At 71.8% G+C, this 230,686-nt stretch carries 209 protein-coding genes, 1 tRNA gene and 3 pseudogenes (2 of these 213 running past the window's edge); 70 read left to right on the top strand and 143 right to left on the bottom strand.

The features are described 5' to 3' along the window. Positions 1–49, top strand: partial view of a PIG-L deacetylase family protein gene (locus IEZ07_RS07220; RefSeq protein WP_191894031.1) — the 3' portion only. 671 nt of this gene lie to the left of the window's left edge; 49 of the gene's 720 nt are visible here — the last part of the coding sequence; its start codon lies off the left edge, out of view; its stop codon occupies positions 47–49. Positions 50–292: 243 nt separating this feature from the next. After that, entirely contained in the window at positions 293–1,036 is a 744-nt protein-coding gene (locus tag IEZ07_RS07215) for an ABC transporter permease (protein WP_204054275.1), read from the top strand. 71 nt (positions 1,037–1,107) lie between these two features. On the opposite strand, the gene IEZ07_RS07210 is transcribed toward IEZ07_RS07215, so the two are convergent. Both IEZ07_RS07210 and IEZ07_RS07205 read right to left on the bottom strand, forming a co-directional pair. After that, positions 1,108–2,064 (bottom strand): CPBP family intramembrane glutamic endopeptidase, encoded by a 957-nt coding sequence (locus tag IEZ07_RS07210; RefSeq protein ID WP_239319546.1) that lies wholly within the window; start codon positions 2,062–2,064, stop codon positions 1,108–1,110. A gap of 52 nt (positions 2,065–2,116) precedes the next feature. After that, a complete protein-coding gene (locus IEZ07_RS07205) occupies positions 2,117–2,377 on the bottom strand; it encodes a WhiB family transcriptional regulator (RefSeq protein WP_068896638.1) in 261 nt (86 codons plus the stop codon). A 265-nt stretch (positions 2,378–2,642) separates the two neighbouring features. Between IEZ07_RS07205 and IEZ07_RS07200 the strand changes: the two genes are divergently transcribed. Both IEZ07_RS07200 and IEZ07_RS07195 read left to right on the top strand, forming a co-directional pair. Beyond that, entirely contained in the window at positions 2,643–3,188 is a 546-nt protein-coding gene (locus tag IEZ07_RS07200) for a PAS domain-containing protein (RefSeq protein ID WP_191894028.1), read from the top strand. Then, positions 3,155–4,216 (top strand): methyl-accepting chemotaxis protein, encoded by a 1,062-nt coding sequence (locus IEZ07_RS07195; protein WP_191894027.1) that lies wholly within the window; start codon positions 3,155–3,157, stop codon positions 4,214–4,216. The genes IEZ07_RS07200 and IEZ07_RS07195 overlap by 34 nt, the downstream gene beginning before the upstream one ends. A gap of 157 nt (positions 4,217–4,373) precedes the next feature. On the opposite strand, the gene IEZ07_RS07190 is transcribed toward IEZ07_RS07195, so the two are convergent. Both IEZ07_RS07190 and IEZ07_RS07185 read right to left on the bottom strand, forming a co-directional pair. Then, on the bottom strand, positions 4,374–5,012 hold the full coding sequence (locus tag IEZ07_RS07190; protein ID WP_068896635.1) for a response regulator: 639 nt from the start codon (positions 5,010–5,012) through the stop codon (positions 4,374–4,376). A gap of 76 nt (positions 5,013–5,088) precedes the next feature. After that, entirely contained in the window at positions 5,089–6,357 is a 1,269-nt protein-coding gene (locus IEZ07_RS07185) for an ATP-binding protein (protein ID WP_191894026.1), read from the bottom strand. 300 nt (positions 6,358–6,657) lie between these two features. Between IEZ07_RS07185 and IEZ07_RS07180 the strand changes: the two genes are divergently transcribed. The 3 genes from IEZ07_RS07180 (at position 6,658) to IEZ07_RS07170 (ending at position 9,486) form a co-directional block, all read left to right on the top strand. Beyond that, entirely contained in the window at positions 6,658–8,586 is a 1,929-nt protein-coding gene (locus IEZ07_RS07180) for a PspC domain-containing protein (protein ID WP_191894025.1), read from the top strand. After that, a complete protein-coding gene (locus IEZ07_RS07175) occupies positions 8,576–8,812 on the top strand; it encodes a hypothetical protein (protein ID WP_068896632.1) in 237 nt (78 codons plus the stop codon). Before IEZ07_RS07180 ends, IEZ07_RS07175 begins: the two co-directional genes overlap by 11 nt. Before the next feature lie 98 nt (positions 8,813–8,910). Beyond that, positions 8,911–9,486 (top strand): CGNR zinc finger domain-containing protein, encoded by a 576-nt coding sequence (locus IEZ07_RS07170; RefSeq protein WP_191894024.1) that lies wholly within the window; start codon positions 8,911–8,913, stop codon positions 9,484–9,486. Positions 9,487–9,529: 43 nt separating this feature from the next. On the opposite strand, the gene IEZ07_RS07165 is transcribed toward IEZ07_RS07170, so the two are convergent. Beyond that, the gene (locus IEZ07_RS07165) at positions 9,530–10,552 is read right to left on the bottom strand and encodes a LysR family transcriptional regulator (protein WP_191894023.1); all 1,023 of its coding nucleotides are present in this window, start codon (positions 10,550–10,552) and stop codon (positions 9,530–9,532) included. Between the two features lie 86 nt (positions 10,553–10,638). Here IEZ07_RS07165 and IEZ07_RS07160 point away from each other — a divergent pair, with 86 nt between their 5' ends. From IEZ07_RS07160 to IEZ07_RS07125, 8 genes are all read left to right on the top strand, one after another. Then, a complete protein-coding gene (locus tag IEZ07_RS07160; protein WP_191894022.1) occupies positions 10,639–11,319 on the top strand; it encodes a type 1 glutamine amidotransferase domain-containing protein in 681 nt (226 codons plus the stop codon). Positions 11,320–11,412: 93 nt separating this feature from the next. After that, positions 11,413–11,856 (top strand): VOC family protein, encoded by a 444-nt coding sequence (locus IEZ07_RS07155; RefSeq protein ID WP_191894021.1) that lies wholly within the window; start codon positions 11,413–11,415, stop codon positions 11,854–11,856. 34 nt (positions 11,857–11,890) lie between these two features. Then, positions 11,891–12,964: a pyridoxamine 5'-phosphate oxidase family protein gene (locus tag IEZ07_RS07150; RefSeq protein ID WP_191894020.1), complete on the top strand. Its 1,074-nt coding sequence runs from the start codon at positions 11,891–11,893 to the stop codon at positions 12,962–12,964. Between the two features lie 45 nt (positions 12,965–13,009). Continuing rightward, a complete protein-coding gene (locus tag IEZ07_RS07145) occupies positions 13,010–13,453 on the top strand; it encodes a nuclear transport factor 2 family protein (protein ID WP_191894019.1) in 444 nt (147 codons plus the stop codon). Between the two features lie 147 nt (positions 13,454–13,600). Then, entirely contained in the window at positions 13,601–14,170 is a 570-nt protein-coding gene (locus IEZ07_RS07140) for a (2Fe-2S)-binding protein (protein WP_191894018.1), read from the top strand. Positions 14,171–14,205: 35 nt separating this feature from the next. Further along, a complete protein-coding gene (locus tag IEZ07_RS07135) occupies positions 14,206–16,641 on the top strand; it encodes a xanthine dehydrogenase family protein molybdopterin-binding subunit (protein WP_373868844.1) in 2,436 nt (811 codons plus the stop codon). Continuing rightward, the gene (locus IEZ07_RS07130) at positions 16,638–17,528 is read left to right on the top strand and encodes an FAD binding domain-containing protein (protein ID WP_191894016.1); all 891 of its coding nucleotides are present in this window, start codon (positions 16,638–16,640) and stop codon (positions 17,526–17,528) included. The genes IEZ07_RS07135 and IEZ07_RS07130 overlap by 4 nt, the downstream gene beginning before the upstream one ends. Before the next feature lie 148 nt (positions 17,529–17,676). Next, the gene (locus IEZ07_RS07125) at positions 17,677–18,534 is read left to right on the top strand and encodes an SRPBCC family protein (RefSeq protein WP_191894015.1); all 858 of its coding nucleotides are present in this window, start codon (positions 17,677–17,679) and stop codon (positions 18,532–18,534) included. A gap of 302 nt (positions 18,535–18,836) precedes the next feature. On the opposite strand, the gene IEZ07_RS07120 is transcribed toward IEZ07_RS07125, so the two are convergent. The 4 genes and pseudogenes from IEZ07_RS07120 to IEZ07_RS35490 all read right to left on the bottom strand — a co-directional run bounded on the left by IEZ07_RS07120 (position 18,837) and on the right by IEZ07_RS35490 (position 20,351). Then, the gene (locus IEZ07_RS07120; RefSeq protein ID WP_239319548.1) at positions 18,837–19,298 is read right to left on the bottom strand and encodes a GNAT family N-acetyltransferase; all 462 of its coding nucleotides are present in this window, start codon (positions 19,296–19,298) and stop codon (positions 18,837–18,839) included. Between the two features lie 130 nt (positions 19,299–19,428). Beyond that, positions 19,429–19,780: pseudogene (locus IEZ07_RS07115) on the bottom strand (IS701 family transposase); the annotation flags it as partial. A 148-nt stretch (positions 19,781–19,928) separates the two neighbouring features. Beyond that, the gene (locus tag IEZ07_RS07110) at positions 19,929–20,213 is read right to left on the bottom strand and encodes a ribbon-helix-helix domain-containing protein (protein WP_191894012.1); all 285 of its coding nucleotides are present in this window, start codon (positions 20,211–20,213) and stop codon (positions 19,929–19,931) included. Between the two features lie 12 nt (positions 20,214–20,225). Next, positions 20,226–20,351: a hypothetical protein gene (locus IEZ07_RS35490; protein WP_275413754.1), complete on the bottom strand. Its 126-nt coding sequence runs from the start codon at positions 20,349–20,351 to the stop codon at positions 20,226–20,228. Positions 20,352–20,662: 311 nt separating this feature from the next. On the opposite strand from IEZ07_RS35490, the gene IEZ07_RS07100 reads away from it, so the two are divergent. Both IEZ07_RS07100 and IEZ07_RS07095 read left to right on the top strand, forming a co-directional pair. Next, on the top strand, positions 20,663–23,440 hold the full coding sequence (locus tag IEZ07_RS07100) for a bifunctional glycosyltransferase/CDP-glycerol:glycerophosphate glycerophosphotransferase (protein WP_191894011.1): 2,778 nt from the start codon (positions 20,663–20,665) through the stop codon (positions 23,438–23,440). 144 nt (positions 23,441–23,584) lie between these two features. Beyond that, entirely contained in the window at positions 23,585–24,790 is a 1,206-nt protein-coding gene (locus tag IEZ07_RS07095) for a glycosyltransferase (RefSeq protein ID WP_239319550.1), read from the top strand. Here the strand turns inward: IEZ07_RS07095 and IEZ07_RS07090 are convergent. The 11 genes from IEZ07_RS07090 to IEZ07_RS07040 all read right to left on the bottom strand — a co-directional run bounded on the left by IEZ07_RS07090 (position 24,780) and on the right by IEZ07_RS07040 (position 40,629). Next, complete coding sequence (locus tag IEZ07_RS07090) at positions 24,780–25,871, bottom strand: sulfotransferase family protein (RefSeq protein WP_191894010.1); 1,092 nt, start codon at positions 25,869–25,871, stop codon at positions 24,780–24,782. The genes IEZ07_RS07095 and IEZ07_RS07090 overlap by 11 nt on opposite strands. Before the next feature lie 2 nt (positions 25,872–25,873). Continuing rightward, complete coding sequence (locus tag IEZ07_RS07085) at positions 25,874–26,881, bottom strand: sulfotransferase family protein (protein ID WP_191894009.1); 1,008 nt, start codon at positions 26,879–26,881, stop codon at positions 25,874–25,876. A 303-nt stretch (positions 26,882–27,184) separates the two neighbouring features. Next, positions 27,185–28,243: a sulfotransferase family protein gene (locus IEZ07_RS07080; protein ID WP_191894008.1), complete on the bottom strand. Its 1,059-nt coding sequence runs from the start codon at positions 28,241–28,243 to the stop codon at positions 27,185–27,187. A 191-nt stretch (positions 28,244–28,434) separates the two neighbouring features. Continuing rightward, complete coding sequence (locus IEZ07_RS07075; RefSeq protein ID WP_239319552.1) at positions 28,435–29,304, bottom strand: CDP-alcohol phosphatidyltransferase family protein; 870 nt, start codon at positions 29,302–29,304, stop codon at positions 28,435–28,437. 183 nt (positions 29,305–29,487) lie between these two features. Then, positions 29,488–33,252, bottom strand: a complete 3,765-nt coding sequence (locus IEZ07_RS07070) for a bifunctional glycosyltransferase/CDP-glycerol:glycerophosphate glycerophosphotransferase (protein ID WP_191894006.1) — start codon at positions 33,250–33,252, stop codon at positions 29,488–29,490. A gap of 76 nt (positions 33,253–33,328) precedes the next feature. After that, positions 33,329–35,356, bottom strand: a complete 2,028-nt coding sequence (locus IEZ07_RS07065; RefSeq protein ID WP_191894005.1) for a glycosyltransferase — start codon at positions 35,354–35,356, stop codon at positions 33,329–33,331. Then, on the bottom strand, positions 35,353–36,348 hold the full coding sequence (locus IEZ07_RS07060) for a class I SAM-dependent methyltransferase (RefSeq protein WP_191894004.1): 996 nt from the start codon (positions 36,346–36,348) through the stop codon (positions 35,353–35,355). The genes IEZ07_RS07065 and IEZ07_RS07060 overlap by 4 nt, the downstream gene beginning before the upstream one ends. Positions 36,349–36,545: 197 nt before the next feature. After that, positions 36,546–38,102, bottom strand: a complete 1,557-nt coding sequence (locus IEZ07_RS07055; protein WP_191894003.1) for a hypothetical protein — start codon at positions 38,100–38,102, stop codon at positions 36,546–36,548. Then, positions 38,099–39,076 (bottom strand): dTDP-glucose 4,6-dehydratase, encoded by a 978-nt coding sequence (gene rfbB, locus IEZ07_RS07050; RefSeq protein WP_191894002.1) that lies wholly within the window; start codon positions 39,074–39,076, stop codon positions 38,099–38,101. Before rfbB ends, IEZ07_RS07055 begins: the two co-directional genes overlap by 4 nt. Then, positions 39,073–40,140: a glucose-1-phosphate thymidylyltransferase gene (locus IEZ07_RS07045; protein ID WP_068896616.1), complete on the bottom strand. Its 1,068-nt coding sequence runs from the start codon at positions 40,138–40,140 to the stop codon at positions 39,073–39,075. Before IEZ07_RS07045 ends, rfbB begins: the two co-directional genes overlap by 4 nt. A 114-nt stretch (positions 40,141–40,254) precedes the next feature. Then, complete coding sequence (locus IEZ07_RS07040) at positions 40,255–40,629, bottom strand: GtrA family protein (protein ID WP_275413758.1); 375 nt, start codon at positions 40,627–40,629, stop codon at positions 40,255–40,257. 199 nt (positions 40,630–40,828) lie between these two features. Between IEZ07_RS07040 and IEZ07_RS07035 the strand changes: the two genes are divergently transcribed. Beyond that, entirely contained in the window at positions 40,829–41,794 is a 966-nt protein-coding gene (locus tag IEZ07_RS07035; RefSeq protein ID WP_191894000.1) for a glycosyltransferase family 2 protein, read from the top strand. A 113-nt stretch (positions 41,795–41,907) separates the two neighbouring features. Here the strand turns inward: IEZ07_RS07035 and IEZ07_RS07030 are convergent, their stop codons facing one another. The 4 genes from IEZ07_RS07030 to IEZ07_RS07015 all read right to left on the bottom strand — a co-directional run bounded on the left by IEZ07_RS07030 (position 41,908) and on the right by IEZ07_RS07015 (position 47,205). Beyond that, complete coding sequence (locus tag IEZ07_RS07030) at positions 41,908–42,675, bottom strand: formyltransferase family protein (protein ID WP_191893999.1); 768 nt, start codon at positions 42,673–42,675, stop codon at positions 41,908–41,910. Positions 42,676–42,762: 87 nt separating this feature from the next. Next, on the bottom strand, positions 42,763–43,917 hold the full coding sequence (gene rffA, locus IEZ07_RS07025; protein ID WP_239319554.1) for a dTDP-4-amino-4,6-dideoxygalactose transaminase: 1,155 nt from the start codon (positions 43,915–43,917) through the stop codon (positions 42,763–42,765). A gap of 64 nt (positions 43,918–43,981) precedes the next feature. After that, positions 43,982–46,201, bottom strand: a complete 2,220-nt coding sequence (locus IEZ07_RS07020; protein WP_191893998.1) for a hypothetical protein — start codon at positions 46,199–46,201, stop codon at positions 43,982–43,984. Positions 46,202–46,485: 284 nt separating this feature from the next. Continuing rightward, positions 46,486–47,205: a class I SAM-dependent methyltransferase gene (locus tag IEZ07_RS07015; protein ID WP_191893997.1), complete on the bottom strand. Its 720-nt coding sequence runs from the start codon at positions 47,203–47,205 to the stop codon at positions 46,486–46,488. Between the two features lie 335 nt (positions 47,206–47,540). Between IEZ07_RS07015 and IEZ07_RS07010 the strand changes: the two genes are divergently transcribed. Further along, entirely contained in the window at positions 47,541–48,395 is an 855-nt protein-coding gene (locus IEZ07_RS07010; RefSeq protein ID WP_191893996.1) for a polysaccharide deacetylase family protein, read from the top strand. A gap of 26 nt (positions 48,396–48,421) precedes the next feature. Here IEZ07_RS07010 and IEZ07_RS07005 read toward each other — a convergent pair whose 3' ends face one another. Both IEZ07_RS07005 and guaA read right to left on the bottom strand, forming a co-directional pair. Beyond that, entirely contained in the window at positions 48,422–49,600 is a 1,179-nt protein-coding gene (locus IEZ07_RS07005; protein WP_239319555.1) for an acyltransferase family protein, read from the bottom strand. A 194-nt stretch (positions 49,601–49,794) separates the two neighbouring features. Beyond that, positions 49,795–51,351 (bottom strand): glutamine-hydrolyzing GMP synthase, encoded by a 1,557-nt coding sequence (gene guaA, locus IEZ07_RS07000; protein ID WP_191894103.1) that lies wholly within the window; start codon positions 51,349–51,351, stop codon positions 49,795–49,797. A 391-nt stretch (positions 51,352–51,742) separates the two neighbouring features. On the opposite strand from guaA, the gene IEZ07_RS06995 reads away from it, so the two are divergent. Together IEZ07_RS06995 and IEZ07_RS06990 are read left to right on the top strand one after the other, a co-directional pair. Then, complete coding sequence (locus IEZ07_RS06995) at positions 51,743–53,389, top strand: glycosyltransferase family A protein (RefSeq protein WP_191893994.1); 1,647 nt, start codon at positions 51,743–51,745, stop codon at positions 53,387–53,389. Positions 53,390–53,616: 227 nt separating this feature from the next. Next, complete coding sequence (locus IEZ07_RS06990; protein WP_191893993.1) at positions 53,617–57,303, top strand: response regulator; 3,687 nt, start codon at positions 53,617–53,619, stop codon at positions 57,301–57,303. Between the two features lie 109 nt (positions 57,304–57,412). Here IEZ07_RS06990 and IEZ07_RS06985 read toward each other — a convergent pair whose 3' ends face one another. Further along, positions 57,413–58,930 carry a DUF885 family protein gene (locus IEZ07_RS06985; protein ID WP_191893992.1) on the bottom strand — a complete coding sequence of 506 codons (1,518 nt, stop codon included), beginning with the start codon at positions 58,928–58,930 and terminating at the stop codon, positions 57,413–57,415. Between the two features lie 149 nt (positions 58,931–59,079). On the opposite strand from IEZ07_RS06985, the pseudogene IEZ07_RS06980 reads away from it, so the two are divergent. Together IEZ07_RS06980 and IEZ07_RS06975 are read left to right on the top strand one after the other, a co-directional pair. Further along, positions 59,080–60,353 (top strand): annotated as a pseudogene (locus IEZ07_RS06980) (RNA-guided endonuclease InsQ/TnpB family protein). Between the two features lie 121 nt (positions 60,354–60,474). Beyond that, on the top strand, positions 60,475–61,545 hold the full coding sequence (locus tag IEZ07_RS06975) for a DNA alkylation repair protein (protein ID WP_191893990.1): 1,071 nt from the start codon (positions 60,475–60,477) through the stop codon (positions 61,543–61,545). Between the two features lie 127 nt (positions 61,546–61,672). On the opposite strand, the gene IEZ07_RS06970 is transcribed toward IEZ07_RS06975, so the two are convergent. Further along, entirely contained in the window at positions 61,673–62,515 is an 843-nt protein-coding gene (locus IEZ07_RS06970; protein WP_191893989.1) for an NAD(P)H-binding protein, read from the bottom strand. An 86-nt stretch (positions 62,516–62,601) separates the two neighbouring features. On the opposite strand from IEZ07_RS06970, the gene IEZ07_RS06965 reads away from it, so the two are divergent. Continuing rightward, the gene (locus IEZ07_RS06965; RefSeq protein ID WP_068896603.1) at positions 62,602–63,015 is read left to right on the top strand and encodes a winged helix-turn-helix transcriptional regulator; all 414 of its coding nucleotides are present in this window, start codon (positions 62,602–62,604) and stop codon (positions 63,013–63,015) included. 209 nt (positions 63,016–63,224) lie between these two features. After that, complete coding sequence (locus tag IEZ07_RS06960) at positions 63,225–63,968, top strand: N-acetyltransferase (protein WP_191893988.1); 744 nt, start codon at positions 63,225–63,227, stop codon at positions 63,966–63,968. Here the strand turns inward: IEZ07_RS06960 and IEZ07_RS06955 are convergent. The 3 genes from IEZ07_RS06955 to IEZ07_RS06945 all read right to left on the bottom strand — a co-directional run bounded on the left by IEZ07_RS06955 (position 63,926) and on the right by IEZ07_RS06945 (position 68,987). Further along, positions 63,926–65,374, bottom strand: a complete 1,449-nt coding sequence (locus IEZ07_RS06955; protein WP_204054280.1) for a pyridoxal phosphate-dependent decarboxylase family protein — start codon at positions 65,372–65,374, stop codon at positions 63,926–63,928. The two genes, IEZ07_RS06960 and IEZ07_RS06955, sit on opposite strands and share 43 nt — an antisense overlap. A gap of 139 nt (positions 65,375–65,513) precedes the next feature. Next, positions 65,514–67,316 carry a GMC oxidoreductase gene (locus tag IEZ07_RS06950; RefSeq protein ID WP_191893987.1) on the bottom strand — a complete coding sequence of 601 codons (1,803 nt, stop codon included), beginning with the start codon at positions 67,314–67,316 and terminating at the stop codon, positions 65,514–65,516. A 105-nt stretch (positions 67,317–67,421) separates the two neighbouring features. Continuing rightward, the gene (locus IEZ07_RS06945) at positions 67,422–68,987 is read right to left on the bottom strand and encodes a succinic semialdehyde dehydrogenase (protein ID WP_191893986.1); all 1,566 of its coding nucleotides are present in this window, start codon (positions 68,985–68,987) and stop codon (positions 67,422–67,424) included. Between the two features lie 109 nt (positions 68,988–69,096). On the opposite strand from IEZ07_RS06945, the gene IEZ07_RS06940 reads away from it, so the two are divergent. The 4 genes from IEZ07_RS06940 to IEZ07_RS06925 all read left to right on the top strand — a co-directional run bounded on the left by IEZ07_RS06940 (position 69,097) and on the right by IEZ07_RS06925 (position 76,780). Continuing rightward, a complete protein-coding gene (locus IEZ07_RS06940; protein ID WP_191893985.1) occupies positions 69,097–71,298 on the top strand; it encodes a beta-propeller domain-containing protein in 2,202 nt (733 codons plus the stop codon). Positions 71,299–71,594: 296 nt separating this feature from the next. Continuing rightward, positions 71,595–72,842 carry an ATP-binding protein gene (locus IEZ07_RS06935; RefSeq protein WP_191893984.1) on the top strand — a complete coding sequence of 416 codons (1,248 nt, stop codon included), beginning with the start codon at positions 71,595–71,597 and terminating at the stop codon, positions 72,840–72,842. A 137-nt stretch (positions 72,843–72,979) separates the two neighbouring features. Beyond that, positions 72,980–75,913, top strand: coding sequence for a M36 family metallopeptidase (locus tag IEZ07_RS06930; RefSeq protein ID WP_275413760.1), 2,934 nt, complete (start codon positions 72,980–72,982; stop codon positions 75,911–75,913). A 159-nt stretch (positions 75,914–76,072) separates the two neighbouring features. Beyond that, positions 76,073–76,780 carry a thermonuclease family protein gene (locus IEZ07_RS06925; protein WP_191893982.1) on the top strand — a complete coding sequence of 236 codons (708 nt, stop codon included), beginning with the start codon at positions 76,073–76,075 and terminating at the stop codon, positions 76,778–76,780. Positions 76,781–76,815: 35 nt separating this feature from the next. On the opposite strand, the gene IEZ07_RS06920 is transcribed toward IEZ07_RS06925, so the two are convergent. The 5 genes from IEZ07_RS06920 to IEZ07_RS06900 all read right to left on the bottom strand — a co-directional run bounded on the left by IEZ07_RS06920 (position 76,816) and on the right by IEZ07_RS06900 (position 80,973). Then, complete coding sequence (locus IEZ07_RS06920; protein ID WP_191893981.1) at positions 76,816–77,247, bottom strand: type 1 glutamine amidotransferase family protein; 432 nt, start codon at positions 77,245–77,247, stop codon at positions 76,816–76,818. Positions 77,248–77,596: 349 nt separating this feature from the next. After that, a complete protein-coding gene (locus tag IEZ07_RS06915; RefSeq protein WP_191893980.1) occupies positions 77,597–77,992 on the bottom strand; it encodes a type II toxin-antitoxin system VapC family toxin in 396 nt (131 codons plus the stop codon). After that, positions 77,989–78,222, bottom strand: coding sequence for a FitA-like ribbon-helix-helix domain-containing protein (locus IEZ07_RS06910; protein ID WP_191893979.1), 234 nt, complete (start codon positions 78,220–78,222; stop codon positions 77,989–77,991). Before IEZ07_RS06910 ends, IEZ07_RS06915 begins: the two co-directional genes overlap by 4 nt. Positions 78,223–78,337: 115 nt before the next feature. Continuing rightward, positions 78,338–80,080, bottom strand: a complete 1,743-nt coding sequence (locus IEZ07_RS06905) for a glycerol-3-phosphate dehydrogenase/oxidase (protein WP_191893978.1) — start codon at positions 80,078–80,080, stop codon at positions 78,338–78,340. A gap of 122 nt (positions 80,081–80,202) precedes the next feature. Further along, the gene (locus IEZ07_RS06900; RefSeq protein ID WP_191893977.1) at positions 80,203–80,973 is read right to left on the bottom strand and encodes a DeoR/GlpR family DNA-binding transcription regulator; all 771 of its coding nucleotides are present in this window, start codon (positions 80,971–80,973) and stop codon (positions 80,203–80,205) included. Between the two features lie 103 nt (positions 80,974–81,076). On the opposite strand from IEZ07_RS06900, the gene IEZ07_RS06895 reads away from it, so the two are divergent. The 4 genes from IEZ07_RS06895 to IEZ07_RS06880 all read left to right on the top strand — a co-directional run bounded on the left by IEZ07_RS06895 (position 81,077) and on the right by IEZ07_RS06880 (position 85,268). Further along, complete coding sequence (locus IEZ07_RS06895) at positions 81,077–81,961, top strand: SIS domain-containing protein (RefSeq protein WP_204054281.1); 885 nt, start codon at positions 81,077–81,079, stop codon at positions 81,959–81,961. A 155-nt stretch (positions 81,962–82,116) separates the two neighbouring features. Continuing rightward, entirely contained in the window at positions 82,117–83,250 is a 1,134-nt protein-coding gene (gene nagA / locus IEZ07_RS06890; RefSeq protein ID WP_191893975.1) for an N-acetylglucosamine-6-phosphate deacetylase, read from the top strand. Then, positions 83,250–84,278, top strand: a complete 1,029-nt coding sequence (locus IEZ07_RS06885; RefSeq protein WP_191893974.1) for a 1-phosphofructokinase family hexose kinase — start codon at positions 83,250–83,252, stop codon at positions 84,276–84,278. Before nagA ends, IEZ07_RS06885 begins: the two co-directional genes overlap by 1 nt. Positions 84,279–84,443: 165 nt before the next feature. After that, complete coding sequence (locus IEZ07_RS06880; RefSeq protein ID WP_068896593.1) at positions 84,444–85,268, top strand: class II fructose-bisphosphate aldolase; 825 nt, start codon at positions 84,444–84,446, stop codon at positions 85,266–85,268. A 190-nt stretch (positions 85,269–85,458) separates the two neighbouring features. Here the strand turns inward: IEZ07_RS06880 and IEZ07_RS06875 are convergent, their stop codons facing one another. Further along, positions 85,459–86,565 (bottom strand): GuaB3 family IMP dehydrogenase-related protein, encoded by a 1,107-nt coding sequence (locus IEZ07_RS06875; RefSeq protein ID WP_068896592.1) that lies wholly within the window; start codon positions 86,563–86,565, stop codon positions 85,459–85,461. Between the two features lie 97 nt (positions 86,566–86,662). Next, the gene (guaB, locus tag IEZ07_RS06870; protein WP_068896591.1) at positions 86,663–88,144 is read right to left on the bottom strand and encodes an IMP dehydrogenase; all 1,482 of its coding nucleotides are present in this window, start codon (positions 88,142–88,144) and stop codon (positions 86,663–86,665) included. Between the two features lie 579 nt (positions 88,145–88,723). Between guaB and IEZ07_RS06865 the strand changes: the two genes are divergently transcribed. Together IEZ07_RS06865 and IEZ07_RS06860 are read left to right on the top strand one after the other, a co-directional pair. Further along, entirely contained in the window at positions 88,724–89,758 is a 1,035-nt protein-coding gene (locus tag IEZ07_RS06865) for a helix-turn-helix transcriptional regulator (RefSeq protein WP_068896590.1), read from the top strand. 16 nt (positions 89,759–89,774) lie between these two features. Then, a complete protein-coding gene (locus IEZ07_RS06860; protein ID WP_191893973.1) occupies positions 89,775–90,152 on the top strand; it encodes a DUF5319 family protein in 378 nt (125 codons plus the stop codon). Here IEZ07_RS06860 and IEZ07_RS06855 read toward each other — a convergent pair. The 4 genes from IEZ07_RS06855 to groES form a co-directional block, all read right to left on the bottom strand. Beyond that, positions 90,113–90,274 carry a hypothetical protein gene (locus tag IEZ07_RS06855; protein WP_191893972.1) on the bottom strand — a complete coding sequence of 54 codons (162 nt, stop codon included), beginning with the start codon at positions 90,272–90,274 and terminating at the stop codon, positions 90,113–90,115. The genes IEZ07_RS06860 and IEZ07_RS06855 overlap by 40 nt on opposite strands. 56 nt (positions 90,275–90,330) lie before the next feature. Then, positions 90,331–90,870 carry a sigma-70 family RNA polymerase sigma factor gene (locus IEZ07_RS06850; RefSeq protein ID WP_230881286.1) on the bottom strand — a complete coding sequence of 180 codons (540 nt, stop codon included), beginning with the start codon at positions 90,868–90,870 and terminating at the stop codon, positions 90,331–90,333. A 373-nt stretch (positions 90,871–91,243) separates the two neighbouring features. Beyond that, a complete protein-coding gene (gene groL, locus IEZ07_RS06845; RefSeq protein ID WP_068896588.1) occupies positions 91,244–92,866 on the bottom strand; it encodes a chaperonin GroEL in 1,623 nt (540 codons plus the stop codon). A 92-nt stretch (positions 92,867–92,958) separates the two neighbouring features. After that, positions 92,959–93,270, bottom strand: a complete 312-nt coding sequence (gene groES, locus IEZ07_RS06840; protein ID WP_068896587.1) for a co-chaperone GroES — start codon at positions 93,268–93,270, stop codon at positions 92,959–92,961. 799 nt (positions 93,271–94,069) lie between these two features. On the opposite strand from groES, the gene IEZ07_RS06835 reads away from it, so the two are divergent. The 3 genes from IEZ07_RS06835 to IEZ07_RS06825 all read left to right on the top strand — a co-directional run bounded on the left by IEZ07_RS06835 (position 94,070) and on the right by IEZ07_RS06825 (position 97,710). Next, positions 94,070–94,768 (top strand): Uma2 family endonuclease, encoded by a 699-nt coding sequence (locus IEZ07_RS06835; RefSeq protein ID WP_191893971.1) that lies wholly within the window; start codon positions 94,070–94,072, stop codon positions 94,766–94,768. A gap of 45 nt (positions 94,769–94,813) precedes the next feature. Next, complete coding sequence (locus IEZ07_RS06830; RefSeq protein WP_191893970.1) at positions 94,814–95,980, top strand: class I SAM-dependent methyltransferase; 1,167 nt, start codon at positions 94,814–94,816, stop codon at positions 95,978–95,980. A 191-nt stretch (positions 95,981–96,171) separates the two neighbouring features. Continuing rightward, the gene (locus IEZ07_RS06825) at positions 96,172–97,710 is read left to right on the top strand and encodes a coiled-coil domain-containing protein (RefSeq protein WP_191893969.1); all 1,539 of its coding nucleotides are present in this window, start codon (positions 96,172–96,174) and stop codon (positions 97,708–97,710) included. 123 nt (positions 97,711–97,833) lie between these two features. Here IEZ07_RS06825 and IEZ07_RS06820 read toward each other — a convergent pair whose 3' ends face one another. After that, on the bottom strand, positions 97,834–98,340 hold the full coding sequence (locus IEZ07_RS06820) for a MarR family winged helix-turn-helix transcriptional regulator (RefSeq protein WP_191893968.1): 507 nt from the start codon (positions 98,338–98,340) through the stop codon (positions 97,834–97,836). Between the two features lie 106 nt (positions 98,341–98,446). Between IEZ07_RS06820 and IEZ07_RS06815 the strand changes: the two genes are divergently transcribed. Beyond that, positions 98,447–99,523 carry an alkene reductase gene (locus IEZ07_RS06815; RefSeq protein ID WP_191893967.1) on the top strand — a complete coding sequence of 359 codons (1,077 nt, stop codon included), beginning with the start codon at positions 98,447–98,449 and terminating at the stop codon, positions 99,521–99,523. Positions 99,524–99,614: 91 nt separating this feature from the next. On the opposite strand, the gene tsaD is transcribed toward IEZ07_RS06815, so the two are convergent. The 11 genes from tsaD to IEZ07_RS06760 all read right to left on the bottom strand — a co-directional run bounded on the left by tsaD (position 99,615) and on the right by IEZ07_RS06760 (position 108,750). Beyond that, positions 99,615–100,646 (bottom strand): tRNA (adenosine(37)-N6)-threonylcarbamoyltransferase complex transferase subunit TsaD, encoded by a 1,032-nt coding sequence (gene tsaD / locus IEZ07_RS06810; RefSeq protein ID WP_191893966.1) that lies wholly within the window; start codon positions 100,644–100,646, stop codon positions 99,615–99,617. Next, positions 100,639–101,208, bottom strand: coding sequence for a ribosomal protein S18-alanine N-acetyltransferase (rimI, locus tag IEZ07_RS06805; RefSeq protein WP_373868843.1), 570 nt, complete (start codon positions 101,206–101,208; stop codon positions 100,639–100,641). Before rimI ends, tsaD begins: the two co-directional genes overlap by 8 nt. After that, positions 101,205–101,888: a tRNA (adenosine(37)-N6)-threonylcarbamoyltransferase complex dimerization subunit type 1 TsaB gene (gene tsaB / locus IEZ07_RS06800; RefSeq protein WP_191894100.1), complete on the bottom strand. Its 684-nt coding sequence runs from the start codon at positions 101,886–101,888 to the stop codon at positions 101,205–101,207. The genes rimI and tsaB overlap by 4 nt, the downstream gene beginning before the upstream one ends. Positions 101,889–102,044: 156 nt before the next feature. Beyond that, a complete protein-coding gene (locus IEZ07_RS06795; protein ID WP_191893965.1) occupies positions 102,045–102,611 on the bottom strand; it encodes a class F sortase in 567 nt (188 codons plus the stop codon). 6 nt (positions 102,612–102,617) lie between these two features. Beyond that, positions 102,618–103,268, bottom strand: coding sequence for a hypothetical protein (locus IEZ07_RS06790; RefSeq protein WP_153054173.1), 651 nt, complete (start codon positions 103,266–103,268; stop codon positions 102,618–102,620). A 112-nt stretch (positions 103,269–103,380) separates the two neighbouring features. Beyond that, complete coding sequence (gene tsaE, locus IEZ07_RS06785; protein ID WP_191893964.1) at positions 103,381–103,836, bottom strand: tRNA (adenosine(37)-N6)-threonylcarbamoyltransferase complex ATPase subunit type 1 TsaE; 456 nt, start codon at positions 103,834–103,836, stop codon at positions 103,381–103,383. Between the two features lie 153 nt (positions 103,837–103,989). Beyond that, positions 103,990–105,063: an alpha/beta fold hydrolase gene (locus IEZ07_RS06780; protein WP_068896578.1), complete on the bottom strand. Its 1,074-nt coding sequence runs from the start codon at positions 105,061–105,063 to the stop codon at positions 103,990–103,992. Positions 105,064–105,075: 12 nt separating this feature from the next. Further along, positions 105,076–106,203, bottom strand: a complete 1,128-nt coding sequence (gene alr, locus IEZ07_RS06775) for an alanine racemase (protein WP_239319559.1) — start codon at positions 106,201–106,203, stop codon at positions 105,076–105,078. Then, entirely contained in the window at positions 106,200–107,702 is a 1,503-nt protein-coding gene (locus tag IEZ07_RS06770; RefSeq protein ID WP_191893963.1) for an NAD(P)H-hydrate dehydratase, read from the bottom strand. Before IEZ07_RS06770 ends, alr begins: the two co-directional genes overlap by 4 nt. Before the next feature lie 10 nt (positions 107,703–107,712). After that, positions 107,713–108,072, bottom strand: coding sequence for a holo-ACP synthase (locus IEZ07_RS06765; RefSeq protein WP_068896575.1), 360 nt, complete (start codon positions 108,070–108,072; stop codon positions 107,713–107,715). 234 nt (positions 108,073–108,306) lie between these two features. Then, the gene (locus IEZ07_RS06760) at positions 108,307–108,750 is read right to left on the bottom strand and encodes a hemerythrin domain-containing protein (RefSeq protein ID WP_191893962.1); all 444 of its coding nucleotides are present in this window, start codon (positions 108,748–108,750) and stop codon (positions 108,307–108,309) included. Positions 108,751–109,021: 271 nt separating this feature from the next. Here IEZ07_RS06760 and IEZ07_RS35485 point away from each other — a divergent pair, with 271 nt between their 5' ends. Next, positions 109,022–109,897, top strand: a complete 876-nt coding sequence (locus IEZ07_RS35485; protein ID WP_239319562.1) for a hypothetical protein — start codon at positions 109,022–109,024, stop codon at positions 109,895–109,897. Positions 109,898–110,341: 444 nt separating this feature from the next. Here IEZ07_RS35485 and IEZ07_RS36260 read toward each other — a convergent pair. Continuing rightward, positions 110,342–110,524: pseudogene (locus tag IEZ07_RS36260) on the bottom strand (hypothetical protein); the annotation flags it as partial. Positions 110,525–110,635: 111 nt separating this feature from the next. Here IEZ07_RS36260 and coaA point away from each other — a divergent pair. The 8 genes from coaA (at position 110,636) to IEZ07_RS06715 (ending at position 118,984) form a co-directional block, all read left to right on the top strand. Then, positions 110,636–111,571 carry a type I pantothenate kinase gene (gene coaA / locus IEZ07_RS06750; RefSeq protein WP_191893961.1) on the top strand — a complete coding sequence of 312 codons (936 nt, stop codon included), beginning with the start codon at positions 110,636–110,638 and terminating at the stop codon, positions 111,569–111,571. Positions 111,572–111,669: 98 nt separating this feature from the next. Next, entirely contained in the window at positions 111,670–112,575 is a 906-nt protein-coding gene (locus IEZ07_RS06745; RefSeq protein WP_068896573.1) for an ABC transporter ATP-binding protein, read from the top strand. Next, a complete protein-coding gene (locus IEZ07_RS06740) occupies positions 112,568–113,479 on the top strand; it encodes an ABC transporter permease (RefSeq protein ID WP_191893960.1) in 912 nt (303 codons plus the stop codon). Before IEZ07_RS06745 ends, IEZ07_RS06740 begins: the two co-directional genes overlap by 8 nt. Beyond that, complete coding sequence (locus tag IEZ07_RS06735; protein WP_191893959.1) at positions 113,476–114,390, top strand: ABC transporter ATP-binding protein; 915 nt, start codon at positions 113,476–113,478, stop codon at positions 114,388–114,390. The genes IEZ07_RS06740 and IEZ07_RS06735 overlap by 4 nt, the downstream gene beginning before the upstream one ends. Beyond that, positions 114,391–115,107 carry an ABC transporter permease gene (locus IEZ07_RS06730; protein WP_068896569.1) on the top strand — a complete coding sequence of 239 codons (717 nt, stop codon included), beginning with the start codon at positions 114,391–114,393 and terminating at the stop codon, positions 115,105–115,107. Positions 115,108–115,278: 171 nt separating this feature from the next. Beyond that, positions 115,279–116,511: a sensor histidine kinase gene (locus tag IEZ07_RS06725; protein ID WP_191893958.1), complete on the top strand. Its 1,233-nt coding sequence runs from the start codon at positions 115,279–115,281 to the stop codon at positions 116,509–116,511. A gap of 461 nt (positions 116,512–116,972) precedes the next feature. Then, positions 116,973–118,370: a vanadium-dependent haloperoxidase gene (locus tag IEZ07_RS06720; RefSeq protein ID WP_204054283.1), complete on the top strand. Its 1,398-nt coding sequence runs from the start codon at positions 116,973–116,975 to the stop codon at positions 118,368–118,370. Positions 118,371–118,627: 257 nt separating this feature from the next. Further along, entirely contained in the window at positions 118,628–118,984 is a 357-nt protein-coding gene (locus IEZ07_RS06715) for a hypothetical protein (protein ID WP_191893956.1), read from the top strand. A gap of 171 nt (positions 118,985–119,155) precedes the next feature. Here the strand turns inward: IEZ07_RS06715 and IEZ07_RS06710 are convergent, their stop codons facing one another. The 4 genes from IEZ07_RS06710 to rplM form a co-directional block, all read right to left on the bottom strand. After that, positions 119,156–119,692, bottom strand: a complete 537-nt coding sequence (locus IEZ07_RS06710) for a hypothetical protein (RefSeq protein ID WP_191893955.1) — start codon at positions 119,690–119,692, stop codon at positions 119,156–119,158. 125 nt (positions 119,693–119,817) lie between these two features. Continuing rightward, a complete protein-coding gene (glmM, locus tag IEZ07_RS06705) occupies positions 119,818–121,185 on the bottom strand; it encodes a phosphoglucosamine mutase (RefSeq protein ID WP_191893954.1) in 1,368 nt (455 codons plus the stop codon). 1 nt (position 121,186) lies between these two features. Further along, a complete protein-coding gene (gene rpsI, locus IEZ07_RS06700) occupies positions 121,187–121,711 on the bottom strand; it encodes a 30S ribosomal protein S9 (protein WP_068896564.1) in 525 nt (174 codons plus the stop codon). A 71-nt stretch (positions 121,712–121,782) separates the two neighbouring features. Continuing rightward, the gene (rplM, locus tag IEZ07_RS06695; protein WP_068896563.1) at positions 121,783–122,226 is read right to left on the bottom strand and encodes a 50S ribosomal protein L13; all 444 of its coding nucleotides are present in this window, start codon (positions 122,224–122,226) and stop codon (positions 121,783–121,785) included. A gap of 367 nt (positions 122,227–122,593) precedes the next feature. On the opposite strand from rplM, the gene IEZ07_RS06690 reads away from it, so the two are divergent. From IEZ07_RS06690 to IEZ07_RS06680, 3 genes are all read left to right on the top strand, one after another. Continuing rightward, the gene (locus IEZ07_RS06690; protein WP_191893953.1) at positions 122,594–123,364 is read left to right on the top strand and encodes a CAP domain-containing protein; all 771 of its coding nucleotides are present in this window, start codon (positions 122,594–122,596) and stop codon (positions 123,362–123,364) included. 35 nt (positions 123,365–123,399) lie between these two features. Beyond that, complete coding sequence (locus tag IEZ07_RS06685; protein WP_191893952.1) at positions 123,400–124,524, top strand: hypothetical protein; 1,125 nt, start codon at positions 123,400–123,402, stop codon at positions 124,522–124,524. A gap of 464 nt (positions 124,525–124,988) precedes the next feature. Beyond that, a complete protein-coding gene (locus IEZ07_RS06680) occupies positions 124,989–126,479 on the top strand; it encodes a hypothetical protein (protein WP_191893951.1) in 1,491 nt (496 codons plus the stop codon). Between the two features lie 242 nt (positions 126,480–126,721). On the opposite strand, the gene truA is transcribed toward IEZ07_RS06680, so the two are convergent. The 51 genes from truA to IEZ07_RS06425 form a co-directional block, all read right to left on the bottom strand. Further along, positions 126,722–127,675 (bottom strand): tRNA pseudouridine(38-40) synthase TruA, encoded by a 954-nt coding sequence (gene truA / locus IEZ07_RS06675; RefSeq protein WP_191893950.1) that lies wholly within the window; start codon positions 127,673–127,675, stop codon positions 126,722–126,724. 79 nt (positions 127,676–127,754) lie between these two features. After that, on the bottom strand, positions 127,755–128,303 hold the full coding sequence (gene rplQ, locus IEZ07_RS06670) for a 50S ribosomal protein L17 (protein WP_191893949.1): 549 nt from the start codon (positions 128,301–128,303) through the stop codon (positions 127,755–127,757). A gap of 143 nt (positions 128,304–128,446) precedes the next feature. Beyond that, positions 128,447–129,463 (bottom strand): DNA-directed RNA polymerase subunit alpha, encoded by a 1,017-nt coding sequence (locus tag IEZ07_RS06665; RefSeq protein ID WP_068896558.1) that lies wholly within the window; start codon positions 129,461–129,463, stop codon positions 128,447–128,449. A gap of 101 nt (positions 129,464–129,564) precedes the next feature. Further along, entirely contained in the window at positions 129,565–130,191 is a 627-nt protein-coding gene (gene rpsD / locus IEZ07_RS06660) for a 30S ribosomal protein S4 (RefSeq protein WP_068896557.1), read from the bottom strand. 20 nt (positions 130,192–130,211) lie between these two features. Beyond that, positions 130,212–130,616, bottom strand: coding sequence for a 30S ribosomal protein S11 (gene rpsK / locus IEZ07_RS06655; RefSeq protein WP_012887860.1), 405 nt, complete (start codon positions 130,614–130,616; stop codon positions 130,212–130,214). A gap of 45 nt (positions 130,617–130,661) precedes the next feature. Then, complete coding sequence (gene rpsM, locus IEZ07_RS06650) at positions 130,662–131,042, bottom strand: 30S ribosomal protein S13 (RefSeq protein WP_068896556.1); 381 nt, start codon at positions 131,040–131,042, stop codon at positions 130,662–130,664. A 297-nt stretch (positions 131,043–131,339) separates the two neighbouring features. Then, complete coding sequence (rpmJ, locus tag IEZ07_RS06645) at positions 131,340–131,453, bottom strand: 50S ribosomal protein L36 (protein ID WP_003956441.1); 114 nt, start codon at positions 131,451–131,453, stop codon at positions 131,340–131,342. Positions 131,454–131,477: 24 nt separating this feature from the next. Beyond that, complete coding sequence (gene infA / locus IEZ07_RS06640) at positions 131,478–131,699, bottom strand: translation initiation factor IF-1 (RefSeq protein WP_012887858.1); 222 nt, start codon at positions 131,697–131,699, stop codon at positions 131,478–131,480. A gap of 273 nt (positions 131,700–131,972) precedes the next feature. Further along, positions 131,973–132,443 carry a hypothetical protein gene (locus tag IEZ07_RS06635; RefSeq protein WP_191893948.1) on the bottom strand — a complete coding sequence of 157 codons (471 nt, stop codon included), beginning with the start codon at positions 132,441–132,443 and terminating at the stop codon, positions 131,973–131,975. 105 nt (positions 132,444–132,548) lie between these two features. Next, positions 132,549–132,986: a DUF1707 SHOCT-like domain-containing protein gene (locus IEZ07_RS06630; protein WP_204054287.1), complete on the bottom strand. Its 438-nt coding sequence runs from the start codon at positions 132,984–132,986 to the stop codon at positions 132,549–132,551. Between the two features lie 37 nt (positions 132,987–133,023). Then, complete coding sequence (gene map / locus IEZ07_RS06625; protein ID WP_068896553.1) at positions 133,024–133,845, bottom strand: type I methionyl aminopeptidase; 822 nt, start codon at positions 133,843–133,845, stop codon at positions 133,024–133,026. Positions 133,846–133,979: 134 nt separating this feature from the next. Further along, a complete protein-coding gene (locus IEZ07_RS06620) occupies positions 133,980–134,630 on the bottom strand; it encodes an adenylate kinase (RefSeq protein WP_191893947.1) in 651 nt (216 codons plus the stop codon). Continuing rightward, entirely contained in the window at positions 134,630–135,943 is a 1,314-nt protein-coding gene (secY, locus tag IEZ07_RS06615; RefSeq protein ID WP_191893946.1) for a preprotein translocase subunit SecY, read from the bottom strand. Before secY ends, IEZ07_RS06620 begins: the two co-directional genes overlap by 1 nt. 175 nt (positions 135,944–136,118) lie before the next feature. Further along, positions 136,119–136,574: a 50S ribosomal protein L15 gene (gene rplO, locus IEZ07_RS06610; protein ID WP_068896550.1), complete on the bottom strand. Its 456-nt coding sequence runs from the start codon at positions 136,572–136,574 to the stop codon at positions 136,119–136,121. Between the two features lies 1 nt (position 136,575). Continuing rightward, entirely contained in the window at positions 136,576–136,758 is a 183-nt protein-coding gene (gene rpmD, locus IEZ07_RS06605; protein WP_068896549.1) for a 50S ribosomal protein L30, read from the bottom strand. 3 nt (positions 136,759–136,761) lie between these two features. Further along, positions 136,762–137,394, bottom strand: coding sequence for a 30S ribosomal protein S5 (rpsE, locus tag IEZ07_RS06600; RefSeq protein WP_068896548.1), 633 nt, complete (start codon positions 137,392–137,394; stop codon positions 136,762–136,764). 61 nt (positions 137,395–137,455) lie between these two features. Next, positions 137,456–137,839 (bottom strand): 50S ribosomal protein L18, encoded by a 384-nt coding sequence (gene rplR, locus IEZ07_RS06595; RefSeq protein ID WP_068896547.1) that lies wholly within the window; start codon positions 137,837–137,839, stop codon positions 137,456–137,458. Positions 137,840–137,841: 2 nt separating this feature from the next. After that, positions 137,842–138,384 carry a 50S ribosomal protein L6 gene (gene rplF, locus IEZ07_RS06590; RefSeq protein WP_068896546.1) on the bottom strand — a complete coding sequence of 181 codons (543 nt, stop codon included), beginning with the start codon at positions 138,382–138,384 and terminating at the stop codon, positions 137,842–137,844. A 16-nt stretch (positions 138,385–138,400) separates the two neighbouring features. Continuing rightward, positions 138,401–138,799 carry a 30S ribosomal protein S8 gene (gene rpsH, locus IEZ07_RS06585; protein ID WP_068896545.1) on the bottom strand — a complete coding sequence of 133 codons (399 nt, stop codon included), beginning with the start codon at positions 138,797–138,799 and terminating at the stop codon, positions 138,401–138,403. A gap of 147 nt (positions 138,800–138,946) precedes the next feature. Then, positions 138,947–139,132: a type Z 30S ribosomal protein S14 gene (locus IEZ07_RS06580; protein WP_068896544.1), complete on the bottom strand. Its 186-nt coding sequence runs from the start codon at positions 139,130–139,132 to the stop codon at positions 138,947–138,949. Positions 139,133–139,134: 2 nt separating this feature from the next. Then, complete coding sequence (gene rplE, locus IEZ07_RS06575) at positions 139,135–139,704, bottom strand: 50S ribosomal protein L5 (protein ID WP_068896543.1); 570 nt, start codon at positions 139,702–139,704, stop codon at positions 139,135–139,137. Next, positions 139,704–139,994, bottom strand: coding sequence for a 50S ribosomal protein L24 (gene rplX, locus IEZ07_RS06570; protein ID WP_204054298.1), 291 nt, complete (start codon positions 139,992–139,994; stop codon positions 139,704–139,706). Before rplX ends, rplE begins: the two co-directional genes overlap by 1 nt. Before the next feature lie 9 nt (positions 139,995–140,003). Next, positions 140,004–140,372, bottom strand: a complete 369-nt coding sequence (rplN, locus tag IEZ07_RS06565) for a 50S ribosomal protein L14 (protein ID WP_068896541.1) — start codon at positions 140,370–140,372, stop codon at positions 140,004–140,006. A gap of 261 nt (positions 140,373–140,633) precedes the next feature. Further along, positions 140,634–140,915, bottom strand: a complete 282-nt coding sequence (gene rpsQ, locus IEZ07_RS06560) for a 30S ribosomal protein S17 (protein WP_068896540.1) — start codon at positions 140,913–140,915, stop codon at positions 140,634–140,636. Further along, entirely contained in the window at positions 140,908–141,144 is a 237-nt protein-coding gene (rpmC, locus tag IEZ07_RS06555; RefSeq protein ID WP_026214152.1) for a 50S ribosomal protein L29, read from the bottom strand. The genes rpsQ and rpmC overlap by 8 nt, the downstream gene beginning before the upstream one ends. Then, on the bottom strand, positions 141,144–141,563 hold the full coding sequence (gene rplP, locus IEZ07_RS06550) for a 50S ribosomal protein L16 (RefSeq protein ID WP_068896539.1): 420 nt from the start codon (positions 141,561–141,563) through the stop codon (positions 141,144–141,146). Before rplP ends, rpmC begins: the two co-directional genes overlap by 1 nt. A gap of 2 nt (positions 141,564–141,565) precedes the next feature. Beyond that, positions 141,566–142,426 (bottom strand): 30S ribosomal protein S3, encoded by an 861-nt coding sequence (gene rpsC / locus IEZ07_RS06545; RefSeq protein WP_068896538.1) that lies wholly within the window; start codon positions 142,424–142,426, stop codon positions 141,566–141,568. Continuing rightward, entirely contained in the window at positions 142,426–142,779 is a 354-nt protein-coding gene (rplV, locus tag IEZ07_RS06540) for a 50S ribosomal protein L22 (protein ID WP_068896537.1), read from the bottom strand. The genes rpsC and rplV overlap by 1 nt, the downstream gene beginning before the upstream one ends. A 113-nt stretch (positions 142,780–142,892) precedes the next feature. Next, entirely contained in the window at positions 142,893–143,171 is a 279-nt protein-coding gene (gene rpsS, locus IEZ07_RS06535; RefSeq protein ID WP_068896536.1) for a 30S ribosomal protein S19, read from the bottom strand. Positions 143,172–143,182: 11 nt separating this feature from the next. Then, the gene (rplB, locus tag IEZ07_RS06530; RefSeq protein WP_068896535.1) at positions 143,183–144,019 is read right to left on the bottom strand and encodes a 50S ribosomal protein L2; all 837 of its coding nucleotides are present in this window, start codon (positions 144,017–144,019) and stop codon (positions 143,183–143,185) included. Positions 144,020–144,108: 89 nt separating this feature from the next. After that, the gene (rplW, locus tag IEZ07_RS06525; RefSeq protein WP_068896534.1) at positions 144,109–144,408 is read right to left on the bottom strand and encodes a 50S ribosomal protein L23; all 300 of its coding nucleotides are present in this window, start codon (positions 144,406–144,408) and stop codon (positions 144,109–144,111) included. Then, positions 144,408–145,055, bottom strand: coding sequence for a 50S ribosomal protein L4 (gene rplD, locus IEZ07_RS06520; RefSeq protein ID WP_191893944.1), 648 nt, complete (start codon positions 145,053–145,055; stop codon positions 144,408–144,410). The genes rplW and rplD overlap by 1 nt, the downstream gene beginning before the upstream one ends. Continuing rightward, positions 145,052–145,705 (bottom strand): 50S ribosomal protein L3, encoded by a 654-nt coding sequence (gene rplC / locus IEZ07_RS06515; protein ID WP_068896532.1) that lies wholly within the window; start codon positions 145,703–145,705, stop codon positions 145,052–145,054. The genes rplD and rplC overlap by 4 nt, the downstream gene beginning before the upstream one ends. A gap of 14 nt (positions 145,706–145,719) precedes the next feature. After that, entirely contained in the window at positions 145,720–146,028 is a 309-nt protein-coding gene (gene rpsJ, locus IEZ07_RS06510; RefSeq protein WP_030912931.1) for a 30S ribosomal protein S10, read from the bottom strand. 292 nt (positions 146,029–146,320) lie between these two features. Beyond that, a complete protein-coding gene (gene tuf / locus IEZ07_RS06505) occupies positions 146,321–147,514 on the bottom strand; it encodes an elongation factor Tu (RefSeq protein ID WP_068896531.1) in 1,194 nt (397 codons plus the stop codon). 91 nt (positions 147,515–147,605) lie between these two features. Beyond that, positions 147,606–149,654: an elongation factor G gene (fusA, locus tag IEZ07_RS06500; protein WP_239319644.1), complete on the bottom strand. Its 2,049-nt coding sequence runs from the start codon at positions 149,652–149,654 to the stop codon at positions 147,606–147,608. An 87-nt stretch (positions 149,655–149,741) separates the two neighbouring features. After that, on the bottom strand, positions 149,742–150,212 hold the full coding sequence (gene rpsG, locus IEZ07_RS06495; RefSeq protein ID WP_068896530.1) for a 30S ribosomal protein S7: 471 nt from the start codon (positions 150,210–150,212) through the stop codon (positions 149,742–149,744). A 2-nt stretch (positions 150,213–150,214) separates the two neighbouring features. Next, positions 150,215–150,586: a 30S ribosomal protein S12 gene (gene rpsL / locus IEZ07_RS06490; protein WP_012887826.1), complete on the bottom strand. Its 372-nt coding sequence runs from the start codon at positions 150,584–150,586 to the stop codon at positions 150,215–150,217. Positions 150,587–151,109: 523 nt separating this feature from the next. Next, positions 151,110–154,997, bottom strand: a complete 3,888-nt coding sequence (locus IEZ07_RS06485; protein ID WP_068896529.1) for a DNA-directed RNA polymerase subunit beta' — start codon at positions 154,995–154,997, stop codon at positions 151,110–151,112. A gap of 26 nt (positions 154,998–155,023) precedes the next feature. Beyond that, complete coding sequence (gene rpoB / locus IEZ07_RS06480; RefSeq protein ID WP_191893942.1) at positions 155,024–158,494, bottom strand: DNA-directed RNA polymerase subunit beta; 3,471 nt, start codon at positions 158,492–158,494, stop codon at positions 155,024–155,026. A gap of 453 nt (positions 158,495–158,947) precedes the next feature. Further along, positions 158,948–159,463, bottom strand: coding sequence for a hypothetical protein (locus IEZ07_RS06475; protein WP_191893941.1), 516 nt, complete (start codon positions 159,461–159,463; stop codon positions 158,948–158,950). Continuing rightward, positions 159,460–159,969, bottom strand: coding sequence for an Rv1363c family protein (locus tag IEZ07_RS06470; RefSeq protein ID WP_191893940.1), 510 nt, complete (start codon positions 159,967–159,969; stop codon positions 159,460–159,462). Before IEZ07_RS06470 ends, IEZ07_RS06475 begins: the two co-directional genes overlap by 4 nt. Before the next feature lie 258 nt (positions 159,970–160,227). Further along, a complete protein-coding gene (locus IEZ07_RS06465; RefSeq protein WP_191893939.1) occupies positions 160,228–161,229 on the bottom strand; it encodes an ABC transporter ATP-binding protein in 1,002 nt (333 codons plus the stop codon). Positions 161,230–161,569: 340 nt separating this feature from the next. Next, positions 161,570–161,962: a 50S ribosomal protein L7/L12 gene (rplL, locus tag IEZ07_RS06460; RefSeq protein ID WP_191893938.1), complete on the bottom strand. Its 393-nt coding sequence runs from the start codon at positions 161,960–161,962 to the stop codon at positions 161,570–161,572. A gap of 82 nt (positions 161,963–162,044) precedes the next feature. Continuing rightward, positions 162,045–162,569, bottom strand: coding sequence for a 50S ribosomal protein L10 (gene rplJ / locus IEZ07_RS06455; RefSeq protein WP_189235082.1), 525 nt, complete (start codon positions 162,567–162,569; stop codon positions 162,045–162,047). 390 nt (positions 162,570–162,959) lie between these two features. Beyond that, positions 162,960–163,814: an SCO4651 family lipoprotein gene (locus IEZ07_RS06450; RefSeq protein WP_191893937.1), complete on the bottom strand. Its 855-nt coding sequence runs from the start codon at positions 163,812–163,814 to the stop codon at positions 162,960–162,962. A gap of 149 nt (positions 163,815–163,963) precedes the next feature. Next, entirely contained in the window at positions 163,964–164,677 is a 714-nt protein-coding gene (gene rplA / locus IEZ07_RS06445; RefSeq protein WP_189235084.1) for a 50S ribosomal protein L1, read from the bottom strand. Between the two features lie 86 nt (positions 164,678–164,763). Continuing rightward, on the bottom strand, positions 164,764–165,195 hold the full coding sequence (rplK, locus tag IEZ07_RS06440) for a 50S ribosomal protein L11 (protein ID WP_068896520.1): 432 nt from the start codon (positions 165,193–165,195) through the stop codon (positions 164,764–164,766). A 115-nt stretch (positions 165,196–165,310) separates the two neighbouring features. Further along, positions 165,311–166,135, bottom strand: a complete 825-nt coding sequence (nusG, locus tag IEZ07_RS06435; protein WP_191893936.1) for a transcription termination/antitermination protein NusG — start codon at positions 166,133–166,135, stop codon at positions 165,311–165,313. 85 nt (positions 166,136–166,220) lie between these two features. Then, on the bottom strand, positions 166,221–166,469 hold the full coding sequence (gene secE, locus IEZ07_RS06430; protein WP_068896718.1) for a preprotein translocase subunit SecE: 249 nt from the start codon (positions 166,467–166,469) through the stop codon (positions 166,221–166,223). A 75-nt stretch (positions 166,470–166,544) separates the two neighbouring features. Next, positions 166,545–166,617: transfer RNA gene (locus IEZ07_RS06425), tRNA-Trp, on the bottom strand. Between the two features lie 267 nt (positions 166,618–166,884). Between IEZ07_RS06425 and IEZ07_RS06420 the strand changes: the two genes are divergently transcribed. Continuing rightward, on the top strand, positions 166,885–168,090 hold the full coding sequence (locus IEZ07_RS06420) for a pyridoxal phosphate-dependent aminotransferase (RefSeq protein WP_191893935.1): 1,206 nt from the start codon (positions 166,885–166,887) through the stop codon (positions 168,088–168,090). 166 nt (positions 168,091–168,256) lie between these two features. On the opposite strand, the gene IEZ07_RS06415 is transcribed toward IEZ07_RS06420, so the two are convergent. The 3 genes from IEZ07_RS06415 to IEZ07_RS06405 all read right to left on the bottom strand — a co-directional run bounded on the left by IEZ07_RS06415 (position 168,257) and on the right by IEZ07_RS06405 (position 171,714). Further along, positions 168,257–170,224, bottom strand: a complete 1,968-nt coding sequence (locus IEZ07_RS06415) for an ATP-binding protein (protein WP_191893934.1) — start codon at positions 170,222–170,224, stop codon at positions 168,257–168,259. Between the two features lie 177 nt (positions 170,225–170,401). Next, a complete protein-coding gene (locus IEZ07_RS06410) occupies positions 170,402–171,217 on the bottom strand; it encodes a hypothetical protein (RefSeq protein ID WP_191893933.1) in 816 nt (271 codons plus the stop codon). Next, positions 171,214–171,714, bottom strand: coding sequence for a SigE family RNA polymerase sigma factor (locus tag IEZ07_RS06405; protein WP_191893932.1), 501 nt, complete (start codon positions 171,712–171,714; stop codon positions 171,214–171,216). The genes IEZ07_RS06410 and IEZ07_RS06405 overlap by 4 nt, the downstream gene beginning before the upstream one ends. Positions 171,715–171,811: 97 nt before the next feature. Here IEZ07_RS06405 and IEZ07_RS06400 point away from each other — a divergent pair, with 97 nt between their 5' ends. Beyond that, positions 171,812–172,846, top strand: a complete 1,035-nt coding sequence (locus IEZ07_RS06400; protein WP_191893931.1) for an adenosine deaminase — start codon at positions 171,812–171,814, stop codon at positions 172,844–172,846. 123 nt (positions 172,847–172,969) lie between these two features. On the opposite strand, the gene IEZ07_RS06395 is transcribed toward IEZ07_RS06400, so the two are convergent. Next, positions 172,970–175,045, bottom strand: a complete 2,076-nt coding sequence (locus IEZ07_RS06395; protein ID WP_191893930.1) for an ATP-binding protein — start codon at positions 175,043–175,045, stop codon at positions 172,970–172,972. A 425-nt stretch (positions 175,046–175,470) separates the two neighbouring features. Here IEZ07_RS06395 and IEZ07_RS06390 point away from each other — a divergent pair, with 425 nt between their 5' ends. The 3 genes from IEZ07_RS06390 (at position 175,471) to IEZ07_RS06380 (ending at position 178,702) form a co-directional block, all read left to right on the top strand. Beyond that, complete coding sequence (locus IEZ07_RS06390) at positions 175,471–176,181, top strand: class I SAM-dependent methyltransferase (protein WP_231647273.1); 711 nt, start codon at positions 175,471–175,473, stop codon at positions 176,179–176,181. Between the two features lie 105 nt (positions 176,182–176,286). After that, positions 176,287–178,164 (top strand): acyl-CoA dehydrogenase family protein, encoded by a 1,878-nt coding sequence (locus IEZ07_RS06385; RefSeq protein ID WP_191893929.1) that lies wholly within the window; start codon positions 176,287–176,289, stop codon positions 178,162–178,164. 367 nt (positions 178,165–178,531) lie between these two features. Then, the gene (locus IEZ07_RS06380) at positions 178,532–178,702 is read left to right on the top strand and encodes a hypothetical protein (RefSeq protein ID WP_191893928.1); all 171 of its coding nucleotides are present in this window, start codon (positions 178,532–178,534) and stop codon (positions 178,700–178,702) included. Between the two features lie 104 nt (positions 178,703–178,806). On the opposite strand, the gene IEZ07_RS06375 is transcribed toward IEZ07_RS06380, so the two are convergent. From IEZ07_RS06375 to IEZ07_RS06355, 5 genes are all read right to left on the bottom strand, one after another. Then, entirely contained in the window at positions 178,807–179,952 is a 1,146-nt protein-coding gene (locus IEZ07_RS06375; RefSeq protein ID WP_191893927.1) for an acetyl-CoA C-acetyltransferase, read from the bottom strand. A 189-nt stretch (positions 179,953–180,141) separates the two neighbouring features. Next, positions 180,142–182,436, bottom strand: a complete 2,295-nt coding sequence (locus tag IEZ07_RS06370) for a rhamnogalacturonan lyase family protein (protein WP_191893926.1) — start codon at positions 182,434–182,436, stop codon at positions 180,142–180,144. A 332-nt stretch (positions 182,437–182,768) separates the two neighbouring features. Beyond that, entirely contained in the window at positions 182,769–184,535 is a 1,767-nt protein-coding gene (locus tag IEZ07_RS06365; protein WP_191893925.1) for a DUF2079 domain-containing protein, read from the bottom strand. Beyond that, complete coding sequence (locus IEZ07_RS06360; RefSeq protein WP_191893924.1) at positions 184,532–185,425, bottom strand: class F sortase; 894 nt, start codon at positions 185,423–185,425, stop codon at positions 184,532–184,534. Before IEZ07_RS06360 ends, IEZ07_RS06365 begins: the two co-directional genes overlap by 4 nt. Positions 185,426–185,438: 13 nt before the next feature. Continuing rightward, positions 185,439–186,347: a hypothetical protein gene (locus IEZ07_RS06355; RefSeq protein WP_191893923.1), complete on the bottom strand. Its 909-nt coding sequence runs from the start codon at positions 186,345–186,347 to the stop codon at positions 185,439–185,441. A 316-nt stretch (positions 186,348–186,663) separates the two neighbouring features. Here IEZ07_RS06355 and IEZ07_RS06350 point away from each other — a divergent pair, with 316 nt between their 5' ends. After that, complete coding sequence (locus IEZ07_RS06350; protein ID WP_191893922.1) at positions 186,664–186,990, top strand: hypothetical protein; 327 nt, start codon at positions 186,664–186,666, stop codon at positions 186,988–186,990. Beyond that, positions 186,987–187,472 carry a hypothetical protein gene (locus IEZ07_RS06345; RefSeq protein WP_191893921.1) on the top strand — a complete coding sequence of 162 codons (486 nt, stop codon included), beginning with the start codon at positions 186,987–186,989 and terminating at the stop codon, positions 187,470–187,472. Before IEZ07_RS06350 ends, IEZ07_RS06345 begins: the two co-directional genes overlap by 4 nt. Before the next feature lie 9 nt (positions 187,473–187,481). On the opposite strand, the gene IEZ07_RS06340 is transcribed toward IEZ07_RS06345, so the two are convergent. Both IEZ07_RS06340 and IEZ07_RS06335 read right to left on the bottom strand, forming a co-directional pair. Beyond that, the gene (locus tag IEZ07_RS06340) at positions 187,482–188,342 is read right to left on the bottom strand and encodes a class F sortase (protein ID WP_191893920.1); all 861 of its coding nucleotides are present in this window, start codon (positions 188,340–188,342) and stop codon (positions 187,482–187,484) included. Between the two features lie 2 nt (positions 188,343–188,344). Next, positions 188,345–189,838 carry a hypothetical protein gene (locus tag IEZ07_RS06335; RefSeq protein ID WP_191893919.1) on the bottom strand — a complete coding sequence of 498 codons (1,494 nt, stop codon included), beginning with the start codon at positions 189,836–189,838 and terminating at the stop codon, positions 188,345–188,347. Between the two features lie 280 nt (positions 189,839–190,118). Between IEZ07_RS06335 and IEZ07_RS06330 the strand changes: the two genes are divergently transcribed. Beyond that, on the top strand, positions 190,119–191,264 hold the full coding sequence (locus IEZ07_RS06330; RefSeq protein WP_068896504.1) for an acyl-CoA dehydrogenase family protein: 1,146 nt from the start codon (positions 190,119–190,121) through the stop codon (positions 191,262–191,264). 163 nt (positions 191,265–191,427) lie between these two features. Here IEZ07_RS06330 and IEZ07_RS06325 read toward each other — a convergent pair whose 3' ends face one another. Next, positions 191,428–191,667, bottom strand: a complete 240-nt coding sequence (locus IEZ07_RS06325) for a hypothetical protein (protein WP_191893918.1) — start codon at positions 191,665–191,667, stop codon at positions 191,428–191,430. A 416-nt stretch (positions 191,668–192,083) separates the two neighbouring features. On the opposite strand from IEZ07_RS06325, the gene IEZ07_RS06320 reads away from it, so the two are divergent. After that, entirely contained in the window at positions 192,084–192,245 is a 162-nt protein-coding gene (locus IEZ07_RS06320; protein ID WP_191893917.1) for a hypothetical protein, read from the top strand. Positions 192,246–192,351: 106 nt separating this feature from the next. On the opposite strand, the gene IEZ07_RS06315 is transcribed toward IEZ07_RS06320, so the two are convergent. From IEZ07_RS06315 to pdxH, 5 genes are all read right to left on the bottom strand, one after another. Then, complete coding sequence (locus IEZ07_RS06315; protein ID WP_191893916.1) at positions 192,352–193,128, bottom strand: alpha/beta fold hydrolase; 777 nt, start codon at positions 193,126–193,128, stop codon at positions 192,352–192,354. A 68-nt stretch (positions 193,129–193,196) separates the two neighbouring features. Continuing rightward, positions 193,197–195,437 (bottom strand): ATP-binding SpoIIE family protein phosphatase, encoded by a 2,241-nt coding sequence (locus tag IEZ07_RS06310; protein WP_191893915.1) that lies wholly within the window; start codon positions 195,435–195,437, stop codon positions 193,197–193,199. A 120-nt stretch (positions 195,438–195,557) separates the two neighbouring features. Continuing rightward, the gene (locus IEZ07_RS06305; RefSeq protein ID WP_068896499.1) at positions 195,558–196,259 is read right to left on the bottom strand and encodes an iron-dependent transcriptional repressor DtxR; all 702 of its coding nucleotides are present in this window, start codon (positions 196,257–196,259) and stop codon (positions 195,558–195,560) included. Between the two features lie 289 nt (positions 196,260–196,548). Further along, positions 196,549–197,817, bottom strand: coding sequence for an MFS transporter (locus IEZ07_RS06300; RefSeq protein WP_239319580.1), 1,269 nt, complete (start codon positions 197,815–197,817; stop codon positions 196,549–196,551). A 59-nt stretch (positions 197,818–197,876) separates the two neighbouring features. Continuing rightward, positions 197,877–198,530: a pyridoxamine 5'-phosphate oxidase gene (gene pdxH / locus IEZ07_RS06295; protein ID WP_191893914.1), complete on the bottom strand. Its 654-nt coding sequence runs from the start codon at positions 198,528–198,530 to the stop codon at positions 197,877–197,879. 170 nt (positions 198,531–198,700) lie between these two features. Here pdxH and IEZ07_RS06290 point away from each other — a divergent pair, with 170 nt between their 5' ends. From IEZ07_RS06290 to IEZ07_RS06280, 3 genes are all read left to right on the top strand, one after another. Then, positions 198,701–199,807: a citrate synthase 2 gene (locus IEZ07_RS06290; protein ID WP_189235108.1), complete on the top strand. Its 1,107-nt coding sequence runs from the start codon at positions 198,701–198,703 to the stop codon at positions 199,805–199,807. A 226-nt stretch (positions 199,808–200,033) separates the two neighbouring features. Continuing rightward, a complete protein-coding gene (serC, locus tag IEZ07_RS06285; RefSeq protein WP_191893913.1) occupies positions 200,034–201,143 on the top strand; it encodes a phosphoserine transaminase in 1,110 nt (369 codons plus the stop codon). Between the two features lie 368 nt (positions 201,144–201,511). Next, positions 201,512–201,703, top strand: coding sequence for a hypothetical protein (locus IEZ07_RS06280; protein WP_204054288.1), 192 nt, complete (start codon positions 201,512–201,514; stop codon positions 201,701–201,703). Positions 201,704–202,234: 531 nt separating this feature from the next. On the opposite strand, the gene IEZ07_RS06275 is transcribed toward IEZ07_RS06280, so the two are convergent. The 5 genes from IEZ07_RS06275 to IEZ07_RS06255 form a co-directional block, all read right to left on the bottom strand. Then, entirely contained in the window at positions 202,235–202,705 is a 471-nt protein-coding gene (locus tag IEZ07_RS06275; protein WP_191893912.1) for a HEPN domain-containing protein, read from the bottom strand. Positions 202,706–203,770: 1,065 nt separating this feature from the next. Continuing rightward, positions 203,771–204,415: a rhomboid family intramembrane serine protease gene (locus tag IEZ07_RS06270; RefSeq protein ID WP_191893911.1), complete on the bottom strand. Its 645-nt coding sequence runs from the start codon at positions 204,413–204,415 to the stop codon at positions 203,771–203,773. Positions 204,416–204,556: 141 nt separating this feature from the next. Then, positions 204,557–205,351: a crotonase/enoyl-CoA hydratase family protein gene (locus tag IEZ07_RS06265; RefSeq protein ID WP_191893910.1), complete on the bottom strand. Its 795-nt coding sequence runs from the start codon at positions 205,349–205,351 to the stop codon at positions 204,557–204,559. A gap of 9 nt (positions 205,352–205,360) precedes the next feature. Then, entirely contained in the window at positions 205,361–206,134 is a 774-nt protein-coding gene (locus tag IEZ07_RS06260) for an SDR family NAD(P)-dependent oxidoreductase (protein WP_191893909.1), read from the bottom strand. 89 nt (positions 206,135–206,223) lie between these two features. Further along, on the bottom strand, positions 206,224–206,562 hold the full coding sequence (locus tag IEZ07_RS06255) for an STAS domain-containing protein (RefSeq protein ID WP_068896492.1): 339 nt from the start codon (positions 206,560–206,562) through the stop codon (positions 206,224–206,226). 325 nt (positions 206,563–206,887) lie between these two features. Between IEZ07_RS06255 and IEZ07_RS06250 the strand changes: the two genes are divergently transcribed. Next, positions 206,888–208,360 (top strand): hypothetical protein, encoded by a 1,473-nt coding sequence (locus IEZ07_RS06250; RefSeq protein ID WP_191893908.1) that lies wholly within the window; start codon positions 206,888–206,890, stop codon positions 208,358–208,360. Positions 208,361–208,527: 167 nt separating this feature from the next. Here the strand turns inward: IEZ07_RS06250 and IEZ07_RS06245 are convergent, their stop codons facing one another. The 5 genes from IEZ07_RS06245 to IEZ07_RS06225 all read right to left on the bottom strand — a co-directional run bounded on the left by IEZ07_RS06245 (position 208,528) and on the right by IEZ07_RS06225 (position 214,937). Next, positions 208,528–209,283, bottom strand: coding sequence for an energy-coupling factor ABC transporter ATP-binding protein (locus IEZ07_RS06245; protein ID WP_204054289.1), 756 nt, complete (start codon positions 209,281–209,283; stop codon positions 208,528–208,530). Positions 209,284–209,375: 92 nt separating this feature from the next. Then, entirely contained in the window at positions 209,376–210,140 is a 765-nt protein-coding gene (cbiQ, locus tag IEZ07_RS06240; RefSeq protein WP_191893906.1) for a cobalt ECF transporter T component CbiQ, read from the bottom strand. 40 nt (positions 210,141–210,180) lie between these two features. Beyond that, positions 210,181–211,323 carry an energy-coupling factor ABC transporter permease gene (locus tag IEZ07_RS06235; RefSeq protein ID WP_191893905.1) on the bottom strand — a complete coding sequence of 381 codons (1,143 nt, stop codon included), beginning with the start codon at positions 211,321–211,323 and terminating at the stop codon, positions 210,181–210,183. Between the two features lie 68 nt (positions 211,324–211,391). After that, positions 211,392–213,302 carry a glycosyltransferase family 2 protein gene (locus IEZ07_RS06230; protein ID WP_191893904.1) on the bottom strand — a complete coding sequence of 637 codons (1,911 nt, stop codon included), beginning with the start codon at positions 213,300–213,302 and terminating at the stop codon, positions 211,392–211,394. 18 nt (positions 213,303–213,320) lie between these two features. After that, positions 213,321–214,937 carry a glycosyltransferase family 2 protein gene (locus IEZ07_RS06225; RefSeq protein WP_191893903.1) on the bottom strand — a complete coding sequence of 539 codons (1,617 nt, stop codon included), beginning with the start codon at positions 214,935–214,937 and terminating at the stop codon, positions 213,321–213,323. Between the two features lie 281 nt (positions 214,938–215,218). Between IEZ07_RS06225 and IEZ07_RS06220 the strand changes: the two genes are divergently transcribed. Then, entirely contained in the window at positions 215,219–215,536 is a 318-nt protein-coding gene (locus IEZ07_RS06220) for a hypothetical protein (protein WP_191893902.1), read from the top strand. Positions 215,537–215,677: 141 nt separating this feature from the next. Here the strand turns inward: IEZ07_RS06220 and IEZ07_RS35475 are convergent, their stop codons facing one another. The 6 genes from IEZ07_RS35475 to IEZ07_RS06190 all read right to left on the bottom strand — a co-directional run bounded on the left by IEZ07_RS35475 (position 215,678) and on the right by IEZ07_RS06190 (position 225,404). Beyond that, entirely contained in the window at positions 215,678–217,948 is a 2,271-nt protein-coding gene (locus IEZ07_RS35475; protein WP_239319581.1) for a pectinesterase family protein, read from the bottom strand. A 226-nt stretch (positions 217,949–218,174) separates the two neighbouring features. Continuing rightward, a complete protein-coding gene (locus IEZ07_RS06210; protein ID WP_191893901.1) occupies positions 218,175–220,358 on the bottom strand; it encodes an aldehyde dehydrogenase family protein in 2,184 nt (727 codons plus the stop codon). Further along, the gene (locus IEZ07_RS06205; RefSeq protein ID WP_239319582.1) at positions 220,355–222,538 is read right to left on the bottom strand and encodes a DUF6807 family protein; all 2,184 of its coding nucleotides are present in this window, start codon (positions 222,536–222,538) and stop codon (positions 220,355–220,357) included. Before IEZ07_RS06205 ends, IEZ07_RS06210 begins: the two co-directional genes overlap by 4 nt. Beyond that, positions 222,526–223,578, bottom strand: a complete 1,053-nt coding sequence (locus tag IEZ07_RS06200; RefSeq protein ID WP_191893900.1) for a mandelate racemase/muconate lactonizing enzyme family protein — start codon at positions 223,576–223,578, stop codon at positions 222,526–222,528. The genes IEZ07_RS06205 and IEZ07_RS06200 overlap by 13 nt, the downstream gene beginning before the upstream one ends. Further along, the gene (locus tag IEZ07_RS06195; protein ID WP_191893899.1) at positions 223,575–224,459 is read right to left on the bottom strand and encodes a 5-dehydro-4-deoxyglucarate dehydratase; all 885 of its coding nucleotides are present in this window, start codon (positions 224,457–224,459) and stop codon (positions 223,575–223,577) included. The genes IEZ07_RS06200 and IEZ07_RS06195 overlap by 4 nt, the downstream gene beginning before the upstream one ends. 63 nt (positions 224,460–224,522) lie before the next feature. Further along, the gene (locus IEZ07_RS06190) at positions 224,523–225,404 is read right to left on the bottom strand and encodes an NAD-dependent epimerase/dehydratase family protein (RefSeq protein WP_191893898.1); all 882 of its coding nucleotides are present in this window, start codon (positions 225,402–225,404) and stop codon (positions 224,523–224,525) included. Between the two features lie 306 nt (positions 225,405–225,710). On the opposite strand from IEZ07_RS06190, the gene IEZ07_RS06185 reads away from it, so the two are divergent. The 5 genes from IEZ07_RS06185 to IEZ07_RS06165 all read left to right on the top strand — a co-directional run. Further along, positions 225,711–226,706, top strand: a complete 996-nt coding sequence (locus tag IEZ07_RS06185; RefSeq protein ID WP_239319606.1) for an aldose epimerase family protein — start codon at positions 225,711–225,713, stop codon at positions 226,704–226,706. A 366-nt stretch (positions 226,707–227,072) separates the two neighbouring features. After that, positions 227,073–228,035 (top strand): carbohydrate ABC transporter permease, encoded by a 963-nt coding sequence (locus IEZ07_RS06180; protein ID WP_068896480.1) that lies wholly within the window; start codon positions 227,073–227,075, stop codon positions 228,033–228,035. After that, positions 228,019–228,882, top strand: coding sequence for a carbohydrate ABC transporter permease (locus IEZ07_RS06175; RefSeq protein WP_191893897.1), 864 nt, complete (start codon positions 228,019–228,021; stop codon positions 228,880–228,882). The genes IEZ07_RS06180 and IEZ07_RS06175 overlap by 17 nt, the downstream gene beginning before the upstream one ends. Before the next feature lie 43 nt (positions 228,883–228,925). Beyond that, positions 228,926–230,200 (top strand): ABC transporter substrate-binding protein, encoded by a 1,275-nt coding sequence (locus IEZ07_RS06170; protein WP_191893896.1) that lies wholly within the window; start codon positions 228,926–228,928, stop codon positions 230,198–230,200. Positions 230,201–230,427: 227 nt separating this feature from the next. Then, a protein-coding gene (locus IEZ07_RS06165; RefSeq protein ID WP_191893895.1) for a Gfo/Idh/MocA family protein crosses the window boundary here: on the top strand, positions 230,428–230,686 show its start. Its footprint extends 1,028 nt past the window's final position; 259 of the gene's 1,287 nt are visible here — the first part of the coding sequence; it begins with the start codon at positions 230,428–230,430; its stop codon lies off the right edge, out of view.

The following is a 230,686-nucleotide window of genomic DNA, read 5'->3' as shown; positions in this document are numbered from 1 at the left end:
CGGCGCCGACCGCTACGCCGAACCCTTCAAGCGGGTCGTCACCACCTGACGGCGCCCCGCCCTCCCGGTCCCACGGTCCCTCCCCACCCCGCCTCCCGGTCCCTCCCCGCGCCGTTACCCCGTCCCGCGGTCCCTCCCATCTAGTTCCCCCGTCCCGCGGCCCCTTCGCGCCCCCTGTCCCGCCCACCGCCCCGGCCCGTCCCGCCCACCGCTCCGGCCTGTCCCGCCCACCGCCCCGGCCCGTCCCGCCCGTCCGGCTCAGCCCGCCCGCCGGTAGGACATGCTCTTGCCCGTGAGCACCATCGCCCTGTCCCCGGCCACCGCCGCCGTTGTCGTCGCCCTCGCCCTCGCGGGCGCCGCCGTCGCCCTGCTCGGCCGCCTCGGGCACGGCCGGGCCGTGCTCACCGCGTGCCTGCGCGCCGCCGCGCAGCTCGGCGCGGTCTCACTGGTCATCGTGTGGGCCGTCGAGCGACCGGCGGCGGCGGCCGCCTTCGTCCTGGTCATGTACGGCGTGGCGAGTCTGACGGCGGGACGCCGGATCACCTCCGGGGCGACCGCCTGGTGGGCGGCCGTGCCCATCGGGACGGGAACCCTGCCGGTCTTCCTGTTGCTGACCGGCACCGGGACCGTCCCGCCCGAGGGCATCGCGCTGATCCCGGTCGCGGGCATCCTGCTGGGCGGCTGCCTGACGGCCACGGCGCTGGCGGGCAGGCGCGCGGTCGACGAGCTGACCCAGCGGCGCGGCGAGGTCGAGGCGGCGCTCTCGCTCGGCTTCTCCGGCCGGGACGCGGCCCTGGAGATCTGCCGTCCGGCGGCGGCCCAGGCGCTGGTGCCCGCGCTGGACCAGACCAGGACCGTGGGCCTGGTCACCCTGCCGGGGGCGTTCGTCGGCATGCTGCTCGGCGGGGCCGATCCGCTGCACGCCGGCGTGGTCCAGCTCGTCGTCCTGGTCGCGCTGCTGGCCGCCGAGGCGGTGGCCGTGCTGGTCACCGTCGAACTGGTGGCCCGGGGTCGCTTCTCCCCCGCCGCGCGGTAGCGCCTTCACCGGGGAGGCGGCTCTGAGCTCGCCGCGGACGCTGACGTGCGGCGCACCGACCGGATGACGCCTCACCGGGGAGGCGGCTCCCCGGGGGCGATCCGGGCGAACAGATAGCCCAGCGAGTTGGTGGCGACGTGGAGCAGCGCGGGGGCCGCCAGACCGCCCCGCCGGCGCAGCCCGCAGAAGAGCGCCCCCGCGATCCCGGTGGAGACCACCGAACCGGCCACCACCCGGGCCGTGTCCGCCGCGGACGGCGCTGCCGGCGGCTCCGGGGCCACCGGAGGCGCCGGAGCGGACGGCGCTGCCGGAACCGACGGGGTGCCGGCGGCCTCCGGCGGGCGAGCGACTCCGACGGAGGCGGAGGCGGAGGCGGACGCGGAGGCGGACGCGGAGGCAGACGCAGAGGCGGGGGCCCCCGGTGCGGCCCCGCCGGGCGCCTCACCCGCGGCCAGGGCGCTCAGCGCGGGGTTGGCCGCGGCCATGTCGATCGCCGGGAGCACGTGCCAGAGCCCGAACAGGGCCGAGGAGACGGCGACGGCCGCGGGCGTCCCGTGGGAACGGGCGAGCAGGCCGTACAGCACGCCGCGGAAGCCGACCTCCTCCAGCAGGACCGTGCCGACCGGGACCTGGAGCAGGGCCTCCTCCAGCGCGCGGGCGCGGGACAGGGAGAGGGCCCGCTCGTCGCGGAAGAACCGGCGGGTGGCGGGGATCGCGATGCCCGCACCGTAGGCGACGGCGACGGCGGCGGCGAGCGCGCCGCCGATCCGCAGGCCGCGGCGGCCCTCGGTGAAGCCGAGCTCCGTCCAGGAGAGACCGGACCGGCGGGCCAGGGCCAGCAGCGCACCGGTGGCCGCGGCTGAGGTCAGCGGCGCCAGGCGCGGCGCCATGCGGTTGTTGAGCACGTTGGCCGCCGCCAGCACGGCCACCGCCCCGGCCAGCGCCGTCGCCCCCTCGCGGCTCCCTCCGGCGGCCGCAGGCCCCCCGCTCCCCCCGGCTGCCGGCACCGCCGCAGGCCCCCCGTTCACCGCGCACATCCCGTCCCCTCTCGCTCCGGGTCCGACCCTACGCGCCGGCCGGTCAGCCCGCGGCGCGCCGCCATCCCGGCGGGAACCGCAGCCCGCGCCGCTCGCGCACGGTGAGCCCGCCCCAGATCCCCTCCGGTTCCCCCGCCCGTACGGCGTAGGCCCGGCAGTCGGCCAGCACCGGGCATCCGGCGCAGACCGCCTTGGCCCGCTCCTCCTGCTCAGGCGAGGACGCCACCGGGAAGAACAGCTCGGGATCGCTCCCCCGGCAGGCACCCCGTACGGCCCAGCCGATCTCGCGGACCGTCCTGCGCATCGCTCACCCCCTGGTGGTCACCGGCCCTCAGACTAAGTCGCCGCAGGAAGTGCGGCATCAGCCTTCCGGCGGATTCGCAGGTCATCGCCACGGCGTACTGCGCGGCTCCCGGCGGCGGCCAGGAGTGTGACCTGCCTCACCCCGACGGCACTCAGCTCAGCGGGCGACCGGCCGATCCTCAGGGAGCAGGCCTCCGGAGCATCTGTCGGGGGCGGGCTCCCGACGACGGCCGGGAGCGGGTTCCCAGACACACGGAGACAGCGGAATGCGAGCCAGCGGGCTCCGGCCGACCGGGGTGGAGCGCACGTTCGACCCCGGCGAGATCATCGTCACCAAGACCGACCTGCAGGGACGCATCACCTACGCCAACGACGTCTTCCTCCGGGTCTCCGCCTATCCCGAGGACGAGATGCTGGGCCGCCCGCACAACATGATCCGCCACCCGGACATGCCCCGCTGCGTCTTCGCCCTGCTCTGGGAGACCCTCAAGCAGGGGCGGGAGATCTTCGCCTACATCGTGAACCTCGCCGGCGACGGGGCCCACTACTGGGTGTTCGCGCACGTCACCCCGAGCACGGGTGCCCGCGGACAGGTCGTGGGCTACCACTCCAACCGGAGGGTCCCCTCCAGGAGCGCTCTGCGGCGGGTCGAGCCGCTGTACGCGTCGCTGGTCGCCGAGGAGCGGCGCCACGCACGTCCCGCCGAAGCCGTCGCCGCTGGCACGGCGCTGCTGGAGCGGACTCTCGAGGAGCAGAACATGTCGTACGAGGAGTTCGTGTGGTCGCTGGCCGGACAGGGGGCGGCGCGATGATCGCCCTGCCGGGCCGGGAGAAGCGGAACGCCGCCGCCGAACCGCCGGACTCCGCGGTCGTCGGCGAGGCCGTGGCCGAGATGCTGCGGGTGTGCAGGCTGGGCGCGGCCGGCGACTTCGAGACCCGGGTCCGCCACGTCCCCGGCAGCGAGGAGCACCCGGAGCTGGTCGAGCTCAGGCACGAGCTCAACCGCATGATCGACCGCATGGACGCCTTCGTCAGGGAGGCCGCGGCATCCCTGCAGGCCGCCAGCGAGGGCCGCTTCCACCGGCAGTTCCTGCTGGAGGGCATGCCCGGATCGTTCCGCACCAGCGCCGAGGCCATCAACCGCGCCCGCGTGACCATGGCCGAGTCCGCGGCCCGCGCCGCCGCGGCCGGGCAGACCCGGCTGCGGCTCGCCGACGAGTTCGAGTCGACGGTCATGTCGGTGGCCGAGCAGGTCGCCGCCGCCTCCACCGAGCTGAGCACCTCCGCGGCCAGCCTGGCGGCCTCGGCCTCGGCCTCGGTGCGCGAGGCGGAGTCCGCCAAGGAGGCGGTCGGCCTGATGGAGGACTCCTCCAAGGAGATCCAGCAGGTCGTCACCCTGATCTCCCAGGTCGCCGGGCAGACGCGGCTGCTCTCGCTCAACGCCACCATCGAGGCCGCCCGCGCCGGGGAGGCCGGCCGGGGCTTCGCGGTCGTCGCCTCGGAGGTCAAGCAGCTCGCCACCCAGACCGCCGACGCGACCGGGCAGATCGCCCACCAGGTCGCCTCGGCCCAGTCCGCGGCCAGGGAGGGCATCGACGTCATCGAGACCATCGGCCGGACCGTCCGCGACATGGACACCCTCGCCCACGCCATCGCCGCCGCCGTCGACGGCGGCAGCGGCGGGACGGGGCAGGGCGACGGGGTCCGGCGACGTCGCGGAGCAGGGGAGGACCACGCAGCCGGGGAAGGCCTGGGGGCCGACGCCCGGGGCCTGGCGCGCACGGCCGAGCTGCTCCGCTCCGAGGTCTCGCACTTCCTCGCCGTCATGCGGGAGGGCTGACCGGCCCGGACCGTCCGGGCTCCTAACGGGCCCAGACCGTCCGGAAGGGCCCAGACCGTCCGGAAGAATCCAGACCGTCGGAAGGATCCAGACCGCCTGGAGGGTTCCAGACCGCCCGGAAGGGCCCAATCCGTCCGGGAGGGTCCCGGCGGAACCGTCAGACCAGTCTGCGGGCTGTGGCCCAGCGGGAGAGCTCGTGGCGGTTGGAGAGCTGGAGCTTGCGCAGGACGGAGGAGACGTGGGTCTCCACGGTCTTGACCGAGATGAACAGCTCCTTGGCGATCTCCTTGTAGGCGTAGCCCCGGGCGATCAGCCGCAGGACCTCCCGCTCCCGCTGGGTCAGCGAGTCCAGCTCGGGGTCGATCGCCGGGGCCTCGGAGGAGGCGAAGGCGTCCAGCACGAACCCGGCCAGCCGCGGGGAGAAGACCGCGTCCCCGTCCGCCACCCGGCGGATCGCGTCGGTGAGCTCCCGGCCGCTGATGGTCTTGGTGACGTAGCCCCGGGCGCCGCCGCGGATCACGCCGATGACGTCCTCGGCGGCGTCGGACACCGACAGCGCGAGGAAGCGGACCTGCGAGCCGGAACCCAGGACGCGGCGGAGCACCTCCTGTCCGCCGCCGCCGGGCATGTGCACGTCGAGCAGGACCACGTCGGGCTGGAGCTCGGCGATCGTCCGCACCGCCGACTCCACGTCCTCGGCCTCCCCGATCACCTCCACCGCGTCGCCCAGCTCGGCGCGGACGCCGGACCGGAACAACCGGTGGTCGTCGACGATCAGAACCTTGATGGCGCCCATGTGCTCCCTCACCGCTCCTCGCTCGCTCCGCCCGGCCCCGGCTCCGGGACCTCCGGGGTTCCCGGCCGCGTGCGGCTCACGAGCCCTCGATCTTCATCGTCAGCATGACTTCCGTACCCTCGCCCGGTTCGGTCCGCACGCGGGCGCTGCCCCCGTTGCGCTCCATCCTGCCGATGATCGACTGGCGGATGCCCAGCCGGTCCTCGGGCACCTCGCTCATGTCGAACCCGACGCCCCGGTCCCGGACGAAGACCGTGACCTCCCCCGGCTCCACCTCCGCGTAGACGGAGACGACCGGAGACCCGGAGTATTTCGCGGCGTTGACCATCGCCTGCCGGGCCGCCTGCACCATCGACGACAATTCCGGCGTCAGCGGGCAGTCTCCCACGCAGACGACCTCGATCGGCACCCCGTGGGAGTCCTCCTCCTCGGCCGCGACCCGCCGCACCGCCGCGGCCACCGACGCGTCGGCGTCCTGCTGGGGCTGGTAGAGCCAGTTGCGCAGCTCGCGCTCCTGGGAGCGGGCCAGCCGCGCCACCTCGCGGGAGTCGTGCGCGTTGCGCTGGATCAGCGTCAGCGTGTGCAGCACGGAGTCATGGACGTGCGCGGCGAACTCCGCCCGCTCCTCCTGCCGGATGCGCTCGCGGCGCTCCCGCTGCAGCTCCTTCCACAGGCCCGCCAGCCAGGGGGCCGCGATGAGCGCGACCCCGCCCACGACCACGAGCGTGAACACGATGCCGGGACGGGCCTTGCCCAGCTCGTTGTTCGCGGCGAGGAACCCGATCGCGCCGATGACGACGAGCACCAGGCCCGCGAACGTGCGCACCCGGTTCTTGCGCGCCTGCCCGACGGTGGAGTCCATCCAGCGCTGCCGCCGGTCCGGGTCGGCCTGCTGCCACAGGATCAGCGAGCCGATGCCGCCGGCCGCGATCGGCCACGCGCCGATCCCGCCCGTCGAGGCGCCGGTGAGCCAGCCCAGCGCCAGCAGCGCCAGGCCGATCGCGCCGTAGGCGGTGACCTGGCTCCAGTCCCGCGCGGGCTCCCTGCCCTCGTACGGCACGCGCGAGGTGAACATCCACAGCGCCGCGTACGCCACGGCGCCGATCCCGTCCAGCACGGTGAGCAGCACGAAGGCCAGCCGCAGCACGACCGGGTCGAGCCCCAGCTGGGCGGCGGCCCCCTGGGCCACTCCGGCCACCAGGCGCCCCTCCACCGGCCGCACGAGCCGGGGGAAGCCGGGTCCCTCCGGCCCCTCGGCGGCCGCGGGCACCGCGCCCTGAGGATCCTGGACCTGCGGGGATGTCGTGTCCGCGGCGGGTCCGCGCGTCGTCTGTCGGTCAGCCATCGGATTCCCGGCGCCCGCCGCCGGTCGTCCGGCCGGCGGCGGGCGCCGTCGCTCCTCTCGAGTAGAGCTCACGCCGTTCCACCGGCCGGGGTCCGGCCGTCGCCGGCCTCGGCCGGGGAGGGCGAGAGGCCGCCCCCCGAAGGGGGCGGAAGAACCACATCGCCAGCATCGTCACATGCCCGCGGCGCCCGGCGCATCGGGCGTCCCCCTGACCCGCCCCTGAGAAAGGGCGCGCCCCTCGGGGACGACTCAGGGGTGTCCCGGATGCGGCCGGGCCCGCGCAGGGGCCACGATGAGAACATGAACGACACCGGTAGCCCCCAGGGCCCGGCGAGCACCCCGCCCGACTCGCCGTCCGCCACCGCCACCGCCACCGGCGTGGGTGAGAGCGCGGACGGACGGCGGCGGCTCCGGCGCGACGACGAGGGCCGCATGCTGACCGGCGTCTGCTCGGGCCTGGGACACCACTCCGGAGTGGACCCGGTGCTGTTCCGGGTCGGCTTCGCCATGCTGGTGTTCGCCTCGGGCGCCGGGATCATGCTCTACATCGCGGCCTTCCTGCTGATGCGGGAGCCGAACGGCGGTCCGGGCCACCTGGAGCAGTGGACCCGGCGCGACTTCGACGGCGAGACCGTCCTGACCCTGCTGGCCGCGGTCTTCGCCTTCGGGCTGATCGTCAACGTGAGCTCCGGCGGCATCGGCACTCCCAGCGTGGTGGCGGGCACCCTGTTCGCGGTCGCGCTCCTCGCGGCCCACTCGCGCGGGGTCGACCTGCTGGCCCTGACCCGGTCCGTGCCCGAGCGGCTCCGCGGCAGCCGCCGGGTCGCGCCCCGCACCGAGGAGCCGCCCGCCTTCCCGTCCGCCGGACTCCCGTACTCCCCGCCGGGAGCCGGTGATCCGCACGCGGGGACCCGGCCGCCCGAGGGCGCGCAGCCTTACCAGGCCGAGCCGTATCCGGGGACCAGGCCGCCCCACGGGACGCCGTACGCGCAGGCGCCGGACGCCCCGTCTCGGCCGGCGGAGCGGAGCAGCGCCGTCGAGGAGGCGATCGCGGCGGCGAAAGCCCGGATGGCCGCGGCGCAGGCCCGCGCCGAAACCGGCCGGACCTCCGCGGAGGAGACCCGTGCGGAGACCGGTCAGGCCTCCGCTGAGGAGACCCGTGCGGAGACCCGCGCGCCCGGGACCGCTCCGGCCGGAGCGGTCCCGGCGGGAGCCGGCGTCACCGCCCGCCTCCCCCTCCCGCCGCACGAGACACCGCCGCACGAGACACCGCCGTACGACGCCCCGGCGCACGAGACATCACCGCACGACACCCCGGCGCACGAGGCATCGGGCCCCCGGCCGCACGAGGCCCCGGCCCCGGCCTTCCCCGCCACGTACGACGCGCCGCGGGACGTCCCGCGCACGGACGCCCCGCCGCACGGCGTCCCGGTGTCGGGCCCGCCGACGGGCTCGCGCCGCACGGCCGTGCCCTCGTTCGACTCCTCCGGCGCGCCCTTCGCCCCGCACGGGCCCTACCGGCCGCTGGACCCCCGCAGGCGGCCGTCGCCGTACGGCGCCGCCTCCTTCGACCTCGCCGGGTACGGCCCGCCGCCGCGACCGGCGCCCCGGCCGAAGCCGCCGAGGGCTTTCGTCGGGGTCGTCACGATGTTCCTGGCCGTGATCGTTGGAGGCATCATCATGGCGGTCCAGTCCGCTACCGGCTCGGTCAACATGACCTCTGTCGGCGCCGCCGCACTCGTCACCATCGGCGCCGGGCTCATCGTCGCCGCCTGGTTCGGGCGGGGCGCCGCCCTGGTTGCGGCGGGCACCGTCGTCGCGCTCTCCCTGGTGGTGGGATCGGCGGTGAGCGACGTCCCGAAGAAGTTCGGCACCTACGACTGGGTCCCGGCATCGGTCTCGCAGCTCTCCCGCACCTACGAGGTGGGCGTCGGGGAGGGCCGGCTGGATCTCGGCGACCTGACGTTCCCGCCGGGCTCACGGACCGTCGTCGAGGCCACGGTGTCGGTCGGCGAGATCACCGTCATCCTCCCTCCCACGGTCCGGGCCGAGGTGGACGGATACTCCAAGCTCGGCGACGTCAAGATCGACCATGTGGTGCAGGGCGGCGCCGACATCCACCACGAGAGGGTGCTGGAACCCGAGGTGCCGCCGGAGGGCGAGGTGGCGACCATCGTGCTGAACGTCAGGGCGGGCGTCGGAGACGTGGAGGTGCGCCGTGCGGCCTGAGACGCGACCCGGGCTCCGGCCCGAGCCCGGGTCCGGGGCGGACCGCCCCGGCCGGTGGCACCGGACCGACTGGATGGCCCTGCTCAGCGGCCTGCTCTTCCTGACCGTCGGCATCCTCTACCTCAGCGTGCCGAGCCTGCACCCGGGCGTCATGCTCCCGGTCGTCCTGGGCGGCCTGGCCTGCGCGGGGTTCGTCGCAGTCATCGCCCGTGCGGTCCGGCGGTGATCGCACGGGAGTCCGGGCCGCCCGGCGATGACGGCGCGGTCCGGCGGTGGCCGGGTCGGCACGGCGGCCCTAACGGCTCCGGGCGTTAGAGTCGGGGCATGTTGGCTCTGGAGTTCGTCAGCACCGTCCGCGCGACCAGGAGCGGCCTGGTGGACGCGCTCTCGGACCTCCCGGGGATGACCGGGTGGGGCCGGGCGCACGCCGCGGAGCTGGGGCTCGGCCCGGACTTCACCGCCGCCGACGATCTCCGGCGCGAGGTGGTCGAGCTCCGGCAGGCGGCACGCGCCCTGTTCGCCAGGGCCGTGGCACCCGGCCCGCCGAGCGCCGCCGACGCCGATCGCCTGCCGGACTTCGCCGCCTCGCTCGACCTGGTCAACGCCGCGGCGCTGGCCGTGCCGTCGGCGCCCCGGCTGGAATGGCCCGAGGACGGCTCCCCGTTCGCGGTGAACGTCCCGGCGGGCGGGACGGACGAGTCCTCCCGCGTCCGCGCCGCACTCGCCTCGGCGGTGATCTCCCTGCTGGCCGGGCCGGAGCGCGAGCGGCTCCGCACCTGCCCGGCTCCGCGCTGCGTGCTGTATTTCATCAAGGAGCACGGACGCCAGGAGTGGTGCTCGGTCGGCTGCGGCAACCGCGCCCGCGCCGCCCGCCACTACCGGCAGCATCGGGCCGGCTGACCACCGTGCGGGCTGCGCCGGTCCGGCCTCCGGTCCGCACGGACTACCTCGCCGACCGGCCCCAGCGGAGCAGGTGGTCGCGGACGGCCGCCACCGCCCGCTGCGCCGCCGCCCCCTCCCTCACCGCCAGGAACAGCGTGTTGATCGGCGGCAGCTCGGGTTCGGCCAGCCGGACGAGCGTCCCCGCGGCCAGCTCGTCCTCGCACAGGTAGAGCGGCAGAACCGACATCCCGGCGCCCGCCACGACCGCACCGCGCACCCCGCGCAGGTCCGGCATGACCAGGGCGGCGGACATCGCCGGCCGGGTCCCGAACACCGTGCGCCAGTATCGCCGGATGACCGGGAGGTCCTCCGCGTAGGCGACCACCGGGACCCCGGCCAGCCGGAGCGCCTCCGGGACCCGCGCGACGCCCGTGCCCTCGCCTCCGCCCGTGCCCCCGCCTGTTCCCGGCATCGCGGCCGTTCCCGGACCCGCGGCCGTTCCCGGACCCTCCGGTGCCGTGCTCCCCGGTACCGGAGGGGACGAGCCGGGAAGGCCGGCGCGGGCGGCCCAGTGGGGAGCCGCCACCAGGACGAACTCCTCGTCCACCAGGGGCGTCGCGTGCACGCCGCGGCGGCGCGGGCGGACCGCGGAGACCACCAGGTCGAGCGCGCCGGCGGCGAGCCGGTCCAGCAGGTCGTCGGCCAGTCCCAGCTCGACGCGGAGCCGCAGCCCGCGGGCGACCAGGGGTGCGAGCACGTGCACGACCCGGGTGGAGACCAGCTCGGCCGGGCCGCCCAGGTGCACCGCGCGGGCCGACGCCCCCGGGTCCAGATCGGCTGCGACCGCCTCCTCCAGCGCGTCGAGGGGCGCCGCGAGCCGCCGGGCCAGCTCGTCGGCCGCCGGGGTGGGGGCGACGCCGCGCGGGAGGCGGTCGAACAGCCTGCGGTCCAGCGCCGCCTCCAGCGCCTTGACCTGCGCGCTCACTGCGGGCTGGGACAGCCCGAGCGTGTGGGCGGCGGCGGTGACGGACCCGGTGCGGTGTACGGCGAGGAAGGTGCGGAGCAGGTCGAGCGATACGGTCACCCACCGATCCTGCCATCACATTCATGATGACATGACATGCCTTCGGCTATTTGTCGTGATGGCGGGTGAGCGGTGATGCTCTTGCCATGACTTCTACGGCAAAGCGCATCCTCACCGTTCTGACCAGCCACGACCGCCTCGGCGACACCGGCCGGACCACCGGGTTCTACGTCTCGGAGGCCGCCCAGCCGTGGGAGGTCTTCCGGAAGGCCGGCTTCGAGGTCGAGCTGGCCAGCATCGCGGGCGGCGAGCCCCCGCAGGACGGCCACGACCCCGCCGACCCCGTGCAGCGGGAGTTCACCGAGGCCTTCGGCGAGGAACTGCGGAAGACCCCGCGGCTCGCGGACGTCGACCCGGCCGGATACGACGCGGTGTTCTTCGCGGGCGGCCACGGGACCATGTGGGACTTCCCCGGCGACGAGGACGTCGCCCGGGTGGCGCGGGCGGTCTACGAGCGCGGCGGAGTGGTGGCCGCGGTCTGCCACGGCCCGTCCGCGCTGGTGGACGTCACGCTCTCGGACGGCTCCCACCTGGTCTCGGGCAGGCGGGTCGCCGCCTTCACCAACGCCGAGGAGGCCGCCGTCGGCCTCACCGGGGTGGTGCCGTTCCTGCTGGCCGACGCGCTCACCGAGCGGGGCGCCCTGCACTCGGCGGCCCCGGACTTCACCGGGCACGCGGTCCGCGACGGCCGGCTGGTGACCGGCCAGAATCCGGCGAGCGCCGTCCGCGTCGCGGAGGAGGTCGTCGCGGCCCTCACCGGGAAGTGACGCACCCCGTTGCTTTCTAACGGTTGCATCCGTTAACTTGTCCTCGGACATCTAACGGACGCAACCGTTAGAAAAAGCGATGGGAGAAGCACGATGACCCTCCGTACCGGCCACATCGGCCTCAACGTCTCCGACCTCGACGCCTCCCGGGACTTCTACCGGAAGGTCTTCGGCTTCGAGGTCGTCGGCGAGTCGCGCGAGGACGGCCGCCGCTACGCCTTCCTCGGCCGCGACGGCACGCTGGTGCTGACCCTCTGGCAGCAGAGCGAGGGCCGCTTCGCCACCGGCCTGCCGGGCCTGCACCACCTGTCCTTCGAGGTGCCCGACATCGAGGCGGTACGGCGGGCGGAGGCCGTCGTCCGCGAGCTCGGAGCCGTCCTCCACCACGACGGCGTCGTCCCGCACGGCGAGGGCGCGTCCTCCGGCGGCGTGTTCTTCGAGGACCCCGACGGGATCCGGCTGGAGGTCTACGCCCCCGACGGCGCCGGCGATCGGCCCGCCCCCACCTCCGGGGCCCCCACCTGCGGCTTCTTCTAGCCCGGCACGCCGGTCCCGGACGGAGGAGGAGACGATGAGGCACGAGGGGGAGGCCGCGGTGCAGCGGCGGTCCGGGGTGCGCCGCGCGGACTGGGGGTCGGCCCGCGCCCGGCCGGAGATCCCGGCGGTGGCGGGCGACTTCCTGCGTGCGCAGCGCATGATCGTCATCGGCGCCGCCGACGCCTCCGGCCGGGTCTGGGCGAGCGCGCTGACCGGGCCCGCCGGGTTCGCCCGGCCCGCCGGTGAGCGGACCGTGGTGGTCGGCGCGCTGCCCGGCCCGCACGACCCGCTGGCCGCCCTGTTCGGCGACGACGGGCACCGTACGGCGACGCCCGCCGGCACCGTGGGCGGCACCGGGCAGGACCCGGACCACGGCGGCGGGCACGAGATCGGGATGCTCGCCATCGAGCCGGCGACCCGGCGGCGGATGCGGGTCAACGGCCGGGCCCGCCGCGACGGCGACCGGCTGACGGTCCGCACCGACCAGGTGTACGCCAACTGCCCCAAGTACATCCAGACCCGGGAGATCACCGGAGCGGCCGAGGGCCCGCCCGGTGAGGCCGGCGGCGCGTCCGCCGCGGAGGCGCTCACCCCCCGCCAGCAGGCGTGGATCGGCCGGGCCGACACGTTCTTCGCGGCCACCCGGGTGGAGGGGCTGGGCGCCGACGTGTCCCACCGCGGCGGCGGCCCGGGGTTCGTCCAGGTCGTCGGCGACCGGAGGCTGGTCTGGCCGGAGTACGCGGGGAACCTGATGTACATGACGCTCGGCAACCTGGAGCTGGACGAACGCTGCGGGCTGCTCTTCCTCGACTGGGAGAGCGGAGACGCGCTGCACCTGACCGGCCGGGCGCGCGTCGGGGAGGACCCGGGCGGCGTCCCCGGCGCGGAGCGGCTCGTCACGTTCGACGTGGACGAGGCCGTCCAGGTCGGCGGGGCGATCCCGTTCCGCTGGACGTTCGGGGAGTACTCCCGCCACAACCCGCCCGCGGCCCCGTCCCAACAGGGGACCCGCCACACCCCGCCCGCGGCCGCGGCCGACCGGGGGGCCCGCCACGGCCTCCCGGAGGCTCGACCGGAGCGTGCCGGGCGGTCGGCCGCGCACACCTGACGGACGGAACGGGCCCGCACGGGCGGCACCGCGAAAGGAAGCACCATGTCCGAGAAACCGACCGGGATGTTCACCGAGGAGACCGCCCGGGCCAAGGTCCAGGCGGCCGAGGACGCGTGGAACACCCGCGACCCGGAGCGGGTCTCGCTGGCCTATACGCCGGACTCGGTCTGGCGCAACCGGGACGAGCACCTCACCGGCCGGGAGCAGATCAGGGAGTTCCTGGCCCGCAAGTGGGCCAGGGAGCTGGACTACAGGCTCCGCAAGGAGCTGTGGGCCTTCACCGGGAACCGCATCGCCGTACGGTTCCAGTACGAGTGGCACGACACCGGCGGCCGGTGGTGGCGCAGCTACGGCAACGAGCTGTGGGAGTTCGCGGAGAGCGGGTTGATGCGGCGCAGGGAGGCGAGCATCAACGACGTCCGGATCGACGCCTCCGAGCGCCGGATCCTCGGCGGGCGCGCGCCGGGGCGGCTGCCCGTCTTCTGAGAACGGGCGGCCGGCCCGGGACTCCGGGAACGGGCGGCCGGCCCGGGACTCCGGGAACAGACGGTTGACCCGGGGCGGCAGAGGCGTACGTTCGTGGTGGATCCGGCTCTCACTTCCCCTGCCCCCGCGGGTGAACCTGGAGGACGTATGCCCAGAGTCACCGTCACCGTCGACGGAGTCGCCTACGAGGAGGAGGTCGAGCCGCGCCTCCTCCTCGTCCATTTCCTGCGGGACCGGCTCGGCCGGACCGGCACCCCCGTCGGCTGCGACACGGGCAACTGCGGCTCCTGCACCGTGATGCTCGACGGCAGGAGCGCCAAGAGCTGCTCCGTGCTCGCCGTACAGGCCGACGGGAGCGACGTGGTCACCGTCGAGGGGCTCGCCTCCGGCGGCGAGCTGCACCCCATGCAGCGGGCCTTCCACGAGGAGCACGCCCTGCAGTGCGGATACTGCACCCCAGGGATGATCATGGCCGCGATCGACCTGCTCCGGGACGACCCGGACCCGTCCGAGGAGGCCGTCCGGCAGGGGTTGAAGGGCAACCTGTGCCGGTGCACGGGCTACTGCACCATCGTCCGCGCGGTACGGCGCGGCGCCCGCGCGATGTCCGGCGAACCGCCCGGTGAGACAGCCGGTGAGACAGCCGGTGAGACAGCCGGTGAGACAGCCGGTGAGACAGCCGGCGAACCGGTCGGCGAGGGGGTGGCGGCGCCGTGACCGAGCAGCTCGACGCGGGCCTCGTCGCCCGCCGGATCGCCGAGAGCGACCAGGTCGGCGAGCCCAGGAACCCCGCCGAGGGCCGCGAGGTCGGCCGCGCCCGCAGGCGCCGGGAGGACGCCCGGCTGATCACCGGGCGCACCCGCTGGACCGACAACATCCAGTTCCCCGGCATGCTGCACGTGGCGTTCCTGCGCAGCCCGATGGCGCACGCGCGCCTCACCCGGGTGGACGTCTCCGCCGCCCTGGCGATGCCCGGCGTGGTGGCCGCCTTCTCCGGCCGCGACTTCGACGGCGAGCAGGGCAGCCTGCCGTGCGCCTGGCCGGTCAGCGAGGACGTCGTCATCCCCGACCACCCGCCCATGGCGGTCGACCGGGTCCGCTACGTGGGCGAGGCCGTGGCCTGCGTGGTCGCCACCGACCGCTACAAGGCCGCCGACGCGCTGGAGGCGATCGAGGCCGACTACGAGCCGCTGGAGGCGGTGCTCGACATGACCGAGGCGCTCGCCGACGGCGCCCCGGCCGTGCACGAGGCCGGCAACCAGGCCTTCACCTGGAAGTTCTCCGGCGGCGACGCCGGCGCGGCGTTCCGCGACGCCCCCGTGGTGATCGACCGGACCTACGTCCAGCAGCGGCTCATCCCCACCGCGATGGAGCCCCGCGCGGTGGTGGCCGCCCCCGAGGGCGAGGGCTTCACGCTCTACTCGGCGACCCAGATCCCGCACATCCTGCGCGTCATGCTCGCGCTGACCACCGGGATCCCCGAGCACCTGCTGCGCGTGGTCGCCCCGGACGTGGGCGGCGGCTTCGGCTCCAAGCTCCAGGTCACCGCCGAGGAGGTGCTGGGCCTGCTGCTGGCCCGCCGGCTCGGCAGGCCCGTCAAGTGGACCGAGTCCCGCTCCGAGGGCAACCTGACCGTGCACCACGGCCGCGACCAGATCCAGCGGATCTCCCTGGCGGCGGAGCGGGACGGGCGCATCCGGGGCGTGCGGGTGGACCTGCTGGCCGACATGGGCGCCTACCTGATGCTGGTCACACCGGGCGTGCCGCTGCTCGGCGCGTTCATGTACAACGGCATCTACAAGATGGACGCCTACGACTTCACCTGCACGGGCGTCTTCACCACCAAGATGCCGACCGACGCCTACCGGGGCGCGGGCCGCCCCGAGGCGACGTTCGCGATCGAGCGCGCCGTCGACGAGCTCGCCGCCGAGCTGGACCTGGACCCGGTCGAGGTACGGCGCCGCAACTGGATCTCCCGCGAGGAGTTCCCGTACACCACGGTCGCCGGGCTCACCTACGACTCCGGCGACTACGAGGCCGCCACCGAGCGGGCGCTGGCCCTGCTCGGCTACGACAAGCTCCGCGCCGAGCAGGCCGACCGGCGCGAGCGGCGCGACCCGGTCCAGCTCGGCATCGGCGTCTCGACGTACACCGAGATGTGCGGCCTGGCGCCGTCCCGGGTGCTCGGCTCGCTGAGCTACGGGGCGGGCGGCTGGGAGCACGCCACGGTCCGGCTGCTGCCCACCGGCAAGGTCGAGGTCGTCACCGGCACCTCCCCCCACGGGCAGGGCCACGAGACGTCGTGGAGCCAGATCGCGGCCGACGCGCTGGGCGTGCCGTTCGAGGACGTCTCCGTCCTGCACGGCGACACCGCGGTCTCGCCCCGGGGCATGGACACCTACGGCTCGCGCTCGCTGGTCGTCGGCGGCGTCGCCGTACTGGCGGCCTGCGAGAAGGTCAAGGAGAAGGCGAAACGGCTCGCCGCGCACCTGCTGGAGGCGGCCGACGACGACATCGAGTTCGCCGACGGCGTGTTCCGGGTGCGCGGCACCGGCCTCGGCGGGGCGGGCCGGACCGTCCAGGAGCTCGCGCTGGCCGCCTTCGCCGCGCACGACCTGCCGGACGGCTTCGAGCCCCGGCTGGACGCCGACGCCACCTTCGACCCGGAGAACTTCTCCTTCCCGCACGGCACCCACCTGTGCGCGGTGGAGGTCGACACCGAGACGGGGACCGTCGCGATCCGCTCCTACGTGGCCGTGGACGACGTGGGCCGCGTGGTGAACCCGCTGATCGTCGAGGGGCAGGTGCACGGCGGCATCGCGCAGGGCATCGGCCAGGCCCTCTTCGAGGAGGCGGTCTACGACCCCGAGGGCAACCTGCTCACCACCACGATGGCCGACTACCTGATCCCGTCCGCGGCGGATCTGCCGGACTTCGTCACCGACCGGACCGAGACCCCGGCGACCAGCAACCCCCTCGGCGTGAAGGGGGTCGGCGAGGCGGGGACGATCGCCTCCACCCCCGCCGTGGTCAACGCCGTCGTCGACGCGCTCCGCCCGTACGGCGTGCACGACGTCCCGATGCCCTGCACGCCCGAACGGGTCTGGCGCGTCCTGGCCCGCTCCGGCGCGTCCGCGGACCGCGCCGGGGCCGTCCGGCGCGACGAGAACGACGGAGGTGCGCAGTGATCCCCGCCCCGTTCGACTACGTCCGGCCCTCGTCCCTGGACGAGGCCTGCCGGATCCTCGGCGCGGCCGACCCGGCCGAAGGCGACGTCAAGGCGCTGGCCGGGGGCCAGTCCCTGCTGCCGCTGCTGCGCCTGCGGCTCGCCTACCCGTCCGTGCTGGTGGACCTCGGACGCCTGGAGGAGCTGCGCGGCGTGCAGGACCGGGGCGACCACGTGTTCATCGGCGCGCTCACCACCCACGACGAGGTGCTGCGCTCCCCGGTGATCCGCGAGCACGCCCCCCTGGTGGCGCTGGCCACCGCCACGGTCGCCGACCCCGCCGTACGGCACCGCGGCACCTTCGGCGGCTCCCTGGCCCACGCCGACCCGGCCGGGGACCTGCCCGCCGTCGCGCTCGCCCTGGACTCCGTACTCGTCACCGCCTCCGGCGCGGGCGGACGGGAGATCCCGGCGGCCGGGTTCTTCACCGGCTACCTGGAGACGGCGCTCGAACCGGGCGAGGTGCTGGCCGGCGTCAAGGTGCCCAAGCTGGGCGACGGCTGGGGCTTCCACTACGAGAAGTTCCACCGGACCGCGCAGGCCTGGGCGGTGGTCGGCGTGGCCGCCGCCGTACGGCTCGAGGCGGGGACCATCGCGCAGGCCCGGATCGGGCTGACCAACATGGGCCCCGCCCCGGTGCGGGCGCGGACCGTGGAGACGGCGCTGCGCGGCGTGACCCCGCCGGCCGCGGGCGCCGGTGCGGACGGCGGCCGCGACCCGGTCAGGGACGCCTGCGCCTGGGCGGACGAGGGCACGGCGCCCCCGGCGGACCTGCACGCCAAGCCCGACTACCGCCGCCACCTGGCCCGGGTGCTGACCCACCGGGCCGTGCGGGCCGCGCTCTCCTGAGCCTCGTCCCGCCGGCTGCGCCCTCCCGAACGGCGGACCGGCGGGGCACCCGCTCTGGCGGAGTCCCCGTCCGTAGTCGTACTGTCACAGGTATTGCAGGTGCCGCGGGCGCGGTCCCGCCCGGCCGACCTCGAACAGGAGCGGATCGATGGCGATGCGGTTCGAGCACGAGTTCACGGTTCCGGTGCCGGTCGAGCAGGCGTGGGCGGTGCTGCTCGACGTCGAGAGGGTCGCCCCCTGCCTGCCGGGGGCCGTGCTCGACACCGTGGAGGGCGATTCCTTCACCGGCCGGCTGAAGGTGAAGGTCGGCCCGATCACCGTCACCTACCGGGGCTCGGCCGCCTTCGAGGACGTCGACAAGGACGCGCACACCGCCGTCCTCAAGGCCTCCGGCAAGGAGGCCCGGGGCTCGGGCACGGCCGCCGCCACGGTCACCGCCCGGCTCCTCCCGGAGGGGACGGGCACCCGGGTCGCGGTCGGGACGTCCTTCAACGTGACCGGCCGCCCCGCGCAGTTCGGCCGGGGTGTGATGGCCGAGGTCGGCGCCCGGCTGATCGACCGGTTCGCCGCCAACCTCTCCGGCCTGCTGAGCGAACCCGCCGCCGGGGAGCCGTCCGCTCCGGACGGGACCCCGGCCGCCCCCGCACCGGAGACGGCGGGATCCGGCCCGACCGGTGAAGCGGGCGCGGCGGTTTCGGAGACGGCCAGCGGAGCGGGTGCCGACGGGCCGGACGGTCCGGACGGTCCGCCCGGGACGGTCCACCCCATCCGCCGCCTGACGGCGGTGCCCTCCTCCGGCGAGACTCCCGCGATGGAGGAGGCCCGGCAGCAGGACGTCCATCCGGCCGGGACCGCCCGTACCTCCCGCACCCCCGACGAGGAGGCCCTCGACCTGCTGGAGGTCGCCGGCGTCCCGCTCCTGCGCCGCGCCGCCCCCTTCATCGCCGCCCTGACGGGCCTCGTCCTGCTCGCCTGGCTGGCCCGCCGCCTCCTGCGCCACCGCTGAACCTCACCGGATCCGAGCCGGACAGGCGGCTTGTCCAGCGCCCTCGGGACGGACACCTCCTCGGCGGCTCCGGCAAGGATCGCCGGAGATCTTCGCCGCTACTCCGGTGACACTTTGAGGCTCTGACCCGCTCTCGATGACGCGGTAGCGGTGAGGAGAGTGATTGGTCGGAGGGCCGAAGGCAAGCCGGCAGGACGTCGGAGTCGGCTTGGCGGTGTTCCACAGGCCGGTCGCCTCACTCGACGGGATCGTTCCGCTGACTTTCCTCGGTCCGGTCGAGATCGCCCTATCCTGATCGCCCTTCAGCGCCGGGTGGAGGCCTGGTTCGCGTCACGCCGGTAGGCGTAGTGGATGAGTTCCTTGTGGAACTTGCCCACCTTGTCGTACAGCGCGCGAGCCGGGGCGTCTTCCAGTGTGTTCCAGTAGAGGCCTGGGAAGTCGTGCTCCCTGGCGTCCCGCGCCACCCACTCGATCATTGCCGTCGCGATACCCCGCCGCCGGACTTCCTCGTTCACGAACAAGTCCGCCAGATAGCATTTCCCGGCGTACCAGACACTGGCATGGAACAGGTAGTGCGCGATGCCGACCATTCTGCCGTCCAGTCGGGCGGCGATCCCGCGTATCCGCCCGTCGTCGAGCAGGCGTCGCCAGGTCCGTTCGTAGGCGTCGTCGCTGCGTTCGACCTTGAAGTACGTGTCTTTACCACGGGCCAGAACTTCCCAGCAGGCGCGATCGGATTCGGTCAAGAAGTTGATCTCCATCATGGCGCCCATCCTGCCGTAGGGGCAGGTCTGCGTTGGGCGCTCAGCAGGAAGCCGGTCAGCGTCGCGTCGAACGTGGCGGCCGGTTTGAGGTCACCTCGTCATCGAAAGTGGGTCAGAGCCCACTTTGAGATCATGGCTGGGATCTGCGCTGGTGGTGGCACCGGCGGGCGCTGGCCTGATGACGGCGACGCCACCATGACCAGCGCAGAACCTCGCCGAGTTCGCGTGGTCAGGACGAGTACGGCCAGCAGACGGCGGATCTCGGGGAGCGTCAACGGGATACGCTGCGGGTCATCGTCCGATCGGTGCGCGGCCAGCGCGGCCAGGAACACCGGCGCGAGCATGGCCAGGGTGATGTGCCGGTGCCAGCCTATCCAGGTGTGGACCTGGTAGTGGTCCAGCCCGACCTGGCCCTTGGCCACCTGGAACGACTCCTCGACCGCCCAGCGGGCGCCCGCCACGCGCACCAGCGTCAGCAGCGGCACCGCCGACGACTGCCCTCCACGCCTCGAACCTTCGCGCGACCGCCGTCCTGATCGACCTTTCCTGCTCATCTGACTGATTCGTCGAACCCGCGAGATGATCACTAAGCATCCAGCAGCCTCATCGAAGTCGACGCGCAGCGTGTCGTCAGGCGACATCCAGCCACGCTTGAAGGGCCCGGCGAATCACCTCGCTGGCGCTTGTGTGATCATTCTTGGCCCGTCGGAGCAACGCCGCTCTGAGTTCCGGATCCAGGCGGACCGGAACCACCTCGGCGGCGGCCGAGCCCATGGGGCGTCGTCCCCCTCGGCGACGGAGTTCCGTGACGTCGTAGCCTTCCTCGGCCTCAGCCGCTAGGCCATCAATCAGGTCATCCGTGACGGGTACCCCACCCGAGGTGGGGGCGTCCCCTTCTCCTTCTCTCTCGCTCATCAATTGCCTCCCTCATGGCAGCAGTTCCCGGTATTTCGGCCTCATTCGCATCGCGTGGATGATCAACTCCCGGCCGTCGTCCAGCAGCAGCACGACTATTTCCAGCAGGTTGCCCGTCAGGTCCGGTCCGAGACGCAACTCACGGAGAGGTCCTTGCTCATCGTCTTCCGACAGAGGGGGGGGCAACGAGGAAACGTGAAGCGGCATGGACGATGTCCTCATCCGCCACCCCGTGCTTCCGCGCCGATCTGTGAACCTCCACCGACCAAACGTAATACGAAATTGGCCCTACCGGCAACGACACGACTCCGTCCTGAAGCACCCAGGACGAGGATCAACCCCTGCCCCCACGGGAACTCCACCGCTCCCAAGACGAGCAGTGGTAAAGACCGGGTCATCAATCAACAAGACGGACAAGTGCACATTTAATTACGGGAATACCTCAAACCGTGATCAATGAGCCGGACTGCAGTGTGGTCGTCATCGCCTACAACGACGCCGCCCGGCTGCCCCGGGCCGTGCGGTCCGTGCTCCGCCAGTCGTTGCGCGCCGTCGAGGCGATCGTGGTGGACGACGCGAGCGACGACGGCACCGAGCAGGTGGTGCGGGCCCTGATGGAGGAGGACCCCCGGGTCCGCTACGTGCGCAGGGAGCACAACAGCGGAGGGTGCGGAGCGCCGCGCAACGACGGGGTGGCCGCCGCCCGCGCGCCGTACGTCATGTTCCTCGACAGCGACGACCGGCTCCCCTGGCACGCCTGCAAGAGCCTGCTGGAGGAGGTCGAGCGGACCGGCGCCGACTTCGTCACCGGCCAGATCACCCGCTTCTACGAGGGGAGCCGCAGGAGCCGCCGCTACTACCCGGAGCTGTTCGCCCGACGCAGGACCGTCGAGGGCATCGCCGCCGAGCCCGAGATGTTCCTCGACTCCTTCGCCACCAACAAGCTCTACCGGGCCGAACTGCTCCGGCGGATCCCGTTCCGGGAGGACCTGCACTTCGAGGACCACGTCTTCACCGCCGAGCTGTACTGCGCCGCCCGCAGGTTCGCGGTGGTGCCGTGGACCGTCTACAACTGGCACCGGGCCCGCGCCTCCGCCGCGCCCGCCTCGATCTCGCTGCGCTACGCGGAGCTGGACAACGCCCGCCAGCGCGTCCGGGCGGCCCGCCTCAGCGACGAGGTGCTGCGCGCCCACGGCCACGGCGCGCTGGTCCCCGAGCGGCACCGCCGCTTCCTCCGTCAGGACCTGCGCGTCTACCTCAACACGCTGCCCGCGCGGGACCCGGCCTGGATCGAGGAGTTCGTCTCCGTCGCCGGGCCGTACCTCGCGGAGATCGACCCGGCGGTGTTCGACCGGATCGACCCCGTGGCGCGGGTCTGCTGCTCGCTGATCCTCGACGGCCGCGCGGACGAACTGGCCGTCGCCGCCCGCTCGCTCAACGGCCCGCAGGCCCCGCCGCGCGCCGCCGTACGCGAGGGCGGGCGGACCTACTGGGGCACCGTCCCGTCCCCGGGGACGGACATCACCGCGCTGCGCCTGGCCGAGCTGCCGTTCACCGCGAGCCGGCTCCGGCACGAGGCGGCCCTCGCCGTGGACGGGACCCGGCTCACCCTGACGGTCCGCACCTACGACCCGTTCGGGGTGCTGGCCGCCCATCCGGGATGGACCGCGACGCTGAAGCTCTGGTCCGCCAAGGTACGGCTGGCGCCCCGCCGCCAGGCCGACGGCAGCCACGTCAGCGCGGCCACGGTCGACCTGGCCGCGCTGCGGCACGGCGGCCGGCCGGGCTTCGACGGCCGCTACGAGCCCAGGGTCGTCGTCGCCCGCCCCGACGGCCGGACCACCTCCGACGTGCTGCTGCTCGACCCGGCGGCCGGACCCGTCACGGTCGCCGTCCCCGGGCACACGGTGACGATCCGGCCGGACGGGCACGCGGGCGTCCTGCGGCTGACCTGGCGGCGGCGGGGCGTGCTGCGCGCGGTGCCCCGGCTGGCGCGGGCGCGGGCGCGGCTCATCAGGAGGCTGAGCACCCCCGAGCTCAAGCTCCGCGTCTACAAGGGGCTGATCCGCGTCCTGCCGCAGCGCCGGGACCTGGCGCTGTTCGAGTCCGACGTCGGCGCGGGCTGCACCGGCAGCCCCCGCTACGTCTACGAGGAGCTGCGCCGGCGCGGGGCGCCGATCCGGGTGGTCTGGTCGGTCGCGCGCAACCGGCGGAACTTCCCGAAGGACGCCCGGCTGGTCCGCCGGATGAGCTGGCGGCACATCTGGACGATGGCCAGGGCCGGCTACTGGGTGGACAGCCACGGCCTGCCGCTGGACTACCCCAAGCCGCCCCGGACCCGCTACCTGCAGACCTGGCACGGCCAGGGCATCAAGTCGATCGGCTTCAACTCGCCCGACCTGCGCGCCGACTTCCCGGGGCCGCGCGCGCGGTGGCGGGCGGCCGTGGCCCGCTGGGACGCACTGGTCGCGCCGAGCGCGGAGTTCGAGCGCATCTTCGTGCCGTCCAACGAGTACGGCGGGCCGGTGCTCCGGTTCGGCTCGCCCCGCTGCGACGTGCTCGTCCACGGCGACCCGGCTGCGGTGGAGCGGGTCCGGGACCGCCTGGAGCTCCCGCCGGACCGCCGGGTGCTGCTGTACGCGCCCACCTACCGGGACCAGGCCAAGTTCTCCGGCAGGTCGATCCGGGCCGATCTGGAGGCGATGGCCGAGGCGCTGGCCGACGAGTGGGTGGTGGTGCTCCGCCCCCACCCGGTCGAGCGCTACCGGGTCCCGCAGCGGCTGCGCCACTTCGTCCGCCCCGCCGGGGCGTATCCGGAGATCAACGACCTGATGCTGGCCTCCGACGCGCTGCTGACGGACTACTCCTCGGTGATGTGCGACTACGCGGTGACCGGGCGGCCGATGCTGTTCCTGATCGACGACTGGGACGAGTACCGCCGCGTGGAGCGGGGCGTCTACCACGACCTGCCGGCGATCGCCCCCGGGCCGTGCCTGAACACCACCGGGGAGCTGATCTGCGCGCTGCGCGACCTGGACGCCGTCTCGGCCTCCTTCGCCGCCAAGTACGCCGCGTTCCGCGAGCTGTGGTGCGCCGACGAGAAGGGCGAGGCGAGCGCCCGGGTGGTCGAGGCGTTCTTCGGCCTGCCCCCGGCCCCGGCGCGGGCCCGCCCGCCCGCCTCCACCCGGCCGCTGATCCGGGTGACCGTACCGGGCTGGCTGCGTTGAGCACGGAGTGAACCCGACGCAGGGAGCGCAGCGGCCGGCCGAGGAACGAGGCCGTCCGCGCAGCGAGTGAGGAGTGGTGAACGACCATGAGCACCGAGCGAACCCGACGCAGGGAGCGCAGCGAGTGAGGAGTGGTGAACGACCATGAGCACTGTCCTGTTCGCCTGCCTGGACGCCGACACGCTGGGCGGGATCCAGCGGGTCACCCACACCGTGGCGCAGGGCCTGGCCGAGCGCGGGCACGACGTTCACGTGGTCGGGCTGCACCGGGCCGAGCACCCGTTCCGCTACGTGGAGCGGCCCCGCTACCGGAGGCACGTGGTCCACCGCACGCCGCCGGGGCGGCTCTCCCGTACGGCGGCCCGGCACGAGCGCCGCCGCCTGGCCGAGCTGACCGGCCGGCTGGCACCCGGCTTCGCGGTGCTGTCCTCACCGAGCGTGGTGGCCCGGCTCAGATCTCAGCTGCCGCGGCACCTGCTCCCGATCGGCCAGTACCACGGCTCCTACCAGCACGCCCGCGGCTCCTGGCACCTGCGCTCGGTCCGCGGCCACTACGGCCGCCTGGAGAGGGCGGTGTTCGTCAGCGAGGACGACGCCTGGCTGTTCTCCGAGCACGCGCTGCTGCCCAACACCTGGTCCATCCCGAACCCGCTGCCCGCCTGGCCCGCCGGGACCGCCGGCCTCACCGCCCGCCGGGTGCTCGGCGTCGGCCGGCTGGAGGGCGTGAAGCGGTTCGACCGGCTGATCTCGGCCTTCGCCATGGCGTGCGGGAGCGGGCCGGCCGGATGGGAGCTCCACCTGATCGGCGAGGGCGCCGAGGAGGAGCGGCTGCGGGCGCACGCCCGGGCGTGCGGGGTGGCGGACCGGGTGGTCTTCCGGGGCGCGGTGCCCGCGGCGGAGATGGGGCGCGAGTATCTCGGCGGTTCCGTCCTCGGCCTCTCCAGCGAGCACGAGGGGCTGCCGCTGGTCGTCGCGGAGGCCGCGTCCTACGGCGTGCCGTCGGTGGCGTTCGACGTCTCGGGCGGCGTGCGGTCGCTGGTCCGCGACGGGGAGACCGGGATCCTGGTGCCTCCGGCCGACGTGGACGCCTTCGCCGCGGCGCTGGCCGGGCTGATGTTCCCGGCGGGCGCGGCGGCTCAAGCGGGCGGACCGGTTGCGGCGGGCACGGCCGGCCCGCCGTACGGGGCCGGCGCGACGGACGGGAGCGGAGCGGCGCACAGGAGCGGCGCGGCGGACCCGGTGGGCGAGAGGCGGCGGCTGGGCGCCGCCGCCCGCGCGCACGCCGGGGCGTTCCGGCTGGAGCGGGTCCTGGACCGCTGGGAGGAGCTCTTCGATCACGTCATCCGGTGAGCCCGTCCTCCGGTGACGGCGGTGACGACGGGAACGCGCCCCGTCCGGCGAGGACGCGCTCGTCCTCCGGTCCCGGGAGCCCGGCCAGCCGCAGCTGGGCGGAGGTGAGCCGGGCCGCGACCGGGTTCGGCTCGCGGAGCCGTACCAGCCGGTCGAGGGCGGCCCGCTTGGTCCGGGCCAGCCTCCGCATGGTCGTGGTCCGCTCGTAGGCGAGCAGCTGCGTCCTCGACGCCTTGGCCGCTCCGCTGAGCTCGTAGCCGAGGCCCTCCAGCCGGTCACCGAGCACGCTCTCGCACAGGGAGACCTCCCACGGCTCCAGCCGGTCCCGCCACGAGCCCGACCGCGCGGTCGTCACCTCGCCGTGGGTCCGCGCGTGCCAGGTCTTGTGCCCGGGTACGGCGATGCCCGCCACCCGCTTCGGCTCGCACATGACCGGGTCGAAGTCCTCGCCCAGGAAGGCGCAGAGCCCGCGCAGCTGGGTCTCGGGGTCGCGCGTCAGGTCCTCGTAGCGCAGCTCGTGGTAACTGCCGGCGGGCAGCCTCGGCGCGCGGCTGCGGGAGAAGTCGACCGCCTCGGCCCAGACGGAGACCGAGCTGTGCACGGTCCCGGTGTGCCAGGGCATCTCCTTCAGCGACGCCACGCAGTCGCGGCCGTCCCGGATCAGGTGCACGAACTGCGCGTCCGGGAAGAGCCGGAGCAGCACGTCGACGTTCTGGAAGTAGGAGGGCCGCTTGTCGCCCCAGCGCGGCTTGCCGAACCGGGCCGCGTAGGCGCGCAGCACGATGCCCAGCGCCGAGCCGAGCGTGCCCGGACCGTCGACGATCTCCCGGGTCACCTCTGCCGCGTCCAGCCCCAGCACGTGGAAGCGGGACTGGCGGCGGCCCACCAGCCACTCGGCGAACTCGCGGCGGCAGACGGGCGCGGTGAAGTCACCGAAGTGGAGCCGCCGCTGGTAGGCGGAGATCATGAAGCGGGTCTCCGGCGGCACCGCGATGCGCGGGTGCGCGTGCAGCATGAGCTGCAGCATCGTCGTCCCGGAACGCGGGCAGCCGATCACGAACACCGGCCGGTCGGACTGCATGGTCACACCCTCGCCAACTCGCCCAGCTGCCGGACGGTGAGCTGCGCGGCCACCGGGCCCCGCTCGCGGAAGCGGTTGATCCGGTCCCGGACCTCCTGCCTCCGGCGGGCCCGGCGACGGCGGGCGGCGATCTCCTCCACCGCGGCGACGTGGGCCCGGTCCGCCGCGGGCGCACCGGTCGGCTCGTACCCGAAGGCGGCCAGCCGCTCGCCGAGCACGGTCTCGCAGAGGGAGACCTCCCACGGCTCCAGCCGCGAGGTCCACGAACCGGGGCGCAGCGCGACCCCCTCGCCGCGGGCGTTCGGGTACGGGGACCTGGCCTGCGGGATCACCCCCCTCGCCACCAGGCACGGCTCGGCCATGGCCGGGTCGTAGTCCTCGCCGAGGAAGGCGCAGAGCTTGCCGAGCTCGATCTCCGGATCGGCCATCAGGTCCTCGTAGCGCAGCTCGTAGTAGCCGTCCGCGGGGAGCCTGCGGGCCCGGCGTCCGCAGTCGGCCGCCTCGGCCCAGCTGTTCACCGCGTGGAAGACGTCCCTGGTGTACCAGGGCATCTCCTTCAGCGACGCCACGCAGTCGCGGCCGTCCCTGACCAGGTGCACGAACTGCGCGTCCGGGAACAGCCGCCGGATCACGTCCACCTGGTGGTGGTGGCCCGACCGCCGGTCGGCCCAGCGCGGCCTGCCGTGCCGCGCGGCGTAGGAGCGGAAGGCGATGCCGATCGCCGATCCCAGCGTGGGCGGCCCGACGACGACGTCCTCGACGAACCGGTCCCCGTCGAGACCGAGCTCCTCGAACCCGGTGTCGCCGTCCCGCACGATCCACCGGCCCAGCCGCCGCCGGTTGGGCTCCTCCCGCAGGTCGCCGAAGGCGAACCGGTAGTAGTAGGCGGGCACCGTGAAGCGGGTCTCCGGCGGCACCGCGATGCGCGGGTGCGCGTGCAGCATGAGCCGCAGCATCGTCGTCCCGGAACGCGGGCAGCCGATCACGAATATCGGACGGTCGGACTGCATCACAACGAACCCCCGTGAAAGTCGGCGGACGGCCCGGTCCCGCGGCGGATCCCCCGATCCGGCCGAGCAGGCCCTCGTCCTGCCAGCATGGCGACCCCGCGCCCGCCGGAACCGGCTCTCTGCGACTAGCGGAACATCTCCATACCTGTCCTTGACCTTCTTTACCCGCGGACCGCAGCAGGCCGTGCCCTTCAGGACGGTGAGCGGACCGGCCCTCCGGCCCTCGTACTCCTGGGCCCGGGACGGGTCACCGATCCGGACCGGGTCCCCGATCCGGAGCGGACCACCGGCTCCCGGATCGGGTCACCGGTCGACGAGGACGGGCTTGTCCTGGGCCTTCTCCGGGGCGAGGAGGGGCAGCCCGGCCAGCCGCAGCTGGGCGGAGGTGAGCCGGGCCGCGACCGGGTTCGGCTCGCGGAGCCGTACCAGCCGGTCGTGGGCCGCGCGCTTGGCCCGGGTCAGCCTCCGCACGGCCGCGGCCTGCCGGTAGGCGAGCAGCTGCGTCTTCGACGGCTTCGGCGCCCCGCTGAGCTCGTAGCCGAACTCCTCCAACCGGTCGCCGAGCACGCTCTCGCACAGCGAGACCTCCCACGGCTTCAGCCGGTCCCGCCACGAGCCCGACCTCGCGGTGGTGACCTGCTCGTGCGTGTTCACGTGCCAGGTCTTGTGCTCCGGTACGGCGACGCCCGCCACCCGGCTCGGCTCGCACATCGCCGGGTCGAAGTCCTCACCGAGGAAGTCGCAGAGCCCCCGCAGCTCGGTCTCGGGGTCGCGGGTCAGCCGCTCGTAGCGCAGCTCGTGGTAGCTGCCCGCGGGCAGCTTCGGCGCGCGCTCGCGGGCGAAGTCCATCGCCTCGGCCCAGATCGCGATCGCGTGGGAGATGTCCTTGTTGTACCAGGGCATCTCCTTCAGCGACGCCACGCAGTCGCGGCCGTCCCGGATCAGGTGCACGAACTGCGCGTCCGGGAAGAGCCGGAGCAGCACGTCGACGCTCTTGAAGTACGACGGCCGCTTGTCGCCCCAGCGCGGCTTGCCGAACCGGGCCGCGTAGGCGCGCAGCACGATGCCCAGCGCCGAGCCGAGCGTGCCCGGACCGTCGACGATCTCCCGGGTCACCTCTGCCGCGTCCAGCCCCAGGTCCTGGAAGCGGTTCTGCCGGCGCTCGACCAGCCACTCGGCCAGCTCGTGGCGGCGCGTCGGATCGTCGAGGTCGCCGAAGTTGAGCCGGCGCTGGTAGGCGGCGAGCATGAAGCGGGTCTCCGGCGGCACCGCGATGCGCGGGTGCGCGTGCAGCATGAGCTGCAGCATCGTCGTCCCGGAACGCGGGCAGCCGATCACGAATATCGGACGGTCGGACTGCATCACAACGAACCCCCGTGAAAGATGTGGTCGGACAGGTGTGCCGGGCGGCCGGGCAGGTGCCGCCGCGATGGTCGGAGTCGGGCCGGTGCGCCGGGCGATACCGCCGCACCGGTCGAGGTCGGGCTGCGCCGGGCGGATACCGCCGCACCGGCCAGGGTCCGGTCGTGCCGGGCGGATACCGCCGCGGCCGGTCAGACAGGCAGGTGCTGCGGTTTCCGCGGAGCCGGTACGGCGGGCGCCGCCGTCCGGGTGAACCGCCACAGCCGGCAGATCAGATACGCCTCGTTCAGCAGGAGCATCCCGCCCGCCGCGGCCGAGACGGGCAGCAGCGCCCAGGAGCCGAGGAGCGGGGCCACCACGAAGACCGCGGCGTGGAACTCGATACCGCTCATCAGATGGGTGCGCACCCGGTAGCGGGCCAGGAACGGACCGATCAGGCGGTACCTCCCGATCGCCCGGCGGGCGCCCCGGTACGGCCGCCGCGCGGAGGACCGGCCGATCAGCGAGCCGGCCTCGTCCAGGACGGCGGTGATCTCCGCCCTCGCGACGGGGGCCTCCCCCTCGCCCCGGGACTCCCGGATCTCCCTGACCACCTCGCGCACCCGCCGCATCTGCGCCGCGTTCACGTAGCGGAAGAGGTCCAGCACCGTCACCCCGGCGCCGAGCAGGATGTAGGCCACCTCACCGGTCGCCGCGTACTGCCCGAACGCCAGGCCGGCCGCGCAGCAGACCTCCCGGATCCGGTCGCCCACGAAGTCGACCCAGAGCCCGAACGGCGTGCCCGTGCCCTTGAGCCGGGCGATCTTCCCGTCCATGCAGTCGACCAGGAAGCTCAGGTAGAACAACGCGGCCCCCGCCGCGAGCCGTCCCGCCGCGAACGCGACCGCCGCACCCGTGCCGAGCACCAGCGAGAGGCCGGTGAGCCCGTTGGGCGTGACGTCCGTGCGGTTGGCGACGACCAGAGCCAGCCGGCACGCCACCGGGTCGACCAGGAAGACGGTCCACCAGGAGTCCTTCTGCTTGCAGGTGGCACGGACGTCGTCCAGCGAGTAGACCCTCATGCAGATCAGCATGGCGACCCCCCGGTTACCGGAATTGACGGTCTGTAACCAACGGAAGGTCTCCATGCCACTTCTTGACCAACCCCCGGAAAGGGCATCGACTGCTTTGACCTTCTGACGGCCGAGCGGGGGTCGTCCGGGTACCCGCCCGTCCGGGTCCCCCTCCGTCACTCACCGTGCCGATCAGGGACCGAAGACCGCCTCTCGGGGACCGAAGACCGCCTCGACCACCCGGGCGGCGGCGGAACCGTCGTCGAGCCCGCAGTACTCCGCCGCGAAGGACGCACGGCGCTCCGCGTACTCCCCGGCGACCGCGTCGAGCCCGCGCAGCGCGGCGGCCACCTCGTCGGTGGTGCGCAGCAGCGGCCCGGGGGCCCGCGCGAGGTCGAAGGGGCAGTCGAGGCCCCGGTCGCGGCGGCGCTCCAGGTCGTAGGTGTAGAAGAGGATCGGCCGGCCGGTCAGCGCGAAACCGAAGACCGCCGGGGAGTAGTCCGTGACCAGGACGTCGGCCACCAGGAAGAGTTCCTGGACGTCCGGGTAGGCCGAGACGTCGACGGTGAAGCCGTCACCGGCGCCGGGCACCCCGCCCACGGCGTCGGGATGCCTGCGGACCAGCACCACGTGGTCCGGGCCGAGCCGTTCCCGCATCCGCGCCAGGTCCAGCCGGAGGTCGAACCGGTAGCGGTCCTTTCCCCGGGGTCTGTCCTCGCGGAGGGCGGGGACGTAGAGGACGGCCCTCCTCCCGGGCGGCAGGCCGATCCGCGTCCGGACCCGCGCGGCGAGCTCCTCCCGCCCGGGCCGCACCAGCACGTCGTTGCGCGGGCGGCCGGTCTCCAGCACCTCCCCGGTGAAGCCGGGGGCGCCGCGCAGCACGGGGGTGCACCAGGGACCCGGCGAGACCAGGTAGTCCCACTGCGCGGCCTGCCCTGCCTGCCCGGCCGGCCGCTCCCGGTCGGCGGCCGTCCGTGACGGCCCCGCGGCGCCGGAGCCCGGGTGCCCGGCCTCACCGTCGTGCCGGGTCTGCAGGACCGTCTGCCCGTCCCTGTGCTCGAACCACGGCGGCAGGTGCACGTCGGTGACGACGTAGCGGCAGCGGGCCAGCGCCTCGTAGTGGTCGGCGCCGCCCCTCCGGACCGGGGTCACGTCCGGCGGCAGCTCCACCTGCCCGTCGCGGACGACCCACAGCGTCTCCAGGCCGGTCCCCCGCCTGCGCAGTTCCTCGTAGACGGCCTTCGGATCGCCGGCGAACCTCCTGCCCGCCTGGCCGTCGAACAGCACGGCCTGCCGCAGCGGCTCCCCGCGCCACGCCTGGTAACGCCCGGTCCGCAGCCTGCGCTGGTTCTCCGCACCCCGCTCGTCGTCGGCCAGGTCACCGTGCACCGTCAGCACGGCGTGCCCGGTGCCGTCGGCCTCGAACGCGAAGCGCCGCCCCGCCGCGCCGCGCCCAGCCGTGCCGAGGTCCGTCGCGCCTTGCCCCGCCGTGCCTTGCTCCGCCTCACCGCGGCTCGTCTCCAGGGGCAGATCCCGTCCGGCGGTGCGCAGGGCCAGGCCGTATCGTCCCTCGGGGAGCGGGAGCGTGCCCGCCAGGGATTCCGCCGCGGCGGGGGTGACGACGGCCTCGAAGCGACCCCCCGCGCAGCGGACCGGGAACGACCACTCGCCGTCGCGGTCGGCGGAGAGCACGACGAGCCGCTCCGGCGTCTCACCGGCGTCGGCGAAGCGCCCGGCGAGCAGCAGCCGCGCCTCCTCGGTCCCCGTGGCACCGGCACCCGCGGCCCCCGCGGAAGCCGTGGCTCCTCCGGCCGCCGTGTCGCCCGTGGCTCCTCCGGCCGCCGTGAGTTCCCCGGTGGCTGTGGCGTCCGCGGTTCCGGAGGACCATTCGGCGCGTTCCACCGTGGCCGCCGGAGGCTGCACCCGCAGCGTGAGCTCCCCGGCCGGCGACGGCGCCACGACGACCTCCCGGCCGCCCCGCACCCCGCGCCACGCGCCGAGACCGTCGAGGACCGGCCAGGTCTCCCCCGCCTCCCCGTCGGCGATCCTGGCCCGCCACTCCACCTTCGTGTCCAGGGCCGCGGCCTCCGGACCGGCCGCGTCGAGCCGGGGCAGCCGCTCCGGGAGCACGTCCCGCAGGTCGAACTCGGCCCTGAAGGAACCGGAGGACCCAGGAGAGCCGGAAGGACCGGAAGGACCGGAGGAAGCAGGAAGATCGGAGGAGCCGGGAGGACGACCGGAGGAGGCAGGAGAGCCGGGAGGGCCGTCCCCGCCGAGGAGCGGGTAGGACAGGACCGTCCCGCCGGGCTCCCTGACCAGCTCCAGGACGGGTGCGACCGGGGAGCCCGAGGAGCGGCCGGTCAGCCGGAGCCGATCCCCGGACACCGTCCGGCCGGTGAGCCGGAACCGCTCCGGTTCCAGCTGGATGGTGAAGGCGCCGTCCGCGGCCCGGCCGGTGACCATCCGCGTCCCCGGCGACACCTCGAAACCGAGCTCCGGGACGTTCCGCGGGGCGTCCCGCCTGGCGCTCTCCGGCCCGCCGAAACGGAGCCGGTCGCGCCGCACCATGCCCCGGTGGACCACCAGCAGCTCGACGTGCCAGGTCGACGCCCCCGGACCGCCGGACAGCCTGCCCGGGTCGACCACGAGGCGGAAACCGCCCCAGTCGCGCCGCCGGGAACTGCCGCGCGGATACTCGATCGGGGCCGCCCGCACCGCGGTGACCGGCACCCGGATCCGCCGACCGTCGCCGGACCGGACCAGCGAGGCGAAGACCTGCTGGTGCACCCGCTGCTCCGGCCGGAGATGCCGTACGGTGGCCCGCCCCTCGACGACCAGGCGGCCGCCCTCCCGGCGCACGTCGTCCACCCGGTGCAGCAGGGCGAGGTCGTCCCGCAGCCGGGTCACCTCGGCGGGCACGCCGTCCACCGGGGCCTTGAGGTGGTAGCGGCCCCCACGGCGGACGGCACGCGGCTCGCCCGTGCGCTCCCAGGCGAGCGCTTCGAGGACGTCGGCCAGGCGGCCCTGCCGTACCAGGTGCCAGAGCACCCGGCGCGGCGCGGGCAGCGAGGCCGGCACCCCGGGGCCGGCCTCGTCGAGGTAGGCCCCGGCCAGTTCCATGAAGCGCCGCCGGAAGTCGTCATCCCCCCTGGGCAGGGCCTTCATGAAGAGGAACAGGTCGCTGTCGAGGACGGTGCGGTCCCAGGCGGGGACGTGCTCGGCGAACCCCGAGGAGAGCAGGAAGCCGCGCACGGACCGCACCGCGGCGAAGCGGTCCTCGACCCCCTTGACCCGCGCGCGGTCCTGGGTGATCGACTGCTGCTCGCCCTCGCGGTCCCGCCACAGGTAGACGTCGGCGGCCAGCACGTCCACCGCCTTGGCCAGGAAGTGCGCCTGCAGCGCGACCCCGATGTCCTCGTAGAGCACCCCCTCGGGGAAGGCGAACCCCTGCTCGTCCCAGAAGGAGCGGCGCCAGAGCTTGTTGGTGACCAGCCTGTCCCGCATCAGCGCCTCGTGCGAGGTGATGTGCGCGCGCCGCAGCGGGCGGGCGCACACCGTCCGGTGCATCGCGGACTGCCGCAGCCCCCGCCCGCTGAACCGCTTCACGTTCCCCGACACCAGGTCGGAACCGGTCTCCAGCAGGCTGCCGGCCATGGTCTCCAGCGCGTGCAGCGGGAGCATGTCGTCGCTGTCGAGGAACGCCACGAACTCCCCCGACGCCTGCCGCAGCCCTGCGTTGCGCGCCGCGCCGAGCCCGGCATTGGGCTGGCGCAGCAGCCGGAAGCGGGGGTCCCGCTCCCGGTACTCCTCGGCGATCCGGGCGCCGTCGTCGGTCGAGCCGTCGTCGACCATGACGACCTCCAGGTCGCGCCAGGTCTGCGCCGCGAGGGACTCCAGGCACGCGCCCAGATAGGGCTCCACGTTGTAGACCGGCACTATGACGCTGAGCAGGGGCATGTCCCGTCCTTGTCCCGTTCTCGTCCGGGCCGCGGGGCGTTCGCTCCCGGCCGCTCCGCCTGCGCAGCCCGCGGGGTCAGCGGCCCCCCGCGCCCGCGGCGGCGGTTCCGCCCGCGGCGAGGGGGCCCGTGACGAGGGCGTCGCCTTCCATCTCCATCAGTGCGTTCGCGTACAGCCCCCGCCACTGCTGGCGGTACTTCTGCAGGAACCTGCTGAGCGGCTCCTGCCACGTGTGCCCGGACAGGCTCCGCCGGCTGACGAGGTAGTTGAGGCCGTGGCAGCGGTAGATCCTTCCGCCCGCCGCCGAGACCGACTCCAGCAGCTGGCCGTCCACGGTCCGGGAGATCGGCCGGAATCCCCCGACTCCGTCGAACACCCCCCTCGACACCAGGATGGAGCTGCCGGCCACGTGCTCGGAGTAGAGCTCCGTCCTGAACTCGCGGCGGACGGTGGTCCCGATGGGGGCCAGGTAGAAGAACTCCGGCGCGGCCCCCACCAGATCGGCGCCCGAGTAGCTCTGGGCGAGCAGCAGGTCCGCCAGGTGGTCCGGGCCGTACCAGTCGTCGTCGTCCATCTTGGTGAGGTACTGGCCGGACGCGCGCCGGGCCGCCCGGTTGAGCACGTCGCCGAACACGACGCCCGGGTCCTCCTCGATCACCGTGATCATCCCCGGGTAGGACGACACGGCCTCCGCGACGCCGGGCAGGTCCGCGGTGAACCCGTGCAGGGTGAGGACCACCTCGGTCTCCACCCCCCGCTGCCGTGCGATCTGCCCCAGCGCGAACCCCACCAGCTCGGGCCGGCGCGTGCACAGCAGCACGGAGACCGTGGGCGGGTCCGGCGGCCGCAGGCCCCTCGCCACGGCGAACGCGCGCCACCTGGCCGCCACGCTGTGCAGCCCGAGCGCCGACCGGCGCAGCCGGATGCTGAACTGCTCCCGGGTCAGCGGGTCGGACAGTCCCGCCGGATCGAACCCGTTCAGCAGCGCCGCCAGCTCCGCTCCCAGCACTCCGCTCCACCGCGGCCCCGGCCTGGCCACGACGGGCACCCCCGCCGCGGCCAGGCCGCAGACGACGCGCGCGACCCCGTACGGCTCGGCCCAGTCGCCGTCGAGGTCCACCGCGACGCCCGCGAGTTCGCGCACCCGGGCGACGTCCGGCTCCGTGAGCGCCCCGGACGGGGCGATCAGCGTGGCGACCTCGCCGCGGGCGGTTATCTCGTACGTCCCGCTCCCCTGGCGGAGTTCGCCGAGGGGCCCGTCCACCACGGCGGCGAACCCGATGGGGCACACGGAGAGCTCGTCCACCGGCGGGAGGTCGTCGACGGAGGGCAGCGGGCCGGCACCGCCCCGCCCGTGGTCCCGCGGCGGAGTCTGGGCCGGGACCAGTCCCCGGGTCGGGGTCCGGGGCGGGACCGCGCCGAGTCCGCCGGGTCCTTCGCCGGACACGGGCCGGTCGATCGGCGCCGGCCCCCCCTCCTCCTGCCAGTCGGGGGCCTCCGCCCCCGGTGTCCGCAGCACGAGGTCGCACCCCGGCGCGGCCCGTCTGGCGGGGACGGGACCCGTCACCGGGGCCGGCACGACGTTGGGGTCGCCGGGCCGCCAGTGGTGGGAGCCCACGCCCGCGAGGGAGACCACCGGCTTGTACAGCACGCCCCGCTGACCGCCGGCCAGGCCGCGCGAGAGGGCCTTCAGCACCCCTCCGGACGGCACCGCCCTGGCGAAGTCCGTCTCGACCCTCCAGGAGTCCCCCTGTCCTCTGCGGACCCGGAGGTCGAGGAGCCTGCGCCAGTACTGCGCGTTGTCGGCGACCGGCACGGGCGCCGGCCGCCAGCGCGGCGATTCGGAGACCACCACGACGATCGTGCGCGCCTCGGGGAGCAGCGCCGCGAGCGGAACGGCCCGGCGCAGGTCGGCGGGCGTCCTCGCCAGGAGGAGGAAGCGCTCCACCTCCGACTCCGCGATCGGGCGGTCCGTCGGGGCGCCGTCCAGATCCGTCCACACCGCGTCGGCGCCCTCGCGCAACCGTGCCAGCGGCTCCGGATACCCCTCGAAGCCGATGTGGCATCCCAGGACGGGGATCGCCTTGCCCGGATCGGTGTTCACGTGCGGCTCCTCATGAATGTGTCCAGTCCCTTCTCACCCCGGTGGCGGGAACGGACGAGTTCGGGGAACTCGGCGGCCCACCGGTCGCTCACCGCCCGGTCCTGCTCTCTGGCCGCGTCGTCGAGGAAGACCGCGACCGTCTCCGCGCACAGCGGCAGGAGGAGGGGGAGTGCGGGGTAGCGGGCGGTGGGTCCCGTGGCGCCGGGAGGCCCGTCCACGAAGATCAGTCCGATCTCGGCCAGGCCCTCCAGGGCGTCCCGCGCGTACCACCGCCACGTCTCCCCGCCGCTCTCCCATTCCTCGAGAGGGGCGAGGCGCACCTCGACGACGTCGGAGAGACCGTGGGCGCGGACGAGCTCACGGGTCGCCCTCGCGTGGTCCGCGTCGTGTTCGAGCGCGACGACCGCCGAACCGGTCCGTTCGGCGATGTAGCCCAGCCACACGCTGGACGACCCGCTGCCGCACTCCACGATCGTCTTGGGCCCGTTGTCGAGGATCCAGCCGATCATCGGCCGCAGCACGCCGGCCGACGCGGCCCAGCCGCCCAGCGGCGGGAGGGGCGCCCGGGGCTGGACGAGCGCGCGCAGGTCGACGAACGCCTCGGTCTGCGCGTGGGTGTCGTGGACGGCGCGGTCCAGGGAGGAGAACCTCTTCTCGACGAGCCTGAACTCCTGCTCCATCCGGGCTCGGGAATCGGACACGGCTCTGAGGCACTCCTCGTGCCGGGACTCTCCCAGTTCCTCCCAGGAGGCCGTCCTGCGCTCGACGCGGTACAGCTCCTCGTGCAGCCGCTGGATGCGGTCCGTGTTCCTGTCGGTCCTCCGCAGGATCGCTCCCGTCCGGGCGAACACCGCCAGGACGGTCGCCGTCGCCACCACGGAGAACAACGACAGGAACGGCCGCTGCCCGATGGCGCCGAGGCCGTACGCGGCGGCCAGAGCCGCCTGGACCGCACCGGCCGACAACAGGGCCGAACGGCTGGAACACCTCACCGGTGGAACTCGCACAGGGTTCTCCGAATGCCTTCAGAACGGCGCTGAGGCCGCTGCATGCCTATTCGCTGGAGATCGGGAGGCACCCGGGTCCGCGACCCGGCTCTCTGACCGGGTCAGCCTGCCGCGGACCGGGTGCCTGGCGTTTCAGAAGCATCGAGGCGCCGGCCGGCGGGATCCGGCGCCGGTTCACCGCGTCAGTGCGCGGGGGCGGGATCCGCCCCGCCGCCGCTCAGCCGGGCGTGCCATCCGCTGGACGTCAGCCGGTGCTCCGGCCAGGCCGCGAGTTCGGGCGCACCCGCGTCGGCGTCGTCCCGGTAGACCGCGATGACCGTGTAGCCCTCCGCCGGTTTCGCCAGGACGGACGCCGGCGTCGCGGGCAGCGGGCTCCCGCCCGCCGTGCCCAGCGCCTCGCAGCCCAGCGGGTGCGCGATCTGCGGGGCGTGCCATCCGTAGACGAGGCACGGGCGGCGGTGGCCGAGTCTGCCGAGCGCCTCCGCCACCAGGGCGTCCTGGGCGCGGGAGGACGTCATCGGGCCGACGTTCACCGCCAGATACGCCTTCTGCAGGTGGAGGTGGCCTCCCACGACGAGGACGCAGCACGCCACCGCGGCCGCGAGCCCGGCCCGCCGCCGGGCCTCCCCCGACAGGCGCAGCAGGCCCTCCGCGGCGGCGATCGCCCACAGCCCCAGGACGGGCAGCATGTAGCGCGGTGCAGTCACGCCGCCGTAGTAGAGGTAGGCGACGGCGAAGCACGCCCCGACGGCGGCCGGGACGGCGATCGCGGTCCGGCACTCCCTGCGCCAGGCCGCCAGGAGGCCCGCGACCCCCAGCAGGACGACGGCGGCCAGCCACACGGGCCCTCCGCCGGGAACCGGTCCGCAGCTCTCCGGAGCCCGGCAGAGCGTCGGCCCGTCCAGGGCCCGCAGATGGTGGTCGAGGAGCCACCGCGGTGCGCTGAAGTTCTGGGTCGCGCCGTCGAGCCGCTGCGCGACGCCTCCGTACTCCAGCACCGCCTCCAGCAGCCACTGGCCCCACCCGGCGGCCAGGCCGGCGCCGAGCGCGGTGAGCGTGATGAGCATCGGGCCCCACCGCCGCCCGCGGGCGAACAGGAGGACCGCCGCCGCCAGGGCCAGGGCGACGACCGTGGCGTCGGTGGGACGGAACAGGGCCATGGCCGCCGTGACGACCGCCACCGCGACCGGCAGCGCCCCGCCGACCGGTCCCGCGGCGGTGGCCGCCCGGAGCACCAGGCCGGTGAGCGCGACGGAGCCGAACGCGGTGTAGAGGTTGGGCATGGCCGCGTTGCCGTAGAACACCGTCGACCAGCAGCCCGCGTAGAGCGCCGCCGCCAGGGGGACGGTGTAGCCGGGCCGTACCGCGAGCCAGATCCGGAACGAGCCGAACAGCAGCAGGGACGAGACGACCGTCAGGTAGACCCGGAGGGCCGCCACCGAGTTCGTGATCATCACGACCGGCGCGACGACGAGGGACGTACCCCAGCCCCGGGAGGGATGGAAGTCGAGCGGGGTGTCGTTGGCGGAGAACTGGCTGAGGTAGACCGCCTCGTCCCAGCCGATCTGGAAGTCCACCGACACCAGGACGAACTGGGCGGCGGCGTAGCAGAGTGCGACGACCGCCAGGAGGGCCGCCGGGCTGAGCCGGCGCCGGTCCTCCGGTGCGGCCCCCGCTCCCGCCGGGGCTCCGCCGGGCTCCCCCGCCCCCTTCGGCCCGGGTCGCTGCAGCCCGGTCATCGCACCGCCTCCTTGAGAGGGCGCCACCAGTCCTGGTGGTCCCGGTACCACTTCACGACCTCGGCCAGCCCTTCGCCGAAGTCCACCCGGGGCTCATAACCGATCGCCCGGATCTTGCCGCTGTCCACGGAGTACCGCAGGTCGTGCCCGAGCCGGTCCGGGACGCGCACGACCATGTCCCACCCGGCGCCGAAAGCGGTCAGCAGCCGCTCGGTGAGCTCGACGTTGGTGAGCTCGACGCCTCCGCCGATGTTGTAGACCTCTCCGGGGCAGCCCTTCTCCAGCACGAGCTGGACGCCCCGGCAGTGGTCGTCCACGTGCAGCCACTCGCGGACGTTCCGGCCGTCCCCGTAGAGGGGGACCCGGCGGCCGTCGATCAGGTTGGTGACGAAGAGCGGGATGACCTTCTCGGGGTGCTGGTAGGGGCCGTAGTTGTTGGAGCAGCGGGTGATCCGCACGTCGAGGCCGTGCGTCCGGTGGTACGCGCGGCACAGCAGGTCTCCGGAGGCCTTCGCCGCCGAGTAGGGCGAATTGGGCAGGAGCGGCTCCGACTCGTCCCACGAGCCTTCGGCGATCGAGCCGTACACCTCGTCCGTGGAGATCTGCACGAAGGTGCCGACGCCGGCTTCGAGCGCGGCCTGCAGGAGCCGCTGGGTACCGAGGACGTTCGTCGTCACGAAGTCGCCCGCTCCGGCGATCGACCGGTCGACGTGGGACTCCGCGGCGAAGTTCACCACGACGTCGTGGCCCGGCACGACGTCCGCGAGGAGCCGCGCGTCGGTGATGTCGCCCCGGACGAAGCGGTGGTCGCGGTGGTCGGCCACCGGGGCGAGGTTGGCGAGGTTGCCGGCGTAGGTGAGCTTGTCGAGGACCGTGACGCGGGCGCCCTCCCAGCCCGGGTAGGCGCCCCGCAGCAGGGATCTCACATAGTGGGAGCCGATGAAGCCGGCCCCTCCGGTGACGAGGATCCTCATGCGCGCACCTGGATCCTGCTGTGGTCGCCGACCATGAGCCCGTACGTGTTGGGCGTGCCCTCCGCCCGGCTCACCTCGACGTTGCGGCCGATGAGGGAGTGGGCCAGCCGGGAGACGCCGTGGACGGAGGAGTCGTCGAGCACGATCGAGTACTCGACCTCGGCGTCCTGCACGACGCAGCGCGGCCCGATCGAGGTGAAGGGCCCGATGTACGAGGACTGGATCTTCGCGTCCGCCCCGACCACGATCGGGCCGCGCAGGACGGAGTTCTCCACCACGGCCCCGGGTTCGATGACGACCCGGCCGGTGACCTCGCTCAGCCCGTCGACCGTGCCCCGGTTGGCCGGTTCCACCGTCTCCAGGATCATCCGGTTGCACTCCAGCAGGTCCTGCAGGCGCCCGGTGTCCTTCCAGTAGCCGGTGACCATGTGCGAGTGGACGGAGTAGTCGTTCTCGATCAGCCACTGGATCGCGTCGGTGATCTCCAGCTCGCCGCGCGCGGACGGGGTGATCGCCCGGACCGCCTCGTGGATCGCGGGAGAGAACGAGTACACCCCCACGATGGCCAGGTCGCTGCGCGGGTGGGAGGGCTTCTCCTGCAGCCCGACGATCTCCCCCGTGGCGCCGAGCTCCGCGACCCCGTAGAACCGGGGTTCGGCGACCCTCGTCAGCAGGACCTGCGCGTCGTACCCGCCGAGGCGGAACGCGCCGACGAGGTCGGCGATCCCGCCGACCAGGAAGTTGTCCCCGAGATACATGACGAACGGCTCGTCACCGAGGAACTCCCGCGCGATCAGGACGCAGTGCGCCAGGCCGAGCGGGGCCTCCTGCGGGATGTAGGTGATGTCGAGCCCGAACCGCGAGCCGTCGCCCACGGCCTCCCTGACCTCGGCGCCCGTGTCGCCGGTGATGATCCCGACGCTGGTGATGCCCGCCGCGCGTATCGCCTCGAGCCCGTAGTAGAGCACCGGTTTGTTGGCGACGGGGACCAGCTGCTTGGCGGAAGTGTGTGTCAGCGGCCGTAGTCTGGTGCCCCTTCCACCCGCCAGGACAAGCGCTTTCACCCTTTTTTCAACTCCCTATGCTCCGGACGCGGCGACCGGGTCGGCCACTGCCCTCAGATTGTGATAGGGGGGTGATTCACCCATCCGCCGCTTTACGCCTCGGCGCCTTTTCCCTTACCAACGCTTTACCTTCGCCGGATCCCGGAAAGCCCATGACCTATTGATCGTATAGGCGAGGACGGTGCTCACCGGAATCACCAGCGACTGGGCCGCGAGAACGGGGACGCCGGCGAGCTCGACCAGGAGCGGGAGCCCGATGACGGAGGTGGCCAGAAAGCTCAGGCCGACCAGGTAGAAGCGGGCCAGGCCGGTGAGCCAGGATCCCGTGGAGACGCGGAAGACGACCAGCCGGTACCAGGGGTAGACGGTCGCGACGGCGAGGAGGTGGCTGACCACGACCAGGAAAAGGTAGGGAACCCGGTCCTCAAGGATCAGCAAACCGAGGGCAAGAAGACCAAAATAGACCGCGACCGTCATGACACCTCCCATCAAATATGTGATGCGCTGTCCGCGGAGACCCGATGTCAAATCCCCCATCGGGTGGTCGGGTCGGGGTCGGGGAGCGGTCCGTACGTCCAGTTCAGTCATCCGGTGACACCTCCAATGATTGTCGAGAATGGTCGCCGAAGAATTCTGAAGGATCGTACAGGGTTCATGGACATTCACGGTCGATAGTCGGGAGAATAACGTGTCCGTTTCGGTTGTCATTCCGTGTTACCGTTCGGAGATAACCCTTCCGCCGCTGGTCACCAGGCTCGTCTCGGTGCTGCGTGACATGTCCGTCCGGCACGAGGTGATCCTCGTCGTCGACGGGAGCCCGGACGGCACCTGGAACGTGGCGGAATCACTCGCCCGCCGGATCGACACCGTCCGCGCGATCCGGCTGTCCCGCAACTACGGTCAGCACAACGCGCTGGTGGCCGGCATCAGGGAGGCGAGGTTCGACGTGGTCGTCACGATGGACGACGACCTGCAGCATCCTCCGGAGCAGGTCCCGCTGCTGCTGACCGCCCTCGAAGGCGACCGCCTGGATCTGGTTTACGGCGTGCCGCACCAGGAGGAGCACGGGTTCCTGCGCAGCCTCGCGTCGCGGTCGGTGAAGGCCGGGATGTCACGGGCGCTGGGCATCCGCAACGCACAGAAGATCAGCGCGTTCCGCGCCTTCCGCACCTGCCTGCGCGACGGGTTCGAGGACCTGTCCGGACCGCACGCCTCCGTCGACGTGGCCCTCTCGTGGGGCACCGCCCAGATCGGCTCGGTCGGGGTGCACATGAACGACCGAGAGGTCGGGGAGTCGAACTACAACGTGCGGATGCTGGTGCGGCACGCGGTGAACATGCTCCTCGGCTACAGCACGGCCCCCCTGCGCATGGCGAGCTACCTGGGGTTCCTCACCGGGATCATCGGGCTCCTGCTGGGCGGCCTGGTCCTGTGGCGCTTCGCCACGGGCGACACCACCGTCGCCGGATTCACCACGATCACCTCGATGATCGCGATCTTCTCGTCCGCCCAGCTGATATCCATCGGGGTCCTCGGGGAGTACATCGGCCGCATCCACGGAGGCGGACTGGGGCGGCCTACCTACGTCGTCCGGGAGAGGGTCGGCCTGTCGGCCGCCGTGGACGTCCCGGTCCAGCCGACCGGATCGCGCTGACACCGCCCCCACGCCGGGACCTCCGCGCGGAAGGCTCCCGGCGGGTGCGCGGTCTCCGTGGACCGCCGCCCGCCGGGAGCCTTCATGCCGTTCATGCCGTTCCGCCGGACCGGTCAGTCCGGGATCAGCTCCAGGAAGAGCCGGACGGTGCCGCCGTCGGGCGTGCGGAGCCGTACGCAGTCGTCCCGGTTGAAGCAGCGGGCGCGCAGGATGTCGATCAGCCGGCCCACGGGCATCGACCGGTCCGGGTCGAGGTGGGCGAGCTCCTGGAACTCGGTGATCGGGTGCCCGGTGGCCCTGTCGTGGTCCTGCTCCACCGGTGCCAGCGCGTCCTCGCACAGCGCCGGCCACGACCGCAGGAACAACTCGACGGCGGCCTCCTCCAGCCTCCGGTAGAGCGAGCTTCCGGTGTCGTGCGGACGGACCGCCACCTCCTGCTGGGCGAGCAGCGGCCCGGTGTCGATCCCCTCGTCGATCAGGTGCAGGGTCACCCCCGCGGGCGTCCCGTCGATGATCGACCAGACGGCCGGCTGCCGCCCCCGGTTGTACGGCAGCAGCGACGGGTGCAGGTTCACGATGCCCCGGGGGAACGCCTTCATCAGGGCCGGGGTGAAGATGTGCGCGAAGAACAGGGAGATCCCCAGTTCGGCGCCGAGCCCTTCGATCCGGCGCACCGTCTCCTCGCTCCTGAGCGTGTCGCCGGTGAGGACCAGCCCCAGGCGGTCCAGGTCGGGGAAGAGGCTCCTGATCTCGTCCGCGCGGCGGGGGCGCCGGTCGGGGGCGTTGAGGACGACGGCGGCGATGTCGGCGTCGGGCCGGCCGCGAAGCCAGGTCGCGATCTCCAGGCCGCTCCGGTCGTTGCAGAACAGGACGACGCGCATGGTGGCTCCCTCTCGCTTTCAACGGGGCCGGAGGAGGACCGGTCCGCCTCCGGCGGGTCAATGTCCTGCCGGTCGCGCCAGGACGGGTCAGATCACCTCGTACGTCCGGACGGCGCCGATCACGCGCGCCACGTCGGACTCGGTCATGTCCGCGAACAGGGGCAGGCGCACCAGGCGGTCGGCGACCCGCTCCGTGACCGGGCACCCTCCCGCCGCGGGGCGCCCGTACCGGATCCCCGCGGGGGCGGCGTGCAGCGGCTGGTAGTGGAACGTCGCCTGCACGCCCCGCTCCGCCAGGTGGGCGATCAGCGCCTGCCGGTTCTCCAGGTCGGGAAGGAGCAGGTAGTAGAGGTGGGCGGGGTGCGCGCACTCGTCGGGCACCACCGGCTGGGAGACCTCGTTCGCCCCCGCCCAGTCCGCCAGCCCCCGGTGGTACGCGCCCCAGACCGCCTGGCGTCGCGCCTGGATCGCGTCGAACGCCTCCAGCTGGGAGGTCAGCTGCGCGGCGAGCACGTCGGACGGCAGGTAGCTCGATCCGATGTCGACCCACCGGTACTTGTCGGTCTGCCCCCGGAAGAACAGGTTGCGGTTGGTCCCCTTCTCCCGGACGATCTCGGCCCGTGCGACCAGCTCGGGATCGTTCAGTATCAGCGCGCCGCCCTCACCGCACTGGACGTTCTTCGTCGCGTGGAAGCTCTGCGTGGCCATGCAGCCGAACGACCCGAGCGGCCGTCCCCGGTGGAGGCCGCCCAGACCGTGCGCGTTGTCCTCGATGAGCGCGAGGCCGTGCCGCTGCGCGATCGCACCGAGCTCGTCCATGCGGCACGCCACACCGGCGTAGTGGACCGCGACGATCGCCCTGGTCCGGTCCGTGATCTCCGCTTCGACCAGCCGCTCGTCCAGGTTCAGGGTGTCGGGCCTGCAGTCGGCGAACACCGGGACCGCGCCGCGCAGGACGAACGCGTTCGCCGTCGACACGAAGGTGAACGACGGCATGATCACCTCGTCGCCCGGTCGCAGGCCGAGCAGGATGGCCGCCATCTCCAGGGCGTGGGTGCAGGACGTGGTCAGCAGGGCCCGGCTCCCGCCGGTCAGCTTCTCCAGGTGCCTGCTCGCCCTGTGGGTGAACGGGCCGTCCCCCGAGGTGAGCCCCCGCTCCAGCGCCTCGGAGATATAACCGAGTTCATTCTGTGAAACATGAGGGCGATTGAATGGAATTGTCGCCAGTATGTTCTCGTTCACGCATGCAAGTAAACAGCGGCCATTCAATGCGCACCCGTCGCTCGGCCGTTTCTTGGGTCTTCCATTACCGACCCTCCGGGGAGCGCGCACCGGCGGCGCCCCCGTCCGGGACGGAGTAGACGGAGTAGTCCCCAGCGCGGAAGCGGAGCTCCGCGAAGTCCCCGACCGCCCCGCCGCGTCTCGGCTGGCGCTCGTCCACGAAGAGCCAGTCCACCCCGTACCGCTCGCGCAGCCGCCGGACGGCGCCCGCCGAGGACCGGTAGAACGCCTTCTTGTTCGCCTCGAATCTCCGGCGGTCCCAGAACGGGAGCTGGAGCGACCTCCCCGGGGTCCAGTTCCTGAGGTTCGTCGGCGTGTACCCCCAGCCCTCGACCAGCACCCTCCGCTCGCTGAACGCGGTCACCCAGAAGTGCAGCGTGTCACACGGATCCCGGCGCCACCAGCGGCAGTGCACGGTCGTAGCGATCAGTTCATCCGGATGGGAGTGGTCGCGCAACCAGCGCAGGACGGTCAGGGCGTCCTGCGACACCGGCGGGGTTCTCGACGTCTTCCGCTGGTAGACGATCCGGTCGCGCACGTTACCGGGCAGGCTCATCGCCATGAACACGACGATGGTGAGGGCCCAGGCCCGCTGTACGCCCACGGTGACGAACAGGGCGATGATCATCAGTCCGGCGGCGATCACGAAGGCGATCTGCGTCGGGTAGAGGACGCTGTCCGGCCGGTCCGGACCCAGCGGGAGCGCGACTCCGCAGATCGCGGGGAAAAGCAGGGCGAGGACCGCTCCGGCGGCCGCCGCGAGCACTGTGGCCCGGGACGGCACCCGTGACCACCGCAGTAGCACGATGAGCCCGTACACCGCGATGATCACCACGTACGGCACCGCGCCCATGAGGAAGAAGAGCTGGCTGAACCCCGGATGGCCGAAAAGGAAGGCGACCCCGAGACCGGCCCCGCCGATGCCTAGCATGAGGAGAACCGCGGGCCGTAGGAGCAGCTTAGGCCTGCTCAGCAGGCCGGAGATCCCCGACCATGCCACGGTCCAGCCCAGCACGTACAGCAGGGTGAGGCCGAGAACGGACGCCTGTGAGGGCACGATCTGGCTCCCCAGGCCGCTCAGCCGCATCCAGCCCATGCGGAACAAGGCGAGCGGGTCGAGGGTCATCCCCTGATTCGCCCCGCCGAACAACACCGCCTGCGCGAAGAGCAGGCACGCTCCCACCCCACCGAGCAGGATCGACGCAGGCCAGGAGATCCGGCGCCTCCTGACCAGTTCGACTGCGATCACCATTGCCAGCCCCGCACCCAGCAGCGGCAGGTAAATGGCCTTGGCGCCGGTGACCGCCAAAAGGAAGACCCCGATCAGAACCCACCGGCCGGTGTCATGTCGTCGGCGCTGCAGCAGCTCCAGTACCAGCAGGACCACCGGCGCGAACAGCAGCGCCCCGTAGGTCTGCGTAGGGCTGGACCAGGTGATGTCCTGCACGCCACCGTAGGTGAGAACCCAGTTCTCGCCCTCGTAGAGATTCGGTGCCTTCAGAAAGACCGTGCCCACCACGGACAGCACGCCGCCCGCCCACGAGCCGGTGACCCGCCGTCCTGTCATCCCGACCAGGATCAGGAAACCGGTCAGCATCGGAAGCATGGCCAGACGGAACAGCAGAACCGCCGGCTCCACTCCGGTCACCCAGCTCGTGGCCGCAAGATGGGCGTAGACGAACCAGTGGTAGAGCAGCGGCTCTCCGGAGACCGCCGGAACCGTGGGCGGCACGTGGTGCCTGAGCTCACCGATCAGTGCGAGGTGGAACGAGAGATCGGCCCCGCCTGCCCATATCTCCGGGTGAGTGATGTCGTACTTATCAAAGAAAATCACCATGGGCCGGACGACCATGAACGCGACGACCAGCACCACGGACCACGACCACCAGACCGGCGTCCGCAGGCGGGGTCCGCCCCTCCAGTGCCTCCGCAACCGCGGGACGGCGAGGAAGGCGCCGTAGACGGCGACCGGCCAGACGGCCACGAGGAGCGGCGCCCCCGCGGCCCGGGCGGCGATGTAGGCGACCGCCTCCACCGCGTACCCCAGGGCCGCGCCGAGTGCCAGCTCCTCGGCCAGCGTCCTGCGGCCGCTCCACAGCGCGCGGATCATCAAGGTGCCCGGAAGCACGACGCCCAGCATGAGGTAGAGCCCGAAGACGGCCGTGTCCCGGGCGGAGACGCCGTGGAGGCCGAGGACCGTCAGGATCAGGGCGACCGCGCAGACCGCGGGAAGCCATCCCGTCACCCGCGTCCGGAACCCCGTCCGGCTTCGGGCGGAGCGCCGGGACCCGGTCGTCCGGACGGCCGCCGCGGTTCCGGAGAGGTCCGGCGGAGGGGCCGCCGCGGTTCCAGAGAGGTCCGACGGGGAGTCCGCCCCGGGGGGAGCTGTGTCCATACGGAGAGTCTGGTGAGGCACCTCCTCGGCGCAGGGAGGGTGCACCCATGCTTGGCCGGGGCTTTGCCGTTCCCTTACCCGCACCTTCCGGGCCCCGGCTGGGCCGGACGGGTAGCGGACCGGACGGGTCGCTCTCAGGCGCCGCCGACCGGAGGGGCGGCCGGCTTGCGCGCGCGGAGGAAGACCGAGACGCCCCGCATGGACTTCACCGGCAGATACCGCTCCAGGACGATGATGGCGGTGAGGCCCGCATTGACGATCCAGGGCAGCTCGGTCAGGTCGTTGCCCTCGCTGTTCTTCCGGCGGCGGGCCACGACGGGCCGCAGGAGCACGTTCCAGCTCCAGACCCTCTCGACGACCAGGCCGGCCTTCTCCATCAGGCCGACGAGCTCCTCCCGCGAGTACCTGCGGACGTGTCCCACTGCGTCGTCGTGCGCGGACCACAACGCCATGTCGCAGGGGACGGCGATCAGGGCCGTGCCTCCCGGCTTGAGCACCCGGGCGATCTCCGCTGCGGCGAGGTGGTCCTCCACGATGTGCTCCAGCACGTCGAAGGCGGTGACCACGTCGAACCGCCCGGATTCCAGCGGCAGGTCCCGGGCGTCGGCGTGGATGGCCTTCAGCCCCCGCTCCCTGGCGACCTGAACCGCCGCCTCGGAGTAGTCGGCCACCAAGGCCTCGTAGCCGAGTCCGGCCAGCACCCTGGTGTTGCCGCCCCCGGCCGCGCCGATGTCCAGCGCCTCCCCCCGGGTGCGGGAGCCGCGCAGCTCGCGGCGCAGGATCGCCCGGCGTTCACGGAACCACCAGTGGCGGTCCTCGATCCCGACCATGAGAGAGATCTCCGTGTCCTGCATAATCGCTCATCCGTCCATCGCGCGCGGCCGTGTCGGCCCGGGTGGTCTGGTCCCCCGTGGCCCAGCCACAGTGTTCTCGGCGGGGGCGGTGCGGCACCGGAGCTTCAGGTTCCGCCTACCGGCCGATGACCGGGCTTTTACCGAAGTCCGCGGAGGGCCTCGGCCTCCTGACCGGGGAGCGGGCCGGCGGGGACGGGCGGGAGGCTGAGAGGAAGCTCAGAGGAACCTGACCATCGGCTGACAGCTGAGCCGATCCGGGCACCTTGGGGCGATTGTCTATCTACGATACGTTTTCTGTACCGACAGCCTCATCCGCAACTCTCGGAGTCCCCCTCATGAAGTCCTCCACCCGAATCGTCCTAGCGGGCAGCTGCGCCCTGGGCCTGCTGTCCGCACCGACCACCGCGTGGAGCGCGGAGCAGCACAAGCCGGCCCCCACCCCCAAGCCGACGGCCACGGCCAAGCCGACGGCGAAGCCCACCCCCGCGCCCAAGCCTGTGGACTGCACGAAGGTCAAGTGCATCGCGCTGACCTTCGACGACGGTCCCGGCAAGTACGCCGACAAGCTGCTCGCCACCCTGAAGAAGCACAACGCCAAGGCCACGTTCTTCCTCGAGGGCCAGTACGTGAAGTCGCGTCCCGCGTTCGCCAAGCTGATGGTCACCGAGGGCCACGACATCGGCAACCACAGCTACACCCACCCGAAGTTCACCGAGAGCTCCATCGAGGACATCCGCGAGGAGCTCAAGAAGACCCAGGACGTCGTCAAGAAGGCCACCGGCAAGTACCCGACGACGATCCGCCCGCCGTACGGCCTGCTCGACGACGACACCAAGACCGTCGCCGCCGAGATGAAGATGCCGATCGTCCTGTGGAACGGCGGTTCCCGCGACTGGGCGACCAAGAACGAGAAGGCCATCTACGACGAGGTGCTCAAGAACGCCAAGCGCGACGGCGTCATCCTCATGCACGACTGGGTCGCCCAGACCGTCACGGTGATGCCCAAGCTCCTCACCGAGCTGAAGAAGCAGGGCTACCACGTCGTGGCGGTCTCCTCGCTGCCCGGTTTCAAGACCCTGAAGCCGGCCGACGTCTTCCCCGCGGCCGCCGCCCAGGACAAGGACCTGTCCGCCGACTCGCCCACCGGCGACCCGGACGACTTCGCGCAGTCCCCCGAAGACGGCAACTGAGCCGCCACCGGCCGCCCGCGGGATCGCTACGGCCTGCGGGCGAGCCGCCTGCCCAGGTTCTGCATCGGCAGTTCGACGTAGCGGTAGGTGAGCCAACTTAGGCTCAGCACCGCCGCGACGAATCCCGCCGTCACCATCGCCTGTACGGCGGGCGGCATGGACCGTGTGTCCCCCACCACGGCGTGCGTCAGCCGGAGCAGCGGGTGGTGCAGCAGGTAGACCGAGTAGCTGACCAGGCCGAGCCAGACCAGGAAGCGCGGCAGGCGGCGTCCGCGCAGGGCCATCGCGCCCGCGAACGTCGCCCCGGCCAGGGCGATCGTGGTCGTCCACACCCCCGGCCGGACCCACCACCAGCCCGCCTGCTCCGCCCAGACCGGGGCCGCCGCCACCAGCGCGGTCGCGGCGGCCACCGGCCAGAGGGTGCCGGTGCCCTGCTCCCAGCGGCGGACCGCGGTCCCGGTGAACATCACCGCGAGGATCGCCGCCCCGAACCACGGCACGAAGCCGGCGAAGAGCAGCAGCACCACGGCCATCACCCCGAGCACGCAGGCGGCCGTCCTGCGCAGCCTCCCGGTGACCAGGCAGACCATGCCCGCGGCGAACACCACCCCGGAGACGTAGGCGGGCCAGAAGCCCGTCAGCAGCGGCGCGGTGAGCACCAGCCCCGTCCCGACCGCGACCGCGCCGAACCCCACGGCGAGCGTCCCGCTCCTGCGGTGCAGGCCGTACACGAACAGGGCGGTGACCAGCAGGTAGAAGACCATCTCATAGGAGAGCGTCCACATGGTGTCGGCCAGGCCGCCCAGGTGGACCACGTCCAGCAGCATGGTCAGGTGCGCGGAGACCGAGGCGACGTCGCGCGGGACCTGCTCGCGGACCGGCAGCCAGAAGGCCATCACCAGGACCCCGGCCGCGACCAGCAGGTAGATCGGGTAGAGGCGGAAGAACCGGCTGATCCAGAAGGCCCGGACGTCCCCGCGGCCCTCCAGCGAGACCGGGATGATGTACCCGCTCACCAGGAAGAACACCAGGATTCCGTACAGCCCCAGGCTGAACCAGTAGGGTCGCAGCTGCGGCATGAACCAGGGCAGCGCGTGCTCCAGCAGCACCGCCGTCGCGCCGAGCCCGCGCAGCGCGTCCAGCCAGGCCAGCCGGGTGGAGGTGCCGGGGCGGGCGGTCCGGGTGCTGGCAGCGGTCGTCGACACCCGCCCCAACATACCGGGCATCTCATCCGGTAAAGGGAGTTATCCCCATTTAGTGACGGACGATCGCCCCTGCACCGCCCCCGGTACGGCGAGCCGTCCGGTGCCGGCCGTACGTGCCGGACGATCGCCTCCGGGTCACCCGGACACGGCGGCGGCCCCGGAGGGGGTCCTCCGGGGCCGCCGCCGCGCGCCGGCTACTCCCACTCGATGGTGCCCGGCGGCTTGCTCGTCACGTCCAGCACCACGCGGTTGACCTCGCGGACCTCGTTGGTGATCCGGGTGGAGATGCGGGCCAGCACGTCGTACGGCACGCGGGACCAGTCGGCGGTCATCGCGTCCTCGCTGGAGACCGGGCGCAGCACGACCGGGTGCCCGTAGGTGCGACCGTCGCCCTGGACGCCCACCGAGCGCACGTCGGCGAGCAGCACCACCGGGCACTGCCAGATCTCCCGGTCGAGTCCGGCCCGGGAGAGCTCCTCGCGGGCGATGGCGTCGGCCTCGCGCAGGATCTCCAGGCGCTCGCGGCTGACCGCGCCCACGATGCGGATGCCGAGCCCGGGGCCGGGGAACGGCTGGCGCCAGACCATGGCGGCGGGCAGGCCGAGCTCCTCGCCCGCGCGGCGGACCTCGTCCTTGAAGAGCGCGCGGAGCGGCTCGACCAGTTGGAACTGCAGGTCGTCGGGGAGCCCGCCGACGTTGTGGTGGGACTTGATGTTGGCGGTGCCGGTGCCGCCGCCGGACTCGACGACGTCCGGGTAGAGGGTGCCCTGCACCAGGAAGTCGACCGGGCCGTCGGCGATGATGGCGCGCTGCTCGTCCTCGAAGACCCGAATGAACTCCCGGCCGATGATCTTACGCTTCTCCTCGGGGTCGGTGACCCCGTCGAGCGCCTTGAGGAAGCGGTCGGCGGCGTCGACGACGCGGAGCTTGACGCCGGTGGCGGCGACGAAGTCGCGCTCGACCTGCTCGGCCTCACCCTTGCGCAGCAGTCCGTGGTCGACGAAGACGCAGGTCAGCCGGTCGCCGATGGCCCGCTGCACGATCGCCGCGGCGACCGCGGAGTCCACCCCGCCGGACAGGCCGCAGATCGCTCGGCCCTCGGGGCCGATCTGGGCGCGGACCGCCTCCACGGCCTCCTCGACGATGTTGAGCATCGTCCAGGAGGGGCGGCAGCCGGCCGCGTCGAGGAAGTGCTTGAGCACGCTCTGGCCGTGCTCGGAGTGGAGCACCTCGGGGTGGAACTGCACGCCGTACAGGCCCTTGACCGGGTGCTCGAAGGCCGCGACCGGGGTCTCGGGGGTGAACGCGGTGACGTCGAAGCCCTCGGGGGCCGCGGAGACGCTGTCGCCGTGGGACATCCAGACCGACTGCTCGGCGGGCAGGCCCGCGAAGAGCACGCCCTCCCGCGACACCTCCAGCCGGGTCCCGCCGTACTCCGCGACGCCGGTCCTGGCCACGGTGCCGCCGAGCGCCTGCGCCATGGCCTGGAAGCCGTAGCAGATGCCGAAGGTCGGCACACCGGTCTCGAACAGGCCGCGGGGAACCGGGGGCGCGCCTTCGGCGTAGACCGACGAGGGCCCGCCCGACAGGATGATGGCCTTGGGCTTCTTGGCCATCATCTCCTCCACCGGCATCGTCGAGGGGACGATCTCGGAGTAGACGTGGCACTCGCGCACCCGCCGCGCGATCAGCTGCGCGTACTGCGCGCCGAAGTCGACGACCAGGACGGTGTCGAACAACGGGTCGGACAACGGGTCGAACTCTGACACCAAGACCCCCAAAGGAAACCACAGCGGTGAGTCCAGTCTATCGGCGACCGGTCCTGCGCCGGGGACCGGGAGCGGCCGGGCGGGCGACCGCCGTCCCGCTGGTCGAACACGGGCCCGACTGGTTAAACACGGGCCCGGCCGCGGTAAAGGCGGCGCCAACGAGCGGTTTCCGGCTGGGGGCGTGGCTAGATTCCAACCGAGGTGATCCCCGTTGCGTCTCCGACGTTCCTTCGCAGCGATCCGGGGGGCCGCCATCTACGGGCATCGGCAGGGCGGGGAGTCCCACGCACTCGCTGACGGAGCAGGAGGGTCCTCTCCCGACGCGAAGCGTCGCACCGCGAACGACAACGCCGCCGCGAGAAAAGGACGAGTGATGGACGTGTACGCTGCGAGCGCACCGGCGACCGGGATACCGAGACCGCGGATCCGGCTGAACGACTTCGGCTGCCTGACCCCCCCGGAGCTGGGCGCGTGGACGCCCCGGCGCAGCGTGAGCGTCGTGATCCCGGCGTACCGGTGCGAGGAGACCCTGTCCCTCACCCTCGCCAGCCTCGCCGGCCAGAGCTATCCGGACCACCTGCTCGAAGTCGTCGTCGTCGACGACGGCGAGGGGGAGGCGCCGCTGCGCCTGCCCGATCTGGTTCCGGAGAACACCCGGGTCGTCCGGCCCGAGCCCGGCTGGGGCATCGCCAACGCCTTCCACAGCGGGGTCAAGGTCGCGGACGGCGAGATCGTGCACCGGGTCGACGCCGACCTGGTGCTCTTCCCCGAGCACGTCGAGGCCCAGATGCGCTGGCACCACCTGGCCGACTACCTGGTGCTCCTGGGCAATCTGCGGTTCAACGAGTACGCCCCGGGCAGCATCAGCCCCCTGGAGGTGCACGCCGCCGTGACCGCGGGGACCGTGGACAAGCTCTTCGGCGACGACGGCGTGCCCCAGTGGACCGAGGCGAAGTGGGACCGCACCGGCGACCTGCGCCAGGCCGGTCTGGCCGCCTGGCGCCTCCTCGTGAGCGCCACCGCGTCCATGCCGAAGGAGCTCTACCTGCGGGCGGGCGGCATGGACACCTCGCTGCGCCGGGGGTCGGACACCGAGATCGGATACCGGCTCGCCCAGGCCGGCGCGGTTTTCGTCGGCGACCGGGAGTCGCGCTGCCGCCATCTCGGCGAGTCCACCGTGATGCGCCGCCGGGACGAGGTCACGCGGTACACCCGGCCGTACATGAACGAGCGGATCCCGGGCTTCCTGGAGCGGAAGGCGAAGACCTCCAGCCGGCAGTACCTCGTGCCGACGGTCGAGGCGGTGGTCGACGCCGAGGGCCGCACGCTGGAGGAGGTGCGGGCGACCGTCAACGGCCTCCTGTCGGGATGGATGGCCGACGTGTCCGTCGTCCTGACCGGCCCCTGGCACCTGCTCACCGACGAGCGCCGCCCCCCGCTGGACGACCCGATGCTCGACCTCCGGCTGATCAGGGAGACCTTCCGCGGGGAGAACCGTGTCCGGTTCGTACGGAAGGCCGCGGAGAGCGCCTTCCCCGTGCCGTTCCGGTTCGAGTGCCCGGCCGGCTGGGTGCCCGCCCCCGACTCCCTGGTACGGCTGGTGAAGTTCGCCGACGACGAGGCCGCGGGGCTGGTCTCGCTGGTGCTGGACGAGCACGAGGAGCTGACCACGGCCAGGCTGGAGCGGACGTCCGCGGTCAGCCGCGCACGGTTGCTCATCGAGCCGGGAGACAGCCTGGAGGAGGCGATCCACCAGGTCTCCGGCACGCTCTGGGAGGACGGCCGCAAGTGGGGGATCCTCCCCCCCGGTGACGAGACCTCCGCCTCCGCGGCCGCACTCGCCTCCCAGGTGGAGTACTGGCGGGATCGGGCGGAGAAGTGGGAGGGCCAGGCACGGCGTTGGAAGCGCAAAGCGCGCGAACGCCGGGTGGAGCGGGTCGAACGCGCGTCGGCGCAGCGTCTGCGCCGGGCCGTCGGGAAAGGGCTTCGGATGGTCGGGGTGACCCGCGCCCGCCGGTGAGCCGTATCCGCCGGTGACCCGCGCCCGCCGGTGAGTCCTGTCCCCCCGTCGAGCCGTACCCGTCGGCGACCCGTACCCGTCGGCGAGTCGTTCCCGTCGGCGAGTCGTCTCCCGGCATCCCTCAAGGCCGGTCCGTCCCCGCCGATGGGAACGCGATGACAGCCGACGAGCGCAGGGGGCCCTGGCCGATGAGGCGTTTTCTCCGACTGCCGTTGATCCTCGTTCTGGTGGCGCTGGGGACGCTGCCCGTGGTGCGGGCGGTGCAGTCCTCCTCCGAGCACCTCCTGCCGGTCGCCGTGGCCTCGCTCGCGCTCACCGCGCTCGCGCTGGCGCACGTCGTCGTCTCGGCCCGGCGCACCCTCGCGCACGCCCCCGCCCGGACGGCGCTGCGCAACTCGATCCTGTCGCTGACCGCCGGCGTCGTGCTGCTGGCCCTCCTGCCCCTGGCCGGGCTGGCGTACCTGTCGGTGCAGGAGAACACCGGCGCGGTGCGCGCCGAGGTCGAGCGGCGGCTGGTCACCGGAGCCGACGTCAGCGCCGGATACATCGGCAGCCGGATGAACGCGACGCGGGAGCTGGTCTCCTCCTACGCCCAGCGGCCGTCGCTGCGGAAGGCCATGACCGCCGGCGGCGACCTCGACCGGCACCTGGCGGAGCTGCAGGCGCACGACCCGTCGCTCTTCGGTGCGTGGGCGCTGGACGGCTCCGGCACGCTGCTGGCGATCAGCCCGTCCTCCCCGGCCGTCGGGTCGGACTTCTCCGGCCGCGACTACTTCCAGGGCGTGCTGCGGACCGGGAGCGCGTACGTGTCGGAGGCGTTCGCCACGCCGGTGGCGGACGACCACCGCGTGGTGGCGGTCGCCGCGCCGGTGAAGGACGGCGAGGGCCGGATCGTCGGAGTCGTCGCTGCGGGCTACCACGTGCAGGTCCTGACCGCGTTCACCGACCGGCTGGCCGGCGTGCAGCAGGTACGGCTGACGCTCGCCGACCAGAAGGGCACCCTGCTGTCCGGCGGCGACGACGGGTCCGGGCTGCTCACCAGCACTCGCGACGAGCACGTCTGGGCCGCACTGGCCGGCGGCAGCGGGACCGGGCGGCGGATGGAGGACGGCGCCGCTCGGGAGGTGGCCTACCGGCCCCTCCCCGAGCTGGGCTGGGCGGTGAGCGCCGAGATCCCGACCGATGAGGCGTTCGCCCCCGCCGACGCCTTCGCCGGCCGGGTGATGGCGGCGGCTCTGGCGCTGACGCAGATCCTGATGGGCGGGCTGGTGCTGACGGCGTACGCCGAGCGCCGCCGCCGGTTCGCCGAGGCCGACCTGGTCCGGCGGGAGGAGCAGGTCGGCGCCATCCTCGACGCGGCCGGCGAGGCGTTCCTCGTCGTCGACCGCAACAGCCGGATCATCCGGTGGAACCGCCGGGCGGAGGCGACCTTCGGCTGGTCGGCCGAGGAGGCGCTGGGCCGGAACCCGGTCGAGCTCACGATCCCCGAGGGGCAGCGCGCCTACCACTCCGCGGCGCTCGCGCGGGCGCTCGCCGGCGGCGCGCTGCCCGCGACGGGCAGCTACGTGCAGCTCGACGCCCTCCGCCACGACGGCACGGTCTTCCCCGCCGAGATGACCGTGTGGTCGTCCTCCAACGACGACGGCGTGACCTTCAACGCGTTCATCCGCGACGTCACCGAGCACCGGCGCGCCGACGCCGAACTGGCCGCGGCCCGCGACGAGGCGCTGACGGCCTCGCGGATGAAGTCGGAGTTCGTGGCCAACATGAGCCACGAGATCCGCACCCCGCTGAACGGCGTCATCGGCATGACCACCCTGCTGCTGGACACCGGACTCGACGACCGGCAGCGCGACTACCTGAACACGGTGCAGAGCTCCGCCGACGCGCTGCTCAATGTGATCAACGACATCCTCGACTTCTCCAAGATCGAGGCGGGCAAGCTCGACATCGACCCCGTCGACTTCGACGCGCGGCTGCTGGTCGAGGACGTGGTCAGCCTGATGGCCGCTCCGGCGCAGGCCAAGGGCCTGGAGATCGCTGCGGCCGTGAACCCGGCCATCCCGCCGGCGCTCCGCGGCGACGTGCACCGCATCCGGCAGGTGCTGACCAACCTGGTCTCCAACGCCGTCAAGTTCACCGAGCGCGGCGAGGTCGTCGTCGAGGTCGGGGTCGGCCCCGCCGAGGACGGCTCCGGGATCCGGCAGGTGCTCTTCGCCGTCACCGACACCGGGATCGGCATCCCCGCCGACCGGCAGGACGGCCTGTTCGAGGCCTTCACCCAGGCCGACACCTCCACCACCCGCCGCTACGGCGGCACCGGCCTGGGCCTGACCATCAGCCGCCAGCTCGTCGAGCTGATGGACGGCACGATCGGCCTGTCCAGCACGGCCGGCGAGGGCAGCCGCTTCTACTTCACCCTGCCGCTGCCCGGCGCGGCCGCGCTGCCGGCCGTACCGCAGCACCCCGCCGCGGACCTGACGGGGGTGCGCGTGCTGGTGGTCGACGACAACCTCACCAACCGCCGGGTGGTCAGGGACCTGCTCGCCGGCTGGGGCGTGCGGGCGCACAGCGCGCCGGACGCCCGCAGCGCCCTGGCCGTCCTGCGCGAGGCCGCCGAAGCGGGCGACCCGTTCACCGTCGCCCTGCTCGACATGCGCATGCCCGACCTCGACGGTCTGCGGCTGGCCCGGGCCATCGTCGCCGACCCCGCCCTGGACGGCACCCGGCTGGCCATGCTGACCTCCACCAACCAGGCCGGCGAGGCGCAGGCGGCCCGGGAGTGCGGCATCGAGGTGTACCTGACGAAGCCGGTGCGCGCCGCCCAGCTGCGCGGCGGGCTGCTGCAGCTGCTCGGCCGCGGACCCGCTCCCACGGGCACGGCTGCCCCCACGGGTACGGCCGGCGCCGCGGGATCGGCCGGCGCCGCGGGATCGGGCGCGGTCCCGGCTCCGGAGGCCGCGCCGTCCGCTCCGTCCGCTCCGTCGGTGCCGGGCGCGCCGTCCGCGGTGGACCGCGCGGGCGGGAACGGCCTCCGGATCCTGGTAGCCGAGGACAACGAGGTCAACCAGCAGGTCGTCGTGGAGATGCTCGCGGGCCTCGGCTACGCCGCCGACGTCGCCGGAGACGGCGAGGAGGCGCTGCGCCTGCTGCAGGCGGGCCGGTACGACGCCGTGCTCATGGACTGCCAGATGCCGCGTCTCGACGGCTACCAGGCCACCGAGCGGATCCGGCTGCTGCCGGCCCCGCTGAGCACCGTCCCGGTCATCGCGCTGACCGCCTCCGCCCTGGCCTCCGACGAACAGCGCTGCCTGGCGGCCGGCATGGACGCGTTCCTCACCAAGCCGCTGCGCAGGCAGCAGCTCGACGCCGTGCTGCGCACGGCCCTGGCCGGACGTACCGGCGACCCCGGCGGCACGGGCTGCACGGGCGGCGGACCGGAGCACCCGGTCGTCCCGGCCGCACGCCCCGGCGAACCGGAGCACCCGGTCGTCCCGGCCGCACGGCACGGCGGCGCCGCGGACCCGGAGGCCCCGGCCGCCGGGTCCGGAGACCTCGCCGACGCCGAGGAACTGCTCGATCCGGACGTGCTCGACGAGCTGCGCGACATCGGGCCCAAGCTCACCGAGAAGTTCCTCCCGTCCTACCTGCACAACGCCTCGGCGGCCAGCGCCGCCATCGTCGACGCGGCCGACCGCAGGGACCTGCGGGAGCTGGCCCGGCTCGCCCACAAGCTCCGGGGCAGCAGCGCCGCCTTCGCCGGGCGGCGGCTCTCTGCGACCTGCACCACCCTGGAGGAGGCCGCCAACGCCGGCGACGCCGACACCGCCGCGGCACTGGCCGGCGCCGTGGCCCGCCAGGCCGACGCCACCTCCCGCGCGCTGGTCGCCACACTGGCGTCGTCCGGGCACTGAGCGATCGTCGTCCGGGCTCCGGGGAGCCCGGACGACGGGGCCCGGTAGAGGCGGGGAGCCCGGAGAGCCCGGAGTGCGCGGCCGAGGAGGCCCGGCGGAGGCGGGGAGCCTAGAGGGCGCGGCCGAGGAGGCCCAGGGGCGGGGAGCCGAGGTCCAGCATCGCCGTGTGGAAGCGCTTGAGCGTGAAGCCCGCGCCCCACTCCGCCCTGGCCCGCTCGCGCAGGTCGAGGATCTCCAGCTTGCCCCAGGTGTAGCGGCCGTAGGTCGGGTCGAAGGTGGCCCGGCGGGCCTCCGAGAGCGCGGCCGGGCCGGCCAGGTGGGTGTCGGCCTCGAAGCGGCGCGCGCCCTCCTCGACCGTCATCGCGCCGGTGTGCACGCCGATCGCGCAGGCGAGCCGGGTCACCCGGATCAGCGCCTCCAGCCACACGCCGATCTCGAAGCGCGGGTCGTCCGGGGCGAAGCCCTCCTCGACGCAGAGCTCCTCGGCGTAGTGCGCCCAGCCCTCGCAGAACGCCAGCGACATCAGCGTCCGGCGCACGTCGGAGGACGCGTGGCGCAGGGCCCGGCCGTGCGAGAAGTGCCCGGGGGCGACCTCGTGCACGTTGATCGCGGGCAGCGTGGTGGCGCTGAAGACCTCCAGCCACTCCTCGATCTCCTGCTCCGGCCAGGAGGGGTCGGGCGGGGTGATGTGGTACCAGGACGGGCTCTCGGGCTCGCCGGGCGCGGCCCAGCTGATCATCGCCATGGCCCAGCGGCGCGACTCGGGCGCCAGGCCGACCAGGCACTCGCCGTCGTGGTAGGGCACCAGGTCCTTCTCCCGGGTGAAGGCGATCGCCCGCTCGGTGCCCTCCCGGGCGGCGTCGATCACACCGTCGATGCCCGGGTGGTCGCGGACCAGCTCGCGGCAGACGTCCAGCGGCGGCCGGTCCCCGCGGCCCAGCTTCGCGCACGACTCGGCCAGCCGCGCCATCAACCGGTCGCGCTCGGCGTCGGCCCGCCCGGCGAGCCGGCCCAGGTCCACCGTGAGGCCCTCGCCCGCGCCCATCAGCCGGGCCAAACCGTCGGCCCCGAGGGAGGCGTCGGGGTCTCCAGCGCGCGCGGCCTCCTCGACGTGCTCGGCCAGGCGGGCGTGCGCCTTGAGCGCCGCCTCCCGTACGGCGTCGTCGACACCGTGCCGCGGCACCCCGGCGGCCAGGCCCCGGACGGTGCCGAGCAGCGCGGTGGCGACCGGCGCGCTCAGCCGGTCGAGCGCGGCGATCGCGTTGTCCACCGCCTCGGGCCAGCGGGCCAGGTGGGCCAGCCGGGCCGCGGCCCGCTCCTCCGCCGGGGCGTACTCCCGGTCGTAGCAGGCCAGATCGAGGCTCTCCAGGTGCTCCATGGGACTGCGCCGGTACAGCTCCAGCTCGCCGTACGCGACCCGGGCGTGCTCCTCGAAGATCTCCAGGTGGGCGGCGTCGTAGGGGTCGTCCGGGAGCGGTCCCCGGCCCAGCGCGGCCAGCCCGGCGCGCACGCCCTCGGGCGAGAGGTCCTGGATCCGCCCGTCGTACTCGTGCCGGCCGGCCATCTCCCGGACACCGGCCACGGACAGGTCGCACACCGCCCGCAGGCGGGGGTCGAGTTCACTCATCAGAAACCTCCGAGGAAACCCCCGCCTTCAGACGGGGGAGGAATCGGACCCCTGCGGCGCAGGACAGGGGCAGGTGAGTAGCCGCCAGGCGAACCACCGTACCGAACAACCATATGATTCTTAACTGATCGCGCGATAGGATGTGAAGCATGGCGCAGATCGTGAAGCGGGCCTATAAGTACCGCTTCCACCCGACCCCCGAGCAGGCGAACGAACTTGCCCGGACGTTCGGCTGCGTCCGCCTCGTCTACAACAAGGCCCTCGAAGAGCGCACCCGCGCCTACACGCAGGAAGGCCGCCGGGTCTCCTACGTGGAGTCGTCGGCACGCCTGACGGAGTGGAAGCGCAGCGGCGACCACGACTTCCTGTCCGAGGTGTCGTCGGTCCCGCTGCAGCAGGCCCTGCGCCACCTTCAGGCGGCGTTCTCCAACTTCTTCGCCAAACGCGCGAAGTACCCGACGTTCAAGTCCCGCAAGAAGTCGCGTGCGTCGGCAGAGTACACCCGAAGCGCGTTCCGCTGGCGCGACGGGCGGCTCACCCTGGCGAAGATGGATCAACCGCTGGACATCGTCTGGTCGCGTCCGCTTCCGGAGGGTGCGGAGCCGTCCACGGTGACCGTGTCGAAGGACGCGGCCGGGCGCTGGTTCGTGTCCATCCTGGTCGAGGAGACGATCCGCCCGCTCGATCCCGTAGAGCGGTCGGTGGGCGTGGACGCCGGGATCACGTCCCTGCTCACGCTGTCGACCGGCGAGAAGATCACCAACCCGAAGCACGAACGGGCCGACCGGCGCCGCCTCGCCAAAGCCCAGCGCAACCTCGCCCGCAAGGCGAAGGGCTCGAGCAACCGGGCCAAGGCGCGGATGAAGGTCGCCCGCGTCCACGCCCGGATCACCGACCGCCGCCGCGACTTCCTGCACAAACTCACCACACGGCTCGTTCGCGAGAACCAAGTGATCGCCGTGGAGGACCTGACCGTCCGCAACCTGGTCAAGAACCACGCCCTGGCCCGCGCGATCTCGGATGCCTCCTGGCGGGAACTGCGAACGATGCTGGAGTACAAGGCCGCCTGGTACGGGCGGGACCTGGTGGCGGTGGACCGCTGGTTCCCCTCCAGCAGGCTGTGTTCGGCCTGCGGCGCGCTGCGGGAGACGATGCCGCTGGGCGTCCGGACCTGGCAGTGCGTCTGCGGCACACTGCACGATCGCGACGTCAACGCCGCGAAGAACATCCTCGCCGCCGGGCTGGCGGAGAGGTAAAACGCCTGTGGAGCCGGTGTAAGACCTCAACGAGAGTCCTCTCGGGAAGGCGCCCGGCGGTGAAGCAGGAAGACCGACCGGCGACGGTTGGAATCCTCGCCTTCAGGCGGGGGAGGAGGTCAAGCGGCCGACGCTATCCCACGATCTCCCTGGCGGTCCCATCCTGACGGGACGGGCGGCGAGAGACCCGGTGCCTCCCCGCCGTGTCCGGCCCCCGGTCCCGGCGGGTCGGCCGCGGGGTCCGCTCGCCGCCGGTGGAATGTCGGTGGCGTCTGGCACCGTACCGCCATGGGGCAACCTCTCAAGGAGATGATCAACCCCGCTTCGGCGGGCGTGCTCGCCGACGGCGTGAGGGCGGTCTGGGCGGCGTTCCCCCGGGACCGGTTCGTCGCGGAGGCGTCCGCCGGGCTGGACGGCCTGGAGCTCAAGGACCGCGTCCGGCACGTCGCGCGAACGCTCGGCGCCGCGCTGCCTCCGGGGTTCCCCCGCGCCGCGGAGATCCTGCGGGAGAGCGCATCCCGCGTCCGGCTGGACATGTGGAGCGGCTGGCCCGCCACCGAGTACATCGCGGTGCACGGCCACGACCACCTCGACGAGGCGATGACCGCGCTCGCCGCGCTCACCCCGTACGCCACCGGGGAGTTCGCCGTCCGGCCCTACCTCGACCGGCACCGCGACGACGCCATGAAGATCATGTACGGCTGGGCGGAGTCGGACGACGAGCACCTGCGCCGGCTGGCGTCGGAGGGGTCGCGTCCCCGGCTGCCCTGGGGCTCGCGGGTGCCGTGGCTGATGGAGCCCGGACCGGCGCTGCCGATCCTCGACCGGCTCCGCGACGACCCCAGCGAATACGTCCGCCGCTCGGTGGCCAACCACGTCAACGACATCGCCAAGGACCACCCGGAGGTCGCGGTCGGGCTGCTCTCCCGCTGGCGCTCCGAGGGCGGCTCGCACGTCGAGAGGGTGCTGCGCCACGCGGTGCGCGGCCTGCTGCGCACCGGTCACCCCGGCGCGCTGGAGCTCGTGGGCGCCGCCCCGGGCGGCGGCGCGGTCCGGGCGCTGGTCCTGGACGCCGACCGGGTGGCCGTCGGCGACCGGCTGCGCTTCACGGTCACCGTCTCGGCGGACGCCCCCGGCCCGCTCGTGCTCAAGTACGCCGTCCGGCGCGACGGCTCGCGCCGCGTCTTCCACCTCGGCGAGCGCACGGTCGCCGCCGCCGGCCGGGAGATCACGGTGTCCAGGTCCCACTCGTTCCGGCCCGTGACGACCCGGACCGAGCCGCCCGGCCCGCGCGTCCTGGAGATCGTCGTCAACGGCGCCGTCCGGGCGAGCGCCCCCTTCACCCTGACCGGCTCGTGACCCGTCTCCCTCACCGACCGGCCGCGGACGGCCCCGCCATCCGACCGGGCCGCGGACAGTCGCCTCCGCCGTGGCCGGCCCCACCCGGCCGGGTCGTGGTCCGCCCCCTTCACGGAGGCCGTCCCGGTCACCCGGGCTGGGACGCGGCGATCTCCAGGGCGGAGCGCGGGGCGCGGCCGAGCAGGTCGCGCAGCTCGCCTCCGGTCCCCGACAGGAAGCCGCCCGCGATGGCGGAGTAGGTGCCCACCAGCATCGGGACCTGGAAGGGCGCCAACCCGAGGGCGGTGAAGGCCTCCCGGGCCTGGGCGAGGGTGCCGGGCTCGTAGGCGACGGCGGTCCCGGTGACCGCCGAACGGGCCCGGGCGAGGTCGGCCCCGCCGACGGCCTCCTCACCGACCAGTTCGCAGGTCCGGCCCGCGTGCGCCGCGACGTCGGCGGCCACCAGGGCGGCGGCCTCGGCGAGGTCCTCCCGGGCGACCGCGGCCAGCCGCCCGTCCCCCAGGGGCGCGGTGATCGCGCCGTCCACGACCGGGGTGAGCGTGGCGAGCAGTTCCGCGTACAGGCCGTTGCGCAGGATCGTCCAGCCCGCCGTACCCGAACGAAGCCTGCGCTCGGTCCAGCGGTGCGCGAGCGCGTAGGGCAGGTGGTCCCCGGCGGCGCTGAGGCTGGTGTAGACGATGTGCCCGACCCCGGCCTTCTCGGCGGCGTCGATCACGGCGCCGTGCCGGGCGATGACGGCGTCGTCCTCGCCGTACCCCGCGGAGACGAGCAGCAGCGTGTCCACCCCGTCGAAACCGCCCGCCAGCGAGGCCGGGTCGTCGAAGTCGATCCGGCGCACCGGCACCCCCGGCGGGACGCGCTCCGGATTCCTGGTGCCCGCGACGACGTCCGGCGCCCCCGCCGGACGAGCGGCCAGATGCTCGATGACGAGCCTTCCCAGGGCGCCCGACGCGCCGGTGACAAGGATCACGTGATTTCCTCCTCGATCGAGTGGTTATTTCTGGTAACCAGAACCATCATCGGAAACCGGAACGGATCACATAAGGAGGCACTTCGATGTCAGTAGGGCACAGCGGGGTAACCACGGAGCCGGTCGTCTCCTGCGGCGGCGAGCACGAGGACTGCGGCATCCGCGAAGTCCTCGACCGGATCGGGGACAAGTGGTCGGTCCTGGTGATCGTGGAGCTGGCCCAGGGCGTGCGCCGGTTCCGGCAGCTCCAGCGGGCGGTTCCCGGCATCTCGCAGCGCATGCTCACCCTCACCGTCCGCCGCCTGGAGCGCGACGGCCTGGTCTCCCGGACGGTCCACGCCACGGTCCCCCCGCAGGTGGAGTACGAGTTGACACCCACCGGCCACAGCCTCACCCACCTGGTGAGGGCCCTGGCGGACTGGTCGGCCGAGCACCGCGAGGGCATCGCCGCCTCCCGGCGCGCGTGGGACGCCGCGAACCCCGGCTCCGGCGTCCACTGAGGCGCCCCGCCCGGGCGCCTCGCCGAAGCGTCCGCGAGCCACCCCGGAGAAGACCTCGGAAAGACCGTGAGAAGTCCTCGGGAAGCCCCCCGGGAGTCCTCGGCGAGGACCGCGGCGAGTCCTCGGCGAGGAGCGGACCGCAGGGGCCCACGGGAGACAGGCCCGCAAAACTCTCGCAACAGGCGGAACCGGACTGGGACGATGTCCGGATGACCCTGCGGATCACCACCCTCGCCGAACGCCCGGAACTCGCCGACGCCATGTGGTCGATGGAGAACTCCTGGCCGGAGTTCATGATGCGCGACCCGCTGGCGAACCTCTACTACGAGGTCTGCACGAGCCGCTATCCGGAGTTCGTCCTGGTCGCCGACGACGACGCCGAGCCCGGGCGGATCGTGGCCAAGGCGTTCAGCGTGCCCTTCGTCCCCCGCCGGGAGGAGCTGCCGGACGGGGGCTGGGACTCCGTGATCCTGTGGGCCTGGCACACCCGGAGACTGGGCGAGGTTGCCACCGCGGTCTCGGCGCTGGAGATCACGGTCCGCAGGGACCTGCTCGGCACCGGCCTGTCCCCGATCATGCTGGGCGCACTCCGGGACAACGCCGCCGGCCGGGGCTTCACCGAGCTGCTCGCCCCGGTGCGGCCGAACGCCAAGCACCTGGAGCCGCGCACCCCGATGGCGGAGTACGCCGCGCGGACCCGGCCCGACGGGCTCCCGGCCGACCCGTGGCTGCGGGTGCACGTCCGGGCGGGCGGCGAGATCGTCAAGGTGGCGCCCCGGTCGATGACGGTCTCCGGCACGCTCGCCGAGTGGCGCGAGTGGACCGGCCTGCCCTTCGACGCGGCCGGCCCCGTCGAGGTGCCCGGCGCCCTGGTCCCGGTCCACTGCGACACCGAGCAGGACCACGCCGTCTACGTCGAGCCGAACGTCTGGGTGCGGCACCCGCTGACCTGATCGAGCAGTGACTCCAGGGTCTTGTCGTCGGTGGCCGGGGCCATGACGGTCGCGCGCAGGTGGCGGACGCCGCCGATCTCGGCGGAGGTCAGGTGGAAGGAGCCCTCGGCCATCAGCCGCTCGCGGATCTCCAGCTGGTCGCCGGTGCCGTACCGGAAGCAGACGATGTTGCTCTCCGGCTCGTACGGGAACGTGAAACCGGGCCGCTCCCGGCCCAGTTCCCAGAGGCGGCGGGCGGTGGCGTACTGCCGGGCGACGTAGTCGCCGAGCCCGCGCTCGCCCCGCCAGGCCAGGTTGAGGAAGACCTTCAGGCCCAGCTCGGCCTTGCTGCACTCCACGGTCCGGCCGATCGAGTCGATGCCCCGGGCGCCGGAGTCCCGGCCGCCGGGCTCGCCGGAGTCGCCGTCGCCGTGGAGGTCACCGTAGAACAGGTAGCTCGCCTCCTGGCGGAAGGCCGCGTCGAGGTCGCTCCCGCGCCGGGTCAGTACGGCGGCGGCCAGGCTGGAGGTGCGCAGCATCTTGTGCGCGTCCCAGATCAGCGAGTCGGCCAGCTCCACCCCGTCGAGCCGGTGCCGGTGCTCGTCGCTGAGCAGCGCCGACATGCCGTGGGCGCCGTCCACGTGGAAGCGGACGCCGTGCTCGGCGCAGAACTCCCCGATCCCGCGCAGGTCGTCGTGGAGGCCGGTCCCGGTGGCGCAGGCGCTCGCCACCAGGGCCATCGGCCGCCGTCCGGCCCGGCGCACCCGGTCCAGGGCCTCGGGCAGCCGCGCGACGTCGATCCGGCCGAGCGGGTCGGTCTCCAGCGGCACGACCGCCCGCTCGCCCAGGCCGAGGATCGCCGCGGCCCGGGTGAGCGAGTAGTGCGCCGACGCGGGGGCGAGCAGGGCGAGGTCGCCGGGGACGCCCGCGGTCCAGGCGTCCGGCGCGACGGCCGCCCGCGCGGCCAGCAGCGCGGTGAGGTTGGCCAGCGACCCGCCGTGGGTGAGCACGCCGCCGCCCGCCGCGCCGTATCCGGCCTTCTCCAGCATCCAGCGCACGACCTCGTGCTCGACGGTCGCCGCCGCGGCGCCCATCTCGTAGACCGCCATCGGGTTGTTGGCCGCGCCGTGGACGAGGTCGGCGAGGGCGGCGGGGAAGTCGGGCGCGGCCACCTGGTGGCCGAGGGAGGCCGGGTGGTGCAGCCGGGTCCCCTCCTCCAGGTAGGCCGCCAGGAACCCGGCGTGGTCGTCCGGGGTCATCCCGCCCTCGCGGATCCACCGGGCCAGGCCGAGCCGCTCGGCAAGTTCGCCCGGCGGGCGGCGGGCGATGACGGGCGGCAGGCCGCGCTGGCTCTCGTCCACATAGGCGGCCAGCCGCTCGACGGTCGCGCCCGCGGCCCGGGTGAACTCCTCGACGTTCCAGATCACACGGGGATTCTGCCGGACGGTCGTCCGGCACCCCGGGGCGGGACGGCGCTCGAGACTCCGGGCTCCGCACTCGGAACTCCGAGCTCCTCACTCGGGCGAGCGGGCGGGGCGTACGGGCGGGGGCCGCTCCGCCGGGCGGTCAGGTGATGCCGACGATGGGCAGGCGCAGGGCGCCGGGGGCGGCGGCGGGGACGACGGGGTTCTTCGGCGCGACGGGGGCCAGCCGTACGTAGGCGGAGCCCTGGGCGGGGCGCGGATCGGGTTCGCCCTTGTTGGGCCACAGGGCCATGGCGCGCTCGGCCTGCGCGGTGATGGTCAGTGAGGGGTTGACGCCCGGGTTGGCGGAGACCGCGGAGCCGTCGACGACGTGCAGGCCCTCGTGGCCGTGGACGCGGTGATAGGGGTCGATCACCCCGGAGGCCGGCGAGTCGCCGATGGCGCAGCCGCCGAGGAAGTGCGCGGTGGCGGGGATGTCGAACAGGTCGAGCCAGGAGCCGCCGGGCATGCCGCCGATCTCCTCGGCCGCGTGCCGGACGAACTCGTGCCCGGCCGGGATCCAGGTGGGGTTGGGCTCGCCGTGGCCCGGCCGGGAGCGGAGCCGCCACCCTCCGAGCGGCCCGCGGCTCGGGGACAGGGTGATCGAGTTGTCCTTGGCCTGCATGACGAGGGCGATGAGCGCGCGCTCGGACCACCTGCGGTGGTCGAACAGCCTGGGCAGCAGGTGCGGGCGCCGGGCCGCCTCGCCGAGGAACCTCAGCCAGCGCGGCGTGCCACCGCCGGGCGCACCACCGGTCCCGCCACCGGCCGCACCGCCGATCCCACCGTCGGTCCCGCCGCCGGTCCCGCCGTCGATCAGCAGGGTGCGGAGCATCGCCATCGCGTTGGAGCCGTCGCCGTAGCGGACGGGCTCGATGTGGGTGTGCGCGTCGAGGTGGACGGAGGAGGTGATCGCCAGGCCGCGGTTGAGCTTTTCGCCCTCGGCGGACAGGCGCTCGAAGCCGAGCAGCGCCTCGGAGTTGGTCCTGGTCAGGGCGCCCAGCCGAGCGGACAGGCGGGGCAGCGCCCCGGTGGCCCGCATCCGGTGGAGCAGGCGCTGCGTGCCGTACGTCCCGGCGGCGAAGACCACCTGCCCGGCGGTGAGCCTGCGGCGCCGCCACGGCACGCCCGTCTTGCGTACCTCGACCGCGTAACCACCGCCGGACCCGCCGTCCCCGCCGCCGACCCCGCCTTCCCCCCGCAGGGGGCGGACCGAGGTGACCGTGGTCTCCGGGTGGACCCTGGCCCCGGCCTTCTCCGCGAGGTACAGGTAGTTCTTGGTCAGCATGTTCTTGGCGCCGTGGCGGCAGCCGGTCATGCACTCGCCGCACTCGGTGCAGCCCCGGCGGCGCGGCCCGGCGCCGCCGAAGTACGGGTCGTCGGCCTCCGCGCCGGGTGTGCCGAAGAAGACGCCGACCGGGGCCCGATGGAAGCTGTCGCCCACGCCCATCCGCTCGGCGACCTTCTTCATGATCTCGTCGGCGCGGGTGACTGTCGGGTTCTCCACCACGCCCAGCATCCGCCGGGCCTGGTCGTAGTACGGCCCCAGCTCGGCCTTCCAGTCGGTGATGCCCGCCCACTGGGGGTCGGCGAAGAACGGGTCCAGGGGCTCGTAGAGGGTGTTGGCGTAGACCAGGGAGCCGCCGCCGACCCCGGCGCCGGCCAGCACCATGACGCCGCTGCCCTTCTCGCCCCGCAGCACGTGGATGCGCTGGATGCCCTTCATGCCCAGGGCGGGCGCCCACAGGAAGTCGCGGACCCGCCAGGAGGTCTTCGGCAGCGTGCTCTCGTCGAAGCGCCGCCCGGCCTCCAGGACCCCGACCCGGTAGCCCTTCTCCGTCAGGCGGAGCGCGGTGACGCTGCCGCCGAACCCCGATCCGATCACCAGCACGTCGTAGTCGAACACCCCGGGCACTCCCTCCACTCACCGTCTCGCCCCGCGCCGGGCGCTCTGACCGCTCCGGCGCTGGGGCAGGAGGTTTCTCTCGCCGTCCCGCCCCGCGCCGGGCGCTCACTTCAGGTGCAGCGCCTTCATGACCTTGAGCAGGTTCACCACCACGTCGGTGTACCTGTCGTAGGCCATCCCGGGCAGCGGTTCCAGGCCGAGCCAGGTGGCTTGGGAGGCGATGGTCTGCGCCTCGGTGTACTTCAGCAGCCCCTCGGCGCCGTGGCGGCGGCCCAGACCGGAGGACTTCATGCCGCCCATGGGGGCGTCGTAGGAGGCGAAGGCGGCGCCGTACCCCTCGTTGACGTTGACGGTCCCGGCCTTGATCCGGGCGGCCAGCGCGCGGCCGCGCGGCAGGTTCCGGGTCCAGACGGAGGCGTTGAGGCCGTAGACGGTGTCGTTGGCCTTGGCCACGGCCTCGTCCTCATCGGAGAAGCGGTAGAGCGACACGACCGGGCCGAAGGTCTCCTCGCGGCACAGGTCCATGGTCTCGTCCACGTCCGCCAGGACCGTGGGCTCGTAGAACAGCGGTCCGGCGTCGGGGCGGGCCCGGCCCCCGGCCAGCACGCGGGCGCCCTTGGCGACGGCGTCGTCCACGTGCGCGCCGACCGCCCCCAACTGCCGCCGCGAGGTGAGCGAGCCCATCTGCACGTTCCAGTCGAGGCCCGCGCCGAGCTTCATGTTCTTCACCAGGCGGACGAACTTCTCGGTGAACGCGTCGTACACCGCGTCGTGGACGTAGAGCCGCTCGATGGAGATGCACAGCTGCCCGGCGTTGGTGAAGCAGGCGCGCAGGGCGCCCTGGGCGGCCACGTCGAGGTCGGCGTCGTCGAGGACGATCATCGGGTTCTTGCCGCCGAGCTCCAGGGAGCAGCCGATCAGCCGCTTGGCGGCCTCCTCGGCGATCTTCCGGCCGGTCCGGGTGGAGCCGGTGAACGCCACGTAGTCGGCGTCGTCGAGGAGCGGGTCGCCGATCTCGGCGGGGTCGCCGAGCACGACCTGCCAGATCTCGCGGGGCATGCCCAGGGAGACCAGCAGGTCGATCGTCCACAGCGTGGACAGCGCGGTCTGGGTGTCGGGCTTGTGGACCACCGCGTTCCCGGCGAGCAGGGCCGGGACGACGTCGGTCACGCCGAGCGAGAGCGGGTAGTTCCAGGGCGAGACCAGCGCCACGACGCCCTTGGGCCGCCGCGCCTCGACGACCTTCGTCGCGAGCGGGAACAGGCCCGCGCGCCGCTTGGTCTCCAGCAGTCCGGGGGCCCGCCGCGCGTAGTAGAGGCTGCAGCCCGCGACGTCGGCGACCTCCTCGAAGGCGTGCCGGCGGGCCTTGCCGGTCTCCCACTGGACGACGTCGAGGATCTCCTCGCGGCGCTCCAGGATGGCGTCGTGCAGACGGAGGAAGGGCAGGGCGCGCGCCCGCGCGGGCAGCGCCGCCCACGCCGCCTGCGCCTCGCGGGCCCGGGCGTGGGCGGCGCGGACGTCGTCGGCGGTGGAGAGCGGCAGCTCGGCGAGGGGTTCCCCGGTGAAGGGGGCGGAGACCTCGCGGGTCTTCCCGCTGGAGGTCACCTGCCGGACGACGCGCTCGATCATGTCCCGGTCGAGGGTCCGGATCGCTCCGAGAGTGGCAGCCATGCCGGAAGGGTATTCGGTAGAACGGCGTACGGCTACTGGTCGGTAGGAGACCGGGCCCGCCGATCGGCGGGCGGCTGAACCGGGCGCGCCCCCGATCCGTCGTAGGGGCATGAGGACATCGATTCGCACGGCCGGCGCGACCCTGGCCGCCGCCGCCCTGCTCGCCACGGCGTGCACCGCCGCCCCGGGGGGATCGGGCGCGGGCCGTACGGCGCCGGTGGAACTGGGGGACGTGCGACTGGTCGCCTACAGCGGCTGCGACGACCTGCTCGCCGGGCTGCGCGCCGCGACGGCGGAGCACGTGGGGCCGTGGGGCCTGGGCGGGCCGGTCACGTACACGCTCGAGGACTCGGCCGCCAGAAGTGCCAAGCAGGAGGCTCCCGAGCACTCCACCACGAACACGCACGAGGCCGGGGTCGACGAGCCCGACCTGGTGAAGACCGACGGCAAGCGGGTGATCACCGTGAACCGGGGCGTGCTCCGGGTGGTGGACGCCGCCACCCGGAAGGTCACCGGCACGCTCCGGCTGGTCGACGCCGAGCAGGCGTGGGCCCCGGCCGACCTGCTGGTCAGCGGCGACCGGGCGCTGGTGCTGTTCTCCGGGGGCGGGATCATCCCGTACGGCGCGATGGCCAAGATCGCCCCGAGCCCGGGACCGCGCTACGTGCTCGTCGACCTGTCCGGCGAGCCGGAGGTGATCGGTTCGATCACCCCGGACGGCTCGCACGTGGACGCGCGCATGGTCGGCTCGACGGTGCGGCTCGTGGTCCGCAGCCAGCCCGCCATCACCTTCCCCGACGCCGGGCCCGACGCCACGGACGCCGAGCGGACCCGCAGGAACGCCGAGGCGGTGAAGACCGCGCCCGTCGAGGCGTGGCTGCCGACCTACCAGGTGACCGGCGCGGACGGCCGGACCGAGAAGCGCACGGTCGACTGCGGGCGGATCAGCCACCCGCGCGAGTACACCGGCACCTCGGTGCTGACCGTGCACAGCCTCGACCTGAACGGCGGCGGGCAGGCGCTCGCGGAGACCGCCCCGATCGGCGTGGCCGCCGACGGCGACACCGTCTACGGCACCGGGTCCAGCCTGTACGTCACCAGCAACCCGCGCTCGTGGTGGGGCAGGCCGATCGACAGCGTGATCGTCGAGGAGGAACCCGAGCCCCGCCCGAGCTCCACGATCGTGGAGCAGGAGCCCAAGCCGCTGCCCGACTCCACCGCCCAGAGCCCCGCCCCGCCCGGCGGCGTCGCCCCGGAGGTCGAGCCGACCCCGGCCGAGGAGACCGTCACGGTGCCCCCGCGGGCGGAGACGTCCGCCCCGGCGACTCCCCCGGCAGCGCCCCGGACCACGGCGCCCGCACCGGAGACCACCCCGGCCGCGCCGGAGGAGACCGCCCGGCCCGCGGAGCCGGAGGGCACCGCGACCCCCGCCCCGGAGACCACACCGGTCCTGCCGCCGGAGGAGACCGAGATCCACCGGTTCGACGTCACCGCGCCGGGCGCGCCGCGCTACGCCGCCTCCGGCAGGGTCCCCGGGAGGCTGCTCAACCAGTACTCCCTGTCCGCGCACGAGGGGCACCTGCGGGTGGCGACCACCCTGGAGACCGGGAAGACGAGTTCCAGCACCGTGTACGCGCTCAAGGCCGACAGCCTGGCCGAGGTCGGCCGGGTCGGCGGCCTGGGCGAGGGCGAGCGGATCTACTCGGTCCGGTTCATCGGCCCGACCGGCTACGTGGTGACGTTCAAGCAGGTGGACCCGCTCTACGTGCTCGACCTGCGCGACCCCGCCGCGCCGCGGAAGACCGGCGAGCTGAAGATCACCGGCTACTCGGCCTACCTGCACCCGGCGGGCGACGGGCGGCTGATCGGCATCGGCCAGGAGGCCAGCGAGCAGGGCCGCACGCTCGGCACCCAGGTCTCCCTCTTCGACGTCCGCGACCCGGCGAACCCGCGCCGGCTGGCGCAGTTCTTCCAGAAGGACTCCGGTTCGGAGGCCGAGTGGGACCCGCACGCCTTCCTGTACTGGGCGCCGACGGGCACCGCCGTACTGCCGCTGAGCACCTGGAACGGCACCGAGCAGACCAACGGCGCCGCCCTGGTCCTGACGGTCGGCGACGCCGCCGTCACCCGGGCCGGGACCGTCGTCCACCCGGCGCCCAAGCCGGTGGAGAACACCCGGATCGCCCCCTACGACCCGGGCATCCGCCGCTCGATCGTGATCGGCGACGCGCTGTGGACCGTCTCCGACCTCGGCCTGGCGGTCAACGCCCTGGACGACCTGGCCAAGCGGGCCTGGATCCCGTTCGACTGACCCGCCGCGGCCGGGCCCGTGCCGTACGGCACGGGCCCGGCCGCGGGACGCGGCCTCGGCGTCCACCGCCGGGGGCCGCATCCCGTTCCCGGGCGATCCGGAACCCATCCCCTGGTGGAGCCTCGATGGTTCGCTGCCGAATCCTCGGCGGAACCCCGGCAGATTCTCGATAGAACTCCAGCGGGTCCTTGATTTGCGGCAGACTGCGGAACAGCACTCCGGCAAAATGCCGAACAGGGATCCGGCGTTTTGCCGGTCAGGCCTATGGCAGGACCACGAACAGGCTGGTGGGGAGCATGGCGAAGATTTCCCGCAAGATGGAACCCAGACTGGCCCGCGCCCTCTCGGCCTACCGGGTGGTCGTCATCGGTGGTCCCCGCCAGGTCGGCAAGACGACTCTGGCAAGGGAACTGACCGGGGGCCGCGGCACCTTCCGCCAGCTGGACGTCGACACGACCCTCGCCACCGCCCTGGTCGATCCCGTAGGATTCGCACGGCACGGCGCCACTCCCCGGGCCATCGACGAGGTCCAGCTCGGCGGAGACGCCCTGGTCCGCGCCATCAAGGTGCAGGTGGACGCCGACGACGACCCGGGACAGTTCCTTCTCACCGGCTCGGCCGACTTCCTCACCGTGCCGACCCTCTCGGAGTCCTTGGCGGGCCGCGCGGTCTTCTTCGAGCTCTGGCCCTTCTCCCAGGGAGAGCTGCGCGGCGAACCGGACGGTTTCCTCGACACGGTCTTCCGTGAGCCGGACTCCTTCCGGGAGGGGCCGAGCTCGGCGCTGCAGCCCGAGGACTACCTGGAGGCCGTGTGCCAGGGCGGGTTCCCCGAGGCGCTCAGGCTCCATCCCGACGATCGCGGTCTCTGGTACGACGCGCTCGTGCAGACCGTGACCCAGCGCGACATCGTCGGGCTCACCGGAGCGCGTCGCGCCGGGGAACTCCCCCGGCTGCTCAGGCTCCTGGCCGCCCGCACCGCGAACGAGCTCGTGGCCTCCCAGATCGGCGCCGACTCACAGCTCAGCCGGGACACCCTCGCGGACTACATCGGCTTCCTCCGGATGATCTACTTCACCCGCGAGCTGCCCGCCTGGTCCTCCAGCCACACCAACCGGGCCAAGCAGCGCCCCAAGATCTACCTGACCGACACCGGTCTCGCCTCCCACCTCCTGGACGCCGACCCTGTGGGGCTGCTCGACGATGACGGCGCCAGGCGCGGCCAGCTGGTCGAGACGTTCGTGGTGAACGAGCTCCGCAAGCAGCTTGGCTGGTCCCGGGCCAGGGCCGAGCTGTTCCATTTCCGCGACCGCGACGGCGGAGAGATCGACATCGTCGTCGAGCGGCCCGACGGCCGGGTCGTCGGGATCGAGGTCAAGTCCGGTCTGACCGTGACAGGGAGGAGCTTCACCCATCTGACCAGACTGCGCGACCGACTGGGCGACGCCTTCGTCCACGGCTACGTCCTCAGCTTCAGCCCGGATCCGCTGCCCTTCGGGGACAGACTGACCGCGCTGCCCATCTCCTACCTGTGGCAGGCCGGGTAACAGCAGGGTCTATTACACCGATATATCACCCTTTACAAGATCTTGTCAGACTGTGTGAACCGGTGTTACCTCTTGCGCAGCGCACGTGATCCACGCGTGGCATGGCCAACGACGGCCAGCTCCCCGCAGGAGGCCCGGTGTCGACCAAGACCTGGTCACGCATCACCGTCATCGCCGCCGCTACGGCGTCCCTCGCACTCCCGTCCCTCGCCCTCCCCCTCCCCGGAGCCGCCCAGAGCGGGCCCGCCGGGCGGTCCCCCGACGTCCACGACTTCCAGGCCGAGCAGCACGCCAAGCCCGACGTCGACAACCGGCGCGGCGCCGTCGCGCCCCCGGCCGCCGCGCTCGCCAAGCAGGCCGGCGCGGCCACGATCCGCTGGAACGCCCTCGGCACCCCCGCCGTCGTCACCGGCTCCGCCCCGCTCGCCGAAGGGCTCGGCGACGACCCCGAGCGGGCCGCCCGCGCCTACCTCAAGGCCAACGAGAACCTCTTCGGGCTGAGCCCCGAGGCCGTCGACGCGCTGGAGAAGGTCGCGGCCAACCCCATCGGGGACGGCCACGCCGTACTGCTCCGGCAGAGGTTCGGCGACCTGCCCGCGGGCGTGGACGGGCAGGTGGTGCTGGGCGTGACCGGCGGGAAGGTCGTGCACGTCACCTCGACGCTCTCCCGGTCCGCCGCCGCCCCGCCCGCCGCCGCGCTCACCGGTCGGCAGGCGCTGGAGGCCGCCGCCCGCGACGGCGGGATCGACCTGGCCACCGCCGCCGTCAAGCAGGCCACCGAGGTGGCCGTGCCCGCCCCCGACGGCGTCCACCGGGCCTACCAGGTGGTGCTGATCGGCGGGGGCCCGGGACAGGAGGCCGAACCCGCCGCCTACACCACCCACGTGGACGCGGTCAGCGGCGAGATCCTGACCCGCGAGAACTTGGTGGACCACCACCACGAGCCGGACGACCCGCAGTGGGAGGCCTTCCCCGCCAACCCGCCGGCCGACTACTCCTCCGCCGACACCCGCTCCCGCTGGTGCTTCGCGCCCGGGCCCGGCTGCGACCTGGTGACCGGCGGCGACCCGGCCACCGGTAGGGCGTGGGACGTCGACCACGCCACGGGCGCGCCGACGGGCACCAGCCTCGGCAACGCGGCGCGCACGTTCGAGAACCGCGCCAGCGGCGACCCGTACACGGTCGGCACCCGGAGCGGCGCCCCCGCGCCGGACCGGAAGCACGTCCATCCGTGGAAGAACACGTGGTACACGGCCAAGTGCGACCCGGCCGTCTTCGACCTGCCCGGCGAGGCCGACCTGGAGGCGGCGATCACCAACCTGCACGTGATGCACAACCGCATGCACGACTGGTCCTACCGGCTCGGCTTCACCGAGACGGCCTGGAACATGCAGGCCGACAACGGCGAGCGCGGCGGCCTCGGCGGCGACCCCGAGCAGGGCAACGCCCAGGCGGGCGCGCGGGTGCCCAACGTGCGCGACAACGCCAACCAGATCACCGGCCCCGACGGGGTCGCCCCGATCACGAACATGTACCTCTGGCAGCCGGTCGCGGGCTCGTTCTACTCCCCCTGCGTGGACGGCGACTACGACATGTCGGTGATCGGCCACGAGTACGGTCACGCGATCTCCGGCCGCATGGTCGGCGGCCCGAACGCCGGGTGGAGCGGCGCCCAGCCGGGCGCGATGAACGAGAGCACCTCCGACCTGCTGGCCATGGAGTACCTGGCCGAGTACGGCTTCCGCCCCGCGGGCGACACACCGTACGTCACCGGCGCGTACGTCACCGGTGACCGGAAGGCCGGCATCCGCAACCACGACATGTCGAAATCCCCGCTGAACTACGGCGACGTCGCCTACGACATCGTCGGCCAGCAGGTCCACGCCGACGGCGAGATCTGGAGCGCCACCCAGTTCGACGTGCGCGAGGCCTTCGTCAGACGGTACGGCAAGGGCACGGCGGCCCTGCAGCGGGCGTGCGCCGACGGGAAGGTCCCGGTGGGCAGGTGCCCCGGCAACCGCCGCTGGGCGCAGCTCTCCTTCGACGCCCTGCTGCTGATGGCCACCGGCGCGGTCAGCTACGTCGACCACCGCGACGCGCTGCTCGCGGCCGACGCGCTCCGCTTCGGCGGGAGGAACCGGGACATCATGTGGCGGGCCTTCGCCTCCCGCGGCCTCGGTGAGGGCGCGGCCAGCTTGAACCAGAACGACCCCGACCCGACGCCGAGCTTCGTCGACCCCGAGGGGAGGAACGGGAAGATCCGCCTCAAGCCCCTCGCCGACGCCTCCGGCGCCGCGCTCCGGCTCTACGTCGGCCGCTACGAGGCCCGCGCCGTGCCGGTCGCCGACACCGACCCGGCCACCGAGCTCGGTGACACGGTGGAGATGACCCCGGGCCTGTACGACTTCGTCGTCGCCGGCAGCGGCTACGGCCACACCCGGGTGAGGTTCGCGGTGCTGCCCGGCGTGACGCTCCCCCTCCCGCTGCCGCTGGCGAAGAACGTCGCCTCGGCGGCGCTGGGCGCCACGGCCGCCGGTGACGGCGTCAACCACGCCAAGCTGATCGACGAGACCGAGGCCACGAACTGGGCCTCGCTCACCGGCCCGGTCCGGGGCAGGACCGTGACCGTCGACCTGGCCGGGTCCGACCCGGTGAAGGTCCGCCGGGTCCAGGTCAGCGCCATGCTCCGGCCGAACGTGAACGACCCCGCCGACCCCGGCGGCCAGAACCGCTTCAGCGCCCTGCGCGCCTTCGAGGTCCTGGCCTGCGACGCCACGAAGAAGGACTGCTCGCAGCCCGAGTCCTTCTCCGTCGCCTACACCAGCCCCGCCGACGCCTTCGACACCCGGCTGCCCCGCCCCCGGGGCGCCGACCTGCTGATCGAATCGTTCAGGATCCCCACGACGACGGCCACCCACCTGGCCCTGCGCGCGGTCTCCACCCAGTGCACCGGCAACCCGCGCTACGCCGGCGAGCAGGACGCCGACCCCGGCTCCGCCACCGACTGCGCCACCGCGAGCCCGGCCCGCGACCACCTCCGCGCCGCCGAGTTCCAGGCGTTCACCCGATAAGCCCGTCCGGTACGGCTCCCGCCCGACCCGGGCGGGAGCCGTACCCCTCTTCACCGAAGTGAACGATCCTCGCGAATCCCGAATCGATCACTATCCGTATCGAATCAGATTCTCCTTGCTACGTTCGGCTCCTCCGTACCACCGGCGAAGGAGCCTCCCGTGACACCTGTCCTCCGCGCGTCCCTGCTGGCCTGCACCGCCGTCCTGACCTTGCCGCTGACGGCGGGGCCCGCTGCGGCGGCCCCACAGGGCGTGCCGAAGGGGGCGCAGAAGGTCGTCGTCGTGAAGATCGTGGACGGCGACACGGTCGACGTCCGCGCCGGCCGTACCGGCCCGGTCTTCCGCGTCCAGCTTCTGGAGGTCGACACCCCCGAGCGCGGCCGGTGCTGGTTCAGGACCTCGTCCGCCCGCGCCGCGGCGCTCCTGCCCGTCGGAAAGAGCGCCTACCTGCTGAAGGACAGGGACCCGAAGGACCGCTACGGCCGCCACCTGCGCTACGTGTGGGGCGCGACCGGCACCTTCGTCAACCGCCACCTCGTGCGCTTCGGATACGGCAAGGCGGTGCTCTACAAGCCCAACGACCGGTACATCGCCCTCATGCGGGCCGAGCAGGCCAAGGCACGGCGGGACGGGCTCCGGATCTGGTCGGGCGGCTGCGACGGCACGGGCTCGGCACCCGCGCCGTCTCCTACCCGGACCCCGGCTCCGCAGCCGACCCCGGACCCGCCGTCCACCGGGACCGACCCGCGCTTCCCCACCTGCGGCGCGGCCAACGCCGCGGGCCACGGACCGTACCGGCGGGGCACCGACCCGGAGTACGCCTGGTACCAGGACCGCGACGGCGACGGCCTCGTCTGCGAACGCTGACCCCGGACGGCTGCGGCCGGCTTCCCGCCCCGCCGCTACCCGGCGGCGTCGTACCACCGGGGCGGAGCGGTGGCCTTCCGCGGATCGGGGGCCGGCCCGGCTCCGGGACCGAGGATGACGAACAGGTCGACGGCGACGGAGCTGCGGGGACGGGAGCCGGCGACGATCCAGCCGTCCTCGATGCTCCCCGCCGGGACGGGCTGGTCGGCGAAACCGCCGTCGGGGTAACGCCACAGCAGGCGGTGGTCAGCTCTCAGGCCACGCCGCCGCAGCTCAGCGCGGACGGCGGCGACCGTCTTACCACGGGAGGTGTAACCGCTCAGGGCCTCTGCTCCCTCGGGATCATCGAAGTCGACCTCGGCGTACGACTCCCCCGGCCTGGCCTCGCACCCCACGCCGAACACCACCCTGCCGGGAAAGTCGACCGGCATCCAGACCTTGCCGCAGAACGCCGACGCGCAGGGCACCGAACTCCGTGTGCCTATGCTTCCGTGCCATTCGAAGCCTTCGGGAACGATCGGCCCGAACAGTGAGCCCACGCCGGGTAGCGGACGAGGTAGAGCGCCTCGAAACGATCTCGCGCGCTGGAGGGCACGCGTTGATCCTGCACAGGTGTCTCCTGACCGAAGTGGTGCCGGACACCTCATCAGGTGTCCGGCACCACCCGGAAACGTTTCACCCCCTGGTCGGCGGCCCCGCCGGAAACGCCGGCGGAGCCTCGTCTCCCACCGCCCGTTCCCTCAGCCCTGACGACGCGCGAGGTTCGTCTCTCCGCTCTTCCCCGCCTGCCGACGAGGACAGCGGAGCTCTCGACCGTCAGCTCGACCGCAGTACGCGCACGTCGATGCCGAACTTCTCAGCTTCCTTCATCTTCAGGTCGGACGTGACGAGAGGTGCGTCCAGTGCCTGTGCCAGCACGACATACGCCGCATCGTATGTCGTGAAGTCGTCACGGAGCCTGAGCACGTGGCCCATGAGTTCGGTCATCTGGTAACGCCGGATGCGTAGTGAGCCGAAGTCCTCGACGGCTTCGTCCAGCCGCTGCTCATCGAGCTTCTTACCGAGGACGAGACCCCTCAACGCGCTCGAGACCTCGAAGTCCAGAAGCGCGGGCGCGTGAAGTTCCTCCTCGGCGATGACCGCCAGGAGCGCGGTGTTGACCGGATCGTCCACCAGAGCCTCCACCACGGCAGAGGACTCAATGACGATCACGATACCTCGCGAATACGCCGGATCTCGTTCACAGTCTCGTCCGTGGTCGGACCACCGAGACGGTTCCGCCGGGCCAGACGTGCGGCGATCTCGGCGTTCGTCGGGCGGGCGGCCATGCGCTCCAACTCTGCGCGGAGATAGGCAGCCAGTGTGAGTCCGCGCTCGGCCGCCTGCTCTTTGAGTGCTCGTACTGTCGGTTCGGGGACATCGCGTACCTGCAACAGTGCCATGACTTCATAGTATGCATTTGTATGCAAGCTGCAGGCGGAATCGGTGATGACGCAGGACAGTCCGAGAGACCCGATGTCTCGAGCTCTCAAGTAGCCTTCGCAAAGACCTGCCGACTCAGGCCAGGTTGGTCTCCGGAGCGGCGACGGGGACGATGTCGGGGGCGCCGAGGCGGATGGCGTCGGCCTCGTGGTCGGTGTCCTGCTCCTGGGAGAGCCGCTCGGCCTCCACCCGCTTGGTGTAGTGCTCGATCTCCCGCTTGACCTGCTCGTCGTCCCATCCCAGCGGGCCGGCGAGCAGTCCGGCGGCCTCCTCGGCCACGGCCAGGCCGCGGTGGAAGGTCTCCATGGCGATGTGGGTGCGCCGGGTCAGCACGTCGTTGAGGTGCCGGGCGCCCTCGTGGGTGGCGGCGTAGACGACCTCGGCCCGGAGATAGTCGTCCGCCCCGGTCAGCGGGCGGGCGAGCGCCGGGTCCTCCTCGATCAGCGCCAGCACCTCGCCGATCATGGAACCGTACCGCTGGAGCAGGTGCTCGATCCGCGCCACGTGCAGCCCGGAGGAGCGCGCCAGCCGCTCGCGGGAGTTCCACAGCGCCTGGTACCCCTCCGCGCCGGCCAGCGGGACGCGGTCGGTGCAGGAGGGCGGGACCCGCTGGTGCAGGCCGTGCGCGACCGCGTCCACCGCGTCCTTCGCCATGACCCGGTAGGTGGTGTACTTGCCGCCGGCCACCATGACCAGCCCCGGCACCGGGTGGGCCACCACGTGCTCGCGCGAGAGCTTGGAGGTCTCCTCCGACTCTCCCGACAGCAGCGGCCGCAGCCCCGCGTAGACGCCCTCGACGTCGTCGCGGGTGAGCGGCACCGAGAGCACCGCGTTGACGTGCTCCAGCACGTAGTCGATGTCGGAGCGGGAGGCCGCCGGGTGGACCTTGTCCAGGTCCCAGCGGGTGTCGGTGGTCCCGATGATCCAGTGGCGGCCCCAGGGGATGACGAACAGCACCGACTTCTCGGTCCGCAGGATGATCCCGGTGTGCGAGTGGATCCGGTCGCGCGGCACGACCAGGTGCACGCCCTTGGAGGCGCGCACGTGGATCTGCCCGCGCCCGCCGACCAGCTCCTGGATCTCGTCGGTCCACACGCCGGTGGCGTTCACCACCTGGCGCGCCCGCACCTCCAGGTCGGTCCCGGTCTCCAGGTCGCGCACCCGCACCCCGGTGACCCGCTCCCCCTCCCGCAGGAAGCCCGTCACCTGCGCCCGGGAGGCGACGTGCGCCCCGTAGCCGGCGGCGGTCCGCAGCATGGTCATCACGTAGCGGGCGTCGTCCACCTGCGCGTCCCAGTACTGCACCGCGCCGGAGAAGGCGGTACGGCGCAGCGCCGGGGCCAGCCGCAGCGCCCGCCTGCGCGACAGGTGCCGGTGGCCGGGGACGCCGCGGGTGAGCCCGGTGGAGAAGCCCAGGGTGTCGTACATCACCAGCCCGGTGCCGACGTACGGCCGCTCCCAGCCCAGATGGGTGAGCGGGAACAGGAACGGCACCGGCCGCACCAGGTGGGGGGCGATCCGCTGCAGCAGCAGCGCGCGCTCCTGGAGCGCCTCCCGGACCAGGTCGAAGTTGAGCTGCTCCAGATAGCGCAGGCCGCCGTGGATCAGCTTGGAGGAGCGGGAGGAGGTCCCCGAGGCGAAGTCGCGCGCCTCCAGCAGCCCGACGCTCAGCCCTCGCGTCGTCGCGTCGAGCGCGACCCCGGCGCCGACGACCCCGCCGCCGATCACCACCACGTCGAGCTCGGCGGAGCCCAGCTGCGCCAGTGCGGCGGACCTCTCGGCAGGGCCGAGCCGTGCGGTGCCCATGCGCGCCGTCATGCTGCATCCCCCCGGGGTACGCGGATCGTCGTCTTGTCCGGGATATGTACCCCCGCCCCCGGATGTCACTACCAGCCGGTAGTCGCGCTCGCGGTGATTCGCGCCACCGTCCGCCGCCCCGGTCAGGCGCGGACGACCTTCACGCCGGCGTCGGCGAAGCGGGCCGCGTCCTCGTCGGTGAGGCCCTCGTCGGTGACCAGCGTGCCGACGGCGTCCAGGGTGCAGATCCGGGCGAACGCGCGACGTCCGATCTTGGAGACGTCCGCGACCACGACGACCTCGGCGGCCCGGCCGATCAGCAGGCCGTTGACGCTCGCCTCGCCCTCGTGGTGGGCGAAGGCCCCCGTCCCGGCGTCGATCGCGTCCACACCCAGGAACGCGATGTCCAGCGTGATCTGCTCCAGCACCTCCGAGGCCAGCGGCCCGATCAGCTCGTAGGACTGCGGCCGCGCCACCCCTCCGGTCACCACGATCTTGACGTTCTGCCGCACGGTCAGCTCGGCGGCGATGTTCAGGGCGTTGGTGACGATGGTGAAGCCGAGCTCGGGATCGGCCCGTACGGCCAGCGCCCGCGCGACCTCCGAGGTGGTGGTGCCGCCGTTCATGCCGACGATCGCGCCGGGCGCCGCCAGCGCGGCGGCCGCCTCGGCGATCCGCTGCTTCTCTCCGGCGTGGCGCGCGGTCTTGTAGCGCAGCGGCAGGTCGTAGCTCACGCTCTGCGCGACGGCCCCGCCCCGCGTGCGCATGAGCATCTGCTGCTGGGCCAGCTGGTCGAAGTCGCGCCGGATCGTCGCGGTGGAGACGTCCAGCCCCTCGGCGGCCTGCTCGACGGTCAGCCGGCCCTCCCGGGCGAGCAGTTCGAGGATCGCGTTCCAGCGCTCGTATCGGCTCACGGTCAACAGGGTGTCACAGCGCAGGATCAAAACCCACCTCTGCCCAAATGTGCTTACTTCTGCTATAAATCACTCATAAATGAGCCAAACCGGGAGGCGTGCCGTGACCACCCACACCGAAGCAGAGATCGCGTCCCAGCCGGACTGCTGGCGCCGCGCCGCCGCCGCGGTCCCGGCCGACGCCCTCCCGCAGCCGGGCGAGCGGGTGGCCGTGGTCGGCTGCGGGACGTCCTGGTTCGTCGCCCAGGCCTACGCCGCGCTGCGCGAGCGCGCCGGGCACGGCGAGACCGACGCGTTCGCAGCCTCCGAGGCGCCGGCCGGCCGCTCCTACGACCGGGTGCTGGCGCTGACCAGGTCCGGCACCACCACCGAGGTGCTGGACCTGCTGCGCGACACGGACGCCCGGACCACCGCGATCACCGCGGACCCGGACACCCCTGTCATGGCGCTGGCCGACCGGGTCGTCGTCCTCGACTACGCCGACGAGCGGTCGGTCGTGCAGACGCGGTTCGCCACCACCCAGCTGGCCCTGCTCCGCGCCCACCTCGGCGAGGACCTGACCGCCGCCGTCGCCGACGCCGAGCGCGCGCTCGCCGAGCCGCTTCCCCCCGAAACGCTCACCGCCGAGCAGATCACCTTCCTGGGCCGCGGCTGGACGTACGGCCTGGCCCTGGAGGCGGGGCTGAAGATGCGCGAGGCCTGCCGCGCCTGGACCGAGGCCTACCCCGCGATGGAATACCGGCACGGCCCGATCAGCATCGCCGGGCCCGGCCGGATCACCTGGATGCTCGGTGACGCCCCCGAGGGGCTGCGCGAGGAGGTGGAGGCGACCGGCGGCGCGTTCCTGGCCGGCGGCCTGGACCCGATGGCCGAGCTGGTGCGCGTCCAGCGGGTGGCGGCGGCCAGGGCCCTGGCCCGGGGGCTCGACCCGGACCGGCCGCTCCACCTGACCCGCTCGGTGATCCTCCCCGCCCGGGAGCCCCGGTGACCGGCCCCGCCGGGACCGGACCCGCGACGGCCGGGTCCACCACGGCCGCTCTCCGGACCGGCGCTCTCCCGGCCTCCACCCCCGCCGCGGCCGGCCTCGCCACCGCCGATCCCGCAGCGACCGCCCCCTCCGCGCAGGCGGGAGAGGATGGGGCCATGAGCCTCACACTCGCCGACGCCCGCGTCGTCACCCCCGACGGTGTCCACGACGGCTGGCTGACCATCGAAGACGGCCGCATCACCCACGTCGGCCGGGGGAGCGCGCCCGGGCCGGGCCGCAGCCTCGGCGGCCGCTACGTCGTGCCCGGTTTCGTCGACATCCACAACCACGGCGGGGCGGGCGGCTCCTTCCCCGCGGGCGACCCCGAGCAGGCCGTCCGGATCGCGGCCCTGCACGCCCGGCACGGCACCACCACGCTCATGGCCAGCCTGGTCACGGCCTCCCCCGAACACCTGGCCCGGGCCGCCTCCGCCCTGGCCGACCTGTGCGAGGACGGCCTGCTGGCCGGGATCCACTTCGAGGGCCCCTACATCTCCAAGGCCCGCTGCGGCGCGCACAACCCCGCCCTGCTGCGCGAGCCCTCCCCCGGGGAGCTCCTCGGCCTGCTCAAGGCGGGGCGCGGGCACGTGCGCATGCTCACCATCGCCGCCGAGCTGCCGGGCGCGCTGGACACCATCCGGGAGGCCGTCGCCAACGACGTGATCGCCGCCCTCGGGCACAGCGACGCCGACTACGGGCGGACCCTCGCCGGGATCGACGCGGGCGCCCGCGTCGCGACCCACCTCTACAACGCGATGCCCCCGCTGGGCCACCGCGACCCCGGACCGGTCGCCGCCCTGCTGCAGGACGAGCGGGTCACGGTGGAGCTGGTCAACGACGGCGTGCACGTGCACCCCGCCATGCTCCGCCTGGCCTGCCGGGCCGCCGGGCCGGGCCGTACCGCGCTCGTCACCGACGCGATGGCGGCGGCCGGGGCCGGGGACGGGACCTACGACCTGGGCCCGCTCAAGGTCGAGGTGGTGGACGGCGTCGCCCGCCTGGCGGGGGGCGGCTCCATCGCGGGCTCCACCCTGACCATGGACGCCGCCTTCCGGCGCGCCGTCCGCGAGCTCGGCCTGTCCCTGCCCGAGGCCGCCGAGGTCACCTCCCTCACCCCCGCCCGGGTCCTAGGCCTCGACGACCGCCTCGGCTCCGTCACCGCCGGCAAGCGGGCCGACCTGGTGGTCCTCGACGGTGACCTGGAGGTCGCCGGCGTCATGAAGCACGGAAGCTGGATCACGGAACCCTGATGCGCCCCGCCCCTCCCCCCGCCCCAGGCCCGATCCTCACCGTCACCCTGAACCTGGCCCTCGACGTGACCTACACCGCCGACGGCGTCGACTGGGACGGCGTCAACCGGGTGCGGGCCGTGCACCGCAGGGCGGGAGGCAAGGGGGTCAACGTCGCCCGGGTCCTCGCCGGGCTCGGCCGCGACGTCCTGGTCACCGGCCTTTCCGGCGGTTCCAACGGCCGGGCCGCCGAGGCCGACCTCGCCGGGGCCGGGCTCCCCGCCGCACTCACCCGCATCGGCGGGGAGTCCCGCGCCACCCTCGCGGTCTGCGACCTGCACCCGTCCGGGCCGCGGCGCACGGCCCTGTTCAACGAGCCGGGGCCCGTCGTGTCGGGCGGGGAGGTGGCGGCGTTCCTCGCCGGCTTCGAGGCCCGTCTCGGCACCGCCGCGGCCGTGGTGGTCTCGGGGAGCCTGCCGCCCGGCGTCCCCGCCGGCTTCTACGCCGTCCTCGCCTCCCGCGCCCGCGCCCGCGGTGTCCCGGTCATCGTGGACGCCGACGGCGAGGCGCTCCGGCACGCCCCGGCCGGCCGGCCCTCGATCGTCAAGCCCAACGCCGAGGAGCTCGCCCGCGCCCTCGCCGCGCCGTCCGGCGGCGGACCCGCCCGGCGGGGGACGGCCTCCCGGCCGGAGGACCGCGCGGGCAGGCGCTCCGGGGATGTGCTCGGCGGCGCCGAGGCGCTCCGGGAGGCGGGGGCCGGGGCGGTCGTCGTCTCCCTGGGGGCCGGCGGGCTGCTGGCCGTGACCTCCGAGGGCTCCTGGCGGGCCGCCATGCCGTACCGGGTGGAGGGGAACCCGACCGGGGCCGGCGACGCCCTGGTCGCCGGGCTGGCCCTGGGCCTGGTCGAGGGCTCCTCCTGGCCCGACCGGCTGCGCCGTGCCGCGGCGCTGGGCGCGGCGGCGGTGGCGGCTCCGGTCGCCGGGGAGATCGATGCGGACGTGTTCCGGGAGGTCCATCCCCTGATCCGGGTCGAGACCGCAGACCCGTAGCCACACCTCCGATTCCTGTCCCGGACCTCCGCACCCGCCCCGATCCCGATCCCGGACCCGCCCCGGACCCGTGCGGGCCCCGGACCCGGACCTCCGCACCCGTGCGGGCCCCGGCTCGCCGGGGTCGGCCCGAAAGCACCCCGTCACCCCTGAAAGGCCCCGCCCATGCCCCTCGTCGGAATCGGCGACATCATCCGCGACGCCCCGGCGGGCGTCGGCGCCTTCAACGTCGTCCAACTGGAGCACGCCGAGGCGATCGCCGCCGGGGCCGAGCGCGCCGGAGCACCGGTCGTGCTGCAGATCAGCGAGAACTGCGTGCGCTACCACGGCGCCCTCGCCCCCGTGGCCGCCGCCTCGCTGGCCGTCGCCCGGGCCTCCTCGGTGCCCGTGGCCGTCCACCTCGACCACGCGTGCGACCGCGCGCTGGTCGAGGAGGCCGTGGAGCTGGGCATCGGGTCGGTCATGTTCGACGCCTCCGCGCTGCCCGACGAGGAGAACGCGGCGCTCACCGCGGAGGTCGCCGCCTGGTGCCACCGGCGGGGCGTGTGGGTGGAGGCCGAGCTCGGCGAGATCGGCGGGAAGGACGGCGTGCACGCGCCCGGGGCGCGGACCAGGCCGCACGAGGCCGCCGGCTACGTCGCCCGCACCGGCGTCGACGCCCTCGCCGTCGCCGTCGGCAGCTCCCACGCCATGACGACGCGCGACGCCGTGCTCGACCTCGCCCTGATCGCCGAGCTGCGCGCCGCCGTCCCGGTCCCGCTCGTGCTGCACGGCTCGTCCGGCGTGCCGGACGACACCCTGCGCGCCGCCGTACGGCACGGCATGAAGAAGATCAACATCGCCACCCACCTGAACAGGGCATTCACCCGGGCGATCCGCGACCGCCTGGCCGCCGCCCCGGAGGCGGTCGACCCCCGCACCTACGTGAGGGCGGGCCGCGACGCCGTCGCCGCCGAGGTCGCCCACCTCCTCGGCGTGCTCGGCGGCTGACCCGCCGCCGGCACGCGGCTCGGGACGGAGCCACCGGGAGAGGCGTACGGCCCGGCCGGGACCGTACGGCTCAAGAGCGGCCGAGGCCGTACGGCCCAAGCCGATGCGGCCCCGGCGCGGGCGGTGCACCCCTGAGGACGGCGGAGGGGCCCGGCCCGCACGGGCACCGGGATCCCCCACCGCCGCCGGGTCAGCGCTGCGGGGCGACGACGACCTCGACCCGCTGGAACTCCTTCAGGTCGGAGTAGCCGGCGGTGGCCATGGTGCGTCGGAGCGCGCCCATCAGGTTCATCGAGCCGTCGGCCACCGAGGAGGGGCCGTGCAGGATCTGCGCGAGTGTGCCGACCGTGCCGAACTCGACCCGCTTGCCGCGCGGCAGCTCCGGGTGCTGGGCCTCGGAGCCCCAGTGGAACCCCCGGCCGGGCGCCTCGACGGCGCGGGCCAGCGGCGAGCCGACCATGACCGCGTCGGCGCCGCAGGCGATGGCCTTGGCGATGTCGCCGGAGGTGCCCATGCCGCCGTCCGCGATGACGTGGACGTACCGGCCGCCGGACTCGTCCATGTAGTCGCGGCGCGCCGCGGCCACGTCCGAGATCGCGGTGGCCATCGGCACCGCCACGCCCAGCACCGTGCGGGTGGTGTGCGAGGCGCCGCCGCCGAAGCCGACGAGCACGCCGGCCGCGCCGGTCCGCATCAGGTGCAGCGCCGCGGTGTAGGTGGCGCAGCCGCCGACGATCACCGGGACGTCGAGCTCGTAGATGAACTGCTTGAGGTTGAGCGGCTCGGCCCGGCCCGAGACGTGCTCGGCCGAGACCGTGGTGCCGCGGATCACGAAGATGTCCGCGCCCGCGTCGATGACGGCCTTGTGGTACTGGACCGTGCGCTGCGGGGAGAGCCGGGCCGCCGTGGTGACCCCGGCCGCGCGGATCTCCTCGATCCGGCGGCCGATCAGCTCCTCCTTGATCGGCTCCTCGTAGATCTTCTGGAGGCGCTTGGTCGCCGGTTCGCCCTTGAGTTCGGCCACCTCCTCCAGCAGCGGCATCGGGTCCTCGTAACGGGTCCACAGACCCTCCAGGTCCAGCACCGCCAGACCGCCGTGCCGGCCCACCTCGATCGCGGTCTGCGGCGAGACCACACTGTCCATGGGGCTCACCACGAGGGGCAGCTCGAACCGGTAGGCGTCGATCTGCCAGGCGATCGAGACCTCCTCGGGGTCGCGGGTCCGCCGGGAGGGGACGATGCCGATCTCGTCCAGCGCGTAGGCACGGCGTCCGTTCTTGCCGCGGCCGATCTCCACCTGAGTCATGTTCCGTATCTTTCCCATCTCACGCGCGTACGGCCCACGCCTCCCGGCGTGGGCCGTACCTGTGTCCGACCGGCCCGCACGCCGATGTTCAGCGGCGGTGGTAGTTCGGCGCCTCGACCGTCATCTGGATGTCGTGCGGGTGGCTCTCCTTGAGTCCCGCGGCGGTGATCGGCATGAGTTCGCACCTGTCGTGCATCTCGGCGATCGTGCGGCACCCGGAGTACCACATGCCCTGGCGCAGGCCGCCGACGAGCTGGTGGGCGACCGCGGAGACCGGGCCGCGGTAGGGTACCTGGCCCTCGATGCCCTCGGGGATGTACTTGTCCTCGCCGCCGACGTCGGCCTGGGCGTAGCGGTCCTTGCTGAAGGACGCCCCGCCGCGCTCGCGGTTGCGGACCGCGCCGAGCGAGCCCATGCCCCGGTAGGACTTGAACTGCTTGCCGTTGATGAAGATCAGCTCGCCCGGGGACTCCTCGCAGCCCGCCAGCAGCGAGCCCAGCATCACCGTGTCGGCGCCGGCCGCGATGGCCTTGACGATGTCGCCGGAGTACTGCAGGCCGCCGTCGCCGATCACCGGCACCCCGGCCGGGCCGCAGGCCAGCGAGGCCTCGTGGATGGCGGTCACCTGCGGGGCACCGACCCCGGCGACCACGCGGGTGGTGCAGATGGAGCCGGGGCCCACCCCGACCTTGACCGCGTCGGCGCCGGCGTCGATCAGCATCTGGGCGCCCGCCCGGGTGGCGATGTTCCCGCCGATCACGTCGACCCGGCTGTTGGCCTTGATCTTCGCGATCATGTCGGCGAGGCCCTTGGAGTGGCCGTGCGCCACGTCCACGATGATCACGTCGACGCCGGCCTCGATCAGCGCCGCCGCCCGCTGCTCGGCGTCACCGCCGACGCCGATGGCCGCCCCCACGACGAGCCGGCCGTCGGCGTCCTTGGTGGCGAGCGGGTACTGCTCGCTCTTGGTGAAGTCCTTGACCGTGATCAGGCCGTGCAGCCGCCCGGCCGCGTCGACCAGCGGGAGCTTCTCGATCTTGTTCTTCCGCAGCAGCGCGAACGCGTCGTCCCTGGAGACCCCCACCGGCGCGGTGACCAACGGCATCGCGGTCATGACCTCGCGCACCGGCCGGCTGTGGTCGGTCTCGAAGCGCATGTCCCGGTTGGTGACGATGCCGACCAGCACGCCGTTCACATCCGTCACCGGGACGCCGGAGATCCGGTAGGTCGCGCAGAGGCGCTCGACGTCGGCGAGCGTGTCGTCCGGCGAGCAGGTGATCGGGTTGGTGACCATCCCGGCCTCGGACCGCTTGACGAGATCGGCCTGCCCGGCCTGGTCCTCGACGGACAGGTTGCGGTGCAGGATGCCGATGCCGCCCTGACGGGCCATGGCCACCGCCATGCGCGCCTCGGTGACCGTGTCCATCGCGGCGGAGACGAGCGGGATGCGCAGGGTGATCCCGCGCGAGAGGCGGGTGGTGGTGTCCGCCTCGCCCGGCTGCAGGTCGGAGTAGGCGGGGACGAGGAGCACGTCGTCAAACGTCAGCCCCGGCTCGGTGAACTTGGCCATCATTCTCCTGGCGAGGGACTGCCGGGGTCGTCCGGCAGGGGAATCGCTTCCCTTTGCGGTTCTGGCGGTCGGAACGGTCAGGGCGCGAGGACGCGGCCGTCACCGGCCTTCCTCAGGGGCGGCGGGGTGGCCGCCTCCCGCTCCTGGAGCGGGGGAGCCGCCTGCGACCCTCCGGCCACGACGCGCTCTGTGGGAATCCCGGGTGGAGAAAGCCGCCCCCGGCACAGTTTAGGGTCTGCCCCCCGGAGCGCCGAACGGCAGGGGGAGGCGGGACGGAGCGGACGGCCGGATACGCCGCGGGAGGCCGAGCGGTCGGTGACCCGCTCGGCCTCCCGTCACCGGCAGCGTCGCGATGCGCCCGGATGCCGCCGGACCCCCCTCCGTGTCCGAGCGGCGGAGCGCCTCGCCCGCGGTGCCGACGCCATGTCATGGTCGCCCCGCCTTCCACCGCGCGCAATGGTCGAAGCTGCAACTGCACGAAGCTGCACCCGGATCCGCCGATCGCGCCAAGGCCCGGACAGGAGCGGGACGCCGGGTTATCCTCTCGACACGTCCTGTTCATCCCAGGAGCCCCCGTCGATGCCTGCCGACACCTCCGACCCGCTCGCCGCCCTGGGCCTGACCCCCGCCCAGACCGCGCTGTACGACGCGGTGCTCCGCCTGCACCGCGCCACCTGCGCCAAGCTGGCCGAGGCCATCGGCGACCCCCCCGAGTCGCTGCACCGCGAGCTGACCACCCTGGTACGGCTGGGCGTGGTCGACGAGCAGGCCGGGGAGTACCTCGCGCGGCACCCGGCCGCGGCCCTCGGCCGCCTGATCGCCGACCGGCTGGACCACCTCGCCGAGGAGAGCCGCAGGATCGACTCGGTGCTGGGCTCGATCCGCCACCTCATCCACCAGTACGACGCCGGCCGCGACCAGCAGACCGGGCAGTTCCCGGTCGAGCTGGTCGGCGGGGCCTACGAGCTCTACGAGAGCGTGATCGGCATGGCGGTCCAGGCTCCCCCGCTGCGGCTGCTCACCGCCGTCCCGGACCGGCGGACGATGAGCGACTTCACCCAGCGCTACGCCGACCAGTGGATCGCGGCCCAGCACCGGGGCCTGCTCTCCTGCCGCGCCCTCATCCCGGCGGACCTGCTGCAGATGCCCGGCCTGCCGGAGAAGCTCGCCCGGTTCGAGCGCGCCGGGGCGCGGATCCGGACCGTCGGCTCGGTGCCGAGCTGGTTCCTCGTCGCCGGGGACGACGTGGCGGGCCTGCCCGCCCGGTGGGGCGGCGCCCTGGCCGAGAGCGCCTACCGCTTCCACCTGGTCCGCGCCTCGGTCGTGGTGGCCGCGCTGCGCACGCTGTTCGAGGAGCTGTGGGCGCGGGCCTCGCCCCTGCCGTGGGCGCACGCCGACGACGGCGTGGTCCGGGTGCTCCGGCTGGCCTCGCAGGGCGTGGGCGACGAGGCGATCGCCCGGCAGCTCGGTGTCTCGGTCCGGACCGTCCGCGCCCGCTTCGCCGACGCGATGGCCCGGCTGGGCGCGCAGTCCCGTTTCCAGGCGGGCGTGGAGGCGGCGCGCAGGGGGTGGCTCGCGGAACGCCCGGGTTCGCACCCTGCCCGGCACCCCTAGGCCATAAAGTGGAACCGTGCTGGAAGACGTCCCTCGCGACCCGTTCGCGGACGACCCCGACGACCCGGCCGCCGCGCTGGGTGATTCCGACGCCCCCGAGCCCCTGACGCCCGCCGAGCGCGACGAGGCGGTCACCGATCTCGCCGACGTGGAGGTCTTCCGCTCCCTGCTCGAACCCCAGGGGGTCTTCGGACTGGTCCTCGACTGCCCGGAGTGCGGCGACCAGCACTATTTCAACTGGGAGCTGCTCCGCGGAAACCTGCGCCAGATGATCGACAACGGCAAGCCGCAGGTGCACGAGCCCGCCTACGAGCCCAACCCCACCGACTACGTGAGCTGGGACTACGCCCAGGGCTACGCCGACGGCGTGATCGACACCGAGGAGAGGCGCTGACCGGCGGCGAGGTCGTGGTCGACGTCCTCGATCAGCGCTGACAGCAGCCGGACGACGTCGTCGGCCACCGGGACGGGCTCCCTCCGGGAGAGCGACTGCAGGAGGGCCTCGGTCCCGGCCACGGCCGGATCCCCGTCCGGCCCGTATCTCCTGGCCGGGCGCCGCGGATGAACCGTGGTCAAGCTATCGACTCCAGCTCGGCCAGTGCCCGCAGCCTGGCGAGCGCACGATGCTGGGCGACGCGAACCGCACCGGGTGACATACCGAGTACATTACCCGTCTCCTCGGCCGACAGCCCCGACACCACCCTGAGCATCAGCAGCTCGCGCTGGTTGTCCGGGAGGCGGGAGAGCAGCCGGCGCGCGTGCTCGGCCTCGATGTAGCGCACCACGGTCTCCTCCGGGCCCGGGCCCTCGTCGGGCCCGTCGGGGAGGTCCTGGGTCGGCACGGCCGAGCGTACCGAGCTGCGCAGCGCGTCGGCCACCTTGTGGGAGGCGATGCCGAAGACGAAGGACGCGAACGGGCGCCCCATGTCGCGGTAGCGGGGCAGGGCGGACAGGACGGCGATGCACACTTCCTGGGCCACGTCGTCCGCAATGTGATATTGGCCGGAAACCCGGCCGAGGCGGGCGCGGCAATAGCGCACCACCATCGGGCGCAACTGCGCGAGCAAGGATTCGATCGCGGTGCGATCCCCCTGAACGGCGAGGCTCGTCAGATCCTTGAGATCGTCTTTGTGGACGACCCCGTCAGATCTCGTCGCAAGCCTTACCCCACTCTTGGCGTCGGCGACGCATCCCTCGGTCACGTAGGCATGATGCCCGCACTGATCGGACCTGTCGTCATGGCAAACGGCTACGGATTGGTCACATTGAGGCGGCGGCAGCGAACGGTAATCAACCGGCTACACTGAGATTTTTCACCTCGCCGGAAATTTCTATGGATTGCCAAATATGTCGGTTATTCGTTATATGGCCCGCAAGCCGTAACACCGGCCGTGCCGGACGCTTTGCCGCACTTTCGGATTTCCCCGGAAAACGTACGGCCCGCACCCCGGGAGGGGTGCGGGCCGTACCGGGTCCTGACGGAGATCAGTGGCCGTGGCCGTGACCGTGGCCGTGACCGCCGGCGGCCGGGGCCTCCTCCTCGGGCTTGTCCACCACGAGGGCCTCGGTCGTCAGCAGCATGCCGGCGATGGAGGCCGCGTTCTGGACGGCCGAGCGGGTGACCTTGACCGGGTCGATGACGCCCTGGGCGATCAGGTCGCCGTACTCGCCGGTGGCGGCGTTGAGGCCGTGGCCGACGGAGAGCTCGGTGACCTTGGAGGTCACGACGTAGCCCTCGAGGCCGGCGTTCTCGGCGATCCAGCGGGCCGGCTCGATGAGCGCCTTGCGGACCACCGCGACACCGGTCGCCTCGTCGCCGGTGAGGTCCAGGTCGCCCAGGACCTTGGCGACGTGCACGAGCGCGGAGCCACCGCCGGAGACGATGCCCTCCTCGATCGCGGCGCGGGTCGCGGAGATGGCGTCCTCGAGGCGGTGCTTCTTCTCCTTGAGCTCCACCTCGGTGGCCGCGCCGACCTTCAGCACGCAGACGCCGCCGGAGAGCTTCGCGAGGCGCTCCTGGAGCTTCTCGCGGTCCCAGTCGGAGTCGGACTGCTCGATGGCGAGCTTGATCTCCTTGACGCGGTCCGCGATCGCCTGCGCGTCACCGGCGCCGTCCACGATCGTGGTGTTGTCCTTGGTGATCACGACGCGGCGGGCGGTGCCGAGCACCTCGGTGCCGACGTGCTCCAGCTTGAGGCCGACCTCCTCGCTGACGACCTGGCCGCCGGTGAGGATGGCCATGTCCTGCAGCATCGCCTTGCGGCGGTCGCCGAAGCCCGGCGCCTTGACGGCGACGGAGGTGAAGGTGCCGCGGATCTTGTTCGTCACCAGGACCGCGAGGGCCTCGCCCTCGACGTCCTCGGAGATGACGAGCAGCGGCTTCTTCGTCTGGGCGACCTTCTCCAGCAGCGGCAGGAAGTCCGCGACGGAGGTGATCTTGGCCTGGTGGATCAGGATGAAGGGGTCCTCCAGGACCGCTTCCATCCGCTCCTGGTCGGTCACCATGTAGGGCGACAGGTAACCCTTGTCGAACTGCAGGCCCTCGGTGAACTCCAGCTCCATGCCCATGGAGTTGGACTCCTCGACGGTGATGACACCGTCCTTGCCCACCTTGTCGAACGCCTCGGCGATCAGCTCGCCGATCTTGGCGTCCTGCGCGGAGATCGTCGCGACGTGCGCGATCTCCTTCTTGTCCGCGACCGGGCGGGCGGACTCGATCAGCTTGTCGCTGACGGTCCTGGCCGCGAGGTCGATGCCGCGCTTGAGGGAGAGCGGCTGGGCCCCGGCGGCGACGTTGCGCAGACCCTCGCGGACCATCGCCTGGGCCAGGACGGTCGCGGTGGTCGTGCCGTCACCGGCGATGTCGTTGGTCTTGGTGGCGACCTCCTTGGCCAGCTGGGCGCCGAGGTTCTCGTACGGCCCCTCCAGCTCGACCTCACGCGCGATGGTGACACCGTCGTTGGTGATGGTCGGCGCACCGAACTTCTTGTCGATGACGACGTTGCGGCCACGCGGGCCGAGGGTCACCTTGACGGCGTCCGCCAGGGCGTTCACACCACGCTCGAGAGCGCGGCGCGCGTCCTCCTCGAAAGACAGGATCTTCGGCATGACAGTCCTCTCTGAAAGCACGTCGGCGCATCAAAGCCCCGGGCGCGGAGAGCGACCCGGGGCTCGATACGTCATCTCAGGTGAAGCGTGAACTACTTCTCGATGATCGCGAGCACGTCACGGGCGGAGAGCACGAGGTACTCCTCGCCGCCGTACTTCACCTCGGTGCCGCCGTACTTGCTGTAGAGAACGATGTCGCCCTCGCTCACGTCGAGCGGGATGCGCTTCTCGCCCTCCTCGTCCCAGTTGCCCGGACCCACCGCGAGGACCTTGCCCTCCTGCGGCTTCTCCTTGGCGGTGTCCGGGATGACCAGACCGGAAGCGGTGGTCTGCTCTGCCTCGAGCGGCTGGACCACGATGCGGTCGCCGAGCGGCTTAACGGGAACCTTGGTGGCGGTCGTCACGTCGGACCTCCCCTTCAGATATGAATGATCTAGAAGAGGCGACCAGCGGTCTGCCGTCGCGGGTGCCAGACCTGACCTCGTCGCATGGATTGGCACTCTCAAGGGGAGAGTGCCAATACGGAACAGTATGCAAGGAGGCCTTGACAGTCAACACGAACCGCCCTGTCTGCGCTTCGGGCGAACGCCGCCGCCCTCCCGGCGCCCCGCGACCGGCGGTTCCACCCGTCCGGGCCGGCGGCTCCTCCGCCCGCACCGGCGACTCCCCGTCCGCGCCGGTCTCCTCCCCGCATCGCGGACGAACCCCTCCCCCGCACCCGCGCATCGCGCCGTCCCGCCATCCGCCATCGGGCTGCATCCCCGAACGACGCCCCCGGAGAAATCGCGGACGGAAAACACACCTCCCTTATCCGCCCCCACAATCACCGGGCGGCCGGTTCACACATATGAAACACACGCGAACACCGGTCATCGGTCGGCGTACGGACTCACACACTTCTCCCTGCAATAGGCATCCTCGGGCCGCACGACCCCCGAGTTTTCCTCCGGAACGGCAAAGATTCGACAAGATGAAACGATCCCGGAGTCGGCCCGAACCCTCCACGGGCGAATTCCCGAGGCACCGCGGAGGTCCGACGCCCGGTCCGCACGGAACCCGGAGCCGCTCTCGTTCCGGCACGACTCACATCATGACAAAGACAGGCATATCCGCATCATGAAACCCGCCACCGCCCCTGACCGCGCCGCCCGGATCGGGGGAACATACGGGGAGACGACCGGGCACCGACGGGAATGTGACCTGATGACCACGAACGGCAACGGGGAAGACGCTACGGTGAACGACATGACCGGCACGATGAGCGACGCGTTGGCCACGGTACGCGACGCCGACTACCTGCTCGCCGACTGGCCGTACCCCCCGCCCGGCGGCTGGACTGCCGATGACCTCGACAACCTCCCCCAGGACGGGCCCAACGGCGAGCCGGGCTTCTTCAGACGCGTCGAACTCCTCGATGGAGCACTCATCTTCATGTCCCCCCAGAAGCGCTTCCACGAACGGCTGATCCGCGGGCTCACCGACCGCCTCGACGCCCAGGCTCCGGAGCACCTCGCCGCGGTCAGCCAGATGGACATAAAGATCAACAAGTTCCAGCGGCCCTGTCCGGACGTACTGGTGATCGATGCCCGCGTGGCCGATGACAACAGCCGGACGTCCTACACCCCCGCCGAAGTCCACCTGGCGGTCGAAGTGGTCTCACCCGAGTCGAAGTTCCGCGATCGCAAGATCAAGCCGGAACGCTACGCGGCGGCAGGAATCACCCATTTCTGGCTCATCGAAGATGAGAGCGACAAGCCGGTCGTGTACGTGTACGAGCTCGACCCCACCACCCAGTCGTACGTCCCCACCGGCATCCATCATGGTCGGCTCTCCCTCGAAGTGCCCTTTCCCATCGATGTCGACCTGGTCGGCCTGCTGAGCCGGGGCGGCGCCTCCGGGTGATCGGTCGCGTCTCCCCGCGGGCACGAGGCGGTAGCGTCGGGCGGCGTGGACCTTGACGCATTCCGTGAGCTGCTGACGCCGCGCGGCCAGGAGGCCCTGGAGGCCGCGGCCGAGCTCGCCGGGGACGACCCCGTGGCGGCCGTGACCCGGCTCAGGAAGACCTACGACGCCGATCTCACCTCGGCGGCGCTCGGCCAGGCCGTGCTCAGGCGGCGGGCCCGGGAGAAGTTCGGCGCCGACGCCGACCTGATGTACTTCACCCCCCACGGCCTGGAGCAGGCCACCCGCCGCGAGGTCGCCGACCACCGCGCCCGGCGGATCCCCGCGGGCTCCCGGGTCGCCGACGTCTGCTGCGGCATCGGCGGCGACCTGCTCGCCCTGGCCAGGGCGGGCTGCACGGTGGAGGCCGTGGACGCCGACCCGCTCACCGCCGCCGTCGCCCGGGCCAACGCCGACGCCCTGGGGTTCGGCGACCGCGTCACGGTCCGCGCGGCCGGCGCCGACACGGTCGACCCGGCCGCCTTCGACGTGCTGTTCGCCGACCCGGCCCGCCGTACGGCGCGCGGCAGGACCTTCGACCCCCTGGCCTACTCCCCGGCCTGGCCCGAGGTGCTCCGGATGGTCGCCGCGGCCCGGGCGGCCTGCCTGAAGGTGGCCCCCGGCATCCCGTACGAGTTCATCCCCGCCGGGGCCGAGGCCGAGTGGGTCTCCCACCGGGGCGAGGTCAAGGAGGCCGTGATCTGGGCGGGCGCGCTGGCCGGCGGGGTGGAGCGGCGGGCCACGATGCTGCCGTCCGGCCTGACGATGACGCCCGGCGCCGGCCTCGGCCCGGCGGAGGTCGGCCCCATCGGCCGCTACGTCTACGAGCCGGACGGCGCGGCGATCCGGTCCCACCTCGTCGCGGAGGTCGCCGCGCTGGTCGGCGGGCGCCTGATCGACCCGCACATCGCCTACATCACCTCCGACGTCCTCGCGGATACCCCGTGGGCGTCCCGCTACGAGGTGCACGAGGTGCTGCCGTTCTCGCTCAAGCGGCTGCGGGCGGCGCTCCGGGAGCGCGGCGTCGGGAACGTGACGATCAAGAAACGTGGATCCGCGGTCGACGTCGAGCGGCTCCGGAAAGACCTCCGCCTTTCCGGAAAGAAATTCACAACGGTTATTCTCACCCGAGTCATCGACAGACCTTTTGTCCTTGTTTGCGACCCGTGCTGATCTGCCCGGAACCGTAAATCCGGGAAATCCGTCGACAATCGCGATCTTTTAAAGCCGGATTCGAAAAACCTTGATCCAGACGCTATCGTTGCGCCCCGGGAGTCGTTCCCGTCAGCGGTTCGACCGCGTTTAACAACAGCCGGACCAATCCCACCGCGCGGCTGGCCGTCGGCGAGTGAAGGAGCTTTTCGGTGGATCACTCCAATCAGACCCTGCTGCAGGCCGGCGGCCAGACCGCCATCTCCGACCGGATGCGGGAGCTCCTCGCCCGCGCCGCCCAGGACCACGTCTACGAGCAGCGCACGCAGGGTGCGGTGCTGGACGAGATCCGCCAGCGGCTCGAAGGCATGGAGTGGCTGCTGCGCGAGGTCAGGGAACGCGAGCTCGGCGGGCTGAACGGCACGCTGGAATCCGTCCACGGTCGCCTGGACGACATCGCCGTACGGCCTCCGACCTGGGCGGAGGGACTCGCCCAGCACGTCGAGGCGGTCCGCGACCACGTCGACGCCGTCGGCGAGCGCGTCGGCTCGGTGGGGCAGCGGATCGACTCCGTGAGCCAGCGCGTCGACACCGTCGGGGAGCGGGTCACCCCCGTCGAGGAGCTGCCGAGCCTCTGGGCCGACCTCGGCACCGTCGGCGAGAACATGGACGAGGCGCTCACCCGCCTCCAGTCGGTCCTCGACGGCACCAGGGGCGTCGGCGACCGGATGGACGAGTTCGCCGGGCGCCTCGGCCAGTTCCAGGAGAACATGGAGGCCGCGGCCGGCCGGTTCACCCGCCTGGACAAGTCGCTCACCGAGCTCTCCCAGCGCACCGAGCGCGTGGAGAACGGCCTGGCCGAGCTCGCGGCGGGGGTGCGGGAGTCCGTGGACGCCGCCGTCGGCCGCCTTCTCGACGCGATCGGGCAGGTGAGCGGGAAGGTCGAGCAGGCGGTGGTCCGGGTGGACGACCGGGTGGACGGCGTCGAGAGCCGCATCGACCGGGTCGATACCCGCCTGACCTCGGTGGACGGCCGCCTGGAGACCGCCGACGGCCGCCTGGCCGACATCGGCGACCACCTGGCGGCGGTGGACGGCCGCCTGGTCTCACTGGACGGCCGCCTGGCGTCGGTGGACGGCCGCCTGGAGACCACCGACGGCTGCCTGGCCGACATCGACGGCCGGATGAGCGGCGTCGAGACCCGTCTGGGCGGTGTGGACTCCCGCATCACCTCGGTGGACGCCCGGATCGGCGAGACCGGCACCCGCCACGACGGCCGGCTGGACGGCCTCGACGAGCGCCTCGACGAGATCGAGGGCCGCGTCACGAGCCGGATCGACGTCGTCGACGCCCGCCTGTGCGCGCTGGACAGCCGCGCGGAGAAGGCCGGCGAGCAGCTGGAGGCCGTCGACGACCACGTCGAGGCCGTCAACCAGCGGGTCAGCCAGCTCCCCGCCACCCTCAACATCAGCGAGGTCCACAAGCGCGTCGGCGAGCTCATCTCCGCCCAGACCGACGGGCAGGAGCAGCGCTTCGACACCCTGGACGAGCGCCTGGCGCAGGCCGAGGCCGCCCTCGCCCCGCTGGCCGACATGCTCCGCGCCCAGCCCGACCGCGAGCAGCTCGCCGAGGCCCTCGGCGAGATCGTGGACCCCGTCCGCACCGACCTCACCCGCCGCCTCGGCGCGCTGGAGGAGACCATGCTCGCCCTGGCCGAGGCGCTCCTGCGGCCCACCCGCACGAAGGACTGACGTCCGGGTACGGCTTTTCAGGCCCCGGTCCTCACGGTGGAGGACCGGGGCCTTCCGCTGCCGGAGCCCGGAGCCCGGAGCCGCCGTCGGCGAGCCCGCAGGAGGAAGCGCGGAGAGCCCGCGTCAGAGGGCGCAGGACCCGTCGCCGGACATCGCCTCGGGGCAGACGTTCTCCCGCACCGTGTCCAGCAGCGAGAGCAGCGTCTCGACCTGTTCGGGGGTCAGCCCGCGGGTCATCCGGCGGTGGAGCTCCGCCGCGACCCGCTCCACCTCGGGACGGAGGGCGTCACCCGCCGGCGTCGTGCTCACGATGCTGATGCGGCGGTTGGCGGGGCACGGGCTCCGGCTGACGAACCCGCTCCGCTCCAGGCGCTGCAGCATCTTGGTCATCGTGGACACGTCGATGCCGAGGATCCTGGCCAGCGCGTTCTGCGACTGCGGCCCGTTCTCCCACAGGGCGCTCAGGGCGCGGTCCTGCCCCGGGTAGAGGTCGATCTCCGCCAGCAGCGCGGCGAGCAGCACCCGGTGGCCCCGCGCCGTCTGAGCCATCATGCAGCTCAGCCCGTCGAGGCCCTCCGCGCCGTACGCCGTCGGGTGGACCGCCCCCTCCACCGTCATCGGCTCCGCCATGTCGCCCCTCCCTTTCCCGGATCAGCCTACCGCTTGCATATTGGTCGACCAAGTTGTAGAACTAACCATTGGTCGGCCAAGTTGGTCGCCCAAGAAAGGAAGAGCCATGCCGTTCAGCGCCTTCGAACTCGGTCGCCTCCAGTTGCCCAGCCGCCTGGTGATGGCCCCCATGACCCGGTCCCGGGCCTATGTGGACGGGATCCCGTCCTCCCTCACCGCGCTCTACTACGCCCAGCGCGCGTCGGCCGGTCTGATCGTCACGGAGGGGATCCAGCCGAGCCCGGCCGGCAAGGGCTACATGGACACGCCGGGGCTGCACACCGACGAGCAGGTCGCGGGCTGGCGCGAGGTGACCGACGCCGTCCACGCGGCGGGCGGGCGGATCTTCGCCCAGCTCATGCACGCCGGCCGGATCGGCCACCCCGACAACACCGGCGCGCTCCCCGTCGCGCCCTCGGCCGTACCGGCCGCGGAGCAGATCTTCACCCCGAACGGCATGCAGGACCTCCCCGTCCCGGTGGAGCTGACCACCGCCGAGGTCGAGGCGACCGTACAGGACTTCGCGGACGCCGCCCGGCGGGCCGTGGACGCCGGTTTCGACGGGGTCGAGCTGCACGGCGCCAACGGCTATCTCATCCACCAGTTCCTGTCGCAGAACGCCAACCTGCGCGACGACCGCTTCGGCGGATCCGTCGAGGGCAGGATCCGGTTCGCCGTGGAGACCGCCCGGGCGGTCGTGGAGGCGATCGGCGCGGACCGCGTCGGCATCCGCATCTCCCCCGCCACCGGCGTCCAGGGCATCGTGGAGGACGACGCCCACGTGGTCTACCCGGCGCTGCTGTCCGCCCTGGCCGAACTCGATCTCGTCTACGTGCACCATCTGGCGGGCGGTTCCGAGGAGATCGACGGGCGGATCCGCGGCCTCTGGCCGAACACGCTCATCGTCAACGACCCCTCGGCCGCCCACCCGGCCGAGGCCGCGGACCGGTGGCTGGGTCGGGGCGCGGACCTGGTGGCGCTGGGCAAGTACTTCCTGGCCAACCCTGACCTGCCGCTCCGCCTCCGTCTGGGCGCACCGCTCAACGAGCCCGACTTCAGCACGGCCTTCGGCGGCGACCACCGCGGCTACACCGACTACCCCGCGCTCTCCCTCCACCCGGCCGGCGAGCCCGCCCTCGGCTGAGAGCGGTCCCGGCTCCGGGAACGGCCGGGAATCGGGACGGGTGGCCGATCGGCTCGGTCACGGGCGAGTGGCTCAGACGTGGACGGGCGGCTCAGACGTGGACGGTGGTGATCGGCAGGGAGGAGTCGGCCGGGATGTCCAGCAAGGAGGGGGACACCCCGGCGGCGACCAGGTCCGAACCCAGAGCCGCCACCATGGCGCCATTGTCGGTGCACAGGCCGGGACGGGGGACGCGCACCCGGACCCCCGCCGCCTCGCAGCGCTCCTGGGCCAGCGCCCGCAGCCGCGAGTTGGCCGCCACGCCGCCGCCGATCAGCAGGTCGGAGACCCCGTGCTCCCGGCAGGCCGCCAGGGCCTTGCGGGTCAGCACGTCGACCACGGCCTCCTGGAAGGAGGCCGCCACGTCGGGCACATGGACCGGCTCACCGGCCTTCTCCCTGGCCTCGACCCACCGGGCCACGGCGGTCTTCAGGCCGGAGAACGAGAAGTCCAGGGTCCCGTCGTCGTACTTGCCCCGGGGGAACGCCACGGCCGTGCCGGAGCCCTCCCGGGCCACCCTGTCGATGTGCGGTCCGCCCGGGAAGGGCAGGCCGAGGACCCGGGCCACCTTGTCGAACGCCTCACCGGCGGCGTCGTCCACCGTGGAGCCGAGCGGGATCACCTCCCGCGCCACGTCCGGCACCAGCAGCAGCGAGGAGTGCCCGCCCGAGACGAGCATCGCGATGCACGGCTTGGGCAGGGCGCCGTGTTCGAGCTGGTCCACGGCCACGTGGGCGGCCAGGTGGTTCACCCCGTAGAGCGGCACGCCCATGCCCAGCGCGTAGGCCTTCGCCGCCGCCACGCCCACGAGCAGCGCCCCGGCCAGGCCGGGACCGGCGGTCACGGCGACCGCGTCGATGTCGGACAGGCGCAGGCCGGACTGCTCCAGGGCCCGCTCGACGGTCGGCGCCATCGCCTCCAGGTGCGCGCGGGAGGCCACCTCGGGGACGACTCCGCCGAAGCGGGCGTGCTCCTCGACGCTGGACGCGATCGTGTTGGCCAGCAGGGTGTGGCCCCGCACGATGCCGACGCCGGTCTCGTCGCAGGAGGTCTCGATCCCCAGGACCAGAGGTTCGTCACGCATTGAGATCCTTCTTCATCATGATCGCGTCGGTGCCGTCGGAGTAGTAGCCCCGGCGCAGGCCGATGCGCTCGAAACCGAACCGGTCGTAGACCGCCTGGGCCTCCGGGTTGTCGGCGCGGACCTCCAGGAAGACCGAGCGGGCGCCCCGCCGTACGGCCTCCGCCAGCAGCTCGGCCAGCATGGCGCCGCCGATCCCGGCCCTGCGGTGGCCCGTGGCGACGGCGATGGTCTGCACGTCGGCCTGGTCCCCCGCGGCGGCCAGGCCCGCGTAGCCGACGATCCTGCCGCCGGCCAGGGCCACCACGTAGTGCCGGGTCCGGGGCTGGTCGGCCAGCTCACCGCGGAGCATGCCCTCGCTCCACGCGTCGGCGGGGAAGGTCTCCCGTTCGAGTTCCATCACCGCGGGCAGGTCGTCGGCGGTCATCCGCCGGAGCACCGCGCCCCCGGCGCCTACGGCGAACCCGGTGCCCTCGCCGCTCCCGGCGCCCCCGGCGCCTCCGGTGTCCTCGCCGCTCCCGATGTCCCCGCCGTGGGCCGCACCCGTGCCGCGCCCCTCGCTCACCTGGTGACCTTCTTCGGTGCGGAGGGCACCTGGGCGTCGGGACGGCGCAGGTAGATCGGACGGGGCGGGCTCAGCACCGGGTGCGTGCCGGCCGCCACGACCTCCGCCAGGTCCGGCTGCCCCAGCTGGGCGACGGCCAGCGCGGCCAGCGCCCCCGCACCGGGGTACTCGGGTGCGTCCGCCAGCCGGGAGGCGCCGACGACCTCGGCGTACATCCGCGCGCCGGCGCCGACGACCGGCAGGTCGCCGGGCAGGTCCTGGGGCTTGTCCACCGCGGGCCCGGACAACCGGGTCCGCGCGTCGGCGTAGTGGCCCCAGAAGACCTCCCTGCGCCGGGCGTCGGTGGCGACCAGGAACGGCTCGGACAGGCCGCTGCCGTAGGCGAGGGCGTCGAGCGTGCACACGCCGTACGCGGGCACCCCCAGGGCGGTGGCGAGGGCCTGGGCGGTCACCAGGCCGACCCGCAGGCCGGTGTACGGACCGGGGCCGGAGCCCGCCACGATCGTCGTGACGTCGGCGAGCGAGGCTCCGGCCTCCGCCATGACGCGTTCGATCGCGGGCACGAGCAGCTCGCCGTGGCGGCGCGCGTCCACGGTGGTCGACTCGGAGAGGACCCTCGTGCCGTCGTGCAGCGCTGCGGTGACGGCGGGGGTCGCGGTGTCAAAGGCCAGGACCAGCACGGTCGTCAAGCCTAGCCCGTCGTACGGCGCGGCCCGCACCGAAGACCGGATGCGGGCCCGCTGCCGGACCCCGGCGCGGGCCCGGCAGCGGCCCGTGCGCAGGTTCACGCGCAGGTCCGTGCGGAGGTGATCCGCCGGCGGGCCGCCCCTCCGGCGTCAGGCCCCGGGGTCGGCGGGCTTCACCAGGGTGGCGTAGACGATCACGTTGTCGGCGTACTCGTTCCGGTCCCAGTCGAACCGTCCGCCGCAGGTGATCAGGCGCAGGCCGTCCTCCACGTAGACCTTGTCCGCGGGGAAGTCGTTCTTGGAGACCTGCTCGATGGAGTCGACGCGGTACTGGGCGGTCCGGCCGTCGCTCCGCGCGACCTTGATGACCTGGCCCTCGCGCATGTTCTTGAGCTTGTAGAAGACGGCGGGGGCGTCCTTGGTGTCGACGTGCCCGAGGATGACCGCGGGCCCCTCGTCGCCGGGGACCGCGGTGCCGGTGACCCAGCCGGCGACGTCCGGCTTCTCGTACGGCGGCAGCTCGACCTCTCCGTCGGTCACGCCGAGCTTCATCAGCGGCGCCTTGACGCCGAGCGACGGGATCTCCAGGCGGCTGGGCACCACCTTGGCCCGCACCGGCTCGTCGTCCTCGGTGCCGCCCTTGCCGAACGCGACCATGACGGCGCCGGTGAGGACTCCGGCCACGATGATCCGTGACCAGCGGGGGGAATCGGCCATCGAGACCTACGAACGGCGGCGCCGCACGACCGCGAAGCCGACGCCGCCCGCCAGGGCCGCCGCCAGCAGCAGACCGGTGGTCCCCATCGGCATGCCCGAGTCGTCCGGTCCGCCGGCCGCGGTGCCGCCGCCGCCGGTGTGCGGGGCCTTGGTGCTGACGGGTTTGCGGGTCGTGGTCGGCTTGGCGCTGGGCGTGCTGTCCGCCACGATCCGCAGGTCGGCCGTACCGGTGTCGTTGGTCCCCTCGCACCGGGCGTTGACGTCGTAGACGCCGGGCTCGACGCCGTCGGCGATCGTGGCCTGCCCGCGGACCCAGGGGCGGGGCGTGGGCGTCGCGGTGCCCTCGGGGGCGGGGGTGGGCGTCACCAGGATGGGGTCGAGCGTGACGGGGGTGCGGAAGATCTCCGAGGAGGCGGTGCCGCGGTGCTCGGGGCCGCCCTGGGGGATCGGGCAGTTCGCCAGCACCCAGACCTTGTCACCCGCCTCGGCCCGGGCGGGCTGGAGCTGGATCTCGATGTCGACCCGGCCGGCCCCCGTCGCGGAGGCGGCGGGCGAGGAGGTCGCCGCGGCGTTCTCCGTCTCCGGCTCGGCCGTGCAGCCGGTCATCCCGATCAGGGCGATGGCCCCGAGAACAGCGACACGCTTGACCCTTGGCACCGTCGCACTCCACTCCGCAGTCCGGCCGACGACCCTCGGCTGACACGACTTCCCGCCTGTTCCCCATTAAACATGGGCAAGAGCGCCAGAGTCGATCATCGGACATGATGATCTATACCAAGTGGGAGGGAACCGTCTCCCAGCGGGCACCGATCCCGCGGAGCCGTACCGTGCGCTCGTCGTCCGCCTCCCCCCGGTCGATCCGGATCTCCAGCCGGTCCTCGGCGAGCCCCTCGACCAGGCCCTCGCCCCACTCGACGAGCGTGACCGAGTCCTCCAGCGAGGCGTCCAGGTCCAGGTCGTCGACCTCCAGGTCGCCGCCGAGCCGGTAGGCGTCCACGTGCACGAGGGCGGGGCCGTCCACCAGCGAGGGGTGCACCCGGGCGATCACGAAGGTCGGCGAGGTGATCGGGCCGCGCACCTTGAGCCCTTCGCCGATGCCCTGGACCAGGGTCGTCTTGCCCGCGCCCAGCGGGCCGGAGAGCACCGCCAGGTCCCCCGGCCGCAGCAGTCCGGCCAGCTCCGCGCCCAGCTCCCGCATCTCCTCGGCGGTCGCCACGATCCTCACCGCTCACTCCCCTCTGCTCATATCGCGCCTCTGCCCGTGCCGAGCCGCCGCCCATGTCGCGCCGCCGCCGGTGCGGAGCCGCCGCCCATGTCGCGCCGCCGCCCATCCGCGTCCGGCCGCTCCCCGGCGGGCCGGTCCCTCCCGGACCGGAGGCTACTGCTCCGCGGCGTCCTCGGCGTCCGCCGCCACCCGCTTCAGCAGGTCGCGCAGCGCGTCGTTGACCGCGCCCGGCCGCTCCAGCTGCACCAGGTGCGAACTGTCCGGCACCTCGGTGTACCATGCGCGAGGCAGGGCCGCGGCCATCGCCTTGCTGTGCTCCACCGGTGTCAGCCAGTCGCCGTCGCCGACCACGATGGAGGTCGGCACACCGTCCAGGACGCCCAGCGCGCTCAGTTTGTCGTGCGACATCAGCGCCGGATAGAAGTCCGCGATCACCTCGAAGGGCGTCGAGCGGATCATCGACTCGACGAAGTCGACCACGGTGGGGCTGACGTTCTCGGAGTCGCCGAAGCCCAGGTGGCGCAGGACCAGGAAGGCCACGTCACTGCCGGCCTGGCGGCCCTTGTCCACCAGTGAGCCCCGGCGGCCGAGCAGCGCCACCGTGCTCGGAGTGATCATGTGCACCGCCTTGGAGAGCAGCGCGGGCAGGCCCAGCGAGACCTCGGCCAGCTTGCCGGCGGAGGTGGAGATGAGCGACACGCCCTTGATCCGGTCGCCGAACAGCTCGGGATGCCGGTCCGCGAGCGCCATGATCGTCATGCCGCCCATGGAGTGGCCGACGAGCACGCACGGCCCCGGGGCCAGTTCCTGGACGACCTCGTACAGGTCCTCGCCCAGCCGGTCGATCGTGGAGTCGTCGACCCGGGTGCGCTGCGAACGCCCGTGGGAGCGCTGGTCCCACAGCACCAGGCGGTAGGAGTCGCGCAGGTCGCGGCGCTGGTAGTGCCAGGAGTCCAGGTTGAGCGTGTAACCGTGGCAGAGCACCACGGTCAGCGGGGCGTCCTCGGGTCCGTCGACCTCGGCGTGCAGGAAGACGCCGTCGGAGGTCGTGATCGTGACGGGTCTGCCGCGCAGCTCGCCCAGCGGCTCGCTCGCCTCCAGGTCGGGACGGAGCCTGATCCTGCCCACGGCGTACCGCTTGGCGAACGCGGCCGCCGCCACTCCGGCGGACGCCGCACCGAAGACCGCACTCGCGATCCCGACCCTGCGTCGTGTCGTGGTAGCCATCGCGCACCCCCTTTACCGGTAAACGCGCGGTACGCGTGAACCGATCCCGGTCACGATCTCATACGTGATCGTGCCGAGGGAATCCGCCCATTCCTGCGCGGTCGGCTCGCCCCGCGAACCGTCGCCGAACAGGACCACCTCGTCTCCCTCCGTCACCGGGTCGTCTCCCACGTCGATCACGAACTGGTCCATGCAGACCCGACCGGCGATCCGCCGCCGGCGGCCTCCCCCGAGCACCTCCGCCCGGTTGGTGGCGTGCCGAGGGATGCCGTCCGCATACCCGAGGGGGACAAGGCCAAGCGTGGTTTCACAATCTGTGACATAAAGGTGCCCATAGGACACTCCGGAACCCTCCGGCACCCTCTTGACCAGCGCGAGCCTCGCCACCAGCGTCATCGCCGGGCGGAGCCCGAAATCCCCCAGCTCCGGGATCGGGCTCAGGCCGTAGACCGCGATGCCCGGCCGGACCATGTCGTAGCGGGCGCGCGGGACCGCCAGCGCCGCCGCGGAGTTGGCGATGTGCCGGATGACGTGCGAACCTCCCGCCCCCGCCTTCTCCGCCACGGCCAGCGCCTCGTCGAAGGCGTCGAGCTGGGCCGCGACGGACGGGTGGCCCGGGATGTCGGCGCAGGCGAGGTGCGACCAGAGGCCGGTGATCTCCACGGTCCCCTCCGCCTGCCGGGCCAGCGCCCGGTCCAGCAGCGCGGGCCAGTCCGCGGCGGTCGCGCCGCCGCGGCCGTTGCCGGTGTCGGCCTTCAGGTGCACCCGGGCCGGGCACCCGGCCCGGCCCGCCGCCTCCGCGATCTCGTCCACCAGCCACGGCGCGCCCGCGGCCAGCTCCACGTCCCGGGCCACGGCCTCCTCCAGCGGCTCCCCCGGTGGGATGAGCCACGACAGGACCGGCGCGGTGACGCCCTCGGCCCGCAGCGCCAGAGCCTCCCGGACGGAGGCGGTGCCGAGCCGGTCGGCGCCGCCCTCCAGGGCCGCCCGCGCGCAGGCCGCCATGCCGTGCCCGTAGCCGTCCGCCTTGACCGTGGCCATGACCTGGGCACCGGACGCCCTGTCCCGCAGCAGCGCGGCGTTCGCCCGGATCGCCGAGAGGTCCACCCGCGCCTCGGCAGGGGTCATCGGGAAGCTCATCCTTCCAGTTTGGCAGCTCCGTCCTCGTGCCGGAGCCCGTTCACCACCCGCCTCACCGCGCCCGGAAGCGCCTCCGCGACGTCCCCCGCGGCCAGCGGCCCGTCCTGCCCGGCGACGCCGTGCAGGTACGCCGCGCACGAGGCCGCGTCGTAGCAGTCCAGCCCGGCCGCCAGCAGTGCGCCCGCGAGCCCGGCCAGCACGTCGCCGGTGCCGCCGGTGGCCAGCCAGGGGCTGCCGGTCGGGTTGACCCGGACCGGCCGTCCCTCCTGCGCGACCAGCGTGGTCGACCCCTTCAGCAGCACGGTCGCGCCCAGCTCCGCGGCGGCCCGCCGCACGTGCTCCAGCCGCCGCTCCTCGATCCGCGCCCGGTCCACGCCCAGCAGCCGGGACAGCTCTCCCGCGTGCGGGGTGAGCAACGTCGGGGCGTCGCGCCGGAGCAGCGACCGGTCCTCGGCGAGCAGCGTCAGGCCGTCGGCGTCCACCAGCACCGGGAGATCGCCCGCCAGCACCGACCGGGCCACCGCGAACGCGTCCGCGTCCGTGCCGAGCCCGGGCCCGAGCACCCACGCCTGCACCCGGCCCACCCCGCCGACCCCCTCGCCCGGAGCCAGCTCGGTGACCACGGCCTCCGGCCAGCGGGCCCGCACCCCGGCCACCGGCTCGGCCGCGCCCGCGTACCGCACCATGCCCGCCCCGCCGCGGACCGCGCCCCCCACGCACAGCACCGCCGCGCCCGTGTAGCGGCGGCTCCCGGCCACGATCCCGACGACCCCCCGGCGATACTTGTCGGACCGGGCGTCCGGCCGCGGCAACAGCAGCGCGACGTCCCCGGCGGTCAGCGCGACCACACCGGCGTCCGGCAGGTACGGCTCCAGCCCGATGCCGACCGGCTCCAGCCGGCCCGCGTACCCCGCGCCCGGATCGACCAGCAGCCCGGCCTTGAGCGCCCCGAAGGCGACCGTGACGTCCGCCCGGACCGCCTCCCCCTCGACCCGCCCGTCGTCCGCGTCCACCCCGCTCGGCACGTCCACCGCGACGACGGGGCAGGCGGCGCCGGCGGTGATCCGCGCCAGCGTCGCGTACGGCTCCCGCAGCGCCCCCGTCCCGCCGATGCCGACCAGCCCGTCCACGACCAGGTCCGCCGCGTCGGCCAGCGCCCGGACCCGCTCGAACCGGCCGTCGAGCACCCGGCCGCCGGCCCGGCGCAGGGCCGCCAGCCCGGCCGAGTGCACCCGCGACCCGGCCAGGACCGCGTCCACCCGCGCGCCGCGGGCCGCCAGCCGGGCCCCGGCGTACAGGGCGTCGCCGCCGTTGTCGCCGCCGCCCACCAGCAGCACGACTCGCGTGCCATACACCCGGCCGGCCGTGCCGCCGAGCGTCCGGGCGCAGACCACCGCCAGCCCGGCGGCCGCGCGTTCCATCAGCGTGCCCTCGGGCAGCGTCGCCATCAGCGCCGCCTCGGCCGCCCTGATCTGGTCAGAGGTGTATGCCGTCCGCATTCCGCCCAATCTACGGGGCCCGGCCCTCCGCGATCACGTAGGCGACCGCGACGCCCCCGTCATGGGTCAGCGAGACGTGCCAGCGGACCACGCCCAGGATCGCGGCGACCTCGGCGGCCCGGCCGGTCACCCGCAGCTCCGGACGGCCGTGCTCGGCGGTCACCACCTCGGCCTCCACGTGGAGCAGCCCGGGCGGGGCCCCCAGCGCCTTGGCGACGGCCTCCTTGGCCGCGAACCGCGCGGCCAGGGACTCCAGCCGCAGCTCGCGCTCCCGCTCGGTGAACAGCCGCGTCCGCAGCGCGGGCGTCCGCTCCAGCGTCGCCCCGAACCTGGCCACGTCCACGACGTCCACACCGATCCCCACGATCACCCGCCCAGGCTAACCGGCCGCCGCGAGGGTTCCCTCCCGGTCTCCCGTGTCCTCCCCTGTCCTCCATCCGCCGCGCACCCGGGTCCTCCGTCCGCCGGCCGCCGCGCACCCGGCCGACGGCCGGTCCGGCCCTCCCCGTCCGGAACCCGGCCGCCGGGAGGCACACGGTCCGCGGGGGCGGGGACCGTGCGCCTCCCGGCGACCGGGGACCGGGGACCGGGGACCCGGAGCGTCTCATCCGCCGACGGGCTGCTCAGGGGTGATGCGGTCCCAGGCCGAGATCGGCAGCATGATGATCGACGCGGGGAACAGGCCGTGCTCCTCGTGGTCGATGTGGTGGTGCAGCTTCCCGATCGCCTCCAGCACGGCGGGCCAGTCCGGGTCCTGCCGGTCGATCCCGCCGAACACCCCGTGGATGTCGTCGTGCTCGGCGCAGAGCCGCTCGACCTCCTCCGCCAGCGACCCCTCCTCGCGCAGCTCGGCGAAGAGCCCGCTCTCCTCGGTCGCGGTGTGCGGGAGCAACTGCGCGAGCAGCTCGTCCAGGAGCGTCCCGGCGTCGCCGTACCGGCTCTCGTTGATCGCCCGGCGCAGCGCCCCGGCGGTCTCCCCGATCTCCCAGTGCTCCTGGGAGAGCCTGCCGATCAGCGGGAAGTCCCGGCAGCCGCAGTAGTTGCACATCGTGTGGTCCTCCGGTCCTGGCCTGTGACCCCAGGATGCCCCTCCGGAACCCCCGCCCGGCAGAGGAGGCGGTCCCGGACCGGCAGGGCCGTTAGTCCACTCCTCGCCCGCCCGGGAGCCGTACGGCGGGCCGCCTCCGGAACCGGAGTGTCACCCCCCCTTGCCGACGGTCTGCACCGTTTCCTCACACCTGGACACCAAAATCTCGATCTTCGTCTGAGACGATCGCCTCTCGCGACCGCACCGCTTCCGCAACGAGGACGGGACCTTCATGAAACGACGGATCGGCTTCGCAGCCCTCGCACTGGTCATGTCCGTACCGGCCGCCGCCCTTCCCGCGTCCGCGCAGGCCGCCTCCCCGGATCCGGCTCGGGCCGTCGAGCGCCAGTTCCGTCCCGGACGGGGCGTCGAGCTGACCGAGGTCGCACGGTCGTCCGCCGGAGATGAACCGTCCTCGTTCACCTTCCGGAGCCGCGGCAGGATCCAGTTCGGTTCCCCGGGTCCTGTCGCCTCAGACTCCACCCTGCGGATGGACCCCACCCCGGAGGCCAGGAAGAATCTGGAGAACGATCTCGGAGAGGGGTTCCTATCCGGCCTGTTCGACCCGGAGGACAGGATCGTCGTCAAGAACCGGCTGCACACCTCCGGCGGCGTCTACGGCAGCGTGCTCCCCGCCGGGAAGAGCTGGTTGCGGATGAAGCAGCCCGCCAGGGCCACCGACCTCGGCATTCAGCCGATCAACGTGTTCGACCCGGCGGTGTTGCGCTCCCTGCTGAAGGACTCCTCCGGGAAACCGTTCTCCGGCGGCCGCTTCTACCGGGGCACCGTGAGTCGCGCGGAACTGCGCAGGACCGCGGGCACGACCCATGGCTCCACCCCGGCCGCCGGAGGGAAGGCGAAGATCTCCTGGCGGCTCTGGACCGATGCCGCCGGCCTGCCCAGTCGCATGTCGACCGTCGAGAGCGTGGGCAAGGGCAAGATATCGATGACCTTCAGGACCGACACCCGCTACACCGGCTGGGGGTCGGCGGTCGTCGTTCTCCCCCCGCCCGCCGACCAGGTCATCGACGAGGAGGACCTGCCCGGCGATCTGCCCGAGTACAAGGAGCCCGTCGACACTCTGTCGTCCCTGTCCCGGCGCGGCTGAGCGTCCTACGGCAGTCCGCCGCCGCCCCGTGACGGCGCGGCGGTGCGGGGCGAAGCCGAAGACCTCGCCGCGCCGGGTCAGGCCGCGCAGGTAGTTGTCACCACCAGCTCGCACAGCACCAGGGTGCCCCGCGGGCTGGTGGTGACGTTGTCGGGGAGGTCGAGGACGACCGAGCCGGGAGACTCGTAGACCAGCCGCAGCAGGCCGCTCCACGTCTCGTACGCCCAGACCTGCCCCCGTCCTCTGCCGAACCCGCCGGGCGGGCTGTCGCCGGAGGCGGTCGCGCCGCCCTGGGTGGAGACGAAGTAGATGGTGCCGTGGTGGCGGACCGCCCCCTCCAGCCGGGGAGAACAGCGCCTCGCTCCTGACCCGCCCCTGGTTCCCGACGGCCTGGATCGCGGTGTCGTTGCTCGGCCTGCCGGTGAACTCCGGGTCGGGGTCCTCGATGTCCACCCAGGAGGTCCGGTAGCGGACCTCAGCCGGCTGCCCGAGCGAGAGGTCCCTGCCCGGCTCGCCCCGTACGGCGAGCATCTGGAGCCGGCCACCGTCCAGGATCCGCCCGGCGCGCAGCGGATGCCTCGGCGGCAGGTGGCGGTAGAAGCCCGAGGCGAAGGCGAAGTTGTCCTCAGTGAGGTAGACCGCCCCGCTCGACGGGTCGAACGCGGCCGACTCGTGCGCGAACCGCCCGGCGGAGCCCGGCGGCGGGGCGTGTCCGACCGGTCAGTAGGCTTTCGGACCATGGCAGGTGGGTGGGACGCGGCGGTGCCGTACGTGGAGCTGAGCCGGGAGCAGTGGAGCGAGCTCCGCAAGAACACTCCCCTCACGCTCACCGAGGACGAGCTGGAGGAGCTCCGGGGCGTCGACGACCCGATCGACCTGGCCGAGGTGACCGACGTCTACCTGCCGCTGACCCGGCTGCTCAACCTGCACTTCACCGGGGCCAGGCAGCGCAACGCCGCGGTCAACACCTTCCTCGGCGCCGGCCGGGAGCCCGCGCCGTACATCCTCGGCATCGCCGGGAGCGTCGCGGTCGGCAAGTCCACCACCGCCCGGCTCCTGCACACCCTGCTGGCCCGCTGGCCGGAGCACCCGCGGGTCGAGCTGATCACCACCGACAGCTTCCTGTACCCGAACAGGGTCCTCGCCGAGCGGGACATCATGCACCGCAAGGGCTTCCCGGAGAGCTACGACCGGCGGGCCCTGGTCAGGTTCGTGGCCGACGTCAAGGCGGGGCTGCCCGAGGTGACCGCGCCGGTCTACAGCCATCTGGAGTACGACATCGTGCCGGGCGCCGTGCAGACCGTGCGCCGGCCGGACATCCTCATCGTCGAGGGCCTCAACGTCCTGCAGCCCGCCCCGCCGACCGCGCTGGCGGTCAACGACTACTTCGACTTCTCGATCTACGTGGACGCCAAGGTCGAGCACATCCGCGACTGGTACGTGGACCGCTTCCACAAACTCCGCCGCACCGCCTTCGAGGACCCCAAGTCCTACTTCCGGCATCTGGCCGAGATGTCGGACGCGGAGGCCACCGCGTTCGCCAGGGACATCTGGCGCGACATCAACGAGCGCAACCTCGTCGAGAACATCGCCCCCACCCGGGGCCGCGCCGGCCTCGTGCTCCGCAAGGGCGCCGACCACTCGATCAGCCGGGTACGGCTGCGCCGCGTCTGACCCCTGCCCGGATCAGGGTTCTCCCCGACCTTACGGACGAGGGTCGGGTCGTCCGGACGGCCGAGGCGGCGGCGGCCCCCGGCGGATATCGTCCGATCATGACTATCCTCGCCACCGAGGGGCTCAGCAGGCGATTCCCCCGGGTGACGGCACTCGACCGGCTCACCGTCACCGTGGGTCCCGGGGTGACCGGACTGGTCGGCGCCAACGGCGCGGGCAAGTCCACGCTCATCAAGATCCTGCTGGGCCTGCTCGAACCCTCCGAAGGGGCCGCGCAGGTGCTCGGCATGGACGTGACGGCGCAGGGCGCCGAGATCCGCCGGGTCGTGGGCTACATGCCCGAGCACGACTGCCTGCCCCCCGACCTGTCCGCCACCGAGTTCACCGTGCACCTGGCCCGGATGTCCGGGCTGCCGCGCACCGCCGCCCGTGAGCGCGCCGCCGACGTGCTGCGCCACGTGGGGCTGTACGAGGAGCGCTACCGTGCGATGGGCGGCTACTCCACCGGCATGAAGCAGCGGGTCAAGCTGGCCCAGGCCCTCGTGCACGACCCGAAGCTGGTCTTCCTGGACGAGCCCACCAACGGGCTCGACCCGCAGGGCCGCGACGAGATGCTCGCCCTGATCCGCCGGATCGGCACCGAGTTCGGGATCAGCGTGCTGGTCACCTCCCACCTCCTCGGCGAGCTGGAGCGGATCTGCGACCACGTCATCGTGATCGACGGCGGCACGCTGCTGCGCTCCTCCGCCATCTCCGAGTTCACCCAGACCACGCGGACCGTCACGGTCGAGGTCGAGGAGGGCCGGGACGTGCTCGCCGCGCACCTGGCCGGACTGGGTGAGACCGTCACCGCCGCGGGCCGCACGCTCCTCGTCGAGGTGCGCGCCCCGGAGACCTACGACACCGTCCGCGACGCCGTCTGCGACCTCGACCTCAGCCTCATCCGCATGGAGCAGGGCCGCCAGCGCATCGAGGACGTCTTCAGGGAGCCCGCCGATGTCTGACCTCTCACCCGGGACCCCGAGCCTCGGCGGCGCCCCCGCGGGCGTCATCCACGACATCGGGTACCGCCACTACGACGGCCCGCGCACCGGCCGCGGACCCGCCACCGCGGCGCTGGCGGTGCACACCCTGCGCGGGGTCTTCGGCCTCGGCCGCCCGGCCCGCGCGAAGATCATCCCCTTCCTGCTGGTGGGCACCATGATGCTGCCGGCCGTGGTCTCCATCGCGGTCATGGCGGTGGCCAAGCAGAAGATGGCCGGCTACACCGAGTACGCGGTCATCATGCAGGCCGTGCTCGCGATCTTCCTCGCCGCGCAGGCGCCGTACACCGTGGCGCCCGACCTGCGCTTCCGCGTGCTGCCGCTCTACCTGTCGCGCCCGGTGACGCTCTGGGACTACGTCGGGGCGAAGCTGGCGGCGATGGCGGCCGCGATGTTCCTGCTGCTGGCCGTACCGCTGACCACGCTGTTCATCGGGGAAATGGTGGTGGACCTGCCCGGTCCCCCGGACACCGGCGGCTACCTGACGAGCATGGCGGGCGCCGTCTGCTACGCGGTGCTGCTGGCCTGCGTCGGGGTGGCGGTCGCCTCGTTCACCCCCCGGCGCGGCCTCGGCGTCGCCGCGGTCATCGCGCTCTACCTGCTCGCCTCCGGCGTCTCGACCGTCGTCGCCGCGGTGATGGAGTCGGTCAACGACTACGACGCCGCCGCCTGGGCCTGGCTGATCAACCCGTTCTTCCTCGTGGACGCGGCCGTCCAGGTCGGGATCTTCGGCGCCGAGCCCTCCGCCCCCGGTTCCTACCCGACCGGGATCGGCGTGGCGGCCGCGATCACGATCATGCTCGGGTTGATCGCACTCTCGGTGACCGCCCTGGTCATCCGCTACCGGAAGGCGGCCTCGCGATGAACATCGAACTGGCTCAGGTCTCCCGCTGGTACGGCAACGTGGTGGCGGTCAACGACGTCACCATGACCATCGGCCCCGGCGTCACCGGCCTGCTCGGCCCCAACGGCGCGGGCAAGTCCACCCTGCTGCACATGATGGCCGGTTTCCTCGCCCCCTCGGGCGGGACCGTGACCCTCGACGGCACCACGATCTGGCGCAACCACGACGTCTACCGCTCGATCGGCCTGGTGCCCGAGCGCGAGGCCGTCTACGGCTTCCTCACCGGCAGGCAGTTCGTGCTCTCCAGCGCCAGGCTCCACCGCCTGCCCGACCCGGAGGGCGCCGCGGGCAAGGCGCTGGCGCTGGTCGAGATGGAGGGCGCCGCCGACCGCAGGATCGAGACCTACTCCAAGGGCATGCGCCAGCGGGTGAAGGTCGCCGCGGCGCTGGTGCACGACCCCGCGGTGCTCCTGCTGGACGAGCCGTTCAACGGCATGGACCCGCGCCAGCGCATGCACCTGATGGACCTGGTCCGCTCCATGGGAGCGGAGGGCAGGACCGTCCTGTTCAGCTCGCACATCCTGGAGGAGGTGGAGCGCGTCGCCCAGCACATCGAGGTCCTGGTCGCCGGCCGGCACGCCGCCTCCGGCGACTTCCGCGAGATCCGCCGCCGGATGACCGACCGGCCGCACCTGTTCCGGGTCCGCTCCAGCGACGACCGCCGCCTTGCCTCGGCCCTGATCGCCGACGCCTCCGCCGGGTCCGTCTCCCTCACCGAGGCCGGCCTGGAGGTCCACGCGGTGGACTTCCGGCGCTTCACCCGGCTGCTGCCCCGCCTGGCACGGGACGCGGACGTGCGGATCTGGCAGGTCTCCCCGGCCGACGAAGACCTGGAGAGCGTCTTCTCCTACCTGATCAACAGGAGCAGCTGAATGAACGGTGTCATCGCCGAGATCTCCTACCGGGCGCTGCTCGGCCGCCGCCGGGTCTGGCTGCTCGTGCTGCTCCCCGCGGTGCTGCTCGCCCTGGCCGTCCTGCTGCGCGTGGTCGACGCCGGCGGGGAGCGGGCCGCGGTCATGCTCCTGCAGACCTTCGCCGTCGGCACCATGCTGCCGCTACTGGGCCTCATCGCGGGCACCGGTGTGATCGCCCCCGAGATCGACGACGGGACGGTCGTCCACCTGCTGGCCAAGCCGATCTCCCGGCCGGTGATCGCGCAGACCAAGTTCCTGGTCGCCGCCTCGGTCGTCGCGGTCTTCGCCGCCGTGCCGACCTTCGCCGCCGCCTACCTGCTGATCGGCCTGGAGTCCGGGGTGGCGTCCGGCTTCGCCCTGGGCGCCCTGATCGGGGGCGTCGCCTACGCGGCGGTGTTCATGCTGCTGGGCACGGTCACCCGGCACGCGGTCACGATCGGCATCGCCTACGCGGTGATCTGGGAGGGCGTGGTGGGCAACTTCGTCCCCGGCGCCCGCCGGTTCTCCATCCAGCAGTGGGCCCAGACGGTGGCCGACCAGGTGTCGTCGTCCGCCTTCCTCACCACCGAGATCACGCTCGGCTTCGCCGCGGCGGCCCTGCTGCTCGTCACGGCCGGAGCCGTCGTCTGGGCCGGACAGCGCCTGCGGAGCTTCTCGCTCACCGGCGACGAGTGAGCCGTCGTCTGAGCGGGACAGCGCCTTCGGGGCTTCTCGCCTGGCGAGTGAGCCGTACGGCCCCTCGGCCGGCTCGCCACCACGCGCTCACCGCCGACGGGTGAGCCCCGCGCCCTCTCGGGCGGTTCATCGCCCGAGAGGCGATCGGCCCGGTTTGGTTAGCATGCGCAGATGCGGGCGACGATGGCGGCACTGGCGGGCCGTGCGGGCAGGACGAGCCCTCACACGGTGGACGCGGTGCTCGCCGTCGCGCTCACCGCGTTCACGCTGGTGTGGGAGGCGAACGACCGCAGCGGCGGGTGGCGGGGGCCGGACGCGGTATCCGTCGCGCTGACCTGCGCGGCCAATCTTCCCGTCGCCGTGCGCAGGCGGGCCCCGCTGACCGTGCTGCTCGGCTGCGTCGCCGCCGCCGCGGTCCACCACGCGCTGGGCTACCGGCCCAGCGCGGACAACTTCTCCTGCCTGTTCGCCCTCTACACCGTCGTCGTCCAGCGCCCGCTGCCGACCGTACTCGCCGGAGCGGGCCTGGCGACGGCGCTGTGGTGGTGGGCCGGGGTCATGGCCGAAGACGGCGCGGTGCTGCTCAACGCCGCCCAGGGGCTGGCCTTCGCGGTGGCCACCTGCACGTTCGGACTGGGCAACCGCAGACTCGCCGATCGCAACCGGCGCCTGGCCGAGCTGACCGAGCAGCTCCGGCAAGAACAGGAGGACCGCGAACGGCGGGCGGTCACCCGGGAGCGGGTGCGGATCGCCCGCGAGCTGCACGACATCGTGGCCCATCACATCTCGGTGATGTCGGTGCAGGCCGGCCTCGGCTCCTACGTCGTGGACTCCGACCCCCGGACGGCCCGGGAGGCGCTGACCACGATCGCCGACACCGGGCGTGAGGCCATGGAGGAACTGCGCCGCCTGCTGTCCCTGCTCCGCGTCGACGACGGCGGCAGCGGTGACAACAACGGCGGCAGCGGCGACGGCGAGAAGTACGCCTCCGCACCCGGGGTCGGGCGGCTGGGCCCGCTCGCCGAACGGCTGAGGGCCGCCGGCGTGCCGGTGGACATGCGGATCACCGGCGCGCCGCGGCCCCTGCCACCGGGGCTGGATCTGTGCGTCTACCGGATCGTCCAGGAGTGCCTCACCAACGTGCTCAAGCACGCCGGCCCCGCGCGGGCCGAGATCACCCTGGCCTACGGCGCGGACGAACTGACGGTGCGCGTCGCCGACGACGGCCGCCCGCCCGCCCGGCCTGGGGCGTCCCGCGGGCACGGCCTGGTCGGCATGGCCGAACGCGTCAAGCTGTACCGGGGGACGATCGGTCACGGCCCCCGGCCGGACGGCGGCTTCGAGGTCGTGGCGGCGTTCCCGCTGGTGCCCGCCTCCGGGGGAAGCCGGTCCGCGGCCCCTTGACGGCAGGACTCGCACCCGGTGACGGCACTCGTCGTCGGCGGTCGGCGTCCTGCCCGTACCGGCCGCACCGGTCCACGCGGTCCCCCGACCCGGACCAGTGGACGAGGCCGCCGTCGAAGAGGTGACCGGGGACATCGCGGCGGCCGCCACCGCCCGGTTGAAACGAGCCGGTTACCGCGCCGGTTGCACACGGGCTCATGACTACCGTCAAAGTCACGGTGAATGTCAATCCCATGATGGATGTGCGAGTTGATCTACCTACGGTTTCCTTGCGGCATCACTCACCCGCCCGCGGCGGGCCTCGCGAGGCTTGCAGCCGTATGCGAGCCCATGCGGAGCACGCAGGAGGAAATTGCATGCCGACCAAGCGCGATGCCGAATCGAGATCCACCTACGGAGCCGCCGTTCCGCGCCGGACGCCCAGTCGGTCCGGGAGAACGAGAGGACCCGGCCGGGCGACGGTGGCGCTCACCGCCGCGCTGCTGGCCGCGGTCGCCGCGGTGCCCGTCGCACCGGAGCCCGCGGCGGCGTCCGCGCCGAACTACGTCGGTGATCCGACGCATTACTGGAACACCACGCTGCTCCAGGTCTTCCGCGAGCTCAACGGCCCGGACGCGGCACCGGGCAGGCTGGCGCGAGCCGCGGCCATGATGAATGCGGCGATCTTCGACGCCGAGACCATGTACCACGACAAATGGCGCACCAGGCGTTATGAGCCGTACCTGAAGGCGGGCAGTTACTTCTCGTTCATCGAGACTCCGGACGAAGAGGAGCGGGTGATCGGACGTACGGCCTACAACGTGCTCCTGGACCTCTTCGGCCCCGGCACCAACCCGAACAGCCCTGATCAGACCAGCTACCTCGACCGGCGCTTCAGGGAACGATTCGGAACGGAGCCCACCGCGGACGACTACCTGGACATCCAGGTCGTCAACTCGGTCGTCACCAGGATGCGGAACTTCCGTGCGAACGACGGCTCCACCGACGCTACGGTCTACACCTTGGACAACGAGCCCGGCGCGTGGCGTCCCACCGGCGCTCCGGGAAGTTCCTGCAGCACGGCCGGTGATGCGGTGACGCCCCGCTGGGGAGAAGTCCGGCCCTTCGCCATCTCCTCCGGCTCGAAGTACCGACCGGCGACACCGCAGGCGTTCTCCACCTACCGGGAGCTGCTGAGCAGTCCGGCCTACGCCGCCCAGGTCGACCAGGTACGCCGGCTGGGCGGGACCGCTTCCACCGCGGCGACCCCCAGCGAACGCACCGTCGAGCAGACCGCGGCCGCCTGGTTCTGGTCCAACGACCTGGACGGCACCTACAAGCCTCCGGGGCAGCTGCTCGACCACACCCGCCTGGTGGCCGAACAGCGCGGGGTCTCCGGCAAGTACGAGAACGCCCGGCTGTTCGCCCTGGTCTCGCTGGCGTTGGCCGACGCCTCCATCGCCGGGTGGGACGTCAAGTACCGGACCCCGATCGACCTGTGGCGACCGGAGTCGGCGATTCGGGACGGAGAGCTGGACCGCGACTGGCAACCGCTCTCGGCCGACCGCAACGGCACCCACTTCTCGCCGTGCTTCCCGGCGTGGGCTTCCGGCCACGCGACCTTCGCCGGAGCCTGGGCCGAGATCATGAAGAAGTACTTCGGCACCGACGCCGTCACTTTCACCGTCACCACCGAGGATCCGCACGCGCCGGTGCGGAGCAAGACCTTCACCAGCTTCCGGCAGGCCGCTCAGGAGAACGCCGACAGCCGCGTCTACCTGGGAGTGCACTATCCCTGGGACTCCACGGACGGCCTGGAACTCGGCAGGAGGATCGCGGCGGACGTCTATGCCGGCAAGCTGACGCCCATCGCCCCCTAGAGGAGCCGACGCGGCCGCACCGCCCGCAGAACGGCCCGCCCATCCAGCACACCGGTCGGCCGGATCGGCACCGCGGCGACCGCTTCGCGGTGCCGTCCCCTCCCCGAGCAGATCATCCCTGACGGCCCGAGCCGTCAAGCGGGGAAGGGCCGATCCGCCAAGGACCCGCCCTCGCCGTCTCGTTCCGATCCGGCAATTCGCGCCATCCCCATTGAAGATCATCGACTCCTTCCGACTCCGAACCCAGGAACTGCAGAATGACATTCACCAGTCGCTTCCGTACGTCCGCGGTCGCCGTCACCCTGCTCGCCGTCACCTCGGTCTGCGGGGGCTGCGGCGCCGGAGGAGCAACGGCGGCACAGATCTGCGACATGGCCGCAGAGCTCCACGGCAAGGTGGACGACGTTCCCGCGGACGTTCAGGACCGACATCTCGGAGAGTGGCATGACCTGATCGACACCGCTGTGGGCGCCGACGACTCCGGACTGGCCGCCTTCGGCGAGCACCTCGACAGGGAGGAGCGCCAGGACGTCTCCTCGGCACGGGTCGAGGATCTCCGGGAGTTCGCCTGCGAGGGCGAAGTGCCCCGGGAGCTCACCTCCCCCGAACCGTGAACGGGTACGGCCCGCACGGAGCACGTGCGGGCCGCAGAGAACGGGTACGGCCCGCACGGAGCACGCGCGGGCCGCAGAGAACGGGTACGGCCCGCACGGAGCACGCGCGGGCCGCAGAGAACGGGTACGGCCCGCACGGAGCACGCGCGGGCCGTACGGGGACGGGGGCGGTTACGCCGGGAAGTCCTTCGGGTTGACGCCGGTGGTGCGGGCGTTGCCGCCCCTGACCGGGTTGAGGGTCAGCGTCCAGATGGTGGCGCTGGTGGAGGTCGTGGTGAACCTCAGCCGGTCGTCGAACTTCTGGTAGGAGGCACCCCGGGCGAACCGGCCCTTGGAGACGCTGAACCGGTAGCCGCTGGTGAAGAAGATCCGGTAGGTGCCGTCACGGACGTCGTTGACCTTCGCGGTCGACCGGGCCCGGACGTAGACGCTGATCGCCTTGGTCCTCCCCCGGACGAGGGTGACCACCGCATCCCGCGACGTACCGTTCTTGATCTTCAGGGTACCCTGGCCGCCGCTGATGCGGTCGTAGAGGATCCTGCCGTTACGGGGCCGTGCCGCCGCCGCCGGCATCGCCGTCCCGGCCGTCTCGGACCAGGAGACCGTTGCGGTCGTGGTGGAGGGCGCGGCACTGGCCGGTGCTGCGGTGAAACCGGTCAGAAGTGCGGAGGCAAGGACCACTCCCGCGAGGGGACGTAGAGAGACCATGTCGGCAAATATGTCGAATTCACGGTCGACTCGTCAACGCGGTTCCATCTTCCGGGAACGTTCCGGAGCCCTTCCACCGGAGCGGGACCGGCCCCCGCGAAGGGCACCGGTCCTGCTCATCGGGGTCACACGCAGGCCGTACGGACGACGTCCGCCAGGCGGCCCGCCATCTGCTCGGCCTGTTCCGCCGAAGCCGCCTCGACCATGACGCGGATCATCGGCTCGGTGCCGCTCGGCCGGATCAGCACCCGGCCGGTCTCGCCGAGCTCCCTCTCCGCCTCGGCCACGGCCGCGGCCAGCTCCGGCACCGAGGCCTTCGCTCGGTCCACGCCCTTGACGTTGATCAGCACCTGCGGGAGCCGGGTCATCACCGAGGCCAGCTCCGCCAGCGGCCTGCCCTCGCGGACCACGGCCGACAGCAGGTGCAGCGAGGTCAGCAGGCCGTCCCCGGTGGTGGCGTGGTCGAGCATGATCACATGTCCGGACTGCTCGCCGCCGAGGTTGTGGCCGCTCTCCCGCATGGCCTCCAGGACGTAGCGATCGCCCACCGCGGTCTCGATCACTTCGATCCCGGCGTTCCGCATCGCCAGCTTGAAACCCAGGTTGGACATGACCGTGGCGACGACGGTGTCACCCGCCAGGCGGCCTTCGGCGTGCATGGCCACGGCCAGCACGGCCATGATCTGGTCGCCGTCGATCACCTCGCCGGTGTGCGCCACCGCCAGGCAGCGGTCGGCGTCGCCGTCGTAGGCGATCCCGACGTCCGCGCCCCGGGAGACCACGATCTGCCGGAGCTTGTCCAGGTGGGTGGAGCCGACCCCGGCGTTGATGTTCAACCCGTCGGGCCGGGCCCCGATGGTCTCGACCTTCGCCCCGGCCCGGATCAGCGCCTCGGGGGCCACCACGTGGGCGGCGCCGTGGGCGCAGTCGAGGACGACGCTCAGGCCGTCGAGCCGGCCGGGCAGGGTGGACAACACGTGGGACACGTAGCGGTCGGCCTCGCCGTACGCCTCGCGCACGCGGCCGACCGCGGCGCCGACGGGGCGGTCCCACTTCTCGCCGAGGCGCTGCTCGATCTCGTTCTCCACCGCGTCGGGCAGCTTGAAACCGCCGCGGGCGAGGAACTTGATCCCGTTGTCCGGGGCGGGGTTGTGGGAGGCGGAGATCATCACGCCCATGTCGGCTCCGAGAGCCGTGGTCAGGTATGCGACCGCCGGGGTGGGCAGCACGCCGAGCCGGAGGACGTCCACGCCGGACGACGCGAGGCCGGCGACCACCGCTGCCTCCAGGAATTCTCCTGAGGCGCGGGGATCCCGGCCCACGACGGCGATCGGGCGGCCCGGTGAGGCACCGGACCGCCCGTCGGCGGCGCTGAACGCCCCGGCGTCGCCGAGGACATGAGCTGCGGCCACGGACAGGTCCATGGCGAGCTCGGCCGTGAGGTCGCGACCCGCGACCCCACGTACCCCGTCGGTGCCGAAAAGGCGCCCCAACTTAACGCTTGCTGTACTGGGGGGCCTTACGGGCCTTCTTGAGACCGTACTTCTTGCGCTCGGTGGCGCGGGCGTCACGGGTCAGGAAGCCGGCCTTCTTCAGCGGCGCGCGGTTGACCTCGACGTCCAGGACGGCCAGCGCACGGGACAGGCCCATGCGCAGGGCGCCGGCCTGGCCGGTGACGCCGCCGCCGTCGATGCGGGCGATGACGTCGAACTGGTCCTCGGCGCCGAGCGTCACGAAGGGCTCGTTGACGATCTGCTGGTGGACCTTGTTCGGGAAGTAGACGTCAAGCGGGCGACCGTTGATCGTCCACTTGCCGGTGCCCGGCACGATGCGCACGCGGGCGACGGCCTCCTTGCGGCGGCCGGTGCCGTACGAGTTGCCCACGGTGATGGGCTTGCGCACGGCCTCGCCGCCGGCGGCGGCGGAGGACTCGCTGGTGTACTCGGAGGGGAACTCCTCCGCGTTGTAGTCGTCCAGCTCGCCCTCGACGGGCGTCTCGACACCGGTGGGCTCAGCCACGGTTCTCCTCAAACTTTCCTACTCGGCGCCGGCCGACGGCCGACGCTGCTGCTGATGCGCAGCTCGTACGACTACTGGGCGATCTGGGTGAGCTCGAACGGCACCGGCTGCTGGGCCTGGTGCGGGTGCTCGGAGCCGGCGTAGACCTTGAGCTTCTTGATCATCTTCCGGCCGAGGGCGTTCTTGGGCAGCATGCCCTTCACGGCCTTCTCAACGGCGCGGTCGGGACGCTTGTCCATGAGCTCGGCGTAGGTCACGGAACGCAGACCGCCGGGGTAGCCCGAGTGACGGTAAGCCTTCTTCTGCTCGAGCTTGTTGCCGGTCAGCGCGATCTTGTCGGCGTTGATGACGATGACGAAGTCACCGGTGTCGACGTGGTTCGCGAAGATCGGCTTGTGCTTACCGCGAAGCAGGGTCGCGACGTGGCTGGCCAGCCGGCCGAGCACGATGTCGGTGGCGTCGATGACATACCACTGACGCTCGACTTCAGCAGGCTTGGGTGTGTACGTGCGCACGGTCGTATGCCTTCTTTGATCGCATCTCGGCGCTGTCGGAAGCGACAGCAACATGGTCGGTAGGTGCGGGCGCACGACAGCCCGGACCTTCCGTCTCCCTAGATGCGAGGAGATGACGCCGGACGCGCCGCGTATCGGTCTGCAGAGGAGACCGATTCGCACACAACGAATTAGCAGAATACAGGCCTGGAGGAGGGAGGGTCAAAACGACACCGCCCCAGACCGGTCTTCGCGAGGAGTCTACCGTGCGGAAGGGATGCGGTGCGGCCGCCGGCCCGATGCCGGATCGCGCTCGGCCGAACGTTTGCAACTCGTTCCCGACATTCCCTTCTTCAACTATCTCAACATCTCTATCGTTGATAGCAGTATGTGGCAGTCCCCTTACCCCGGGCATACCCAGCGAGCCGCCTTGCGCCGCGCCGGGTTGTTCGCCTGCCTCGCCGCGGTCCTGCTCATCGGGTTCGTCCTCGGCCGGGGAAGCCGTGACGAGGAGGCCCCCGGCCACGTCTACCTGAACGAGGCGGGTCCCGCCGACCCCTCACCCGCCCTCGCGACCGGACGGGGCGGCGCCCTCGACGAGCGGGCCCCGCTCCGGCGGGTCGCGCGCCCCTCCCCTTCTCCCTCTCCTGCGGCGTCCCGGCAGCGGCGTCCCGTCCCGCGCGCCTCCGGCGGCCCGCGCAACGTCGTCGACGGCTTCGCCAACGACGACCCCCAGTACGTCCTGCGGGGGGACGGCGGCCACGGCGCGGCCCAGGCGCTGAGCGCGATGGAGAGCGAGGTCGTCCGCCTCACCAACATCGAGCGCCGCCGGGCCGACTGCGCCCCCCTGCGCATCGACAGGCGGCTGGTCCGGTCGGCGCGGGCGCACTCCTCGGAGATGGCGCTGAGCGATGCCTTCTCGCATGACTCCCCGGGCGGCGGCTCCCCCTGGGACCGCATGGAGGCCGCCGGCTACCACGCCGGGGGCGCCGAGAACATCGGCCGCGGCTACACCTCCGCGGAGGAGGCGGTGCGCGGCTGGATGGCGAACCCCGGTCACCGGCACAACATCCTCAACTGCGCGCTGACGGCCACCGGCGTCGGAGTCGTGGAAGGGCTCGGCGGTCCCTGGTGGACACAGGACTTCGGGTATTCGTGAACTGATCCGCCCTGATACGGAGTTAATCTCAGCGCATGGGTTTTCCCGGGGATTCACCGCGCCGCCAGCCGTACGTCCAGCCCGGCGGGCAGCAGCCGCCCTTCCACGCCGGCGGGCAGCAACCGCCGTCCGCGTGGGACGACCAGGCCGGCGGACGGCCGGGTGGACAAGGCGGCGGGCAGCCGGGCGGACAGGGTGAGAGCTGGTTCGGCCCGCCCGCACAGGGCTCGGGACCGCAGTCTCCGGCCGGGTTCGGCTCCACACCCCAGGAGCCCCCGCGGCAGGCACCCGGATGGCAGGCGCCTGCCGAGCAGACGGCGGCCGGGCAGGAGAGGCACGGACCCGGGGCCTTCACCCGCGAGACGTCCGAACCCACGGAGCCCGGGCGGCGGCCCAAGAAGCAGAAGCAGGCGTGGAGCCCCTACGAGGAGGGCCCCCGCGCGCTCCTGCCCACCTTCGTCGCGGTCGGCGTGATCGGCATGCTCGTCGCGGGCGGCATCGGACTGGCCGTCTTCGCCAGCTCCGGCGACGACTCCCCGGGCGGCGCTGCGGACGCTCCGGCGCCGGCCGCCACCAAGCCGGTGATCCCCGCCAACCCCGGAGGCACGTTCGGCTTCGCCGAGTCCCGCAAGACCGACCCGGGCAAGCTGACGCTGGACGAGCTCTTCAAGAGCCGGAAGGCCAGGCACAAGGGTCAGACCTACCTGATGACCGCCCGCAGGAACGACAAGAAGTGCAAGGACGCCGTCGTCGGCTCCGGTCTGCAGAAGGCCCTCACCGCGGGCAGGTGCAACCAGCTCGTCCGCGCCAGCTTCCGCGACGCCTCAGGAAAGATCATCGGCACGCTGGGGGTGGCCAACCTCGACACCTCCTCGGCCGCGGCGAAGGTCGTCAAGGCCGCCAGGGGGAAGGAGTCCCAGCAGTACCTCAAGGTACTGCCCGGCAAGGACAAGGTCACCAAGCTCCTCGGCACCGGGGAGGCCTTCGTCGGAGGATGGCGCCACGGCCACTACGCCGTACTGGTCTGGTTCCAGTACAAAGACGGCCACCTGCCGAGCAAGGCGGAGGCCAAGAAGCTCAACGCGGCCGCGTTCGGGGTCGCCGACGCGACCGTCACCCCGGCGCTGGAGTCCCGTTCGCTGACCGGGAAGCGCCCCTGAGCAACGCCCCATCTGGGACTTTTCAGGCATGAAACCGGCGGGCGATCCGGCCAGGAACGCACATACTCACATGCCGATCTCCGGCTGTCGCTACGCTGCCAGGTATGCGTGGCCAGGAATCCGGATCCGAGCACGAGCGCGAAACCGACGGTTCGGTCGTACCGGCGACGCCGCCGCCGAGCTTCGGCCAGCCTTCGTCGCACGTGCCGCGGACCGATCTCGCCGGAGGCGAGCAGTCCCATGTCCCTCCGGCGCGGCCGGAGCCCGAGCCCGCGGCCGGCCGGCCGTGGGCGGCTCCCGACGACGGCGGGACCTCCTACGACTGGCTCGCCCCGACCGGGGAGGAAGACGTCCTCGCCCCTCCCCCCGGCGGGCCCGCCGCCCCGGCATGGCAGCCGCCGCCGGCCTTCACCGCCGCCGCCGCCGGTATACAGGTGTGGCCCTCACCTTCCGCGGACGCCCCCGTGCCCCCTCCGTGGCCCGCGGCCACGGGAGAGCCCGTCGAGGAGCTGTCCTGGCCCGACTCCGACGAGGGCGCCCGTCCCGGCGAGGCCGGCCGTCCCACCGGCCGGCCGTCCCACCTCGGCTCCCCCGCCGCCGACAACCCGGAGAACACCGTCGACACCCGCGTCCCCGCTCCCGCCGCGCCCGATCCGCAGGAGCCCCTTCCCCCGGTTGCGGACCCGCAGGAGCCCGGTCCCGCCGAGGCCGACCGGCCGGACCTCCCCCCGCCCGCTCCCGGCGGCTCTCCGTCCGCCCCCGGCGGCTCCGCCCCCGCTCCCGGCGGTCTCGCTCCGGCCCCCTCCGGCCCGGGGCCGACCGGTCATCCCGGACATCCCGGACCGCCCGCAGCCGAGCACGCCGTACCGACCGCACCGACCGCACCGACCGCACCCCAGGAGCTCACGGCCGGCCACGCCGTGCCACCCTCATCCGTCCCTCAGCCGTCCACGGCCGAACGCTCCGCGCCCCCCGCGGTTCAGCCCCCCGCGGCCGAGCCTCCGGTGAACCTGCCCGCGACACTCCCGGCTCCGGGTCCGGTCCCGTCCCCGGCCGACCAGCCGACCCCTCCGGGCGGTTTCCCGGTCGTCCCCCCGCCGTTCCCACCGCCGGTTCCTCCCGGCGGAGAGCTCCCCGCGCTCGTGGGCCCGGCCGTGGAGCGCGGCCCGTTCGAGCCGCCCTCGGCGATCACGTCCGGGCCCCCGGCCCCTCCCGCCGCCGCTCCCGTGACCCCTGGCCGGGGCCGGATCGTCCTGGTGGCCGCCGCGGTCGCGGTCGTGGTCGGCGGCATCGGCACCGGCGCCTTCTTCGCCTACCGGTCGTTCAACGCGGCCGATCCGCAGCCCGTCCGGCCGAGCGCCGTGCCGGAGACCGGGGATCCGAGCGCGGAGAGTCCCGAGAACATCCCGACCGAAGAGCTGATCGACACCACGCTGCTCAACTCCGAGCTGACCGACCCGGGCAAGATGACCCTCGCCGACGCCTTCGCCAGGAAGGTGACCCTCTCCGGGACCACCTTCACCCGGGTCAAGACCCATCTGACCCAGGACTGCGACAAGGCGGCGGCGGGCGCGTTCGCCACGGCGCTCGAGGACGGCGACTGCCGCCGCGTGCTGCGGGCCACCTACGTCGACCGGAAGAAGAAGTACGCCGTCACCACGGGCGTCGCCGTCCTGCCCACCCGCGAGTCGGCCGTCAAGGTCGACCAGGCCAAGAACCTCGAGAAGAACCTGTGGTTCCGCGGCCTGCGCGGCGCCTCCGGCAGCGGGGCCGAGCGCATGCACATCGCGGGCGGCTACGCGGCGGGGCTGGTGTGGGGCCGCTACATCGTGTTCAGCTACGCCACCTTCGCCGACGGCCACACCCCCACAGCGAAGGAGAAGAGCCTCGGCAAGCTCAGCGGGGCCTTCCGCGACCAGACCTCCAAGGTCGTCGAGCGCCGCCTGACCCGCTGACGGCGTCCGCCCCGCGCGCCGTCTGACCCGCTCTGACGGCGTCGGCCCCGCGCGCCGCGGAAAAGACCCCGCCGCCGGGCACGCGCCTGCGGCGGGGCCGCCCCGGTCCTCGGCCCACGTGCCCGGCGGGTCGGCCCCCGCCACACGGCGAGATCAGCCCCGCCCCCGGCACCCGCACCCGGCGGGTCGGCCCCCGCCACACGGCGAGGCCGTCCCCGCCCCCGGCACGCGTGTCCAACAGGTCAGTACTCGGCACGCGGCGGGACCGTCTCCGCCCCTAGCACACGCACCCGGCGGGTCAGCGCGGCCCGCAGAGCCAGTTCCTCCGCCCCGGGATAGCGCACCTCCTCCAGGCAGAGCCCGTGCGCCGGCGCGACGTGCACCCCGGAATCCCGTACGGCTCTCGCCAGCACCTGCCCGGGCCACTCCACCCCGAGCCGCCCCTCCCCGACCGCCAGCAGCGATCCCACGAGCGCCCGCACCATGGAGTGGCAGAACGCGTCGGCGACCACCGTCGCGACCAGGAGGCCGTCCTGGCCGCCCTCCCGGACCCAGTCCAGCCGCTGCAGTTCCCGGATCGTCGTGGCGCCCTCGCGCTTCTTGCAGAACGCCGCGAAGTCGTGCTCGCCGAGCAGCCGCGCCGCGGCGGCGTTGAGCCGGTCCAGGTCGAGCGGGCGGGCGTACCAGACGACCTCCCGGCGGCGGAGCGGGTCCACGCCCCCGGGCGCGTCGCACACCCGGTAGGCGTACCGGCGGGACAGCGCGGAGAAACGCGCGTCGAACCCCTCGGGAGCCGCCGTGACGCGATGGATCCTGACATCCTGGGGAAGCACCCCGGCCAGCCTCCTGCGCAGGGCCGAGAGCCGCTCCCCGAGCCGCTCCCGCGGCCCCTCCTCCCCGGCCTCCCCTGCGGCGCCCCCCGCTGCTCCCTCGGTCTGCCCGCGCCCGCGCGACCTGGCGTTCCCCTCCACCGCCGCGAGCGCCTCCTCCTCCACGTCCAGGTGCGCCACCTGCCCTCGCGCGTGCACCCCGGCGTCCGTCCGGCCCGCCACGGTCAGCGCGGGAGGCTCACCGAGCCGCAGGACCCTGGCGAGCGCCTCCTCGATCTCCCCCTGGACCGTCCGCCTGCCGGGCTGCCGGGCCCAGCCGGAGAACTCCGTGCCGTCGTAGGCGAGATCCAGGCGCAGCCGTACCACGTTGTTCCTCCCGGAGAACGGGAACGGGCCCGGTATCCCCGATGCGGGGATGCCGGACCCGTTCACCCAGCCTGAGAGATCAGGCGTTGTCCTTCTTGTCCTCGGTCTCCTCGGCCGGAGCCTCGGTCGCCTCGTCGTTCTTCTCCGCGGCCGGAGCCTCGGCGGTCTCCTCGGCCTCCTGCGTGGCGGGGGCCTCGGTGGTCTCCTCGGCCTTCTCCGCGGCGGGGGCCTCGGCGGCGGCCGGAGCCTTGGCGACGCGGACCGTGTTCAGCGGCTCGGACACCAGCTCGATGACCGCCATGGGGGCGGCGTCGCCCTTGCGGAGGCCGACCTTGGTGATCCGGGTGTAGCCACCGGGACGCTCGGCGAAGGTCGGGGCGATCTCGGTGAAGAGGTGGTGGACGACACCCTTGTCGCGGACGACCGTCAGCACCTGGCGACGGTTGTGCATGTCGCCCTTCTTCGCCTTGGTGATCAGCTTCTCCGCCAGCGGGCGCAGGCGCTTCGCCTTCGCCTCGGTGGTCTTGATCCGGCCGTGCTGGAACAGCTGGGTGGCGAGGTTCGCCAGGATCAGCTTCTCGTGGGCCGGGCTGCCGCCGAGACGGGCACCCTTGGTGGGCCTGGGCATTTCGTTCTCCTTGAGAGTGAACCCGCCCCGGCCGTGTCAGGTACCGGGGTCGGGCCACGGGAACCGCTCGCGGCTCCCGTGTGGCGATCAGTCCCGGAGGGGCCACGCCCTCCGGGGGTCACGGGGGCGGAGCCCCCGCGGAATCAGTACTGCTCGGTCTCGACGTACGCGCTGTCGTCGTCGTCGTAACCGCCGCCGGCCACCGCGGTCGGGTCGAACCCGGGCGGGGAGTCCTTCAGCGCGAGCGACATCTCGTGCAGCTTCTGCTTGACCTCCTCGATGGACTTCGCACCGAAGTTGCGGATGTCCAGCAGGTCCTGCTCGCTGCGCGCGACGAGCTCGCCCACGGTGTGGATGCCCTCGCGCTTGAGGCAGTTGTAGGAACGGACCGTGAGGTTCAGCTCCTCGATCGGCAGCGCCAGGTCCGCGGCCAGGGCCGCGTCCGTCGGCGACGGGCCGATGTCGATGCCCTCGGCCTCGACGTTCAGCTCGCGGGCGAGGCCGAACAGCTCGACCAGGGTCTTGCCGGCGGAGGCCACCGCGTCGCGGGGCTTCATCGCGGCCTTGGTCTCGACGTCCAAGATCAGACGGTCGAAGTCGGTGCGCTGCTCGACACGGGTCGCCTCGACCTTGTAGGTGACCTTGAGCACCGGCGAGTAGATCGAGTCGATCGGGATGCGCCCGATCTCCTGGCCCGGCTGCTTGTTCTGCGCCGCGGAGACGTAGCCGCGACCGCGCTCGACGGTCAGCTCCATCTCCAGCTTCGCCTTGCCGTTCAGCGTGGCGATGCGCAGCTCGGGGTTGTGCACCTCGACACCGGCCGGGGGCGCGATGTCGGCGGCGGTGACGTCGCCGGGGCCCTGCTTGCGCAGGTACATGACCACGGGCTCGTCGTGCTCGGAGGAGACGACCAGCTCCTTGAGGTTCAGGATGATGTCGGTGACATCCTCCTTGACCCCCGGGACGGTCGAGAACTCGTGCAGCACGCCCTCGATGCGGATGCTGGTCACGGCCGCGCCCGGGATGGACGACAGCAGCGTGCGCCGCAGCGAGTTGCCGATGGTGTAGCCGAAGCCCGGCTCCAGCGGCTCGATGACGAACCTGGAGCGGGTCTCCTCGATGGTCTCCTCGAGGAGGGTCGGGCGCTGAGCGATCAGCATGTGGGTTCTCCCCTTGACGTGCGGCGCCCGCTATTTGACGCCGCTCGATAACAACAGCATAGGTGCCGTACGGCAAGCCGCACGGCACCCGTGAAGAGCCGCTACTTGGAGTAGAGCTCGACGATCAGCTGCTCCTGGACCTGGGTGTCGATCTGCTGACGGACCGGGAGCTGGTGGATCAGGATGCGCATGGCCTCCGGGGCGACGCCCAGCCACGCCGGGAACGTCTTGTCACCGGCGGTGGCGCGCGCCACCTCGTAGGGCAGCAGGTTGCGCGAGCGCTCGCGGACCTCGACGATGTCGTGCTCGCGGACGCGGTACGACGGGATGTCGACCTTCTTGCCGTTCACCAGGATGTGTCCGTGGCGGACCTGCTGGCGGGCGGCGTCGCGGGACTCGGCGAAACCGGCGCGGTAGACCACGTTGTCGAGACGGCTCTCCAGGATCTGGAGGAGGTTCTCGCCGGTCTTGCCGCCCTTGCGGTTGGCTTCCTCGTAGTAGTTGCGGAACTGCTTCTCGAGGACGCCGTAGATGCGGCGGGTCTTCTGCTTCTCACGAAGCTGGAGCTGGTACTCAGACTCCTTGGGACGGCCGCGGCCGTGCTCACCCGGCGGGTAAGGACGGATCTCGATGGGGCACTTCGCGGACTCGCACTTCTTGCCCTTGAGGAAGAGCTTGACCTTCTCCCGACGGCAGAGCTTGCAGTCCGCACCCGTGTAACGAGCCATTTTCTATCTTCTCCTGGGGCTCAGACGCGACGGCGCTTGGGCGGGCGGCAGCCGTTGTGCGGCACGGGGGTGACGTCCTGGATGGAGCCAACCTCCAGGCCGGTCGCCTGCAGCGAGCGGATGGCGGTCTCGCGGCCGGAACCCGGGCCCTTGACGAAGACGTCGACCTTACGCATGCCGTGCTCCATGGCGCGGCGAGCGGCGTTCTCGGCGGCCATCTGCGCGGCGAACGGGGTGGACTTGCGAGAGCCCTTGAACCCGACGTGGCCGGCGCTGGCCCAGGAGATCACGTTCCCGCTCGGGTCGGTGATCGAAACGATCGTGTTGTTGAACGTGCTCTTGATGTGGGCGTGCCCGTGAGCGACGTTCTTCTTTTCCTTGCGGCGCACCTTCTTCGGTGCACCCTGGCGGCTCTTAGGAGGCATTGTTTGCCTTCACTCCTGAGGTCTTCGGTCCTGCGGCTGCGCGGACTACTTCTTACCGGGCTTCTTCTTGCCGGCGACGGTCTTCTTCTTGCCCTTGCGGGTGCGCGCGTTGGTCTGCGTGCGCTGGCCGTGCACGGGAAGACCGCGACGGTGCCGGATGCCCTGGTAGGACTGAATCTCGATCTTGCGGCGGATGTCGGCCTGAATCTCGCGACGGAGGTCACCCTCGATCTTGAAATTCGCCTCGATGTAGTCACGCAGCGGCACGAGCTCTTCGTCCGTGAGCTGGTGCACCCGGAGGTCGCCGCTGACGCCGGTGGCCTTCAGGGTCTCGAGCGCGCGAGTGCGGCCGATTCCGAAAATGTAGGTGAGAGCGATCTCCAGCCGCTTGTCGCGGGGGAGGTCGACGCCAACCAGGCGAGCCATGGTCGGGCATTCTCCTTCTTTGTGGCGGAGGTCCTACGCTTCACTTCCCCTCCCCATGCCCGGGGTGAGGGCCCCGGCCTCCGACCGGGGGTCTCCTGCGGGGTACGGCCTCGTCGGCCGCCTGCGCAGGTGTGAAACGCGATTACCGTTCTTCCGGGCGGGACCCGCCTCGCCTCTCCGCCGCGGGGAGCGTCTCCGCTCACCTCGCCGGACCGGCGCGACCGCCTTCGCCCGATGGGCCCCACATGGATCGAGTCCGCCTCTTGCGAGCGGACTCCGTGAGACCTTCTGCCGCGACTAGCCCTGGCGCTGCTTGTGGCGCAGGTTGTCGCAGATCACCATGACACGACCGTGCCGGCGGATCACCTTGCACTTGTCGCAGATCTTCTTGACGCTCGGCTTGACCTTCATAGTCCTTATTCGTCCCTCAGACGCTTACTTGTATCGGTAGACGATCCGCCCACGACTGAGGTCGTAGGGGCTCAGTTCGACGACAACCCGGTCGTCGGGAAGGATTCGGATGTAGTGCATGCGCATCCGCCCGCTGATGTGGGCCAGGACCTTATGGCCGTTGTCGAGCTGGACCCGGAACATTGCGTTCGGGAGCGACTCAACCACAGTGCCCTCGATCTCGATGGCGCCGTCTTTCTTGGCCATGTCCCTCGCGTTTCACTGATCGGTCGTCTGAGGCTTCGGAACACTAAGCAGCCGCGACCATGCGCTTCCAGGAGAGGCGGCGGTAGCGACACCGCTGACGCGCAATGGTCATAGTGAACCGAAGAAGGAGTGTACGGCACCGGGCGAGGAAATGCGAAACCGACGGCCGGTGCTTGACACAACCACCAGACAGCATACCTCCCGGACGAGCGGAAAGCCCGCCGGTGACCGTGTCACCGGCGGGCCCGTGTCGATCGGCCTTCCCGGCCGCTCCTAGAAGGCGTCACCCCAGCCGCCGCAGTCGTCGAAGCGGTTGTCGCCCTCGCAGACGCGGATCTTGAAGTCGTCGAAGCCGTTGCTCTTCTTGAAGCCGCCGAACTTGGTGAAGTGCCTGCCGCCGAACGTCTTGTAGTACTTGGTGTGGGTGCCGAACTTGTCGTGCCACCTGAACCAGACGTAGCTGTACTCGCGGTCGCGGTCGCGGTCGAACAGGTCCCCGTGGAACCAGTAGCGGCCGTCCTGCTTGATCCAGTAGCCCTTGAAGTAGGAGCGCTTGCCGAAGCCCTCGCCGCCGCCGAACTTCGAGTAGTAGGGGCCGAAGAAGTGCTTCGACCCCTGCGCCTCCTGGGACGCGGCAGCGGTGGCCGCGCCGGCGGTCGAGGCCTGGGCCGGAGCCGCGGCCAGACCGGCGGCGAGGGCGGTGGTGAGGGCGGTGGTGGCGAGAAGGGTGCGGGCCTTGCTCATGTCTTCCTCCTGTGAAGGGGTCCGTCGTTCGGACACCGCTCACGTTAGGAAGCTTCGGCCCGCCCTTCTGCGGAGGAATGCACACTCATCGCCGAGCGTGCACTATTACGGCTTCCGGCCGTCGCCGAACTTCATCAGGACGGTCGCGACCAGCAGGATCGCGCCCCAGGGCCCCATCACCCACAGCGGCCAGGGATAGGGGAAGTCGAAGTCGTCCCCCAGCCCGATGGCGAACCAGATGCCCCAGTTGATGCTGACCGCCAGGGCCCAGGGGGTCCACATGGCGAGCAGGCGCCCCTTCTCCGTCTCCTCCTTCGCCGGCGGGCGCGGGGCGACCTCCTGCATGGCGCGCAGGTCGACGTCGGGCAGGTCGGAGGTGAGGGTCGCGAGCTCGCCGTACGTCCTGCTCGCGTAGAGCTGCTCGAGTCGCTCGTCGAACTCCTCGACGGTGAGGCGACCCTGCGCGTAGTGCTCACGGAGCACCGAGGCGACCCTGTCCCTGTCGTCGTCCGACGCCCGCATCTGCGGACCAGCCGCCATCATCGCTCACATCCGCTCGCCACGGCGGGCCGCGTCGCCGCTAGCCCGCACTCTCTCCCAGTACGCCGGCGAACCGCTCTTCGCCGCCGTCGAGCGCGGTCAGCACCCAAGGTCCATTATGTGTCACCGCGACGCTGTGCTCGAAGTGCGCGGAGGGCTTGCCGTCGATGGTGACGACGGTCCAGTCGTCGGCCAGCACCTTGGTCCGCGCGGTGCCCAGGTTGACCATCGGCTCCACCGCGAAGCACATGCCCACCTCCAGCCTGGGCCCCTTGCCGGGCTTGCCGTGGTTGGCGACCCAGGGGTCCATGTGCATCTCGGTGCCGATCCCGTGCCCGCCGTACTCCTGCGGGATGCCGTAGCGCCCCTGGGAGCGGACGTACTTCTCCACCGCGTGCCCCACGTCGGACAGGTGGCCGCCCGGCTTCAGCGCGGCGATCCCCTGCCACATGGACTCCTCGGTGACCCGCATCAGCTCGGTCAGCGCGGGGTCCACCTCGCCAACCGGGACCGTGACGGCCGAGTCGCCGTGCCAGCCGTCCAGGATGGCTCCGCAGTCGATCGAGATGATGTCGCCCTCGCGCAGCTTCCGGCGGTCACCGGGGATGCCGTGGACGACCTCGTCGTTGACCGACGCGCAGATCGTCGCCGGAAAGCCCTGGTAGCCCTTGAAGGAGGGGATCGCACCCTCGTCCCGGATCGCCTTCTCCGCGATCGCGTCGAGATCCAGCGGCGTCATGCCCGGCTGGACGCTCTCCTTGAGCAGCTGCAGCGTCCGCCCGACCACCAGGCCCGCGGCACGCATCTTCTCCAGTTGCTCCGGCGTCTTGATCTGAATCCCGTGCCGGTTCTTCTTGAACACGTATGCACCCCCTGGGGTGATTAAACGGGCGATTCGGGAGCTCAATTCCCCCGATTGTGCCCTAGAAGCCTCTCCTAACGACAGCACGCCACCTGCGGGGCGCTTCCCGCGGGTGGCGTGCCGGATGAGAATCGCTAGTCGACGTAGGGCGCCAGGGCCTCCATCGCGCGGCGGGTGACCTCTTCCACCGGGCCGGCCGCGTCCACCCCGACGAGGATCTTCTCGTCGGCGTAGAACGAGACCAGCGGAGCGGTCTGCTCCTGGTAGACCTCCAGCCGGCGCCGGACGGTCTCCTCCTTGTCGTCATCCCTCTGGTAGAGGCTGCCGCCGCAGGCGTCGCAGATGTCGTCCTTCTTGTCGTCGAAGTCGACGTGCCAGATGCGGCCGCACTGGCCGCAGGTCCGGCGGCCCGCGAGACGGCGGACCACCTCCTCCTCGTCGACCACGAGCTCCAGGACGACGTCCAGCGCGACCCCGAACTCCGCGAGCATCTTCTTCAGGATCTCGGCCTGGGGCACGTTCCTGGGGAAGCCGTCGAGCAGGAAGCCGTCCCGCGCGTCGTCCTCGGAGAGGCGGTCGCGGACCATGGCGATGGTCACCTCGTCGGGCACGAGGTCGCCGCGGTCCATGTACTCCTTGGCAAGCTTGCCGAGCTCCGTACCGCCCGAGACGTTGGCACGGAAGATATCCCCTGTCGAGATCTTCGGGATTGACAGGTTCGATGCGATGAACTGGGCCTGAGTCCCCTTACCCGCTCCGGGGGGCCCCACCAGGACGAGGCGCACTACTTCAGGAAGCCTTCGTAGTTGCGCTGCTGCAGCTGGCTCTCGATCTGCTTCACGGTGTCAAGACCGACACCCACCATGATCAGAATGCTCGTGCCTCCGAACGGGAAGTTCTGGCTCGCTCCGACCAGCGCCAGCGCGACGATCGGCACCATGGAGATCAAGCCCAGATAGAGCGATCCCGGAGCCGTGAGTCGCGAGAGCACGTAGTTCAGGTACTCGGCCGTCGGGCGTCCCGGGCGGATGCCCGGGATGAAACCACCGTACTTCTTCATGTTGTCGGCGACTTCAACGGGGTTGAAGGTGATGGACACGTAGAAGTAGGTGAAGAAGACGATCAGGAGGAAGAACGTGATCATGTAGGCCGGGGTGTCGCCGGTGACCAGGTTCTGCTGGATCCACTGCACGACCGCGTTCGGCTCCTCCGTGCCGCTGAACAGGGTCGTGACCAGCTGCGGCAGGTAGAGCAGCGAGGAGGCGAAGATGACCGGGATGATGCCGGCCTGGTTCACCTTCAGCGGGATGTAGGTGGAGGTCCCGCCGTACATCCGGCGGCCGACCATGCGCTTGGCGTACTGCACCGGGACCCGGCGCTGGGCCTGCTCGACCATGACGACCAGGGCGATCATCGCGATGCCGACGGCCATGACCACGGCGAAGACGAACGCGCCCTTCTGGCGGCCGATGTTCAGCAGCTCGGACGGGAAGACCGCGATGACCTGGGTGAAGATCAGGATGGACATGCCGTTGCCGACGCCGCGGTCGGTCACGAGCTCGCCCAGCCACATGATCACGGCGGTGCCCGCGGTCATCACCAGGACCATCGTCACGATGGCGAAGATGTTGTCCTTGTCGAGCAGGACCTCCTGGCGGCAGCCGGGGAACAGCTGGCCGCTGCGCGCGAGCGCGATGAAGGCGGTCGACTGCAGGATCGACAGGCCGATCGTCAGGTAACGCGTATATTGAGTGATCTTGGTCTGGCCCGCCTGCCCCTCCTTCTTGAGGGCTTCGAGGCGGGGGATGACCACGACCAGGAGCTGGAGGATGATGCTCGCGGTGATGTACGGCATGATGCCGAGCGCGAAAACGGACAGCTTCAGCAGCGCGCCGCCGCTGAACAGCTGCACCATCCCGTAGATATTGCCCGCATCGCCGGCCTGCGCCTCCTTGAGGCACAGGGCGATGTTTTCGGTGTGAACACCCGGAGTCGGAAGAACCGAGCCGAGACGGAACAGCGCGATGATGCCCAGTGTGAAGAGCAACTTCTTACGCAGGTCCGGCGTACGGAACGCTCGGGTAAACGCGGTCAGCACGGTCCCTCCTGCGCGCCTGAAAGGCGAGGTCGGTCAGCGATGGTGCGGGGGTGATCCATCTTGGTATCTCAAGTCAACGAGTCCGTGGAAATGAGTTGACACTCATTGTCCAGCGAACTCTAACGCACCGCGGGCGCGGAGGCCCAGAAGGGCCCCCGCGCCACGTGATTGATGCCTACAGCTCGGAGGCGGAGCCCCCGGCGGCGGCGATCTTCTCCTTGGCGCTGGCGGAGAAGGCGTGCGCCTGCACGTTCAACGCCACGGAGATCTCGCCGGTTCCCAGAACCTTCACGAGCTGGTTCTTGCGGACCGCACCCCGGGCGACCATGGCCTCGACGGTGACGTCGCCACCCTCGGGGAACAGCTCGCCGAGCCGGTCCAGGTTGACGACCTGGTAGGTCGTCTTGAACAGGGCGTTGGAGAAGCCCTTGTACTTGGGCAGACGGCGCTGGAGCGGAACCTGGCCACCCTCGAAGCCGAGGGGGACCGTGTTCCGGGACCGCGTGCCCTTGGTGCCGCGACCGGCGGTCTTGCCCTTGGACGCCTCGCCGCGGCCCTTGCGGACCTTCGACTTGTTGGCGCCCGGAGCCGGCCGCAGGTGGTGGATGCGGAGCGGAGTGTTCTCTGCCATGTCAGTCGACCTCTTCCACGGTGACCAGGTGCGTCACCACGGAGACCATGCCGCGGATCTCCGGGCGGTCCTCCTTGACGACGACGTCGCCGATGCGCTTCAGACCCAGCGAGCGCAGCGAGTCACGCTGGTTCTGCTTGCCGCCGATCTTCGAGCGGACCTGAGTGATCTTCAGGCGTGCCATCGACTAGCTCACCGCCTTCGCCGCCGCGGCCTCCGCGATGCCCTCGGCGCGAGCCTTGAGCATCGCCTTGGGAGCGACGTCCTCGATCGGCAGGCCGCGGCGGGCCGCGATCTCCTCGGGGCGGCTGAGGCCCTTCAGAGCGGCCACCGTGGCGTGCACGATGTTGATCGGGTTGTCCGAGCCGAGCGACTTGGACAGGACGTCGTGGATGCCGGCGCACTCCAGCACGGCGCGCACCGGACCACCGGCGATGACGCCGGTACCCGGCGAGGCCGGACGCAGGAAGACGACGCCGGCGGCCTCTTCACCCTGCACGATGTGCGGGATGGTGCCCTGGATGCGGGGCACCCGGAAGAAGTGCTTCTTCGCCTCTTCGACGCCCTTGGCGATGGCCGCGGGGACTTCCTTGGCCTTGCCGTAGCCGACACCGACCATGCCGTTACCGTCACCGACGATAACCAGGGCGGTGAAGCTGAAGCGACGACCACCCTTCACGACCTTGGCCACCCGGTTGATCTTCACGACGCGCTCGATGTACGAGACGCCCTTGTCAGCGCTGCCACCGCGGCGGTCGTCACGACGACCGTCACGCCGCTCGCCACCGGCGGCGCCACCGCGACGCGGAGCTCCGGCCATCAGTGGTTCCTCTTCTCATTCGTCATACGGGCCATCAGTTGCGATCCTCGGGACGGAGTCATCAGAACTCCAGCCCGCCTTCGCGTGCGCTGTCCGCGAGGGCCGCGAGGCGGCCTGCGTAGCGGTTGCCACCGCGGTCGAACACGACCGCGGAGATACCGGCAGCCTTGGCCCGCTGAGCGATGAGCTCGCCGACCTGCTTCGCCTTGTCGGTCTTGGCGCCCTCGGCCGTGCGCAGCGAGCTCTCCATGGTGGAGGCGCTCACCAGCGTGTGGCCCTGGGTGTCGTCGACGATCTGCACGAACAGGTGTCGGGTGGAGCGGTTGACGACCAGGCGCGGACGCGCGGCCGTACCGACCACCTTCTTGCGGACTCGGCCGTGGCGGCGGGCCCGCGAGACGGCGCGGGCGGCCGTGTGCTTGCCGAACGCAGTCTTGCCAGCCATGCCTACTTACCAGCCTTTCCGACCTTGCGGCGGATAACTTCACCCTGGTAGCGCACGCCCTTGCCCTTGTACGGGTCGGGCTTGCGCAGCTTGCGGATGTTCGCGGCGATCTCGCCGACCTTCTGCTTGTCGATGCCGTCCACGTGGAACAGCGTCGGCTTCTCGACGCGGAAGGTGACGCCCTCGGGGGCGTCCACGATCACCGGGTGACTGAAACCGAGGGCGAACTCGAGCTGAGTCGGACCCTTGGCCTGGACGCGGTAACCGACGCCCACGATCTCCAGGGTCTTGGAGAATCCCTGGGTCACGCCCGTCACCATGTTGGCGATCAGCGTGCGGGACAGACCGTGGAGCGCACGGACCTTGTTCTCGTCGCTGGGACGCGTGACGGCGACAGTGCCGTCCTCCGCCCGAGCGACCTCGATCGGCTCCGCCACCGTGTGCGAGAGCGTGCCCTTGGGGCCCTTGACCGTGACATCCCGACCGTCGATGGTGACGTCGACGCCGCTCGGTACAGGGATGGGCAGCCGTCCGATTCTCGACATGCTGTATGCCTCCCTTCTACCAAACGTAGGCGAGGACTTCCCCGCCCACACCACGCTTGCCGGCCTGCTTGTCGGTCATGAGGCCGCCGGACGTCGAGATGATCGCGACGCCCAGTCCGCCCAGGACTCGAGGCAGGTTGTCCTTCTTTGCATAGACCCGCAGGCCGGGCTTGGAAACCCGGCGCAGGCCCGCGAGCGAACGCTCACGGTTCGGCCCGAACTTGAGCTCCACCACGAGGTTCTTTCCGACCTTGGCGTCCTCGACGCTCCAGGCCTGGATGTAACCCTCCTGCTGGAGGATCTCGGCGATGTGCGCCTTGATCTTCGAGTACGGCATCGCCACGGTGTCGTGGTACGCCGAGTTCGCGTTTCGCAGACGCGTCAGCATGTCTGCGATCGGGTCGGTCATCGTCATGGCCGGTGGCCTTCCTCACCGCGGTTTCCCCAGGGGACCTACGGTGCGGTCATGGGCGCTTTCTTCGAACAGCGCCCGGTGAATATGACTTCTCTGGTACGGCCGGCGCCGCGCGGCCCCGCGACGGATCGCGGAGACCGCGCGCGACTACCAGCTCGACTTGGTGATGCCGGGCAGCTCGCCCCGGTGCGCCATCTCACGGAAGCAGATGCGGCACAGGCCGAACTTCCTGAACACGGCGCGGGGACGACCACAGCGCGAGCACCGGGTGTAGGCCCGGACCTCGAACTTGGCCTTGCGAGCAGCCTTGACCTTGAGCGACGTCTTCGCCATGATCAGGCCTCCTTGAAGGGGAAGCCGAGGTGCTTCAGCAGCGCCCGGCCCTGGTCGTCGGTCTTGGCGGTGGTCACGACCGTGATGTCCATGCCACGCTGCCGGTCGACCTTGTCCTGGTCGATCTCGTGGAACATGACCTGCTCGGTGAGACCGAAGGTGTAGTTGCCGTTGCCGTCGAACTGCTTCGGCGACAGGCCGCGGAAGTCGCGGATACGGGGAAGCGCCAGGGACAGCAGACGGTCCAGGAACTCCCACATGCGGTCGCCGCGCAGCGTGACGTGCGCACCGATCGGCATGCCCTCGCGCAGCTTGAACTGGGCGATGGACTTGCGGGCCCGCACGACGGCCGGCTTCTGACCGGTGATGACCGTGAGGTCGCGGACGGCGCCCTCGATCAGCTTGGAGTCGCGGGCCGCCTCACCGACACCCATGTTCACCTTGATCTTGGTGATCGTGGGGATCAGCATGACGTTCTCGAACCCGAACTCCTCCTGCAGCTTCGCGGCGATCTCCTCGCGGTAACGCTGCTTGAGGCGAGGGAGCGTGCGCTCTTCAGAGGTGGCAGTCATCAGTTGTCCTCACCCGACTCGTCGGCCTTCTTGTCGGCCTTCTTGGCGGGCTTCTCGTCATCCTTGAGCTTCTTGACGTTGCTCACGTGGATGGGAGCCTCCATGGTCTGCACGCCGCCGGTCTTGGCGCCGCGCGGGCCCTGCAGGCTCTCCTTGACGTGCTTCTTGATCATGTTGACGCCTTCGACCACCACGCGGTCCTCGCGCGGGAGGGCGGCGATCACACGACCCTTGGCACCCTTGTCCTTGCCGGCGATGACCTGGACCAGGTCACCCTTCTTCACATGCAGCTTCGACATTTACAACACCTCCGGCGCGAGCGAGATGATGCGCATGAACTTCTTGTCACGCAGCTCGCGGCCGACGGGACCGAAGATACGCGTGCCGCGAGGGTCACCGCTGTCCTTGATGATGACGGCGGCGTTCTCGTCGAAGCGGATGTAGGAGCCGTCGGGCCGGCGGCGCTCCTTGACAGTGCGGACGACGACGGCCTTGACCACGTCGCCCTTCTTCACGGTGCCGCCGGGAATGGCGTCCTTGACAGTGGCGACGATGATGTCGCCGATACCGGCGTAGCGCCGACCCGAGCCGCCGAGCACCCGGATGCAGAGGACTTCCTTCGCACCCGTGTTGTCGGCGACCTTGAGTCGCGACTCCTGCTGGATCACGTCTACTCCTGTTTGTCTCGCCGGTTCTCGCCCCGGGCGGGCGAGCCTTGCGGAACCTACTGTGGTCTTTTTCCCCCGGCGACAGCCCGTCCGCCCGGGTCCGCCGCACCCCGCAGCCGGTCCGTCATGTGACGCACCGGCCCGTCCGGGGCCCGGTCTCCCTGGCCGGCGACCGCCGCCGCAGGCGGTGCGGGGGCGAGCCCCCACACCCTTGGACGCCGTCGTGGGGGGTGGACCTGCCACCCCCCACGAGGCGCGTTGCTACTTGGCCTTCTCGAGGATCTCGACGACCCGCCAGCGCTTGCTGGCCGACAGCGGCCGGGTCTCCATCAGGAGGACGCGGTCGCCGACGCCGCAGCTGTTGGCCTCGTCGTGCGCCTTGTACTTGGTCGTCCTGCGGATGACCTTGCCGTACAGGCGGTGCTTGACGCGGTCCTCGACGGCGACGACGACAGTCTTGTCCATCTTGTCGCTGACGACCAGACCCTCGCGGGTCTTGCGGTAGTTCCGCGCCTCGGTCGTGCTCTCAGTTGCTTCAGCCATCGCTCGACTCCTTCTCAACCGTCACAATGCCGAGCTCCCGCTCGCGCATCACGGTGTAGATACGGGCGATCTCGCGGCGGACGGCGCGCAGCCGCCCGTGGCTCTCCAACTGGCCGGTCGCGGCCTGGAAGCGGAGGTTGAACAGCTCCTCCTTGGCTTCCTTCAGCTTCTGGACCAGGGTGTCCTGGTCCTCCACCCGCAGCTCACCGGCGGTCAGGCCCTTAGCCATCACGCCTCACCCACTTCACGCTTAACGACCTTGCACTTCATCGGGAGCTTGTGGATCGCCCGCTTCAGCGCCTCACGGGCCACCGGCTCGGCGACACCGGAGAGCTCGAACATGACGCGACCGGGCTTGACGTTGGCGATCCACCACTCCGGCGAACCCTTACCGGAACCCATGCGGGTCTCGGCCGGCTTCTTGGTGAGCGGACGGTCCGGGTAGATGTTGATCCAGACCTTGCCGCCACGCTTGATGTGGCGGGTCATCGCGATACGAGCCGACTCGATCTGGCGGTTGGTCACGTAGGAGTGCTCAAGCGCCTGAATGCCGTACTCGCCGAACACGACGCGCGTGCCGCCCTTGGCGGCGCCGCTGCGGTCGGGCCGGTGCTGCTTGCGGTGCTTGACCCTGCGCGGGATCAGCATGGTCAGCTCCCTTCAGCACCCGGCTGCGCAGCCGGGCCGGTCTCGGGGGCGGCCTGCGAAGCCGCCTCGGTCCTGGGTGCACGGTCGCCGCGGCCGCCGCCACGACGGGGACGGTCGCCACCGGCGCCGCCACCACGACGGGGACGGTCGCCACCGGCGCCGCCGCCACGACGGTCGTCACGCTCGCGACGCTGGCCCGCACGGGCGCCGGCGGCAGCCGCCTCACGCTCGGCGCGGCTGGTCGGAGCCTCACCCTTGTAGATCCACACCTTCACGCCGATGCGGCCGAAGGTGGTACGGGCCTCGTACAGGCCGTAGTCGATGTCCGCGCGGAGCGTGTGCAGGGGCACGCGGCCCTCGCGGTAGAACTCCGAGCGGGACATCTCGGCGCCGCCCAGACGACCGGAGCACTGCACCCGGATGCCCTTGGCGCCGCTCTTCATGGCCGACTGCATGGCCTTGCGCATGGCCCGCCGGAACGAGACACGGCTGGACAGCTGCTCGGCCACGCCCTGGGCGACGAGCTGGGCGTCGATCTCGGGGTTCTTGACCTCGAGGATGTTCAGCTGGACCTGCTTCTTGGTCAGCTTCTCGAGGTCGCCCCGGATCCGGTCCGCCTCGGCGCCGCGGCGGCCGATGACGATGCCCGGACGGGCGGTGTGGATGTCGACCTGAACCCGGTCGGTGGTCCGCTCGATCTCGACCTTGGAAATGCCGGCCCGCTCCATGCCCTTCTTCAGCATGCGGCGGATCGCCACGTCCTCGGCCACGTACGACTTGTAGAGCTTGTCGGCGTACCACCGGCTCTTGAAGTCGGTCGTGATGCCGAGGCGGAACCCGTGCGGGTTGACCTTCTGACCCACTAGCGGGTCCTCCCCTTCGGCTCGCGGGACTCCACGATCACGGTGATGTGGCTGGTCCGCTTGTTGATCCGATAGGCACGACCCTGGGCGCGGGGACGGAACCGCTTCAGGGTGGGGCCCTCGTCGACCCAGGCACGGCTCACGACGAGCGTGTCACGGTCGAGGTTGAAGTTGTGCTCCGCGTTCGCAATGGCGCTGGACAGCACCTTGTACACGGTCTCGCTCGCCGACTGGGGAGCGAACTGCAGCACGGCCTGCGCCTCCGAAGCGGGCAGCCCGCGAATGAGGTCCACCACGCGGCGGGCCTTCATGGGCGTGTGGCGCGCGAATCGCACCTGAGCCCTGGCTTCCATCGCTTACTCCTCTTACCTTCTGCTTCGTATGGGGCGAGTCCGCCTCGCCTTGCCCGACCGGTACGGCTCTCGCCCTCCGGCCGTTCGCGGCTCGGCTTCCTCTCCCCAGGCGCTTATCGCCGGCTGCGGCGGTCTTCCTTGACGTGGCTGCGGAAGGTCCGCGTGGGCGCGAACTCACCGAGCTTGTGACCGATCATCGCCTCGGTGACGAACACCGGGACGTGCTTGCGGCCGTCGTGGACGGCGATCGTGTGACCGATCATGTCGGGCACGATCATGGAGCGCCGCGACCACGTCTTGATGACGTTCTTGGTGCCCTTCTCGTTCTGAGCGTCCACCTTCTTCTGAAGGTGGTCGTCCACGAAGGGACCCTTCTTAAGGCTACGTGGCATTTCGGCTGCTCCTACCGCTTCTTCCGCTTGGTCCGACGACGGATGATCAGGCGGTCGCTGGCCTTGTTCGCCGCACGGGTCCGTCCCTCGGGCTTGCCCTTGGGGTTGACCGGGTGACGACCGCCGGACGTCTTGCCCTCACCACCACCGTGCGGGTGGTCGACCGGGTTCATCGCGACACCGCGGACGGTGGGGCGCTTGCCCTTCCACCGCATGCGGCCGGCCTTACCCCAGTTGATGTTGCCCTGCTCGGCGTTGCCGACCTGGCCGATGGAGGCCCGGCAGCGCACGTCGACCTGGCGCATTTCGCCGGAGGGCATACGCAGCGTGGCGTACTGGCCCTCCTTGGCGAGCAGCTGGATCTGCGCACCGGCGGACCGGCCCAGCTTGGCGCCGCCGCCCGGACGGAGCTCCACCGCGTGGATGAAGGTACCGGTCGGGATGTTGCGCAGCGGGAGGCAGTTACCCGGCTTGATGTCGGCCGCGGGGCCGTTCTCGATCTTGTCGCCCTGCTTGAGGCCGGTCGGGCAGAGGATGTAGCGCTTCTCCCCGTCGGCGTAGTGCAGCAGCGCGATCCGGGAGGTGCGGTTCGGGTCGTACTCGATGTGAGCGACCTTGGCCGGGATCCCGTCCTTGTCGTGGCGCCGGAAGTCGATGATCCGGTAGGCGCGCTTGTGACCGCCGCCCTGGTGGCGGGTGGTGACCCGGCCGTGGACGTTGCGGCCGCCCTTGCTGTGCAGCGGGGCGAGCAGCGACTTCTCGGGCGTGCTGCGGGTGATCTCGGCGAAGTCCGAGACACTCGAGCCGCGGCGACCCGGGGTCGTCGGCTTGTACTTACGGATGCCCATCTTTTTCGTTCATCCTTTGTCGGTTGATCCGGCCGAATGCCCCCGCCTCCCGGCGGGGGCGCTCGGCGCGTCACTTACTGGCGAGCGGTTCAGCCCTGACCGAAGATGTCGATCCGGTCGCCCTCGACCAGGCTCACGATCGCACGCTTGGTGCTCGGGCGCTGGCCGTAGCCGAACTTGGTCCGCTTGCGCTTGCCCTGGCGGTTGATGGTGTTGACGCTCGCCACCTTGACGCCGAAGATCTGCTCGATGGCGATCTTGACCTGCGTCTTGTTGGCCGTCTTCCGCACCAGGAACGTGTACTTGTTGTGCTCGTCGATCAGGCCGTAGCTCTTCTCGGAGACAACCGGCTTGATGATGATGTCGCGCGGGTCGGCGATCTTCTCCATCAGGCGTCTTCCTTCCCGCTCTTGCTCAGACGCGTGACGACCTGGTCGTACGCCTGCTGAGTGAAAACGACGTCGTCGTAGCAGAGCACGTCGTACGTGTTGAGCTGCCCGGCGTCCAGCAGGTGGACCTCCGGGGCGTTGCGCAGGCTCATCCAGGTGAGCTCGTCGCCCTCGTCGACGACGACCAGGACGCTACGAGCCTGCGTGATCTTCCGCAGCGACTCGAGGGCCGCCTTGGTCTTGGGGGTCTCGCTGGAGACCAGGCCGCTGACCACGTGGACGCGGCCGCCGTTCGCCCTGTCGGAGAGGGCGCCGCGCAGCGCGGCGGCCTTCATCTTCTTGGGGGTCCGCTGCGAGTAGTCGCGCGGGACCGGGCCGTGGACGGTGCCGCCGCCGGTGAACTGCGGAGCGCGGGTCGAACCCTGACGGGCGCGGCCGGTGCCCTTCTGGCGGTACGGCTTCTTGCCGCCACCGCTGACCTCACCGCGGGTCTTGGCCTTGTGGGTGCCCTGCCGGCGAGCGGCGAGCTGGGCCACGACCACCTGGTGGATCAGCGGGACGTTGACCTTGGCTCCGAAGATGTCCTCGGGCAGGTCGACCGAGCCGGCCTTCGTGCCGCTGGCGTCGAGGACGTCAATGGTGCTCACTTGGCAGCCCCCTTCTTGGCAGCGGTGCGGATGAGGACCAGGCTGCCGTTGGCGCCGGGAACCGCACCCTTGATGAGGATGAGGCCCTTCTCGGCGTCCACGGCGTGGATCTTCAGGCTCTGGATGGTGGTGCGGACGTTGCCCATCCGACCGGCCATGCGCAGGCCCTTGAAGACGCGGCCCGGGGTGGCGCAGCCACCGATGGAGCCCGGCGAGCGGTGCTTGCGCTGGGTACCGTGCGAGGCGCCCAGACCACCGAAGCCGTGACGCTTCATGACACCCGCGAAGCCCTTGCCCTTGCTCTTGCCCGTCACGTCGACGAACTGGCCGGCCTCGAAGGCGTCGGCCGCGATCTCCTGGCCGATGGTGTAGTCGGCCGCGTCGTCCGTACGGATCTCCGTGAAGTAACGGCGCGGGGTGATGTCGTGCTTGCGCAGGTAGTCGCCGAGCGGCTTGTTGACCTTCCGCGGGTCGACCTGTCCGAAGCCGAGCTGAACGGCGGAGTAGCCGTCCTTCTCGGGGGTGCGGACGCGGGTCACGACGCACGGACCGGCCTCGACCACGGTCACCGGGACCATGCGGTTGTCCGCGTCGAAGACCTGGGTCATGCCGAGCTTCTTGCCCAGGACGCCCTTGATCTGCTTAGCCATGTCAGTGCGTTCCCTCAGAGCTTGATCGAGATGTCAACGCCGGCGGGGAGGTCGAGTCGCATGAGCGAGTCGACCGTCTTCGGCGTCGGGTCGATGATGTCAATCAGCCGCTTGTGCGTGCGCATCTCGAAGTGCTCGCGGCTGTCCTTGTACTTGTGCGGCGAGCGGATGACGCAGTACACGTTCTTCTCCGTCGGCAGCGGAACCGGGCCCGCGACCTTAGCGCCAGTCCGCGTCACCGTCTCGACGATCTTCTTGGCCGAAACGTCGATGACCTCGTGGTCATAGGCCTTGAGCCGAATGCGGATCTTCTGTCCCGCCATAATGGCCTCGGTGTCCTTCGCTGTCGTCTGAAAAAGTTACATGCGGCCGGCGGCCGCTATATGCGGATCCGGGCCCGTCACGCCTTCCGGCGGTCCGGTCCGTCTCCTGTCCCCACGTAGCAGACGTTCGAGATCTGCGCTTTCTTCCGTGATCTGGCAGTCGCTTCGGTCACATCCGGCCGAAGCAGCTGCGAGATCACGGTTCGTGGGTCGCGTGTGGAGCCACGGGAGCCCCGCGCGGCGCGGCGACCGGCCTCTTCTTGCGAGAGCCGGCCGCCGCCCCGTGGTCGTACTACTTGAGGATCTTGGTGACGTTGCCCGCACCGACGGTGCGGCCACCCTCACGGATCGCGAACTTGAGGCCTTCCTCCATCGCGATCGGCTGGATGAGCTGGACGGTCATCTCGGTGTTGTCACCGGGCATGACCATCTCGGTGCCCTCGGGGAGGTTCACGACACCGGTCACGTCAGTCGTACGGAAGTAGAACTGCGGACGGTAGTTGTTGAAGAACGGCGTGTGGCGGCCGCCCTCGTCCTTGGCCAGGATGTAGACCTGGGCCTCGAACTCGGTGTGCGGGGTGGTCGTGCCCGGCTTGATGATGCACTGGCCGCGCTCGACGTCCTCACGCTTGATGCCGCGCAGGAGCAGACCGACGTTGTCACCGGCCTGGCCCTCGTCGAGCAGCTTGCGGAACATCTCGACGCCGGTGACCGTGGTGGTGGTCTTCTCCTGCTTGATGCCGATGATGTCGACGGTCTCGTTGACCTTGACGATGCCGCGCTCGATACGGCCGGTCACGACGGTGCCGCGGCCGGTGATCGAGAAGACGTCCTCGATCGGCATCAGGAACGGCTTGTCGACGTCACGGGTCGGCTCGGGCACGTTCTCGTCGACGGCGGTCATCAGCTCGATGATGCTGTCGCCCCACTTCTGGTCGCCCTCAAGGGCCTTCAGAGCGGAGACGCGCACGACCGGCAGGTCGTCGCCGGGGAACTCCTGAGCCGAGAGCAGCTCGCGGACCTCGAGCTCGACGAGCTCCAGGATCTCCTCGTCGTCGACCATGTCGGCCTTGTTGAGGGCCACGACGATGTAGGGGACGCCGACCTGGCGGGCCAGGAGGACGTGCTCCTTCGTCTGCGGCATCGGACCGTCGGTGGCGGCGACCACGAGGATCGCGCCGTCCATCTGGGCCGCACCGGTGATCATGTTCTTGACGTAGTCGGCGTGACCGGGGCAGTCCACGTGGGCGTAGTGGCGCTTCTCGGTCTGGTACTCGACGTGGGCGATGGAGATCGTGATACCACGAGCCTTCTCCTCGGGCGCCTTGTCGATCTTGTCGAACGGGGTCGCCTCGTTGAGCTCAGGGAAACGCTCGTGGAGCACCTTGGTGATCGCCGCGGTCAGAGTGGTCTTGCCGTGGTCGATGTGCCCAATGGTGCCGATGTTTACGTGCGGCTTGGTCCGCTCGAACTTGGCCTTGGCCACTGGTCTGTCTCCTTAGAGATTCTGACTTGACTTTCGTCTTTTCACTCGGGTTCGGGGAGGCCGGCCCCGGAGGGGCCGGCCTGGCAGAGAACTACTCGCCCCGGACCTTCGCGACGATCTCCTTGGCGATGTGCTGGGGCACTTCCGCGTAGGAGTCGAACTGCATGCTGAAGCTCGCACGTCCCTGCGTCTTGCTACGGAGGTCGCCCACGTAGCCGAACATCTCAGAGAGCGGCACGATCGCCTGGACGACACGGGCGCCTGCGCGCTCGTCCATCGCCCGGATCTGCCCGCGGCGACCGTTGAGGTCACCGATGACGTCACCCATGTAGTCCTCGGGGCTGATGACCTCGACGGCCATCACCGGCTCCAGGATTACGGCGTCCGCCTTGCGCGCGGCCTCCTTGAAGGCCATCGAGCCAGCGATCTTGAAGGCCATTTCGGACGAGTCCACCTCGTGGTAGGCGCCGTCCTGCAGGGTGACCTTCACCCCGACCATGGGGTAACCGGCGAGAACACCGAACTCGGCGGCCTCCTGGGCACCCGCGTCGACCGACGGGATGTACTCCCGCGGGATGCGGCCACCGGAGACCTTGTTCTCGAACTCGTACCCGTCGTTGCCCTCGCCCAGCGGCTCAATGTCGATGATGACCTTGGCGAACTGGCCGGAACCACCGGTCTGCTTCTTGTGGACGTAGTCGACCTTCTCCACCTTGCGGCGGATGGTCTCCCGGTAGGCCACCTGCGGCCGGCCGACGTTGGCCTCGACCTTGAACTCGCGACGCATCCGGTCGACGAGGATCTCCAGGTGAAGCTCGCCCATGCCCCAGATGACCGTCTGACCGGTCTCCTCGTCCCGGCGGACCTGGAAGGACGGGTCCTCCTCGGCCAGCCGCTGGATGGCGGTGCTGAGCTTCTCCTGGTCGCTCTTCGTCTTGGGCTCGATCGCGACGTTGATGACCGGGGCCGGGAACGTCATCGACTCCAGGACGACCGGGTTGGCCGGGTCGCACAGGGTGTCACCGGTGGTGGTGTCCTTCAGGCCCATCACGGCGACGATCTGACCGGCGTGCGCGGACGGGCGCTCCTCGCGCTTGTTCGCGTGCATCTGGTAGATCTTGCCGATCCGCTCCTTCTTGCCCTTCACCGAGTTGACCACAGCGGTGCCGGTCTCGAGCGTGCCCGAGTAGATGCGGATGTAGGTGAGCCGGCCCAGGTGCGGGTCACTCATGATCTTGAAGGCGAGTGCGGAGAACGGCTCGTTCACGTCCGCGTGACGCTCGACGACCTGCTCCTCGTTGCCGGCCGCGTGGCCCTTGAAGGCCGGGATGTCGGTCGGCGCGGGGAGGTAGGCGACGATCGCGTCGAGCAGGGGCTGGATGCCCTTGTTCTTGAACGCGGTGCCGGTCAGGACCGGGTTGATGGCGCTGGCCAGCGTGGCGCGGCGGATGGCCGCGACCAGCTGCTCCTCGGTGGGCTCGACGCCCTCGAGGAAGAGCTCCATCAGCTCGTCGTCGTGCTCGGCGACGGTCTCGACGAGCTTGTCACGCCACTCGCGGGCGGCCTCGGCGTGGTCCGCCGGGATGTCCACGGTCTCGTACATCTCGCCCTTGGCCGCCTCGGCGCTCCAGAGCAGGCCCTTCATCTTCACCAGGTCGATGACGCCCTTGAAGCCGGCCTCGACGCCCCAGGGAAGCTGGATGACGGCGGGCGTGGCGTTCAGGCGGTTGACCATCATGTCGACGCAGCGGTGGAATTCCGCGCCGACCCGGTCCATCTTGTTGACGAAGCAGATGCGCGGCACGCCGTAACGGTCGGCCTGACGCCACACCGTCTCGGACTGGGGCTCGACACCCGCCACGCCGTCGAACACGGCGACGGCACCGTCGAGGACGCGCAGCGAGCGCTCCACCTCGATGGTGAAGTCCACGTGACCCGGCGTGTCGATGATGTTGATCGTGTGGCCGAGCCATTCGCAGGTGGTGGCAGCGGAGGTGATGGTGATACCACGCTCCTGCTCCTGCTCCATCCAGTCCATGGTGGCTGCGCCCTCGTGGACTTCACCGATCTTGTACGTGATACCGGTGTAGAACAGGATGCGCTCGGTCGTCGTGGTCTTGCCCGCGTCGATGTGGGCCATGATCCCGATGTTGCGGACCTTGGCCAGGTCAAGAGCGGTCGTGGTGGCCACTTCTCTCGCGTCCTCGTCGTCTCGTCGAACCCGCTGTTACCAGCGGTAGTGGGCGAAGGCCTTGTTGGACTCGGCCATCTTGTGGGTGTCCTCGCGCTTCTTGACGCTCGCGCCGAGGCCGTTGCTGGCGTCGAGGAGCTCGTTCATGAGGCGCTCGGTCATGGTCTTCTCGCGGCGGGCGCGGGAGTACTGCACCAGCCAACGCAGGGCCAGGGTGGTGCTGCGCGCGGCGCGCACCTCGACCGGGACCTGGTAGGTCGCGCCACCGACACGGCGGCTGCGGACCTCGAGGGTGGGCTTGACGTTGTCCAGCGCGCGCTTCAGGGTGACGACCGGGTCGTTGCCCGTCTTCTCCTTGCACCCTTCCAGTGCGCCGTAGACGATCGACTGCGCGATGGAGCGCTTGCCGTCCAGGAGCACCTTGTTGATGAGCGCGGTGACCAGCGGCGAGTTGTGGACCGGGTCAGCCATGAGCTGACGACGGCCAGGAGAACCCTTGCGAGGCATTCTTACTTCTCCTTCTTCGCGCCGTAACGGCTACGGGCCTGCTTGCGGTTGCGGACACCCTGGGTGTCGAGCGAACCACGGATGATCTTGTAGCGAACACCCGGCAGGTCCTTCACACGACCACCGCGGACGAGCACGATGCTGTGCTCCTGGAGGTTGTGACCGACACCCGGGATGTAGGCCGTGACCTCGATGCCGTTGGTGAGCCGGACACGCGCGACCTTGCGCAGCGCCGAGTTCGGCTTCTTCGGGGTCGTGGTGTAAACGCGCATGCAGGTGCCGCGTCGCTGGGGGCTGGCCTTGAGCGCCGGGGTCTTGGTCTTGGTGACCTTGTCCTGGCGGCCCTTGCGGACCAGCTGCTGAATCGTAGGCACCGCGTCTCCGTTCGTGCTTGCCGGTAATTCGAATGGTCGTTCATTTCGCAGGTACTGCCGGTGTCATGACCTGCTGGTTTTCCGTCCACTCCGACCCACGCGGTCGGGCGTGTCGCGCTCTTGTCGCGCCACTCCCGAGCTAGGCCGGCCCAGTGGAGGAGACCACACGGCGCCTCCGTCGACTCCCCGTGGGAAACCTGCCGACGCGCACGCGTGAGGGCCCATGAAGCCACGGGCACGAAGATAGAGACTACCCAGTCAAGCGCAACACGTCAAAACCGCTGCACCTGCCGGGCGCTGTCGCAAGCGTCCGAATCCGTGTCATGGCTCCCGCGACCGGTTTCCGGCCGATCGCTGTCGGGTCCCCGCATGAGTTTACCCGTTGCGGACGACCTCTCCGGCCGTTCTCCTCATAACGTACAGCTTCCGCCGCAAAGATCAGGTCAAGCCGTACCAACAGATACGGCGCCCGGGTCCCCGAAGGGACCCGGGCGCCGCTCAGGACCTGCCCGCGACCGAGAGGTCAGCGGTTGTACTGGCCGAAGTCGTACTCCTCCAGCGGCACGGCCTCACCAGAGCCCGAGCCGAAGGTGTAGTCCGCGGCCGAGCCGTCGTAGCCGCCGACGGTGTACATCGCGGCCTTGGCCTCCTCGGTGGGCTCCACCCGGATGTTGCGGTACTGCGGCATGCCGGTACCGGCCGGGATGAGCTTTCCGATGATGACGTTCTCCTTGAGACCGAGGAGCGAGTCCGACTTGGCGTGGATCGCCGCGTCGGTGAGCACCCGGGTGGTCTCCTGGAAGGACGCCGCCGACAGCCAGGACTCGGTGGCGAGCGAGGCCTTGGTGATGCCCATGAGGACCGGACGGCCGGAGGCCGGCGTACCGCTCTCCGCCACGCACTCGCGGTTCATCCGCTCGAAGCGCGGCCGCTCGACGAGCTCACCGGGGAGCATGTCCGTGTCACCGGACTCCAGCACGTTCACGCGCTTGAGCATCTGGCGCACGATGATCTCGATGTGCTTGTCGTGGATCGACACACCCTGCGAGCGGTAGACCTGCTGGACCTCGGCCACCAGGTGCAGCTGCACGGCCCGCGGGCCGAGGATGCGCAGCACCTCGTTGGGGTTGACGGCACCGGCGATCAGCTGCTGGCCGACCGAGACCCGCTGGCCGTCGGAGACCAGCAGACGCGACCGCATCGACACCGGGTAGGCGATCTCGTCCGAACCGTCGTCCGGCGTGATCACGATCTTCCGGGTCTTGTCGGTCTCGTCGATGCGGACCCGGCCCTCGGCCTCGCTGATCGGGGCGACGCCCTTGGGGATGCGCGCCTCGAAGAGCTCCTGCACACGGGGCAGACCGTGGGTGATGTCCGCACCCGCCACACCACCGGTGTGGAAGGTCCGCATCGTCAGCTGCGTGCCCGGCTCACCGATCGACTGGGCGGCGATGATGCCGACCGCCTCGCCGACGTCCACCAGCTTGCCGGTCGCGAGCGAACGGCCGTAGCAGGTGGCGCAGACACCGATCTTGGCCTCGCAGACGAGCGCGCTGCGAGTCCTGACGGTCTCCACACCGGCCTCGACCAGCGCGGTCACGTGGCTGTCGTTGATGTCGACGCCCGCCGACGCGATGACCTTGCCGTCCACCTCGACGTCCTCGGCCAGGATGCGGCCGTGCACGTTGCTCTCGGCGTTCTCCGCCTTGACGAGGTTGCCGGAGGCGTCGCGCTCACCGACGTGCAGCGGGACCGCGCGGTCGGTGCCGCAGTCGATCTCGCGGATGATGACGTCCTGCGCGACGTCCACCAGACGACGGGTCAGGTAACCCGAGTCGGCGGTCCGCAGCGCGGTGTCCGCCAGACCCTTTCGCTGTCCGTGGGTGGAGATGAAGTACTCCAGCACCGACAGGCCCTCGCGGAACGAGGCCTTGATCGGCCGCGGGATCGTCTCGCCCTTGGTGTTGGACACCAGACCGCGGATGCCGGAGATCTGGCGGACCTGCATCAGGTTTCCTCGGGCGCCCGACTGGACCATCATCCAGACCGGGTTGGTCTTCGGGAACGCCTTCTGCATGTCGTCGGTCACGTCGCTGGTCGCGTGCGTCCAGATCTCGATGAGCTCCTGACGGCGCTCCTCGTCCGTGATGAGACCGCGCTCGTACTCCCGCTGGACCTTGTCGGCCCGGCGCTCGTACGACTCCATGATCTCGGCCTTGTTCGGCGGCGCGATGACGTCCTCGATGGAGATCGTCACACCGGCGCGGGTGGCCCAGTAGAAGCCCGCGTCCTTGAGCGCGTCCAGCGCGGCCGCGACCTCGACCTTCGGGTACTTCTCCGCCAGCTCGTTGACGATGACCGAGAGCTGCTTCTTGCCGACCTGGAAGTTCACGTACGGGTAGTTCGCCGGCAGCGTCTGGTTGAACAGGCACCGGCCCAGCGTGGTCTCCAGGCGGTAGGAGTCGCCCGGCTCCCAGCCCTCGGGAGCCGCCCAGCCGCGAGGCGGCGGGACGTCGCCCTTCAGCCTGATCTGGATCTTGGCCTGGATGTCCAGCTCGCGCCGGTCGAAGGCCATGAGCGCCTCGGAGACCGAGCCGAAGACCCGTCCCGCGCCGACGGCGTTCTCGTCGTCGTCCTTGATCGTGGTCAGGGAGTAGAGACCGATGATCATGTCCTGGGTGGGCATGGTCACCGGCTTGCCGTCGGCCGGCTTCAGGATGTTGTTGGTGGACAGCATCAGGATGCGGGCCTCGGCCTGGGCCTCGGCCGACAGCGGCAGGTGGACGGCCATCTGGTCGCCGTCGAAGTCCGCGTTGAACGCGGTGCAGACGAGCGGGTGGATCTGGATGGCCTTGCCCTCGACCAGCTGCGGCTCGAAGGCCTGGATGCCCAGGCGGTGCAGGGTGGGCGCGCGGTTGAGCAGCACGGGGTGCTCGGTGATGACCTCTTCGAGGACGTCCCACACGACCGGGCGGGCCCGCTCCACCATGCGCTTGGCCGACTTGATGTTCTGCGCGTGGTTCAGGTCGACCAGGCGCTTCATCACGAACGGCTTGAACAGCTCCAGCGCCATCTGCTTGGGCAGACCGCACTGGTGCAGCTTCAGCTGCGGGCCGACGACGATGACCGAACGGCCGGAGTAGTCGACTCGCTTGCCCAGGAGGTTCTGGCGGAAGCGGCCCTGCTTGCCCTTGAGCATGTCGCTCAGGGACTTCAGGGGCCGGTTGCCGGGCCCGGTGACCGGACGGCCGCGGCGGCCGTTGTCGAACAGCGCGTCGACGGCCTCCTGGAGCATCCGCTTCTCGTTGTTCACGATGATCTCGGGCGCGCCGAGGTCGAGAAGCCGCTTGAGGCGGTTGTTCCGGTTGATCACCCGGCGGTACAGGTCGTTCAGGTCCGAGGTCGCGAACCGGCCACCGTCGAGCTGCACCATCGGGCGCAGGTCCGGCGGGATGACCGGGATGCAGTCCAGGACCATGCCGTTGGGCGAGTTGCGGGTGTTCAGGAAGGCGGAGACGACCTTGAGACGCTTGAGCGCGCGGGCCTTCTTCTGGCCCTTGCCGCTGCGGATCGTCTCGCGGAGGTTCTCTGCCTCGGCCTCGAGGTCGAAGTTGGACAGGCGCTCCTGGATGGCCTGGGCACCCATGCCGCCGCGGAAGTAGCGGCCGAAGCGGTCGCGCATCTCGCGGTAGAGCAGCTCGTCGCCCTCGAGGTCCTGGACCTTGAGGTTCTTGAAGCGGCTCCAGACCTCGTCCAGCCGGTCCAGTTCGCGCTGGGCCCGGTCGCGGAGCTGGCGCATCTCGCGCTCGGCGCCCTCGCGGACCTTGCGGCGCTGGTCGCCCTTGGCGCCGGCGGCCTCCAGCTCGGCCAGGTCGGACTCGAGCTTCTTCTGCCGGGCCTCGACGTCCGCGTCGCGGCGCTGCTCGACGTGCTGGCGCTCGACGGAGATCTTCGCCTCGAGCGACGGCAGGTCGCGCTCACGCAGGTCCTTGTCGACGTGCGTGATCATGTAGGCCGCGAAGTAGATGACCTTCTCGAGGTCCTTCGGGGCCAGGTCGAGCAGGTATCCCAGCCGGGACGGGACACCCTTGAAGTACCAGATGTGCGTGACGGGCGCGGCCAGCTCGATGTGGCCCATCCGCTCACGCCGTACCTTGGCACGGGTCACCTCGACGCCGCAGCGCTCGCAGATGATGCCCTTGAAACGGACGCGCTTGTACTTACCGCAGTAGCACTCCCAGTCCCGGGTCGGGCCGAAGATCTTCTCGCAGAAGAGTCCGTCCTTCTCGGGCTTGAGGGTCCGGTAGTTGATCGTCTCGGGCTTCTTGACCTCACCGTGCGACCACTGGCGAATGTCGTCGGCCGTCGCGAGGCCGATCCGAAGCTCGTCGAAGAAGTTGACGTCCAGCACTTGTATTCCCCTCCTCAGCTTCTAGATCAGACCTCTTCGACACTGCTCGGCTCGCGCCGGGACAGGTCGATGCCGAGCTCTTCCGCCGCGCGGAAGACGTCCTCGTCGGTGTCCCGCATCTCGATGGACATGCCGTCGCTGGAGAGCACCTCGACGTTCAGGCACAGCGACTGCATTTCCTTGATGAGGACCTTGAACGACTCGGGGATGCCCGGTTCGGGGATGTTCTCGCCCTTGACGATGGCCTCGTAGACCTTCACCCGGCCGAGGACGTCGTCGGACTTGATCGTCAGCAGCTCCTGGAGGGCGTAGGCGGCGCCGTACGCCTCCAGCGCCCACACCTCCATCTCGCCGAACCGCTGGCCGCCGAACTGGGCCTTACCGCCCAGCGGCTGCTGCGTGATCATGGAGTAAGGACCGGTCGACCGCGCGTGGATCTTGTCGTCGACCAGGTGGAGCAGCTTCAGGATGTAGATGTAGCCGACCGAGATCGGGTGCGGGAACGGCTCGCCGGACCGGCCGTCGAACAGCCGGGCCTTGCCGTTCTCGCCGACCATCCGCCCGCCGTCCCTGTTGACCAGGGTGTTGTCGAGCAGGCCGACGATCTCCTCCTCGCTGGCGCCGTCGAACACCGGGGTGGCGACGTTGGTGCGCGGGGCGACCTGGCCGAAGCCCTTGTCGCGCAGCCGCTCGGCCCACGCCTCCTCGATGCCCGAGATGTCCCATCCTCTGGCGGCGATCCACCCGAGGTGGGTCTCCAGGACCTGGCCGACGTTCATTCGGCCGGGCACGCCCAGCGGGTTGAGGATGATGTCGACCGGCGTGCCGTCCTCGAGGAACGGCATGTCCTCGACCGGCAGGATCTTGGAGATGACGCCCTTGTTGCCGTGGCGGCCGGCGAGCTTGTCACCGTCGGTGATCTTACGCTTCTGGGCCACGTAGACGCGGACCAGCTCGTTGACGCCGGGGGGGAGCTCGTCGCCCTCCTCACGGCTGAACACGCGGACGCCGATGACCTTGCCCTGCTCACCGTGGGGCACCTTGAGGGAGGTGTCACGGACCTCGCGCGCCTTCTCACCGAAGATCGCGCGGAGCAGGCGCTCCTCGGGGGTCAGCTCGGTCTCGCCCTTGGGCGTGACCTTGCCGACGAGGATGTCGCCGGGGACGACCTCGGCGCCGATCCGGATGATGCCGCGCTCGTCGAGGTCGGCCAGGACCTCCTCGGAGACGTTCGGGATGTCCCGGGTGATCTCCTCGGGGCCCAGCTTGGTGTCGCGCGCGTCGACCTCGTGCTCCTCGATGTGGATCGAGGAGAGGACGTCGTCCTGGACCAGGCGCTGGGACAGGATGATCGCGTCTTCGTAGTTGTGGCCCTCCCACGGCATGAACGCCACCAGGAGGTTCTTGCCGAGTGCCATCTCGCCGTCGTCCGTGCACGGGCCGTCGGCGATGACCTGGTTGACCTCGATGCGGTCGCCCTCGGCCACGATCGGCTTCTGGTTGAAGCAGGTGCCCTGGTTGGAACGCTTGAACTTGGCGACCCGGTAGGTGGTGCGGGTGCCGTCGTCGTTCATGACGGTGACGTAGTCGGCGGAGACCTCCTCCACCACACCGGCCTTGTCGGCGGTGATGACGTCGCCGGCGTCGGTGGCGGCGCGGTACTCCATGCCGGTGCCGACCAGCGGAGCCTCGCTCTTGAGCAGCGGCACCGACTGGCGCTGCATGTTGGAGCCCATGAGCGCGCGGTTGGCGTCGTCGTGCTCGAGGAACGGGATCATCGCGGTCGCCACGGACACCATCTGGCGCGCCGAGACGTCCATGTAGTCGACCTCGGTCGCCCGCAGGGACTCGAACTCGCCGCCCTTACGGCGGACGAGCACGCGGTCCTCCAGGAAGGCGCCGTCGGAGCCGATCGGCGTGTTCGCCTGGGCGATGACGTACCGGTCCTCCTCGTCGGCGGTGAGGTAGTCGACCTGGTCGGTGACCCGCCCGTCGACGACCTTCCGGTACGGCGTCTCCACGAACCCGAAGGAGTTGACCCGGCCGAAGGAGGCCAGCGAGCCGATCAGACCGATGTTCGGTCCTTCCGGCGTCTCGATCGGGCACATGCGGCCGTAGTGCGAGGGGTGCACGTCACGGACCTCGAAGCCCGCGCGCTCACGGGACAGACCGCCGGGACCCAGTGCGGACAGGCGGCGCTTGTGCGTCAGCCCGGCCAGGGGGTTGGTCTGGTCCATGAACTGCGACAGCTGGGAGGTGCCGAAGAACTCCTTGATCGACGCCACCACGGGGCGGATGTTGATCAGGGTCTGCGGCGTGATCGCCTCGACGTCCTGGGTGGTCATCCGCTCGCGGACGACGCGCTCCATGCGGGCCAGGCCCAGGCGGACCTGGTTCTGGATGAGCTCCCCGACGGTGCGCAGACGGCGGTTGCCGAAGTGGTCGATGTCGTCGGTCTCGACGACGACCTCCCGGCCGGAGGCGCCGTTCATCGAGACCTCGCCCGCGTGCAGCTTGACGATGTACTCGATGGTGGCGACGATGTCCTCTTCGGTCAGCGTCCCCTGCGTGATGTCGCTGTCGGCCCCGAGCTTCTTGTTGATCTTGTAGCGGCCGACCTTGGCCAGGTCGTAGCGCTTGGGGTTGAAGTACAGGTTCTCGAGCAGGGTCTGCGCCGACTCCCTGGTCGGAGGCTCGCCCGGACGCAGCTTGCGGTAGATGTCCAGCAGGGCGTCGTCCTGGCCGGCCGTGTGGTCCTTCTCCAGGGTGGCGCGCATCGACTCGTACTGACCGAAGCGCTCGAGGATCTGCTCGTTCGTCCAGCCCAGCGCCTTGAGCAGGACCGTGACGGCCTGCTTGCGCTTGCGGTCGATGCGGACGCCGACGCTGTCGCGCTTGTCGATCTCGAACTCGAGCCAGGCGCCCCGGGAGGGGATCACCCTGCAGCCGTACAGGTCCTTGTCGGAGGTCTTGTCGATGCTGCGATCGAAGTAGACGCCCGGGGACCGGACCAGCTGGGAGACCACGACACGCTCGGTGCCGTTGATGATGAAGGTACCCTTCCCGGTCATGAGCGGGAAATCGCCCATGAACACGGTCTGGCTCTTGATCTCACCAGTGGTGTTATTGATGAACTCCGCCGTGACGAACATCGGGGCGGAGTAGGTCATGTCCTTGTCTTTGCACTCATCGACTGAGTACTTTGGCGGCTCGAACCGGTGGTCCCGGAACGACAGGGACATGGTTCCGGAGAAGTCCTCGATGGGACTGATCTCCTCGAAGATCTCTTCGAGACCCGACTGGGCCGGAACGTCCTTGCGCCCGGCCTGGCGAGCCGCCTCGACCCGCCCCTTCCACTTCTCGTTGCCGAGCAGCCAGTCGAAGGACTCGGTCTGCAGGGCGAGAAGGTCAGGAACTTCGAGCGGCTCCTGAATCCGTGCAAAAGACACACGACGGGGACCAGCGGGTACGGCGGAGGCGTTGCGCGAGGCTGCCAACAGATGTCCTTCCGAGGGCTCGCGGCGGACTGACTACACGCACGCCAGACGACCATGCATCAGAGCACCAAAAGAAGCGGGTCGTCAAAGGGCAGCGCAAAGGGGCAGTGTAGCCGAACGGCACACGCCTGTCCACTTCAGTCTCGCTGCATGCTCCACGTTGGTCGCAGCATCGCTCGTCGGAGCCGAAACGTCAAGCCCGGGATCCCGCCTTCCAGCCGTGGAACCGCCGGGACGCTGGGAGTTCTCCCTCCGGCCGGCCGGGCACACCGTCGGCTTCCAGACGATGCCCGCGCCCCGGAGAGGTTAACGCCCGGACGCCCGGCGGCTCGACCTCCGGCCGATAACCGACCGACGATCGACGCTGCCGTGGTGGGTGTACCCCTGACCGCAGGTTTCTCAAACACAGGATTTACCAACAATTGGGTAACGCGCCATGCCCGGACGGGGAGATCACGGCGGCGGAGGATCTCCGAGCAGCGTGGACAGCTCCGCGACCAGCCACCTGGAGCCCTTCTTCACCATCACGAAGCGGGCCCGGCTCTGACTGACCTGCCTGCGCGGCGCCTTCTCCCCCGCCGGGGTCTTCACCGTGCTCACGTTCATGAACAGCAGCACCTCGACCCGGTCGCTCCCGGCCGACTCCACCGCCGCGCCCGAGACCGCCACCGACTGCACCGCCTGCTGCCGCCTGGCCGTCGGCGCCAAGGTCGTGGAGAGCCTCCTGTAGTGCTCGGTGAGCTCTCCCGTGGCGTAGCCCGCGGCCCTCGCCAGATCCTGCTCGATCGTGCGGTGGTCGTAGGACAGCATGTCCGGGGCGACCGACCGGACCGCCGCGAGCGCCTCCCTCCCGGCCTCCTCGTCCGCGCGGAGCCGGTCGAGGTCGACCAGCATGACGCCGACCGCCCCCGCGAGCACCAGCGCCACGGCGGTCAGTACCCCGCCGACCACCAGGGAAACCCTCGTCACGGGACCAGCTCCGCCCTCGACACGAGCCACTTCCCCCCGGTCCTGGTGACTTCCATGGTCCAGCGGTAGAACCGCTCCTGCGGAGCGTTCTTGCTCCCCTCCCACTCGATCACGGCGTCCCCGACCACCATCACCCGGGCGGTGTCCCCGCTCAGCGAGACCAGTCCCACCGCGCGCAGGGCGCCGGTCTGCACCACCTTCTCCTCCGTCGTGGTCCTGCGCAGCGCCTCGGCGGTCCTGACGTACTCGGCCCTGGCCGGTCCGGTGGAGGTGTCCAGGATGCGCCCGACGTCGGCGTCGACGGTCCGGTAGCCCACCGAGAGCAGGTTCATCGCGTGCGTCCCCGCGGCGCGCAGCGCCGCCTCCCGGTCGTCCGCCGCCGCCTGCGCGTCCCGTAGCTGCCCGCCGATCCACAGGGCCGCCGCCAGCAGCACGGCGATCAGCACGCCGAGCACGAGCCCGGCGACCCTCAGCGGGCGAGACGGCCTGCCGGCCCCCACTGCCATGCTCGTCTCCCGTCACGCGGCCGGGCGGTGGACCGGAGATCGCGTACGGCCCCGCCGTACCCGACCGGAAGGTCCCCGATCGCCGGATCATAACCCGGCGGGCGGATCCTCATCGGACCTTTCCGAACCTCTCCCGCGCGGCGCGGCGGCCACCACCCCGCTGAGGACACCGCCCCGCCGGGGACACCGCTCCGCGGCGGGTGACCGCACCCCGCGCGGACGGCCGCGGGACGGCGCCCGCTCCCCGGGAGACCGGCGTCACCCCTCCCCGCGGGCACGGGCCGCGACGAGCCGCGGGTACTCCTCCAGCCAATTGCGCCCCCGCTCGTCCACGAACGAGTTCGGCGGCGGGATGACGCCGTTGGCCGCCAGCCACGCGCCCGGGGGGCGCTGGGTGCGGCGCATGCGGTTCTCGCTCGGCATGAGCTGCGGCGGGATCGGCGGCAGGACCCCGGGGTCGTGCCCCAGCTGCGCCTCGGCCTCCAGCTCGGAGACGTCCTTCTCCTCCGACATGCCGATCGGACCGTGCCTGCGGGCGTTGAGGAACTGCCGCACCACCGGCTCGTCGCTGGAGAGCAGCATCTCCCGCGGCCCGAACATGATCAGCTCTCGCCGGAACAGCAGGCCGATGCCGTCGGGGACCGTCCGGGCGGTGTTGATGTCGTGCGTGACGATGAGGAAGGTCGCCTCGGTCTCGGCGTTGAGGTTCACGATCAGCTGGTTCAGGTAGGCCGTGCGGACCGGGTCCAGGCCCGAGTCGGGCTCGTCGAACAGGATGATCTCGGGGTCGAGCACCAGCGCCCGCGCCAGGCCCGCGCGCTTGCGCATGCCGCCGGAGATCTCTCCCGGAAGCTTTCCCTCGGCGCCGACCAGGCCGACGAGATCCATCTTCTCCATCACGATGCGGCGGATCTCGGTCTCGCTCCTGCGGGTGTGCTCACGCAGCGGGAAGGCGACGTTGTCGTAGAGGTTGAGCGAGCCGAACAGCGCCCCGTCCTGGAACAGCACGCCGAACAGCCTGCGGAGCTCGTACAGCTTGTTCTCGCTGCAGTTGGCCAGGTCGTGCCCGTCGATCCAGATGTGCCCGCGTTCGGGCCGCAGGAGGCCGACCAGGGACTTGAGGAAGACGGACTTGCCGGTGCCGGACGGCCCGAGCAGCACCGAGATCTCACCGGCGGGGAGCGTCAGCGTGACGTCCTCCCAGATCACCTGCCTGCCGAACGACTTCGTCAGGCCCTCGACCACGACTTCCACGCCCACGCGCCGTCCTCCAGCAGACCGGTCCGCCCACTCCGGCGGCGGGCCGCCCCACCGGCCGGACCGGCCGGCCACCCACCACCCGTTACGGCATGGCTATCAGACCATCAGTCCAACAACAAGAGGTGAAGGTCGTCACCACCCGGTCCGCGAGGGGGCTTCCGGACCGAACCGGGGTACACGGACAGCCCGGCGAAGGGGCTTCCCGACCTGAACCGGAGGAGGTACGCAGCCCGGCGAAGGGCTTCGGCGGCCGGGCCGCGACGCGCGGCGCCGTACCGCGGACGCGAAAAGGGCGGGTCCACCGGCACCTGGTGGACCCGCCCTCTTACGGTGAAGCGAATTACTTGACGCTGACGGTGGCGCCGGCGGCCTCGAGGGCGGCCTTGGCCTTCTCCGCCTGCTCCTTGTTGACCTTGTTCTCGAAGACCGGCTTCGGAGCGCCGTCGACCAGGTCCTTGGCCTCCTTGAGGCCCAGGCTCGTCAGGGCGCGGATCTCCTTGATGACCTGGATCTTCTTGTCACCGGCGGCCTCGAGGACGACGTCGAACTCGTCCTGCTCCTCGGCCTCCTCAGTGGCGGCACCGCCACCGGCGGCGGGGGCGGCGGCAACGGCGACCGGGGCGGCGGCCTTGACGTCGAAGGTCTCCTCGAAGAGCTTCACGAAGTCGGACAGCTCGAGGAGGGTCATCTCCTTGAAAGCGTCGAGCAGCTCGTCGGTGCTGAGCTTCGCCATGATTTCCTCCGTATGGATCTAACTTATGAGAATTGGGACCGCGGTACGTATGCGCTAATCCCCTGGGACCGCGTGCGCGGACCTACTCGCCGGCCTCCGCGCGCTTCGCGCGCAGAGCCTCGGCCAGCTGAGCCATGTTGGTGGGCAGCGCGTTGAAGACAGCGGCCGCGTGGCCCTGCTTCGCCTTCAGAGCGCCGGCCAGCTTCGCGAGGAGGACCTCGCGCGACTCGAGGTCGGCAAGCTTGCTGATCTCGGCCGATGTCATCGCCTTACCGTCGACGACACCGCCCTTGATGACCAGGAGGGGATTGGCCTTGGCGAAGTCACGCAGACTCTTGGCAGCCTCGACCACGTCGCCCTTGACGAACGCGATCGCCGACGGACCCGCGAGCAGGTCGTCGAGCTGGCTGATCCCGGCCTCGTTGGCCGCGATCTTGGTCAGCGTGTTCTTCACCACGGCGAAATTCGCATTCTCACCGAGAGAAACGCGCAGCTGCTTGAGCTGGGCGACGGTGAGACCGCGGTACTCGGTCAGAACGGCAGCGCTGGAGCCTTCGAAGCTGCTCTTCAGCTCGGCTACAGCCGTTGCCTTTTCCGCCTTCGCCATGGGCCTCCTTCCAGATGTGCCGCCGGCAAAGGCCCATAAATGAGAACAAGCCCCGGCGCAGGCGCACGGGGCTCACATAAGGAAATCAATCCAGATGAAAACTCACATCACACCTGCGCAGGCCGTCCACTGATGTGGATCCTTGGGCCGCCAGGCCATGAGGCCCGACGACGACCGGCGGTCTTCGGCGTTGGACAGCTTACGCGCCCGGGGAGAAGATGCCAAATCGCGGGGCCGGCACGGTCCCGGCCGTTCCGAAACGGCTCCGGACACATGCACGGCCGCTCCGAGAACGACCGGACAGGCCGGTCCCCTCCGAGAACGGCTCCGGACACGCGTACGGCCCGCACCCCGTCCGGACAGTTCCGGGGCGCGGGCCGTACGCGGGGCTCAGTTGCCGCCCGTGCTCTCCCGCGGCTGCTCGCCGAGGTCCTTCGGCAGGTCGCCCACCTGGTCGGCGGGCGGGGCCGCGATCGTCACCGGCTCGTTGAAGCCCTGGAAGTGCGCCGCCATGGTGAACGAGGCGCCCTGCTCGGTGCCGCTCAGCGTGACCTTCCTGGGCAGGCTCTGCGCGTCGGCCCACAGGTCGAACTTCACGTTCTTCGCCTCGGCGAACCGGCCCTGGAGCTGCTCGCGCTCAGCCGGGTCGAGCGCCTTCGCGGCCTCGGCCACCGGGAAGGTGCCGCTGTAGTGGGTGGTCTCCACCCCGCCGACCGTCTCCGTGCCGACGGCCTTGACGTCCTTGGAGGCCGTCAGCAGCCTGACCGTGCCGGGCAGGTCGAACTGCTGGGCCTGATCCATGAGCCCGCGGACCTCGGCCTGGTCCCCGGCGTCCAGATCGGCGGTCGACACCTTGACCCACGGCTTGTCGCCGCCGGTGAACCGGGTCAGCAGGCTCGACTTCACGTAGACCGTGTCACCGAGCAGGATGGCCCGCGCCCCGCCGGGCACGTTCTGCTCACCGAAGGAGATCACGTCCAGCGTGATGTCCGTCGCGAGCTGGGGCTTGCTCTGGTAGACCATGCGGCCCTGGATCTTGCCGGCGCCGTGCTCGCCGTCCTTGGCGTCGAGCACCAGGTCGGCGGAGTAGGAGGTGACCTCCTCGGCCTTCTGGGCGCTCTGCTGCACCGCCTCGGCCGCCGCCAGCTTCACGTTCCCAAGGGAGGCGGTGCCCTGCGCACCGCATCCCGCGACCCCGATCAGCGCGGCCGTTCCCAGCGCCAGCGCGGAAGCCAATCGGCGCATTCCGTCCTCACACCCCTTCGTAATCCCCCATCGGACTTGTCTACGAGACTATGCGCTGGGGAGCCGGGCCGCTTCGGCCACAAGAACGAAGAAGGGCCTCGACCGAATGGCCATTCGGTCGAGGCCCGCTACGACGGACGTCTGATAGATCAGGCGTCGAGGTCGGCGGTCATGCCGCGCGTCACGTTCGGGTCGACCGGGATGCCGGGGCCCATGGACGTGGAGAAGGTGATCTTCTTGAGGTAACGGCCCTTGGCCGCCGACGGCTTGAGACGCAGCACCTCGTCGAGGGCGGCGGCGTAGTTCTCGATGAGCTGACGCTCACCGAACGACACCTTGCCGATGATGAAGTGCAGGTTCGCGTGCCGGTCGACACGGAACTCGATCTTGCCGCCCTTGATGTCGGTGACGGCCTTGCCGACCGCGGGGGTAACGGTGCCGGTCTTGGGGTTCGGCATCAGACCGCGCGGGCCGAGGACGCGGCCCAGACGGCCGACCTTGCCCATGAGGTCCGGGGTGGCGACGACCGCGTCGAAGTCGAGGCGGCCCTTGGCGACCTCGTCGATCAGTTCGTCGGCGCCCACGATGTCGGCGCCCGCGGCGCGGGCCTCCTCGGCACGGTCACCGGTCGCGAAGACCAGGACCCGGGCGGTCTTACCGGTGCCGTGCGGGAGGTTGACGGTGCCGCGCACCATCTGGTCGGCCTTGCGGGGGTCGACGCCCAGCCGCAGGGCGACCTCGACGGTCGCGTCGAACTTGGCGACGTTGGTCTCCTTGGCCAGCTTCGCGGCCTCGGCCGGGCTGTACAGGTTGTCGCGGTCGAACTTGGCCGCTGCGTTGCGGTGTCCCTTGCTGCGCTTCACTTGCTCACTCCTGTGGATCCGAGTGTCCGTGGTACGGGCCAGCGCCTGGCCCCTCCACTCGCTTCGAGGTTGGTGGTGGTGAACGCCTAGTCGGCGATCGTGATGCCCATCGACCGGGCGGTGCCGGCGATGATCTTCTCCGCCGCCTCGATGTCGTTGGCGTTGAGGTCCTGCATCTTCGTCTCGGCGATCTGACGCAGCTGCTCCCGGGTGAGCTTGCCGACCTTGTCCTTCTGCGGGACGGCCGAGCCCTTGGTCACACCGGCGGCCTTCTTGATCATCTCGGGCGCCGGAGGCGTCTTCGTGATGAAGGTGAAACTGCGGTCCTCGAAGATGGTGATCTCAACGGGGATGATGTTGCCGCGCTGGGCCTCGGTGGCAGCGTTGTACTGCTTCACGAAGTCCATGATGTTGACGCCGTGCGGACCGAGGGCGGTACCGACCGGCGGAGCGGGCGTGGCCTGGCCAGCGGGAAGCTGGACCTTGACCAGTGCCGCGATCTTCTTCTTAGGAGGCATGGTTCTCTCCGGGTCCTAATCGGGGTGATGCGGCTCCCACGCAGACGCGGGGAGCGTGCCGACGGACCGCGCTTCGCGAAGCGCGGCCGCCGAACGTCTTAGTTTATGTGACGGGTCAGATCTTCGAGACCTGGTTGAACGAGAGCTCGACCGGGGTCTCGCGACCGAAGATCGAAACCAGCACCTTGAGCTTCTGCGACTCGGCACTGATCTCGCTGACCGTCGCGGGCAGGGTGGCGAAGGGGCCGTCCATGACGGTGACCGACTCACCCACCTCGAAGTCGACGGTCGCCGTGGTGGCCTTGGCGGTCGTCTTCTTGGTCTCCTCGCTGGGCTCGGGGGCCAGCAGCTTGGCGACCTCGTCGATGCTCAGCGGGCTCGGCTTGTTCGACAGTCCGACGAAGCCGGTCACTCCGGGCGTGTTGCGCACCGCGGACCAGGACTCGTCGGTGAGCTCCATCCGGACCAGCACGTAACCGGGCAGCACGCGCTCCTTGACGAGCTGGCGCTTGCCGCTCTTCACCTCGGTCACGTGGTGCGTGGGCACCTCGACCTGGAAGATGAAGTCCTCCATGTTGAGGGACTGCGTGCGGGTCTCGATGTTGGCCTTCACGCGGTTCTCGTAGCCGGCGTAGGAGTGGATGACGTACCACTCGCCGTACTGGCCGCGCAGGTGGCGCTTGAACTCCTCGACCGGGTCGACGTCGGGAAGGACGTCACCGTCCTCGTCGACGGCGCCGGCCGGGACCTCTTCGGCCTCGCTTCCGGCGGCGTCGGCGTCGGCGGACTCGTCACGAGCCTCCCCGGACTCGTCGCGAGCTCCGGACTCGTCGACCTCTTCGGACTCGCCGAGCGAATCCTCCGCGGCGTCGACGGCCTCTTCCGGCTCGCCCTCCCACTCTTCGCGGGACTCGCCGGCCGACTGTGAAGACTCGGACACGGTGGCTCTTTCTCTTTTCGTCGATGGGCTGACTGGACTTGCGGAGGGGCTGGGGTCACGGCGGGACGACCCGCCGGATGCCGGCTCAGGCGCCGCCGAAGATCCTCAGCACGCCCTCGGTGAACAGCGCATCGAGCCCGGCCACGATCCCGACCATGATCAAAACGAAGACCAGGACGATGATGGTGTAAGAAATGAGTTCCTTGCGCGTGGGCCAGATGACCTTGCGCAGCTCGGCGACGATCTGCCGATAGAAGAGGGCGGGAGAAGTGCGCTTCGGCTTCTTCTCACCGCTCGGCTTGTCTGCGGTTTCGCCGCGCGTGTCGATCGCCACAGTCCTCACCTGATCCGTCGTATCCAACGCATGTCTGCGGCGCGCTAGACGCCCTGATGCGCGGACCGCTCCTCGCAGGGCACGAGGGACTCGAACCCCCAACCGCCGGTTTTGGAGACCGGTGCGCTACCAATTGCGCTAGTGCCCTAAGACATGAACCACCATACCCCGGTTGACCCGAAGTTTGTCCGCGGCTCACCGGTCTTGACCGCCGAACACGCATACGGCGGAAAGACCACGCCGGAGTCTACGGGGGAATGGGCCCCACGTCGAACCGGAAACCCGCATCGCAGGTCACAGGACGGGCAACGGGACGGTCACGGGAGCTTCTCCCCGCCTGTACGGGGCCGCCGCGGACGGTCCGCATGACGGATGGAGGACGGAAACGCGGCGACGGGTCTGTAACCATGGAGGTATGACCCGTCCTCGCATCTCCGCCCGCATCTCCGCGATCTCCGAGTCCGCCACGCTCGCCGTGGACGCCAAGGCCAAGGCGATGAAGGCGGCGGGCCGCCCGGTCATCGGCTTCGGCGCCGGCGAGCCGGACTTCCCGACCCCGGACTACATCGTCGAGGCCGCCGTCGAGGCGTGCCGCACCCCCCGGTTCCACAAGTACACGCCGGCCGGCGGGCTCCCCGAGCTCAAGCAGGCCGTCGCCGACAAGACCCTCCGCGACTCCGGCTACCGGGTCGGCGCGTCCCAGGTCCTGATCACCAACGGCGGCAAGCAGGCGGTCTACGAGGCGTTCGCAACGCTGCTCGACCCGGGCGACGAGGTCCTGGTCGTGGCCCCCTACTGGACGACCTACCCCGAGGCGATCAAGCTGGCCGGCGGCGTCCAGGTCGACGTGGTGACCGACGAGACCACCGGCTACCTGGCGAGCGTGGAGCGGCTGGAGGCCGCCCGCACCGACCGCACGAAGGCCCTGCTGTTCGTCTCCCCGTCCAACCCGACCGGCGCGGTCTACAGCCCCGAGCAGGTCGAGGCGATCGGCCGCTGGGCCGCCGGGCACGACCTGTGGGTCGTCACGGACGAGATCTACGAGCACCTCACCTACGGTGACGCGACCTTCTCCAGCATCGCCACCGCCGTGCCCGAGCTGGGCGACAGGGTCGTCGTGCTGAACGGCGTCGCCAAGACCTACGCGATGACCGGCTGGCGGGTGGGCTGGCTGATCGGGCCCGAGGACGTCGTCAAGGCGGCGGCCAACCTGCAGTCGCACGCCACCTCCAACGTCTCCAACGTGGCCCAGGCCGCCGCCCTGGCCGCGGTCACCGGCGACCTGTCGGCGGTGGCCCGGATGCGGGAGGCCTTCGACCGCCGCCGCCGGACGATGGTCCGCATGCTCAACGAGATCCCGGGCGTGGTCTGCCCCGAGCCCAAGGGCGCCTTCTACGCCTACCCCTCGGTCAAGGGGCTGCTGGGCAGGGAGTTCGGCGGGAGGCGGGCGCAGACCTCCGCCGAGCTCGCCGAGATCATCCTGGAGGAGGCCGAGGTCGCGCTCGTCCCCGGTGAGGCCTTCGGCACCCCCGGCTACTTCCGCCTGTCCTACGCGCTCGGCGACGAGGACCTGGCCGAGGGGGTCGGCCGGGTGGCCAAGTTCCTGGGCGAGGCCCGCTAGCCGTACCGGCCGCCGCCGTGCCGGACCCGCACGATCCGGCACGGCGGCGGCCGCGGGCGGTCGCGGACGGCCCCCGCGGTCGCGGGCGGCGTCCCGTACGGCGGTGCGGCACGCTGCCGGGTTCCCTGCGCCGTGCGGCGGGTCCCGCACCGGACGGCGGGCCCCGTCAGAAGGCGAGCCCCTGGAGGGCGTGTTCCACGGCGGTCAGCAGGTCCGTCGAACGCCCCGTCCCGATGAGCCGGTCGTGCTCCTCCTTGTCGTTGCGGGCGAGCAGCCTCGCCTCGGAGCGGCGGAGCAGCTCGGTCAGCACGGGCGAGCGCAGGGACGGCGTCCCGGCTTCCTCGCGGGCGGTGGCCGCCGCGCCGAGGAGGAACAGGGCGAGGGTGTCGTGCGCGTCGCCCTCGGCGATCACCGCGAACACCTCCAGCCCCTCGGTGAGGCAGACGCCGTCGTCGAACATCCGGGCGCCGCGGAGCGACTCGCGGACGGACGCGGTGGCCGCCGCGGTGTTGTCGAGGATGTGCTCGGCGAGCCCGAGGATCAGGTCGAGGCGGGCGAGCGTCCAGTAGTCGCGGTAGGAGGCGCAGAGCTCGCGGCCCTCCCGCAGGACGGCCGTCGCCTGCGCGTACTCGCCGGAGAGCATCATGCCGGTGGCCACGACGATGTAGGTCGGCAGGAACCCGGGGAAGACGTCGCCGGACGAGCGGTGGCGCTCCCGGGCGTCCCTGATGAGCCACAGGGCCCTGCCCACGTCGCCCCTGGCGACGGCCAGGTGCGACCGGAAGTGGCTGACGTAGGGGACCAGGTCCACGGCCCCCTCCCAGTCGCTCGCCGCGCACTCGGCGAGGGTGCGCTCCGCGTCCTCGACGTCCCCGCGCTGGATCGACATCCAGGTCTGCACCCACAGCGCCTTGAGCCGCTCGGCGGAGGGCCGGCGCTCCAGGTCCAGGCCGCGCCGGAGCAGTTCGTACCCGAGCGCGGCCCGGCCGCAGCAGACCCAGAGGAACCACAGGTTGCTGACCAGTTCCAGGCCCTTGCGGCGCTCCTCGGGCCTGGCGTAACAGTCCTCCACCGCCTCGCGCAGGTTGGCGAGGTCGGGCAGGACCCGGTGGTACCAGCCGAGCTGGTCGCTCCGCCAGCCCGTGGTGGCGCGCGCGGCCAGGCCCAGGAAGTGGTCGCGGTGGCGGCGCCGGGCCTCCTCCGCCTCGCCGAGGTCCTCCAGCAGCGCGGCGCCGAACGCCCGGACGGTGTTCGGCAGCCGGTAGCGGACACCGCCGCCGTCCTTCTCGCAGAGCAGGACGGACTTGTCGGACAGGCCGCGGAGCGCACCGAGGACCTGCTCGACGGTGAGGCCCCCGTAGGCGCACACGTGCTGGGCCGCCTCGGCGTCGAAGCCCTCGGAGAAGACCGACACGCGGGCCCACACCAGGCGCTCCTCCCGGCCGCACCGGTCGTGGCTCCAGCCGAGCGCGGCGCCCATGGAGCCGTGCCGCCGGGTGTCCCGGCGGACGTCCCGGCGGTCCGTGAAGAGGTCGGCCGCGGTGGGGTCGGGTGCCGCCGCGGCCAGCCCGATCGCCAGCGGGAGGTTGTCCAGCCGCCGGCAGATCCCGGCCGGGTCGGCCCCGCCGAGCCTGTCGCCGGCCAGGCCGGTGAGCAGCTCGACGGCCTCGTTCTCCGACAGGCCGCCGAGCTGGTAGGTGTGCTCGCCGGTGAAGCCGAGCCGCTGCCTGCTGGTGGCCAGGACGCTCAGCACGCCGACCTCGCGCAGCAGCCGGTCCGCCAGGACCCCGGCGGTGCCCGCGACGCGGTCGCAGTCGTCCAGGACGAGCGTCCGCGGCCGGGAGAGCAGTTCCACGGCCACGGCGTCGAAGGCGGACGCGCCGGGGCGGACGCGGACGCCGAGCGCGCGGGCGAGCATCCCGGTCAGGCCGGGGAGGTCGTCCGGCGCCTCGGACAGGTCCAGGACGCACACGGATCCGGGGGACGCCTGCTCCATCGTGTCGGCCAGGCGTCTCGCGAGGGTGCTCTTCCCCGCTCCGGCGGCGCCGGTCAGGGTGAGGTGGCGCCGCCTTCCGAGGAGGCTGCGGATCTCCGCCGACTCCGCGCGCCTACCGACGAAAAGGTCCGCTCCCACCGCGTCTCCGGCACCGTCCCGACCGCTCATGCCGCCCAACTCTCGCACGGGGCCGGGGCCCGGTGAAAGCGTTCGGGAAATTCCGTGATCTTTTCTGTCCGTCACCGTCCGCAGTCACGGTCCGCCACTCCGACGTGCGGCTCCGGCCCCGGTCCCGGCCCCGGAACGGCGTCCGGATCAGCCGGTGGGCTCCAGCCCCTCGACGATCCTGCGAAGCTCCCGCTCGGTCTCCTTCCCGCCCAGCCTCCCGGCGTAGTCGGGGCTCAGCATGACCTCGACCGCCAGTCCCGGCGCCTCCGTCCACAGCGCGGTCGGGGTGCCGTCCTCGGTGATCTTCCCGACGGCCTCGCCCGCGCGGACCAGGTGGACGCGCTCGCCGCCGATCACGACGGCCTCGGAGCCCTGCTTCCGGTAGCCCTTCATCCGCTCGGCCGCCTGTCGTGCGGCGCCGTCCCGGTAGACGACCGCCTGGACGCTGTACATCCCGGGTTCGAGGCCGGGCTCCACCCACGTGGTGCTGTAGCTGGTCGTGCCGAAGGTGTTCTTCACCGACCATTCGCCCCACTTCAGACCCTCGGGCAGGTAGCCGAACCGGACACCGCCGAACCTCCTGCCGTCGCCCAGGTCCCCGAGGTCCTGCGGCATGGCCGGGCTGCCGTCCTCGGACGGCGAGGCGTCGGGGTCCGCGGTCGTGTCCGGGTCCGCGGTCGCCGTCGGGGGGGCGGGCGGCGCCTCCGTCCACAGCGCGGACGGGGCGCCGAGGCCGGGCGCCGGGGCGGCCGTCTCCGAGGGGACGGTCGCCCCGGCGTCCAGCGCCAGGTAGGCGGGCACGGCTCCGGCGACCACCGCGGTGGCCAGCGCGGCGCCCGCCGTACGGGACCGGATCCCGCGGGCGCGGTGGCGGCGGCGGACCGCCGCGCCCATCGACGGCCCGGCGTGCACGTCCGCGACGTGCGCCTCCATCGCCCCTGCCAGCTCTTCCTCAAGCCTCATCCGAACACTCCTTCCAGGGTGCCGACGCGTTCGCGGATCCTGGCCAGCCCCCGTGCGGCCTGGCTCTTCACGGTCCCCGCCGAGCAGCCCATGAGCGCGGCGGTCTCGGCCTCCGACAGGTCCTCCCAGTAGCGCAGCACCAGGACCGCGCGCATCCGCGCGGGCAGCCTGCGCAGCTCCGCCAGGAGGGCGTCGCGCAGCTCCACGTCCGGGTCGTCGACCAGGGTCTCCGGCGGCCGGGCGAAGGTGATCTCCTGGATCACCCGGCGGCGGCGGGAGGCGCTGATCGCGGCGTTGACCACGGTCCTGCGGGCGTAGGACTCGGGGTTGTCGTGCCGGATCCGGCTCCAGTGCCGGTAGACCTTCTCCAGCGCGTGCTGCACCAGGTCCTCGGCGTCGTGCGCCGACGCCCCGCAGACCAGGATCGCGGTGCGCAGCAGCGCCGTACTCCGTGCGGCCAGGAACTCGTCGAAGGCCGCCTCGTCTTCTTCCGTCATCAGCGAGGTCCCCTTTCGCCCCTCCCAACGCACGGACACGCCCGCGGGTTGAGAGGGTCCGGCCCGCCGGACCGCGAGGGTACGGCACCATATGGAAATGCCACGTCCGCTCAGCGCCCTGCCCAAGGCCCACCTGCACCTGCACTTCACCGGCTCCATGCGGCACGCCACCCTGATCGAGCTCGCGCGGGAACACAGGCTGCACCTGCCGGACGCGCTGGTGCAGGACTGGCCGCCGAAGCTGCGGGCCACCGACGAGCGGGGCTGGTTCCGGTTCCAGCGGCTCTACGACATCGCGCGCTCGGCCCTGCGGCGCCCGGAGGACATCTACCGGCTGGTGCGGGAGACCGCCGAGGACGAGGCCGCCGAGGGGTCGGCCTGGCTGGAGATCCAAGTGGACCCGTCCGGGTACGCCCACCGGTTCGGCGGGCTCACCGCCACGATGGAGCTGGTGCTCGACGCCGTGCACCGGGCCGCCGCGCACGCCGGGATCGGGATCGCGGTCGTGGTCGCCGCCAACCGGACCCGGCACCCGCTGGACGCCAAGACACTCGCCCGCCTGGCCACCCACTACCTGGACCAGGGCGTCGTCGGGTTCGGGCTCTCCAACGACGAGCGCCGGGGCCGGGCCCGCGACTTCGACGGGGCGTTCCGGATCGCCAGGCGGGCCGGGCTGCTGGCCGTACCGCACGGCGGGGAGCTGCTGGGCGCGGCGAGCGTGGCCGAGTGCGTGGACGACCTGGGCGCCGACCGGGTGGGCCACGGGATCCGGGCGACGGAGTCGCCGCGGCTGATGGAGCGGCTCGCCGACCGGCAGATCGCCTGCGAGGTCTGCCCGATGTCGAACGTCGGGCTGGGGGTGACCGAGCGGGCCGAGGACGTGCCGCTGCGGCGGCTGTTCGACGCCGGGGTGCCGATCGCGCTGGGCGCCGACGACCCCCTGCTGTTCGGCTCGCGGCTGCTGCCCCAGTACGAGCTGGCCCGGCAGGTGTACGGCTTCCGCGACGCGGAGGTGGCGGAACTGGCCCGGCAGTCGATCCGGGCCTCGGCCGCCCCCGAGCAGGTGCGCAAGGAGCTGCTGCAGCGGGTGGACGCCTGGCTGGCCGCGCCCGGCGATCAGCCGGGCGCGTAACCGGAACCGGCCGGCCGGGCCGGAGAGGGCCGCGGGGCCGACCGGATCCGCCGGGGCCCGGCGGGAACGGCAGACCTCGCAAGAACGGCAGGACCTGGCGGGGCCCGGCGGGATCCCTCCTGCTCAGTCGAGGGCGTAGGCCACCGCGGAGTCGGGGTCGTCGTCGTGGCCCTCGGCGAAGACCGTGTCGTAGGCGTCGTCGCCGAGCAGCTGGCGGGCGGTGCGCTCGGCGACGGTCCGCGGCTCGGACATGCTCTCCGAGCCGAACCCCCGCAGCCCGAACGTGGCCCACAGCCGCATGCCGGACCCCTGGAGCCGGGCCGTGCGGTAGCCGTCGCCCTGGACCGCGGCGATGACCGCCAGCTGGTCGAGGGCGAGCGCCACGCCGGTGGTGTCCCGGAGCCGCCACTTGGCGGCGAGCGACTGGCGGGCGGCCAGCTCGGCCTCCTCCAGCCGGCCGAGGCCGAGCTGGGCGATGGAGAGCACGTAGTCGCCGGTGGCGCGGGCCCAGCGTTCGCCGTGGTCGTCGCAGAGGCGCTGCACCTCCTGCAGCACGGTGATGGCCTTGGCGAAGTCACCGCGCCACGTGGCCGCCATGGCTGCGGTCACCAGGGCGAGCGGCTCGCTCACGGTCATGATCTGCGCCCTCCGGAAGTACTCGATGACGAGCTTGACGCCGGGCTCCACCTCTTCGAGGGCCCCGACGCACAGCGAGCGGACCGCCAGGCGGAGCCGCGCGTGCCCCGCCGCCTCGTAGTCGCCCCACTGCAGGGCCACGGCCAGCGCGGTCTCGGCCCGGCGGCGGCCGGACTCCAGGTCGCCCTGGGCCATGGCCACGCAGCCGTCGGCCCACAGGAGCTTGGGCAGGCCGGGGTCGGTGGGGGACGAGGCCTCGATGGCCCGCCGCATGTAGTAGCGGCCCTCGCGCAGGCGGCCCAGGCAGAACCAGAGGATCCAGAGCGCCCCGGCGAGCTCGACGGAGGCGGGGACGGGGATCCGGCCGTAGACCGCCGCCCCGGCGGGAGAGCCGGAGTCGAGGACGACGCGGAAGTTGGTGATCGCGGAGTTGAGCCGCCTGGCCCACGCCTCCTGGTCGGGGCCGTACCAGCCGGCGTCGGCCCGGCGGGCCAGGTCGAGGTAGTAGCAGCGGTGCCGCTCGGCCAGCCGGTCCTCCTCCCCGAGCCGGACGAGCTGCTCCCTGCCGTACTCCCTGATCGTGTCGAGCTGGCGGTAGCCGCCGGGCACTCTGATGAGCAGCGACTTGTCCACCAGGACGGCCAGCAGGTCCGGCACGCCGGCCAGGTGCTCGTCGCCGCAGACCCAGTCGGCCGCCTCGGCGTCGAAGTTCCCGGCGAAGACCGACAGGCGGGCCCAGAGCAGGCGTTCGGCCGGGGTGCAGAGCTCGTGGGTCCAGCCGACCGCGGTGCGCAGCGTCTGGTGCCGGGAGACGAGGGCCCGGTTGGCCGAGAGCGCGGCGAACCGGCCGTCCAGCCGCTCGGCGAACCGCTCCACCGGCATGCTCCGCAGCTGCCCGGCGGCCAGCTCGACGGCGAGGGGGATGCCGTCCAGCCGCCGGCAGATCCGGGCGGCGGCCTTCAGCTGCGCCTCGTCCATGGTCAGGCCGGGCACGGCGGTCCCGGCCCGGTCGAGGAAGAGCCGGAGCGCGTCGTCCTCCAGCCCCGCCCCCGGCCCCGCGGGGTCGGGGGTGCGGAACGGCTCGACGGACAGGAGGGTCTCGCCCGCCACGCCGAGGGGCTGGCGGGAGGTGGCGATGATCCGCACCCCGGGTGCGCGGGCCAGCACCCGGCCGACGAGGTCGCGGCAGGCGGGCAGGAGCTGTTCGCAGGTGTCCAGCAGGAGCAGGAGCCGTTTCCCCGCCAGGAACTCCACCAGCACCTCCGTCTGGGAGCGGGTGGACTCCTCGCGGAAGCCCAGGACGGCCGCGACGGTGTGGGCGAGCAGGTCGCCGTTGCGCTCACCGGAGAGCTCGACCAGCCACACGCCGTCCAGATAGGCGTCCCGGCACTCCTCGGCCGCCTTGACGGCGATCCGCGACTTGCCGACGCCCTCGGGACCGGCGACCGTGACCAGCGGCGCCTCGGCCAGGAGCTTCACCAGCTCCCGCACCTCGGTCTCGCGGCCGACGAAGCTGCTCGTCTCCACAGGGAGGTTCCCACGCCACCACGGGATCGGTTCCATCGGTTCCAGCTCCTTCCGCGTACCAGGAATAACATCCGGTCAAGGTCACGGGCCGGACATGAAACCGTTTCAGGGTGCGGATTTTCCCCCTCGGAGGAAATCACCCCTCCATTGCGGGATTGAATCTTCTCCCGGGTGTCGAGAATGCTTATTGTTAACTTCATTTAAATGTAGATGACCACTAAATACCCATAAATGACGCAAAAGGATAACTGTGATGATCGGTTCGGGCCGCGAGGGCTCACCGGCCTCCCGCTCCGCTCCCCGGCGGCCCCTCGCGCGGGGCCGCCGGATGTCCTCTTCGGGGAGTTTGGGGGGCCGGTCCAGGGGAACGGCTACTAGACTCTGCCTGTCCGTAGCCGTGGCCGTGGCGCCGCGGTCTTCTGCGAGCTGGACGGAACCGCATGTCTGGGTATGACCGCGTAGTGCAACCCGCGGCCGGCGACGAGGCCCTGGAGAACCACCTCGGTGGGGACGAGGCCAAGAACTACCGCCAGTACGAGTTCGACATGGTCGCCCCGCACGTGGGCCGTTCCATGCTGGAGATCGGCTCCGGCCTCGGCCACTTCGCCGAGCAGTTCCTGCCCCGCCTGGACCGGCTGGTGGTCAGCGACTTCGACCCCTACTGCGTGGAGCAGCTCAAGAAGCGCTTCACCGGGCGCGACGACATCGACGTGCTGCAGTTCGGCCTGCCGACCGAGATCCCCATCGGGGAGAAGGTCGACACCGTCGTCATGATGAACGTCCTGGAGCACATCGAGGAGGACGTCGAGGCACTGCGCTCGCTCGCCGCCGTCACCCTGCCCGGCGGCCGGATCGTCATCTGGGTCCCCGGCTACATGCAGCTCTACGGCGACTTCGACCGCAAGGTCGGCCACGTCACCCGCTACACCCCCGCCACCCTGCGCAGCACGGTCACGAAGGCCGGCCTCGACATCGACGTGCTCAAGCCGATCAACTTCCTCGGCGGCATCGCGTGGTGGGCGGCCGTGCGCCGCGGCGGCGTCGGCTACCCCGACCCCCGGCTGGTGAAGATCTACGACCGCACCGTCGTCCCCGCCACCCGCTTCATCGAGCGGTTCGTCCGGCCTCCCTTCGGGCAGACCGTCTTCTGTGTGGCCCGCGTACCGCAGTAGCGCGGCCGCCGGGCCGCCCGTGGGGCGCCGCCCCGGCCGCCGGTGTCTTCTCGGGCCTGCCGCCCCGGCGTAGCGTCGGAGGCATCCGCGTCCGAGGAGGTCACGATGACGACCGATTACGCCAAGGCACGTGCGGTGGCCGAGCAGGCCCGCGAGAAGGAGTGGACCCGGCCCAGCTTCGGCCGGCAGCTGTTCCTGGGCGACTTCCGCCTCGACCTCGTCCATCCCGCCCCGGCGCTGCCGGAGGCGGAGGTCCGCCGGGGCGAGGACTTCCTGCACGCCCTGCGCAGGTTCCTGGAGAGCAAGGTCGACCCCGCGCTGATCGAGCGGACCGCGCAGGTGCCCGACGAGGTCGTCAAGGGCCTGGCCGAGCTCGGCGCCTTCGGCATCACCATCAAGCGGGAGTACGGCGGGCTGGGCCTGCCGTACCTCTACTACGGGCGCGCCCTGATGCTCACCGGCTCGTACTGCCCGGCGCTGGGCACGCTGCTCTCCGCGCACCAGTCGATCGGGGTGCCGCAGCCGCTGAAGCTGTTCGGCAGCGAGGAGCAGAAGCGCGCCTTCCTGCCCCGGTGCGCCAAGGGTGAGATCTCCGCCTTCCTGCTGACCGAGCCCGACGTCGGCTCCGACCCCGCGCGGCTGGCGACCACCGCGGTCCGCGACGGCGACGACTACGTGATCGACGGCGTGAAGCTCTGGACCACCAACGGCGTCGTGGCCGACCTGCTGGTGGTGATGGCCCGCACCGGGTCGAAGATCTCCGCTTTCGTCGTGGAGGCCGACAGCCCCGGGATCACCGTCGAGCGGCGCAACGCCTTCATGGGCCTGCGCGGCATCGAGAACGGCGTCACCCGGTTCCACCGGGTCCGCGTCCCCGCCGCCAACCTGATCGGACGCGAGGGCCAGGGCCTGAAGATCGCCCTGACCACGCTGAACACCGGGCGGCTCTCGCTCCCCGCCGCCTGCGCGGGCAACGCCAAGTGGGCGCTGAAGATCGCCCGGGAGTGGGCCGCCGAGCGCGTCCAGTGGGGGCGTCCGATCGGCGAGCACGAGGCGGTCGCGGGCAAGCTCGCCTTCATCGCCGGCACGGCCTACGCCCTGGAGGCGGTGATGGACCTGACCTGCCGGCTGGCCGACGACGAGAGCAACGACATCAGGATCGAGGCCGCGCTCGCCAAGCTGTACGCCTCGGAGATGGTCTGGAAGGTCGCCGACGAGCTGGTCCAGCTGCGCGGCGGGCGGGGGTACGAGACCGCGGAGTCGCTGGCCGCCCGGGGCGAGCGCGGGGTCCCGGCCGAGCAGCTCCTGCGGGACGTCCGGATCAACAGGATCTTCGAAGGCAGCACCGAGATCATGCACCTGCTGATCGCCCGGGAGGCGGTGGACGCGCACCTGTCGGTGGCGGGCGAGCTGGTCGACCCCGCCGCGGCGCCGCGCGACCGGGCCCGCGCCGCCGCCCGCGCCGGCGGGTTCTACGCCCGCTGGCTGCCCACCCTGGTCGCGGGGGCGGGGAACCGGCCCGGCTCCTACGCGGAGTTCGGCCCCCTCGCGGCGCACCTGCGCTACGTCGAGCGGACCGGCCGCAGGCTCGCCCGCTCCACCTTCTACGGCATGTCCCGCTGGCAGGGCGGGCTGGAGCACCGGCAGGGGTTCCTGGGCCGGATCGTGGACATCGGCGCCGAGCTGTTCGCGATGACCGCGGTCTGCGTGCGGGCCCGCGAGGAGGAGGCCGAGCTGGGCCGGCGCCCCGCGGAGCTGGCCGACACCTTCTGCCGCCAGGCGCGGCTGCGCGCCGAGGCGCTCTTCGACCGCCTCTGGGACAACACCGACTCCGGTGACGTACGGCTGGCGAAGCACCTGCTGAAGGGACGCTACGCGTTCGCGGAGGAGGGCATCCTGGACGCCTCCGTCGACGGGCCCTGGATCTCCCCGTCAGAACCCGGCGCCTCGGCCGCCGAGAACCTCCGCCGACCGGTCCACTGACCCTCGGCCGTCCCCTGCCCGGCCGGTGCACTGACCCCCGGCCGGCGGAGGACGCCGGCCCGTTGATCCCGGCTGCCTCGCCGCCGTCCCGTGACGCCGGTGCCGGTGCCGGTGCCGGTCCGGCGGCCACCGCGGCATGCGCCCGGAATCGAGGAAAACGAACCGAAATTAAATGGCTTGCACCGACCCGATCCGGGCGCGTACCGTCATCGTCATGTGGATTTTCTCCTAGAAGCCGGCATCGATCAGTCATCGGCTGATCCGCCCGCACTCAGCCCTCTGGCCCCGTAGTCCTGACGCGGCAGCTGAGTTTCCGGCACGGCCCTTCGCGGCGCCGCGTCGTCACCGTCTTCGAAGGAGATTCCATATGCGAATCCATGCGACCGCCAAGCGTTCCGGAAAGACCCGGACCCGCACTCCGCTCCCCGAGCGGACCCTGCCCTCCATGCCGCCAGTGCCCCGGCAGATGCCCAGACCGCACCTGCCGGTGAGGCCGACCCAGCAGCCGCGCCGGATCCCCGGCAAGGGCGGCCGCTGAAGGGAAGGCGCCGCGGTCCCTCCCACTAGGGGATCGCGGCGCCTTCCGCCTCCACCTTCCGTCTCCGCCCGCGCCGTACGGCACGCGGCACGGGCGCGTCCGCCCTACAGGCGCTCGACGATGGTGACGTTGGCCTGGCCGCCGCCCTCGCACATCGTCTGCAGGCCGTACCGGCCGCCGGTGCGCTCCAGTTCGTGGAGCAGCTTGGTCATCAGGATCGCGCCGGTGCCGCCGAGCGGATGGCCCAGGGCGATCGCACCGCCGTTCGGGTTGACCCTGGCCGGGTCGGCCCCGATCTCCTTGAGCCAGGCCAGCGGGACCGGGGCGAACGCCTCGTTGATCTCGGTGACGTCGATGTCGTCGATGGACAGGCCCGACCGCTTCAGCGCCTTGCGCGTGGCGGGGATGGGCGCGGTCAGCATGTAGACCGGGTCGTCTCCGGCGAGCGTCAGGGTGACGATGCGGGCGCGCGGGGTCAGGCCGTGGTCGCGGACCGCCTGCTCAGAGGCGATCAGCAGCGCGCCGGAGCCGTCGGAGACCTGCGAGGAGGTGGCCGCGGTGATCCGGCCGCCCTCCTTCAGGGTCTTCAGGCCCGCCATCTTCTCCAGGGTGGTGTCGGGGCGGGGGCCCTCGTCGTCCTCGACGCCGCTGACCGGGGTGATCTGGTCCCTGAAGTAGCCGTTCGCGACGGCCTTGGCCGCCCGCTGGTGGCTCTCGTAGGCGTACCGCTCCAGCTCCTCGCGCGGCAGGTCCCACTTCTCGCACATCAGCTCCGCGCCGCGGAACTGGGAGATCTCCTGCTTGCCGTACCGCTCGACCCAGCCGTCGCCGAACGGGAAGGGCATGCCCTTCTCCAGCGCGGCGGTGATGCTCGCCCCCATGGGGACGATGCTCATCGACTCCACCCCGGCGGCGACCACGAGGTCCTGGGTGCCGGAGAGCACGCCCTGGGCCGCGAAGTGGATCGACTGCTGGGAGGAGCCGCACTGGCGGTCGATGGTGACGCCGGGGACGCTCTCCGGCAGGCCCGCCGAGAGCCACGCGTTACGGGCGATGTCCATGCTCTGCGGGCCGAACTGCATCACGCAGCCCATGATCACGTCCTCGACCGCGGACGGGTCGACGCCCGTGCGGTCGATCAGCGCCTTGAGGGTGTGCGCGGCCAGGTCGGTGGGGTGGACGGCGGACAGCCCGCCCTTCTTCTTGCCGACCGGGGTACGGACCGCCCCCACGATGTACGCCTCTGCCACAGTGCCTCCTGGGTCCCGTCCCAATGAAACCGAGCATCATTCTGTCAGTAGGAGGTTACCTCAGAACCTCCGCCCGCGCCCTCCCGAGGATTCCAGGCGGGGCGGGCCCGGAAACGGGGAAGGGCTCCCGCCCGAGCCGGGGCGGGAGCCCGGTGCGGGCTCGCGCGGCGGTGCCGTACCGCCGCGGGTTCAGCGCACGTAGACGTTGGGCCGGGGCGGAGCCGCCATGCCGTCACCGATGAAGAAGCCCGGGTGCGGCGGCTGGTTGTAGGCGGTGTTCTGCCAGGCGATCGCGGTGCGGTACTGCGGGTCGTGCATCAGGGTGTGGATGCGCCGGTCGGTCTGGTGCGGAGTGCTGTAGATGCGCAGGGCCCGGTTGTCGCCGGTGGGCCAGACGACCTCCTCCCGCCAGTCGCCGAACAGGTCGGCCGTCAGCGACGGAGTGGCCTTGGTGCCGTTGTTGGAATGCACCCCGGAGGCGGTCAGCAGCCGGGTCTCCCCGCTCGTGCCGTACTTGTCGATCCGGGTCTGGTCGACCAGCTCGCGGACCGGGTCGCCGTCCCACCAGGCCAGGAAGTTGATCGAGGACGGTTCGCGGCCCAGGGAGGCGCCGCCGGTGCTGCGCAGCGTGGTGTCGGCGGCCGACCACGATTCGGCCCCCGGGCTGCCGGCCCAGATGTCGGCCGAGACGCCGCGGCCGTTGTCGGTGCCGGAGGCGGTGGACCACAGCACCTGGCCGGTGCGGGCGTCGGCGAACCACGAGCCGGGCTTGGACTTGTCCTCGCTCACCTTGAAGTACTCCAGGCCGGGCCGGGCGGGGTTCAGATCACCCAGATGCCCCGCGTCGCCGTGGCCGTGGCGGGTGTTCCACAGCCCGGTGCCGTTGTCGTCGACGGCCATGGCGCCGAAGACGATCTCCTGCCTGCCGTCGGCGTCCACGTCGGCGATCGTCAGGCTGTGGTTGCCCTGCCCCGCGTAGGCGGTGTTGGAGTTGGAGTCGAACGTCCAGCGCTTGGTCAGGGCGCCGCCCCGGAAGTCCCAGGCGGCGATCACCGTCCGGGTGTAGTAGCCGCGCGACATGATCAGGGACGGGCGCTGCCCGTCGAGATAGGCGGTGCCGGCCAGGAAGCGGTCCACCCGGTTGCCGTAGGAGTCGCCCCAGGAGGAGACGGTCCCGCGCGGCGGATCGTAGTTCACCGTGGACATCGCCGCGCCGCTCTGCCCGTTGAACATGGTCAGGTACTCGGGTCCGGACAGCACGTAGCCGGAGGAGTTGCGGTGGTCGGCCGAGGCCGAGCCGATGACCGTGCCCCGGCCGTCGCGGGTGCCGTCGGCGGTCTTGGCGGCCACCTCGGCGCGGCCGTCGCCGTCGTAGTCGTAGACCTGGAACTGGGTGTAGTGCGCGCCCGCGCGGATGTTGCGGCCCAGGTCGACGCGCCACAGCCGGGTGCCGTCCAGCCGGTAGGCGTCGAGGTGGACGTTGCCGGTGTAGCCGGACTGGGAGTTGTCCTTGGCGTTGGACGGGTCCCACTTCAGGACGATCTCGTACTGCCCGTCGCCGTCCAGGTCGCCGACCGAGGCGTCGTTGGCCGCGTAGGTGTAGGCGACGCCGTCGGGGGTGGTGCCGCCGGCCGGCGGGGAGATCGGCACGTCCAGGTAACCGTTCGCCAGGCGCAACGACGCCGGCGAGGCGGCCTGCTCGGTGCCGTTCACCACGGCCCGCACGGTGTAGGAGGCGTCGACCGGGGCTCCGGAGTCCAGGTGGTTGGTGGAGCCGGTGATGGGCGCGGAGTTGACCTTGGTGCCGTTGCGGTAGAGGTTGAAGCCGGTCGTGGCGGCCTCGGTGCCCAGCAGCCGCCAGGACACCAGGTTGGCTCCGCCGGAGCGCACGCTGATCACACCGCGGTCCAGGTCCTCGGCCTGCTTCGCGCTCGCGGGGATCGCGGTCGGGGTGACCGTGGGAGTCGCCGTGGGAGTCGCCGTGGGAGTTGCCGTGGGAGTCGCGGTGGGTGTGGCGGTGGGCGTGACGGTCGGGGTCGCGGTGGGCGTGGCGGTGCCGGTGCAGGCGGTGCCGTTGAGTTCGAACGCGGCCGGGACGGGGTTGGCGGAGCCGTCCCACGTCCCGTTGAAGCCGAAGGCGACCGTGGCGCCGGTGGCGACGGCCGCGTTGTACCCCGCATCCCGGACGCTCACCCGGGCGCCGTCCTGCGCCGCCGTCGCGTTCCACGCCTGGGTGATCCGCTGCCCCGCGCCGAAGACCCAGGTGAGCGTCCAGCCGTCGACCGGGTCGCCCAGGTTGGTGATCCTGACGTCGCCGGTGAACCCGTCCTGCCACTGGCCGGACACCGCGTACTCCACCCGGCAGCCCGCGGCGGCCTGCGCCGCCGCGTTCCAGCCGCCGAGCACCGAGCCCGCCGCCAGGACGGCCGCCACCGCCGCCGCTCCCCGGCGCGGCCGGGGCACCGACTGTTTAAAACGTTTCATTTCCAGCTCCGATCCGAACCGTCGAGGAACAGGTTGAGGAGGTTCGCCGACCACCGCGTCCGAGCCGCGTCGGCACCCGGTACGGCCGCCGGAGGGATCACGGGACCGGATCCGCGTGGCCGTTCGCGGGGTTCCGGGATTCCCAAGGAATACGCTTTCCCGGAATCTAGAAGGTAGGACGTGCGGTTCAGCGCGTCAATCAGGGCGAATGCCGGTCATCCCGCCGCCGCGCACCGGGTGGGGAACGTGTCAGGTCAGCGTCCCCGGCGCCGCGGAAGCCCCCCTCGCATCCGCCGAAGCCGGCTGAAACTTTCACCGCGCGGCCCACCTGTTCAGGAGGGCCGGTTCAGCACGATGTAGCCGTCCCTCTCGAAGACCGGGCGGTAACCGCTGCGCAGGGCCTCGTCGACCCGCTGCCGCTGGAGCTCGTGGGCCCCGAACGGGAAGGACCAGCGGTCCACGTCGGCCACGATCCACGGTGCGTCGCGGGCCACGGGCCCCCAGAGCAGCACGGTCGTCCGCGAGGTGAGCGCGGGTCCGACGTGGTTGACCGCCTCGACGACCACCCCGTCCGGCACCGCGGCCACCGCCTCCCGGGCCGCCGCGACGTGCGGGTCGCCCTCGTAGAAGGACCACTCGACCAGGTTGCCGAGCGCGAAGCGCGGGATCAGCGTGATGGCGACCATGCAGACGCCGACCGCCCAGTAACGCCCCACCTCACGCCGCGTGTCCGGGCCTGCGCCCCCACGGCCCGCGTCCCGGCTTCCGCCCCGGCCCGCGTCCGCGCCCGCGTCCGGGTTCTCCGTCCGCGGACTCCCCGCCGTGTCCGGTCCCCGCTCCGCGCGCCGGCTCCGCAGGCGCCGCCCCAGCCGGTCCACACCGTCCACCCCCGCGCACAGCAGGGTCGCCACGATGAAGGCGTTGTAGTGGTGGTCCGGTCCCCACCACTGCGGCCGGTCGCCCAGGAAGCGTTCGGCGATCATCGGGAGCGCCATCAGGGTGAGCGGTGAGAACAGCGCGGTCAGCAGCACCGGCCAGAAGAGGAAGGCCAGCGTGTCGACCTTGATCTCCGGGCTGACGAACTGCCACAGCGCCCCCAGCGGGTCGCGTGCGAGCCCGGCCGCGGCCTCGCCCACGGTCGCCCCCCACCGGCCGTAGGCCCAGTGGAAGCCCGTCTCGCCCGCTCCCGCCAGCGGCATCAGGACACCGCGGATCGTCACCAGCGCCGCGAGCGCGAGCAGGACGAACGCGGTCCCCTCCAGCCTGCGCCGCGTGACGAGCAGGTAGACGCCGAAACCCGCGACGAGCAGGCCCATGTCCTCCTTGACCAGCAGCAGGCCCAGCGCGGCCAGGACCGCCACGCCCCGGCGGCCCGCGTCGAAGCGCTCGATCATGATCGCGCTCAGCAGCGGGACGAACGCCACCTCGTGGAAGTCGAACCCGGCGGTCTGCGCGACCGGCCACGACACCGCGTAGGCCACGGCGACCAGGTGGGCGGGGACCGGGCCGAGGCGGCGCGCGGCGTAGTGCCAGACCGGGACCGCGGCCAGCGCGAGCAGTACGGCCTGGGCGACGATCAGGGTCTGCGGTCCGTCGTGGATCCAGTACAGCGGGGCCAGCACGGCGAGGATCGGCGAGAAGTGATCGGCGAGCTGGAGGAAGTCCATGCCCAGGCCGTAGTTCACGCCCACCGCGGGCGCCGCCGGAGGACCGAAGCCCGCGTATCCGCGCACGGCCTGGTCGAAGATGACCAGGTCGAAGATGCTGGCCCGGAAGGTGGCCAGCTTGACCAGCCCGAGCACGGCGTAGGCGCAGGCGGCCAGCACCACCGTCGCGCCCAGCGCCAGCGGGTGCGCCCGCCGTCGCAGGAACCCGTCGGCACGCCCCACGAGCCCGTCGACGCGCCCCACGAACCCGGCGGCGCGCCCCATCGGCCCTGCGGCGCCGGAATCCGGCCGGTCCGCCGCTTCGGTCCGTTCCTCGATCCGGTCCTCGGGCGCGCCGGTCCCGCCTCCGGAACCCCGCTTCTCCCCCGCCTCGGCCGGTTCCGTCTCCTCCGCTCCGGTTCTCCCGGGCCCGGGGGTGGTGTCCGCGCTCATGTCCGGCGGGTGCCCGTCATCGTCGCGTAGGCGATCACGTTGTCGGTGTAGTGGCCTGTCGCGTGGTTGTAGGTCCCGCCGCAGGTGATCAGGTGGAGCTGCGGCACGGCCGACTCGCCGTACACCCGCTGCGTCGGGAAGACCGACTTCTCCGCCTGCTCCAGCCCGCCCACGGTGAACACCGCGATCAGGCCGTCCTGACGGTGCACCTCGATGACGTCGCCGTTGCGGATCTCGTGGAGGCGGCCGAACACCGCGCTCCCCCTCCGGGTGTCCTTGTGCCCCAGCATGATCGACGGTCCCGCCTCCCCCGCCGTGGGGCCCGAACGGTACCAGCCGACGAGGTTGGGGTCGCCCACCGGCGGCACCTCGATCGCCCCCCGCCGGTCGAGCCCGACGGACTTGATCGGCGCGTTGACGCCGAGCTTCGGGATGACCAGGCGGACCGGGGTCGAGGGCTGCAGCGGCGGGGCCGCCGGCAGGCTCGGCTGCGGCGGCGGCGCGGTCGGAGCCGCCTGGAAGTACTGCTCCGCCCCGGCCGCGCTCGGCTGCACCCGCGGCGGCAGGGTGGTCCGCTGGTCGGCGAGGCCGTACTGCTCGGGCGCGGAGACCATGAGGATCATCCCCACGAGCACCGTGACCACCCCGGCGATCCCGGCGAGGATCAGCACCGACCGCAGCACCCGGCCGCCGGCGGGGTCGACGTACGGCTCGCCGTACCCGGGTGGGAGACCCGGCTCGACGTACCCGGGCGGCGGATGGCCCGTCCGGCCGTACCCGGGCGGGAGGTGGCCCGGCCGGGGGTGCCCGTACGGCTGCGCGGGCCGTCGCGGTCCCCCGCCGGGCGGGACGGACCCCGGCCGCCGGCCGTCCGGCGTGGGCGTGGTCATCCGGCCACCCCGGTCAGCCCCGCTGCGCGGTACGGCGCCGCAGCACCAGCCCGCCGGCTCCGGCCGCCGCGACCAGCAGCGCGCCGCTCAGCATGATCATGCGGGCGTCCGGACCGGCTTCGCCGCCGCCGCCCGTGGACGCCGCACCCTCGGGCGTCTCCTCGATCTGCCGTGTCTTGGGGCTCTTGATGGTCTTGGTGCTCTCCGTGGCCTCCGGCGTGATGGTGGTGGTGACGGTGATCGTCGGCTTCGGGGTCGTGGTGGTGGGGGTGGCGGTCGGCGTCGGAGTGCCGGTCCCCGTGCCCGTGCCGGACGGCTGCACCGTGATCAGCAGACCGGCGGCGGTGACCTCGGCCGGGGACGCGGGCGTGCAGTCGTACAGGTCGCCGAGGGTGCCGGTGCCGCTGGCCGGGCCCACCGCCAGGATGAAGGAACTGGGCTGGATGCCGATGACGCCGGTGGCGGTCGGCACCACTGTGATGAGCACGGGAGGGGCCGTCAGCGGGTTGCCCTGGGCCACCGCGCCGGGGGCGGCCGAGACCGTGGCGAAGGCGGTCGAGGTCTGCGTGGGCAGCGGCGAGCCCGTGACCAGCGCCTCCGCCTCGACCACGAGGCGCTCGGTGGCGGCGATGGCCGAAGGGGCGAGCAGGCTCGGTCCCGGAGGGGAGGGCTGGCCGATCTTCCAGGTGGCCACGACCGTGGAGTTCGGCGTCGGCGCCAGCGGGCCGGTCAGGTCCATCTGGAACTTGTAGGGGCTGGGGGCGGCGCCCGCGACCTGCGACTCGCAGTTGTAGGTGACCGCCTTGGGGGCCGCCGTCATCGACGCGATCGCCGGGACCGCTCCGAAGAGGACACCTGCGCCCGCTGCGCAGATGGCGGCCGTCTTGGCCACGACGCGGCTGCGCGTCTTGGACTTCAGCACGGTCTCTCCCGGTTGGGTGCGGTTGCGCGGTGGAAGGAGGTGGCTGCTCGGGATTCCCACCGATGGTCAAGTCTTGTCACAGATCTTATGGAGACCGGACGGTGACTGGGAACATCTCGGCAAAACGGGCACAAATTCTCCCACGTCCCATAATCTTTCTTTCGCTCCCCGCTCCTGACCCTGGCGGAGGACACCCCTATTCGGCGCCACGCGTTCATCCGCCGGCACCCCACTGCGGACGTGGATCATCCTTCATCCTCCCCGGACTTCCTAGAGCAGCGTTGAACTGGCGTAATACGCGTCATACAATGCGGTCATGGCCAAGACCCGGATCAGCATCAGCATCGATCCCGATCACGCGGAGCGCATCCGAGCCCACGCCGAGCGCGCCGGCATGGACGTCTCCGCCTACCTCGTGAACGCGGCCGTCCGGCAGATGGCGGAGACCGACACGCTGGAATCACAGTTCGCGTCCGTCGACGCCGTCATCGCCGCCGCGGAGGCCGAAGCCGCCGCGCTGCCTCCGCTCCCGGCGGTCGCCGATGACGAGTTGACCGAAGAGGAGCGGCGTGAGGTGCAGGAGGCCATGCAGCTGGTCTACGGCACCGACAAGTCCGCGACGCGTCCCGGTACTGCCGCATGAGCGTTCGCGTCCCCGTCTACGACACGGGGATGCTGATCGCTCTCGCCGACCGCAAGGCCAAGGCGGTGCGACTGCACGACGGCCTCAAGGCCGCACCGCACCGCGCGGTCGTGCCGGGTCCCGTCTTGGCGCAGGTCTGGCGTCCGGCTCCGGCTCTGGTCCATGCCATCGCCGCCTCGCTGCGCGATTGCACCGTTCCCCAGGCGCGTGGTTCCGCTCCGGCGCTCCGCCCGGCGGCAGCGGGGCAGTCCACTTGCCTGATGTGCACGACCGCGCCGGACCTCGCTGACTGGCAGCGGGTCGGCAGCGCTCTCGGCAGGGCCGGGCTACCGCTGAAGAAGCGTCCGGACGCGGTCGATGCTCTCGTGGCGCTGACCGCCGTACGTCACGGCGGTGCCGTGGTGTTCACGAGCGACCCGGAGGACATGGCCGCCTACCTGGAGGCGTTCGACGCGCAGGACGTGCATCTCGTCACGGTGTGAACGCCCGAGTCAGCGTGAGGACGCCTTGCCGGTGGCGGAGAGGGTCGCGTAGACGATGATGTTGTCGGTGTAGTGGCCGGTCCTCTGGTTGAGGACGCCGCCGCAGGTGATCAGGCGGAGGGTGGCCTCGCCGGTGTTGCCGTAGACCCGCTTCGACGGGAACGCCTGCTTGCTGACCTGCTCGACCCCGTCGACGGTGAACTCGGCCACGGCCCCGTCCGAACGCGACACCTTGATCTTGTCCCCGCGCCTGAGCTCCTTGAGGCGGACGAAGACCCCGGCCTTGCCGTTGCCGTTGACGTGACCGAGGACGACCGAGGGTCCCTGCTGCCCGGGGACGGGACCGTGCCTGTACCAGCCCGCCAGGTGGAGCCTGTTCAGCGGAGGGGTCTGGACCCGCTGCTTCTTGTCGACCCCGAGCGTCATCAGCGACGACAGCACGCCGATCTTGGGGATGGCGATCCTGCGCGGGGTCACCCCCTCGCTCCTGAGCGGCTCGGGCGGCATCACGACGGGCAGCGGCGGCGCGGCCGTGGGCGCGGCGGCCGTCAGCGGGACCTCCAGGCCGCCCGGACCCACCTCCGCGGGCGCCCCGGCCGCGTTCTGGTCCTGCGGCTGGACGGGCGGCGGCTGGTTCTGCGCCGCCGCCTGGGGCACCGGAGGCCCGTACATCTCCTCCTCGGAGAGCGGGGCCAGGTAGGCGAGCAGCCCGGCCATGACCATCGCCACCCCGCCCAGCGACCCTGCTACCAGGAGGGAGGGGAGCAGCCACTTTCTGCCCCCACCGGACGCGGGCGCACCGGCGGAGCCGTCATCCGGACGGGAGGCGTGCCCCTCCTGCGGCGGCTCCGGGTACATTCCGGCGCTCATGCCTACTCCCCACTCCGCGTGTGCGCCGCCCGGCGCCGGACGAGCACCACACCGCCCAGCATCCCGCCGAAGACCACGGCCGACCCCGCTCCGACGAGGCCCAGGCCCGGACGCTCACCGGACCCGCCGCCCGTGTCCGCGCCGCCCTGGGGCGTCACCACGACCTGGGGGGTGGTGGGCGTCGCCCGCGTGGGCGTGACGGTGACGGTGGCGGTGACGGTCGGCTTGGGCGTGGTCGTGACGGTCTTGGTCGCGGTGGGTGAGGCGGACTTGCTGGTCTGCCCCTGGGGTGACGGAGTCGTGGGGCATACCGGAATGGGTGTAGGCGTGCGCGCAAGAGTCGGCGTCGGCTTAGGCGTGTGCGCAAGAGTCGGCGTCGGCGTCTGGGAGGGTGGAGCCCAAGGCATGCACGAGGGCGTCACGGGCGGGAAGGTCACCGTGGGCGTGACGGAGATCGTCGGCGTCACTGAGGTCGTCGGAGTGACGGACGTCGTCGGAGTAGACGTGACGGTGCCCGTCGGGTCGGGCGAGGGCGATCCGCCCGCGCCTCCGATGGTGACGTCCACCGACACCGGCGCGCTGTCGAGCGTGCAGACGGTCCTGTACTCTTCCGGCGGGTTCACCAGCTCTCTCGTGATCACCCGGAAGGCGTCAAGGGTCGCCTCCTTGCCCTCGTCCAGGTTCGTGACCTCGATGGTGTGCTGGCCGTAGGCGAGACCGCGGAACCTCCAGAGCGTCAGTCCGCCCCTGTCGTCGTCGTTCGAAGGCGTGCCGTTGGGCAGCTTCGAGGCGTCCACATAGGCGGGCGTGGCGTCCTGACCGTTGATCTTGAATCCGACCCGCCCGGCGTCACTGTCACGCCGGGCGACGTACTCGATCCCGGTCCCGGTGAAGGTGAAGGTGGCCTTCGCCCCCGCCGCCGTGGTGCGGTGGACGTCGTGGTGGTGGTCGTTGTTGTTCTCCGGCTGGTCGTCGAGGCTCGCCCAGTCGCCGTCGTACTTCACATCTGGATGGTCGTCGTTGACCATGGCCTCACCGGCGGGCGGGGTGAAGTCCACGACCAGCCTCTGGGGCGTCACCTTGACCTTCGCCGCCTGGGTGGTGTGAGCGGCATCGGAGATCCCCTCGGGAAGCCTCAGGATGGTGCCGGGCTGGAGCTGGTTGGGCTGCTCCACGCTTCCTTTCGGCTGGAGGACGCCCTGCCAACCGCCGGAGAGCTGCACGTTTCCGGTGACCGAGACCTTGCCGCCCGGGGCGAAGTAGGCCGGTGAGCCGAACCTGGCCGGGAACTGGTTCCGGTAGCCGAGGGCCCAGCCGATGCTGAGAGGCTCGCCGACCGAGAGTGTCGTGGGAATCGACACCTTGGTCCGCAGGCTTACCGGGCCGCTCTGTGTGAGGCCCCCGGTGCACGTGTAGTCGACCACAAGCTCGGCGTTGTTGGCCGCGGCCGTACCGGACGACAGCACGACCAGCGCGCCGCTCAGCAACCCCAGCATCGGGACCGCAACCGCTGTACGGAGCCCTGTCGTCCACCGCGCCACTGGTCACTCCGCTCGTAAAACCTGGACACAGAAATGGTCATTTCATCACAACCGGTCCGGATCGTACTGGTATGCGGCAGCACCCCGCAGGGGGTTCGGCGGGACTCCCAGGGCACTGTGGCGCAGTTGTGATCTCGCGAACGTTCCAAGCAGGGGAACCCGGCACCCCCGGCCACCTGTACCTCCAGGAAACAGAATCGTATTCTGGTCCGCGGAGACCCTAAGGAGGCAGTCCATGCAGCGAGACCTCTTCGAGGAGGAGCACGATCTCTTCCGGGAGACCGTGCGCGAGTTCCTGGCCCGGGAGGTCGTGCCGCACCACGACCGGTGGGAGAAGGACGGCATCGTCCCCCGCGAGGTGTGGAAGAAGGCCGGCGAGGTCGGGATGTTCGGCTTCGGGGTGCCGGAGGAGTTCGGCGGGGCGGGGATCAAGGACTTCCGCTACAACGCGGTGATCGTCGAGGAGATCATCAGGGTCGGCGCGTCCGGCCTCGGCTTCTCCCTCCACAACGACGTCATGGCCCCGTACTTCGTCGACCTGACGAACGACGAGCAGAAGGCCCGCTGGCTGCCCGGGTTCGCGAGCGGCGAGCTGATCACCGCCGTCGCGATGACCGAGCCGGGGGCCGGGAGCGACCTGCAGGGCGTGCGGACCACCGCCGTTCGCGAGGGCGACCACTACGTCCTCAACGGCTCCAAGACCTTCATCACCAACGGCATCAACTCCGATCTGGTGGTGACCGTCGCCAAGACCGACCCGGCCGCGGGCGCCCGGGGCATCTCGCTGCTGGTCGTGGAGCGCGGCATGGAGGGCTTCACCCGGGGCCGCAACCTGGACAAGATCGGCATGCACGCCCAGGACACCGCCGAGCTGTCCTTCGAGGGCGTCCGCGTCCCCGCCGCCAACCTGCTCGGCGACCAGGAGGGCCAGGGCTTCTTCCAGCTCATGGGCAACCTGCCGCAGGAGCGCCTGTCGATCGCCGTCGCGGCGGTGGCCGCCGCCGAGACCGTGCTCAAGGCGACCATCGACTACTGCAGGAACCGCCAGGCCTTCGGACGCAGCATCGGCACCTTCCAGAACACCCGGTTCGTGCTGGCCGAGCTGGACACCGAGGTCGAGATCGCCCGGCACTACCTGGACAAGTGCATCCTCGCCCTCAACGCGGGGCGGCTCACCGTCGTGGACGCCGCCAAGGCCAAGTGGTGGACCACCGAGCTGCAGACCAAGGTCATCGACCGCTGCCTCCAGCTGCACGGCGGCTACGGCTACATGATGGAGTACCCCGTCGCCAAGGCCTGGATCGACAGCCGGGTCCAGACGATCTACGGCGGAACCACCGAGATCATGAAGGAGATCATCGGCCGCTCCTTCGGGTTCTGACCGCCGCCCGCCGCCGATCGCCCCTGGCCGCCCCGGTCGCTTCCGGCGGCTTCCGATCACTTCCGGCCGCGGACGGCGACCGCCGTCCGCGGAGCGCACCCGCACAGCGATCACGCCCGCGCCGCGGGACACCCCGGTGCGGGCGTGATCGGCGGAAGCCGGGTCAGTTCCTGACGATCTCCTCGATCTTCACCGCCACTCCGTCCTTGATGGTCACCTTGGCGTACAGCGAGACGTCCGCCTTGAGCGCCTTCTTCAGCTGGTCCACGCTGCACCGGTGCGGGAGTTCCCCCTCGTCGCAGATGCCGCCCTGCACGTCGAACACCTCGGTGTACGGCAGGAGCTGGGCGGTGCGGTCACCGGCGTCGTCCCCCGTGACCAGGATGGAATTCGCCCCCTTCATGGTGACTTGGCCCGTAACGTCCTCGTCGAGACCTCTGCCTCCGGGAATGTCCGGGCTCGACGGTGCCGAGGGCGAGGGCACCGGGGGCGACGCCTCGGCCGTCTCCGACGGCAGGGCCGGGGCCGGGGTGGAGACCGCGGGGGACGCGGCCTCCGGGGCGGATCCCGAGGCTGAGGGCGCCGCGGGGGCGGCGGACGGGTCCGAGCCGCCCTCCCCCGCACAGGCGGAGAGGCACACGGCGAACGCCGCCACCAGCAGGACACGCGTTGTCTTCGACGTTCTGTTCACGACGGCCACCCTGCCACGAACCGCCGCGCCCTACGCACCTGTCATGTCCGGAAGGCGCTCACGGAACCTCCGCATCCGGCGAACGGACAGCGCATACTGGTCAGCGAGGCTCCCCCGAGGCGGTGACGATGGACAGCGGACTGATCCTGCTGGTCTTCCTGGCGTTCCTGTTCGCCTGGGGGCTGAACCGGGTGCGCCGGGCACTGCGGCTCGGCCCTCTCGCCTACGCGGGCGTCATGATCGCGTTCGTCATCGTGATGCTCGCCGTCTGGGGACAGACCATGCGCTGACCGGCGACGTGTCGACGGGCCGGCGCGCCGGACGGCTCCGGGGCGACCGCACGTCGGCACCGCACGTCGGCACCGCACGCCGGCGCGCCCCGGGTCCGGCCCCGAGTCACCCGGCGGACGCCTCCAGCAGCACCCGGGCGACCAGCTCGGGGTCGTCGCTCATCGGCAGGTGCCCGCAGCCCCGCAGCAGCTTCACCCGCTGCCCGGACCAGCGCGCCGCCCGTACGGCCTGCCGCCGGAGGAGCAGCCGGTCGTGCTCGCCCCAGGCGATCGTGACCGGCGCCTTTGGCGGCGCCGGGGGCATCAGCCACGCGAACGAGGCAAGCATCTCGTCGAACCCCCTGGCGCCCCGCAGGGCCTCCCCCGCGGCGAGCACCGCCTCCTCGGAGAGCCTGCCCGGGTGCGCCACCATCACGCCCGTCGACAGCGCCCTCGTGACCGGGTTCCGCGCCGTCGCCTCGGCCCGCTCCGGCGGGAGGGCCAGCGCCGCCGCCTTGGTCGCGCGGAGCACCGTCTGGAGGTACAGCAGCTCGCTCCGGCTCCAGAACCCCGCCGGGGACAGCGCCGCGGCCGTTTGGACGACCCCCCGCGAGGCGAGCTCCAGCGCGACGTAGCCGCCGAGCGAGTTGCCCGCCACGTGCGGCTCGCGGACGCCGAGCATCCCGCAGAAGGACTCGACCGCGTCCGCGAGCGTCTCCGCGGTGTACGGCGTGCCGGGCGGCAGCGGCGGCGAGACGCCGAAGCCCGGGAAGTCGACGGCGATCACGTCCCGCTCGGCGGCGAGACGGTCGAGCACGGGCAGCCACCCCTGCCAGTGGTGCCCGATGCCGTGCAGCAGGATCAGGGGCGCTCCGGCCCCGCGCCGTTCGAAGGCCAGCTCCATACGGACCACTCAAGCACCGATCGGGGACCGGGCCTAGTCCCGGGAGCGCGCGTGGAGCGGCGGCGCGCTCAGCGCGACCGGGTGGGGATCTCGAACCAGACGGCCTTGCCCTCCTGCGTGGGACGGGAGCCCCAGCGCCTGGCGAGCTGGTCGACGAGGTAGAGACCGCGGCCGCCCTCGTCGTTCTCCCCGGCGCTGCGGATGCGGGGAAGCCGCAGGTCCTGGTCGAAGACCTCGACCCAGACGGACTCCCGGCCCCGCCGGATCCGGAGCGTGAACTCCTTCTCCGCGGTGGCCTCGCCTTCGTCCTCGTCCTCGAAGCCGGGCAGGTCCCAGGACTCGTCGAAGTCCAGCGCGCCGCCGTCCATCACCAGGTCCCGGCGGGGGACGCCGGAGTTGGCCGCGTGCAGCACGACGTTGGTGACCACCTCGGAGACGAGCAGGCAGGCGAGCTCGGCCCGCTCCTCCGGGACGTTCCACCCGGCGAAGGCCTCCGCCGCCATCCGGCGGGCCTCGCTGACCATGATCGGCTGGGCCGCGAAGGTGCGCTCCTCGACCTCCAGGTCGGCGGCGGAGGACCTGACCACCAGGATGGCCATGTCGTCGTCGATCTCACCGGGCACCGCGACCGTCGCGGCGTCGGCGATGCGCTCCACCGAGCCGCCGGAGCACTCGACGAGCTTGTCGCAGAGCAGCGCGAGGTTCTCCTCGTCGCTGAGCGGGTGGCTGCCGGAGTCGCGCAGCGGGCGGCGGTCCACCAGGCCGTCGGTGTAGAGCAGCAGCGAGGCCCCCGGCGGCAGCGTCCGCGTCTCCTCCTTGTAGACCAGGTCGGCGTGCACGCCCTTGGCGCGGACGCCGAGCGGCTGGCCGACCTCCTTGATGTCGAGCTCGACGCAGGTGCCGTCGGCGAGCAGCAGCGGCGGGGCGTGCCCGGCGTTGGCGAAGGACAGCTCGCGCGACCACGCGTCGTACACGAGGTACTGGCAGGTGACGATGGGCGGGACGCTGATGTCCTCGCCGCTGTCGTCCTGCTCGGGGGTGGCGATTATGCGGGTCCACTCGTCCAGGCGGGCGAGGATCTCCGCGGGCGGCTTGTCGTCCTGGGCGAAGGCGCGCAGCGCGGCCCGGAGCTGCCCCATGACGGCGGCGGCCTTGGCGCCCCGGCCCTCCACGTCGCCGATGACGATGCCGACCCGGCCCGCCGAGAGCGGGATCACGTCGTACCAGTCGCCGCCGACCTGGGTCTGGATGCCCTGGCCGTGCGAGGCGAGCGGCGCGGCGGGGTAGTAGCGGACCGCGATCTCCAGCCCGTCGAGCTGGGGCAGGGCGCGGGGCAGGAGGTATTTCTGGAAGGACTCGGCGGTGTGCCGCTCCTCCTCGAACAGCAGCGCGTTGTCCACGGCCAGCGCGACCCTGGTGGCGATGGCCCCGACGAAGTCGCGGTCGAAGGTGTCGTAGTGCGGGCTGCGCCGGTCGGTGAGGTTGGACAGCCCGAGGTACATCAGGCCGAGGGTCTCGCCGCGCACGCACAGCGGGGCGACGATGGCCGACGTCAGGCCGACCTCCGCGGCCAGCCGGGTGCTGCCCTCGCTCGGGCTCGGGTAGCTGGTCCGGGCGAAGTCCTCGACCAGGACCGTCTCCTGGCGGCGCAGCGCGGTGTCGGCGTAGTGGCCCGCGGGATAGCGGATCTCGGCGCCGAGCGGCGCCCAGGTGTCCGGCGGCGGGTTCCAGCCCTGGACGTGGGTGGAGACCCTCCGGGTCAGCCGCTCGCCCTCCATCAGCTCGATGAAGCAGTGGTCGGCGAACTGCGGGACGAGCATCTCGGCGACGCGCTTGAGCGTCTCCTCGACGTAGAGGGAGCCGGCGAGGCGCTCGCCGATCCGCTCCAGCAGGCCGAAGCGGTCCTTCTCCCGCTCGTTGCTCCGCATGGCCTCCCGGGCGGTGATGACGATGCCCGTCACCGCCCCGGAGGAGTGGCGCAGGGGCACGGCCTGCGCGCGGACGTAGATCATCGTCCCGTCGCCGCGTTTGACCTCGAAGGTGCCCTCCCAGACGCCGCCCTTGAGCACCTGCTTGGCGGCCTCGACCGCGAGCGGGTGGTCGGCCTCCATGAGGCTCGGCGTGAGCCCCCGCGGCTCGGGGGAGCCCGGCGGGCCGGAATGGCCGAAGAGCTTCTCGGCGAACGGGTTCCAGTAGAGGAGATTGCTGAAGCGGTCGGTGACCACCACCGCCATCTCCGCCTGGTCGAGGACGGCTCCCGCCGAAAGGTGGTCGGCGGCGTCCTGCGGAAGATCCCCCCACCGCTTCATCCGGTGACCGCCCCTCGGTAACGGGTGTGCGCAAAGCGAACCACGGTTGCTCCTGCTGCAGTCTCGGCCGGGGAGTGGAGGGATTTCCCCGTGGGATCCAACCGAGTGAGTGCGCGCCGGTCAGCGCGCGGAGACGAAGACGTGGGCAGCGACCTCCCGCGGAAGGTCCGCAAGAGCGTTGCCCGTCGCATCGTCACCTATCACCCGCACACCGTAGTCGCTCGCCGCGAGCGTGACCTCGCGTCCGGGTTGTATCCCAACTTGCTTGAGTTTAAGCATCACAGCGGGATCGCTTTGCACTTGTTCGCTAATTCGACGGACGACAACGGGTACGTCCCTGGGTCCGGCCGCCTCCGCCATCGACGGCAGCGACTCCCATTCGGCTCCGGTCGCGGTGACGCCGAGCTCCTCCAGGCCGGGGATCGGGTTGCCGTGCGGATCCCGGACGGGGTTGTTCAGCAGCGTGACCAGGCGCGCCTCGACGGACTCCGACATCACGTGCTCCCAGCGGCACGCCTCGATGTGCACCTCCTCCCAGGGCAGGCCGATCACCTGGGTCAGCAGGCACTCCGCGAGGCGGTGCTTGCGCATGACGCGGGTCGCGAGGGTGCGGCCGAGGTCGGTCATGGTCAGGTGCCGGTCGCCCTCGACCCGGACCAGGCCGTCCCGCTCCATCCGCGCGACCGTCTGGCTGACGGTCGGGCCGCTCTGCTGGAGCCGCTCGGCGATGCGGGCCCGGAGGGGGACGATCCCCTCCTCCTCCAGTTCGAAGATCGTGCGGAGATACATCTCCGTGGTGTCGATCAAGCCGTGTGCGGTCAAGACCCCTCCCTTCCTTATCGGTGCCGTGTCCGCTCCGCGGCGTCCCGCGGGTCGCTCCGGACAGGGCTGGATTCGCAAAAAGGTCTTGGGCTACGACCCTATTGGGAGAACCGCCCGCGATGGCCCCGAGATGACAAAGGAGGGCAACACCACGCGGCCGGGAATGCTTCCCGACCGGCCCGCACGCCCCGGACGCGCCACCCGGCCGCCGGGCCGCCCGGACCCGCCCCGACCCGGCCGGGCGGCCGGACGCGGCAGGGGCGGACACGACCGGACGCGGCGGAGCCGGTCACGCCCCGGTCACGCCGTCGCGCGCCCCTGTCCCGCCCGCCCGGTAGTTCCGGAACGCCGGTACGGCCAGCCCCGCGGCGAGCACCGCGGCCGCGCAGGCCAGCCCGCCGCCGACCCAGGCGCCGGTGGCGCCGAACCAGGTCGCGGTGGCCCCGGCCCGCAGGTCGCCCAGGCGGGGGCCGCCGGCGACCACCACCGTGAAGACGCCCTGCATCCGGCCGCGCATCTCGTCGGGGGCGTGGGTCTGCAGGATGGTCTGCCGCCACACCGCCGAGACCATGTCCGCGGCCCCGCCGACCGCGAGCAGCGCGACCATCAGCCAGAGCTCGCCCGCCAGGCCGGAGGCGGCGACGCTCGCCCCCCACACCGCGATCGTGAACGTGAGGGCCACCCCCTGGCGCCGGACCCGGCCCACCCAGCCCGACAGCAGCCCGCCGATCACCGAGCCGATGGCCATGCCCGCCGAGAGCCAGCCGAAGGCGATCTGCGAGCCGCCGAACCGCTCCGCCGCGATCTCCGGGAACAGCGCCCTGGGGAGCGCGAAGGCCATGGCGATGACGTCCACGACGAACGACATCAGCACCACCCGGTTGCCCGCGATGTAGCGCAGGCCGTCCGCGACGGACCGCAGGCCGGGTCTGGTCACCTCTCCCAGCGGGGCTAGCCTCGGCAGCCGCAGGGCGGCGTACAGGCTCGCGCCGAACAGCACCGCGTCGGCGAGGTAGGCGACGGCGACCCCGCCCCCGGCGAGCGCCGCCCCGGCCAGCAGCGGGCCGATCACCGCGCCGATGCTGCTGACCAGGAAGTTGAGCGTGTTGGCCGCCGGGACCTGCTCGACGGGGAGCAGCCGGGGGATGATCGCGCCGCGGGTCGGGCTGGTCACGGCGAAACCGGTGGCGTGCACGGCCACGGTCGCCAGCAGCAGGCCGACGCTCGCCGTACCCGTCCAGGCCTGGACGAGCAGGGCGAGCGTCGCCGCCCAGGCGACCAGGGCGCCGCCGATCAGGAGCCGGCGCCGGTCGACGGCGTCGGCGACCGCCCCGCCCCACAGGCCGAAGACGACCAGCGGGACGAGGTTGGCCGGACCGAGCATGCCGACCCAGAAGGACGAGCCGGTGATGGCGTAGATCTGCGCGCTGACCGCCACCGAGGTGAGCTGGAACCCCAGGTAGGAGACGCCCTGCCCCAGCCAGAGCCGCCGGTAGGCCGGGGTGGCCAGGGGCCGGACGTCCACCAGATGTCTGCGCCCGAACTGCGGCAGCCCCACACCGTCCCCCTCATGCTCACCCGAATAATCGGATATATCAGCAAAAGGAGGTTGTGGGGTCAGGGGGCCAGGCGCTCGACGACCCAGGAGTCCCCCGCGCGGCGGTAGCGCAGGCGGTCGTGCATGCGGTCGAGCTGGCCCTGCCAGAACTCCACCTCCACCGGCACGACCCGGAACCCGCCCCAGAAGTCCGGCACCGGCGGGTCCTCCGGCCAGCGCTCCGCCAGCCTGGCGTACCGCTCGTCCAGCTCCTGCCGCGAGCCCACCACCGCGGACTGCCGCGACGCCCAGGCGCCGATCCGCGAGCCGTACGGCCGGGACCTGAAGTAGGCGGCCGACTCCTCCCGCGGCAGCCGGACCACCGGGCCCTCCACCCGCACCTGGCGGCGGATGGAGTGCCAGGGGAACAGCAGGCCGGCCCGGGGGTTCTCGGTCAGGTCCCGGCCCTTGCGCGACTCGTAGTTGGTGTAGAAGACGAACCCGGTCTCGTCGTAGCCCTTGAGCAGCACGGTCCGCGCCGTCGGCCGCCCGCCCGCCGAGCACGTCGCGACGACCATCGCGTTCGGCTCGGGAAGCCCGGCGTCCACGGCCTCGCCGAACCAGGCGGCGAACTGGGAGATGGGATCGGGTGCGAGGTCCTCCTCCAGCAGGGGATGACCCTCGTAGGTGCGTCGGAGCCCCGCCAGCGACGGCGGGCGCGAGGTGGCGTCCACGGGACGGTATTCTCGCGTGCTTGACGGCCGCCCACGCGCACCGCCCCCCACCTGGGGCTATCGCGTTCCGGCGGGACCGGCGGCAGGCCTCCTGAACACAGGGGGTTGAATATGACTCGCCGGTATCTCGACATCAAGGCTTTGACTTCAAGAAAGGGAGGCGGCCGAGAATGTCCGACTTCAAACCCGGGCTCGAAGGCGTCGTAGCTTTCGAGACGGAGATCGCGGAACCGGACAAAGAAGGGGGCGCCCTCCGCTACCGGGGCGTCGACATCGAAGAGCTGGTCGGCCGCGTCTCCTTCGGGAACGTCTGGGGCCTGCTCGTCGACAACAAGTTTCAGCCGGGCCTCCCCCCGGCCGAGCCGTACCCCATTCCTGTCCATTCCGGTGACATCCGCGTCGACGTGCAGAGCGCACTGGCCATGCTGGCCCCCGCCTACGGCTTCAAGCCGCTGCTCGACATCGACGAGGACGAGGCGCGCGACAACCTCGCGCGCGCCAGCGTGACCGCCCTCAGCTTCGTCGCCCAGTCGGCGCGCGGCCTCGGCCTGCCGATGGTCCCGCAGAAGCGCGTCGACGAGGCCCAGAGCATCGTCGAGCGGTTCATGGTCCGCTGGCGGGGCGAGCCCGACCCCAAGCACGTCAAGGCCATCGACGCCTACTGGGTGTCCGCGGCCGAGCACGGCATGAACGCCTCCACCTTCACCGCCCGCGTCATCGCCTCCACCGGCGCCGACGTCTCCGCGGCGCTGAGCGGTGCGGTCGGCGCCATGTCGGGCCCGCTGCACGGCGGGGCCCCCGCCCGCGTGCTGCACATGATCGAGGGCGTCGAGCAGGTCGGCGACGCCAAGAAGTACGTCCAGAGCGAGCTGGACAAGGGCCAGCGGCTGATGGGCTTCGGCCACCGCGTCTACCGCGCCGAGGACCCCCGGGCCCGCGTGCTCCGCCGTACCGCCAAGGAGCTCGACGCGCCCCGCTACGAGGTCGCCGCGGCGCTGGAGAAGGCCGCCCTGGAGGAGCTGCACGCCCGCAAGCCCGACCGGGTGCTCGCCACCAACGTCGAGTACTGGGCCGCGGTCATCCTGGACTTCGCCCAGGTCCCCTCGCACATGTTCACCTCGATGTTCACCTGCGCCCGCACCGCGGGCTGGGCCGCGCACATCCTGGAGCAGAAGCGCACGGGCAGGCTCGTCCGCCCCAGCGCCGACTACGTCGGCCCGGCACAGCGCTCGGTCAACGACGTCCCCGGCGCCGCCGAGGTCATCGGCGCGTTCTGACGCGCCCCGAGCCGGTACGGCCGTCCCGCGGGTCTCCGCAGGGCGGCCGTCTCGTTCTCCACCGGTACGGCCGTCCCCCGGGTCTCCGCGGGGCGGCCGTCTCGTTTCCCACCGGTACGGCCGTCCTCGGGTGCCCCGCGGGGCGGCCGTCTCGTTCTCCAGTAATCCCCGTCTCAAATCCCGGACCCGGGTCCGGGCCGGAGGACGGGCTCAGTAGGCTGGTCAGGTGGCTGACATCGTGATTCCCTCTGACCTCAAGCCCGCCGACGGCCGTTTCGGCTGCGGGCCCTCGAAGGTGCGCCCCGAGCAGATCTCGGCTCTGGCCGCCTCCGGCGCGAGCGTGCTGGGCACCTCCCACCGCCAGAAGCCGGTCAAGTCGCTCGTCGGGCGCGTCCGGGCGGGTCTGTCGGAGCTGTTCTCCCTCCCCGAGGGCTACGAGGTCGTCCTCGGCAACGGCGGCACGACCGCGTTCTGGGACATCGCCGCCTTCGGGCTCATCCGCGAGCGGTCGCAGCACCTGCACTTCGGCGAGTTCTCCTCCAAGTTCGCCTCCGTCGCGGCCAAGGCTCCGTGGCTGGGCGACCCGAGCGTCATCAAGTCCGAGGCCGGCAGCCACCCCGAGGCCGTCACCGAGGCCGGTGTGGACGTCTACGCGCTCACCCACAACGAGACCTCGACCGGCGTCGCGATGCCGATCAAGCGCGTGGGCGAGGACGGCTCGCTCGTGCTGGTGGACGCCACCTCCGGCGCCGGCGGCCTGCCGGTCGACATCAGCGAGACCGACGTCTACTACTTCGCGCCGCAGAAGAGCTTCGCCTCCGACGGCGGCCTGTGGATCGCCCTGATGTCCCCGGCCGCGCTCGCCCGGGTCGAGGAGATCGCCGGCAGCGGCCGCTACATCCCCGAGTTCTTCAGCCTGCCCGTGGCGATCGACAACTCCGCCAAGGACCAGACCTACAACACCCCGTCGGTCGCCACGCTCTTCCTGCTCGCCGAGCAGATCGAGTGGATGAACGGCAACGGCGGCCTGTCCTGGACCACGGCGCGCAGCGCCGACTCGGCGAGCCGGCTCTACACGTGGGCGGAGAAGACCTCCTACACCACGCCGTTCGCCGCCCCCGAGTTCCGCTCCAACGTCGTCGGCACCATCGACTTCTCCGACGGGGTGGACGCCGCCGCGGTCGCCAAGGTGCTGCGCGCCAACGGCATCGTCGACGTCGAGCCCTACCGCAAGCTGGGCCGCAACCAGCTCCGCGTCGCGATGTTCCCGGCCATCGACCCGGCCGACGTCGAGGCGCTGACCCACTGCATCGACCACGTCGTCGAGCGCCTCTAGTCTCGCCTGTCAGACCCGGGGACGGCCCGCCCGTCCCCGGGGGGATCCGGCTTCACGGCCCGCACCCCTCTGCACGCCGTACGGCCCCGCCGAGGGCTCGTCAAGCGCTGGGGCATGCCGGTAGTCCCCGGCGGCGAGGACCTGCCACGCCTCCGTCTCCAGACACCACGCCGCGATCTCCGGAGGCCGACGCGCTCGCCGCGTGCATCGGTCGCGCGTTCCCCAGGTGGACGGTCTCTTCATCGACATGCGATGGGATGCCGCGCCCGCCTGTCAACGGATATCCGAAACCGGCTCTGGTCCGCTTTCGGTGACGAGGCGACCTCAAGCCAGCCGCCACGTTCGACGCGACGCTGACCGGCCTCCTGATGAGCGCCCAATGCAGACCTGCCCCTACGGCAGGATGGGCGCCATGGGAGCACGACTTCCCAGGCCTCTACTGGAACACACTGGAAGACGCCCCGGCTCGCGCACTGTACGACAAGGTGGGCAAGTTCCACGAAGGGCTCGTCCACTACGCCTACCGGCGTGACACGAACCAGGCCTCCACCCGGCGCTGAGGCGCGATCAGGCGTTCCCGGCGCGAGGTCGACACGGCCCGGCGGGTCGCCCAGTTCTGTACGGCCCGCGTCCTGGACCTCGGGGTCGAGGACGGCGTGCCGTACGTCGTGAGCGAGTACGTCGAGGGCGTCTCCCTGGAGGAGACCGTCCGCGGCTCCGGCCCCCTGCGCGGGGACGACCTGGTCTCGCCGACCCCGAAGTAGGGCCTGCTGCTCTCTCACACGGAGGGGCGCAACGACATCGGCGTCTACATCGAGACCAAGCCCCGGTACACGCTCGCCACCCGGGTCTGGGACGGCGGCACCGCGACCGACGAACGCACCGACGTTTCCCCGGGCTTCGACCCGGGGGACTTCCACACGCTCAAGGTCGTCAGGAAGGCCTCGCACGACCACTTCTTCGTCGACGGCGTGAAGCTGCAATCGCGGACGGCCGACGTCGACCCGCACGGGAAGGGCTGGAACGGCGTGGCCGCCACGGACAGCAAGGTCACCTTCAAGAAGTCCACCCAGACGAATTGAACTCGCCGGTCAGGTCACGAACGGCGACAGGTGCGGTAGCGCCTTTTCCGCGGCGTCGACCACGGCCAGCGCGGCCGGGAGATCGTCTCGGACCGTGTCCTCGTCGATCCACGTACCGGCTGTCGGATACTCGCTCTCATGGCGAGTGATCCGGATCCGGTCCACGGGCCGCAGGATTCCTCCCATGGAGGAGCCGAACTGGGCCTTGGCAGCCTGCTGGACCGCCAGATGACCGCCCGCTGTCGTCGCGCGCAGCCCCTGCGTCTGGAGAAGTGCCGCAAGCGCCTTGCGAACCGCGTCGTGCAGCGCAGAGTAGGCGAGGTGAGGATCACTGGCGGCGAGGAGTTCGGCGCTCGCGAGGTGTCTCCTGGCCGTTTCGATCATCCGCTCGGCGAGCTTGTCGTCCGCGACCACCTGCGTCAGCTCCCGGCGCTGGAGCATTCCGAGGATCTCTTCCCGCCCCCGGCCCCAACCGGTCACCGGGAGCCCTCCCCTGAAACCGCACCGGAACGCGGGGCCTGCTGCGAAGCTCCACGAGGAAGCCGTCATCACCGGCCTGCCATCGCTGCGGGGTCACCACGACCGTGTTGACCTCCCGTCCGAGCCGAGCGCCCGCACGGGCGGCGGCATCATGTAGATCGTCCCTGTCTGGACGGCCGACCACGAGGAGGTCGATGTCGGCGGGGGCGGGGCCGGGCTCACCGAGCATGCGTGCGGCCCAGGAGCCGAACACCTCCGCCTGCTCCACCCCTTCCACCCCGGTCAGTTCCTCCGCCAGGACGTGCGCGGGGCCCAACGTGATGGTCACGAGTTCACTGAGCGCCCGGTAGAAGGGTGCACTCCGGTCGGCTTCCACGAGCTTGGTCCGGCCGATCCTGCGGCTTCTCAGCACAGCCGCCTGTTCGAGGCGGACGACCTCCCGGGTCATGTTCCCGCTGTCGGTGCGGGCTGCGGCGGCGAGTTCGGCAATCGAGTATTCGCCGCCCCCGATATAGGTCATGGCGAGGACCGCCGTCGTGATCCGCGACCGGAAGACCGGAAAAACAGGCGGTGGTGGCTGTCGCACACCGACCCTCTCCAGCACGGGGATGCGTGATGTCGTTGTCACGCTCCGCACTTTACTGTCATACGCACAGCATATGCTGCGTCTTTGACAGCATAACTCTGCGACCCCGGACACGAAGGAGGCTCTCGCCCTCGGTATGGTCTCCATGCCGGGGCTGCCGTCAACCGACCCAAGGTGAGGGGTTCGCCTCTCACCTTGCGGCCTATTCCTGTCCGTCAGACAGGAGCAGGAGCCGCAAGCTCCGACCCTTCAGGATCGAGTCGTTGACTTGAGCTTGTCCACGTGAACCACCGCTACGCGCTCGCGCTCGGAGACCAGGGCGCAGGTGCGGAACGTCCGAGGTGACGATCACGACAGGGCCGGACGGGAAGGTGACGCTCATCTTGTCGGTTCCGAGCGGCTCTTCCATACGCCACTCCTGCCGTCGATGGGATCCCGCACCAGGGTTTCGCGAGGAGGACGGCGCAGGCCGTACGGGGTCAGTAGGCGGGAAGGGCGGGGCGCTTGCGGCGGACGATCCAGGCGGCGAGGACGCCGCCGAGCAGGCCGAAGAGGTGGCCCTGCCAGGAGACGCCCTCCTGGGTGGGGAGCACGCCCCAGATGATCGAGTAGTAGGCCGCCGCGACGCCGACGCCGATCACGATGTCGAGCAGGCGGCGGTCGAACAGGCCGCGGGCCACGACCAGGCCGAAGTAGCCGAAGACCAGGCCGCTCGCGCCGACCGTGACGAACCTCGGGTCCGTGGTGAGCCAGACGCCCAGGCCGCTGACCAGGATGATGATCAGGCTGGCGATCAGGAAGCGGCCCAGGCCGCGCAGGGCCGCCAGGAAGCCCAGGACGAGCAGGGGCAGCGAGTTGGCCATCAGGTGGGCGAAGTCGGCGTGCAGGAACGGGGCGAGGAAGACGCCGGTCAGGCCCTCGAGGTTCCAGGCGCGGATGCCGTAGTCGTCGAACTCGCCGGGCAGCACGTAGTCAGCGACCTCGATCGCCCACATGGCGGCGACCAGGAGGATGACGAGCATGCCGGCCCCGGCGGCCCCCGCGGCCAGGCTGCCCGCGCTGCGCCGGAGCCGCGCACCGGTGGATCGGGTGGTGGGAGGGGTCGCCCCCGGGTGGTCGTACATGCGCTCTCCTGGCCTCATGGAGCCGTCACCGTGGGCCTGTCCCGTGCCCACGCCGCACGCGCCCACACCTTCACCGTACGCACTCCGGGGGCGTCGCACGCGCCCGGACGCGAGCAGGCCGGGCGCGTGCGGTCTAAGGCGCTACTCGCCCTTCCACTGCGGAGCGCGCTTCTCCGCGAAGGCCGCCGCGCCCTCCATGGCGTCCTTGGAGCCGAACACCGGATTGACGATCTCGCCCTGCTTCTTGAACATCTCGTCGAGGCTCCAGTCGGCGGACTCGACGATCACGCGCTTGGTCGCGGCGAGCGCCAGGGGTGCGTTCGCCGCGATCCTGCGCGCCAGCTCCAGGGCCTTGCCCAGCGCCCCGCCCACGGGCGTGAGGTGGTTGACCAGGCCGACCTCGTACAGCCGCGAGGCCGGGAAGTGGTCGCCGGTCAGCGCGATCTCCATGGCGATGTGGTACGGGATGCGCCGCGGCAGCCGCATCACGCCGCCCGCTCCGGCGACCAGGCCGCGCTTGGGCTCGGGCAGCCCGAACTTGGCCTCCTCGGAGGCGACGATGATGTCGCAGGCCAGCGCCAGCTCGCAGCCGCCGGCCAGGGCGTACCCCTCGACCGCCGCGATGAGGGGCTTGCTCGGCGGGGCCTCGGCGAGGCCGCCGAACCCCCGGCCCTCGACGACCGGGAAGTCCCCGGTGAGGAAGCCCTTGAGGTCCATCCCCGCGCAGAACGTGCCGCCCGCGCCGGTCAGCACGTAGGCGGAGACGTCCTTACGCTCCTCCAGCTCGTCCAGGGCCGCGGCGATGGCACGGGCCACGACGCCGTTGACGGCGTTCTTGGCCCTGGGCCGGTTGATCGTGATAACGGCGACGCCGCCGTCGACCTCGACGAGGACTTCGTCGGAGGCCGTCTTGGCGTCGGGAGAGACGTCGGACACCGGTGACTCCTACTTGGGCTGGAAGCGGATGCCGCCGTCGAAGCGGATGGTCTCGGCGTTCATGTAGTCGTTCTCGATCAGCGAGCGCACCAGGTGGGCGAACTCGGAGGCCAGGCCCATGCGCTTGGGGAAGACCACCGGAGCGACCAGCTTGGCCTTGAACTCGTCGGCGTTGGGCGAGAAGCCGTAGATCGGGGTGTCGATGATGCCCGGGCAGATCGTGTTGACCCGGATGCCCACCGCGCCCAGGTCGCGGGCGGCCGGGACCGTCATGCCGACGATGCCGCCCTTGGACGCGGAGTACGCCACCTGGCCGACCTGGCCCTCCAGCGCCGCCACGGAGGCGGTGTTGATCACCACGCCGCGCTGGCCGTCCGCGTCGACCGGCTCGGTCCTGGCGATGGCCGCGGCGCCGATGCGCATCAGGTTGAAGGTGCCGATCAGGTTGACCTCGATGACCTTGCGGTAGGAGGCGAGGTCGTGCGGCGAGCCGTCGCGGTTCACCGTACGGGTGGCCCAGCCGATGCCGGCGCTGTTGATCACCACGCGCAGCGGCTTGCCGGTGGCCACCGCGGCGTCCACCGCCGCCTGCACCTGCTCCTCGTCGGACACGTCGGTCTTGACGAAAACCCCGCCCAGCTCGTCGGCGAGGGCCTTGCCGCGCTCCTCGTTCAGGTCGGCGACGACCACGGTCGCACCGTGCGCGGCGAGATCGCGGGCCGTGGCCTCGCCGAGGCCGCTGGCACCGCCCGAGATGATTGCTGCTGCTCCGTTCAGGTCCATGAGCGGACTTTAACGCGGAGACCGAATGAAGTTCTACTCAGGGTGGGGTAAATCTCGCCCGGGGAACGCCAGGGAATCGTCAGATCGGGTCACAGCTCCCCGACCGCGGTGCCGACGTCGGCGAAGACCTTGATCCGGCGGTCGAGGCCGGTGGTGCGCAGGATCCGCGCGACCGGCGCCTGGGGGGCGGCGAGGGCGACGCCCCCGCCCTGGCTCGTCGCCAGCCGCCACGCCTCGATCAGCACCGAGAGCCCGCTGGAGTCCATGAAGGACAGCGCGGTCAGGTCGAGCACCAGCCGGGAGCCGTCGAGCTTGATCGCCTCACGGACCTCGTCCCGCAGGAAGGGCGCGGTGAACAGGTCGAGCTCTCCCTCGACCGCCACCACCACGGCGTCGCCGACGGCCCGGCGAGCCAGCCGTAGTTTCATCGATCCTCCTAGTCGAGCACGAGAGGCAGACCTACTTTACTTCGCCATCGCCGCATCCGTGCTCACGCGGTCCGGCGGCCCCCTCCGGCACGACAGGGGACGCTCCGTGTGGCACGGCCGGGAGGAGCGCACGGCTCCGAGGTCGTCGGAGGAATCGACCCCGGCGGCCGCCGCCGCCTCCTCGTGCGCCCGGGTGATCGCCAGCCGAACAGGAAAGCGCTCTCCATCGACCTGCGGGAAAGTCCCTCCGGCAACGACTGGCCGATAACGGCCAGGACTGATCGGATGTATGCGGGTTTTATGCCTTATATGTTTACCTGAGGCAATGAGGTTCACCGGAAGCCCCGAACCTGAACGGCTCGACGCGGACGGGTGCGCCCGCCTGCTCGGCGTCCCGCCGAGCCGGACGCGGCGGGCGGTGGACGACGGCGTGTTCGCCAGGCTCGCGGGATACGACGCCTGCGGCCGGCCGTACTGGCACGCGGAGGACGTCTACCGGTGGGCCGCGCGGACGGCCCCCGAGCTCCGCGACCGCGTCCCGATCGGCTACTGGCCCGCCGCCCGCCGACCGGCGCGGTACCTCGGCACGGAGACCGTCGTGGACTGGTCCGACCGCTCCGCGACGGCGCTGGGCTGGCGGACCGCGGCCGGGCCGGTGTGGGTGGTGTGGGACCACCCGCTCGGCGGGGACGACACCCTGGCCGAGGCCGCCCGGAGGCTGCCGTCCGCCGCCGCGATCACCGCCGTGGGGGGCGACTTCGGCTTCGACGGCCCCGCGCTGCGCGGAGTCCTGCCCGCCTTCCCCGACCGCGTCTACGAGGTGCCCTGGTCCGCGTTGTCGCGGGCGGTCGGCGCGCCCGTCCCCTTCTGGCCGTTCGAGTTGCGCGTCCCCGAACTGCTGAAGGCCTGGCACCCGGGCGCCCCGCCCGTCGTGGCGCCGGCCGTCCCCGTCCAGAACCACGTCCCGGTGCTGTGCCTGGCCTCCCTGGTCGAGCCGGGCAGCCCCGCCCAGCGGGTGCTGACGAACCTGGCCCGGATCTGGCAGCACCGCGCCGCCGAGGCGGCCGCGCGGGACCTGGCGGCCCTCGACCGGATCCAGGTCCCCGGGACCACGGTGGTGGCCGCCGTCCCGCTCCCCGTTCCCGACACCGTGCCGGACGACGTGGACCGCTCCGTCCGGCGCGCCGGATGGCTGGAGATCCTCTCCCGCGACGACGTCCTCGCCGCCGCCTGCGTCCGTCAGGCCATGCTGTGGGACGGCGGGGCCGACTTCCCCTTCGGCAATCCCGAGACCGTGGAGCCCGACAGCGCTCCGGGCGCCGAGTGGACCGAGCGGCTGGTCCCCGCGCGCCGCACCGCCGCCTTCACGCTCCTGGACCCGGACCGGTCGGCGGTCGAGACGCTGCTCGACCCCGAGACCGACGCCCCGGTCATCCGCACCGGGAACGGGACGCTGCACGTCGCCGTCCCGCAACGGCTGCCCGCCACCAGCCCTCTGGCCGAGGTGATCCTGGACTCCCCCGTCTGGGTGCGGACCCGGGACGGCGTGCTCTACCCCGCGCCCATGGACCGGCGCCGGAGGCTGAGCTGGGGCTACCGCGGATCCGGCGCCTCGGCCCTGGCGCTGCTGGCCGACCGGCTCCTCGCCGACGTCAACGCCCTGGCCCCCGAGGGCGGCGAAGCGGCGCCCCGGGGCCTGGAGGAGCTCATGGCGACGGGATGGCCCCGGGGCACGGTCCTGACGCGGGGCCTGCTGGAGGCCGCCAGGGCGGGCCGGCCGTACACCGGGCCGGCCTGAACGGGGACGGCCCCGGCGCCCCGCTGATCGGCCTGCCGCCGCGGACTCCGCGGCGCACCGGCCGACGGTCCCGCGACATCCCGGACGGCGCCTCACACGGTGGCCGACGCCTCACACGGCGGCCGGCACCTCACACGGTGGCCGGCACCTCACACGGTGGCCGCACCTCAGGCGACGGTGAAACCGTACGGGAGCTCCAGCCGGTGCGCGGCCAGCAGTTCGGCGTCGGCCAGCAGCTCCCGGGTCGGCCCGTCGGCGGCGATCACCCCGCCGGACAGGATGAGCGAGCGCTCGCACAGCTCCAGGGCGTAGGGCAGGTCGTGGGTGACCATCAGCACCGTCACGTCGAGGCTCCGCAGGATCTCGGCGAGCTCGCGGCGCGAGGCCGGGTCGAGGTTGGACGACGGCTCGTCCAGCACCAGGATCTCCGGCTCCATGGCCAGCACGGTCGCCACCGCCACCCGACGGCGCTGGCCGAAGGACAGGTGGTGCGGGGGGCGGTCGATCGCCTCCAGCATGCCGACCTGCTCCAGCGCGTCCTCGACCCGCTGCTGGAGCTCCTCGCCGCGGATCCCCAGGTTGGCGGGGCCGAAGGCGACGTCCTCGCGGACGGTCGGCATGAAGAGCTGGTCGTCGGGGTCCTGGAAGACCAGGCCGACCCGGCGCCGGATCTCCAGCAGGGACTCCTTCGCGACCGGGAGCCCGGCCACGGTCACCGTGCCGTGCCCGGCGGTCAGGATGCCGTTGAGGTGCAGCACCAGGGTGGTCTTGCCCGCGCCGTTCGGCCCGAGCAGCGCGACCCGCTCCCCGCGCTCCACCCGCAGGTCCACGCCGAACAGGGCCTGCGTCCCGTCCGGGTAGGCGTAGGCGAGCCGGCTCACCTCCAGCGACGCCGCCGAGACCTCCTCCGGCCGCCGAGACACCGCCGCGCCGTCCTCCGATCGCCGGGACGCCGTCATGCCGTCCCCTGGTCGTCGAGACGCCGCCGAGACCTCCTCCGGTCGCCGAGACGCCGTCATGCCATCCCCCAGTTGCCGAGCAGCGCCACCAGCGCCGCGCCCGGCAGCATAGCGGCGACGAGCCACTGCCGCGCCGACGCGGCCAGGTCGACGACGACCGGCATGGAACCGGTGTAACCGCGGCTCAGCATGGCCAGGTGGACCCGTTCGCCCCGCTCGTAGGAGCGGATGAACAGCGCCCCCGCCGACCGGGCGACCACCGGCAGGTGCCGGACGTCCCTGGCGGCGAACCCCCGCGACTCCCTGGCCACCCGCATCCGGCGCATCTCGCCCGCGACCACGTCCATGTAGCGGAGCATGAACATGGCGATCTGCACCAGCAGCGGCGGCAGCCGCAGCCGCTGCGCGCCCAGCAGCATCAGCCTCGGCTCGGTGGTCGCCGCCAGCAGGATGCTCGCGGCCACCCCCAGGGTGGCCTTGGCCAGGATGTTCCACGCGGCCCACAGGCCCGGCACGCTGAGCGAGAGCCCCGCGACCGCCACCCGCTCCCCCGTCCCGATGAACGGGATCGCCACCGCGAACAGCACGAACGGGATCTCGACCGCCATCCGGCGGAGCACGAAGCCGGGCGGGATCCGCGCGGCCAGGGCGACCCCCGCCAGCAGCAGCGCGTACGCCCCGAACGCGGCGAACCACTCACGCGGCGTGGCCACTACGGTCAGCGCGAACGCGATGACCGCGGCGAGCTTGCACTGCGGCGGCAGCCGGTGGACGAGCGTGTCGCCCGGCCGGTGGAGCCGGTGCCCGTGGCCCGCGCTCACCGGCGACGGCTTCCGGGCTCCGCCCGCCGTACGGCGGGCATCAGGCTGCGGTCCCGCCGGTCCCGCCGGTCCCGCCGGTCCCGCCGACCTTGGCGGCCCCGCCGACCTTGCTAGTCTCGGCGGCCTCGACGGACCCGCCGGTCTTGGCGGCCTCGGCGGTCTCGCGGGTCCCGCCCGGCGCGCCGCCCTTCCGGCGGCGCGCGGCGTACGCGACGGCGCCCGCGACGAGGAGCGTGATCCCGACCCCGACGGGTCCGACGACCCAGAGCGGGACGCCGCCCACCTCGCCGTAGTCGGCCAGCGCCCACGAGCCGAGCGCGTGGTCGGTGGCCTGGCCGAGGAAGCCCTCGTCCTCGGCGACCCGCTCCAGCCCGTCCGGGTCTCCGGAAGCGAGGTGGGAGACGCCCCCGGCGAGCAGCAGCGTGACGCCGGCGCCCGCCAGCAGGAACGGCCGCGCCGGGCGCGGGGTGGCGGCCGGAGCCGGGGCCTGCGGGGCCACCGTGCTCTCGCCGCCGGGGCCGCGCAGCACCAGCGGGGCGGCCAGGCCGCGCGCGCCGTACACCAGGTCGGGGCGGGTGGCGAGCACGGTGCCGACGGTGACCGCGGTGATCAGGCCCTCGCCGATGCCGATCAGCACGTGCACGCCGCCCATGGCGGCGGCGACCGTGCCGATCTCGACGGGCGCCGTGCCGCCGATCCAGAACAGCAGGGTGAAGGCCAGTGCGGAGGCCGGCACCGAGACCAGCGCGGCGGCGAACGAGGCCGCGGTGATCGCGGTGCGGCCGCGCAGGCTCCGGGTGATCAGCCGGAAGACGCCCCAGCCGGCCAGGACGGTGACCAGGCCCATGAGGGTGATGTTGACGCCCAGCGCGGTCAGGCCGCCGTCGGCGAAGAAGAAGCCCTGCACGAGCAGGACCACCGCCATGCACAGCACCGCGGTGTACGGCCCGACGAGTATCGCGGCCAGCGCACCGCCGAGGAGGTGGCCGCTCGTCCCCGCGGCCACCGGGAAGTTCAGCATCTGGACGGCGAAGACGAACGCCGCCACCAGGCCCGCCATCGGGGCGGTCCGGTCGTCGAGCTCGCGGCGGGCGCCGCGCAGGCAGACCGCGACCCCGGCGGCCGCGACCGCCGCCGCCGAGACCGACACGGCCGCGTTGAAGAAACCGTCAGGAACGTGCACGACAAGCCTCCGATGGGCGGATTTGCTCTCACCCTAAGCCATCGGCTTGCTGTTGCAATATCCAGGCATTAACGGAGCATGCGCCGGACCAGGGTGCGCAGCGGGACCGCCCTGACCACCATGCTGAGCCGCCCCTTGCCCGCCGTGCCGTACGGCTTGGCGGTCCGCCGGACCGTCCCGCGCCACCACGTGCGCGCCGGTGCGATGAGCTCCGCGGCCGCCTCGACGCGGAAGCGCACCGGGGGACCGCCCAGGTCCAGCTCCAGGTAGGCGTCCCAGGTCCCGGCCGCCGTCCGCCCGGCCGCCGTCCGCGCGGTGAACCCGCCGTCCGGCCCGGCCGTGACCGGCGCGTACAGCTCACGCCCGGAGTGCCGGTCCCGCCACACCAGCCGTCGTACGGCCCGCGGCCCGGCCGGGACCGGCCGGTGCCGGCCGACCGTCACCTCGCCGGTCAGCGCCAGCCGGTGCCCGGCCGCCCAGTGCGACCGGGTCAGCCGTGCCGTGCCGGGCACGGTGAGCACGTGACCGCCGACGTCGATGCTGAGGTTGCCGTGGGGCCGGGTGAAGTAGGGCAGGACGATCGTCCCGCCGACCACGCGGGGCTCCGGCCGGGCGATCGTCCCGTCCCGGTCCGCGCCGAGCCGTGCCGTGCGGACGATCCCCTCGCACTCGACGGCCACGTGGACGTCCCACACCCCGGACGGCAGCCCGGTCAGGTCGATCGTCCCGGTGATCTCCCCGCCGTCTCCGGCCGTGGGCACGATGACGTCGGCGCGGGGCGGTTCCCCGTCCGGCCGCGGGCGCAGCACCAGGGTGACGCCGTCGACGGCGAGCTCCGGCCTGCCCGCCGTGCCCAGGGCGTCCAGCGCGACCCGGCCGGAGACCGTCAGCGCGGTCGCCCCGGCGTCCCAGCGCAGTCCCGTGAGCTCCCTGCGGACCGCGGCCGATTCGATGTGCGCCAGCCGTACGAGGCGGTCGATGTCCTCCAGCGCGGCGATCCGGTGCCGGTCGACCGGGGTGAGGCGCTCCCGCACGCCGTCGGTCAGCCAGCGCTCGCACAGGTCGGCGACCTCGGCCGCGATCTCCTTGCGCTCGATCTCCCCCGCCTCCAGGAAGGACCTGCCGAGGTGGGCGAGGGCGTCCAGCCGGAGGTGGCGGCGGAGCAGGTGGTCGCGGAGCGGGCCGGGCTGCACGTGGGCGGCCACCAGCTCGATCGGCCTCCTGATCATCCGCATCCAGGAGATCGGGTCGCGGCTCCCCTTCCGCTGCATGATGCTGGTCCCGTCGGGCCGGTCGACCAGGTGGTAGCAGTCGTAGTCGGCGACCACCGAGATCACCTCGGCGTGGCAGTAGGCGTGGGCGGTGAAGACGATGTCCTCGCCGACCGTGAGCTTCTCGTCGAAGCGGACGCCGTGGCGTTCGATCATCTCCCGGCGGAACAGCTTGAAGCAGCTGAGGCTGTTGTAGACGGCGCTGTCCTCCAGCGGCACCCGTTCGGCGTTCTCCTGGAACATGGAGACCGGGGCCCTGCGCCCGTGGCCGACGATCTTCCCCAGGACGATGTCGGAGCCGTTGCGCTCGGCCATGGCCAGCATCCGCTCCAGCGCCTCGGGACCGAGGTAGTCGTCGGCGTCGCAGAAGAAGACGTATCTCCCCCGGGCTACGGACAGGCCCGTGTTGCGCGGGCGGCCCGCGCCGCCCGAGACGTCCTGGTGGACGACCCGGACGATCCCGGGGTGGCAGGCCGCGTAGAGGTCGGCCAGTTCCCCGCCGCCGTCGGTGGAGCCGTCGTCCACGACGATGATCTCCTTGTCGACCCGCTGGACCAGCAGCGAGGTCAGGCACCGGTCCAGGTAGGGCCGGCAGTCGTGGAGGGGGACGATCACGCTCACGTCGACGGCGGACCGGCCGGCGCCCGCCTCCGCCACCGGCTCGCCGCCGTGCCCCGTACGGACTCGCTGGAGGATCGCTCGCGTCACCGCACCGCCCCTCGTCGGTCACATAGCGCATACGTCGCGCTTCAGTATGTGACGAAGAGCGGCCCTCGCGTGGCCGATCCATCCGGTTGGTCCGCTCACCTCCACGCTGAGGTTGCCGTGCACGGTGAAGAACAACCGGTTCGTACGGCTTGCGCCCTCGATCCTCGGTGCGCCGTGCCGGTCCGCGTTGAGCCGCACCTCGCGTGTGAGGCCCCGGCAGCCCACCACCACCGACACGTCCCACGTCCCCGGCGGGACCCCGGCGACCACGGCCCGGAAGCCTCCGCCGGCCGGGGCGGGCAGGGCGCCGCCGGACGGAGCGGGAGGCCCGCCGCCGGCCGGGAGGGGTGATCCGGTTGCGCCCGGCGGGAGCAGGCGGGCCGACCGCGGGCCGCCGCCCGGCGGGAGCGGGAAGGCGAGCCGCAGGCCGTCGCCGCGCCGCCGCAGGATGAGCTCCGCCTCGGCCGGCAGCCCCTCCGGCTCCAGCCGCGCGGCGCCCTCCAGCGTGAACCCGTCCCGCCCGGCCCGGAGCGCCGCCAGCCGGACCACCGGCCGCACCCTGCCGGTGATCTCGAACAACCGGTCCGGCAGTCCGGCGCGGAAACCCGGGTAGGCGGCGAAGATCCGCCCGCCCTCCACGACCGCCGCGCCGTACGCCCGTCCGGCAGGGAAGCCCGCGACCTCGTCGAGCTCCCGGCGCAGGCCGTGCCGGATGCAGTGGGCGCGGAGCGCATCCGCCGGCGGGAGGCGGTCCATGATCCAGGCGGTCGCCCAGCGGTCCACGATCGGCCGGGCCAGGCCGGTCACCCGGTCCCGGGTCCGGCGGTCGAACGACCGCCACCGCGGGCCGAACCCGCTGAGCACCTCGCACCGGAAGTGCCGCATCATCAGCCGGTCCCGTTCCTCGCCCGGCGGGGTGTGCCGCTCGACCAGCTCCATCACCTCGGCGACCTGCGGGAGCCGCTCCAGGGGGTGAACCGCGGACCGGCTGGCGTTGCGCACGCCCTCGCGGTAGGTGAGGTAGTAGCAGTCGTAGTCGGCCACCACCGAGATGACCCGGGCGCCGAGGTAGGCGAGCGCGGTGAAGGGCTGGTCCTCGCCGGTGCGCAGGTGCTCGGGGAAGCGCAGGCCGAGGCGCTCGACCAGGTCGCGCCGGAAGAGCTTCTGCGCCGAGAGCGTGTAGTAGACGCCGTCCCGGTAGAGGTCGGCCCGGTCCCGGTTGCGGGCGAACGGCGTCCTCGGCACCCGGCGCCCGCCGACCCCGGCCATCCTGCCGAGCACCACGTCGGAGCCGTTGCGCTCGGCCGCCGCCACCAGGCGCTCCAGTGCCTGGGGGCCCAGGTAGTCGTCGGAGTCGAGGAAGAAGACGTAGCGTCCCCTCGCCAGGCCGAGCCCGGTGTTGCGCGGCCCTCCCGGCCCCCCGGAGGCGGCCTGGTGCACCGCCCTTATCTCCGGATGCCTCCTCGCGTAGCCGTCGAGCACGGCTCCGCTGCCGTCCGTCGAGCCGTCGTCGACCGCGACGACCTCCAGCCTCTCCAGCCCGATGCTCTGCCCGACCACCGAGTCGAGGCACTCCCCCAGGTACGCCTCGACGTCGTGCACGGCCACGATCACCGAGACCACGGGAACGTCCACGCTCTCTCCCGACCGCCCTCCGGACAGGAGATGCCCCGCGACCCGGGCGGTGATCCCTCTCCGGCGGAATCGGGCTCCCCACGGGCACCGCGGCCGGGTTCCGGCCGTCCGGCGCGGGCCGCGCCGATTCGGGTCGCGCCGATTCCGGGCGGCTGATTCCGGGCGGCCGATTCGGGGTGACCGATTTGCAGGCGACCGATTTGCAGGCCGCGTAGAGGGCGGGAGCGTTCTCCGGTGAATTCCCGAGGTAGATCTAGCACATAGCGGGCATGCGGGCAGGCATGGGTGAGCGTTCAGAGGACTTCGACGTCAGCGCGGACGACTTCGGGGACGGCCCCGGACCCCGGCGGGGGGATCTGGACAAGCTGGCCGTCGGCCTGGCCATCTCCGAATCTCTGGCCAACCACGGTCATCACGCCCTGGCCAACGCGCACAGGTCCGCCGCCGACTCCCACCGCCTGCTGGCCGAGGCCGAGGCCGGCGATGTCGGGGAGCACCGGCGGCTGGAGGAGTGGCACCGCTGGTGCGCCCTGGTGGAGAGCCAGCTCGCCGACGAGGCCGACGAGCTGACGCCCACGCGCCGGGACCGGGACGAGTGAGGCCGTCCGGTCAGCGGCTGCGGTTCATGCGGGCCGGCTCGCCGATCGACCGGCACCGGGGCGTGACGCGCCCCGCACAGCGGTACGGCCCGCACCCCGATCGGGGTGCGGGCCGTACCTGTTCCCCGGCGGGAGGTCCGCTCAGCGCAGGCGTCCGGCCCCCGCGCGGGCGGGGACGGTGCCGCGCAGCGTGTGCGCGGGGTCGATCCGGGTGAACAGGGTGGGCGTCCAGCCCGCGTCGGCGCCGAGGTCGGGGTCGTGCGCGGCGTTGTGGGCGGCGACGAGGTCGGTCGGCGCGCCGCCGACCAGGTTGTCCCTGGCGGTGATCGCGGTGCCCTTCAGGACCGAGAGCACCTTCTCTGCGGGGATGCCCTCGAAGGCGTTGCTCTGCGCGTAGACCTGCGAGCCCGCGCCCACGCCGATGCTGTAGAGGTAGTTGTCACCGCCGGTGTAGTAGTTGTTGTAGATGTGCACCTGGCCGAAGCGCACCCGCGGGGTCCGCTGGCCGAGGCCCTCGAAGAAGTTGTGGTGCAGCGTCACCTTGAGCTTGTCGGTCTCGCCGTACCGGGTGCCGTTGTCGGTGTTGCCGATCAGCGTCACCTTGTCGTGGCCGCTCAGGTGGTTCCACGACATCGTCACGTGGTTCGCACCGCGCACGATGTCAAGCAGCCCGTCGTGGACCTGGTACGGCCGGCCGAAGTAGGACGGCTGGTTCGAGTCGGGGTTGTCGCCGTCGTTGAGGGTGTTGTGGTCCAGCCAGACGTGCGTGGCCCCGGAGACCTCGACGTTGTCGAAGGAGGCGTTCCAGTTGCCCTCGTCGCCGTCGGTCGGGTCCCACTGCGGGAAGCAGTCGGAGGTGTCGGTGATGGTGAGGTTGCGGACGATGACGTTGTCGACGTTCGTGATCCGGATGCCGAAGCTCTTCAGCGCGGCGTCGGAGCCCAGGCCGACCAGGGTGACGTTGGAGCCGACGTTGATCGTGACGTGCTGGGCCATCTTGTCGTAGGAGGCCTTGCGGGCCTCCTCCAGCGGGCCGGAGGGCACCCTGTCCCTGCCCCAGACCGCCGGGTCGTAGGCGGCCAGGTACGCCTGCAGGCTGTAGCCGTTCACCGCGTAGGAGTCGCAGGTGAGCGGGTTGCCCGCGGCGTCGGTGTCGGCGTCGATGGCGCCCCTGACGTAGATGATCTTGGGGGTGTTGTCCGCCGGGTTCCCGAGCGCGGCACGGAGCTGCGCGGCGGTGGAGACGGTGTACACGTTCTCCGGGCGGGCGGCCGAGCCGCCGGTGGTGCCGGCGCCCTCGGCGGCCCAGCCGTCGTTCTCGGGCAGCACCTGGCGGCCGAGCCGGTTGTCGGAGCCGGTGGGGAAGCTGCGGAACGGGTCCCAGCCGTCGGCGCCCCTGAGATAGTCCTCCGGGTCGTGCTGCCTGGCCTGCTCCCGGGTCAGCTGCGGCCGGTCGCCGTTGACCGCCGCACCCGGACCGCGGTTGAGGTACTCGGCGAGCCGGGCCTCCCGCCAGTTCAGGCCGGACATGTCGGTCCAGGGGGCGTCCTTGAACTGCTGGCCGAGCCAGGACTCGCGGATCAGGACCTGGCCGCGGGCGGTGGCCGAGCCGCCGGCCGGCCACGGGCGGCCCAGGTGGACGGTCTTGGCGGGGGCGTCGCTGACCAGGTGGCTGCGGTAGATCATGAACCCGTAGGGGTTGGCGATCTCGGTGCTGGCCGCGGTGACGTAGCCGTTGTTGCCGTCGGCGGCGTCGCGGCTCAGGGACTTGATCACGCAGTTGTGGAAGAGCGCGGTGGCCCGGCCGAAGATGAAGTCGACGTCGCCCTCGACGTAGCAGTCGCGGAAGTACTGCCGGGCCGTGGTGGTGGCGCTGGGGGTGTTGGCGTAGAGGGTGTCCTGGTTGCCGATGAACCGGACGTTCTCGTAGACCTGCCGGTCGCCGGTGGTGCGCACCGCCACGGCCTGGCTGTTGCCGCCCGCGGCCTCGTCGTAGGAGTTCTCGAAGGTGAGGTTGCGGGCGGTGAAGTCGGGCGCGCTGATCACGTAGGACGCGCTGCCCGAGGTGCCGTAGGTGCCCGAGCCGTCCGGCTTCGGGGTCTTGGCGGCGGCGTCGAAGGTGAGCACGACCTTGCGCGGGTCGGCGGTGTCACCGATCAGCGAGATGTACGGCTTGTCCGCGGGGATGACCACCTGCTGCTTGTAGGTGCCCTCGCGGACCTTGATGGTGACCGGCCTGGTGTTGCCGGCCGGGACGGCGTCGACCGCGGCCTGCACGGTCGCGTGGTCGCCCGAGCCGTCGGCGGCGACCACGATGGTGCTGGAACGGGATGGGGCGGTCTCGGCGAGGGCCGGCGCGGCCGCCGCGGCGACCGTGAGCGCGATGACCGTGGGGAGTGTCAGGAGTCGCATCTGCAACCTTGAGGAGGAAGCGGCAATCGGTTGCATGAAACGCTGACGTAATCCCACATTCACGTCAATAGCCTTAAGGAAATCGCTTTCCCTGATTACAAGCGCTTGCAGGAACAGCCGGAAAAAGGACACGCCGACGGCCCCGGGGGGGTGGGGGGAGGGCCCTCCGGGGCCGTACGGGCCGCGCCGCCGGAGCGGCGGGGCCGTCAGGGGGTGCGGCGCGGGTTCAGGGCGGTGTCAGCACTCCGTTCACCCGGCGTGGCAGCCGCCACGGGTTGTCGTCGCGCAGCGCCTCGGGCAGCAGGTGCGGCGGGCAGTCCTGGTACACGACCGGCCGCAGGAAGCGGAAGACCGCGGCCGCGCCGACCGAGGTGGTCGTCGGCTCGGTGGTCGCCGGGTACGGCCCGCCGTGCTCCTGGGCCCAGCCGACCGCCACCCCGGTCGGGTAGCCGTCGAAGACCAGCCGCCCCGCCCGGTCCCGCATCACCGCCACGAGGCGGGCGGCCAGCTTCTCCTCCTCCGGCTCGCTGTGCAGCGTCGCGGTCAGGTTGCCGGGGGCCGCGGCCAGCGCCTCGACCAGCTCGTCCTCGTCGTCGTAGGTGAGCACGACGGTCGCCGGCCCGAAGCACTCCTCCATCAGCAGCTCGGAGTCGTCCAGGGCGGAGACGGGGCCGGTGAGCAGCCGGGCCGCCACCTGCCTCGTACCCTGTCCCGCCTGGCCGGCCGCCGCCACGCGCAGGCCGGGTACGGCCTCCCGGGCGGCCGCGCCCTCCTCGAACCGCTCCCGGATGCCGTCGCCGAGCAGCACCTGCGGGCCGAGCCCGGCGAAGTGCCCCGCCATCGCCTCGACCAGCCCGGCGCCCGCCGGGGCCAGGACCAGCCCCGGTTTGACGCAGAACTGCCCCGCGCCCAGCGTTGCCGAGGCCGAGAGCCCCGCCGCGATCTCCCCGGTACGGCGGGCCGCCGCGCCGGGGGTGACGACGAGCGGGTTGAGGCTGCCCAGTTCCCCGTAGAACGGGATCGGCTCGGGCCGGGACTTGGCCAGGTCGTGCAGGAAGCGGCCGCCCGCGGTCGACCCGGTGAACCCGACGGCCTTGACCAGAGGGCTGGTGACCAGCGCGATCCCGGCCTCGTGGCCGTGGACGAGCTGGACGACCTCCTCGGGCAGGCCCGCCCGGCGGGCGCCCTCCTGCAGCGCGGCCAGGGTCAGCTCGGAGGTCTCCGGGTGCAGCGGGTGGGCCTTGACGATGACCGGGCAGCCCGCGGCCAGGGCGCTGGCGGTGTCGCCGCCGCCGACACTGAAGGCGAAGGGGAAGTTGCTGGCGGAGAAGACCCCGACGATGCCGAGCGGGACGTTCATCCGGCGCAGGTCCGGCCCACCTCCACCCGTCCCGGCGGCCCCGCCGCCGGTGTCGATGCGCGCGTCGAGGAAGGAGCCGTCGCGCAGCACCTCGGCCATGAGCCGGAGCTGGCCGCCGGTCCGGGCGACCTCCGCGGTCAGCCGGGGCAGGCCGAGCGCGGTCTCCGCGTCCGCGGCGTAGACCAGGATGTCCACCCGCTCGTCCAGCACGTCGGCCATGGCCTCCAGCAGCACGGCCCGGCCCGCGGGACCGGCCGCGTCCAGGGCCGGGAGCACCGCCTCGGCCTCCCGGCAGGCGCGGCCGACCTCCTCCCGGCTGGTGGAGACGTACTCCCGGCGGCGCTCGCCCGAGCGGGCGTCGACGCTCCAGACGGGCTCGGCGGGCCGCCACTCCAGCCGGGCGGCGTCGGGCTCGCGGACGGCGGCGGGCAGCAGGCCGCCCGCCGCCTCCAGCAGCAGCCCGGCCACCTCGATCGCGCCGCGCGCGGTGAAGTGGGTGTCGTCGGCGCTGCCCCGGGGGTAATTGGGGTGCGGGTCGAGCCAGAGGAACAACTCCCTGGTCGCCTCGGGGCCGAGCTCCCGCCAGCGCCGGAAGCTCACGGCCTGCAGGTCGATCAGGGGCACCCCCTCGGCGGCGGCCAGGTCCCGCATCGCGTCGGGATAGCGGCCGTGCGTGCCCTCCGGGCCGAAGGCGCGCCGTTCGACGGAGGTGACCAGCACCGGGCGCGCGGCCCGCTCGCGGGCCCCGCGGACGTAGCGGCGCAGGTAGTCCTGGTAGCCGCCGTACGGCGGGGCGAAGCGACCCTGCTCGTGCTTGCCGTCGTTGTGGCCGAAGCAGATCAGCAGGTGGTCGCCCGGCCCGATGGCGTCCATGATCCGCTGGTACATCCCCAGGTGCTCGACCGAGGTGCGGGCGCTGGCCCCGGGGATGGCCTCGTTGACCACCGGCACGTCCCAGAAGAGCGGGAGCGCCTGGCCCCAGCCCGCCTGCGGGGCGAGCGTGACCGGGTAGGCGGCCGCGGTGGAGTCCCCGGCGATGAAGACCGTCACGGCGCCTCCCCGGCCGATTCCGCCGGGGCACCGGTCCCGGCCGCGCCCGCTGCCACCCCGGGGGTCCCGGTTCCGGCCGGGTCGGCGGTGCCCGCCGTACCGGCGGCCTCCGCCAGGCGCGCGGCGGCGGCCCGGTCGAGCCGGCCGTCCGCCACGACCGTGACCACCCGCCGGGTCAGCGTGTCCGCGACGGGCAGCGGGCGGTCCCAGGCGAGGGCCGGGCCGACGCCGGGGTACTCGGCGACCCGCACGAACCACGGGTCCACCGCGCCGACCTGGACGAAGACCAGGCTCCAGGCGTCGGACACCAGCGCCAGCCAGGGGGTGACGCTGCCGTGCACGGCCTGCTCGCCCTCGGCCCCGGCGGTGAACACCGCCAGGTTCGCCGACTCCTTGGGCGCCCGCCAGAAGAACCCGCCGTACCCGGCGCCCGGCCGTCCCTTGCAGGCCGAGCTCTTGATCTCCAGCGGCTCGCGCACGGTGAGCTCGAAGGCGAAGTCCAGCGCCCAGGCCCCGCCCGCGCCCGGGTCCGGTGCCCCGGTCCCCGACGGGCCGGATGTCCCCGCCGCGCCCTCCGGAGCCGGCGGTGACACCGGCACCGGCACCGCCAGAACGGTCCGCCGCTCCCGGGCGACGGTCGCGCCGTCGGGGCCGATCCAGGTCAGCTCCTCGGCGAACCCGCCCTCGACCTCCTCGAAGGCGTCGTGCCGCTGCCGGCCGTGGTCGTCCAGCCAGGTCGCGCCCTGATCACGGACGAAGGTCCGGCCGCCCCAGAAGTTCACCGCGCCGACGTCCGCGATGGCCAGGCTGACGCCCAGGTGGTGGACGTGGTCGTCGGGGCGGAACTCGGTGACCGGCACCCCGCCCCGGGTCCGCACCGGGTGCAGGTACGGCCGCGGTGAATCGGCGGCGGGCAGGTCGGGGCGCCACACGTAGGACGCGACCGGCGTCCCCGCCACGCTCAGCTCCCGCCGGGCCGCCCAGGCCACGCCCAGCTCGGAGAAGAGGGCCAGCCGCTCGGCGCTCGCGTCCGTCAGCGCCTTGATACCGGGCAGTTCCCGCCGGTCGGGGTGGAGCACCTGGTGCTCGTCCGCGATCGGCAGCGGGTCGGGCGCCAGCCGTACCGCCTCCATGAACTCCATGAAGGCGCCGGTGCGGACCAGCGGCACCAGCAGCTCCACCCCGGTCCTGACGTGCTCGACCAGGTTCTCCAGCAGGTTCGCCCGGGGGTGGACGGTCCCGTCGAGCTCGTCGGTGGTGTAGGTCAGCCGGGCGGTGCCCGCCGAGCCGTGCACGATCAGGTACGGCTCGGTGCGCCCCGTCGAGCAGAGCGTCACGGCCACGGTGATCACCCGGCCGTCCGCCAGGCGGATCCGGGCCGTGGAGGTGTCGTCCGCCTCGATCGGGTTGGCGTGGAACATCTCCAGCTCGACGGAGGCGACCGCGCCGCGCTCCTCGGCGCCGGCGACCGCCAGCGCGGTGGCCGTCGCGTGCGCGAACGGGTTGGTGAGCGCGCCGTCCACCACGTCCTGGCCGTCCAGCCGCCGCCGGCCCGACCACGCCGAGCGGGTGTAGTACTCGGCGGGCCGCTCCCAGGCGCCCGCCACCCCGATGCCGCGGACCTCGCCGAGCTCTCCGGAGGCGATCCGCTTGCGCAGCGCGGGGATCGCCGCGGAGGCGAGGCTCTGGAAGCCGACCTGGCAGGCCAGCCCGGTCTCCGCCACCGCCGCGGCGATCCGCTCGAAGGCGGCCAGCGAGGCCGCGGGCGGCTTCTCCAGCAGCAGGTGCGAGCCCGCGCCCAGCGCGGTCACGGCGAGGTCTGCGTGGGTGTTGATCGGCGTGCACAGAATGGTGACCTCGGCGCCGGTGCGCTCGATCAGCCCCGCCAGGCCGTCGGGGCGCACCTGCTCGGGGGTGCCCAGGCCGTGCAGCCAGTCGGCCTCCACCGGGCGCACGTCGCAGACGCCGACCAGCTCGACCAGTCCCCGGGCGGACAGCCCGCGCAGGTTCTCCAGGTGCGACCGGCCGTGGCCGTACACGCCCGCGAGCACGACCCGGGTCGCCCCGCCGTCCGCCGCTCCCGCAGCCCTGCCCGTCCCCGGGCCCGTTCCCGAGCCCGTCCTCGGGTCCGTTCCCGAGCCCGCCATCGGGTCCTTCCCGCCCTCCGTCACCCCGTCCATGTCAGCCCCAGTCCCGGACGGCCCGCCGAGCGCAGCTCCGCGCCGGTGATCTCCACCGGGTACGGCGCGGCCAGCAGTCCCAGGTCCGACAGGGAGGCGTCCTCCACCAGCTCCACCATGACGGGGTGGTGCAGGGTGAGGGCGAGCTGCCCGGAGAGCTCGGTCAGCAGGTGCGGGTAGACCGGCACGTCGAAGGCGCGGGCCAGCTCGGCCACGCGCAGGAACGGGGTGATCCCGCCGACCCTGACCACGTTGGGCTGGACCACGTCGCAGGCGCCCGCGGTGAGCAGGTCGCGGAAGCCGTGCACGGTGTAGACGTTCTCGCCCACCGCCACCGGCACGTCGATGCTCCGCCGCAGCTCCACGTGGGCGGCGACGTCGTCGGCGGGCAGCGGCTCCTCGATCCAGTGCAGGCCGTACGGCTCCAGCGCGGCGATCGCGCGGCGGGCCCGGTGCAGGTCCCAGCGCTGGTTGGCGTCGATCATCAGGATCGTGCCGGGGCCGACGGCCTCGCGGACCGCGGCCACCCGCTCGACGTCCTCGGCCAGATCGGGCTTTCCCACCTTCATCTTGACCGCAGGGTAGCCCGCGGCCTTCCAGCGGCCGGCCTGCTCGACCAGTTCGTCCAGGGAGTAGTGCAGGTTGACGCCGCTGCCGTACACCGGGAGGCTCTCCCGGCGCGGGCCGAGCACGTCCACCAGGGAGGACTCCCCGCAGCGCAGGTCCCACAGCGCCAGGTCCACCCCGGCCATCGCGACCGTGGCCAGCCCGCCGCGCCCGGCCTCGCTCAGGTGGACCGCGAGCCGGTCCCAGACCACGCCCGGGTGGGCGGGCAGGCCGATCAGCGCCTCGCGGACGTCGTTGTCCAGCAGGGCCCGCACGGCGTGCGCGCCGATCTGCGGCGTCCAGGAGAAACCGGTGCCGGTCCGCCCGTCCTCCAGCGTGACCTCGCACACGATCACGTGGTTGTACGGCACGTCCGCACCCCAGGGCCGGCGCAGCGGCGCCGACCGCAGGGTGGTCTTCAAATCCTTGATCATTCGGACACCAGGGCGAGGCCGCGCTTGATGATCTCGTCGAGCTCCGCCAGGTGCTCGGGGGTGAGGTCGGTCAGCGGCGCCCGGACCGGGCCGACGTCCAGGCCGCGCAGCCGCAGGCCCGCCTTGACCAGCGCGACCGCGTAGCCCGGGCCCTTGCCGCGCAGCTCGACCAGGGGCGCGTAGAACTCGGTCAGCAGCCGCTCGCTCAGGTCGCCGCCGTCGAAGTAGGCGGTGGCGATCTCCGGGGCGAAGGCGAAGACGGCCGAGGAGTACAGCTCCACGCCGAGGCCGCGGTAGGCCGGCATGGTGAGCTCGGCGGTCGGCAGGCCGTTGAAGAAGGTGAAGTCCGGGCCGATCTCCCGCCGGACCGCCAGCACGGTGCGCTGGAAGCGGTCGATGTCGCCCAGCCCGTCCTTGAGTCCGATGACGCCGGGGATGCGGGCCAGCTCCACCACCGCGTCGGGCTCCAGCACCAGCGCGCCGCGCTGGTAGACGATGACGGGCAGCTCCGCGGCGACCGCGCGGACGTACTCGGCGAATCCGGCGCGGCTGCCGAGCATCAGGTAGGGCGGCATGAGCAGCAGGCCGTCGGCGCCCGCGGCGCGGGCCGCGCGGGCCTGCTCCAGGGCCGCGCCGAGCGGGCCGCCCGCGCCCGCGAGCACCGGCACCGCGCCCTGGACGGTCTTGACCGCCACCTCGACGGCGCGGGTGTGCTCGGCCTGGGACAGCGCGGAGAACTCCCCGGTGCCGCAGGCGACGAAGACGCCGCCCGGGCGGTGCTCCAGGTTCCGGCCGATGTGCTCGGCCAGCGCGTCCTCGGCCAGCGCGCCCTCGGCGTCGAACGGCGTCACGGGGAAGAACAGGACTCCGCTGAGATTCATGGTCGGTCGTTCCCTTCGGGAAGGCTCTGCTTCGGGAAAGTCTGTTTTCGGGGAGGCTCGGCTTCAGGCGAGCTCGGTGCGCCAGCTGCGCTTGGCCTGCCAGCCCAGCATGCGCTCGGCCTTGGCGGACGAGAAGGCCGGCGCGGTGCCGGTGAGACCGGCGGCGAGGCCCGCGGTGGAGGGCATGACCTGCGGCAGCAGCTCCGCCAGCGGCCCGCGGGCCAGCGCGTCGGCGGCCCCGGCGAAGAAGGTCTCGCCGTTCGGCAGCTCGGGCAACCGGTCCAGGAGGGTGATGAACAGGTCGGCCGCGTCGCGAGCGTCGATGTAGTTGAACAGCGAGACCCCGGCGATCTCCGGCCGGTCCAGCCGCTCGGTCACCGTGTGCCCCGACTGGGTCGGCGCGCCCTCCCACTCCTCCGGCGCGATCACGAAGCAGGGCCGCACCGCCGCCAGCTTCGTCGCGGCGGTGCGCGCGAAGGAGCGCATCGTCTCCTCCGCCACGTGCTTCGACAGGCTGTAGGCGTTCCACGGCTGCGAGGGGTGGTCCTCGTCGAGGGGCAGGTAGGAGGGGGTCCAGCCGCCCGGCGAGCCGTACCCGATGACGGTCGGGCTGCTGGCCACGATCACCTTGCCCACGCCCAGCGCCACCGACGCGTCGCAGACGTTGAAGGCCAGTCTCGTGTTGGTCTGGAAGATCACCTGGTCGCTGCGGCTGAACGGGGTGGCGATGGCCGCCAGGTGCACCACGGCGTCCGGCCGGAACCGCGCGATCACCTCGTACGCCTCACCGAGATCGGTCAGGTCGGCGGGGAGGCTGTCGGCGGCGTCCGTCGGGGTGCCCGGCATGTTGTCCACGCCGATCACCTCGTGACCGGCGGCGGCGAGTGCGGACACGACGCTGCGCCCGAGGCGCCCGGCGCTCCCGGTGACAAGAGTTCTGCTCACGGGTGTCTTTCCCTTCTGGCAGTCGCGGGCGAGCCCGAGGACTGCAACCAGTTGCACCAAACAGTGTCGTCAACTCCGGGAAACGTCAAGGGAGCAATTTCGACTACCGCTCTGAACTGGTCATATGTGATGAAGGCCTGCAGCGATCATCACAACCGGTAGCAGCAAAAGGGCAGTCGACCCCCTGGTGAAGGCTGGTAGCCGCGCGATCGCCTGCGTTACGGTGCCGCGGGCGGGACGCCCGCGCCCCGGTGCCGACGAGCCCGCCCCGCCTTCCAGGGAACCGACGCAGAGAGCGAGCCCACCGTGAGATCCGAGACCACCACCCCCGCCGCCCCCGAGGTCGCGAGATTCGGGACCACCCCCGCCGGAGAGGCCGTGGACCGGCACATGCTGTCGAACGGCCGGCTCCGGGTGGGCGTCCTCACCCTGGGCGCGATCATCCAGTCGATCGAGCTGCCCGACGGGACCGACGTCGTGCTCGGCCTGCCCACCGTGACCGACTACCTGACCCGGAGCCGCTACTTCGGCGCCGTGGTCGGCCGGTACGGCAACCGCATCGCCGGCGGGCGCTTCACCCTCGACGGCGCCGAGCACCGGCTGCCGCTCAACAACAACGGGCACAGCCTGCACGGCGGCGAGACCGGGTTCGACAAGCGGGTCTGGCGGGCCGAGGCGGACGGCGGGCGCTCCGTCCGGCTGGTCCTGGTCAGCGCGGACGGCGAGGAGGGCTACCCGGGCACGCTCACCGCCTCGGTCACCTACACCCTGACCGACCTCGACGAGCTGCGGATCGACTACCGCGCCACCACCGACGCGCCGACCGTGCTCAACCTGACCAACCACTCGTACTTCAACCTGGCGGGCTCGGGCGACGTCCTCGGCCACGTCGTCACCATCGAGGCCGACCACTACCTGCCGGTCGACGAGGGGAAGATCCCCCTGCCCGGGGCGCCCGCGCCGGTGGCGGGCACGCCGTACGACTTCACCCGGCCGGCGGCCGTGGGCGCCCGGCTGGAGGGATGCTATGACCACTGCTACGCGCTCCGGCCCGGCGCCACGATGCGGGTCGAGGAGCCGGTGAGCGGCCGGGTGATGGAGGTGACGACCAGCGAGCCGGGGGTCCAGTTCTACACCGGGCACATGCTCGACGGCGTCGCCACGCCGTACGGCAGGCACGCCGGGCTCTGCCTGGAGACGCAGCACTTCCCCGACTCACCGAACCGGCCGGACTACCCCTCCACCGTGCTCCGGCCCGGGGAGGAGTACGCCTCGACGACCGTCTACCGCTTCACCGGCTGATTCAGGTCTGGTTTGCCGCTAGAAAGAGTCTCGTGACCGATTTTTTCATCGAGACTCTCCGGAGATTCCCATCCGGCAATGGATTCATCCTATGACCGGCTGTGTCACCTCCCCCGCTGCAACCGCTTGTAGCAACGCAGCAATTGTTACAAGATCCTTTATTCTCCGAAACCTTGCGTTAACCGCTCCACCTGGGAAAACAGTGTTGTCGATATATCGGTAACGATGAAGTAACGCCTGCAAAGGGTTGACGCAGGCTTTCCCCGAGCTATAGGAAAGCGCCATCCAATCACGTCACATCGGGAGGTCCCGTGATGACGAGTGAATCGAGAAAGGCCCGGCTCCGATCCGTTCAGGGGTATCGCCGTGGTTGATTCGCTGTCGCTGAAGAAGCCCGTGGTCACGGCCCCCGCTCCCCAGAACGGGCGCCGGCGGGCCGTCAACCGCTCTCGTCGCGAGACGCTGGCGGCCTACACGTTCCTCGCACCCTGGTTCGTCGGCCTGATCTTCATCACGATCGGCCCCATCATCGCCTCGTTCTACCTGTCCTTCACCGACTACAGCCTCCTGGAGGAGGCCAAGTGGGTCGGGCTGGACAACTACACCAAGCTGCTCTCCGAGGATCCGCGGTTCTGGACCTCGCTGAAGGTCACCGCGATCTACGTGGTCGTCTCGGTGCCGCTCCAGCTCGGTTTCGCCCTGCTGCTGGCCCTCGCGCTGGACCGCGGTCTGCGCGGCCTGTCGTTCTACCGGTCGATCTACTACCTGCCCTCGCTCCTCGGCGGCAGCGTCGCGATCGCCATCCTCTGGCGGAAGATCTTCGGTGCCGACGGCCTCGTCAACGGCGTGCTGGCGATCTTCGGCATCGAGGGCACCAGCTACGTCAACAACCCCGACACCGCGCTGGGAACCCTGATCCTGCTGCACGTCTGGACGTTCGGCGCGCCGATGGTCATCTTCCTGGCCGGCCTGCGGCAGATCCCGAGCAGCTACTACGAGGCCGCCCAGATGGACGGCGCCGGAGTCGTCCAGCAGTTCAAGTCCATCACGCTGCCGCTGCTCACGCCGATCATCTTCTTCAACCTCGTGCTCGAGGTGATCAAGTCCTTCCAGTCGTTCACCCAGTCGTTCATCGTCAGCAACGGCACGGGCGGCCCGACCGACTCCACGCTCTTCTACACGCTCTACCTCTACACCAAGGGGTTCAAGGACTACGAGATGGGCTACGCCTCGGCGATGGCCTGGGTGCTCGTGGTCATCATCGCCGGTCTGACCGGGGTCAACTTCCTCGCGTCCAAGTATTGGGTCTTCTATGGCGACAGCAAGTAGCCGGCCGCCGGTCCTCTACCGGCGCCGCATCTCCCGGGGTGCCAAGCACCTGCTGCTGATCGGCTTCGGCCTGGTCATGCTCTATCCACTGCTGTGGATGATCTCCAGCTCGCTCAAGCCGGAGGAGCTGATCTTCCGCGAGCCGGGCCTGATCCCCAGCCAGTTCACCCTCGACAACTACTTCGAGGGCTGGGACGCGCTGGCCCATCCGTTCGGCTACTACCTGTGGAACTCGGCGGTCATCACGGCGCTGTCGGTCATCGGCAACCTGATGGCGTGCTCGCTGGCCGCCTACGCCTTCGCCCGGCTGAACTTCCCGCTGCAGAAGCTCTGGTTCGCGCTCATGATCGGCACGATCATGCTGCCGCTGCACGTGGTGATCGTCCCGCAGTACATCATGTTCTCCCAGCTGGACATGATCAACACGATCTGGCCGCTGATCCTGCCGAAGTTCCTGGCCCACGACTCGTTCTTCATCTTCCTGATGGTCCAGTTCATCAGGACGCTCCCGCGCGAGCTCGACGAGGCCGCCTCGATCGACGGAGCCGGGTACTGGCGCACGTTCTTCCGCGTCATCCTCCCGCTCTGCACCCCCGCGCTGACCACCACCGCGATCTTCACGTTCATCTGGACGTGGAACGACTTCTTCAGCCAGCTGCTCTACCTGAACAACCCCGACAACTTCACCGTTCCGGTGGCGCTGCGCACCTTCCTGGACTCCAGCGGCGAGTCCTCCTGGGGCCCGATGTTCGCCATGTCGATCATCGCCCTCGGTCCGATCTTCGGCTTCTTCCTGGCCGGCCAGAAGTACCTGATCCGCGGTATGGCCACCACGGGTCTCAAGTAAGTCCTCTTCAACCCCCCTAATGATCAAGAGGAAGGACCGGGAGATGCGTTCTCTCAAGACTGCGGCCCTGCTCGCGGCGGCGGCCCTCACCCTGACGGCCTGCGGCAGCGGTGACGGCGGCGGCGACGCCGCCTCCGACGGCAAGACCAAGCTCCGCTTCTCCTACTGGGGCTCCGACTCCCGGCAGAAGATGACCGAGCAGGCCATCGCGGCGTTCGAGAAGAAGAACCCCACCATCGACGTGGTCGGCGAGTTCTCCGACTGGCCGAGCTACTACGAGTCGCTGGCCACCAAGGTCGCGGCCGGCGACGCGCCCGACGTCATGACCCTGGAGATCCGCGGCCTGTCCGAGTACGCCGGCCGGGGCGCCCTCGCCGACCTCACCGGCAAGGTCAACACCGCCGACCTCGACCAGGGCGTGCTGCCCGCGGGCCAGGTCGACGGCAAGCAGTACGCCATCCCCACCGGCGTCAACGTCTTCGCGATGCTCGCCAACAAGGCCACCATCGAGAAGGCGGGCGAGAAGATGCCCGACGACACGACCTGGACCTGGGACGAGTACATCGAGCTCTCCTCGAAGATCACCAAGGGGGGCGACGGCTCGGTCTACGGCACCGAGTACACCTTCAACCCCGCCTACCTGACCATCTTCGCCGCCCAGCGCGGCGAGTCGTTCTACAACAACGGCAAGATCGGCATCACGCCCGAGACCCTCAAGGCCTGGTGGGCGAACTTCGACAAGCTGATCAAGGAGAAGGGTTCGCCCGACGCCGCCAAGATGGCCGAGACCGCCGCCGCCGGCCAGGAGCAGTCGCTGATCGCCACCAACAAGGGCGGGTTCGGCATGTGGTGGACCAACCAGCTCGGCGCCATGGTCAAGTCCTCGGGCCAGGAGCTGACCCTGCTCCGCCTGCCGAAGGCGCCGGACGCGCAGAAGTCGGGCCTGTTCCTCCAGCCCGCCATGCACTGGACCATCTCCAGCAAGACCGAGCACCCGGCCGAGGCGCAGAAGTTCGTCGACTTCCTGCTCAACGACCCGGAGGCCGGCGCCATCCTGCTCAGTGACCGCGGCCTGCCGATCAACAGCAAGGTGCTGGCGGCGATCAAGGACAAGCTGCCCCCGGCCGACACGCAGAGCCTCGAGTTCATCGAGTCCATCAAGAGCGACCTCGACGCCGTGGTCGTGCCTCCGAAGGGCGGCGGCAAGATGGAGGACATCATCCGCCGCTACTCCGAGGCCGTGACCTCCGGCCAGCAGACCCCCGACGAGGCGGCCACCAAGCTCCTCGAAGAGGCCAACGCGGCCATCGCCGGCTAGCCCGCGCCGCCGGCGGGCCCGTCCCGGCTGATCCGGCCGGGACGGGCCCGCCACCGTCGGGGAACACCTCACGCCTGCCGTACGGCTCGCTGCGGAGCGCGCGAGCCGTACGGCACACCAATCGGCGGGCCGTACGGCGCACCATCGGGAAGCCGTACGGCGCACCATCGGGAAGCCGTACGGCGCACCATCGGGAAGCCGTACGGCGCACCATCGGGGAGAAGGAAATGAGATACGGATTCGTCGGGCTCGGCCACCGCGCCCAGATGTACGTCGACGCGCTGCTCGGCGACTGGCGGGACACCGGCACCATCGTCGCCCTGTGCGACACCAACCGGACCCGGATGGACTACTACGTCGAGCGCATCGGGGAGAAGGTGCCCTGCTTCGCGCCGGACGACTTCGCCGGGATGCTCGAGCTGTGCGACGCGGTGGTCGTCGCCACGGTCGACGCCACGCACGCCCACTACGTGGTCACAGCGCTGG

The organism is Planomonospora parontospora (assembly GCA_014647935.1).
Lineage (GTDB): Bacteria > Actinomycetota > Actinomycetes > Streptosporangiales > Streptosporangiaceae > Planomonospora > Planomonospora parontospora.
The sequence above is the reverse complement of the archived record's forward strand: the minus strand, read 5'-3'. Positions and strand labels throughout refer to the sequence as shown.

Coding starts and splice junctions, on each gene's coding strand:
- IEZ07_RS07205 (WP_068896638.1), bottom strand. CDS start 2,377: ATGCGCAGGACGGTCCGCGAGATCGGCTGGGCCGTACGGGGTGCCTGC.
- IEZ07_RS07200 (WP_191894028.1), top strand. CDS start 2,643: ATGCGAGCCAGCGGGCTCCGGCCGACCGGGGTGGAGCGCACGTTCGAC.
- IEZ07_RS07190 (WP_068896635.1), bottom strand. CDS start 5,012: ATGGGCGCCATCAAGGTTCTGATCGTCGACGACCACCGGTTGTTCCGG.
- IEZ07_RS07185 (WP_191894026.1), bottom strand. CDS start 6,357: ATGGCTGACCGACAGACGACGCGCGGACCCGCCGCGGACACGACATCC.
- IEZ07_RS07180 (WP_191894025.1), top strand. CDS start 6,658: ATGAACGACACCGGTAGCCCCCAGGGCCCGGCGAGCACCCCGCCCGAC.
- IEZ07_RS07170 (WP_191894024.1), top strand. CDS start 8,911: ATGTTGGCTCTGGAGTTCGTCAGCACCGTCCGCGCGACCAGGAGCGGC.
- IEZ07_RS07160 (WP_191894022.1), top strand. CDS start 10,639: ATGACTTCTACGGCAAAGCGCATCCTCACCGTTCTGACCAGCCACGAC.
- IEZ07_RS07155 (WP_191894021.1), top strand. CDS start 11,413: ATGACCCTCCGTACCGGCCACATCGGCCTCAACGTCTCCGACCTCGAC.
- IEZ07_RS07150 (WP_191894020.1), top strand. CDS start 11,891: ATGAGGCACGAGGGGGAGGCCGCGGTGCAGCGGCGGTCCGGGGTGCGC.
- IEZ07_RS07145 (WP_191894019.1), top strand. CDS start 13,010: ATGTCCGAGAAACCGACCGGGATGTTCACCGAGGAGACCGCCCGGGCC.
- IEZ07_RS07140 (WP_191894018.1), top strand. CDS start 13,601: ATGCCCAGAGTCACCGTCACCGTCGACGGAGTCGCCTACGAGGAGGAG.
- IEZ07_RS07125 (WP_191894015.1), top strand. CDS start 17,677: ATGGCGATGCGGTTCGAGCACGAGTTCACGGTTCCGGTGCCGGTCGAG.
- IEZ07_RS07120 (WP_239319548.1), bottom strand. CDS start 19,298: ATGATGGAGATCAACTTCTTGACCGAATCCGATCGCGCCTGCTGGGAA.
- IEZ07_RS07110 (WP_191894012.1), bottom strand. CDS start 20,213: ATGAGCGAGAGAGAAGGAGAAGGGGACGCCCCCACCTCGGGTGGGGTA.
- IEZ07_RS07095 (WP_239319550.1), top strand. CDS start 23,585: ATGAGCACTGTCCTGTTCGCCTGCCTGGACGCCGACACGCTGGGCGGG.
- IEZ07_RS07090 (WP_191894010.1), bottom strand. CDS start 25,871: ATGCAGTCCGACCGGCCGGTGTTCGTGATCGGCTGCCCGCGTTCCGGG.
- IEZ07_RS07085 (WP_191894009.1), bottom strand. CDS start 26,881: ATGCAGTCCGACCGTCCGATATTCGTGATCGGCTGCCCGCGTTCCGGG.
- IEZ07_RS07080 (WP_191894008.1), bottom strand. CDS start 28,243: ATGCAGTCCGACCGTCCGATATTCGTGATCGGCTGCCCGCGTTCCGGG.
- IEZ07_RS07075 (WP_239319552.1), bottom strand. CDS start 29,304: ATGAGGGTCTACTCGCTGGACGACGTCCGTGCCACCTGCAAGCAGAAG.
- IEZ07_RS07070 (WP_191894006.1), bottom strand. CDS start 33,252: ATGCCCCTGCTCAGCGTCATAGTGCCGGTCTACAACGTGGAGCCCTAT.
- IEZ07_RS07055 (WP_191894003.1), bottom strand. CDS start 38,102: ATGACCGGGCTGCAGCGACCCGGGCCGAAGGGGGCGGGGGAGCCCGGC.
- rfbB (WP_191894002.1), bottom strand. CDS start 39,076: ATGAGGATCCTCGTCACCGGAGGGGCCGGCTTCATCGGCTCCCACTAT.
- IEZ07_RS07040 (WP_275413758.1), bottom strand. CDS start 40,629: ATGGGAGGTGTCATGACGGTCGCGGTCTATTTTGGTCTTCTTGCCCTC.
- IEZ07_RS07030 (WP_191893999.1), bottom strand. CDS start 42,675: ATGCGCGTCGTCCTGTTCTGCAACGACCGGAGCGGCCTGGAGATCGCG.
- IEZ07_RS07015 (WP_191893997.1), bottom strand. CDS start 47,205: ATGCAGGACACGGAGATCTCTCTCATGGTCGGGATCGAGGACCGCCAC.
- IEZ07_RS07010 (WP_191893996.1), top strand. CDS start 47,541: ATGAAGTCCTCCACCCGAATCGTCCTAGCGGGCAGCTGCGCCCTGGGC.
- IEZ07_RS06995 (WP_191893994.1), top strand. CDS start 51,743: ATGGACGTGTACGCTGCGAGCGCACCGGCGACCGGGATACCGAGACCG.
- IEZ07_RS06985 (WP_191893992.1), bottom strand. CDS start 58,930: ATGAGTGAACTCGACCCCCGCCTGCGGGCGGTGTGCGACCTGTCCGTG.
- IEZ07_RS06975 (WP_191893990.1), top strand. CDS start 60,475: ATGGGGCAACCTCTCAAGGAGATGATCAACCCCGCTTCGGCGGGCGTG.
- IEZ07_RS06965 (WP_068896603.1), top strand. CDS start 62,602: ATGTCAGTAGGGCACAGCGGGGTAACCACGGAGCCGGTCGTCTCCTGC.
- IEZ07_RS06960 (WP_191893988.1), top strand. CDS start 63,225: ATGACCCTGCGGATCACCACCCTCGCCGAACGCCCGGAACTCGCCGAC.
- IEZ07_RS06945 (WP_191893986.1), bottom strand. CDS start 68,987: ATGGCTGCCACTCTCGGAGCGATCCGGACCCTCGACCGGGACATGATC.
- IEZ07_RS06940 (WP_191893985.1), top strand. CDS start 69,097: ATGAGGACATCGATTCGCACGGCCGGCGCGACCCTGGCCGCCGCCGCC.
- IEZ07_RS06935 (WP_191893984.1), top strand. CDS start 71,595: ATGGCGAAGATTTCCCGCAAGATGGAACCCAGACTGGCCCGCGCCCTC.
- IEZ07_RS06910 (WP_191893979.1), bottom strand. CDS start 78,222: ATGGCACTGTTGCAGGTACGCGATGTCCCCGAACCGACAGTACGAGCA.
- IEZ07_RS06905 (WP_191893978.1), bottom strand. CDS start 80,080: ATGACGGCGCGCATGGGCACCGCACGGCTCGGCCCTGCCGAGAGGTCC.
- nagA (WP_191893975.1), top strand. CDS start 82,117: ATGAGCCTCACACTCGCCGACGCCCGCGTCGTCACCCCCGACGGTGTC.
- IEZ07_RS06885 (WP_191893974.1), top strand. CDS start 83,250: ATGCGCCCCGCCCCTCCCCCCGCCCCAGGCCCGATCCTCACCGTCACC.
- IEZ07_RS06880 (WP_068896593.1), top strand. CDS start 84,444: ATGCCCCTCGTCGGAATCGGCGACATCATCCGCGACGCCCCGGCGGGC.
- guaB (WP_068896591.1), bottom strand. CDS start 88,144: ATGGCCAAGTTCACCGAGCCGGGGCTGACGTTTGACGACGTGCTCCTC.
- IEZ07_RS06865 (WP_068896590.1), top strand. CDS start 88,724: ATGCCTGCCGACACCTCCGACCCGCTCGCCGCCCTGGGCCTGACCCCC.
- groL (WP_068896588.1), bottom strand. CDS start 92,866: ATGCCGAAGATCCTGTCTTTCGAGGAGGACGCGCGCCGCGCTCTCGAG.
- IEZ07_RS06835 (WP_191893971.1), top strand. CDS start 94,070: ATGACCACGAACGGCAACGGGGAAGACGCTACGGTGAACGACATGACC.
- IEZ07_RS06820 (WP_191893968.1), bottom strand. CDS start 98,340: ATGGCGGAGCCGATGACGGTGGAGGGGGCGGTCCACCCGACGGCGTAC.
- IEZ07_RS06815 (WP_191893967.1), top strand. CDS start 98,447: ATGCCGTTCAGCGCCTTCGAACTCGGTCGCCTCCAGTTGCCCAGCCGC.
- tsaD (WP_191893966.1), bottom strand. CDS start 100,646: ATGCGTGACGAACCTCTGGTCCTGGGGATCGAGACCTCCTGCGACGAG.
- IEZ07_RS06795 (WP_191893965.1), bottom strand. CDS start 102,611: ATGGCCGATTCCCCCCGCTGGTCACGGATCATCGTGGCCGGAGTCCTC.
- IEZ07_RS06780 (WP_068896578.1), bottom strand. CDS start 105,063: ATGGCTACCACGACACGACGCAGGGTCGGGATCGCGAGTGCGGTCTTC.
- alr (WP_239319559.1), bottom strand. CDS start 106,203: ATGAGCTTCCCGATGACCCCTGCCGAGGCGCGGGTGGACCTCTCGGCG.
- IEZ07_RS06770 (WP_191893963.1), bottom strand. CDS start 107,702: ATGCGGACGGCATACACCTCTGACCAGATCAGGGCGGCCGAGGCGGCG.
- IEZ07_RS06760 (WP_191893962.1), bottom strand. CDS start 108,750: ATGTGCAACTACTGCGGCTGCCGGGACTTCCCGCTGATCGGCAGGCTC.
- IEZ07_RS35485 (WP_239319562.1), top strand. CDS start 109,022: ATGAAACGACGGATCGGCTTCGCAGCCCTCGCACTGGTCATGTCCGTA.
- coaA (WP_191893961.1), top strand. CDS start 110,636: ATGGCAGGTGGGTGGGACGCGGCGGTGCCGTACGTGGAGCTGAGCCGG.
- IEZ07_RS06745 (WP_068896573.1), top strand. CDS start 111,670: ATGACTATCCTCGCCACCGAGGGGCTCAGCAGGCGATTCCCCCGGGTG.
- IEZ07_RS06740 (WP_191893960.1), top strand. CDS start 112,568: ATGTCTGACCTCTCACCCGGGACCCCGAGCCTCGGCGGCGCCCCCGCG.
- IEZ07_RS06735 (WP_191893959.1), top strand. CDS start 113,476: ATGAACATCGAACTGGCTCAGGTCTCCCGCTGGTACGGCAACGTGGTG.
- IEZ07_RS06730 (WP_068896569.1), top strand. CDS start 114,391: ATGAACGGTGTCATCGCCGAGATCTCCTACCGGGCGCTGCTCGGCCGC.
- IEZ07_RS06725 (WP_191893958.1), top strand. CDS start 115,279: ATGCGGGCGACGATGGCGGCACTGGCGGGCCGTGCGGGCAGGACGAGC.
- IEZ07_RS06715 (WP_191893956.1), top strand. CDS start 118,628: ATGACATTCACCAGTCGCTTCCGTACGTCCGCGGTCGCCGTCACCCTG.
- IEZ07_RS06710 (WP_191893955.1), bottom strand. CDS start 119,692: ATGGTCTCTCTACGTCCCCTCGCGGGAGTGGTCCTTGCCTCCGCACTT.
- IEZ07_RS06690 (WP_191893953.1), top strand. CDS start 122,594: ATGTGGCAGTCCCCTTACCCCGGGCATACCCAGCGAGCCGCCTTGCGC.
- IEZ07_RS06685 (WP_191893952.1), top strand. CDS start 123,400: ATGGGTTTTCCCGGGGATTCACCGCGCCGCCAGCCGTACGTCCAGCCC.
- rplQ (WP_191893949.1), bottom strand. CDS start 128,303: ATGCCCAGGCCCACCAAGGGTGCCCGTCTCGGCGGCAGCCCGGCCCAC.
- IEZ07_RS06665 (WP_068896558.1), bottom strand. CDS start 129,463: ATGCTGATCGCTCAGCGCCCGACCCTCCTCGAGGAGACCATCGAGGAG.
- rpsD (WP_068896557.1), bottom strand. CDS start 130,191: ATGGCTCGTTACACGGGTGCGGACTGCAAGCTCTGCCGTCGGGAGAAG.
- rpsK (WP_012887860.1), bottom strand. CDS start 130,616: ATGCCTCCTAAGAGCCGCCAGGGTGCACCGAAGAAGGTGCGCCGCAAG.
- rpsM (WP_068896556.1), bottom strand. CDS start 131,042: ATGGCTCGCCTGGTTGGCGTCGACCTCCCCCGCGACAAGCGGCTGGAG.
- rpmJ (WP_003956441.1), bottom strand. CDS start 131,453: ATGAAGGTCAAGCCGAGCGTCAAGAAGATCTGCGACAAGTGCAAGGTG.
- infA (WP_012887858.1), bottom strand. CDS start 131,699: ATGGCCAAGAAAGACGGCGCCATCGAGATCGAGGGCACTGTGGTTGAG.
- IEZ07_RS06635 (WP_191893948.1), bottom strand. CDS start 132,443: ATGAGCAAGGCCCGCACCCTTCTCGCCACCACCGCCCTCACCACCGCC.
- IEZ07_RS06630 (WP_204054287.1), bottom strand. CDS start 132,986: ATGATGGCGGCTGGTCCGCAGATGCGGGCGTCGGACGACGACAGGGAC.
- rplO (WP_068896550.1), bottom strand. CDS start 136,574: ATGGCAGAGAACACTCCGCTCCGCATCCACCACCTGCGGCCGGCTCCG.
- rpmD (WP_068896549.1), bottom strand. CDS start 136,758: ATGGCACGCCTGAAGATCACTCAGGTCCGCTCGAAGATCGGCGGCAAG.
- rpsE (WP_068896548.1), bottom strand. CDS start 137,394: ATGGCCGGAGCTCCGCGTCGCGGTGGCGCCGCCGGTGGCGAGCGGCGT.
- rplR (WP_068896547.1), bottom strand. CDS start 137,839: ATGGCTGGCAAGACTGCGTTCGGCAAGCACACGGCCGCCCGCGCCGTC.
- rplF (WP_068896546.1), bottom strand. CDS start 138,384: ATGTCGAGAATCGGACGGCTGCCCATCCCTGTACCGAGCGGCGTCGAC.
- rpsH (WP_068896545.1), bottom strand. CDS start 138,799: ATGACGATGACCGACCCGATCGCAGACATGCTGACGCGTCTGCGAAAC.
- IEZ07_RS06580 (WP_068896544.1), bottom strand. CDS start 139,132: ATGGCGAAGACGTCGCTCAAGGTCAAGGCTGCTCGCAAGGCCAAGTTC.
- rplE (WP_068896543.1), bottom strand. CDS start 139,704: ATGACTGCCACCTCTGAAGAGCGCACGCTCCCTCGCCTCAAGCAGCGT.
- rpsQ (WP_068896540.1), bottom strand. CDS start 140,915: ATGGCTGAAGCAACTGAGAGCACGACCGAGGCGCGGAACTACCGCAAG.
- rpmC (WP_026214152.1), bottom strand. CDS start 141,144: ATGGCTAAGGGCCTGACCGCCGGTGAGCTGCGGGTGGAGGACCAGGAC.
- rplP (WP_068896539.1), bottom strand. CDS start 141,563: ATGCTGATCCCGCGCAGGGTCAAGCACCGCAAGCAGCACCGGCCCGAC.
- rplV (WP_068896537.1), bottom strand. CDS start 142,779: ATGGAAGCCAGGGCTCAGGTGCGATTCGCGCGCCACACGCCCATGAAG.
- rpsS (WP_068896536.1), bottom strand. CDS start 143,171: ATGCCACGTAGCCTTAAGAAGGGTCCCTTCGTGGACGACCACCTTCAG.
- rplB (WP_068896535.1), bottom strand. CDS start 144,019: ATGGGCATCCGTAAGTACAAGCCGACGACCCCGGGTCGCCGCGGCTCG.
- rplW (WP_068896534.1), bottom strand. CDS start 144,408: ATGGAGAAGATCGCCGACCCGCGCGACATCATCATCAAGCCGGTTGTC.
- rplC (WP_068896532.1), bottom strand. CDS start 145,705: ATGGCTAAGCAGATCAAGGGCGTCCTGGGCAAGAAGCTCGGCATGACC.
- rpsJ (WP_030912931.1), bottom strand. CDS start 146,028: ATGGCGGGACAGAAGATCCGCATTCGGCTCAAGGCCTATGACCACGAG.
- fusA (WP_239319644.1), bottom strand. CDS start 149,654: ATGGCCCACATCGACGCGGGCAAGACCACGACGACCGAGCGCATCCTG.
- rpsG (WP_068896530.1), bottom strand. CDS start 150,212: ATGCCTCGCAAGGGTTCTCCTGGCCGTCGTCAGCTCATGGCTGACCCG.
- IEZ07_RS06470 (WP_191893940.1), bottom strand. CDS start 159,969: ATGGCAGTGGGGGCCGGCAGGCCGTCTCGCCCGCTGAGGGTCGCCGGG.
- rplL (WP_191893938.1), bottom strand. CDS start 161,962: ATGGCGAAGCTCAGCACCGACGAGCTGCTCGACGCTTTCAAGGAGATG.
- rplJ (WP_189235082.1), bottom strand. CDS start 162,569: ATGGCGAAGGCGGAAAAGGCAACGGCTGTAGCCGAGCTGAAGAGCAGC.
- IEZ07_RS06450 (WP_191893937.1), bottom strand. CDS start 163,814: ATGCGCCGATTGGCTTCCGCGCTGGCGCTGGGAACGGCCGCGCTGATC.
- rplK (WP_068896520.1), bottom strand. CDS start 165,195: ATGCCTCCTAAGAAGAAGATCGCGGCACTGGTCAAGGTCCAGCTTCCC.
- IEZ07_RS06420 (WP_191893935.1), top strand. CDS start 166,885: ATGACCCGTCCTCGCATCTCCGCCCGCATCTCCGCGATCTCCGAGTCC.
- IEZ07_RS06410 (WP_191893933.1), bottom strand. CDS start 171,217: ATGAGGCTTGAGGAAGAGCTGGCAGGGGCGATGGAGGCGCACGTCGCG.
- IEZ07_RS06405 (WP_191893932.1), bottom strand. CDS start 171,714: ATGACGGAAGAAGACGAGGCGGCCTTCGACGAGTTCCTGGCCGCACGG.
- IEZ07_RS06400 (WP_191893931.1), top strand. CDS start 171,812: ATGCCACGTCCGCTCAGCGCCCTGCCCAAGGCCCACCTGCACCTGCAC.
- IEZ07_RS06395 (WP_191893930.1), bottom strand. CDS start 175,045: ATGGAACCGATCCCGTGGTGGCGTGGGAACCTCCCTGTGGAGACGAGC.
- IEZ07_RS06385 (WP_191893929.1), top strand. CDS start 176,287: ATGACGACCGATTACGCCAAGGCACGTGCGGTGGCCGAGCAGGCCCGC.
- IEZ07_RS06380 (WP_191893928.1), top strand. CDS start 178,532: ATGCGAATCCATGCGACCGCCAAGCGTTCCGGAAAGACCCGGACCCGC.
- IEZ07_RS06370 (WP_191893926.1), bottom strand. CDS start 182,436: ATGAAACGTTTTAAACAGTCGGTGCCCCGGCCGCGCCGGGGAGCGGCG.
- IEZ07_RS06365 (WP_191893925.1), bottom strand. CDS start 184,535: ATGAGCGCGGACACCACCCCCGGGCCCGGGAGAACCGGAGCGGAGGAG.
- IEZ07_RS06360 (WP_191893924.1), bottom strand. CDS start 185,425: ATGACCACGCCCACGCCGGACGGCCGGCGGCCGGGGTCCGTCCCGCCC.
- IEZ07_RS06350 (WP_191893922.1), top strand. CDS start 186,664: ATGGCCAAGACCCGGATCAGCATCAGCATCGATCCCGATCACGCGGAG.
- IEZ07_RS06345 (WP_191893921.1), top strand. CDS start 186,987: ATGAGCGTTCGCGTCCCCGTCTACGACACGGGGATGCTGATCGCTCTC.
- IEZ07_RS06340 (WP_191893920.1), bottom strand. CDS start 188,342: ATGAGCGCCGGAATGTACCCGGAGCCGCCGCAGGAGGGGCACGCCTCC.
- IEZ07_RS06335 (WP_191893919.1), bottom strand. CDS start 189,838: ATGCTGGGGTTGCTGAGCGGCGCGCTGGTCGTGCTGTCGTCCGGTACG.
- IEZ07_RS06330 (WP_068896504.1), top strand. CDS start 190,119: ATGCAGCGAGACCTCTTCGAGGAGGAGCACGATCTCTTCCGGGAGACC.
- IEZ07_RS06325 (WP_191893918.1), bottom strand. CDS start 191,667: ATGAAGGGGGCGAATTCCATCCTGGTCACGGGGGACGACGCCGGTGAC.
- IEZ07_RS06320 (WP_191893917.1), top strand. CDS start 192,084: ATGGACAGCGGACTGATCCTGCTGGTCTTCCTGGCGTTCCTGTTCGCC.
- IEZ07_RS06315 (WP_191893916.1), bottom strand. CDS start 193,128: ATGGAGCTGGCCTTCGAACGGCGCGGGGCCGGAGCGCCCCTGATCCTG.
- IEZ07_RS06310 (WP_191893915.1), bottom strand. CDS start 195,437: ATGAAGCGGTGGGGGGATCTTCCGCAGGACGCCGCCGACCACCTTTCG.
- IEZ07_RS06290 (WP_189235108.1), top strand. CDS start 198,701: ATGTCCGACTTCAAACCCGGGCTCGAAGGCGTCGTAGCTTTCGAGACG.
- IEZ07_RS06280 (WP_204054288.1), top strand. CDS start 201,512: ATGAGCGCCCAATGCAGACCTGCCCCTACGGCAGGATGGGCGCCATGG.
- IEZ07_RS06270 (WP_191893911.1), bottom strand. CDS start 204,415: ATGTACGACCACCCGGGGGCGACCCCTCCCACCACCCGATCCACCGGT.
- IEZ07_RS06260 (WP_191893909.1), bottom strand. CDS start 206,134: ATGGACCTGAACGGAGCAGCAGCAATCATCTCGGGCGGTGCCAGCGGC.
- IEZ07_RS06255 (WP_068896492.1), bottom strand. CDS start 206,562: ATGAAACTACGGCTGGCTCGCCGGGCCGTCGGCGACGCCGTGGTGGTG.
- IEZ07_RS06250 (WP_191893908.1), top strand. CDS start 206,888: ATGAGGTTCACCGGAAGCCCCGAACCTGAACGGCTCGACGCGGACGGG.
- IEZ07_RS06220 (WP_191893902.1), top strand. CDS start 215,219: ATGGGTGAGCGTTCAGAGGACTTCGACGTCAGCGCGGACGACTTCGGG.
- IEZ07_RS35475 (WP_239319581.1), bottom strand. CDS start 217,948: ATGCGACTCCTGACACTCCCCACGGTCATCGCGCTCACGGTCGCCGCG.
- IEZ07_RS06205 (WP_239319582.1), bottom strand. CDS start 222,538: ATGGACGGGGTGACGGAGGGCGGGAAGGACCCGATGGCGGGCTCGGGA.
- IEZ07_RS06200 (WP_191893900.1), bottom strand. CDS start 223,578: ATGATCAAGGATTTGAAGACCACCCTGCGGTCGGCGCCGCTGCGCCGG.
- IEZ07_RS06195 (WP_191893899.1), bottom strand. CDS start 224,459: ATGAATCTCAGCGGAGTCCTGTTCTTCCCCGTGACGCCGTTCGACGCC.
- IEZ07_RS06175 (WP_191893897.1), top strand. CDS start 228,019: ATGGCGACAGCAAGTAGCCGGCCGCCGGTCCTCTACCGGCGCCGCATC.
- IEZ07_RS06170 (WP_191893896.1), top strand. CDS start 228,926: ATGCGTTCTCTCAAGACTGCGGCCCTGCTCGCGGCGGCGGCCCTCACC.